The 226151-nt window shown below is 70.5% G+C and carries 200 protein-coding genes, 1 tRNA gene and 5 pseudogenes (2 of these 206 cut by a window edge); 81 read left to right on the top strand and 125 right to left on the bottom strand.

Annotation, left to right across the window (positions count from 1 at the left end):
- The 4 genes from araD to ABZX90_RS07975 form a co-directional block, all read right to left on the bottom strand.
- Nucleotides 1-1292, bottom strand: the 5' portion of a protein-coding gene (gene araD / locus ABZX90_RS07960) for an L-arabinonate dehydratase (protein WP_355202464.1). Its footprint begins 439 nt before the window's first position; 1292 of the gene's 1731 nt are visible here — the first part of the coding sequence; its start codon is at nucleotides 1290-1292; its stop codon lies beyond the left edge, outside the window.
- Entirely contained in the window at nucleotides 1280-2188 is a 909-nt protein-coding gene (locus ABZX90_RS07965; RefSeq protein WP_355202467.1) for a dihydrodipicolinate synthase family protein, read from the bottom strand. Before ABZX90_RS07965 ends, araD begins: the two co-directional genes overlap by 13 nt.
- Nucleotides 2185-2841 (bottom strand): GntR family transcriptional regulator, encoded by a 657-nt coding sequence (locus ABZX90_RS07970; protein ID WP_355202470.1) that lies wholly within the window; start codon nucleotides 2839-2841, stop codon nucleotides 2185-2187. The genes ABZX90_RS07965 and ABZX90_RS07970 overlap by 4 nt, the downstream gene beginning before the upstream one ends.
- 479 nt (nucleotides 2842-3320) lie before the next feature.
- The gene (locus ABZX90_RS07975) at nucleotides 3321-3908 is read right to left on the bottom strand and encodes a TIGR03086 family metal-binding protein (protein ID WP_351128139.1); all 588 of its coding nucleotides are present in this window, start codon (nucleotides 3906-3908) and stop codon (nucleotides 3321-3323) included.
- A 282-nt stretch (nucleotides 3909-4190) separates the two neighbouring features.
- On the opposite strand from ABZX90_RS07975, the gene ABZX90_RS07980 reads away from it, so the two are divergent.
- Together ABZX90_RS07980 and ABZX90_RS07985 are read left to right on the top strand one after the other, a co-directional pair.
- Complete coding sequence (locus ABZX90_RS07980) at nucleotides 4191-5366, top strand: serine hydrolase domain-containing protein (RefSeq protein ID WP_351128141.1); 1176 nt, start codon at nucleotides 4191-4193, stop codon at nucleotides 5364-5366.
- Nucleotides 5367-5691: 325 nt separating this feature from the next.
- Nucleotides 5692-6909: an MFS transporter gene (locus ABZX90_RS07985; RefSeq protein ID WP_355202474.1), complete on the top strand. Its 1218-nt coding sequence runs from the start codon at nucleotides 5692-5694 to the stop codon at nucleotides 6907-6909.
- On the opposite strand, the gene ABZX90_RS07990 is transcribed toward ABZX90_RS07985, so the two are convergent.
- Together ABZX90_RS07990 and ABZX90_RS07995 are read right to left on the bottom strand one after the other, a co-directional pair.
- Complete coding sequence (locus tag ABZX90_RS07990) at nucleotides 6906-8084, bottom strand: hypothetical protein (RefSeq protein WP_351128145.1); 1179 nt, start codon at nucleotides 8082-8084, stop codon at nucleotides 6906-6908. The genes ABZX90_RS07985 and ABZX90_RS07990 overlap by 4 nt on opposite strands.
- Nucleotides 8081-9022: a 5-dehydro-4-deoxyglucarate dehydratase gene (locus ABZX90_RS07995; RefSeq protein ID WP_351128147.1), complete on the bottom strand. Its 942-nt coding sequence runs from the start codon at nucleotides 9020-9022 to the stop codon at nucleotides 8081-8083. The genes ABZX90_RS07990 and ABZX90_RS07995 overlap by 4 nt, the downstream gene beginning before the upstream one ends.
- Before the next feature lie 268 nt (nucleotides 9023-9290).
- Here ABZX90_RS07995 and ABZX90_RS08000 point away from each other — a divergent pair, with 268 nt between their 5' ends.
- The 7 genes from ABZX90_RS08000 (at nucleotide 9291) to ABZX90_RS08030 (ending at nucleotide 16704) form a co-directional block, all read left to right on the top strand.
- The gene (locus tag ABZX90_RS08000; protein WP_351128149.1) at nucleotides 9291-10100 is read left to right on the top strand and encodes an NAD(P)-dependent oxidoreductase; all 810 of its coding nucleotides are present in this window, start codon (nucleotides 9291-9293) and stop codon (nucleotides 10098-10100) included.
- 272 nt (nucleotides 10101-10372) lie between these two features.
- Entirely contained in the window at nucleotides 10373-11143 is a 771-nt protein-coding gene (locus ABZX90_RS08005; RefSeq protein WP_351129464.1) for a DeoR/GlpR family DNA-binding transcription regulator, read from the top strand.
- Between the two features lie 110 nt (nucleotides 11144-11253).
- Nucleotides 11254-12624, top strand: coding sequence for a sugar ABC transporter substrate-binding protein (locus ABZX90_RS08010; protein WP_351129462.1), 1371 nt, complete (start codon nucleotides 11254-11256; stop codon nucleotides 12622-12624).
- Nucleotides 12621-13556 (top strand): sugar ABC transporter permease, encoded by a 936-nt coding sequence (locus ABZX90_RS08015; protein ID WP_351129460.1) that lies wholly within the window; start codon nucleotides 12621-12623, stop codon nucleotides 13554-13556. The genes ABZX90_RS08010 and ABZX90_RS08015 overlap by 4 nt, the downstream gene beginning before the upstream one ends.
- Complete coding sequence (locus tag ABZX90_RS08020; protein ID WP_351129457.1) at nucleotides 13556-14407, top strand: carbohydrate ABC transporter permease; 852 nt, start codon at nucleotides 13556-13558, stop codon at nucleotides 14405-14407. Before ABZX90_RS08015 ends, ABZX90_RS08020 begins: the two co-directional genes overlap by 1 nt.
- On the top strand, nucleotides 14404-15393 hold the full coding sequence (locus tag ABZX90_RS08025; RefSeq protein WP_355202481.1) for a zinc-dependent alcohol dehydrogenase family protein: 990 nt from the start codon (nucleotides 14404-14406) through the stop codon (nucleotides 15391-15393). The genes ABZX90_RS08020 and ABZX90_RS08025 overlap by 4 nt, the downstream gene beginning before the upstream one ends.
- Before the next feature lie 105 nt (nucleotides 15394-15498).
- Entirely contained in the window at nucleotides 15499-16704 is a 1206-nt protein-coding gene (locus ABZX90_RS08030) for a TerD family protein (RefSeq protein WP_351129521.1), read from the top strand.
- A gap of 118 nt (nucleotides 16705-16822) precedes the next feature.
- On the opposite strand, the gene ABZX90_RS08035 is transcribed toward ABZX90_RS08030, so the two are convergent.
- From ABZX90_RS08035 to ABZX90_RS08045, 3 genes are all read right to left on the bottom strand, one after another.
- The gene (locus ABZX90_RS08035) at nucleotides 16823-18403 is read right to left on the bottom strand and encodes a TROVE domain-containing protein (protein WP_351129453.1); all 1581 of its coding nucleotides are present in this window, start codon (nucleotides 18401-18403) and stop codon (nucleotides 16823-16825) included.
- Between the two features lie 501 nt (nucleotides 18404-18904).
- Nucleotides 18905-20359, bottom strand: coding sequence for an alkaline phosphatase PhoX (locus tag ABZX90_RS08040; RefSeq protein ID WP_355202484.1), 1455 nt, complete (start codon nucleotides 20357-20359; stop codon nucleotides 18905-18907).
- A gap of 205 nt (nucleotides 20360-20564) precedes the next feature.
- Nucleotides 20565-21989 carry a hypothetical protein gene (locus ABZX90_RS08045; protein ID WP_355202487.1) on the bottom strand — a complete coding sequence of 475 codons (1425 nt, stop codon included), beginning with the start codon at nucleotides 21987-21989 and terminating at the stop codon, nucleotides 20565-20567.
- A 408-nt stretch (nucleotides 21990-22397) separates the two neighbouring features.
- On the opposite strand from ABZX90_RS08045, the gene ABZX90_RS08050 reads away from it, so the two are divergent.
- Nucleotides 22398-24224, top strand: coding sequence for an endonuclease/exonuclease/phosphatase family protein (locus ABZX90_RS08050; RefSeq protein ID WP_355202490.1), 1827 nt, complete (start codon nucleotides 22398-22400; stop codon nucleotides 24222-24224).
- Between the two features lie 135 nt (nucleotides 24225-24359).
- Here ABZX90_RS08050 and ABZX90_RS08055 read toward each other — a convergent pair whose 3' ends face one another.
- Together ABZX90_RS08055 and ABZX90_RS08060 are read right to left on the bottom strand one after the other, a co-directional pair.
- Nucleotides 24360-25091 (bottom strand): SRPBCC domain-containing protein, encoded by a 732-nt coding sequence (locus tag ABZX90_RS08055; protein ID WP_355202493.1) that lies wholly within the window; start codon nucleotides 25089-25091, stop codon nucleotides 24360-24362.
- Nucleotides 25092-25383: 292 nt separating this feature from the next.
- Nucleotides 25384-25962: pseudogene (locus tag ABZX90_RS08060) on the bottom strand (helix-turn-helix domain-containing protein); the annotation flags it as partial.
- Between the two features lie 167 nt (nucleotides 25963-26129).
- Between ABZX90_RS08060 and ABZX90_RS08065 the strand changes: the two are divergent.
- Nucleotides 26130-27245, top strand: coding sequence for a YihY/virulence factor BrkB family protein (locus ABZX90_RS08065; protein WP_355202496.1), 1116 nt, complete (start codon nucleotides 26130-26132; stop codon nucleotides 27243-27245).
- Between the two features lie 332 nt (nucleotides 27246-27577).
- On the opposite strand, the gene ABZX90_RS08070 is transcribed toward ABZX90_RS08065, so the two are convergent.
- Both ABZX90_RS08070 and ABZX90_RS08075 read right to left on the bottom strand, forming a co-directional pair.
- The gene (locus ABZX90_RS08070) at nucleotides 27578-28240 is read right to left on the bottom strand and encodes a hypothetical protein (protein WP_355202499.1); all 663 of its coding nucleotides are present in this window, start codon (nucleotides 28238-28240) and stop codon (nucleotides 27578-27580) included.
- Nucleotides 28237-28371, bottom strand: coding sequence for a hypothetical protein (locus ABZX90_RS08075; RefSeq protein ID WP_355202502.1), 135 nt, complete (start codon nucleotides 28369-28371; stop codon nucleotides 28237-28239). Before ABZX90_RS08075 ends, ABZX90_RS08070 begins: the two co-directional genes overlap by 4 nt.
- 194 nt (nucleotides 28372-28565) lie before the next feature.
- On the opposite strand from ABZX90_RS08075, the gene dapA reads away from it, so the two are divergent.
- Nucleotides 28566-29564: a 4-hydroxy-tetrahydrodipicolinate synthase gene (dapA, locus tag ABZX90_RS08080; RefSeq protein WP_355202504.1), complete on the top strand. Its 999-nt coding sequence runs from the start codon at nucleotides 28566-28568 to the stop codon at nucleotides 29562-29564.
- Here the strand turns inward: dapA and ABZX90_RS08085 are convergent.
- The gene (locus ABZX90_RS08085) at nucleotides 29551-30771 is read right to left on the bottom strand and encodes a WD40 repeat domain-containing protein (RefSeq protein ID WP_355202507.1); all 1221 of its coding nucleotides are present in this window, start codon (nucleotides 30769-30771) and stop codon (nucleotides 29551-29553) included. The two genes, dapA and ABZX90_RS08085, sit on opposite strands and share 14 nt — an antisense overlap.
- Nucleotides 30768-31331, bottom strand: coding sequence for a SigE family RNA polymerase sigma factor (locus ABZX90_RS08090; RefSeq protein WP_355202510.1), 564 nt, complete (start codon nucleotides 31329-31331; stop codon nucleotides 30768-30770). Before ABZX90_RS08090 ends, ABZX90_RS08085 begins: the two co-directional genes overlap by 4 nt.
- A gap of 186 nt (nucleotides 31332-31517) precedes the next feature.
- Between ABZX90_RS08090 and ABZX90_RS08095 the strand changes: the two genes are divergently transcribed.
- Complete coding sequence (locus ABZX90_RS08095) at nucleotides 31518-32021, top strand: hypothetical protein (protein ID WP_351129427.1); 504 nt, start codon at nucleotides 31518-31520, stop codon at nucleotides 32019-32021.
- A gap of 134 nt (nucleotides 32022-32155) precedes the next feature.
- Here ABZX90_RS08095 and dapD read toward each other — a convergent pair whose 3' ends face one another.
- From dapD to ABZX90_RS08110, 3 genes are all read right to left on the bottom strand, one after another.
- The gene (dapD, locus tag ABZX90_RS08100; RefSeq protein ID WP_351129425.1) at nucleotides 32156-33157 is read right to left on the bottom strand and encodes a 2,3,4,5-tetrahydropyridine-2,6-dicarboxylate N-succinyltransferase; all 1002 of its coding nucleotides are present in this window, start codon (nucleotides 33155-33157) and stop codon (nucleotides 32156-32158) included.
- A gap of 231 nt (nucleotides 33158-33388) precedes the next feature.
- The gene (locus tag ABZX90_RS08105) at nucleotides 33389-33925 is read right to left on the bottom strand and encodes a TetR family transcriptional regulator (RefSeq protein ID WP_351129424.1); all 537 of its coding nucleotides are present in this window, start codon (nucleotides 33923-33925) and stop codon (nucleotides 33389-33391) included.
- 34 nt (nucleotides 33926-33959) lie between these two features.
- Nucleotides 33960-34280 (bottom strand): multidrug efflux SMR transporter, encoded by a 321-nt coding sequence (locus tag ABZX90_RS08110; protein ID WP_266757393.1) that lies wholly within the window; start codon nucleotides 34278-34280, stop codon nucleotides 33960-33962.
- A gap of 147 nt (nucleotides 34281-34427) precedes the next feature.
- On the opposite strand from ABZX90_RS08110, the gene ABZX90_RS08115 reads away from it, so the two are divergent.
- The gene (locus ABZX90_RS08115; protein ID WP_355202515.1) at nucleotides 34428-35558 is read left to right on the top strand and encodes a hypothetical protein; all 1131 of its coding nucleotides are present in this window, start codon (nucleotides 34428-34430) and stop codon (nucleotides 35556-35558) included.
- On the opposite strand, the gene ABZX90_RS08120 is transcribed toward ABZX90_RS08115, so the two are convergent.
- Nucleotides 35547-35912, bottom strand: a complete 366-nt coding sequence (locus tag ABZX90_RS08120; RefSeq protein WP_351129420.1) for a VOC family protein — start codon at nucleotides 35910-35912, stop codon at nucleotides 35547-35549. The two genes, ABZX90_RS08115 and ABZX90_RS08120, sit on opposite strands and share 12 nt — an antisense overlap.
- Nucleotides 35913-36419: 507 nt before the next feature.
- Between ABZX90_RS08120 and ABZX90_RS08125 the strand changes: the two genes are divergently transcribed.
- Complete coding sequence (locus ABZX90_RS08125; protein ID WP_355202519.1) at nucleotides 36420-37391, top strand: AbfB domain-containing protein; 972 nt, start codon at nucleotides 36420-36422, stop codon at nucleotides 37389-37391.
- Between the two features lie 119 nt (nucleotides 37392-37510).
- On the opposite strand, the gene ABZX90_RS08130 is transcribed toward ABZX90_RS08125, so the two are convergent.
- The 8 genes from ABZX90_RS08130 to ABZX90_RS08165 all read right to left on the bottom strand — a co-directional run bounded on the left by ABZX90_RS08130 (nucleotide 37511) and on the right by ABZX90_RS08165 (nucleotide 44172).
- Nucleotides 37511-37846, bottom strand: a complete 336-nt coding sequence (locus ABZX90_RS08130) for a metal-sulfur cluster assembly factor (protein ID WP_355202911.1) — start codon at nucleotides 37844-37846, stop codon at nucleotides 37511-37513.
- Nucleotides 37847-37920: 74 nt separating this feature from the next.
- Nucleotides 37921-38385 carry a Fe-S cluster assembly sulfur transfer protein SufU gene (gene sufU, locus ABZX90_RS08135; RefSeq protein WP_151470345.1) on the bottom strand — a complete coding sequence of 155 codons (465 nt, stop codon included), beginning with the start codon at nucleotides 38383-38385 and terminating at the stop codon, nucleotides 37921-37923.
- Nucleotides 38386-38401: 16 nt separating this feature from the next.
- The gene (locus ABZX90_RS08140; protein ID WP_351129416.1) at nucleotides 38402-39658 is read right to left on the bottom strand and encodes a cysteine desulfurase; all 1257 of its coding nucleotides are present in this window, start codon (nucleotides 39656-39658) and stop codon (nucleotides 38402-38404) included.
- Nucleotides 39655-40428 (bottom strand): Fe-S cluster assembly ATPase SufC, encoded by a 774-nt coding sequence (gene sufC, locus ABZX90_RS08145; protein ID WP_351129415.1) that lies wholly within the window; start codon nucleotides 40426-40428, stop codon nucleotides 39655-39657. Before sufC ends, ABZX90_RS08140 begins: the two co-directional genes overlap by 4 nt.
- Nucleotides 40429-40435: 7 nt before the next feature.
- Complete coding sequence (locus ABZX90_RS08150; protein WP_355202524.1) at nucleotides 40436-40759, bottom strand: bifunctional 3-phenylpropionate/cinnamic acid dioxygenase ferredoxin subunit; 324 nt, start codon at nucleotides 40757-40759, stop codon at nucleotides 40436-40438.
- On the bottom strand, nucleotides 40759-41940 hold the full coding sequence (sufD, locus tag ABZX90_RS08155; RefSeq protein ID WP_355202527.1) for a Fe-S cluster assembly protein SufD: 1182 nt from the start codon (nucleotides 41938-41940) through the stop codon (nucleotides 40759-40761). Before sufD ends, ABZX90_RS08150 begins: the two co-directional genes overlap by 1 nt.
- A 58-nt stretch (nucleotides 41941-41998) precedes the next feature.
- On the bottom strand, nucleotides 41999-43423 hold the full coding sequence (gene sufB, locus ABZX90_RS08160) for a Fe-S cluster assembly protein SufB (protein WP_351129408.1): 1425 nt from the start codon (nucleotides 43421-43423) through the stop codon (nucleotides 41999-42001).
- Nucleotides 43420-44172, bottom strand: coding sequence for a metalloregulator ArsR/SmtB family transcription factor (locus ABZX90_RS08165; protein ID WP_351129406.1), 753 nt, complete (start codon nucleotides 44170-44172; stop codon nucleotides 43420-43422). The genes sufB and ABZX90_RS08165 overlap by 4 nt, the downstream gene beginning before the upstream one ends.
- Before the next feature lie 161 nt (nucleotides 44173-44333).
- On the opposite strand from ABZX90_RS08165, the gene ABZX90_RS08170 reads away from it, so the two are divergent.
- From ABZX90_RS08170 to ABZX90_RS08185, 4 genes are read left to right on the top strand one after another with little or no spacing between them, the layout of a single operon-like run.
- Nucleotides 44334-45176: an AAC(3) family N-acetyltransferase gene (locus tag ABZX90_RS08170; protein ID WP_351129404.1), complete on the top strand. Its 843-nt coding sequence runs from the start codon at nucleotides 44334-44336 to the stop codon at nucleotides 45174-45176.
- 11 nt (nucleotides 45177-45187) lie between these two features.
- Nucleotides 45188-46111 carry an ABC transporter ATP-binding protein gene (locus ABZX90_RS08175; RefSeq protein ID WP_351129402.1) on the top strand — a complete coding sequence of 308 codons (924 nt, stop codon included), beginning with the start codon at nucleotides 45188-45190 and terminating at the stop codon, nucleotides 46109-46111.
- A complete protein-coding gene (locus ABZX90_RS08180; RefSeq protein WP_351129400.1) occupies nucleotides 46108-46923 on the top strand; it encodes an ABC transporter permease in 816 nt (271 codons plus the stop codon). Before ABZX90_RS08175 ends, ABZX90_RS08180 begins: the two co-directional genes overlap by 4 nt.
- 57 nt (nucleotides 46924-46980) lie before the next feature.
- Entirely contained in the window at nucleotides 46981-47988 is a 1008-nt protein-coding gene (locus ABZX90_RS08185) for a COX15/CtaA family protein (RefSeq protein WP_351129398.1), read from the top strand.
- Nucleotides 47989-48003: 15 nt separating this feature from the next.
- Here the strand turns inward: ABZX90_RS08185 and ABZX90_RS08190 are convergent, their stop codons facing one another.
- The 4 genes from ABZX90_RS08190 to ABZX90_RS08205 form a co-directional block, all read right to left on the bottom strand.
- The gene (locus tag ABZX90_RS08190) at nucleotides 48004-48768 is read right to left on the bottom strand and encodes a nucleotidyltransferase domain-containing protein (RefSeq protein ID WP_355202534.1); all 765 of its coding nucleotides are present in this window, start codon (nucleotides 48766-48768) and stop codon (nucleotides 48004-48006) included.
- A 116-nt stretch (nucleotides 48769-48884) separates the two neighbouring features.
- The gene (locus ABZX90_RS08195) at nucleotides 48885-49991 is read right to left on the bottom strand and encodes an amidohydrolase family protein (protein ID WP_351129394.1); all 1107 of its coding nucleotides are present in this window, start codon (nucleotides 49989-49991) and stop codon (nucleotides 48885-48887) included.
- A 128-nt stretch (nucleotides 49992-50119) separates the two neighbouring features.
- Nucleotides 50120-50476: a hypothetical protein gene (locus ABZX90_RS08200; protein ID WP_351129392.1), complete on the bottom strand. Its 357-nt coding sequence runs from the start codon at nucleotides 50474-50476 to the stop codon at nucleotides 50120-50122.
- Between the two features lie 106 nt (nucleotides 50477-50582).
- Nucleotides 50583-51536 carry a heme o synthase gene (locus ABZX90_RS08205; RefSeq protein WP_351129516.1) on the bottom strand — a complete coding sequence of 318 codons (954 nt, stop codon included), beginning with the start codon at nucleotides 51534-51536 and terminating at the stop codon, nucleotides 50583-50585.
- A 353-nt stretch (nucleotides 51537-51889) separates the two neighbouring features.
- On the opposite strand from ABZX90_RS08205, the gene tkt reads away from it, so the two are divergent.
- The 5 genes from tkt to pgl are packed head-to-tail and all read left to right on the top strand — an operon-like array spanning nucleotide 51890 to nucleotide 58501.
- Nucleotides 51890-53977, top strand: a complete 2088-nt coding sequence (gene tkt, locus ABZX90_RS08210) for a transketolase (RefSeq protein WP_351129390.1) — start codon at nucleotides 51890-51892, stop codon at nucleotides 53975-53977.
- 34 nt (nucleotides 53978-54011) lie between these two features.
- On the top strand, nucleotides 54012-55130 hold the full coding sequence (gene tal / locus ABZX90_RS08215) for a transaldolase (protein WP_355202539.1): 1119 nt from the start codon (nucleotides 54012-54014) through the stop codon (nucleotides 55128-55130).
- A gap of 1 nt (nucleotide 55131) precedes the next feature.
- Nucleotides 55132-56658, top strand: coding sequence for a glucose-6-phosphate dehydrogenase (gene zwf, locus ABZX90_RS08220; RefSeq protein WP_351129514.1), 1527 nt, complete (start codon nucleotides 55132-55134; stop codon nucleotides 56656-56658).
- On the top strand, nucleotides 56655-57722 hold the full coding sequence (opcA, locus tag ABZX90_RS08225) for a glucose-6-phosphate dehydrogenase assembly protein OpcA (protein ID WP_351129385.1): 1068 nt from the start codon (nucleotides 56655-56657) through the stop codon (nucleotides 57720-57722). The genes zwf and opcA overlap by 4 nt, the downstream gene beginning before the upstream one ends.
- Nucleotides 57719-58501, top strand: coding sequence for a 6-phosphogluconolactonase (pgl, locus tag ABZX90_RS08230; RefSeq protein WP_355202542.1), 783 nt, complete (start codon nucleotides 57719-57721; stop codon nucleotides 58499-58501). Before opcA ends, pgl begins: the two co-directional genes overlap by 4 nt.
- A gap of 84 nt (nucleotides 58502-58585) precedes the next feature.
- Here pgl and ABZX90_RS08235 read toward each other — a convergent pair whose 3' ends face one another.
- From ABZX90_RS08235 to ABZX90_RS08260, 6 genes are all read right to left on the bottom strand, one after another.
- On the bottom strand, nucleotides 58586-63607 hold the full coding sequence (locus ABZX90_RS08235) for a DUF3320 domain-containing protein (protein ID WP_355202545.1): 5022 nt from the start codon (nucleotides 63605-63607) through the stop codon (nucleotides 58586-58588).
- A 171-nt stretch (nucleotides 63608-63778) separates the two neighbouring features.
- Complete coding sequence (locus ABZX90_RS08240) at nucleotides 63779-64618, bottom strand: carbohydrate ABC transporter permease (protein WP_351129379.1); 840 nt, start codon at nucleotides 64616-64618, stop codon at nucleotides 63779-63781.
- Entirely contained in the window at nucleotides 64618-65973 is a 1356-nt protein-coding gene (locus ABZX90_RS08245) for an ABC transporter permease subunit (protein ID WP_351129377.1), read from the bottom strand. The genes ABZX90_RS08240 and ABZX90_RS08245 overlap by 1 nt, the downstream gene beginning before the upstream one ends.
- A 6-nt stretch (nucleotides 65974-65979) precedes the next feature.
- Entirely contained in the window at nucleotides 65980-67305 is a 1326-nt protein-coding gene (locus ABZX90_RS08250) for an ABC transporter substrate-binding protein (protein ID WP_351129375.1), read from the bottom strand.
- Nucleotides 67306-67406: 101 nt separating this feature from the next.
- Nucleotides 67407-69080: an alpha-amylase family glycosyl hydrolase gene (locus ABZX90_RS08255; protein ID WP_355202550.1), complete on the bottom strand. Its 1674-nt coding sequence runs from the start codon at nucleotides 69078-69080 to the stop codon at nucleotides 67407-67409.
- 163 nt (nucleotides 69081-69243) lie between these two features.
- Nucleotides 69244-70518, bottom strand: a complete 1275-nt coding sequence (locus tag ABZX90_RS08260) for an ABC transporter substrate-binding protein (protein WP_351129369.1) — start codon at nucleotides 70516-70518, stop codon at nucleotides 69244-69246.
- Nucleotides 70519-70740: 222 nt separating this feature from the next.
- Between ABZX90_RS08260 and ABZX90_RS08265 the strand changes: the two genes are divergently transcribed.
- The 3 genes from ABZX90_RS08265 to ABZX90_RS08275 are packed head-to-tail and all read left to right on the top strand — an operon-like array spanning nucleotide 70741 to nucleotide 74358.
- Nucleotides 70741-71256, top strand: a complete 516-nt coding sequence (locus ABZX90_RS08265; protein ID WP_261703380.1) for a PadR family transcriptional regulator — start codon at nucleotides 70741-70743, stop codon at nucleotides 71254-71256.
- Nucleotides 71253-72065: an ABC transporter ATP-binding protein gene (locus ABZX90_RS08270; protein ID WP_355202555.1), complete on the top strand. Its 813-nt coding sequence runs from the start codon at nucleotides 71253-71255 to the stop codon at nucleotides 72063-72065. The genes ABZX90_RS08265 and ABZX90_RS08270 overlap by 4 nt, the downstream gene beginning before the upstream one ends.
- Nucleotide 72066: 1 nt before the next feature.
- Nucleotides 72067-74358, top strand: coding sequence for an ABC transporter permease (locus tag ABZX90_RS08275; protein WP_355202558.1), 2292 nt, complete (start codon nucleotides 72067-72069; stop codon nucleotides 74356-74358).
- A 64-nt stretch (nucleotides 74359-74422) separates the two neighbouring features.
- Here the strand turns inward: ABZX90_RS08275 and pgi are convergent, their stop codons facing one another.
- The 12 genes from pgi to ABZX90_RS08335 form a co-directional block, all read right to left on the bottom strand.
- On the bottom strand, nucleotides 74423-76075 hold the full coding sequence (gene pgi, locus ABZX90_RS08280; protein ID WP_355202560.1) for a glucose-6-phosphate isomerase: 1653 nt from the start codon (nucleotides 76073-76075) through the stop codon (nucleotides 74423-74425).
- A 529-nt stretch (nucleotides 76076-76604) separates the two neighbouring features.
- Nucleotides 76605-76940 (bottom strand): RNA polymerase-binding protein RbpA, encoded by a 336-nt coding sequence (locus tag ABZX90_RS08285; protein ID WP_003957010.1) that lies wholly within the window; start codon nucleotides 76938-76940, stop codon nucleotides 76605-76607.
- Nucleotides 76941-77176: 236 nt separating this feature from the next.
- Nucleotides 77177-77413 carry a preprotein translocase subunit SecG gene (secG, locus tag ABZX90_RS08290; protein WP_351131780.1) on the bottom strand — a complete coding sequence of 79 codons (237 nt, stop codon included), beginning with the start codon at nucleotides 77411-77413 and terminating at the stop codon, nucleotides 77177-77179.
- A gap of 98 nt (nucleotides 77414-77511) precedes the next feature.
- The gene (gene tpiA, locus ABZX90_RS08295) at nucleotides 77512-78288 is read right to left on the bottom strand and encodes a triose-phosphate isomerase (protein WP_355202564.1); all 777 of its coding nucleotides are present in this window, start codon (nucleotides 78286-78288) and stop codon (nucleotides 77512-77514) included.
- 6 nt (nucleotides 78289-78294) lie between these two features.
- On the bottom strand, nucleotides 78295-79506 hold the full coding sequence (locus tag ABZX90_RS08300) for a phosphoglycerate kinase (protein WP_351131782.1): 1212 nt from the start codon (nucleotides 79504-79506) through the stop codon (nucleotides 78295-78297).
- A 128-nt stretch (nucleotides 79507-79634) separates the two neighbouring features.
- The gene (gene gap, locus ABZX90_RS08305; protein ID WP_351131783.1) at nucleotides 79635-80645 is read right to left on the bottom strand and encodes a type I glyceraldehyde-3-phosphate dehydrogenase; all 1011 of its coding nucleotides are present in this window, start codon (nucleotides 80643-80645) and stop codon (nucleotides 79635-79637) included.
- 191 nt (nucleotides 80646-80836) lie between these two features.
- The gene (locus ABZX90_RS08310) at nucleotides 80837-83794 is read right to left on the bottom strand and encodes a M14 family zinc carboxypeptidase (protein ID WP_351131784.1); all 2958 of its coding nucleotides are present in this window, start codon (nucleotides 83792-83794) and stop codon (nucleotides 80837-80839) included.
- Nucleotides 83795-83999: 205 nt separating this feature from the next.
- Complete coding sequence (whiA, locus tag ABZX90_RS08315; protein WP_266757464.1) at nucleotides 84000-84989, bottom strand: DNA-binding protein WhiA; 990 nt, start codon at nucleotides 84987-84989, stop codon at nucleotides 84000-84002.
- Nucleotides 84980-86050, bottom strand: coding sequence for a uridine diphosphate-N-acetylglucosamine-binding protein YvcK (gene yvcK, locus ABZX90_RS08320; RefSeq protein WP_351131785.1), 1071 nt, complete (start codon nucleotides 86048-86050; stop codon nucleotides 84980-84982). The genes whiA and yvcK overlap by 10 nt, the downstream gene beginning before the upstream one ends.
- A complete protein-coding gene (rapZ, locus tag ABZX90_RS08325) occupies nucleotides 86047-87084 on the bottom strand; it encodes an RNase adapter RapZ (protein ID WP_351131786.1) in 1038 nt (345 codons plus the stop codon). Before rapZ ends, yvcK begins: the two co-directional genes overlap by 4 nt.
- Nucleotides 87081-89249, bottom strand: a complete 2169-nt coding sequence (gene uvrC / locus ABZX90_RS08330; protein WP_351131787.1) for an excinuclease ABC subunit UvrC — start codon at nucleotides 89247-89249, stop codon at nucleotides 87081-87083. Before uvrC ends, rapZ begins: the two co-directional genes overlap by 4 nt.
- A 218-nt stretch (nucleotides 89250-89467) precedes the next feature.
- Nucleotides 89468-89839 (bottom strand): hypothetical protein, encoded by a 372-nt coding sequence (locus ABZX90_RS08335; RefSeq protein WP_351131788.1) that lies wholly within the window; start codon nucleotides 89837-89839, stop codon nucleotides 89468-89470.
- Between the two features lie 236 nt (nucleotides 89840-90075).
- Here ABZX90_RS08335 and ABZX90_RS08340 point away from each other — a divergent pair, with 236 nt between their 5' ends.
- On the top strand, nucleotides 90076-91023 hold the full coding sequence (locus ABZX90_RS08340; protein ID WP_351131789.1) for a hypothetical protein: 948 nt from the start codon (nucleotides 90076-90078) through the stop codon (nucleotides 91021-91023).
- 89 nt (nucleotides 91024-91112) lie between these two features.
- On the opposite strand, the gene ABZX90_RS08345 is transcribed toward ABZX90_RS08340, so the two are convergent.
- On the bottom strand, nucleotides 91113-91538 hold the full coding sequence (locus ABZX90_RS08345; protein ID WP_355202572.1) for a Rieske (2Fe-2S) protein: 426 nt from the start codon (nucleotides 91536-91538) through the stop codon (nucleotides 91113-91115).
- A gap of 249 nt (nucleotides 91539-91787) precedes the next feature.
- Between ABZX90_RS08345 and ABZX90_RS08350 the strand changes: the two genes are divergently transcribed.
- Both ABZX90_RS08350 and ABZX90_RS08355 read left to right on the top strand, forming a co-directional pair.
- Nucleotides 91788-92855, top strand: coding sequence for a LacI family DNA-binding transcriptional regulator (locus ABZX90_RS08350; protein WP_355202575.1), 1068 nt, complete (start codon nucleotides 91788-91790; stop codon nucleotides 92853-92855).
- A complete protein-coding gene (locus ABZX90_RS08355) occupies nucleotides 92852-93808 on the top strand; it encodes a carbohydrate kinase (RefSeq protein ID WP_355202578.1) in 957 nt (318 codons plus the stop codon). Before ABZX90_RS08350 ends, ABZX90_RS08355 begins: the two co-directional genes overlap by 4 nt.
- 143 nt (nucleotides 93809-93951) lie before the next feature.
- Here ABZX90_RS08355 and uvrA read toward each other — a convergent pair whose 3' ends face one another.
- The gene (gene uvrA / locus ABZX90_RS08360) at nucleotides 93952-97002 is read right to left on the bottom strand and encodes an excinuclease ABC subunit UvrA (RefSeq protein ID WP_355202581.1); all 3051 of its coding nucleotides are present in this window, start codon (nucleotides 97000-97002) and stop codon (nucleotides 93952-93954) included.
- Nucleotides 97003-97226: 224 nt separating this feature from the next.
- Here uvrA and ABZX90_RS08365 point away from each other — a divergent pair, with 224 nt between their 5' ends.
- The 5 genes from ABZX90_RS08365 to ABZX90_RS08385 all read left to right on the top strand — a co-directional run bounded on the left by ABZX90_RS08365 (nucleotide 97227) and on the right by ABZX90_RS08385 (nucleotide 104614).
- A complete protein-coding gene (locus ABZX90_RS08365; RefSeq protein WP_351131794.1) occupies nucleotides 97227-97916 on the top strand; it encodes a maleylpyruvate isomerase family mycothiol-dependent enzyme in 690 nt (229 codons plus the stop codon).
- A gap of 9 nt (nucleotides 97917-97925) precedes the next feature.
- On the top strand, nucleotides 97926-98579 hold the full coding sequence (locus tag ABZX90_RS08370; RefSeq protein ID WP_355202584.1) for an MBL fold metallo-hydrolase: 654 nt from the start codon (nucleotides 97926-97928) through the stop codon (nucleotides 98577-98579).
- 243 nt (nucleotides 98580-98822) lie between these two features.
- On the top strand, nucleotides 98823-100394 hold the full coding sequence (locus ABZX90_RS08375) for a class I SAM-dependent DNA methyltransferase (RefSeq protein WP_355202587.1): 1572 nt from the start codon (nucleotides 98823-98825) through the stop codon (nucleotides 100392-100394).
- Nucleotides 100387-101508 carry a restriction endonuclease subunit S gene (locus tag ABZX90_RS08380; protein WP_355202590.1) on the top strand — a complete coding sequence of 374 codons (1122 nt, stop codon included), beginning with the start codon at nucleotides 100387-100389 and terminating at the stop codon, nucleotides 101506-101508. The genes ABZX90_RS08375 and ABZX90_RS08380 overlap by 8 nt, the downstream gene beginning before the upstream one ends.
- Before the next feature lie 25 nt (nucleotides 101509-101533).
- The gene (locus ABZX90_RS08385; protein WP_355202593.1) at nucleotides 101534-104614 is read left to right on the top strand and encodes an HsdR family type I site-specific deoxyribonuclease; all 3081 of its coding nucleotides are present in this window, start codon (nucleotides 101534-101536) and stop codon (nucleotides 104612-104614) included.
- Between the two features lie 423 nt (nucleotides 104615-105037).
- Here ABZX90_RS08385 and ABZX90_RS08390 read toward each other — a convergent pair whose 3' ends face one another.
- Nucleotides 105038-105202, bottom strand: a complete 165-nt coding sequence (locus ABZX90_RS08390; RefSeq protein WP_355202596.1) for a hypothetical protein — start codon at nucleotides 105200-105202, stop codon at nucleotides 105038-105040.
- Nucleotides 105203-105298: 96 nt separating this feature from the next.
- A complete protein-coding gene (locus tag ABZX90_RS08395) occupies nucleotides 105299-106156 on the bottom strand; it encodes a hypothetical protein (RefSeq protein WP_355202599.1) in 858 nt (285 codons plus the stop codon).
- A gap of 614 nt (nucleotides 106157-106770) precedes the next feature.
- Between ABZX90_RS08395 and ABZX90_RS08400 the strand changes: the two genes are divergently transcribed.
- Entirely contained in the window at nucleotides 106771-107286 is a 516-nt protein-coding gene (locus ABZX90_RS08400) for a hypothetical protein (protein ID WP_355202602.1), read from the top strand.
- A gap of 82 nt (nucleotides 107287-107368) precedes the next feature.
- On the opposite strand, the gene ABZX90_RS08405 is transcribed toward ABZX90_RS08400, so the two are convergent.
- The 15 genes from ABZX90_RS08405 to ABZX90_RS08475 all read right to left on the bottom strand — a co-directional run bounded on the left by ABZX90_RS08405 (nucleotide 107369) and on the right by ABZX90_RS08475 (nucleotide 118345).
- Nucleotides 107369-108469: an integrase gene (locus ABZX90_RS08405; RefSeq protein WP_355202605.1), complete on the bottom strand. Its 1101-nt coding sequence runs from the start codon at nucleotides 108467-108469 to the stop codon at nucleotides 107369-107371.
- On the bottom strand, nucleotides 108462-109358 hold the full coding sequence (locus tag ABZX90_RS08410) for a hypothetical protein (protein ID WP_355202608.1): 897 nt from the start codon (nucleotides 109356-109358) through the stop codon (nucleotides 108462-108464). Before ABZX90_RS08410 ends, ABZX90_RS08405 begins: the two co-directional genes overlap by 8 nt.
- 237 nt (nucleotides 109359-109595) lie before the next feature.
- Nucleotides 109596-110474, bottom strand: coding sequence for a GNAT family N-acetyltransferase (locus ABZX90_RS08415; protein WP_355202611.1), 879 nt, complete (start codon nucleotides 110472-110474; stop codon nucleotides 109596-109598).
- A gap of 845 nt (nucleotides 110475-111319) precedes the next feature.
- Entirely contained in the window at nucleotides 111320-111646 is a 327-nt protein-coding gene (locus ABZX90_RS08420) for a hypothetical protein (RefSeq protein WP_355202614.1), read from the bottom strand.
- Between the two features lie 533 nt (nucleotides 111647-112179).
- Nucleotides 112180-112794, bottom strand: a complete 615-nt coding sequence (locus ABZX90_RS08425) for a hypothetical protein (RefSeq protein ID WP_355202617.1) — start codon at nucleotides 112792-112794, stop codon at nucleotides 112180-112182.
- Nucleotides 112791-113435, bottom strand: a complete 645-nt coding sequence (locus tag ABZX90_RS08430; protein ID WP_355202620.1) for a sigma-70 family RNA polymerase sigma factor — start codon at nucleotides 113433-113435, stop codon at nucleotides 112791-112793. The genes ABZX90_RS08425 and ABZX90_RS08430 overlap by 4 nt, the downstream gene beginning before the upstream one ends.
- Nucleotides 113436-113953: 518 nt before the next feature.
- Nucleotides 113954-114346 (bottom strand): hypothetical protein, encoded by a 393-nt coding sequence (locus ABZX90_RS08435; RefSeq protein WP_355202623.1) that lies wholly within the window; start codon nucleotides 114344-114346, stop codon nucleotides 113954-113956.
- A 340-nt stretch (nucleotides 114347-114686) separates the two neighbouring features.
- Nucleotides 114687-115028 (bottom strand): hypothetical protein, encoded by a 342-nt coding sequence (locus ABZX90_RS08440; protein ID WP_355202626.1) that lies wholly within the window; start codon nucleotides 115026-115028, stop codon nucleotides 114687-114689.
- Nucleotides 115029-115128: 100 nt separating this feature from the next.
- Nucleotides 115129-115566: a hypothetical protein gene (locus tag ABZX90_RS08445; RefSeq protein ID WP_355202629.1), complete on the bottom strand. Its 438-nt coding sequence runs from the start codon at nucleotides 115564-115566 to the stop codon at nucleotides 115129-115131.
- A gap of 31 nt (nucleotides 115567-115597) precedes the next feature.
- A complete protein-coding gene (locus tag ABZX90_RS08450; protein ID WP_355202632.1) occupies nucleotides 115598-115951 on the bottom strand; it encodes a hypothetical protein in 354 nt (117 codons plus the stop codon).
- Nucleotides 115952-116020: 69 nt separating this feature from the next.
- Complete coding sequence (locus ABZX90_RS08455) at nucleotides 116021-116245, bottom strand: helix-turn-helix domain-containing protein (protein WP_355202635.1); 225 nt, start codon at nucleotides 116243-116245, stop codon at nucleotides 116021-116023.
- 190 nt (nucleotides 116246-116435) lie between these two features.
- On the bottom strand, nucleotides 116436-116789 hold the full coding sequence (locus ABZX90_RS08460; RefSeq protein WP_355202638.1) for an ASCH domain-containing protein: 354 nt from the start codon (nucleotides 116787-116789) through the stop codon (nucleotides 116436-116438).
- On the bottom strand, nucleotides 116786-117883 hold the full coding sequence (locus ABZX90_RS08465; protein ID WP_355202641.1) for a hypothetical protein: 1098 nt from the start codon (nucleotides 117881-117883) through the stop codon (nucleotides 116786-116788). The genes ABZX90_RS08460 and ABZX90_RS08465 overlap by 4 nt, the downstream gene beginning before the upstream one ends.
- A gap of 79 nt (nucleotides 117884-117962) precedes the next feature.
- Entirely contained in the window at nucleotides 117963-118208 is a 246-nt protein-coding gene (locus ABZX90_RS08470) for a pRL2-19 (protein ID WP_355202644.1), read from the bottom strand.
- Entirely contained in the window at nucleotides 118205-118345 is a 141-nt protein-coding gene (locus ABZX90_RS08475; protein WP_355202647.1) for a hypothetical protein, read from the bottom strand. The genes ABZX90_RS08470 and ABZX90_RS08475 overlap by 4 nt, the downstream gene beginning before the upstream one ends.
- Before the next feature lie 91 nt (nucleotides 118346-118436).
- Between ABZX90_RS08475 and ABZX90_RS08480 the strand changes: the two are divergent.
- Both ABZX90_RS08480 and ABZX90_RS08485 read left to right on the top strand, forming a co-directional pair.
- Nucleotides 118437-118850, top strand: a pseudogene (locus ABZX90_RS08480) (amino acid ABC transporter permease); the annotation flags it as partial.
- The gene (locus ABZX90_RS08485; protein ID WP_351131799.1) at nucleotides 118847-119614 is read left to right on the top strand and encodes an amino acid ABC transporter ATP-binding protein; all 768 of its coding nucleotides are present in this window, start codon (nucleotides 118847-118849) and stop codon (nucleotides 119612-119614) included. The pseudogene ABZX90_RS08480 and the gene ABZX90_RS08485, both read left to right, overlap by 4 nt.
- Before the next feature lie 135 nt (nucleotides 119615-119749).
- On the opposite strand, the gene aroQ is transcribed toward ABZX90_RS08485, so the two are convergent.
- Nucleotides 119750-120223, bottom strand: coding sequence for a type II 3-dehydroquinate dehydratase (aroQ, locus tag ABZX90_RS08490; protein WP_351131801.1), 474 nt, complete (start codon nucleotides 120221-120223; stop codon nucleotides 119750-119752).
- Nucleotides 120224-120324: 101 nt separating this feature from the next.
- Here aroQ and ABZX90_RS08495 point away from each other — a divergent pair, with 101 nt between their 5' ends.
- The gene (locus tag ABZX90_RS08495; protein WP_355202650.1) at nucleotides 120325-121371 is read left to right on the top strand and encodes a S66 peptidase family protein; all 1047 of its coding nucleotides are present in this window, start codon (nucleotides 120325-120327) and stop codon (nucleotides 121369-121371) included.
- A gap of 60 nt (nucleotides 121372-121431) precedes the next feature.
- A complete protein-coding gene (locus tag ABZX90_RS08500; RefSeq protein ID WP_351131804.1) occupies nucleotides 121432-122733 on the top strand; it encodes an MFS transporter in 1302 nt (433 codons plus the stop codon).
- 7 nt (nucleotides 122734-122740) lie between these two features.
- Here ABZX90_RS08500 and ABZX90_RS08505 read toward each other — a convergent pair whose 3' ends face one another.
- From ABZX90_RS08505 to ABZX90_RS08535, 7 genes are all read right to left on the bottom strand, one after another.
- Nucleotides 122741-123841, bottom strand: coding sequence for an ionic transporter y4hA (locus ABZX90_RS08505; protein ID WP_351131805.1), 1101 nt, complete (start codon nucleotides 123839-123841; stop codon nucleotides 122741-122743).
- Between the two features lie 97 nt (nucleotides 123842-123938).
- Nucleotides 123939-124241, bottom strand: a complete 303-nt coding sequence (locus ABZX90_RS08510) for a hypothetical protein (RefSeq protein ID WP_351131806.1) — start codon at nucleotides 124239-124241, stop codon at nucleotides 123939-123941.
- A 128-nt stretch (nucleotides 124242-124369) separates the two neighbouring features.
- A complete protein-coding gene (locus ABZX90_RS08515) occupies nucleotides 124370-125359 on the bottom strand; it encodes a TerC/Alx family metal homeostasis membrane protein (protein ID WP_351131808.1) in 990 nt (329 codons plus the stop codon).
- A gap of 320 nt (nucleotides 125360-125679) precedes the next feature.
- A complete protein-coding gene (locus ABZX90_RS08520) occupies nucleotides 125680-127701 on the bottom strand; it encodes a TerD family protein (RefSeq protein WP_351131809.1) in 2022 nt (673 codons plus the stop codon).
- 43 nt (nucleotides 127702-127744) lie between these two features.
- A complete protein-coding gene (locus ABZX90_RS08525) occupies nucleotides 127745-128323 on the bottom strand; it encodes a TerD family protein (RefSeq protein WP_351131810.1) in 579 nt (192 codons plus the stop codon).
- Nucleotides 128324-128483: 160 nt separating this feature from the next.
- A complete protein-coding gene (uvrB, locus tag ABZX90_RS08530; protein ID WP_351131811.1) occupies nucleotides 128484-130616 on the bottom strand; it encodes an excinuclease ABC subunit UvrB in 2133 nt (710 codons plus the stop codon).
- A gap of 39 nt (nucleotides 130617-130655) precedes the next feature.
- On the bottom strand, nucleotides 130656-131528 hold the full coding sequence (locus ABZX90_RS08535; protein ID WP_355202656.1) for an MHYT domain-containing protein: 873 nt from the start codon (nucleotides 131526-131528) through the stop codon (nucleotides 130656-130658).
- Nucleotides 131529-131805: 277 nt separating this feature from the next.
- Here ABZX90_RS08535 and ABZX90_RS08540 point away from each other — a divergent pair, with 277 nt between their 5' ends.
- The gene (locus ABZX90_RS08540; RefSeq protein ID WP_351131813.1) at nucleotides 131806-132672 is read left to right on the top strand and encodes a glycerophosphodiester phosphodiesterase family protein; all 867 of its coding nucleotides are present in this window, start codon (nucleotides 131806-131808) and stop codon (nucleotides 132670-132672) included.
- Between the two features lie 78 nt (nucleotides 132673-132750).
- Nucleotides 132751-133305, top strand: a complete 555-nt coding sequence (locus ABZX90_RS08545) for a methylated-DNA--[protein]-cysteine S-methyltransferase (RefSeq protein ID WP_351131814.1) — start codon at nucleotides 132751-132753, stop codon at nucleotides 133303-133305.
- Nucleotides 133306-133467: 162 nt separating this feature from the next.
- On the opposite strand, the gene ABZX90_RS08550 is transcribed toward ABZX90_RS08545, so the two are convergent.
- Together ABZX90_RS08550 and ABZX90_RS08555 are read right to left on the bottom strand one after the other, a co-directional pair.
- Nucleotides 133468-133830 (bottom strand): cupin domain-containing protein, encoded by a 363-nt coding sequence (locus ABZX90_RS08550; protein WP_355202661.1) that lies wholly within the window; start codon nucleotides 133828-133830, stop codon nucleotides 133468-133470.
- Between the two features lie 77 nt (nucleotides 133831-133907).
- A complete protein-coding gene (locus tag ABZX90_RS08555) occupies nucleotides 133908-134336 on the bottom strand; it encodes a VOC family protein (protein WP_355202664.1) in 429 nt (142 codons plus the stop codon).
- Nucleotides 134337-134444: 108 nt separating this feature from the next.
- On the opposite strand from ABZX90_RS08555, the gene ABZX90_RS08560 reads away from it, so the two are divergent.
- Nucleotides 134445-135350: a pseudouridine-5'-phosphate glycosidase gene (locus ABZX90_RS08560; protein ID WP_351131820.1), complete on the top strand. Its 906-nt coding sequence runs from the start codon at nucleotides 134445-134447 to the stop codon at nucleotides 135348-135350.
- Nucleotides 135351-135544: 194 nt separating this feature from the next.
- On the top strand, nucleotides 135545-136468 hold the full coding sequence (locus ABZX90_RS08565; RefSeq protein ID WP_351131863.1) for a PfkB family carbohydrate kinase: 924 nt from the start codon (nucleotides 135545-135547) through the stop codon (nucleotides 136466-136468).
- A gap of 58 nt (nucleotides 136469-136526) precedes the next feature.
- Here the strand turns inward: ABZX90_RS08565 and ABZX90_RS08570 are convergent, their stop codons facing one another.
- Nucleotides 136527-137321 (bottom strand): methyltransferase domain-containing protein, encoded by a 795-nt coding sequence (locus ABZX90_RS08570; RefSeq protein WP_351131822.1) that lies wholly within the window; start codon nucleotides 137319-137321, stop codon nucleotides 136527-136529.
- Nucleotides 137322-137571: 250 nt separating this feature from the next.
- Between ABZX90_RS08570 and corA the strand changes: the two genes are divergently transcribed.
- Nucleotides 137572-138699 (top strand): magnesium/cobalt transporter CorA, encoded by a 1128-nt coding sequence (corA, locus tag ABZX90_RS08575; RefSeq protein WP_351131824.1) that lies wholly within the window; start codon nucleotides 137572-137574, stop codon nucleotides 138697-138699.
- An 86-nt stretch (nucleotides 138700-138785) separates the two neighbouring features.
- On the opposite strand, the gene ABZX90_RS08580 is transcribed toward corA, so the two are convergent.
- Nucleotides 138786-139223: a CBS domain-containing protein gene (locus ABZX90_RS08580; protein WP_351131826.1), complete on the bottom strand. Its 438-nt coding sequence runs from the start codon at nucleotides 139221-139223 to the stop codon at nucleotides 138786-138788.
- A gap of 190 nt (nucleotides 139224-139413) precedes the next feature.
- Entirely contained in the window at nucleotides 139414-140055 is a 642-nt protein-coding gene (locus ABZX90_RS08585) for a uridine kinase (protein ID WP_355202669.1), read from the bottom strand.
- 138 nt (nucleotides 140056-140193) lie between these two features.
- On the opposite strand from ABZX90_RS08585, the gene ABZX90_RS08590 reads away from it, so the two are divergent.
- From ABZX90_RS08590 to ABZX90_RS08600, 3 genes are all read left to right on the top strand, one after another.
- On the top strand, nucleotides 140194-140889 hold the full coding sequence (locus ABZX90_RS08590; protein WP_355202672.1) for a DUF2293 domain-containing protein: 696 nt from the start codon (nucleotides 140194-140196) through the stop codon (nucleotides 140887-140889).
- 224 nt (nucleotides 140890-141113) lie between these two features.
- Complete coding sequence (locus ABZX90_RS08595) at nucleotides 141114-141593, top strand: anthrone oxygenase family protein (protein WP_351131830.1); 480 nt, start codon at nucleotides 141114-141116, stop codon at nucleotides 141591-141593.
- 215 nt (nucleotides 141594-141808) lie between these two features.
- Entirely contained in the window at nucleotides 141809-143302 is a 1494-nt protein-coding gene (locus tag ABZX90_RS08600) for a glutamate synthase subunit beta (RefSeq protein ID WP_355202675.1), read from the top strand.
- 75 nt (nucleotides 143303-143377) lie between these two features.
- Here the strand turns inward: ABZX90_RS08600 and ABZX90_RS08605 are convergent, their stop codons facing one another.
- On the bottom strand, nucleotides 143378-143929 hold the full coding sequence (locus tag ABZX90_RS08605; RefSeq protein ID WP_351131832.1) for a carboxymuconolactone decarboxylase family protein: 552 nt from the start codon (nucleotides 143927-143929) through the stop codon (nucleotides 143378-143380).
- 41 nt (nucleotides 143930-143970) lie between these two features.
- On the opposite strand from ABZX90_RS08605, the gene ABZX90_RS08610 reads away from it, so the two are divergent.
- Nucleotides 143971-145413 carry a PLP-dependent aminotransferase family protein gene (locus ABZX90_RS08610; protein ID WP_355202678.1) on the top strand — a complete coding sequence of 481 codons (1443 nt, stop codon included), beginning with the start codon at nucleotides 143971-143973 and terminating at the stop codon, nucleotides 145411-145413.
- A gap of 84 nt (nucleotides 145414-145497) precedes the next feature.
- Here ABZX90_RS08610 and ABZX90_RS08615 read toward each other — a convergent pair whose 3' ends face one another.
- The 3 genes from ABZX90_RS08615 to ABZX90_RS08625 all read right to left on the bottom strand — a co-directional run bounded on the left by ABZX90_RS08615 (nucleotide 145498) and on the right by ABZX90_RS08625 (nucleotide 147526).
- A complete protein-coding gene (locus ABZX90_RS08615; RefSeq protein WP_351131835.1) occupies nucleotides 145498-146301 on the bottom strand; it encodes an SAM-dependent methyltransferase in 804 nt (267 codons plus the stop codon).
- An 85-nt stretch (nucleotides 146302-146386) separates the two neighbouring features.
- On the bottom strand, nucleotides 146387-146665 hold the full coding sequence (locus ABZX90_RS08620; protein ID WP_351131837.1) for a DUF397 domain-containing protein: 279 nt from the start codon (nucleotides 146663-146665) through the stop codon (nucleotides 146387-146389).
- On the bottom strand, nucleotides 146666-147526 hold the full coding sequence (locus ABZX90_RS08625) for a helix-turn-helix transcriptional regulator (protein WP_351131838.1): 861 nt from the start codon (nucleotides 147524-147526) through the stop codon (nucleotides 146666-146668).
- Between the two features lie 160 nt (nucleotides 147527-147686).
- Here ABZX90_RS08625 and ABZX90_RS08630 point away from each other — a divergent pair, with 160 nt between their 5' ends.
- A complete protein-coding gene (locus ABZX90_RS08630) occupies nucleotides 147687-148568 on the top strand; it encodes an ATP-binding protein (protein WP_355202682.1) in 882 nt (293 codons plus the stop codon).
- Nucleotides 148565-149011, top strand: a complete 447-nt coding sequence (locus tag ABZX90_RS08635) for a hypothetical protein (protein ID WP_351131841.1) — start codon at nucleotides 148565-148567, stop codon at nucleotides 149009-149011. The genes ABZX90_RS08630 and ABZX90_RS08635 overlap by 4 nt, the downstream gene beginning before the upstream one ends.
- A 90-nt stretch (nucleotides 149012-149101) precedes the next feature.
- Here ABZX90_RS08635 and ABZX90_RS08640 read toward each other — a convergent pair whose 3' ends face one another.
- The 4 genes from ABZX90_RS08640 to ABZX90_RS08655 all read right to left on the bottom strand — a co-directional run bounded on the left by ABZX90_RS08640 (nucleotide 149102) and on the right by ABZX90_RS08655 (nucleotide 153829).
- Nucleotides 149102-149275 (bottom strand): hypothetical protein, encoded by a 174-nt coding sequence (locus ABZX90_RS08640; protein WP_355202685.1) that lies wholly within the window; start codon nucleotides 149273-149275, stop codon nucleotides 149102-149104.
- Nucleotides 149276-149577: 302 nt separating this feature from the next.
- The gene (locus ABZX90_RS08645; protein WP_355202687.1) at nucleotides 149578-150264 is read right to left on the bottom strand and encodes a DUF899 domain-containing protein; all 687 of its coding nucleotides are present in this window, start codon (nucleotides 150262-150264) and stop codon (nucleotides 149578-149580) included.
- 209 nt (nucleotides 150265-150473) lie between these two features.
- Nucleotides 150474-152417, bottom strand: a complete 1944-nt coding sequence (locus ABZX90_RS08650; protein ID WP_355202689.1) for an FUSC family protein — start codon at nucleotides 152415-152417, stop codon at nucleotides 150474-150476.
- A 674-nt stretch (nucleotides 152418-153091) separates the two neighbouring features.
- Entirely contained in the window at nucleotides 153092-153829 is a 738-nt protein-coding gene (locus ABZX90_RS08655) for a hypothetical protein (RefSeq protein WP_355202692.1), read from the bottom strand.
- Between the two features lie 225 nt (nucleotides 153830-154054).
- On the opposite strand from ABZX90_RS08655, the gene ABZX90_RS08660 reads away from it, so the two are divergent.
- The gene (locus ABZX90_RS08660; RefSeq protein ID WP_355202695.1) at nucleotides 154055-154492 is read left to right on the top strand and encodes a RidA family protein; all 438 of its coding nucleotides are present in this window, start codon (nucleotides 154055-154057) and stop codon (nucleotides 154490-154492) included.
- Nucleotides 154493-154596: 104 nt separating this feature from the next.
- Here ABZX90_RS08660 and pip read toward each other — a convergent pair whose 3' ends face one another.
- Both pip and ABZX90_RS08670 read right to left on the bottom strand, forming a co-directional pair.
- Complete coding sequence (pip, locus tag ABZX90_RS08665; RefSeq protein ID WP_355202698.1) at nucleotides 154597-155568, bottom strand: prolyl aminopeptidase; 972 nt, start codon at nucleotides 155566-155568, stop codon at nucleotides 154597-154599.
- Nucleotides 155569-155577: 9 nt separating this feature from the next.
- Nucleotides 155578-156462 (bottom strand): uracil-DNA glycosylase, encoded by an 885-nt coding sequence (locus ABZX90_RS08670; RefSeq protein ID WP_355202916.1) that lies wholly within the window; start codon nucleotides 156460-156462, stop codon nucleotides 155578-155580.
- Between the two features lie 322 nt (nucleotides 156463-156784).
- On the opposite strand from ABZX90_RS08670, the gene ABZX90_RS08675 reads away from it, so the two are divergent.
- Entirely contained in the window at nucleotides 156785-157531 is a 747-nt protein-coding gene (locus ABZX90_RS08675; protein ID WP_355202701.1) for an RNA-binding S4 domain-containing protein, read from the top strand.
- Nucleotides 157532-157612: 81 nt separating this feature from the next.
- Here the strand turns inward: ABZX90_RS08675 and ABZX90_RS08680 are convergent, their stop codons facing one another.
- From ABZX90_RS08680 to ABZX90_RS08690, 3 genes are all read right to left on the bottom strand, one after another.
- The gene (locus ABZX90_RS08680) at nucleotides 157613-158065 is read right to left on the bottom strand and encodes a DoxX family protein (RefSeq protein WP_355202704.1); all 453 of its coding nucleotides are present in this window, start codon (nucleotides 158063-158065) and stop codon (nucleotides 157613-157615) included.
- Nucleotides 158066-158262: 197 nt separating this feature from the next.
- Nucleotides 158263-158952 (bottom strand): class I SAM-dependent methyltransferase, encoded by a 690-nt coding sequence (locus ABZX90_RS08685; RefSeq protein WP_355202707.1) that lies wholly within the window; start codon nucleotides 158950-158952, stop codon nucleotides 158263-158265.
- A gap of 122 nt (nucleotides 158953-159074) precedes the next feature.
- On the bottom strand, nucleotides 159075-160061 hold the full coding sequence (locus ABZX90_RS08690) for an acyltransferase domain-containing protein (RefSeq protein ID WP_355202710.1): 987 nt from the start codon (nucleotides 160059-160061) through the stop codon (nucleotides 159075-159077).
- 92 nt (nucleotides 160062-160153) lie between these two features.
- Here ABZX90_RS08690 and ABZX90_RS08695 point away from each other — a divergent pair, with 92 nt between their 5' ends.
- The 3 genes from ABZX90_RS08695 to ABZX90_RS08705 all read left to right on the top strand — a co-directional run bounded on the left by ABZX90_RS08695 (nucleotide 160154) and on the right by ABZX90_RS08705 (nucleotide 161693).
- Nucleotides 160154-160465 (top strand): DUF6343 family protein, encoded by a 312-nt coding sequence (locus tag ABZX90_RS08695; protein WP_351131854.1) that lies wholly within the window; start codon nucleotides 160154-160156, stop codon nucleotides 160463-160465.
- 138 nt (nucleotides 160466-160603) lie between these two features.
- The gene (locus ABZX90_RS08700; RefSeq protein ID WP_355202713.1) at nucleotides 160604-161380 is read left to right on the top strand and encodes an alpha-L-glutamate ligase; all 777 of its coding nucleotides are present in this window, start codon (nucleotides 160604-160606) and stop codon (nucleotides 161378-161380) included.
- A 4-nt stretch (nucleotides 161381-161384) separates the two neighbouring features.
- Nucleotides 161385-161693: a hypothetical protein gene (locus ABZX90_RS08705; RefSeq protein ID WP_355202716.1), complete on the top strand. Its 309-nt coding sequence runs from the start codon at nucleotides 161385-161387 to the stop codon at nucleotides 161691-161693.
- A gap of 14 nt (nucleotides 161694-161707) precedes the next feature.
- On the opposite strand, the gene ABZX90_RS08710 is transcribed toward ABZX90_RS08705, so the two are convergent.
- The 4 genes from ABZX90_RS08710 to ABZX90_RS08725 all read right to left on the bottom strand — a co-directional run bounded on the left by ABZX90_RS08710 (nucleotide 161708) and on the right by ABZX90_RS08725 (nucleotide 165453).
- Complete coding sequence (locus ABZX90_RS08710) at nucleotides 161708-162088, bottom strand: tetratricopeptide repeat protein (protein WP_351131857.1); 381 nt, start codon at nucleotides 162086-162088, stop codon at nucleotides 161708-161710.
- A gap of 50 nt (nucleotides 162089-162138) precedes the next feature.
- On the bottom strand, nucleotides 162139-162747 hold the full coding sequence (gene coaE, locus ABZX90_RS08715) for a dephospho-CoA kinase (protein WP_351131858.1): 609 nt from the start codon (nucleotides 162745-162747) through the stop codon (nucleotides 162139-162141).
- A gap of 60 nt (nucleotides 162748-162807) precedes the next feature.
- On the bottom strand, nucleotides 162808-163746 hold the full coding sequence (locus ABZX90_RS08720; RefSeq protein WP_355202719.1) for a PAC2 family protein: 939 nt from the start codon (nucleotides 163744-163746) through the stop codon (nucleotides 162808-162810).
- 180 nt (nucleotides 163747-163926) lie between these two features.
- The gene (locus tag ABZX90_RS08725) at nucleotides 163927-165453 is read right to left on the bottom strand and encodes an FAD-dependent oxidoreductase (protein WP_355202919.1); all 1527 of its coding nucleotides are present in this window, start codon (nucleotides 165451-165453) and stop codon (nucleotides 163927-163929) included.
- Nucleotides 165454-165753: 300 nt separating this feature from the next.
- On the opposite strand from ABZX90_RS08725, the gene ABZX90_RS08730 reads away from it, so the two are divergent.
- A complete protein-coding gene (locus ABZX90_RS08730) occupies nucleotides 165754-166713 on the top strand; it encodes a right-handed parallel beta-helix repeat-containing protein (protein WP_355202722.1) in 960 nt (319 codons plus the stop codon).
- 91 nt (nucleotides 166714-166804) lie between these two features.
- Here ABZX90_RS08730 and rpsA read toward each other — a convergent pair whose 3' ends face one another.
- Entirely contained in the window at nucleotides 166805-168307 is a 1503-nt protein-coding gene (rpsA, locus tag ABZX90_RS08735) for a 30S ribosomal protein S1 (RefSeq protein ID WP_351134281.1), read from the bottom strand.
- A gap of 321 nt (nucleotides 168308-168628) precedes the next feature.
- Here rpsA and ABZX90_RS08740 point away from each other — a divergent pair, with 321 nt between their 5' ends.
- Together ABZX90_RS08740 and ABZX90_RS08745 are read left to right on the top strand one after the other, a co-directional pair.
- Complete coding sequence (locus tag ABZX90_RS08740) at nucleotides 168629-169489, top strand: class I SAM-dependent methyltransferase (RefSeq protein WP_351134279.1); 861 nt, start codon at nucleotides 168629-168631, stop codon at nucleotides 169487-169489.
- Between the two features lie 262 nt (nucleotides 169490-169751).
- Complete coding sequence (locus tag ABZX90_RS08745; RefSeq protein ID WP_355202726.1) at nucleotides 169752-172397, top strand: ATP-dependent helicase C-terminal domain-containing protein; 2646 nt, start codon at nucleotides 169752-169754, stop codon at nucleotides 172395-172397.
- Here ABZX90_RS08745 and ABZX90_RS08750 read toward each other — a convergent pair.
- The 3 genes from ABZX90_RS08750 to ABZX90_RS08760 form a co-directional block, all read right to left on the bottom strand.
- Entirely contained in the window at nucleotides 172387-173379 is a 993-nt protein-coding gene (locus ABZX90_RS08750) for a DUF3068 domain-containing protein (protein WP_351134275.1), read from the bottom strand. The genes ABZX90_RS08745 and ABZX90_RS08750 overlap by 11 nt on opposite strands.
- Nucleotides 173380-173404: 25 nt before the next feature.
- Nucleotides 173405-173539 carry an SPW_0924 family protein gene (locus ABZX90_RS08755; RefSeq protein ID WP_355202729.1) on the bottom strand — a complete coding sequence of 45 codons (135 nt, stop codon included), beginning with the start codon at nucleotides 173537-173539 and terminating at the stop codon, nucleotides 173405-173407.
- Nucleotides 173540-173705: 166 nt separating this feature from the next.
- Nucleotides 173706-175430 (bottom strand): lytic transglycosylase domain-containing protein, encoded by a 1725-nt coding sequence (locus ABZX90_RS08760; protein ID WP_355202732.1) that lies wholly within the window; start codon nucleotides 175428-175430, stop codon nucleotides 173706-173708.
- Nucleotides 175431-175674: 244 nt separating this feature from the next.
- Here ABZX90_RS08760 and ABZX90_RS08765 point away from each other — a divergent pair, with 244 nt between their 5' ends.
- The gene (locus tag ABZX90_RS08765; RefSeq protein ID WP_355202735.1) at nucleotides 175675-176529 is read left to right on the top strand and encodes a DUF4184 family protein; all 855 of its coding nucleotides are present in this window, start codon (nucleotides 175675-175677) and stop codon (nucleotides 176527-176529) included.
- On the opposite strand, the gene ABZX90_RS08770 is transcribed toward ABZX90_RS08765, so the two are convergent.
- Both ABZX90_RS08770 and polA read right to left on the bottom strand, forming a co-directional pair.
- The gene (locus ABZX90_RS08770) at nucleotides 176516-177013 is read right to left on the bottom strand and encodes a hypothetical protein (protein WP_355202737.1); all 498 of its coding nucleotides are present in this window, start codon (nucleotides 177011-177013) and stop codon (nucleotides 176516-176518) included. The two genes, ABZX90_RS08765 and ABZX90_RS08770, sit on opposite strands and share 14 nt — an antisense overlap.
- Nucleotides 177014-177181: 168 nt before the next feature.
- Nucleotides 177182-179908, bottom strand: coding sequence for a DNA polymerase I (gene polA / locus ABZX90_RS08775; protein ID WP_355202740.1), 2727 nt, complete (start codon nucleotides 179906-179908; stop codon nucleotides 177182-177184).
- 169 nt (nucleotides 179909-180077) lie between these two features.
- Here polA and ABZX90_RS08780 point away from each other — a divergent pair, with 169 nt between their 5' ends.
- From ABZX90_RS08780 to ABZX90_RS08815, 8 genes are all read left to right on the top strand, one after another.
- Nucleotides 180078-182357, top strand: a complete 2280-nt coding sequence (locus tag ABZX90_RS08780) for an FdhF/YdeP family oxidoreductase (protein ID WP_355202743.1) — start codon at nucleotides 180078-180080, stop codon at nucleotides 182355-182357.
- Nucleotides 182358-182418: 61 nt separating this feature from the next.
- Entirely contained in the window at nucleotides 182419-182880 is a 462-nt protein-coding gene (locus ABZX90_RS08785; RefSeq protein WP_351134261.1) for a hotdog fold thioesterase, read from the top strand.
- Between the two features lie 421 nt (nucleotides 182881-183301).
- The gene (locus ABZX90_RS08790) at nucleotides 183302-183964 is read left to right on the top strand and encodes a hypothetical protein (RefSeq protein ID WP_355202746.1); all 663 of its coding nucleotides are present in this window, start codon (nucleotides 183302-183304) and stop codon (nucleotides 183962-183964) included.
- Nucleotides 183965-184376: 412 nt separating this feature from the next.
- Nucleotides 184377-185582, top strand: a complete 1206-nt coding sequence (locus tag ABZX90_RS08795) for a branched-chain amino acid ABC transporter substrate-binding protein (RefSeq protein ID WP_351134283.1) — start codon at nucleotides 184377-184379, stop codon at nucleotides 185580-185582.
- 193 nt (nucleotides 185583-185775) lie between these two features.
- Nucleotides 185776-186708 (top strand): branched-chain amino acid ABC transporter permease, encoded by a 933-nt coding sequence (locus ABZX90_RS08800; protein ID WP_266757596.1) that lies wholly within the window; start codon nucleotides 185776-185778, stop codon nucleotides 186706-186708.
- Nucleotides 186709-186713: 5 nt separating this feature from the next.
- Complete coding sequence (locus ABZX90_RS08805) at nucleotides 186714-188486, top strand: branched-chain amino acid ABC transporter permease (protein WP_355202922.1); 1773 nt, start codon at nucleotides 186714-186716, stop codon at nucleotides 188484-188486.
- 5 nt (nucleotides 188487-188491) lie between these two features.
- Nucleotides 188492-189529: an ABC transporter ATP-binding protein gene (locus ABZX90_RS08810; protein WP_355202750.1), complete on the top strand. Its 1038-nt coding sequence runs from the start codon at nucleotides 188492-188494 to the stop codon at nucleotides 189527-189529.
- Nucleotides 189526-190242: an ABC transporter ATP-binding protein gene (locus ABZX90_RS08815; protein WP_351134253.1), complete on the top strand. Its 717-nt coding sequence runs from the start codon at nucleotides 189526-189528 to the stop codon at nucleotides 190240-190242. The genes ABZX90_RS08810 and ABZX90_RS08815 overlap by 4 nt, the downstream gene beginning before the upstream one ends.
- A gap of 132 nt (nucleotides 190243-190374) precedes the next feature.
- Here the strand turns inward: ABZX90_RS08815 and ABZX90_RS08820 are convergent, their stop codons facing one another.
- On the bottom strand, nucleotides 190375-191031 hold the full coding sequence (locus tag ABZX90_RS08820) for a response regulator (protein WP_266757604.1): 657 nt from the start codon (nucleotides 191029-191031) through the stop codon (nucleotides 190375-190377).
- A gap of 100 nt (nucleotides 191032-191131) precedes the next feature.
- Between ABZX90_RS08820 and ABZX90_RS08825 the strand changes: the two genes are divergently transcribed.
- Nucleotides 191132-191204 (top strand) — tRNA-Leu (locus ABZX90_RS08825).
- A gap of 107 nt (nucleotides 191205-191311) precedes the next feature.
- Nucleotides 191312-191704, top strand: coding sequence for a hypothetical protein (locus ABZX90_RS08830; protein ID WP_355202754.1), 393 nt, complete (start codon nucleotides 191312-191314; stop codon nucleotides 191702-191704).
- 1 nt (nucleotide 191705) lies between these two features.
- Here the strand turns inward: ABZX90_RS08830 and pyk are convergent, their stop codons facing one another.
- Together pyk and ABZX90_RS08840 are read right to left on the bottom strand one after the other, a co-directional pair.
- Nucleotides 191706-193142 (bottom strand): pyruvate kinase, encoded by a 1437-nt coding sequence (gene pyk / locus ABZX90_RS08835; RefSeq protein ID WP_355202757.1) that lies wholly within the window; start codon nucleotides 193140-193142, stop codon nucleotides 191706-191708.
- 239 nt (nucleotides 193143-193381) lie between these two features.
- Entirely contained in the window at nucleotides 193382-194113 is a 732-nt protein-coding gene (locus ABZX90_RS08840; protein ID WP_351134247.1) for an SIMPL domain-containing protein, read from the bottom strand.
- Nucleotides 194114-194250: 137 nt separating this feature from the next.
- Between ABZX90_RS08840 and ABZX90_RS08845 the strand changes: the two genes are divergently transcribed.
- The gene (locus ABZX90_RS08845) at nucleotides 194251-196056 is read left to right on the top strand and encodes a 5'-nucleotidase C-terminal domain-containing protein (RefSeq protein ID WP_351134245.1); all 1806 of its coding nucleotides are present in this window, start codon (nucleotides 194251-194253) and stop codon (nucleotides 196054-196056) included.
- An 85-nt stretch (nucleotides 196057-196141) separates the two neighbouring features.
- On the opposite strand, the gene ABZX90_RS08850 is transcribed toward ABZX90_RS08845, so the two are convergent.
- From ABZX90_RS08850 to ABZX90_RS08885, 8 genes and pseudogenes are all read right to left on the bottom strand, one after another.
- Complete coding sequence (locus tag ABZX90_RS08850) at nucleotides 196142-197584, bottom strand: SidA/IucD/PvdA family monooxygenase (RefSeq protein ID WP_355202762.1); 1443 nt, start codon at nucleotides 197582-197584, stop codon at nucleotides 196142-196144.
- Nucleotides 197581-198942, bottom strand: coding sequence for an aminotransferase class V-fold PLP-dependent enzyme (locus ABZX90_RS08855; RefSeq protein WP_355202765.1), 1362 nt, complete (start codon nucleotides 198940-198942; stop codon nucleotides 197581-197583). The genes ABZX90_RS08850 and ABZX90_RS08855 overlap by 4 nt, the downstream gene beginning before the upstream one ends.
- 515 nt (nucleotides 198943-199457) lie before the next feature.
- Nucleotides 199458-201950, bottom strand: a complete 2493-nt coding sequence (gene pepN / locus ABZX90_RS08860) for an aminopeptidase N (RefSeq protein ID WP_355202767.1) — start codon at nucleotides 201948-201950, stop codon at nucleotides 199458-199460.
- A 345-nt stretch (nucleotides 201951-202295) separates the two neighbouring features.
- Nucleotides 202296-202736, bottom strand: a pseudogene (locus tag ABZX90_RS08865) (response regulator); the annotation flags it as partial.
- 193 nt (nucleotides 202737-202929) lie between these two features.
- Nucleotides 202930-203274, bottom strand: coding sequence for a chorismate mutase (locus ABZX90_RS08870; protein ID WP_351135324.1), 345 nt, complete (start codon nucleotides 203272-203274; stop codon nucleotides 202930-202932).
- A gap of 11 nt (nucleotides 203275-203285) precedes the next feature.
- Nucleotides 203286-203455: pseudogene (locus ABZX90_RS08875) on the bottom strand (AraC family transcriptional regulator); the annotation flags it as partial.
- Between the two features lie 58 nt (nucleotides 203456-203513).
- Nucleotides 203514-203969, bottom strand: a complete 456-nt coding sequence (locus tag ABZX90_RS08880; RefSeq protein WP_351135322.1) for a GNAT family N-acetyltransferase — start codon at nucleotides 203967-203969, stop codon at nucleotides 203514-203516.
- A gap of 141 nt (nucleotides 203970-204110) precedes the next feature.
- Nucleotides 204111-204893 carry a serine protease gene (locus tag ABZX90_RS08885; protein ID WP_351128538.1) on the bottom strand — a complete coding sequence of 261 codons (783 nt, stop codon included), beginning with the start codon at nucleotides 204891-204893 and terminating at the stop codon, nucleotides 204111-204113.
- A gap of 220 nt (nucleotides 204894-205113) precedes the next feature.
- Between ABZX90_RS08885 and ABZX90_RS08890 the strand changes: the two genes are divergently transcribed.
- Nucleotides 205114-206007, top strand: coding sequence for a hypothetical protein (locus ABZX90_RS08890; protein ID WP_351128540.1), 894 nt, complete (start codon nucleotides 205114-205116; stop codon nucleotides 206005-206007).
- A gap of 111 nt (nucleotides 206008-206118) precedes the next feature.
- Nucleotides 206119-206865, top strand: a complete 747-nt coding sequence (locus ABZX90_RS08895; protein WP_355202772.1) for an ankyrin repeat domain-containing protein — start codon at nucleotides 206119-206121, stop codon at nucleotides 206863-206865.
- 49 nt (nucleotides 206866-206914) lie between these two features.
- On the opposite strand, the gene ABZX90_RS08900 is transcribed toward ABZX90_RS08895, so the two are convergent.
- Both ABZX90_RS08900 and ABZX90_RS08905 read right to left on the bottom strand, forming a co-directional pair.
- Entirely contained in the window at nucleotides 206915-207826 is a 912-nt protein-coding gene (locus ABZX90_RS08900) for an SDR family oxidoreductase (protein WP_351128544.1), read from the bottom strand.
- A complete protein-coding gene (locus ABZX90_RS08905) occupies nucleotides 207823-208578 on the bottom strand; it encodes an SDR family oxidoreductase (protein ID WP_351128711.1) in 756 nt (251 codons plus the stop codon). The genes ABZX90_RS08900 and ABZX90_RS08905 overlap by 4 nt, the downstream gene beginning before the upstream one ends.
- Before the next feature lie 121 nt (nucleotides 208579-208699).
- Between ABZX90_RS08905 and ABZX90_RS08910 the strand changes: the two genes are divergently transcribed.
- From ABZX90_RS08910 to ABZX90_RS08925, 4 genes and pseudogenes are all read left to right on the top strand, one after another.
- Nucleotides 208700-209452, top strand: a complete 753-nt coding sequence (locus ABZX90_RS08910; protein ID WP_351128546.1) for an enoyl-CoA hydratase family protein — start codon at nucleotides 208700-208702, stop codon at nucleotides 209450-209452.
- Entirely contained in the window at nucleotides 209449-210315 is an 867-nt protein-coding gene (locus ABZX90_RS08915; protein ID WP_351128548.1) for a CoA-transferase, read from the top strand. Before ABZX90_RS08910 ends, ABZX90_RS08915 begins: the two co-directional genes overlap by 4 nt.
- Nucleotides 210291-211034: pseudogene (locus ABZX90_RS08920) on the top strand (CoA-transferase); the annotation flags it as partial. The gene ABZX90_RS08915 and the pseudogene ABZX90_RS08920, both read left to right, overlap by 25 nt.
- Before the next feature lie 137 nt (nucleotides 211035-211171).
- Nucleotides 211172-212308: a nitronate monooxygenase gene (locus tag ABZX90_RS08925; protein WP_355202777.1), complete on the top strand. Its 1137-nt coding sequence runs from the start codon at nucleotides 211172-211174 to the stop codon at nucleotides 212306-212308.
- A 32-nt stretch (nucleotides 212309-212340) separates the two neighbouring features.
- On the opposite strand, the gene ABZX90_RS08930 is transcribed toward ABZX90_RS08925, so the two are convergent.
- From ABZX90_RS08930 to ABZX90_RS08940, 3 genes are read right to left on the bottom strand one after another with little or no spacing between them, the layout of a single operon-like run.
- Nucleotides 212341-213498: an acetyl-CoA C-acetyltransferase gene (locus tag ABZX90_RS08930; protein ID WP_355202780.1), complete on the bottom strand. Its 1158-nt coding sequence runs from the start codon at nucleotides 213496-213498 to the stop codon at nucleotides 212341-212343.
- 37 nt (nucleotides 213499-213535) lie between these two features.
- The gene (locus ABZX90_RS08935) at nucleotides 213536-214147 is read right to left on the bottom strand and encodes a TetR/AcrR family transcriptional regulator (protein WP_355202783.1); all 612 of its coding nucleotides are present in this window, start codon (nucleotides 214145-214147) and stop codon (nucleotides 213536-213538) included.
- A gap of 15 nt (nucleotides 214148-214162) precedes the next feature.
- Nucleotides 214163-214954, bottom strand: coding sequence for an SDR family oxidoreductase (locus ABZX90_RS08940; RefSeq protein ID WP_351128556.1), 792 nt, complete (start codon nucleotides 214952-214954; stop codon nucleotides 214163-214165).
- Between the two features lie 96 nt (nucleotides 214955-215050).
- On the opposite strand from ABZX90_RS08940, the gene ABZX90_RS08945 reads away from it, so the two are divergent.
- Together ABZX90_RS08945 and ABZX90_RS08950 are read left to right on the top strand one after the other, a co-directional pair.
- The gene (locus ABZX90_RS08945) at nucleotides 215051-216196 is read left to right on the top strand and encodes an acyl-CoA dehydrogenase family protein (protein WP_351128558.1); all 1146 of its coding nucleotides are present in this window, start codon (nucleotides 215051-215053) and stop codon (nucleotides 216194-216196) included.
- Nucleotides 216196-217203 (top strand): acyl-CoA dehydrogenase family protein, encoded by a 1008-nt coding sequence (locus ABZX90_RS08950; RefSeq protein WP_355202787.1) that lies wholly within the window; start codon nucleotides 216196-216198, stop codon nucleotides 217201-217203. The genes ABZX90_RS08945 and ABZX90_RS08950 overlap by 1 nt, the downstream gene beginning before the upstream one ends.
- Here ABZX90_RS08950 and ABZX90_RS08955 read toward each other — a convergent pair.
- The 3 genes from ABZX90_RS08955 to ABZX90_RS08965 form a co-directional block, all read right to left on the bottom strand.
- Nucleotides 217178-218803: a cytochrome bc complex cytochrome b subunit gene (locus ABZX90_RS08955; protein WP_355202790.1), complete on the bottom strand. Its 1626-nt coding sequence runs from the start codon at nucleotides 218801-218803 to the stop codon at nucleotides 217178-217180. The two genes, ABZX90_RS08950 and ABZX90_RS08955, sit on opposite strands and share 26 nt — an antisense overlap.
- A gap of 289 nt (nucleotides 218804-219092) precedes the next feature.
- On the bottom strand, nucleotides 219093-219647 hold the full coding sequence (locus ABZX90_RS08960; RefSeq protein WP_355202793.1) for a HutD family protein: 555 nt from the start codon (nucleotides 219645-219647) through the stop codon (nucleotides 219093-219095).
- Nucleotides 219644-220363 (bottom strand): VWA domain-containing protein, encoded by a 720-nt coding sequence (locus ABZX90_RS08965; RefSeq protein WP_355202795.1) that lies wholly within the window; start codon nucleotides 220361-220363, stop codon nucleotides 219644-219646. The genes ABZX90_RS08960 and ABZX90_RS08965 overlap by 4 nt, the downstream gene beginning before the upstream one ends.
- A gap of 174 nt (nucleotides 220364-220537) precedes the next feature.
- Here ABZX90_RS08965 and ABZX90_RS08970 point away from each other — a divergent pair, with 174 nt between their 5' ends.
- Entirely contained in the window at nucleotides 220538-221458 is a 921-nt protein-coding gene (locus ABZX90_RS08970) for a rhomboid family intramembrane serine protease (protein WP_355202798.1), read from the top strand.
- A gap of 319 nt (nucleotides 221459-221777) precedes the next feature.
- The gene (locus ABZX90_RS08975; RefSeq protein WP_351128570.1) at nucleotides 221778-222677 is read left to right on the top strand and encodes a chitosanase; all 900 of its coding nucleotides are present in this window, start codon (nucleotides 221778-221780) and stop codon (nucleotides 222675-222677) included.
- Between the two features lie 151 nt (nucleotides 222678-222828).
- On the opposite strand, the gene ABZX90_RS08980 is transcribed toward ABZX90_RS08975, so the two are convergent.
- Together ABZX90_RS08980 and gltB are read right to left on the bottom strand one after the other, a co-directional pair.
- Nucleotides 222829-224289, bottom strand: a complete 1461-nt coding sequence (locus ABZX90_RS08980) for a glutamate synthase subunit beta (RefSeq protein WP_351128572.1) — start codon at nucleotides 224287-224289, stop codon at nucleotides 222829-222831.
- Nucleotides 224282-226151 carry the final stretch of a glutamate synthase large subunit gene (gltB, locus tag ABZX90_RS08985; protein WP_351128574.1) on the bottom strand. 2726 nt of this gene lie beyond the right edge of the window, so the window shows 1870 of its 4596 coding nt (coding positions 2727-4596); the start codon falls outside the window, past its right edge; its stop codon occupies nucleotides 224282-224284. The genes ABZX90_RS08980 and gltB overlap by 8 nt, the downstream gene beginning before the upstream one ends.

Here is a 226151-nt window from a genome sequence, read left to right on the forward strand (position 1 = left end):
GTGATGCCGAGCGACGGGTCGTCGATGGTCCGCTGCATCGTCCGGTAGTCGTCGAAGACGACCGCGGGACCGGTGTGCTTGAGCAGCTGCGGTTCGGCGGAGATGTGCTTGATGACGGCGCCGTCGGGACAGAGGTTGCCGCGCAGGACGGCCACTCCGCCCTCGGCCGCGACCGGGTTCTCCCGGGTGCGGATGACGTCGTCGTTGTGCACCCGGGCGGTCGCCAGTTGCTCGCGCATGCTGTCGTGGGACACCGTGGGCCGGTCCAGGTGCAGCAGATCGGTGATCCGCGACAGGAACCCGGGCAGGCCGCCGGCGAAGTGGAAGTCCTCCATGAGGTACGTCCGTCCACCGGGCCGTACGTTGGCGAGCACCGGCACCGTCCGGGCGATCCGGTCGAAGTCGTCGAGCGTCAGGGTGACACCGGCCCGTCCGGCCATGGCGATCAGATGGATCACGGCGTTCGTCGAACCGCCCAGACCGAGCACCGTCGTCACGGCGTCAGCGAAGGCCTCCGCGGTGAGGATGTCGGACAACGTCCGGTCCTTGTGGACCAGTTCGACGATCCTGAGCCCTGCCGCGGCGGCCATCCGGTCGTGTCCGGAGTCGACGGCGGGGATGCTCGACGCGCCGGGCACGGTGACGCCGAGCGCCTCGGCGGCGGCCGTCAGCGTGGACGCGGTGCCCATCGTCATGCAGTGCCCCGGCGACCGGGCGAGCCCGCTCTCCAGCTCGGTCATCTCGCAGTCCCCGATGAGACCGGCGCGCTTGTCGTCCCAGTACTTCCACATGTCGGTGCCGGAGCCGAGGACTTCATTGCGCCAGTGGCCCGGGAGCATCGGCCCGGCGGGTACGAAGACGGTCGGCAGATCGACCGAGGCGGCCCCCATGAGCAGCGCGGGCGTGGTCTTGTCGCAGCCGCCCATCAGCACGGCCCCGTCGACCGGATACGACCGCAGCAGTTCCTCGGTCTCCATCGCGAGCAGGTTGCGGTAAAGCATCGGGGTCGGCTTCTGGAAGGTCTCGCTCAGCGTGGACACCGGGAATTCGAGGGGGAATCCGCCAGCCTGCCACACGCCCCGCTTCACTGCCTGCGCGCGGTCGCGCAGGTGCACATGGCAGGGGTTGATGTCGGACCAGGTGTTGAGGATCGCGACGACCGGCTTGCCCAGGTGCTCCTCGGGGAGGTAGCCGAGCTGCCGGGTCCGGGCCCGGTGGCTGAACGAACGCAGCCCGTCGGTGCCGTACCACTGATGGCTTCGGAGGTCCTCGGGCCGCTTCACAGGGACCAACCGGCGGCTATCGCGGCGACCTCGGAACGCTCGCTCGCGGGCAGCGGCCTGCTCGGCGGGCGAACGTCGCGGCGGCACAGGCCGAGCGAGGACAGGGCTTCCTTGACCACGGTGACGTTGTTCGCGGAGGCGTTCGCGGCACGCAGCTCCTCGAAGCGGCGGATCTGCTCCCAGACCTTCATCGCGGCCGGGTAGTCGCCTGACCGGAGCGCTTCGATCATGTTCAGCGAGACGGCCGGAGCGACGTTCACCAGGCCCGAGGTGAAGCCGGTGGCGCCGGCCGAGAAGTACGAGGGAGCGTACGGCTCGGCGAGTCCGGCCACCCAGACGAACCGTTCGAGCCCGGCGTCCCGCGCGAAGGACGCGAAGCGCGCGGCGTCGGGAACGGCGTACTTCACGCCGATGACGTTCGGACAGGCGTCCGCGAGTTCGGCGAGCCGCGCACCCGCGAGCCCCGGGTTACGGATGTACGGCACGACACCCAGCTCGGGCACGGCCTCGGCGATGGCCCGGTGGTAGTCGACCCAGCCGCTCTCCGAGACGTAGGGGTGCACGGGCTGATGGACCATCACCATCGGTGCGCCGAGCGTACGGGCGTGCCGCGCCGAGGCGACGGCGGTCGGCACGTCGTGCCCGACGCCGACGAGGACGACCGACCGGTCGCCGGCCTCCTCGATGGTCAACTCGGTGACGAGCTGCCGCTCTTCGGGGGTGAGTGCGTAGAACTCGCCGGTGTTGCCGTTGGGGGTGAGGGTGCGGACGCCGCCGTCGATCAGCCGGCGCAGCAGGGCCCGATGGGTGTCCCGGTCGATGGTGCCGTCCTCGGCGAACGGGGTCACCGGGATCGCCACGACCTCGGCGAGGGCCGCCCGCTGGGTCTCGAACGTCGCTGTCATTCCTGTCCGTCCCCTTCCTGGCCCTGGGGGAAGGCCCGTTGCACGAACGACGCGATGTGCGCGTGCAGCGCTCCGGCCGCGCCGTCGGCGTCACCGCCGAGAGCGAGCCGCAGGATCTCCCGGTGCTCGTTCGCCTCGCGCTCCCAGGAGGGATCGGCCGCCCAGGCGACCGCCGAGACGAGGGCCGCCTGGTCGCGCACCTCGTCGAGCATCCGGGCGAGCAGCGGGTTGCCGCAGGGCACGTACAGGGCGCGGTGGAACTCCCGGTTGGCCAGGGATCGTTCGGCAGCGTCGGCGGCGTCGTCGGCGCGGGTGAGGGCGTCCCGGGCGGCGTCGAGGGAGGCTCCGCGGCGCACCGCCCGGCGCAGCGCCTCGGGTTCGAGGAGCAGCCGTACGTCGTACACCTCGCGCGCCATGTCCGCGTCCACCATGCGCACCGTGACGCCCTTGTACTGGTTCATCACGACGAGTCCGGTGCCGGCCAGGGTCTTGAGCGCCTCGCGCACGGGTGTCTTCGACACTCCGAACTGTGCGGCGAGGTCGGTCTCGACCAGGGCCTGCCCCGGGGTCAACTGCCCGGTGAGGATGCGGTGTTTGATCCCCTCCAGCACGAACTGCGTGCGGGAGGGGATCGGGGTGGGCACAGAGGTCATGCGCGCCTCTCCGGTCTCACGTCTCGGATCACGGGAGCCGGGCATCGATCGCGGACATCGATCTCGGATCTCGCATATCGCGTCTCATATATGACGTACGAAGTACGACGCGTTGAAGGTAAGAGCGTGACCGTGCTTCGTCAACGCTTCCGACAAGGGAAGTTCACGTGACGTGCCGTGCCGGGCCGACCGCGAGGGACGGCGGGCCCCGGCCCCAGCCCCCCGAACGCGGTTGGTCCGGTGTTCGCTTCCGCGACGGAGGCCGAGGCAGGGTCCCTCAGGGGAACAGGTCGACTCGGAGGTCACCGACCCGGGAGCCGGGCCGCCGCGCGCCCGAACCCGTACTCCACGGGCAGGAGGCCGGCGCGGCGGGTCCGCGTGGAGACGGGAGATCCAGGGCGCCCCCGGAGGCGCCGGATCCATGTGCTTCCGCAATGCGGTGAAGACGCCTCACGGCTCTCCGCTTCCCGCTCCCCCCGCTACGGCTTCCAGCCGGGGTCGCGGCCGCTGAGGCCGATCACGCGGTCGAGGAGGGGAGCGTCGTCGGGTACCGGGACGACGGGGCCGAAGATGCCCCCGCCCCGGGTCGGGTCCTCGGCCGCGGCGCTGAGGAACTCGTACGAGGCCTGCAGGGCGGTGGCGTCGGGCGCGTACTCCTGGCCGGTGGCCCGCGCCAGGTCCCAGCCGTGCACCAGGAGTTCGTCGGCGGCCACCGCGGCCGCCACCGCGCCCGGCAGGTCCACTCCGCCCGCCCGGGTCATCCCGGACCAGGCGGCCGGGTCCCTCCAGGCGTCCGAGAGTCCGTCGAGCGCCTTCGGCAGGGCCTCGCGCCAGCCGGGCCCGATGTCGGGGACGGCGGAGGCCGGGCTCGTGTCGGTCGTCGCACCGAGGTCCTTGCGCGCGGCGTCACGGAAGGCGACGGACAGTCCGGCCAGGTGCCCCAGGATGTTGTGCACCGCGTACTCCGGACACGGAGTCGCCCCGCCGAGCTGGTCGTCCGTGACACCGTCCGCGAGGCGCGCCACGATCAGGGCCTGCGGCCCCAGGTCGAAAGTCTGGCCGGTCATCCGATTCTCCTCAGAACTCGTGTCCACTCCTGGGGGAGACCCGTGGGGGGCGGCCCCATGGAGTAGACCCGGCCCGCACGCGAAACTCATCGGTTCCCCGAACCCGGGTCCCCGCACCCGGGACTCATCGGTTCCCCGAACCCGGACTCTCGTACCGGAACAGCCGGACGGCCCAAAACCGGGCGGCGCGCTCCTCCGTATGCAGCAGCGGCGCGGGCGGGTGGATCGCCCGGGGCCGAAGCTGGGCGTGCCCCGGCCCCCCGCCCGACTCGGGAGAACCCCATGCCACTGCCCCGCCGCCCCCGGCTGCGTCTGTCCCTCGGCGCCCTGCTGGCCGCCACCTGTCTGACCGGCGTCGTGTCCGCACCGGCCGACGCCGACGGAACGTCCGCCGGCCGCGACCACGACCGCGCGCTGCGCGAACAGCTCGAGGAACTGGTGCGCAGCCCCGGTGGCCCGCCCGGTGTCATCGCCGTCATGCGCCGGGAGGGCGAGTCCCGCGTCCTGCGCGCCGGAGTGGCCGACATCGAAAGCGGTCGTCCGATCGAACCCGACGACCACACGCGGATCGCCAGTACGGCGAAGGCGTTCAGCGGTGCCGTGGCGCTGGGCCTGGTGGACCGGGGCGCGCTCTCCCTCGGCGACACCATCGGCCGTCTGCTGCCGTCGCTGCCGCGGAAGTGGCACGCCGTGACGCTGCGCCAGCTCCTGAACCACACGAGCGGGCTGCCGGACTACACCCGGAGTCCGGAGTTCCTCGAGATCCTCAACGCCGATCCCCGTCACCACTTCGACTCGCGCCGGCTGCTCGACTACGTGGCCGGCGAGCCGCTGCTGTTCCGGCCGGGATCGCAGTACAAGTACTCGAACTCCGACAACATCGCGGTCGCGTTGATGGCCGAGGCTGCGACCGGCAAGCGCTACGAGCAGTTGCTGCGCGGGCTCGTCTACCGGCCGCTCGGCCTGCGCGACACGAGCCTCCCGCAGGGCTTCGAGATGCCCGAGCCGTACATGCACGGCTACGACGTCCAGCCGCCGAACCCCCCGGAGGACATCAGCGAGGTGCTCAGCGCCTCGGGCGTGTGGGCGTCGGGCGGGATCATCTCGACTCCGGCGGACCTGACCCGGTTCATCCGCGGGTACGCGGGCGGGGCCCTGATCTCCAAGGCCACCCTGCGCGAGCAGCGCCGCTGGATCGACGGGGCCTCGGAGCCCGCCGGACCCGGCAAGAACAAGGCGGGGGCGGCGATCTTCCGCTACTCCACCCGCTGCGGAGTGGTCCTCGGCCACACCGGCAACTTCCCCGGCTACACCCAGCTGATCGCCGCCACCCCGGACGGCCGACGGTCACTGACCTTCTCGCTCACCACCCAGGTGAACGAGGCCGGCAAGCCGGAACTGCTCAAGGAGCTGCGCAAGGTCGAGGAGAACTTCGTCTGCGCGCTGCTGAAGGACTGAGGGACCCCCCGGGCAGGCGGCGCCCCGTCCCTGGGGCGACCGGCTGAGCCGTCGTCCGTCGGCGGGCCCCGGCGGCACCCGTGTCTAGGGCCTGTCCGGCGGATCAAGTCGGAGGAAACCTGCGGCGCCTGATCAGCGCACGTGAGCGAGGCCTGGTGCGTCCAACTGCAAGGCGGAGGAGGGCGTCGATGCGGAGCATCGGCAACCGACGACAACGCCGCAGGTGGGCGTGCCAGGCCCCGCGTCTCCGGCATGATCCGCCGGACAGGCCCTAAGGCGGTTGCCCGATCCCCTCGGGCCCGCCTTAGAACCACGATCACCTGCCATGACATGGACAGTGGCGAGGGTTCTGGGCGATCGCGACGCCGGTTTGTATCTGACCGGAGTGGTCGTCTCCGGCTTCGGGTCGTCGGCGATGTGGCTGGCCTCGGGCATCTGGGTCAAGGATCTGACGGGCTCGGACGGTCTGGCGGCGCTCTGCGTCTTCGCCCTCTGGGCCCCCACTCCGATCGGCCCCGCCCTGGGCACCCTCGCCGACCGGACCCGCCGCCGCCCCCTGCTCATCGGCACGAATCTGGTCCTGGCCGCGCTCCTGCCCGTCCTGTTCACCGTGGACGGGCCGGGCCGCCTGTGGATCCTGTTCGCGGTGCTCCTGGTCTACGGCACGGCGGGCGTGGTCCAGGACGCCGCCGAGTCCGCGCTGCTGGCCGGCGCGATCGACAAGCGCCTCCTCGGCGACCTCAACGGCCTGCGCATGACGGCCAACGAGGGCATGAAACTGGTGGCCCCGCTCGCCGGGGCGGGTCTCTACGCCGCGTACGGCGGCGCGCGGGTGGCGCTCCTGGACGCGGTGACGTTCGCGCTGGCGGCGGGCGTGTACGCGCTGCTGGGAATCCGTGAGACCCCGCCGGTCCGGACGTCCGCCGGGAGCCTGGGCACCCGCACCGCGGAAGGCGTCCGCCACCTCCGGCGAAACCCCCGGCTCCGGGTCCTGGTCCTCGCCGGCGGTACGACCATGCTCCTCGCGGGGATCAACGGCGCGACGGTCTACGCCGTGGCCGAGGGGCTGGGCCACTCCCCCGCGTACGTCGGTGTCCTGTACGTCGCGCAGGGCGCCGGCTCGGTCGCCGTCGGGCTCGTGTCCGGGACGCTGCTGCGGTGGCTCGGCGAACAGCGCTTCGCCGCCTGCGGGATCGCCCTCACCGCCGTCGCGGTCGTCCTCCGGGCCGTTCCGTCCGACGCGGTGGCCCTCGCGGCCGGCGCGGCCGTGGGGGTCGGGCTGCCCTGCCCGCTCATCGCCGCTTTCACCGCGGTCCAGCGGGAGACACCGGCCCACCTGCTGGGCCGCGTCTCCGCCACCTCGAACACGCTTCTGTACGCCCCGAACGCCATCGGCCTGGCCCTCGGGGCGGGCCTGGTGGAACTCGTCGACCACCGCGTCCTGCTCCCCGCGCTGGGCGTGATCCTGCTGGGGCCCCTGGGCTCCCTGCTCCGGGCACCCCGGCCCGGGCGGCGGACCGAGGGCACGACAGAACTCCTCTAGCCCAGCCCCGCCAGCGCCTCCCGCACCGACTCCAGGTCCCGATCCGATGCCAACCCGGCGTGATACAGCCGCAGTTCCGTCGCCCCCAGCGCGACCGCGTCCGCCACGTCCGCCGCCAGGCTGTCCGGCCGGCCTCCCATGCCCGACACCACGGTGAAGTTGGCGGCCAGGACCCGCCCCCGCGCGCCCGCCTCCACCGCCTCCGCGAACGGGGTCAGCGGCCCGGCGCCCGCGGTGCACGGCACGACCACCCCGTCGGCCACGGACAGGATGTGCCGGGGGTCGACTCCGGCGTTGGCTCCGCAGTGGTAGGAGACCGGGTCGGCGTGCAGGAGCACCTGGAAACCGGCCGGTGCGGCGGAGCGGACCGCCGCGACCGTCTCCTCCTGGAGCGACCGGGCCACCCCGTCCCGCCACGCCCGGGTGGCCCCGGCCCTCTCCGCCCCGAGCAGCTTCTCCACCCCGGCCCAGCCGCCGTCCGACGGCGCCCCCCGCCACACCGGCTCCAGCGCCCCGCGTACGGCGGCCGCCAGCTCGCCGGCGTCGAGGCCCTGCCTCCCGTACCCCTCCCGGCACGCGGCGCAGAAGCAGAGCGACATCAGGTACTGCCCGGCGTCCCCGAGCGCCACTCCGCCGATCTTGTCGTGGGCGTGCAGATGGGCGAGCCCGTACCAGCCGAGCGACTCCAGTTCGGTACCGGACGCACCGGGCCGGACCGCGGCCTCCACCGCGAGGCCGGCGAGGTAGGCGCGCGTGGCGGGCTGGGCCACGCAGGGGGCCCAGGGGTAGCGGTCACCGTAGGCGTTGACGACGGAGGTCGCCGGATGTTCTTCCCCCATACGGGAGTTGTGCGCGAGCACGACCCAGGTGTGGACGTCGAGCCCGGCCCCGGCGAGCGCGGCGGCGGCCTCGCCGTACGCGTCACCGGGCGCCCAGTCGCCCGCCGGGTACGGGCGAAGGGCGCGCCCCTGCCACCGCGTCTCGTCCACCGGGTGGAGCACGGCGGCGTGCGAGGCCGTGACGATCCGGTGCCGGGGGTGGCGGGGCGTCGACGCGCGGGTGGAGTGGTACGCGGACGCGAGCGTCACCTGGCGTACGCCGAGACCGGCGGTCCTGGCGGCAGCCTCCGGGTCCCCGTTGACGTCCCAGGGGTACAGGAACGCGGATGTTCTCACTTGTCCTCCTCAAGGAGCGCGTACCCGCGGTCGATCAGCTGCGCGAGCTGCTTGACATGGTCCTCGGTCGGTTCGTTCAGCGGGGGGCGTACCTCGCCGACGTCCAGTCCGCGCAGCCGGACGCCCGCCTTGACGAGGGCGACCGCGTAGCCGCGTCCCCGCGCCCTCAGGTCCACGAAGGGCCGGTAGAAGCCGTCCAGCAGCCGGTTCACCGTCGCGTCGTCCCCGGTGTTCAGCGCCCGGTGGAAGGCGAGCGCGATCTCGGGGGCGAAGCAGAACACCGCCGAGGAGTACAGGGTGATCCCCACCCCCCGGTAGGCGAGTCCCGTCAGCTCGGCCGTCGGGAGGCCGTTGAAGTAGAGGAAGTCGCCTGGCGCCTCGCTGCGTACGGCGCTCACGATCCGCTGCATCAGGTCCAGGTCGCCGAGCCCGTCCTTGAAGCCGATGATCCCCTCGGTGCGCGCGAGCTCGACCACGCTCTCGGGGGTGAAGACGGCGTTGTCCCGCTGGTAGACGACGACGTCCAGGGAGGTGGCGGCGGCGACCTCCCGGTAGTGCCGCAGCAGACCCTCCTGCCCGGCCACCACGAGATACGGCGGCATGGCGAGCAGCCCGTCGGCCCCGGCGGTCTCCGCGAGCGTCGCGTAGCGCACGGCGAGGGCGGTCCCGTATCCGGCGCCCGCGACCACCGGCACGCGTCCCGCGGTCGCCTCCACGGCCGCCCGCACGCAGGCCTCGAACTCCTCGGGCGTGAGCGCGTGGAACTCGCCGGTGCCGCAGCACGCGAAGACCGCCGCGGCTCCGGCCTCGACACCGCGCCGCACATGCTCCCGGTAGACGTCGAGATCGACGGAGCCGTCGGGGCCGTACGCGGTGACGGGGAAGAAGAGCGGCCCGCTGGGGATGCTCAGCCGAGCGGCAAGAGGGGCTGACGTCACGGACTCTCCCTAAAAAAAGGTGCCACCGAGTGCATGTTTCTGATCCACGTCTATATTTCTGAACGCATCCACGCTAAGCCGCCACCTCGGGGCCGGTCAAGCACGCAAACCCGCAACACGGAGGCGGATTTCCCCCCTCCGCGCGACACTTGACGCGGCACGTCAGCGCTCCTTAGCGTGTCCACGGATGTGAATGTCGTACACGAATACGGCCGCCTGGCGGAGCCTCCGCCTTGACGCATCGGCCCGCACCGAGGAGAACCCCCGCATGCCCGCTCCCCGCACCGTTCTGCTCACCGGCGCCGCCGGCGGACTCGGCACCCTGATGCGCGGACTGCTGCCGCGGTACGGCTACGAGCTGCGTCTGCTCGACGTGCTCCCGATCGAGGGCGAGCCCGACGCGATCACCGCGGACCTCGCCGACCGGGCGGCGCTGCGCGAGGCGGTGCGAGGCGTCGACGCGATCATCCACCTCGCCGGCATCTCCCTGGAGGCCTCCTTCGACAAGATCCTCAAGGCGAACATCGAGGGGACGTACAACCTGTACGAGGCGGCGCGCGAGGAGGGCGTACCCCGTGTCGTCTTCGCCTCCTCCAACCACGCGGTCGGCTTCACCCCGCGCCCGCGGGGCGACGATCCCCTGATCCCGATCGACACCCCGCACCGCCCGGACACCTTCTACGGCCTGTCCAAGTCGTTCGGCGAGGACCTGGCGCAGTTCTACTGGGACAAGCACGGCCTGGAGACGGTCTCGGTGCGCATCGGGTCCTGTTTCGCGGAGCCCACCAGCGTGCGCATGCTCTCGGTCTGGATGAGCCCCGAGGACGGCGCCCGCCTCTTCCACGCGGCCCTGACCGCCGAGGCCGTGGGGCACACGGTCGTCCACGGCTCGTCCGCCAACACCCGCCTGTGGTGGGACCTCTCGACCGCGCGGGCGCTCGGCTACGAACCGCGCGACGACTCCGAGCCGTACGCCGAGAAGCTCATCGCCGAACAGGGCGACCTCGACCCGGACAACCCCGACCACGCCCACCTGGGCGGCCACTTCACGACGCACCCGCCGATCTGGCCGTACTGACGCGGCGGCGGGAAGCGGGACGGCGGGCGGGCACCGAACGGGCCCGCCCGCCCCCGTGTCCGGGCACGGACCCTGCCCGATCCCCCCTCTTCCCCCGCTCCACCCCAGGTCCGCCGCGGCCAGGCACGGCGCCGAACGGGCACAGCCGGGCAGCATCGGGCATGCAACAGACCTGGTCAGTGGCCGATACCCGCTGTAGAACTTCCCTCAAGGGCCTCCACCGGGCCCGAACGGACAGTGCGCGGCTGAGCGTGAGGGAGCGGGTGACGGCCATGACGGCGATGACGGCGGAAGAACGGCAGCGCGAGATCGTCCGGACCGCGCGCCGCACGGGCTCGGTCGACGTCACCGAACTCGCCGCCACACTGGGCGTCGCCAAGGAGACCGTACGGCGCGATCTGCGCACGCTGGAGGACCACGGTCTGGTGCGCCGCACCCACGGCGGCGCCTACCCCGTGGAGAGCGCCGGTTTCGAGACGACGCTCGCCTTCCGCACCACGAGCCACGTGCCCGAGAAACGCCGGATCGCCGCCGCCGCGGCCGAACTGGTCGGGGACGCCGAGACCGTCTTCGTCGACGAGGGGTTCACCCCGCAGCTCATCGCCGAAGCGCTGCCCAGGGACCGGCCGTTGACCGTGGTCACCGCTTCCCTCGCCACGGCCGGCGCGCTCGCCGAAGCCCAGAACACCAGCGTCCTGCTGCTCGGCGGCCGGGTCCGCCCCGGCACGCTCGCCACCGTCGACCACTGGACGACGAAGATGCTCGCCGGCTTCGTCATCGACCTGGCGTTCATCGGCGCCAACGGCATCTCCCGCGAACACGGCCTCACCACCCCCGACCCGGCGGTCAGCGAGGTCAAGGCACAGGCGATCAGGGCCTCCCGGCGCACGGTCTTCGCGGGCGTGCACACCAAGTTCGGCGCCGTCAGCTTCTGCCGGTTCGCCGACATCAGCGCCCTGGAGGCGATCGTCACGAGCACGCTGCTCCCGGCGTCCGAGGCACATCGCTACTCGCTCCAGGGCCCGCAGGTCATCCGCGTCTGAAACCCGACCCACTCCCCTCTCCACCCCATGTGCAGGCCCGATTCACCCACTCCGGGGCACCCCCATGCCTCGCGCCGCCCTTTGTCTCCCCCTTCCTCCAGGAGTGATCCATGCGAACCCCGAGCCGACGGAGGCCGCGCGTGCTGCTCGCCGCGGCCGCCGCAGGGACGCTGCTCACCCCGCTCCTCTCCGGCTGCTGGACCGGAGCGGGCGGGACGGGCTCCGGCGGGAACTCCATCAACGTCCTGATGGTCAACAACCCGCAGATGGTCGAGCTGCAGAAACTCACCAAGGCCCACTTCACCCGAGAGACCGGCATCAAGGTGAACTTCACCGTCCTGCCGGAGAACGACGTCCGCGACAAGATCAGCCAGGACTTCGCCAACCAGGCCGGCCAGTACGACGTCGCCACCCTGTCCAACTACGAGATACCGATCTACGCCCGCAACGGCTGGCTGCACGAGATGGACTCGTACGTCCGCCAGGACAGCGCGTACGACGAGCAGGACATCCTGGGGCCCATGCGGCAGTCGCTGACCGCCGACGACGGAAAGCTCTACGGACAGCCGTTCTACGGCGAGTCGTCCTTCCTCATGTACCGCAAGGACGTGTTCGCCGCGAAGGGCCTGACCATGCCCGCGCACCCCACCTGGGACCAGGTGGGCCGGCTGGCCGCCGCGGCCGACGGCGCCGAGTCCGGCATGAAGGGCATCTGCCTGCGCGGACTGCCCGGCTGGGGCGAAGTCATGGCCCCGCTCACCACCGTGGTGAACACCTTCGGCGGCACCTGGTTCGACAAGAACTGGCAGGCACGCCTGGACTCCCCCGAGTTCGAGAAGGCGACCAAGTTCTACGTGGACCTCGTACGCGAGCACGGCGAGTCCGGCGCCGCCCAGTCCGGCTTCGCCGAGTGCCTCAACAACATGACGCAGGGCAAGACCGCCATGTGGTACGACGCCACCTCCGCCGCGGGCCTGCTGGAGGCCAAGGACTCCCCGGTCAAGGGCAAGCTCGGCTACGTACCGGCGCCGGTCGAGAAGACCGGGTCCTCCGGCTGGCTCTACACCTGGGCCTGGGGACTCCAGAAGGCCTCGCACAACTCCGACAAGGCCTGGAAGTTCATCTCCTGGGCCTCCGGCAAGGGATACGAGCAGCTCGTCGGGGACACCGCCGGCTGGTCGAACGTCCCCGCGGGCAAACGCGCCTCGACCTACACCAACGCCGCCTACCGCGAGGAGGCCGGGGCCTTCCAGGACATGACCCGCGAGGCCATCGAGGGCGCCCGGCCCCGTGACCCCGGCGTCCAGCCGCGCCCCGCGCCCGGCATCCAGTTCGTCGGCATCCCCGAGTTCACCGACCTCGGCACCAAGGTCTCGCAGGAGATCAGCGCGGCCATCGCCGGGCGCCAGTCCGTCGACTCGGCGCTGAGCAAGTCCCAGAAACTCGCCGAGAAGATCTCCAAGGAGTACGAGGGACGATGACCGCCACGACAACGGCCCGCGTGGCCGCTCCTCCCGCACGCACCCATCGGCAACCGTCCGCCCGGCTGCGCGCCTGGGCCACCCGCGGCCCCCTGCTCCCGGCCCTGATCTTCATGATCGCGGTGACCCAGCTGCCCTTCGTGGCCACGCTGGTGATCTCGTTCTTCGACTGGAACGCCCTCTACCCGAAGGCCCGCCACTTCACCGGCCTCGGCAACTACACGGACGTCCTGACCGACGCCGACCTGCGGCACTCCGTCTGGACGACGATCCTGCTGACCGTCACCGTCGTCCTGGTCAGTCTGGTCCTCGGCCTGCTCCTGGCCCTGCTCCTGGACCGGAGGTTCCGGGGGCGCGGCATCGTCCGCACCCTGCTCATCGCACCGTTCCTGGTGGTCCCCGTCGCCGCCGCCCTCCTGTGGAAGCACGTGCTCTACAACCCTGAATACGGCCTGCTCAACGGGCTGTTGCACTACGTCGGCGGACCCCAGCCCGACTGGATCTCCACCACCCCGCTGCTCGCGGTCGAGGCCTCCCTGGTCTGGCAGTGGACGCCGTTCATGATGCTGATCCTGCTCGCCGGACTGCAGAGCCGCGACCAGCAGCAGATCGAGGCGGCGCGGGTGGACGGCGCGAACGACTGGCAGGTCTTCCGCCACCTCACCCTCCCCCACCTGCGCCGCTACCTCGAACTGGGCGCCCTGCTGGGCTCGATCTACATCGTCCAGAACTTCGACGCGGTCTTCACCCTCACCTCCGGGGGCCTCGGCACCGCCAATCTGCCCTACACCGTCTACCAGAGCTTCTACCAGGCCCACGAGAACGGCCTCGCCTCCGCAGCCGGCGTCCTGGTGGTCATCGGCTCGATCGTCATCGCGACCTTCGCCCTGCGCGTGGTGTCGTCCCTGTTCCGCGAGGAGGTGTCCCGCTGATGAGCGCCACCGCGCCACACGTCCGTCCCCGCCGCACCAAGGGAACCGGCCTGGGCCTGGCCGCCTGGGTGCTGGGCGTCGTGTTCTTCCTGCCCATCGCCTGGATGGCCCTGACCTCCTTCCACTCCGAGTCCGACGCGGCGAAGAACCCGCCGTCCTTCGGCGCGGCCCTGACCCTCGACGGCTACCGGGAGTTCTTCGGCACGGGCGGCGGCGCGAGCCCCTGGCCCGCGCTCGTCAACTCCACGGTGGCGTCGGTGGTGTCCACCCTCTGCGTCCTGCTGCTGGCCCTCCCGGCGGCGTACGCGCTCTCGGTCCGCCCGGTGAAGAAGTGGACGGACGTCCTGTTCTTCTTCCTGTCGACCAAGATGCTCCCGGTGGTGGCGGGCCTTCTCCCGATCTACCTCTTCGCCAAGAACACCGGCATGCTCGACAACATCTGGCTCCTGGTCGTCCTCTACACCTCCATGAACCTGCCGATCGCGGTGTGGATGATGCAGTCGTTCCTCGCCGAGGTACCGGTCGCCGTGATCGAGGCCGCGCAGATCGACGGCGCGCGGCTGCCGACGGTCCTGGCCCGCGTCGTGGCCCCCATCGCCCTCCCCGGTATCGCGGCGACTGCCCTGATCTGCTTCATCTTCAGCTGGAACGAGCTGCTCTTCGCCCGGGTGCTCACGGGTGTGGTCGCCGAGACGGCCCCCGTCTTCCTGACCGGATTCATCACCAGCCAGGGCCTGTTCCTGGCGAAGGTGTGCGCCGCGTCGCTCGTCATCTCCCTGCCGGTGCTCGCCGCGGGGTTCGCCGCCCAGGACAAGCTGGTCCAGGGCCTGTCGTTGGGAGCCGTGAAATGAAGGCCGCAGTCATCGAGTCCGTGGGCCGCGCCGTCGTGGCCGAGGTCCCGGACCCGACGCCGGGCCCCCGCGAGGTCGTGGTCGAAGTCGCCGCCTGCGGCCTGTGCGGCACCGATCTGCACATCCTCCAGGGCGAGTTCGCGCCGAAGCTGCCGATCGTGCCGGGCCACGAGTTCGCGGGCGAGGTGGTCGGCGTCGGCACCCGCGTCACCGAGCTCGCGATCGGCGACCGGGTCGCCGTCGACCCTTCCCTGTACTGCTACGAGTGCCGGTACTGCCGTACGGGCCACAACAACCTCTGCGAACGGTGGGCCGCGATCGGCGTGACCACCGCGGGCGGCGCCGCCCAGTACGCGACCGCCCCCGTCGCGAACTGCGTGAAGCTCCCCGATCACGTCGGCACCCAGGACGCGGCCCTGGTCGAACCGCTCTCCTGCGCCGTCCGCGGCTACGACGTCCTGCGGTCCCGGCTCGGCGCCCACGTCCTCGTCTACGGCTCCGGAACGATGGGCCTGATGATGCTGGAGCTCGCCAAGCGCACCGGCGCGGCGAGCGTGGACGTCGTCGACGTGAACCCCGAGCGGCTGGCCACCGCCCGGCTCCTCGGCGTCTCCGCGTCGGCGGCGAGCGCCGACGAACTGGACCGCCCCCAGGGCTGGGACGTGGTCGTCGACGCGACGGGCAACGCGGCGGCGATCCAGGACGGCCTGGACCGGGTGGCGAAGGCGGGCACCTTCCTCCAGTTCGGCGTGGCGGACTACGCGACCCGGGTCACCATCGACCCGTACCGCGTCTACAACCAGGAGATCACCATCACCGGCTCGATGGCCGTGCTGCACAGCTTCGAACGCGCGGCGGAACTCTTCGCCGCGGGCGTCCTCGACCCGTCGGTCTTCATCAGCCACCGCGTCCCGCTGGCCGGCTATCCCCAGGCGCTGGAACAGTTCGCGTCCGGCGTGGGAAGGAAGATCGTCGTAGTGCCCTGAACGCCGATCCGAGCGGCGGGGGCGAAAGATCTTACGCCCCCGCAACTCACTCTTGGGTAAGGGAACGGTAAAGCACCTTTGCTCGTTACCCCAGTCATGACAGCTATGACGCCCGGCTCGAACATCCCTCTCCCCGTCTCGCGCGTGACGGTGGACGTCACCGCCCCGGTGCGGCTCGACGTGTCGAGCCTGCTGCTCACCGCCGACGGCAAGGTGCGCTCCGACGAGGACTTCATCTTCTACAACCAGCCCACCGGACCCGGCGTGACCTACCGCTCGGGCGGCGGCACGGCCCCGGACGCGATCACCGTCGACACGACCGCGGTGCCCCCGGGCATCGAGAAGATCGTCGTCACGGCGAGTCCCGACGCGGCGGGCCAGTCGTTCCAGGGCATCGAACCCACCGCGACGATCCGCAACGCTGACGACAACACCGTGCTGGCCACCTTCACCCCTCCCCAGCTGGGCGCGGAGACGGCACTGGTGATCGTCGAGGTCTACCTCCGCAACGGCGCGTGGAAGGCCCGCGCGGTCGGCCAGGGCTACGCGAACGGCCTGGCGGGCATCGCCACCGACTTCGGCGTGAGCGTGGAGGAACCCGTTCCGGCCGCCCAGCCCGCCCCCGCGGTCCAGCCCCCGGCCCCGGCCGTGGACCCGCGCTTCACCGCCCCGCCCGCCCCGGCCGCTCCGCCGGCTCCCCCGGCTCCCCCCGTGGCCGCCCCCGCCGCCACCGGCAAGATCAACCTCGACAAGGGCCGGGTCAGCCTCCAGAAGAACCAGACGGTCTCCCTGGTCAAGGGCGGCAGCCCGTTCCTCGCCAAGGTCCAGATGGGCCTCGGCTGGGAGCCCGCGTTCCGCGGCAAGGACATCGACCTGGACGCCTCGGTCATCGCGTACGGCCCGCAGCGCAACCACATCGACAGCTGCTACTTCGGCAAGCTCTCCATCGTGAACGGCGCGATCAAGCACTCCGGCGACAACCTCACGGGCGAGGGCGGCGGAGACGACGAGGTGATCACCGTCGACCTCGGCCGACTCCCCCAGGAGGTCACCGGCCTCGTCTTCACGGTCAACTCCTTCTCCGGCCAGAAGTTCACCGAGGTGGCCAAGGCCTACTGCCGCCTCCTCGACGCCGCCACGGGCGAGGAACTCGTCCGCTTCGACCTCACCAACGCCGAGGCCCAGACGGGCGTCATGATGGCCAAGCTCATCAAGCAGTTCTCCGGCGAATGGGAAATGACGGCCATGGGCGACTTCGTCAAGTCCCGCACGGTCCGAGGCATGGTGAAGCCGGCGGCCCAGTCGCTCTGACCGGGGCCTTCGTCCCGCCAGACACCAGCGTGCGGCCCGCACCGAAGTGCGGGCCGCACGTGCCGATCAGGTCCAGGAACCGTACGCGTCGCCGCGGCCCGGAAGCCGCACCCGTCGCTCAGGCCCAGGGCCAGTCCGCGTCCCTGGCCGACTCCAGAAGCGGCACCATCCGGAAAGCCGCGTCCGAGAGCCCGCCGAAGGTGTGCCTGTTCCCCTTGCCCGACGGGCCGTGGCCCGCGCGGTAGCCGGCGAGGTTCCACGTGTAGACCGGTACGTGCGCCGGGACCTGCTCGGTCGGGTCGCCGAAGTGGCTGTACGCGGCCTGCTCGTCGGTGACGATGAGGACCCGGTCGTGCTTCCTGTAGTGCGCGCGGACCGCCTCGCTCGTGTTGGTGCCGCCGAGGTCGCCGAACCGCTCGATGACCTTGAGCACCGACTCGCCCTTGCGGAACTCCACCCGCTTGCTGGTGGTGCCGAACTCGACGAGATCCGCGTCCGCCGCCCGCAGCGCGAGCGCCGTACCGAAGATCGCCGCCGCGTCGGCCCGGTTGAGCTCCGAGCGCTCCGACAGCCGCGAGTAGAACATCGAGCCCGAGCGGTCCACGAGCACCAGCGTCCGGCCGGGCAGCGCGGGTACGTTGGCCAGCGAGTGGCCGAGCGCCTGCTCCAGCGGGTACGACCAGCGCAGCGACGGCGCGTGCTGGTAGGCGGCCAGGTAGCGGAACGGGAACTGCCGCGAGCGCGCGACCTCCGCCGGGTCGCTGATCCTCGCGGCGACCTGCGCCGCCATCTCGTCGCTGACGCCCGCCTCGTCGAAGTTGCGCAGGTTACGGACGAGCGCCATCGCGCCCATGGACGGAATGACGGCCTCCCAGGCCGCCTTGTCCATCGGTCCCTGCAGCCAGCCGGCCAGTGCCTCCCAGGTCATGCCCGCGTCCGCCAGGCGCTGCGCGCCGTGCGCGCCGGTCACGACCTTGCGCCGCTTCGCGGGCCGCAGTGCCATCAGGTCGCGGTGGGCGACGAGCACGGGCAGCGACTTGGGGACGACGGCCGTGTCCGGGTTGTGGCGCCGGTCCAGCGCGTACTGGAACAGGTCGCCCTGCCACGGCTTGTCGGGGTCCGGCGCCGCGTGCACGAGGTTGAGGATGTCGCCGAAGCGGTAGCCCTTGGACGCCGTGTCGTACTTCAGCAGCGACTTGCCGCTGTAGAGACGTCGTACGGCGTCGGCGATGCCCCGCTTGACGGGCTTGGGCACGTTGCGGCCGTACTGGGAGGTCCAGTAGCCGAGCAGCTCGCCCGGCTCGTCGGGGCGGCGCAGCACGGAGGCGATGACCTGCCGGTTGGCGGGGCCGTCGGTGGCGCCCGCGTCGAGGCGTGCCTTCACGTACTCGGCGGCGCCCACGAGCGAGGCGGTGCGCAGGTTGCCCTCGCCGCGCAGCCAGCCGAGCAGGGCGGCGGTCCAGGACGGGTCGGTGACGGCGAGCTCGCGCACGAGCGCGGCGAACCGGTCGTCGCGGGCCGCGCCGGCCTCGTAGAAGGTCTGCTGCGACACGAAGTTGGCGATCGCCAGGAGGAAGAGCTCGGAGCGTGCGTCGCGCTCCTGGCCGCGGCCGCCCTGGTGCGTCCGCAGTACACGGCCGGTGGACGTCACGCGAGAGGTCGGCTGGGCCTTCGCCGCCTTGGTGTTGAAGCGTGCCATGGTGAATTCCCCCGAATTCATGAGAGTTTCGGAGGGAGGCACAGCAAATGGAGGGTGCCCGAGGTCAGGAATCGGCGACGGACTTGCGCAGATGCTCTACCGATTGAGCTACACCGACCCGAAGTCGATGACGGGATTTGAACCCGCAGCCCTCTGATCCCAAATGAAGTAACCGTTGCCTGCGCACCGGGCACCCACCATGAGCTGCGCCTCCCGAGATCAAGTCGGCCGCGGCGTGGATTCTTTGAGAGAGAAGTAGCCGCGGCCCGCGCACCGGGAGGTGCGTGAAGTTGTGGTGTCCAGAGTTCAGGTCGGCGGAACCGACGTAGGTGCTCTAACCCCTGAGCTACACCGGCGCGTTGTACCGGTGGCGGGACTCGAACCCGCGGCCGCCCCATTATCAGTGGAAGTAGGTCCTGCCTTCGCACCTGGACATGCATCACTTTAGGAGGCGGCCGCGCGTCGGGCGAGCGAATTAATGGCCGGGAACCCGGCGGAGGTTCAGCAGCGCTTCTGGCGCTTCCAGGGGCCGGTGATGGCGAGCATGATGCCGGGTACCTGGATGTTGGCGAAGAGGGTCCTGCCGTCGGGCGAGAAGGTGACGCCGGTGAACTCGCTGTACTCCGGCGCCTCGGCGGTGCCGATGTTGAGTTCGTTGCGCGCGATCGGGTAGGTGCGGCCGTTCTCGGTGGCGCCGAAGAGGTGCTGGACGCCTTCGCCGTCCTCGGCGATGACCAGACCGCCGTACGGGGAGACGGTGATGTTGTCGGGGCCGTCGAAGGCGCCGTCGACGGACGGGTTCGGGTTCACGCCGATGAGGACCTTCAGCGTCAGGGTGCGGCGCTTGGGGTCGTAGAACCAGACGGCTCCGTCGTGCGCCAGGCCGGGGCTCTCGGTGCGGGCGAAGGAGGAGACGATGTAGATGCCGCCGTCGCCCCACCACATGCCTTCGAGCTTGCGGGCGCGGGTGACCTGGCCGTCGGTGAACTGCTTGCGGACGGAGACGGTCTTGGCGTCACGGTCCTGGACGTCGACCCAGTCCACGCCGTACACGGTGCCGATCTTCGTGGCGCGGGAGAGGTCGTCGACGTACTTGCCGCCGGAGTCGAAGCACTTGAAGGCCTGGAGCGATCCGGCGTCGTCGGCGAGGGTGGCGAGCTGTCCGTGGCCGTGCTCGAAGCCCTGCGGGGGCGTCCAGCGGTAGAGCAGGCCGTTGGGGCCCGAGGCGTCCTCGGTGAGGTAGAGCCGGCCGCGCTTGGGGTCGACGACGACGGCTTCGTGCGCGTAGCGGCCGAGTGCCTTGATGGGCTTGGGGTTCTTGTTGCGACGGCGGTCCTCGGGGTCGACCTCGAAGACGTAGCCGTGATCCTTGGTCATGCCGTTCACGCCGGCCTTGTCCTCGGTCTCCTCGCAGGTGAGCCAGGTGCCCCAAGGAGTGTTGCCACCGGCGCAGTTGGTGGCGGTGCCCGCGATGCCGACCCACTCGGCGACCTTGTCCCCGCGCACCTCGACGACCGTGCAGCCGCCCGAGGCGGCGGGGTCGTAGACGAGGCCCTCGGTGAGCGGCACCGGGTAGGCCCACTTGGAGCGGGCGCCGGACAGCTCGTGGTTGTTGACCAGGAGGGTGGCGCCGCGCGGGCCCTCGAAGGTGGACGTTCCGTCGTGGTTGGAGGGCGTGAACTCGCCCGACTCCAGCTTGGTCCTGCCGCTGTAGGTGATGACGCGGTAGGAGAACCCCTTGGGCAGCGAGAGGAGGCCCTTCGGGTCGGTGACGAGCGGACCGTAGCCGACGCCGCCGTGTCCGGCCGCCGATTCCTCTCCCGCGCCGTCGGTGTCCGTCTCCGTGGCGGCGAGAGCGTTGGGGGCGGTGGCGAGGGCGCCTACGCTGCCGACCAGGGCGACGCCTGCACCGGTGATCGCGGACTGTCTGGCGAAGTCCCTGCGGGTGAGCGACATGTGATGTCTCCTGTGACGGTGGACTCGGACTGTCGTGGGGGGCGGGTGGCGGCCTCGGTTTGCGGCCACACCGTCCCGCCCCCGTCTGAACGCGAGTTGAACGCGCGCCGACTTCAGGGGTCCCCCTTGCGTGAATCCACCCCACCGGCCCAGGGGAACGCGGGCTTCCGGAGAAGAGTCCGCCCGGATGAGGCGGCCTACCCGCTCACGTTCCCTGTTGCGACCGCGCCTTGAACGCCGCCTTGCGGGCTTCCTTGGCGACCTTCTTGTCGGGGTGCAGACGGCCCATGGCTTCCAGGACGTCGGGGGCTGCGGGGTGCTCGACCCGCCAGACCGTGTCGAAGAAGCCGCTGTGCTGCTGGGCCAGGCCCTCGACCAGTGCCTGGAGCTCGGCGGAGTTTCCTTCGGCGGCGAGCTGAGCCGCCACCGTGTCGATGGTGAGCCAGAAAACCATCGCCTCGGACGGCGGGGGCACGTCGGGTGCGCCGTGCTCGGAGAGCCAGACGCGGGCGAGACCGCCCAGTTCGGCGTCGCCGAGCACCTCGCGCAGCGCGGGCCCGGCCTCCATGCCGACCAGCGAGAGGGCCTGCTGGCAGTGCAGGCGGCGCAGCGGGGCGCCCGGGTCCGCTCCGCGCGCCGCGGAGAGCAACTCCCGTGCGGCGGACAGCGGTTCACGCAGCGCGAGCCACTGCTCGATCTCGGCCTGCGCGGCCGCCGGGGGGAAGCCCGCGGTGCCGTCCAGCAGGGTGTCCGCGCCCTTGTCCACCAGCTCGCCCACCGCGGGGGCGGAGAAGCCCGCCTCGATCAGCCGGGCGCGCAGTCCGTACAGACCGAGCGGGGTCAGGCGCACCACCCCGTACCGTGACACGTCCATGTCGTCGACGGCGGCCGGCTCCTCGTCGGAGTCGGTCATCAGGGCCTCGTCCACCGGCTGGAAGTCGACGAGGCCGATGGGCTCCAGCAGCCGGAACTGGTCGTCGAGCCGCATCATGGCGTCCGAGACCTGCTCCAGGACGTCGTTGGAGGGCTCCCCCATGTCGTCGGGCACGATCATCGAGGCGGCGAGCGCGGGCAGCGGCACCGGCACCTCGCCGAGCGCGCCCTCGCCGACGGTCAGCAGGTACAGGTTGCCGAGCACGCCGTCGAGGAACTCGGCCTCCGCCTCCGGGTCCCAGTCCAGGGCGGAGAGGTCGATCTCGCCGCCCTCGGCCATGGCGTCGACGAGATCGTCGAGGTCGGGCACGCTCGCGTCGGCCAGCACGATGTCGAGCGCGCCGAGCCAGACCCCGAGGACGTCCTGCGGGGCGCCGGAGGTGAGCAGGGCGAGGTCCTCGCCCTCGACGACGGTGCCCTCCTCGTCGTCCGCGATCTCGACGAGCCCGGTGTCGACGGCCACCCGCCAGGCCTCACCGGCGGAGGCGGCCGCGTCGTCGCCGGACAGGCCGAGCACGTCGGCCGCCTCGGGAAGCTGTTCCTCGACGAGTTCGCCCCCCGCGCCGACCCGGGTGCCGGGACCCGCCCAGCGGGCCAGCCGCGCGGCGCGGGAGAACAGCGGCGCGGCGAGCGCGTCCCGCGCCAGCCGTGCCTCGGAGTGCAGCCGCACGGGCGGCAAGGAAGAGCTGTCTGACATCGGCTGAGTTCTCCTCCGAACAACCACGACGAGCAGGGCAAGCGGTTCACGCGGGGCTTTCGCCCGAAGCCGCGCCGAACGGTTGCGGTCACCGTCGGCCACGGCGGGCACCGGACCCCGCCGGGCACCGGCGGACAGAGAGTCCGAAGGCAGCCCTGGACGTCCGTGCCAACTGCTCAGCCTAGACGGATTTCCACCCATGCCGCCCGGTTCACGTCTCCGACAGGTCTCGTACACCGTCGAAACCTTGACAACTCCCCTCGCTACACACGAGATTGACGCGCGTAGAAGTTCAACGGCCCTACGGTCCGCCCTCTTCTACGCGCGTCACTGGCCCGCACGCAGGGCGCGCTCCCCCCACCGTCCACCCTCGTCCCGGCGCTCATGAACGTCCCCGGAGGGATTCCCTTGCCGAGCAAGAGAACCGCGCGCATCGGCGCGCTGACCGTCGCCGCGGTCTGTTCCACCATTTCCGCCGTGGTGCTCACCACACCGGCCCACGCGGACACCGTCCACATCCACGACATCCAGGGCACCACCCGGACCTCCCCGCTCGCGGGTACGAAGGTCACGGACGTGGCCGGCATCGTCACCGGCGTGCGGACCTACGGTTCGTCCAAGGGCTTCTGGCTCCAGGACTCCGCCCCGGACGCCGACCCGGCCACCAGTGAGGGCGTCTTCGTCTTCACCAGCTCCGCCCCCAAGGTCGCCGTCGGCGACTCGGTCACGGTGGCGGGCACGGTCTCGGAGTACGTCCCGGGCGGCGCCTCCAGCGGCAACCAGTCGGTCACGGAGATCACCAAGCCGACGGTCACCGTCGTCTCCAGCGGCAACGCCGTCCCGGCCGCGACGGTCGTCGACGCCAAGTCCGTGCCGGACACCTACGCCCCCACCGGCGACACCGCCGCGAGCGGCTCGGTCAACGGCCTCACCCTGGAGCCGGCGACGTACGCCCTGGACTACTACGAGTCCCTCGAGGGCATGAACGTCCAGGTCGCCGACGCCCGCGTGGTCACCGCCACCGACCCGTACACGGAGCTGTGGGTCACGGTGAAGCCGCACGAGCACGCCACCCGCCGCGGCGGCACGGTGTACGGCTCGTACACCTCGCAGAACACGGGCCGGATCCAGATCCAGTCGCTCGGCGCGACCGCCGGCTTCCCGACCGCGAACGTCGGCGACAAGCTCACCGGCACCACGGCGGGTCCGCTCGACTACAACCAGTTCGGCGGCTACACCCTGGTCGCCAACCAGCTGGGCACCCTGGAGAAGGGGGGCCTGGAGCGCGAGACCACGCAGAAGCAGTCGCGCGGCGAGCTGGCGGTGGCGACGTACAACGTCGAGAACCTGGACCCGGGCGACGCCTCGTTCGACGGCCACGCGTCCGCGATCGTGAACAACCTCAAGTCGCCCGACGTCGTGTCCCTGGAGGAGATCCAGGACAACAACGGCGCGACGGACGACGGCACGGTCGCCGCCGACCAGACCGTGAAGAAGCTGATCGACGCGATCGTCGCGGCGGGCGGCCCGGCGTACGACTGGCGTTCCATCGACCCGGTCAACGACCAGGACGGCGGCGAGCCCGGCGGCAACATCCGCCAGGTCTTCCTCTTCAACCCCGAGCGGGTCTCCTTCACCGACCGCGCGGGCGGCGACTCGACGACCGCCGTCGGCGTCACCAAGGTGCACGGCAAGGCGCAACTCACCGCGTCCCCCGGCCGTGTGGCCCCGGCCGACACGGCCTGGAAGAGCAGCCGCAAGCCGCTCGCGGGCGAGTTCGTCTTCCGCGGCCACACGGTCTTCGTGATCGCCAACCACCTGAACTCCAAGGGCGGCGACCAGGGGCTGACCGCGCAGTACCAGCCCCCGACGCGCAGCTCGGAGGTCCAGCGGCACGCCCAGGCGACCGCGGTGAACGCCTTCGTCAACGAGATCCTGAAGACGCAGAAGAACGCCGACGTCATCACGCTCGGCGACATCAACGACTTCGAGTTCTCCGACACGGCCAAGATCCTGGAGGGCGACGGCGAGCTCTGGTCGGCGATCAAGTCGCTGCCGAAGAGCGAGCGTTACACGTACGACTACCAGGGCAACGCCCAGGTCCTCGACCAGATCCTGGTCAGCCCTTCCATACGCAGGGACTGCGGCCTGGAGTACGACAGCGTGCACATCAACTCGGAGTTCTCCGACCAGATCAGCGACCACGACCCGCAGGTGCTGCGGTTCCGTCCGTAGTCGCTCCGGTACGCGAGAGCCCGGCCCCGTCGTCCGGGGGGCCGGGCTCTTCGCCTGCGCGGACGTCCCGCCGGGCGGGGCCCCGCCGCCTGCGGGAACTCCCGCCCGGCCGGGCTCGTCGTCCTGGTGCGCTGGTCAGCCGGCGAAGACCCCGTCGAGCCAGCCCTTCCAGGCGGACTCGTTGCCCTTGGCGTCGGCGTCGAGCGCGAAGTCGTGGACGCTGATGCCGACCGGCGCGCCCCAGCGGTTGCGCCCGAAGAAGCGGATGAGCGCGTTGTCGGTGCGCAGCCCGATGAAGTACGGGTTGCGGTAGTCGACCACGGCGTCGAAGACCTGGCCGCCGGGCCCCTCTGCCCGGATCCGCGCGCCCTCAGCGGTGTCGTCCGCGAGGCCGAGCGCCCGTCCGACGGCGGCGAAGGCGTCGGAGGACGTGGACGCGCCGGGTCCCTCGAAGGTCGCGAAGGCGACCGGGCGGCCCGCGAAGTGGGTCACGTACTCGCGCAGGGTGTGCAGATAGAAGTCGGTGTGCTTGTCGGCTCCGTCGTACTGGTTGTCCCAGTCGTCGGTGAAGATTCCGCTGTGCACATACCGCACCCAGGAACGCCGGCCCTCTTCGCGGGCCTCGATGGTGTGGTCGATCTGATTGAGGCTCTGCGTCGGGAACGGGACGTCCTCGCTGCGCACGGTCAGCCGGTGCGGCGGGTCCCAGGCGGTGATGGTGCTGCCGAAGGGGCCGGCCCCACCCTCGCGGGGCTCGTACTCCATGGGCCACAGCCAGCCGCCGCTGCCGCTGGTGATCGCGTCCCACACCTGGCCGGGCGGGACGTCGACCTCGTACTCGCGGACGATCTCGAATTCCTTGGACATGATCATGGCTCCTGAGTGATCAACGGGCGGCTTCGCGCCCTGCGGGGGCTTCTACGACTTCGGGTCCGGCCTCGGCTTCGGGTTCGGCCGCGACTTCGGCGTCAGGCCTTGCGACGGCTCCGGGTCCGGCCGCGGGTCCGGGTCCGGCCACGACTTCGGGTCCAGGTCCGGCCACGGCGTCAGACCCAGCCGCGGCTTCGGCTCCGGCTTCGGTCACGGCTCCGGCTCCGGCTCCGGCTCCGGCTCCGGCTCCGGTCACAGCTTCGGCTCCGGCTTCGGTCACGGCTTCGGGTTTGACCGTGGGGTGGACGGCGACGACGATCCGGTGCGGGCGCCCGCCCTCCGCGTCCCCGTCGTGGTACTTGCGGATGAGCGCGCCGACCCCGGCCGTCAGTTCCTCGATGAACGCGGCCCGGTCGGCGGCCGAGGCGAAGGTCACCTCGCCGTCGAGCGCGTACGTCGCCAGTCGCTTACGGGCCTTCGCTGCGCCGGTGACGAGCGAGCCGACGTCCCGGACGAGCCGGGCGCCGAGCGCGAGCAGCCAGCGGGCGGACAGCTGGTCGCGGAAGCGGTCCGGATCCGGCTGTACGGCGGCCAGCGCGAGGGGCGAGATGACGTACGACGCCGCGGTCGCGCGCATCAGCCGCTCGGTGACATTGCCCTTGCGCCGCTCGCCCGCCAGCTCGACCAGGCCGTGCCGCTCCAGCGTCTTGAGGTGGTAGTTCACCTTCTGCCGGGGCAGGCCTACCCGGCCGGCCAGCATGGCTGCCGACGCGGGTCCGGCGGCCAGCTCGGCCAGCAGCCGGGCCCTTATCGGGTCCAGCGACACGGCGGCGGCCTCGGCATCCTCGATCACGGTCACGTCCAACATGCCTCCACGATCCCACCGAACACTTTTTTTGTCCAGGCGATCCGAATCGTCGGCGGGTCGCGGTTCCGTCGCGGCGATCTCCCCCGGGGCCGGGGCATGAAGACCGGAACGGACGGCCCGATGGCGCGTCGAGGCTTCATCGGCGCGATCCGGGCAACACGCCCGTCATGGACGAGAGACGACCGGAATCGAAGCAGCGAGCTCTTCCGGACAGAGACACGGACACGGACACCAACGCGAACACGGACACGAAGGCCGGGCCTGCCGAGAAGGCTCGGCCTGCCGGACTGCCCGCACGGGCGTGGTGGGCCGCGGCATGGCGCACGACGAAGGAGTTCCGGGACGACGAACTCGCCGACCGCGCCGCCGCGTTGACCTACTACGGCGTGCTGTCACTGTTCCCCGCACTGCTGGTGGTGGTGTCCCTTCTGGGCGTCATGGGGCAGCGCGTCACGAACAAACTCCTCGACAACGTAGGGGAGTTGGCGCCCGGCCCGGCGCGCGAGATCCTGCGTGACGCGGTGGCGCAACTCGGCGACAGCGGCGGCACGGGCGGGGTGCTGGCGATCGCCGGACTGGTCGCGGCCCTGTGGTCCGCCTCCGGGTACGTCGCCGCCTTCATCCGTGCGTCCAACGCCGTGTACGACCTCCCGGAGGGCCGTCCGGTCTGGAAGGTCACGCCGCTGAGGCTGGTGCTGACCGTCACACTGATGCTGCTCCTCACCGCGAGCGCGGTCATCGTCGTGTTCACCGGCCCACTGGCCGAACGGGCCGGGACCGCGATCGGGTTCGGCGACGCCGCGATCACGGCGTGGTCGATCGCCAAGTGGCCCTTCCTGCTGGTGTTCGTCGAGCTGATGATCGCGCTGCTGTACTGGGCCGCTCCCAACGTCTCCGGCCGCGGCTTCCGCTGGTTCAGTCCGGGCAGCGTCGTCGCCACCCTGATCTGGCTGTCCGCGTCCGCGGGATTCGCCGTCTACGCCGCCGGCTTCGGCTCGTACAACAAGATGTACGGCACGCTCGCGGGGGCCATCATCTTCCTCGTCTGGCTCTGGCTCACCAACCTGGCCATCCTCCTGGGCCTGGAGTTCGACGCGGAGGTAGCCCGCCAGCGGGCCATCACCCACGGCCGGCCCCCGACCGAGGAGCCCTACGTCGAACCCCGCGACACCCGCAAGTGGCCCCCACGCCTGCAGGCGTTGCGCGCGGCCCGGGAGAAGGCCGAGACGGGGATCGTGCCGCTGCGCAAGGGGGGCGAACGAGACGCCGCCGAGCGGGTGTGACGTGGGGCCGGGAGGCCGGTCCTCCGGGACGGAGCGGGCACCGGGCCGGCGCTCGACGTCGCCGCTCCGGCGACGGGCGGCACACCCTGCGGTGGTCGCCGTGCCGGCGAGGGGGCGGCACACGATGCGGTGGTCGCCGTGCCGACGACGGGGGTGGCACACGATGCGGCGGCGAACCCGTGTTCGGTTCGCCGCCGCATCGCTCCCCTCCGACCCCTCGGACGGACCTCAACGGTGCCGTCGATGACCGTTGTGCCGCCGTCGGAGCAGGCTCACGGCGAGGACCCGGCTCTTCTCGCTCGCCGGGACTCGGGTACCCGGACCGGTCCGGGTCATCCCTGCGAGCCCTGGTCGTCCAGGCGAGCCAACTGGCTCTGGAACCAGTCGAGTCGGGCTTGGAGCAGCGCCGCCTCCGCGACCAGCTCGGACACTCCGAGACCGGCCGTGGCGACCATGGGGCCGCCGGTGACCCGCACCCGCAGGCCCTCCCCGGCCAGCCGTGCGAAGGAGGCGAGCGAGAGCGACGTACGACCGCGGACGCATCCCGCGCAGGCGGCCGTCAACGCGCGCCAGCCCGGGCGCCCCCAGCCCGCGTCGGCCAGCGCTCCGGCCACGGCGCCGCAGCCGCAGGGGCCGACGGTGGCGCTGCGCACCCGCTGACGGGCGTAGCGGAAGCCCCGCTCGAAGCGGATGTAGGCACCGAGGACGGAGACTTCGAGGAGGACGGCCGCCCGGTGCTCGGCGGTGCACAGCATCGCCTCGGCGGCGGCGGACTCGTGCACACAGTGGAAGCCGCAGTCGCAGCGGCGGTGCGGCGCGTGGTGCCGCCGTCCGTAGACACAGCGCGCCTCGTCCAGTACTCCGTACGGCAGCGCCCCGCCCAGCGATACGCCGGTGAACCCGGCCCGGGTGCCGTCCTGGGACAGCACCGGGTGGGCGATCTTGTATCCGGTCGGCGGCTCCGTCGGGTGTTCCTCGGGGAGCCGCAGCCTCATCGTCCGGCCGGAACCTCTTCGGGCACGGACGTCTCCGACTCCTCGATGATCTCGGGGAGTTCGAACTCGTCCTCGTGTGCGTGAGCCTGTTCCCGCGCGACTCCGGTGGCGAGTGCCTTGCCGAGCCTCATGACGCCTCCCGCTCTGCCGACGACTGCCGTCCACGCCATGGTGACCCATGACGGGCCGGTTTGGCACCAGTGCCTCCACGCGGCCCGGGACGACCCGGCCGACCTGCAGCAGTCACCGCCCCGTTCGCCGCCCCCCGCCCCGGGCACTGCAGAAATGCGTAGCATCCATTGCGGATATCTCGTAGAAGAATTAAGTGGAGCTTCACAGTGGGGAGGCCGAGACTACTTCCATGACCGTTCCGAGGACCGTTCCCCCGACCGCCGTCACCGTCACCGCTTCCCCGGCCGCCTCGCGGGCGACGCGAGCCGCTCCTCCCCTGGGCCGTACCCTCTGCGCGATGATCACGCCGTTCACGGAGGCGGGTGCGCTGGATGTCGTCGGCGCCCAGCGGCTCGCCGAGCGACTGGTGGCCGAGGGATGCGACGGGCTGGTGCTCTCCGGGACGACGGGTGAGTCGCCGACCACGACGGACGCCGAGAAGGCCGCGCTGGTACGGGCGGTGCGGGAGGCCGTCGGCGACCGGGCGTCGATCGTGGCGGGGGTGGGGACGGCCGACACCCGGCACACCGTGGAGCTGGCCCTCGCGGCCGAAAAGGCGGGCGCCGACGGGCTGTTGGTGGTCGCGCCGTACTACAGCAGGCCTCCGCAGGACGCGGTCGAGGCGCATTTCCGGGAGATCGCGGACGCCTCGGGGCTGCCCCTCGTGCTCTACGACATCCCGGGGCGCACCGGGACCCGGATCGAGCCGGAGACGATGATCCGGCTGGCGGAGCATCCGCGGATCGTGGCGGTCAAGGACTGCGCGTACGACCTCCTCGGTACGCAGAAGGTGCTGGCCCGTACCGAGTTGGCGTACTACGCGGGCTGCGACGAGTACGTCCTCGCGCTGTACGCGATCGGCGCGGCCGGGTATGTGAGCACGGTGGCGAACGCGGCGCCGCGTCACTTCCGGTCGATCCTCGACGCGTTCGACGCGGGCGACACCGCCGAGGCGGCGCGTCTCCAGCGGCGGGCCGTCCCCCTCATCGAGTCGATGATGTCGGCCGGCCTGCCGGGAACCGTCACGGCGAAGGCCCTGCTCGGCCGCCTCGGCCTCCCGGCAGGCCCACCTCGCCCCCCATTGCGGCCCGCCGACCGCGAGACGGCCGACGGGCTGCTGGCAGCGTACGAACATCTGGTCAGCGGGTACTGAAGACGGGCGTCCAGCGTCCCGGGTAAGTGTCGCTCGCCTTGCGGAAGTCGCTCAGCGGTACGACCTTGTCGGTGCCGATGGTGACCAGGAGGAGTTGGTTGTGGAACTCTCCCTTGCCGGAGCACCTCTTGGGGTCGCAGCCCCAGGCGATGAGCCGCTTGTTGTCGGCCCAGGCGAGGAGTTGCTGTACCGGCACGGTGTCGACCTGTCCGCCGGTGCGCGGATCCACGATCGCGGCCGCGATGACGGTGCCGCGGCCGGCGAAGTTCCCCGCCCCGAGCTTCCCGTCGGGCGAGACGCCGGCCTCCACGGAGACGGGAACCTTCTCACCCACGGGCCACTCGGCCTTGTCACCGTCCAGACCGTAGTACTGACGGAAGGGCTTCTCCATGGAGTTCACGTAGACGAGCGTGCCGTCGTGGCTCCAGTCGAAGTCCTCACGAGAGTTTCCGGGCCATCCCATCTCGTCGGTCTGATACGGCGCTTCGTGCCAGTCCGCCCGGCCCGACGCGACGTCCACGACGGCGAATCCGGTACGGCTCGGCACCGGCCCGGGGATCTCCTTGCCGTTCACGTTCTGAGGATGGTCCACGAAGGTGCGGTCGGGGTCCTTCGCATAGGTCGTCGCGACGAGCTTCTTGCCGTCCGGCGAGAAGGCGACACCGCCGACGCCCCGGTCCACCGGGATCCAGCGGTCGACCTTGCCGGTGATCAGGTCGAGCAGCCCGATGCGCCTGGCCGGGAGTTCGCCCTCCAGCACGGCGGCGGTGCGGGAGCCGGGTGCGACGTCCAGGAAGGCCCACTTGACCTTCTTGTACGTACCCGACTTCTGGTCGAGGAGCCCGTACACCCGGGTGAGGACGCTGTCGCCGTTCGCCTGCTTGACGGGCTTGTTGACGTAGAAGGCGGAGAGCACCGTGTCCCCCGCCGCGATCATGGTCCTCGGCGGTGACTGGTCGGGGTGGCCGATGATGTCGCTCTTGTTCATCTCGCTCGCGGGCCGCACATCGTCACCGCCGCCGACGAGGCGCGGTACACCCACCGCGACGGCGACCACGGCGGCGGTCGCCACGGCGACGGTCGCGAGCCTGCGGGTGCGGCGGCGGCGCCGTACGGCCAGGACCCGGTCGGCGAAGTACGGGGGCGCGGGCATGCTGTCCGCGGCCTGCTCACGGAAGGCGTCGCCTACCAGTTCATCGACGTTCACGGACGCACCTCCACGGGCGAGTAGTCACGGGACGGCGGCTGCTCGGCCTCGGCCGCGGCCGGGCCGAGCGCCGCAAGTTCGGGCGCGAGGGTGCGCAGCCGGGCCAGCGAGCGGTGCGTCGTGGACCGTACGGTCCCCACGGAGCACCCCAGGATCCGGGCCACGTCGGCCTCCGGCAGGTCCTCGAAGTAGCGCAGGACGAGAACGGTGCGCTGCCGGGCGGTCAGCCGGGCCAGCGCCCCGCGCATCACGAGGCGCAGCTCGGCGGCCGACGCGGCGTCCGCTCCCGTGCTCGCCTCCGGCGTTTCGGCGACGCTCAGTTCGCGCCGCCGCCACTTCAGCCGCCAGCGGCTGACCTGCTGCCGGTAGAGGACCTGCCGTACGTAGGCCTCCGGTTCGTCGATCCGGTTCCAGCGGCCCGCCACCTTGATCAGCGCGTTCTGCAGCAGGTCCTCGGCAGCGTGCCGGTCCCCGCCGCTGAGGAGAACGGCCGTCTTCAGCAACGCGGACGACCGGTTCGCCACGAACTCCCGGAAACTCTCCTGCCCTTCGGCATCCATCGTCACCTTCTCTTCCCCGGCGGGCTCTGTGCCCGGCCCCTGTGCCCCCTATGACGCGCGCGCCCGCCCGCCGCTATGCCTGACGTGGCGAGATAATCCCAGGCCACGCGGCGAAGGGACCATCCTGGCCTGCGCACGGTGCGGAATTCCCGCGAGCCCACGCCGTTCCTGCCGTACGTTGTCGAGGTGAGCCGACCGCTGCTGTTCCTCGATGTCGACGGCCCCCTCAACCCGTACGCGGCCCAGCCGGAACGCCGGCCCGCCGGCTATACGACGATCCGGGTGACCCTGGAGCCCGGCCGGCCCCTGCGCGTCTGGCTCCACCCCGATCACGGCCGTGCCCTCCTCGCCCTCGGCTACGACCTGTGCTGGGCGACCACGTGGATGGACGCCGCCAACCGCTGGATCGCGCCCGTGATCGGCCTCCCCGAACTCCCCTACGTCGACTTCACCGGCGCGCTCTTCGCCGAGCGCCCCGACGGCGTCCACTGGAAGACGGAACGCATCGTGACCTACGCCGCGGGCCGCTCCTTCGCCTGGGTGGACGACGAACAGGGCCCGGCCGACGACGCGTTCGTCGCCGCCCACCACCCGGCGGCCGCTCTCCTGCGTCACGTCGACCCCCGGCTCGGCCTGCGCGAGGACGACTTCGCAGCCTTGGAGGAGTTCGCCACGAGCCTCGGCACATAGGCGAGCGCCCTCCCGGGCCGTCCTGGGGCCGTGGAAGGGCGCTCGACGATGACCGACGTCGACACCTGCCGACAGCTCGACAGCAGGTCAGAACATCGATCGATCAGGCGGCCGCAGATCACGGCCGCCCATGGTCAGTTGTGGCTGTGCAGGACCTCGTTCAGGCCGCCCCACACCGCGTTGTTCGGGCGGGCCTCGACGGTTCCGGTGACCGAGTTGCGGCGGAACAGGATGTTCGACGCCCCGGACAGCTCGCGTGCCTTGACGATGTCTCCGTCGGGCATCGTCACACGCGTGCCGGCGGTGACGTACAGCCCGGCCTCGACCACGCACTCGTCGCCGAGGGCGATGCCGACGCCCGCCTCCGCGCCGACGAGGCAGCGCTCGCCGATGGTGATACGGACGTTGCCGCCACCCGAGAGGGTGCCCATGGTGGACGCGCCGCCGCCGATGTCCGAACCGTTGCCGACGACGACACCGGCGGAGATGCGGCCCTCGACCATGGAGGTGCCGAGCGTGCCCGCGTTGAAGTTCACGAAGCCCTCGTGCATGACGGTCGTGCCCTCGGCGAGGTGCGCGCCGAGGCGGACCCGGTCGGCGTCGGCGATGCGGACGCCCTTGGGCGCGACGTAGTCCGTCATGCGCGGGAACTTGTCGATGGAGGTCACCTGGAGGTGCAGACCGGCGGCGCGCGCGTTCAGCCGGACCTTCTCGATGTCGTCGACGGCGACCGGGCCGAGCGAGGTCCAGGCGACGTTGGCGAGCAGCCCGAACACGCCGTCCAGGTTCTGGCCGTGCGGCTTGACGAGACGGTGCGAGAGAAGGTGCAGGCGCAGGTACGCGTCGTGCGCGTCGAGCGGCTTGTCGTCGAGCGACGCGATGACCGTACGGACCGCGACCACCTCGACGCCCCGGCGGGCGTCCGGGCCGATCGCCTGCGCGGCTCCCTCGCCGAGCAGTTCCACGGCCCGCTCGGCGGACAGCCGTTCGGTGCCGGACGGGCCGGGGCCCTCGGCAGTCGCAGCGGACAGTTCGGGCGCGGGGAACCAGGTGTCGAGAACGGTGCCGTCGGCGGTGAGGGTGGCGAGCCCGGCGGCGACGGCGCCGGTGGTACGAGAAGCAGTCGTGTCGGTCATGGGTGAAACCTAACGTGGCGGGGTCCGCCCGGGCGAACCGGTACGCGGGACGTCTCAGGTACCGAGCGCCCGACCCGCACCCCCGAACCCCATCCGGGCATCCGGGCATCCAGACTCACAACAGCACCGGCGCCGGCCCTCCCGCCCCACGGCAGGCCCACCGCGGCCATCCCGACTCACATCAGCAGCGCCACACCGACACAGGGCAGCACCAGCACCGGCCGTCCCGACTCACGGCAGCACCCGCGCCAGCACCTCGCGCGCGTACCCCTCGTCGTACGCCGTCCCCGTCAGGAGCACCTGGAGACAGATCCCGTCCAGCAGGGCGACGAGCGCCCGCGCCGTGACCGGGTCCGTGCGGCGGGTCAGCGGCTCCACGAGGCTGTCGATCCACTCGGCGGCGACCGGGCGCAGGGCGGGTCTGCGGAGGGCGGCGAGGTAGAGCTCGTACTCCAGCTCCACGCCGGTGCGGTCGCCGGCCAGCCACTCGCCGATCAGCCCGGCGAGTTCGGCGGCCAGGTCGGCACGGGTGTCCTCCAGGGTGCCGCGCGCGGCGAGAACCTTGGCGAAGCCCTCGTTCGCCTGGCGCAGGGCGGCGACCATGAGTTCGTCGAGGGTCTTGAAGTGGTACGTGGTGGAGCCGAGCGGCACATCGGCCTCGGCGGCGACGGAGCGATGGCTGAGCCCGGCGATGCCCTTGGCGCCGACGACACGGATCGCCGCGTCGATGATCCGCTGCCGTCGCTCGGGGTCGTACCGGCGCGCCATCAAAGGCCGCCGTCCGCCGCGCCGTGCGCGGCCATCAGTGAGCCCCGCCCAGGTTCAGCAGCACGACTCCGCCGATGATCAGCGCGATCCCGGCGGCCTTCGCGGCCGTGAGCCCCTCGCCGAGGAACAGCATGCCGATGGCCGCGATGGCGGCGGTGCCGACACCGGCCCAGATCGCGTAGGCCGTCCCGACCGAGACGGTCTTCAGGGTCTGCGCGAGGAGCGCGAAGGCGACGACGTATCCGAGGACGGTCAGCAGCGACGGCCACAGCCTGCTGAAGCCTTCTGTGTATTTCATCGCGGTGGTCGCGCCCACCTCCGCCGCGATGGCTCCCGCGAGCAGCACATATCCCATGCGTACAAGAGTACACATCGATACGTACACCCGTACACAAAGTGATCACGTAAACCCCATGGGCACCATGCACCCCAGCGGATATCGTTCGCGATCACAGTGGGGCCGGAATCGCACAGGTTCCCGAAACAATGGAGCGCACGAGGCATGTCGGACAGTTCTGGGTGGGGACCGTCGGGACCGTACGGGGGTGCTCCGGGCGGCTGGGGCTGGATGCCGCCGCCTCCGCCGCCCAAGCCGGGAGTGATCCCCCTGGCCCCGCTCGGCGTGGACACCGTTCTCGGCGGTGCCTTCGTCACGATGCGCCGTTACGCGCGGCCGCTGTTCGGGCTCGCCGCCCTGGTCGGCCTGTGCCTGGCGGCCCTGACCCTGGGTATGGCGGGCCTCGCCTACGCCGCGACGGCCGACCAGTTGCATCGCATCTCCGCGGCACCCCGTACAGCCGACTGGACCGACATACGTGCCGTCCTGGTCGCATTCGGCACCATGTGGGCCGTCGGTCTGCTGGTCGCGCTGGTGGCCAACGCCTTCATCCAGGCCTCGTCCGCGGCGACCCTGCACGACGCCGTACTCGGACGTCGGGCCCACATCGGTGGCGTCTGGCGGCGCGCCTGGCCGCGCACCCCCTCCGTGTTCGGGGTGATGCTGCTGATGGGCCTGATCGTCGTGATCCCGCTGGCGCTGTTCGCCCTGATGTCCGTCGCGCTGGTCGTGTCCGTGACGACGTCCGAGCCGTTCGTGTCGGTCGGGGCCATCTTCCTGCTCCTGCTGCTCTCGGTGCCTTTGACGATCTGGCTGTACGTCCTGTTCAGCTTCGCCCCGGCCGCCGCCGTGCTGGAGGGTGCGTCTCCGCTGACGGCGATGCGGCGTTCGGTGCGGCTGATGCGCGGCACGTGGTGGCGCACGTTCGGCATCACCCTGCTCGGCGGCCTGATCGCGGTCATCGCCTCGCTGGTGATCAGGCTGCCGCTCATGTTCGCGATGCCGACCCCGCAGCCGTACGTCCCCTCGGCGCAGCCGCCCCCGGACGCCGCGGACGTCTTCGCACAGCTCATACCCGAGATGGGGCCCTACCTGGTGCTCTCGCTCATCGTGGGTGTCGTCACCCAGATGTTCTCCATGGTGTTCATGCCGCTGGTGACGAACCTGCTGTACATCGACCAGCGCATCCGCAGGGAGGGCCTGGCGGACGTGCTGATGCGCGTGGCCGTGATTCCGGAGTCGCCCGGCGGCCCGGACGCGCCCGGCGCTCCGGGTGCGCCCGGCTCAGTCCAGTAGCGACTTCTTCGGCCGCAGCACACAGAACTCGTTACCCTCGGGATCGGCGAGGACGACCCAGCTGACGTCCTCGCCCTGCCCCACGTCGGCCCGGCGCGCCCCGAGGGCGAGGATCCGCGCGACCTCGGCGGCCTGGTCGTCCGGCGTGAGGTCGATGTGGAGCCGGTTCTTGACGGTCATGCGCTCCGCGGCCGGCACGAAGCAGAGCCCGGGCAGCGCGTGCGCGTCGGAGCCGATGACGATCTCGTCCTCGGCCTCGAACAGCACACGCCAGTCGAGGACTCGGCACCAGAAGCGGGCCATCGTGGGCAGGTCGTGGGCTTCGATGACGAGGTGGTAGAAGGAGACAGCCATGAACGGCAGTCTCCCCCGGCACGAGGAGGCCCGCCACCGCCCCCGGCCACACCCTTCGGCGAACCACCCAGCGCGGCCTCGCACAGGTCGCAGAGGCCGCACCAGGTCGCACCAGGGCGCACCAGGTCGCACAGAATCGGACACGGCGCCACGCATTCGCGCCCGCGATGAGGCCGGGCTGGGAGTGTGCTGAGAGCGCCCTGTGAAGCCCGTCCCCCGGAGACCGGGAGTGACTGCGTCCCCCGAGACCGGGAGCGGGACCGGCGCCTCACCCCGCCACCGCCCGGCTTCGTGCGATTCCCTGGGACACCGTCGGACAACTCCCCGCTGCGGCAAGGCAATTCGCCGGTATCGCTACGGGAAACGACTGCTCAGAACTCAACAGTTCCACTACTGTTTCACCCGTCGCACACCGGGCCTCCACGACCACCCTGCCCGTGTGCCCGCACCCTCCACCCCCTTGCGTCGCCCTCTCGCGCGCTCGCCCTCCCCCCTCTAGGAACGCGTATGCCTGAAGTGACGCCCGGGTCCGGGCCCGACCAGCCCGGCCCCTCCAAGGAGATAGCGCCCTGGCGCCCCACCCCGCACGGTGCGCCCTACCCGATGACGGCCGAGCTCGTTCCCGTTCCGCCGGCCCCCTGGCAGACGGCCGGGGCCAAGGACGATGGCAAGCTGCCCGGGACCCGTCGGCTCTGGCTGGCCGGCGGGCTCGCGGTGGCCGTGACCATCGCCGCCGTGACCGTGATCGCCGTACAGTCGAACCATTCTGACGATCCATCACAGAACCGGGCGGACAACAGGACCACGGCCGACACCACGAATCCCTTCCTCCCCGGCGCCCCCGCCGGAGCCACCGGCGCCCCGGTGGGCAAGAACGCGCTGTCCTCGCCGGAAGCCGCGCGCTCGGCTTCACAGGATTCCGCCTCACAGGATTCCGCCGCGCGGGGGTCCGCCTCGCCGGCGCCGTCGGATCTGGGTTCCGGCAGCCGGCCCGTCCCCGGAACGTCGGCGCCCGCCGCGTCCGGCAGCGCCTCCGCGCCCCGGCCGGCCTCCTCGCGCAAGTCGGTCCAGGCGGTCAACTACCCGGACCGCTTCTGGCATCTGAGCGACGGAAAGGTCCGGCTCGACCCGGTGAGCTCGGACAGCTCGGCCGCGACCCGGCGGGCCGCCAGCTTCACCGTGGTCCCAGGACTGGCGAAATCCTCCTGCTACTCCTTCACCACGGCCGACGGCGCCTACCTGCGTCACCGTGACTTCCTGCTGCGCGCCGACCGCAGCGACGGCTCCGCCCTCTTCCGGAAGGACGCCACCTTCTGCCCCCGTGGGTCCGGCTCCTCCGGCGCCGTGCGGCTGGAGGCGCTCAACTACCCGGGCCGTTTCCTGCGCCACCGCAACTTCCAGCTCCACCTGGAGCGTTCCGAGGACAGCAGGCTCTACCGGGCCGACTCGGCGTTCCGTCTGGTGCGGGGCTGGGCCTGAGACCGGAGCGCCACCGCGGAAACGCCATGGGGCGGCACCCGAAGGTGCCGCCCCATGCGGGTACCGAAGTGCCGAGGCACGGAAGTACCGAAGCGCTCAAGTACCGAGGTACCGAAGGCTCAGACGTTGAACCCGAGCGCCCGAAGCTGCTCGCGGCCGTCGTCCGTGATCTTGTCCGGGCCCCACGGCGGCATCCAGACCCAGTTGATGCGCAGCTCGTTGACGAGGCCGTCCGTGGCGGACTTGGCCTGGTCCTCGATGACGTCGGTCAGCGGGCATGCCGCGGACGTCAGGGTCATGTCGATCGTCGCGATGTTCGCGTCGTCGATGTGGATGCCGTAGATGAGGCCGAGGTTGACGACGTCGATGCCGAGCTCGGGGTCGACGACGTCGTAGAGCGCCTCGCGGACCTCTTCCTCCGAGGCGGGCTTCGTCGTCAGGATCTCGCCCGACACCACAGCGGCCTCGCCCGATGCCACGGTCTCGTCCGATGCCACAGCGGTCTTGTCCGATGTCACGGTGTTCTCGCTCATGCCGTCTTCCTCTCGGCGCTCTCGCCCAGAGCCTGGGCCGTCGCGTCCTTCCACGCCATCCAGCTGAGGAGGGCGCACTTGACCCGGGCCGGGTACTTGGAGACACCGGCGAACGCGACCGCGTCCTCCAGCACCTCCTCCATCGCGTCGTCGGGCTCGATACGGCCCTTGGACTGCATCAGTTCCAGGAAGGTCTCCTGGATCTTCTGCGCGTCGGACACGTCCTTGCCGACCAGGAGGTCGTTCAGTACGGAGGCGGAGGCCTGGCTGATCGAGCAGCCCTGCCCCTCGTACGAGATGTCCTCGATCCGCTCGCCGTCGTACTTCACGCGCAGGGTGATCTCGTCACCGCACGTGGGATTGACGTGGTGCACCTCGGCGTCGCCGTCCCGGAGACCGCGCCCGTGCGGGTGCTTGTAGTGGTCCAGGATGACTTCCTGGTACATCGAATCCAGCTTCACGTTCCCAGCCAGCCCCTCAGCCGAAGAAGTTCCGTACGTGCTCCAGGCCGTCGATCAGAGCGTCGATCTCGGCCGGCGTGGAGTACAGATAGAACGACGCTCGCGTCGTCGCAGGAATTCCGTACCGCAGGCAGACCGGACGGGCGCAGTGGTGACCGACCCGGACCGCGATGCCCTGCTCGTCGAGGACCTGGCCCACGTCGTGCGGGTGGATGTCGCCCAGCGTGAACGAGATCGCGGCGCCGCGGTCCTCGGCCGTGGTGGGGCCGATGATCCGGAGGTCGGGGACCTCCGCGAGCCGCTTCACCGCGTACTCGGTGAGGGCGTGCTCGTGGGCGAGGATCTTGTCCATGCCGATCGAGGAGAGATAGTCGATCGCCGCTCCCAGACCGACCGCCTGCGCGATCGGCGGGGTGCCCGCCTCGAACTTGTGCGGCGCCGGGGCGTACGTCGACGAGTGCATCGAAACGGTCTCGATCATCTCGCCGCCGCCGAGGAACGGCGGGAGGTCCTCGAGGAGTTCCTGGCGGCCCCAGAGGACGCCGATGCCCGTCGGACCGCACATCTTGTGACCGGTGAAGGCCACGAAGTCGGCCTGGAGGGCCTGGACGTCGAGGGGCATGTGGGGCGCGGCCTGCGACGCGTCGATCAGGACCAGGGCGCCGACCTCCTGGGCGCGGCGCACTATCGCCTCGACCGGGTTCACGGTGCCCAGGATGTTCGACACCAGCACGAAGGAGACGATCTTCGTCTTCTCCGTGATGATCTCGTCGATGTTCGACAGGTCGAGGCGGCCGTCGTCGGTGAGGCCGAACCACTTCAGCTTCGCACCGGTGCGCTGCGACAGCAGCTGCCACGGAACGATGTTGGAGTGGTGCTCCATCTCCGTGATGACGATCTCGGTCTCGTGGTCGACCCGGTAGGGCTCGTCGGCCCAGCCCAGCATGTTGGCCACGAGGTTGAGCGACTCGGAGGCGTTCTTGGTGAAGATCACCTCGTCGCGGCTCGGCGCGTTGATGAACGCGGCGACCTTGTCGCGCGCGCCCTCGTACAGCGCCGTGGCCTCCTCGGCGAGCACATGCACACCGCGGTGGACGTTGGCGTTGTAGCGCTCGTAGTAGCCACTGAGTGCGTCCAGTACCTGGCGCGGCTTCTGCGAGGTCGCCGCGTTGTCCAGGTACACCAGCTTCTTACCGTCGTGGACCTGGCGGTCCAGGATGGGGAAGTCCTTGCGGATCGCCTCGGTGTCGAGGAGGCCCGGCAGCTGTGTCACGCGGATACGCCACCCTTCGCGTCGACTGCGTACGACTCGTAACCCTCGTTCTCCAGCTTGTCGGCGAGCTCGGCGCCACCGGACTCGACGATGCGGCCGCCGGAGAAGACGTGGACGAAGTCGGGCTTGATGTAGCGCAGGATGCGCGTGTAGTGGGTGATGAGCAGGGTGCCCACCTCACCGGTCTCGCGGACGCGGTTGACGCCCTCGGAGACGACGCGCAGGGCGTCGACGTCCAGGCCGGAGTCGGTCTCGTCGAGGATCGCGATCTTCGGCTTGAGCAGCTCCAGCTGAAGGATCTCGTGGCGCTTCTTCTCACCGCCGGAGAAGCCCTCGTTGACGTTGCGCTCGGCGAAGGCCGGGTCCATGGAGAGGCGCTCCATGGTCTCCTTGACCTCCTTCACCCACGTACGCAGCTTGGGGGCCTCGCCGCGGACGGCGGTGGCGGAGGTGCGCAGGAAGTTGGAGACCGAGACGCCGGGGATCTCGACCGGGTACTGCATCGCCAGGAACAGGCCCGCGCGGGCGCGCTCGTCGACGGACATCTCCAGGACGTCCTCGCCGTCGAGGGTGACGGTGCCGCTGGTGATCGTGTACTTCGGGTGGCCCGCGAGCGAGTAGGCGAGCGTCGACTTGCCCGAGCCGTTGGGGCCCATGATGGCGTGCGTCTCGCCCTGCTTCACGGTCAGGTCGACGCCCTTGAGGATCTCCTTCGTGGCGTTGTCGGCCTCGACGGTGACGTGCAGGTCGTGGATTTCAAGCGTTGCCATGGGTTCCTCAGGACTCCTGGTTGAGGGAGACGAGCACGTCGTCCCCTTCGATCTGAACGGGGTATACGGGGACGGGGCGCGTCGCGGGAAGGCCGGACGGCTTGCCGGTGCGGAGGTCGAACGCGGAGCCGTGCAGCCAGCACTCGATCTGACAGTCCTCCACCTCGCCCTCGGAGAGCGAGACGTTCGCGTGCGAGCAGATGTCGTTGATCGCGAACACCTCCCCCTCGGTCTTCACGACCGAGACCGGCGTGCCGTCGAGTTCCACCCTCATCGGGGTGCCCTCCTCCAGCTCGCTCAGCCCACAGACGCGCACGAAGGTGCCGGGCATCAGAGCGACGCCTCCAGCTCCTCGTCGATCTTCACAAGAAGGCGCTCTTCGATGTCGTCGACACCGATCTGCTGGACCAGCCCGGCGAAGAAGCCGCGGACCACCAGACGCCGTGCCTCGTCGGCCGGGATGCCGCGGGCCATCAGGTAGAAGAGCTGCTCGTCGTCGAAGCGGCCGGTCGCGGAGGCGTGGCCGGCGCCGACGATCTCGCCGGTCTCGATCTCCAGGTTCGGCACGGAGTCGACGCGGGCACCGTCGGTCAGAACCAGGTTGCGGTTCATCTCGTAGGTGTCCGTGCCCTCGGCCTTGGCCTCGATGAGGACGTCGCCGATCCACACCGCGTGCGCGCCCTCGCCCTGGAGCGCGCCCTTGTAGGCGACGTTCGACTTGCAGTGCGGGGTGTTGTGGTCGACCAGGAGGCGGTGCTCCTGATGCTGACCGGCGTCCGTGAAGTACAGGCCGAAGAGCTCGGCCTCGCCGCCGGTGCCCGCGTAGGTGACGCGCGGGTGCAGGCGTACGAGGTCGCCGCCGAAGGTGACCACGAACGACTTGAAGGTGGCGTCGCGGCCGATCAGCGCGTTGTGCTGGCCGACGTGGACCGCCTTGTCGTCCCAGTCCTGGACGGAGACGACGGTCAGCTTGGCGCCGTCACCGAGGACGTAGTCGACGTTGGCGGCGAGCACCGCGTCACCGGTGTGGTCGATGACGACGACGGCCTCGGCGAAGGCTCCCAGCTCGATGACCTGGTGACCGTAGGCGACCCCGCCCTCGCCGTGCACGGCGATCCGGATGGGCTCGGTGAGCACCGTCTCCTTGGGGACGGTGACGACACCGGCCTTCTCGAACGCCGAGTACGCCTGGGCGGCGACGCGGTCCACCGGGGTGCCGGCCTTGCCGATCCGCGCGTCGTCACGGGCGACCGTCTCGACGGTGACGCCCTCGGGGGCCGTCACGTCGGTCCGCACGCCTTCGCCGGTCGCGACGGCGGTGCCGTCGTGCAGCCCGCGCAGGCGCTCCAGCGGGGTGAACCGCCACTCCTCCTCGCGGCCGTGGGGGACCGGGAAGTCCGCCACGTCGAAGGAGGGGGGCGCGCTCATGCGCGTGGCGACGGTCGACTCGGCGGCCACCGCGATCTGGCCGGCGGTCGTGCTGCCCACCGGGATGTTAAGAGCCTCAGCCATGGCTGTCGGTCTGCTCGCTTTCTTGCGTGAGTGGCTTGATGGATACGGCGGCCGGCGCTTAGCCGACCGAGCCTTCCATCTGGAGCTCGATCAGCCGGTTGAGCTCGAGGGCGTACTCCATGGGCAGTTCCTTGGCGATCGGCTCGACGAAGCCGCGCACGATCATCGCCATCGCCTCGAACTCCGTCAGACCGCGGCTCATCAGGTAGAAGAGCTGGTCCTCGGAGACCTTGGAGACGGTCGCCTCGTGGCCCATGGACACGTCGTCCTCGCGGACGTCCACGTAGGGGTAGGTGTCCGAGCGGGAGATGGTGTCGACGAGCAGCGCGTCGCACAGCACGTTGGACTTCGAGCCGTGGGCGCCCTCGCCGATCTCGACGAGACCGCGGTAGGACGTACGGCCACCGCCACGCGCCACGGACTTCGACACGATGTTCGAGGAGGTGTTCGGCGCCATGTGGACCATCTTGGAGCCGGCGTCCTGGTGCTGCCCCTCGCCGGCGAAGGCGATGGACAGGGTCTCGCCCTTGGCGTGCTCGCCCATCAGGTAGACGGCCGGGTACTTCATGGTGACCTTGGAGCCGATGTTGCCGTCGATCCACTCCATGGTCGCGCCCTCGTACGCCACGGCGCGCTTGGTGACCAGGTTGTAGACGTTGTTCGACCAGTTCTGGATCGTCGTGTAGCGGCAGCGGCCGCCCTTCTTCACGATGATCTCGACCACCGCGGAGTGCAGGGAGTCCGAGGAGTAGATCGGCGCCGTACAACCCTCGACGTAGTGCACGTAGGCGCCCTCGTCGACGATGATCAGGGTCCGCTCGAACTGGCCCATGTTCTCCGTGTTGATACGGAAGTAGGCCTGGAGCGGAATCTCGACGTGCACACCCTTCGGCACGTAGATGAACGAGCCGCCGGACCACACCGCGGAGTTCAGCGACGCGAACTTGTTGTCGCCCACCGGGATGACGGTGCCGAAGTACTCCTTGAAGAGCTCCGGGTGCTCCTTGAGCGCCGTGTCGGTGTCCATGAAGATGACACCCTGCGCCTCGAGCTCTTCGTTGATCTGGTGGTAGACGACCTCGGACTCGTACTGGGCCGCGACACCGGCGACGAGGCGCTGCTTCTCCGCCTCCGGGATGCCGAGCTTGTCGTACGTGTTCTTGATGTCCTCGGGCAGGTCCTCCCAGGACTCCGCCTGCTTCTCCGTGGAGCGCACGAAGTACTTGATGTTGTCGAAGTCGATACCCGACAGGTCGGAACCCCAGTTGGGCATGGGCTTCTTCTCGAAGAGGCGCAGACCCTTGAGACGGAGCTTGGTCATCCACTCCGGCTCGGACTTCTTCTGGGAGATGTCGCGGACGACGTCCTCGTTGATGCCTCGCTTGGCAGAGGCACCGGCCACGTCGGAGTCGGCCCAGCCGTATTCGTACGTACCCAGACCCTCGAGCTCAGGGTGGGCAGTCTCCTCGATGGGGAGCGTCATGCGGGGTTCCTCCCGGCGGTGCTTGCAGATGCGTTGTCAGTGGTTTGCGAGGTTTGCGAAATCTTGGGGATGAACGTCGTGCACACCCCGTCGCCGTGGGCGATGGTGGCCAGCCGCTGGACATGCGTGCCGAGCAGCTGGGAGAAGAACTCCGTCTCCGCCTCGCACAGCTGCGGGTACCGCTCGGCGACGTGGGCGACCGGGCAGTGGTGCTGGCAGAGCTGCTCGCCGACCGGTGCGCTGCGCGCCGTGGCAGCGTACCCGTCGGCACTCAGGGCCTTGGCCAGCGCTTCCGTGCGTTCCTCGGGGGTCGCGGCCTCGATGGCCTCGCGGTACGCCCCGGCCTGAGCGGCGATCCGGGCGCGGGCGAAGGAGAGGATCGCCTCGTCCCCGCCCTCGCGCTCGGCGATCCAGCGCAGGGCGTCCTCGGCGAGCTTGTCGTAGGACTGGTCGAAGGCGTCCCGGCCGCAGTCGGTCAGGGCGAACACCTTGGCGGGACGGCCGCGCGTACGCGCTCCGTAGACCCGCTGCTCACGTGCTTCCACGACGTCGTCGGCCACGAGCGCGTCGAGATGACGGCGTACGGCGGCCTGGGTCAGGCCCAGTCGGCCCGCCAGGTCGGTGACGGTCGACGGGCCGTGGTCCAGGATGGACCGCGCGACCCGGGTGCGCGTCGAGCGCTCACCGGTCGCGAGTTCCTCCTGCGGGGCCCCCGTGGGGGTCTCCCGAACCTCGCCAACGTTTTTCACAACACCATTGTTGCGTAATTCCTCAGGGCCTGACAAGCGGCACCCTCCGGGGCGGGCGGTGCGCTGCATCACTTAGGTATACCTAACGTGACCTGCGCAAACGATCTTTGATCGATCAATTCGGTGGCGGCCGGACAGGCTCTCGGGGAGACTCCCGAACCATGTCGACACCCCCTCCGACCGGCCCACTCGTCACGCGGGACACCGTCGCCGCGGACCTGCGCACCCTGGGCGTGCGAACAGGGGAAACGCTTCTTGCGCACTCCTCGCTGAGCGCCCTCGGCTGGGTCAACGGCGGCCCTGTGGCCGTCGTCCAGGGACTGCTCGACGCCCTCGGTCCCGACGGCACCCTGGTGGTGCCGACACAGTCCGGGGACCTCTCCGACCCGGCGCTGTGGAGCCGCCCGCCGGTGCCCGAGGAATGGTGGCCGACCATTCGGGCGACCATGCCCGCCTTCGACCCCCGCGTGACGCGCTCCCGAGGCGTCGGCGTGATACCCGAGACCGTCCGCACCTGGCCCGGCGCCCTGCGCAGCGCGCACCCGGAGACCTCGTTCGCTGCGGTGGGCCCGGGCGCGGCGGCGGTCGTCGACGAGCACGCGACCGACTGCCGGCTCGGCGAGCGAAGCCCGCTGGCCCGCCTGGAGGCCGGCGGCGCCCGCGTCCTGCTGCTCGGCGCGGGCTACGACGCCTGCACCAGCTTCCACCTGGCCGAATACCGCGTTCCCTCGCCCGTCGTGGAGGTCGGACGGCCCTCCCCGACGGGCTGGGAGACGGTGCGGGAGGTATCGATCACCTCCGAGCTGTTCGAGGAGCTGGGCGCCGACTTCGAACGGGACCGTCCCGTCGTACGGGGGACCGTGGGCGCGGCCCGGGCGCGGCTCTTCCCGGTGGCCGACGCGGTGGCGTACGCGGAGCGGTGGCTTCCGCTGCACCGGCCGCGGGACCAGTACGTCGATGCGGCCCCGGCCCCCGGCGGTTCCGGGTCGCGCGGACGTCCCTAGACTTGCGCCTCATGCGAAGCGAGCCCGTGGTCCAGGTCCAGGCCCTGGTGAAGCGGTACGGCACGAAGACCGCGGTGGACGGCCTCGACCTGGTGGCCACGGCGGGCATCACCGCCGTACTCGGACCCAACGGCGCGGGCAAGACGACCACGGTCGAGACCTGCGAGGGGTACCGGAAGCCGGACTCCGGCACGGTGCGCGTCCTGGGCCTCGACCCGGTGAGACAGTCCGGGGAGCTGCACTCCCGCATCGGCGTGATGCTCCAGTCCGGCGGCGTCTACTCCGGCGCCCGTGCGGACGAGATGCTGCGCCACGTCGCGAAACTGCACGCTCATCCCCTGGACGTGGACGCGCTCATCGAGCGGCTCGGCCTGGAGGGCTGCGGCCGGACGACGTACCGGCGTCTGTCGGGCGGCCAGCAGCAGCGCCTCGCGCTCGCCATGGCGGTCGTCGGCCGCCCCGAGCTGGTCTTCCTCGACGAGCCGACCGCGGGCCTCGACCCGCAGGCCCGCCGCGCCACCTGGGACCTCGTGCGCGACCTGCGCTCCGACGGCGTCTCGGTGATCCTCACCACGCACCACATGGACGAGGCCGAGCAGCTCGCCGACGACGTCGCGATCATCGACGCGGGCAGGGTCATCGCCCAGGGCTCCCCCGAGGAGCTGTGCCGCGGCGGCGCCGAGAACACCCTGCGCTTCACCGGCCGCCCCGGACTCGACGTGAACTCCCTGCTGAAGGCCCTCCCGGCGGACTGCACGGCGGCCGAGCTGACGCCGGGGTCCTACCGGGTCGGTGGCAAGGTCGACCCGCAGCTGCTGGCGACGGTCGCGTCCTGGTGCGCCCAGCACGGCGTGATGCCGGACAAGATCTCGGTTGAACGTCACACCCTGGAAGACGTCTTTTTGGAGCTGACCGGCAAGGAGCTGCGCTCATGAACCAGGCACAGCTCGGAACCGACCGGCAAGGAGCTGCGTTCGTGACCACCGCCGGTACGTACACCCCGAAGCCGGGCGCCGCCCCGCTGTCGCGCATGATCGGCGCGCAGGCCGCGCTGGAGACGAAGATGCTGCTCCGCAACGGAGAGCAGCTCCTCCTGACCGTCGTGATCCCGACGCTGCTCCTGGTCCTGTTCAGCTCGGTCGACATCATCGACACCGGTGCCGGCGAGGCGGTCGACTTCCTGGCGCCGGGCATCCTGGCGCTCGCCGTGATGTCGACGGCGTTCACCGGCCAGGCGATCGCCACGGGCTTCGAGCGCCGGTACGGCGTGCTGAAGCGGCTGGCGGCCTCCCCGCTCCCCCGCTGGGGTCTGATGACCGCGAAGACGGCATCGGTCCTCGTCACGGAGATCCTTCAGGTGATCCTGCTGACCGTGATCGCCTTCGCGCTGGGCTGGTCGCCCCACGGCAACCCGCTCGCCGTCCTGCTCCTGCTGATCCTCGGCACGGCCGCCTTCTCGGGACTCGGCCTGCTCATGGCGGGCACGCTGAAGGCCGAGGCGACGCTGGCCGCCGCCAACCTCGTCTTCCTGCTGTTCCTGATCGGCGGCGGGGTGATCGTGCCGATGGACAAGTTCCCCGCCGGCGTCCAGGACGTTCTGGGCCTGCTGCCCATCTCGGCGCTCTCCGACGGACTGCGCGACGTGCTCCAGCACGGGGCCGGGATGCCCTGGGCCGACCTCGGGATCCTGGCTGTCTGGGCGGTCGTGGGGCTCGGCGCGGCCGGCCGGTTCTTCCGCTGGGAGTGACGGGTGGACCGCCGCGAGGCAGACCCTCGTGAAAGCGTGCACAAGCGGCCCCCTACGATGGTGCGCGTGCAGAACCTGACCCGAGCCGACGCCCTCAGCGCGGTGCGCAACCCGCTCGCCTTCATCGCCGAACGCTGGACCCCGACATCCCGGACGGTGCAGCGCGCGGCCCTGGCCGCGCTCGTCATGGCGGTCGTGATCGTGGTCACCGGCGGTGCCGTGCGGCTCACCGGCTCCGGTCTCGGCTGCCCGACCTGGCCCAAGTGCACCGACGACTCGCTCACGGCCACGAGCGCGATGGGCTTCCACGGCGCCATCGAGTTCGGCAACCGCATGCTGACGTACGTGCTGTGCGCCGCCGTCGGGTGGGCGATCATCGCCGCGCGCTCGCAGAAGCCGTGGCGGCGAGGCCTCACCCGGCTCGGCTGGGCGCAGTTCTGGATCGTCATGAGCAACGCGATCCTCGGTGGCATCGTCGTCCTGGTCGGCCTCAACCCCTACACGGTCGCCGCCCACTTCCTGCTCTCCACCGCGCTCATCACCGTCGCCGCGCTCATGTGGCAGCGCACCCGCGAGGGCGACGCGGCGCCGCGTCCGCTCGTCGGCAAGTCGGTGCAGCAACTCGTGTGGTTCCTTGTCGCCGCCGCCGTCCTGCTGATCGCGGTCGGCACGGTCGTCACCGGTGCGGGCCCGCACGCGGGCGACTCCACCGAGGTCGACCGCATCCCCGTCAGCTGGGAGAACGTCGCCAAACTGCACGCCGTACTGGCCTGGATCGTCGTCACCCTGACCTTCGCCCTGTGGTTCGTCCTCAAGGCGGTCGACGCTCCCCGGGGTCCTCTGCAGCGCACCCGCGACCTGTTCCTGATCCTCCTGTCCCAGGGCGTCATCGGCTACGTCCAGTACTTCACCGACCTGCCCGAGGCTCTGGTCGCCCTGCACATGCTCGGCTCCTGCCTGGTGTGGATCGGGGTGATGCGCGTGCTGATGGCCCTGCGCGAGCGTCCGGAGGTCGTGGCGGATCTGCCGGGTCCCGCGACGACATCGGCGCTCACACGCGTGTAGCCCCCTCTTCGGCGCTCACACGCGCGTGGCCCCCTCGTAGGCCCGCACCAGGCCGTCGATCGCGGGACCGAGGAAGCTCCTCGTCAGCTCCGCCCTGCGCCGCGCCCACTCCTGTGTGGGCGGACCGGGATTCCCGTAGCGCCGGCTCCTGATGTCGTCGACGACCTCGACCGGCGCCCCGAGCCCGGGGAGCAGGTCCAGGGCCTCCCCCTTGGAGATCAGCCGCCCGTCCCGCAGGGTCACCGTCGCCCGCGCGAAGGTGATCGTGCCCAGGCAGACCCACACGTCCCGTGTCCACAGCCCGGCCTTGTCCACCGAAGGGCGCCAGAACTCCTTCTGGTCCCGGACGACGAAGGCGCGGAGCTCCTGGTCCGGGACCGGCGGCAGCAGGTCCGCCGGCGGACCCCCGTGCAGGACGCGTCCAAAAGCGTGCAGCTCACGGCGGGTGACCGGAGTGACCGGCCGTCGCATCGGACCGTTGTGGGCCCAGGTGATGTACGACGTCTCGGCGTCGGCCGCCGTCCCGGACGTCAGATAGCTGCAGTGCAGTTGCGCGGCCAGCGGCTCGTCGGCCCGCAGACGCCGGTGCAACCGGATCAGGCCGCGTACGGTGCCGAACCCGACGGGATCCTCCAGCACGGCGATCAGGTCGAGGTCGCTGCGCCCCTCCTGGTAGTCGCCGCCGGCCAGCGAACCGTGTGCCCACAGGGCGACCGGGTCCAGGGCGCGCAGATCGGCGAGGAAACGGTCGAGCAACCGGGCCGTGGCTTCGTCGGTCATCCGCACAGTCTGAAGCCACCTGGCACGCGAGTGAAGGGTTCGCGCCACCTGCTCCGTTCGCCGGAACGGGTGCCGTTTCCCGAAGCGGGAGCTGTTCGCCGCAGCGGGAGCTCGGTTCACTCCACCGCGTACACCCGCCGCGCGTTCCCCGCCGCGATCAGGGCGGCCACCCGTTGGGCGTCGGTCAGTGACCAGGCCCCTTCGGCGACCCAGTTGCCGAGCACCCGTGCGAGCGCCTCGCGGAAGAGGCGGGCGCCGACCACATGGAGTTCGGGCAGGCCATGTGCTCCGCTGGAGAAGAGGAGCTTGCCGAAGGGGGCCAGCTCCAGGATCTCCGCGAGGAGGGCCGCCGCCCGTGCGCCGGTCCGGACGAGGGCGGCGCCCAGGTCGGCGTACACATGCGGGAAGACCCCTGCGAGATGGGCCGCGTGCCGGTGGTACGGGTAGCCGTGCAGGAGCACCAGGTCGGTGCCGAGGCCGGCCGTGGCGCGGGCGAAGTCGGTGAACAGGACGGGGTCGGTGCGGTCGATGCGCAGGCCGGGTTCACCGAGTCCGGCGTGGAGCTGGAGGGGCAGACCGGACGCGACCGCGATCCACAGCAGATGGCGGAGCAGGACGGGGTCGGTGAGCGTGCCGCCCACCCGGCGGCCCGCCAGCCAGCGGCCCGCCGCGCCCCGCACCTCCCCGGGCCCCGGCGGTTCGGGCGCGAGGGCCAGACCGTGCCGCACGCCCGCCACGGAGGTGAAGGCCACGGCGTTCGCGGCGGCCCCGTGGACGGATTCCGCGAGATTGGCGAGAAAGGACTCGACCGTTCCGGAGGTGTCGGCGACCTGTTCGGCGAGCAGTTCCAGACGGACGATCTCGTGCGCCCTGGCCGCTCCTGCGGAGGCCATCTCGCCCGGGCCGGTCAGGTCGCCGGGCAGCCCGGTGTCGACGAGGTACGTGGTGATACCGCTGCCGCGCAGCAGTCTGCGGCCCGATTCCAGTACGCCGAGTTCGCGCCGCCGGGCCAGATAGTGGGCGGGCGTGCAGTGCGGCTCGAGTCCGAGCAGGGGAGGACACCAGCGTCGTACGGCGAACCCGGTCTGGGTGTCGAAGAAGGTGGTGCCGGGGGCCGGGGGCCCCTCGGTTCTGGCGAGCTGGGCCTCGAACGTGCCGAGGCCCAGCTCCGTCCGCAGTACTCCGTGGCAGTACTGGTCCACCAGGGACGGCGTTTCGATCATCCGGACTCCCCCGCGACTGGACCGTTGCTTTTCAGGTCCTAACGGTTGAGCCGGGTGTCAGGTGTTGGTCCCGCACACCCCGTGCGAAGAGCCGATGATTGTCGGCCGTCCGTGCGACGGGTGACCCGTCAGTCGTTGGAGGGTCCCCCGAGCTGGATGCCCGCCATGCGCTTCCACTCGTACGGGCCTGTTTTCACCTTGGCCGCGAACTCGCCGTCGAACGCCTCGTGGACGGTGATCCCGGCCTTCTTCACGGCGTTCTCGGCGATCTCGTAGCTCGTCGCCACGAGGTCGCCCCAGCCGCCGTCCTCGCCGACGAGCACGATGCGGGCGCCGCGCTGCCCGATGTAGGCGACCTGTGCCTCGGCCCCGCCGTGCGCCCTGGAGAAGGCGCCGATCTGCTGGGCGAGCTTGGCGGCGGCGCGCTCGGCCTTGGGGTCCTGGACGGCGCCGGGGGTCTCGTCGATCTGCTGGGTGTCTGCCATGGCCAGGATGCTACCGACGGGTAGATCGATCGGCGACGGGTGGGGTGCGTGGCCTTGACCACGATCCCCCGAGCTCCCGGCTTCACTCGGGAAGGCCGGGGCACGGCTAGCGGAGGAAGGGGTCCACCGCAACGGCCACGAAAAGGATCGACACATAGGTGATCGACCAGTGGAACAGCCGCATCTCCTTGAGCTTGCCGCCCGTCACCTCGGCCTTGGCGCGGTTCTGCAGGCCGTGCGCCTCCCACAGCCAGAACCCGCCCGCGCCGAGCGCGACCGCGGTGTAGAACCAGCCCGTGTAGCCGAGCGGGGTGAGGAGCAGCGAGACCGCGACCATCACCCAGCTGTAGATGACGATCTGGCGGGCGACCACCTTGTTGCTCGCGACGACCGGCAGCATCGGCACGCCCACGCGCGCGTAGTCGTCCCGCACCTTCATGGACAGCGGCCAGTAGTGCGGCGGCGTCCAGAAGAACATGACGAGGAAGAGGATGACCGGCGCCCACGACAGGGAGTTCGTGACGGCCGACCAGCCGATGAGGACGGGCAGACATCCGGCGATGCCGCCCCACACGATGTTCTGCGAGGTACGGCGTTTGAGGATCATCGTGTAGACGACGACGTAGAAGAGGAGCGCTCCGAGCGACAGCCAGGCGGACAGCCAGTTGACGGCGAGTCCGAACAGCAGGGTCGACACGACGGCCAGGGTGATGCCGAAGGCGAGGCACTCCCGGGGGCTGACCATGCCGGTGACCAGCGGGCGCTGCGAGGTGCGCTCCATGAGGGCGTCGATGTCGCGGTCGATGTACATGTTCAGCGCGTTGGCGCCGCCCGCGGACAGGTAGCCGCCGAGGCAGGTGAGGAGGACCAGCTTCAGGTCGGGGACGCCCTGCTCGGCCAGGAACATCACCGGAACGGTGGTGATCAGCAGCAGTTCGATGATCCGCGGCTTGGTCAGCGCCACGAACGCCTTGACACGGGCCCCGAATGGCCGCTGACCCCGGCTGCTGCTCGTCCCGAGCACACCGGCTGGACGGGATTCGACGGCCGTCACGCACACCCCTGACAGAGACATCCCAGCAAGCCCCGGGTGTGAATTCCCCGTAAAGCTCGCGCGTACCACGCCACTGTAGACGTTGCCCAGACCCCGGCATTCGCGGGGGTGGGCTCGTGTTGAGCGGTGCCGCTGGAAGAGCTGATCGACACTCGATTGAGCACTCGGACGAGCGGCTCCGTATTCACGTGTCGAACACGGAACGGCCCAGTCGGGAGGCGGATCCCGATGAGTCCCGGCAGTCTGGAATGACTCGAAAAAACGCACGTACTTACGGGGGTAGGCTCGACAACGGCCGGGGCGCCCAGTGCACCGGCAATTCGACATGTGTGACATGTGGAGAGGAGCCCTGACCCAGGGTGAGCACCAAGCCGACCACAACAGACCTCGAGTGGACCGAGTTGGACCAGCGGGCCGTGGACACCGCCCGCGTCCTGGCCGCCGATGCCGTACAGAAGGTCGGCAACGGCCATCCCGGTACGGCCATGAGCCTGGCGCCCGCTGCCTACACCCTCTTCCAGAAGGTGATGCGGCACGACCCGGCGGACACCGACTGGGTTGGACGCGACCGCTTCGTGCTGTCCGCCGGCCATTCTTCCCTGACCCTCTACACCCAGCTCTACCTGGCCGGGTTCGGCCTGGAGCTGGAGGACCTCGAGTCCTTCCGGACCTGGGGCAGCAGGACCCCCGGTCACCCCGAGTACGGTCACACCCCGGGCGTCGAGACCACGACCGGTCCGCTCGGCCAGGGTGTCGCCAACGCGGTGGGCATGGCGATGGCCGCCCGCTACGAGCGCGGCCTGTTCGACCCGGACGCGCCGCAGGGCGAGTCCCCGTTCGACCACTTCATCTACGCGGTCGCCGGTGACGGCTGCCTCCAGGAGGGCATCTCCGCGGAGGCCTCCTCCATGGCCGGGCACCAGAAGCTCGGCAACCTCGTGCTGCTGTGGGACGACAACCACATCTCGATCGAGGGCGACACCGAGACCGCGGTCTCCGAGGACACGGTCAAGCGCTACGAGGCCTACGGCTGGCATGTGCAGCGCGTCGCCCCGAAGCCGGACGGCGACCTCGACCCGCACGCCATCTACAACGCCATCGAGGCCGCGAAGAAGGTGACGGACAAGCCGTCGTTCATCGCGATGCGCTCGATCATCGCCTGGCCCGCCCCGAACGCGCAGAACACCGAGGCCGCGCACGGCTCGGCGCTCGGCGACGACGAGGTCGCGGCCACCAAGCGCGTTCTCGGCTTCGACCCGGAGAAGTCCTTCGACGTCGCCGCCGAGGTGCTGGCCCACACCCGCCAGGCCCTGGACCGGGGTACCCAGGCCAAGGCCGAGTGGGAGAAGGGCTACGCCGCCTGGCGCACCGCCAACCCGGAGCGCGCCGCCGAGTACGACCGCATCGCCGCGACCGAGCTGCCGGCCGGCTGGGAGCAGAAGCTCCCGCTCTTCGAGGCGGGCAAGGGTGTCGCCACCCGTGCCGCGTCCGGCAAGGTGCTGCAGGCCCTCGGCGCGGTCATCCCCGAGCTGTGGGGCGGCTCCGCCGACCTGGCCGGCTCGAACAACACCACGATCGACAAGACGTCCTCCTTCCTCCCGGCGGACAACCCGCTGCCGGAGGCGGACCCGTACGGCCGCACGATCCACTTCGGCATCCGCGAGCACTCCATGGCCGCGGAGATGAACGGCATCGCGCTGCACGGCAACACGCGTATCTACGGCGGCACCTTCCTGGTGTTCTCCGACTACATGCGCAACTCGGTCCGCCTGTCGGCCCTGATGCACCTGCCGGTGACGTACGTCTGGACGCACGACTCGATCGGCCTCGGCGAGGACGGCCCGACGCACCAGCCGGTCGAGCACCTCGCCTCGCTGCGCGCCATCCCCGGCCTCAACGTCGTCCGTCCCGCGGACGCCAACGAGACGGCGATCGCCTGGCGCCAGATCCTCAAGCGCTACACCAAGGTGTTCGGCAAGGGCGCCCCGCACGGTCTCGCGCTGACCCGTCAGGGCGTGCCGACGTACGAGGCGAACGAGGACGCCGCCAAGGGCGGTTACGTGCTGTTCGAGGCCGAGGGCGGCTCGCCCGAGGTCATCCTCATCGGCACCGGCTCCGAGGTGCACGTGGCCGTCGAGGCGCGCGAGCAGCTCCAGGCCGCGGGCATCCCCACCCGGGTCGTGTCCATGCCGTGCGTGGAGTGGTTCGACGAGCAGGACCAGGGGTACCGGGACAGCGTCCTGCCGCCGTCGGTGAAGGCCCGCGTCTCGGTCGAGGCCGGTATCGGTCTCACCTGGCACCGATTCGTCGGGGACGCCGGACGCATTGTTTCGCTGGAGCACTTCGGTGCTTCGGCCGACGGCAAGGTGCTCTTCCGGGAATTCGGTTTCACTGCCGAGAACGTCGCCGACGCCGCCCGGGAATCGATCGCCGCAGCCCAGAGCTGACGCTGACATACGACACGTAGGAGATGCAATTTCCATGACAGACGCACTCAAGCGCCTCTCCGAGGAAGGCGTCGCGATCTGGCTGGACGACCTGTCGCGCAAGCGGATCACGTCCGGCAACCTTGCCGAAATGATCGACCAGCAGCACGTCGTGGGCGTCACCACCAACCCGTCGATCTTCCAGAAGGCGATCAGCAGCGGGGACGGTTACGAGCAGCAGGTCTCCGAACTCGCCGCCCGCAAGGTCACGGTCGAAGAGGCCATCCGCATGATCACCACGGCGGACGTCCGCGACGCCGCCGACATCCTGCGGCCCGTCTTCGACGCGACCGGCGGCCAGGACGGCCGGGTGTCGATCGAGGTCGACCCGCGTCTGGCGCACAACACCACGGCGACCATCGCCGAGGCCAAGCAGCTGGCCTGGCTGGTGGACCGCCCGAACACCCTCATCAAGATCCCGGCCACCAAGGCGGGTCTGCCGGCGATCGCCGAGGTCATCGGCCTCGGTATCAGCGTCAACGTCACGCTGATCTTCTCGCTCGAGCGCTACCGCGCGGTCATGGACGCCTTCCTCACCGGCCTGGAGAAGGCCAAGGAGCGCGGCCTGGACCTCTCGAAGATCCACTCGGTGGCGTCCTTCTTCGTGTCCCGCGTGGACACCGAGATCGACAAGCGGCTCGACGCCCTGGGCACCCCGGAGGCCAAGGCCGCCCGCGGCAAGGCGGGCCTCGCCAACGCCCGGCTCGCCTACGAGGCGTACGAGGAGGTCTTCTCCTCCGACCGCTGGGCCGCCCTCGACCGGGCGCAGGCCAACAAGCAGCGTCCGCTGTGGGCCTCGACCGGCGTCAAGGATCCGGCGTACAAGGACACGCTGTACGTCGACGACCTGGTCGCGCCGAACACCGTGAACACCATGCCGGAGGCCACGCTCGAGGCCAGCGAGGACCACGGGCAGATCACCGGCAACACCATCGCCGGGACGTACGAGCAGTCCCGCGCCGAACTCGACGCCGTCGAGAAGCTCGGGATCGCGTACGACGACGTGGTCCAGATCCTGGAGGACGAAGGCGTCGAGAAGTTCGCGACGTCCTGGAACGACCTGCTCAAGTCGACCGAGGCGGAGCTCCAGCGCCTCGCCCCTTCGGAGGGCTGAAATCTTGTCGAGCAGCAACCCGCTGCGTGACCCCGCAGACCGACGGCTCCCGCGTATCGCGGGGCCGTCGGGCCTGGTCATCTTCGGCGTCACGGGCGATTTGTCACGTAAAAAGCTGATGCCCGCCGTGTACGACCTCGCCAACCGGGGGTTGCTGCCGCCGGGCTTCTCGCTCGTCGGCTTCGCCCGTCGCGAGTGGGCCCACGAGGACTTCGCCCAGGAGGTCCACGACGCCGTCAAGGAGCATGCCCGCACGCCCTTCCGCGAGGAGGTCTGGCAGCAGCTCGTCCAGGGCATGCGTTTCGTCCAGGGCACCTTCGACGACGACGACTCCTTCGAGCGGCTGCGCGCCACCATCGACGAGCTGGACAAGGCACAGGGCACGGGCGGCAACTTCGCCTTCTACCTGTCCGTGCCGCCGTCCGCGTTCCCGGTGGTCATCAAGCAGCTGAAGAAGCACAAGCTGGCCGACCAGTCGAACGGCTCCTGGCGCCGCGCGGTCATCGAGAAGCCCTTCGGCCACGACCTCACGTCGGCCGAGGAGCTCAACGCGATCGTGCACGAGGTCTTCGCCCCGGACCAGGTGTTCCGCATCGACCACTACCTGGGCAAGGAGACCGTCCAGAACATCCTGGCGCTGCGCTTCGCCAACACGATGTTCGAGCCGATCTGGAACCGGTCCTTCGTGGACCACGTACAGATCACGATGGCCGAGGACATCGGTATCGGCGGCCGGGCCGGCTACTACGACGGCATCGGTGCCGCCCGTGACGTCATCCAGAACCACCTGCTCCAGCTGATGGCGCTGACCGCCATGGAGGAGCCCTCCTCCTTCGACGCGGACGCGCTCGCCGCGGAGAAGACCAAGGTGCTCGGCGCGACCAGGCTGCCGAAGGACCTGGGCAAGAGCACGGTCCGCGGCCAGTACGCGTCGGGGTGGCAGGGCGGCGAGAAGGTCGCCGGCTACCTCCAGGAAGACGGCATCGACCCCAAGTCGAAGACCGATACGTTCGCCGCGATCAAGGTGGAGGTGGACAACCGCCGCTGGGCGGGCGTCCCGTTCTATCTGCGGACCGGCAAGCGTCTGGGCCGCCGTGTCACCGAGATCGCGGTCGTCTTCCAGCGCGCCCCGCACTCCCCCTTCGACCACACGGCGACGGAGGAGCTGGGCCAGAACGCGATCGTCTTCCGCGTCCAGCCCGACGAGGGTGTCACGGTCCGCTTCGGCTCCAAGGTGCCCGGGACCTCCATGGAGATCCGGGACGTCTCGATGGACTTCGCGTACGGCGAGTCCTTCACGGAGTCGAGCCCGGAGGCGTACGAGCGTCTGATCCTCGACGTGCTGCTCGGTGACTCGAACCTCTTCCCGCGCACCGAGGAGGTCGAGCTCTCCTGGAAGATCCTCGACCCGATCGAGCAGTACTGGGACAAGCACGGCAAGCCCGCGCAGTACCCCTCGGGCACCTGGGGTCCCGTCGAGGCGGACGAAATGCTCGAGCGAGACGGACGGAGCTGGCGTCGCCCATGAAGACCGATCTCACGGACACCACGGCCAGCAAGATCAACAAGGCGCTCGTGCAGGGCCGCCGCGCCATCGGCACCCCCGCCGTCGGCATGGTACTCACCCTCGTCATCGTCACCGACGAGGAGAACGCCTACGACTCCCTGAAGGCCGCCAACGAGGCCTCGCGCGAGCATCCCTCGCGCACCCTCGTGGTCATCAAGCGTGTCTCCCGCTCGCCCCGCGACCGCACGAAGTCGCGTCTCGACGCCGAGGTGCGGCTCGGGGCGGAGGCGGGTACCGGTGAGACGGTGGTGCTGCGCCTGTACGGCGAGGTGATCAACCACGCCCAGTCGGTCGTCCTGCCGCTGCTGCTGCCGGACGCGCCCGTCGTCGTCTGGTGGCCGGTGAACGCGCCGCTCGACCCGGCGAAGGACCCGCTCGGCTCGCTCGGCCAGCGCCGGGTGACCGACACCTACGCCGCCGAGGCCCCGGTCCGGGAGCTCAACGCCCGCGCCGACGCCTACACTCCGGGCGACACGGACCTGTCGTGGACCCGCATCACGCCCTGGCGTTCGATGCTGGCCGCGGCCCTGGACCAGGTCACCTGCGACGTGGACGCGGTCGAGGTGGAGGGCGAGGAGTTCAACCCGAGCTGCGAGCTGCTCGCGATGTGGCTCGCGGACCGGCTGGACGTCCCCGTCAAGCGTTCGCTGTCCTCGGGCCCCGGCCTCACCGCGGTGCGGCTGGACACGAGCTGCGGCCCGATCGTCCTGGACCGCGCCGACGGCACGCTCGCGACGCTGTCCATCCAGGGGCAGCCCGACCGTGCGGTGGCGCTCAAGCGCCGCGACACGGCCGAGCTGATGGCGGAGGAGCTGCGCCGCCTCGACCCGGACGACACCTACGCCTCGGCGCTGCGCTTCGGCGTCGACCGGCTGAGCGCGGCGGAAGCCGCCGCCGAGACCGCTTCCTCGGGCGGTACCGCGACCGCCACGAAGACGGCCCCGGCCGCCAAGGACTCCCCCGCGGGGGTGGCCGAGAAGGCGCTCGCCAAGAAGGCCGCCGCGGACAGGGCGGCCGCCGAGTGAACACTCCGCAGCTCGTCGTCCACCGCGACAAGGAACTGATGGCCCAGGCCGCGGCGGCCCGGCTGATCACGAAGATCGTGGACGCGCAGGCCTCGCGCGGCTACGCCTCGATCGTGCTCACCGGCGGGCGCAACGGCAACGGGCTCCTCGCGGCGCTCGCGTCCGCGCCCGCCCGGGACGCGGTCGACTGGGCACACATCGACCTGTGGTGGGGCGACGAGCGGTACCTCCCCGAGGGCGACCCCGACCGCAACGACACCCAGGCCCGCGCGGCACTGCTCGACGCGGTGCCGCTGGACCCGGCGCGGGTGCACCCGATGCCGGCGTCCGACGGTCCCTACGGCGCCGACGTGGAAGCGGCGGCGGAGGCGTACGCGGCGGAACTCGCGAAGGCCGCCGGGCCGGAGAACCACGGCTCGGTTCCCGCCTTCGACGTCCTGATGCTGGGCGTCGGCCCGGACACCCACGTGGCCTCGCTGTTCCCGGAGCTGCCCGCGGTACGGGAGACGGAGCGGACGGTGGTCGGTGTGCACGGAGCGCCCAAGCCGCCGCCGACCCGGATCTCGCTGACCCTGCCCGCGATCCGCTCCGCCCGCGAGGTGTGGCTGCTGGCGGCCGGCGAGGACAAGGCGCAGGCGGCCGCCATCGCCCTGTCCGGCGCGGGCGAGATCCAGGCACCGGCCGCCGGTGCCCGGGGCCGCTCGCGCACCCTGTGGCTCCTGGACGCGGCAGCGGCGTCCCAACTGCCGCGGTCGCTCTATCCGCCGGCTTCCGCCTGAACGCCGGCTTCCGCCCGACCAGGGGCGGCAGGGTTTCCTGACCCTGCCGCCCCTGTCCGGTCCGTCCCCGGACGGCCGATCCGGTCAGCGGGCCGAGCTGACGCGGTCCGGGCCGCCCTCCAGTCGGCCCAGCCTGCGCAGTTCCGCGATGTCGGCCGCCAGGCAGTCGCGGATGTCCTTGCCCGTGCGACGCCAGCCGAAGAACTCGCAGGCCTGCTTGATCAGCTCGTCCTCGGACATGCCAGGGCACTCGGCGGCCAGCTCGCAGAGCGCCACGTACCGCTCGGCGGGGGCGATGTGCACGACCTTCCGGACCGTGTCGCCGTCCTCGGGATGCCGAGCCCTGACCACGTCGTGGCCCTCCGTGTCGAAGAACGCTCCGTCCATCGAGACGAGACCCGAGCGGACCAGGGTGTGCGCCACCTCCCGGACGTTGTCCCGGATGCGGCTGCCCGCCCGGGCGACGCCCCATGCCTCGCGGGCACGCTGCACCAACAGGTCCTCGTGGATGGGCCCCTCGGCCTCGATGACCTGGGCCAGCAGTCTGCGCAGGGTGGGCCGGGCCTCCGGCGTGTGCAGTTCGTGGCGCGGCCGCAGTGCGACCGGTTCGGTCCGGTACGGGGTGCTCCACTCGCGTTCCACGCCGCTGTCGACCGGTACGCGTTCGTACTCCGGCTCCGCCGGTCCGGGCGTCCGCGGCAGGGGCAGGGCGACCCGCTGCGCGGTGCCGTTCGTGGAGACCGGTGCCTGCGGTTCGGGCCGCTCCCCGGAAGGTGTCCGTTCCCCGGACGCCGACGGCGGCGCGGCCGTCACCGTGCCCGACGCGGCGAGCGGACCCTGGGCGATCGCGTGTTCGACCGCCTCCCGCAACCGCAGCTCCGCGGCCGCGCGCCCTCGGTACCAGTCGGTGCCCCAGATGCGGTAGAGGCGCCAGCCGAGCCCGTTCAGGACCTGCTCACGCAGCCGGTCCCGGTCCCGGGCCGCCTTGGAGGAGTGGTACATGGCACCGTCGCACTCGATGCCGAGCGCGTAGGCACCTGGCAGTAGCGGGTGGCGCAGACCGAGGTCGACGCGGTAGCCGGCGACGCCGACCTGCGGCTGGACCCGGTAGCCCCAGCCCCGCAGGACGGCGAGAACGGACTCCTCGAACGGGCTGTCCGGCTCGGCGTCCGCCTGGACGACGTCGCGGGCGAGGACGGACGGCCCGTTCTCGGCGTACTCGAGATAGCGCTTCAGGTACTGCACGCTCTCGTTGGGGCTGTCGGGCAGGCTCGTACCCCTGAAGGACGAGACGACTTCCATGCGGTAGCGGGCGCGGGTCACCGCCACGTTGAGGCGGCGCCAGCCGCCGCCCTTGTTGATGGGGCCGAAGTTCAGGCCCAGTTTGCCGTGCTCATCGGGGCCGTAGCCCAGAGACATGATCATCACATCGCGCTCGTCGCCCTGGACGGATTCCAGGTTCTTGACGAAGAAGCCGTCGAGGCGGTCCTCGGTGAAGCAGTGGTCGAGGTCCGGGCGCGCGAGTCTGGCCTGCTGAACGGCCTGGTCGATCGCCGAGGCCTGGGCCTGGGAGAGCGCGACGACGCCGAGGGTTCTGCCGGAGCGGGTGTCGAAGTGGTGGAGCACGCGGCGGGCGACGAAGTCCGCTTCGAGGCGGTTGTCGCGACGCCCACCCCTGTCGTAGACGCCGTCGGCCTTGAGGAAGGCGACGCCGACGTCGTTGCCCTCGTCCAGCGCTCCGGGGAAGGTCACCATCGAGTTGCCGTAGAACTCACGGTTGCTGAAGGTGATCAGGTTCTCGTGACGGCTGCGGTAGTGCCAGCACAGCGGCAGTTCGCGCATGGCGCCGGCCTTGCAGGCATGCAGGAGGGATTCGAAGGAGTCCGGGACGTCCTCCGCGTACTCGTCGGAGTCGTCGTCGACCGAGGAGTCGAAGAACGAGGTCGGCGGCAACTGCTTGTCGTCACCGGCCACGACGAGGGTGCGTCCCCGATAGACGCAGTTGACCGCGTCGCTGGGCCGGACCTGGGAGGCCTCGTCGAACACCACCACGTCGAAGTGGAAGTCCGGCGGCAGGAACTGACTGACGGTCAGCGGACTCATCATGAAGCACGGCTTGATCGACTGAACGACGTCGCGGGTCCGCCCGAGCAGTTCCCGTACCGGCATGTGGCGGGTCTTCTTCTCCGCCTCCCGGACGATGACGGCTCCCGCTCCGCCGGCGAAGCGGCGGGGGCGCCGCTTGTTGCAGGCCTCGATGACGGCGCCGCCCGCGGCGGTGATCAGACGGCGGTCGGCCTCCTGGAAGTCGGTCACGCGCGCGTCGAGGTCGTCGGAGCGTGAACTGCGCAGGCGCGCGTCCGTGGCGAGGATGCCGTCGGCCCAGGCACGCAGCAGCGCCTGCTCGACGACATCGGCGAGTCGGCCGGGTTCGACACCACGCTCGGCCGCGCTGACCACGAGGTCGTCCGCACCGTGCCGGGCGAGGACGGCGAGACCGTCGACGTAGGCGTGCCACACCTCCGGGCCCTGCTCGTCGCCGAGGAGGGCTTCGATCGACCGGTGGGCCTGGTCGAAAGGGCCCAGCAGGCTCGGCGAGAGCTGAGTCCGGCGGGCGGTGTCGAACAGATCGAGCAGGGCGGTGACGGAACGGGTCCAGCGATCGGTACGAGCACTGACCGTGCCGCACCAGGTGCCGAGCGAGTGGCGGACGTTCTCGGCGAGCAGCGCCGGGAGGCGGTCCGTGTCGGCGTCGCGGCAGAGCCGCTCGGCGAGCAGGTCGCGTTCGGCGTCCTTGCTCAGCACATCGATGCGGTCGGCCGTGGACAGCGCACTGTCGAGATCGGCCAGTGCCTCCCGGGTGCGCGGGACGTACGGGCCGAGAAGTGCGGCGTGCCGGTCGGTCAGGCGGGCCGATTCGGCGGCGGTATCGCGCCACGCCAGCGCCTGCTCCAGCCGGCCCGGCAGCGACTTGTCCCAGACGCCGCCGCGCGTCAGCTCGGTGACGGTGGCGCGGTCGGTCTTGTACTGGGCCGAGAAGCGCCCCATCAGACCGCCGTGCCTGGCGGCGAATCGGCCCACGAGTTCCGGCAGTTCGGCGCAGCGGAGCACCTGCTCGCCGAAGACGTCCGAGGCCGTGGCCCGGGCCGCGGCCTCGGCGTCCAGGGCCTGGCGCAGCTCCCGCGCCGCCGTGTGCGCCTGGCGCAGGACGTCGGTGTCGAACCATCCGCGCGGCGGCCGGTGTTCGGCGGTCGTCAGGTCGGCGAGCTCGCAGAGGGCGAACGCCGCGTCGGCACGGTCCGCCTTCGGCAGGCCGAACAGGTCGGCCAGCTGCGCCACTTGTGCCGATACGTCGTCCGGGAGGCCTCCGTCCACCGGCGCCGCCGCGTCCGGCGAGGCGTCCGAGCCCGGGAGCCCCTCTCTCAGGGAGCGCACGGCCTGCCGGACCTCGCGCACCGATCGGGGTTCGTCCTGCGTCGCCGCGAAGGGGCGGCGTCCGGTCGCCGTCAGGAGGGCGTCCAGGGCGTCCGCGGCCTCGGAGACCACCTGATGTGCGGAGGCACCGATCAGTCCGCGCCAGGGGAAGGACTCCCCCTCGACGGCCGGACGCCAGGCACGGCCGATCGTCCGGGAGGCGGTGGCGAGTTCCTGCAGAGCACCGGCGGTCAGGCCGCGGACGGCCTTGGCGTTCTCCGCGGACAGCGGCAGCTTCGGAGTGCCGGACTGCTCCAGCAGGACCAGGCGCCCGAGCACGTCGTGCAGGCTGCGGGTCAGCGGTTCCCGGGTTTCGTTCATGGCGGCGGCGTAGGCGGACAGCTCCTCACGCAGCTTGCGCGCCCGCTCCAGTTCGTGTTCGGCGGCCCCGGTGACGCGGACCTCGGTGGTCAGCACCCGCGCGAGTTCGGTGGCCACCGCCTTCTTGCTCGTGTCACCGCTGTGCAGCGCCATCACGAAGTCGCCGAGACCCACGCCGCGCAGCCGGTTGCGTACGACGTCGAGCGCCGCCGCCTTCTCGCTGACGAACAGGACGCTGCGCCCGGCGTGCATGAGCGCGGCGATCATGTTGGTGATGGTCTGGCTCTTGCCGGTGCCGGGCGGGCCGCTCATCACGAACGACCGCTGGTCGAGGGCGGCGGCGATGCACTGCCGCTGCGAGGCGTCGGCGTCGAGGACCAGGGGTGTCCGCTCGGGCAGCTGGATCTCGTCGATGCGGTCCAGGTCGGCCGGTTCGAAGGCGATCAGGTCATCGGACAGGCCGGCGTCGGGGCCGAGGGCGACGGCCCGGACCAGCGGATGGCCGAGGACCTGCTCCTCGTTCTGCTGGAGGTCCTGGTACATGGCCTCCCGGTGCGAGGCGAACAGCCCGAGCACCACCCGCTCGTCCACCGACCAGCCCTTCAGACCGGCGGCGACCGAGCGGGCGGCGGAGATCACGGAGGGCACGTCCGTGACATCCGTGGCGGTGACGGGGCTCCAGTCCACACCGAGCCGCTCCAGCTTCACGGCGAGCGCCGGGTTGTGGATACGGTCCTGGTCGTCCGCCAGATGGAGGCGACAGCGCCGGTTGCTGTCCCTGCGCAGTTCGACCGGGACGAGGAGCAGCGGAGCGGCGCTGCTCTCGTGGGCGTCCGCCTCACGCCAGTCGAGCATGCCGACGCCGAGCCAGAGCACCCACAGGCCATAGTCGTTGTACATCTGGCCGGACTTCTGGCGCAGTTGGTACAGCGAGCTGTCGAGCGAGGCCTGGGTGGCCTTCTGCGTGACCAGCCCGGACCGCGACCGTCGGCCGGCTGCCCCGGCTCCTTCGCCGCCCGTCCGCCGGTCGCCCGCCCTCTCGCCGCCCGACCTCTCGTCGTCGGCCGTCTCGTCGTCCGCCGTCTCGTCGACGGAGGCGAAGTCCCAGCCCTTGGCGAGATCGGAGAGGAGAACGCCGGCGGAGGGCGTGGTGATCTCCAGGGTCGCCGTTCTGGTGTGCCGGAAGTTCAGCAGCCGGTTGCGCCCGCCCATGTCCAGCAGGGAGTTGCGCCAGCCGTCGAGAACGGCTTTCAGCCGGTCGAGACCGGGATCGCTGACAGAAGCGGACTCGGTCCGGGACTGATCGGGCATACGGTGAATACCTCCTGAGCACAGCACAGGGGTCGCGGCCTCACAGGCCCCCCTGGAGGTATCTCCCTATCAGCTCATATCTCCCGGCACACCGAAGATCACCAACACGGTATGTGTTTGTTGTGAAGAATTCGAACATGTGATGTGGGGGTGTATGGGATCGCCCCCGGTTCACTTGACAGAGCCCGCCATCACCCCCTGGACGAAGTGCCGCTGGAAGGCGAAGAAGACCGCCACCGGGACCACCAGGGACAGGAACGCCCCCGGGGCCAGCACATCGATGTTGCTTCCGAACTGCCGGATCTGCGACTGGAGTTCGACCGTCAGCGGCTGTGCGGAACTGTCGGCGAAGAGGAGGGCGACCAGCATGTCGTTCCAGACCCAGAGGAACTGGAAGATGGCGAGGCTTGCGATGGCCGGCCGTCCCACCGGGAGCACCAGCCTGGTGAAGATGCGCCACTCGCTCCCCCCGTCCATGCGCGCGGCCTCCAGCATCTCCTTCGGCATCTCCGCGAAGTAGTTGCGCAGCAGGAAGATCGCGAACGGCAGGCCGTACGAGACGTGGAAGAGGACGACGCCGGGGATCGTGCCGAACAGCCCGAGCTGCCCGAAGAGTTTGGCCACCGGCAGCAGGCCGATCTGCACCGGGACCACCAACAGCGCGACCACCAGCAGGAAGATCGCGTCGCGCCCCGGGAAGTCCAGCCAGGCGAAGGCGTATCCCGCGAGCGCGGCGATGACGACGACGAGGACGGTCGCCGGGACGGAGATCAGGACGGTGTTCCAGAACGCCTGTGTCATCCCCGCGTTGCCCAGCAGGGCGGAGTAGTTGTCGAAGGACAGCTGCCCGGGGCTCTTCAGCGCGGTCCACCAGCCGCCCTTCGCGGTGTCCTGGGCCGACCGCAGCGAGGACAGGAACAGACCCGCGAGCGGGGTGAGCCACACCAGGCCCACGACGACGAGAAACGCCTGCACCAGGCTGCTGCCGAGCCCTCGCCTGAGCACGTTCATCATCGACTCCCTCGGAAACGGCGGACGTTGAAGACCATGGCGGGGATCACCAGGAGCAGGAGAAGGACACCGAGCGCGCTGCCGAGGCCCTGGTTGTTGCCTCCGCCGAACGACACCAGCCACATCTGGGTGGCCAGTACGGTGGCGTCCTCCTGCACCGGGCCCGGCGCGATGATGTAGACGAGGTCGAAGACCTTCATCACGTTGATGACGAGGGTCACGAAGACGACGGTCAGGACCGGTGCGAGCAGCGGGACCGTGATCCGGCGGAAGATCTGCCACTCGTTCGCCCCGTCCATCCGGGCCGCCTCCAGCGCGTCACGCGGCAGCGCGGCGAGCCCCGCGCCGATGAGCACCATGGCGAAGCCGGTCCAGATCCACAGGTAGGCGCCGATGACGGCCGGCGTGACGAGCGCGGGTCCGAGCCAGGACACGCCGTCGTACGGCGGGGCGAAGTTCGACGCGGGCAGCCGCACGGTGTACGGGCCCGGGCCGAGGTCCCGGAAGCGGAAGGAGCCGTCGGCCGCGGTGGTGGTGCTCGCGACCGCGTGCCCGTCCCGCACCGCCTCGACCGTCATCTCGGGCAGTCCGCTCTCCTTCCGGTCGGCCTTGCCCTGCTCCCCTCCCCCGCCACGGGTGAAGTCCAGGTAGACGACACCGCGCAGTTCGTCGGACGCCGCCGGGCGCCGGGCGGCGGCGTACGCGGGCCGCGCGCCCTGCGGCAGGTCCTCGGGGAGTACGCCGACCAGGCCGAGGCCGACGGTGTGGCCCGGCGACGTGGGGGCGGTCGTCCCGTACGAGCCGTCGGCGCCCTTGGCGAGGCCCTGGCCGTCGCGGGCGCGGGCGGTCGGATAGGTCGAGGTTCCCGTGAAGGCGTCGTGCACGGAGACCGCGGCGGCGTTCAGCACGCCCTTGTCGGGGTCCTCGTCGTAGGCGAGCCGGAAGATGATGCCCGCGGCGAGGAAGGAGACCGCCATCGGCATGAACAGCAGCAGCTTGAACGCCGTCGCCCAGCGCACCTTTTCGACGAGGACGGCGAGGACGAGGCCGAGGCCGGTGAGCAGGGTCGGTGCGACGACCACCCAGATCGCCGTGTTGCGGACGGCCTTGATCGTGGCGGGGTCGCGGAACATCTCGGTGTAGTTGTCACCGCCCACGAACCGGGTGCCGGAGGCGTCGAAGAAGCTGCGGCCAACGGAGAACAGCACGGGGTAGACGACGAGCGCGCCGAGCAGGAGCAGGGCGGGGAGGACGAAGGCGAGGGCGACGACCCGGCCGCGGCGCCGGGCCCGCCGCCGGCGGTCGGCCAGGGTGACCGGCGGCGGGCTCGCCTCTTTCAGGAGCGTGGCGGTCATGCGCGATCAGCCCTTGTACGCCTTGGCCGCCGCGCTCTCCAGCTCGGCCGCGGTCCCCTTCGGGTCGGACGGGTCGCGCAGGAAGTCCTGGAGGATCTTCCACTCGCCGGCGCCCTTGGTGCCGCCGAACGCGGCCGGGGCCTGGTCGGACATGTCGAAGCGGACCGAATCCCCGGCCGCGACGAGGGACTTGGCGGTCTCGCGGGTGACGTCGTCACCGTAGGAGGCGAGGTCGAGCTTCTTGTTCGGGGACAGGAAGCCGCCCGCCCCGGCCCAGACCGCGGACGCCTCGGGGGTCGTCAGGTACTCCAGGAACCGCATGGCGGCCTTCCGGTTCTTGCCGTCTTTGAGGACGACGGCCGCGTCGCCGCCGCTGACCACGGGGGCCTTGCCGCCGGCGACCGCCGGGAAGGGGAAGAAGTTCGCGTCCTCGCCGATCTTCCTGCCGAACTGGTCCTTGGCGACGCCGGCGACGAAGTCGCCCTCGTAGACCATGCCGGCCTGGGGCTTGGGCCCGAAGACCTTCTCGACGGAGCCCGGGAAGTCGGTGTTCAGGGCCCCGTTCTGCCCCCCGGCCATCAGCTGCTTGTCCTTGAAGAGCTTGCCGAGGGTGGTGAGGGCCTCGACCACCGTCGGGTCGGTCCACTTGATCCTGTGGGTGGCCAGGGCGTCGTACTTCTCGGGCCCGGCCTGGGAGAGGTAGATGTTCTCGAACCAGTCGGTGAGCGTCCAGCCGTCCTGTCCGGCGACGGAGAAGGCGGCGAGACCCGAGTCGGAGACCGTGTGCCCGGCCTTCAGCATCGCGTCGTAGGTCGTCGGCGGTTCGACGCCCGCCTGGTCGAGGGCGTCGGGGCTGTACCAGACCGTGGACTTGTGAGCGGCCTTGAAGTAGAGCCCGTACAGCGTGCCGTCGACGCTGCCGTAGTCCTTCCACACGCTCGCGTAGTTGGCGTCGACCGCCGTTCCGGCCGTCTTGGACAGCGGCTCCAGCCAGCCCTGCTTCGCGAACTGCTGGAGCACGCCGACCTGCGGGACCATCACCACGTCTGGGGCCTTGCCGCCCTCGATCTTGCTGCCGATGACGGTGGAGACGTTGTCGCCGGTGGAGACGAACTGCGTCTTGGCGCCGGTCTTCTCGGTGAAGGCGTCCAGCACCTTCTGGAAGTTCTTCTGCTCGCTGCCGGACCAGACACCGGCCACGGTGATCGTCTGGCCGTCGAGCGACTTGTCGCCGCCGCCCGCGGAGACGGGGCCGCCTCCGCAGGCGGTCGCGCCGAGCGCCAGGGCGAGGGCGGTGCAGCCGGCGAGCAGGGTCGTACGTCGTCGCATCATCGTTGATGTCCCTTCGGAGAAATGGAAGTTGACGGATCGTCAAGGAGGGGGAGGAGCGGGGCTCGGAGGGAGGGTCGTGGACCCGAACTCGGTCGGAGGGCTCAGGGATGGGTGGAGTCGCTGATCCACCAGGCGGCCGTCGAGCCGGGCAGGACGCCGGGCGCGCAGGGGCCGCTGGAGAGCAGCGGGGTTCCGGAGACCGGCGCGGGCATAGGTGCCGAGCCGAAGTTGACGGCGCACACCAGGCCGTCGCCGCGGACGAAGCCGAGGACACCGGGCTGGGTGTCCAGCCACCGCAGCTCGCCCTCCCCCAACTGGGGTAGTCCGGAGCGCAGTTGGAGTCCGTCGCGGTAGAGGTGCCAGAAGGAGCGGGTGTCGGCGAGGGCGCGGTCGGTCGCGTACTCGGCGAAGTAGGCGGGCTGCGGCAGCCACGGCTTGGCGCTCTCCGCGCCCGAGGTGAAGCCGAACGGCGACGCGTGCCCCGACCACGGCAGCGGCACCCGGCAGCCGTCGCGGATACGTGCGCGGCTTCCGGTCCGGCGGAATATCGGATCGGTGAGCACGTCGTCGGGAAGGTCGACGACCTCGGGCAGTCCGAGCTCCTCGCCCTGGTAGATGTACGCGGCTCCGGGCAGCGCCAGCATCAGCAGCGCCGCGGCACGAGCGCGGGCGGCACCGAGACCGCTGCCCTCGGTGCCCAGTTCGCCGTAGCGGGTGACCGTGCGGACCTGGTCGTGGTTGTTGAGCACCCAGGTGACCGTCGAGCCGGTGCCCGCGATGTCCTGCATGGCCTCGGAGATGACCTTGCGGAAGGCGTCGGCGTTCCAGGGCGCGCTCAGCAGGTCGAAGAAGAAGGCCTGGTGCAGCTCGTCGTGGCGTACGTACCGGGCGTGTTCGCGGGCGGTCGGCACGGAGACCTCGCCGACGAGCAGCCGTTCCCGGCCGTCCTCGGCGGTGTACTCCTCGCACACCGACCGCCAGTGGCGCCAGACGTCGTGGACCTCCGGCTGGTTCCAGGCGAGCGGGTTGACCGAGTCGCGGGTGCGGGCGTCGGCCTCGGGGTCGGGCGAGTCCGGCAGGCCGGGGTGCTTGTAGAGCCCGGCGGCCACGTCGATACGGAAGCCGTCGACGCCCCGGTCGAGCCAGAAGCGCAGTACGTGGTCGAAGTGGCTGCCGACCTCGGGGTTGCGCCAGTTCAGGTCGGGCTGCTCCGGCGTGAACATGTGCAGGTACCACTGTCCGGGGGTGCCGTCCCGCTCGGTGACCCTGCTCCAGGCGGGGCCGCCGAACATGGCGTGCCAGTTGTTGGGCGGTTCGGCGCCGTCCGGTCCCCGGCCGTCGGCGAAGTGGAAGCGGGCGCGGGCGGTGCTGCCGGGCGCCGGGTCCAGCGCCTCACGGAACCACGGGTGCTCGCTGGAGCAGTGGTTGGGGACGATGTCCAGGAGCACCCGGATGCCGAGGCGCCGGGCGTCCGTCATCAGCAGGTCGAACTCGGCGAGGTCGCCGAAGAGCGGGTCCACATCGCAGTAGTCGGCCACGTCGTAGCCGTGGTCGTGCTGCGGCGAAGGGTAGAAGGGGCTGAGCCAGATGCCGTCGACCCCGAGCTTCTTCAGATACGGCAGTCCGGCCCGGACGCCGGCGAGATCGCCGATGCCGTCCCCGGTGCTGTCCAGAAAGCTCCGGACGTACACCTGGTAGATCACTGCGTCGCGCCACCAGCGGTGCGTGTTGAGCGTCACCCGTTGACCTGTCTGTGCGTGCCTTCGGTTATGCATACATGTTATGTAGGCATGTCGCAGAGATGTCAACGAGTAGACAGGATGGAGCGGAAGGGTGGCCCTTTAAATGCGCATTTATTGGCCTGTCCCGCCCGAGATGAGACGGCGGCGTTACCTAACATGTAACTAGGAAGGTCGCTGGATGCGACGCGGAAGGGGCTCAGCCCCGGCGCGAGATGTCGGCCAGCTCGCGCGCCAGCCGGCGCACGGCGGCCTCGGGCGTCTGCTGCCCGGTCATCGCGTCGTGCACCACGGCCTGCACGGCGAGGCTCACCTGGTCGTAGCGGGGGCTCTTGGGGCGCGGAGCCGCGGCGAGAACACCGGCGCGCAGCGTCGGCAGATACGGGAACTCCCGGACCAGCTCCGGATCCTCGTAGAGGTCGGCCCGTACGGGCGGCAGCGCGCCCTTGGTCAGGACCTGGCGCTGCACCCGTTCACTCGTGAGGTACGCGATCAGACGCGCGGCGGAATCGGGGTGCCCGGCCCGCGCGTTGACCGCGAGGTTCGAACCGCCGAGCACGCTGGTCCCCGGTCCGTCGGGGCCGGGCAGCGGAACCGCGCCGACCTTCCCCGCGACGGCCGATCCCGGGGCGGAGGCGCTGACGTAGGCGTAGGGCCAGTTGCGCAGGAAGAGGAGACGGCCGTCCTGGAAGGCCTGCTTGGACTCCTGCTCCTTGTACGTCAGCGCCTTTTTCGGTATCCAGCCGTCGCGGACGCCGTCCGCGAGGAAGCCGATGCCCTCGCGGGCGGCCGCGGAGTCCACCGTGACGCGCTCGCCCTCGTCACCGAGGATCGTGCCGCCCGCCGAGTAGACCGCCTCGGCGGCGTTCACCGTGAGGCCCTCGTAGGGCAGGAACTGGCCCGCGTATCCGTCGAGTCCGTACTTCGGCGCGATGGTCCTCGCCTGTTTCTCCAGCTCGGCCCAGGTGCGCGGCGGCGCGACGCCCTCCTTGGCCAGGATGTCCTTGCGGTAGAGGAGCAGTCCGGCGTTGGTGACGTACGGGACGGCGTACAGCCTCCCGTCGTACCTCGCCGTGTCGACCACCGGAGGCAGGAAACCGTCGAGCGGGAAGCGGTCGCGGGGCAGCGGGGAGATCCAGCCCGCGGCGGCGAACTCCGAGGTCCACGCGACATCGATGTTGAGGACGTCGAAGCGGCTCCGGTCACCGCCGCGAAGGTCGGTGGTCATCTGCGCGTGGGTCTCGTCCGCGGAATCGGGGAGTTCGACGAGGGTGACCTTCTCGCCGGGGTGCGCTCGGTTCCAGTCGTCGAGCAGCGGCCCGAGATAGTTGGTGAGGTCACCGGCGGTGGCCAGCGTCAGCGGACCGCGTCCGCCCCCGCGCGCCCCGTCGGCGGGCGAACCCGAGGCGACGTAACCGGACAGGACCACCGCGACGACCAGGAGGCCCCTACCGGCGGCGCGTATCCACCGCATAGGTTCCTCCCTGTACACCGGCACCGGGCACCTTCGCCCGGAGTCAGAGGCCATGTATACCTGTTAGGTATGGGCGATACTAGGGCCTGCGGCACATTGGCCCCCCATTCATGGGTGTTCGGCACATGGGCCCGCAACACATGACGAGCATGCCGTGAGCGGCCGGGACGCCCCGGGGGGCGAACCGAGAAAAAGAGAGAGAAGAGGGGGAGGAGAGCACGAGTGCGGCTGCCCCTCCTGGCCCTGCTGGCGCGCGGCCCGGCCCATGGCTACGAGCTCAAGCAGGACCTTGAGCAACTGCTGGGCTCCGCGTACCCTCAGCCGAACGTCGGCCAGATCTATGTGACACTCGGCCGCCTCGAGAAGTCGGGACTGATCGAGGGCGAGGAAGTCGAGCAGTCGAGCCGGCCCAACAAGAAGATCTACCACCTCACCGATGCCGGGCGGGAGGCGCTGCGCGCCTGGTACGAGGAGACGGCGGACGAACCGCGGGTACGGGACGAGTTCTTCATGAAGCTCGCGCTCGCGCCGCAGACCGGTCTCGCCGACCAGATCGCCCTGATCAACAAGCAGCGGCGCCGGTATCTGAACACCATGCGCGAACTGTCGAAGCTCGCCACGACCGAGAACCGGGACAACCGCATCTCCCAGCTGCTCATCGAGGGCGCCATGCTGCATCTGCAGGCCGATCTCGACTGGCTGGAACGCTGCCAGGAGGAGTTGGAGGAGCAGGAATGAGCCGCACCCCTCCCGCGCCGCGCGCCGAGAACCCGTCGGCGCAGCCCGAGAGCCCTTCGCCGCGTGCCGGCGAGCCCGCTGTGCTGCGCGCGGAGAACCTGGTCAAGACCCACTACGGCGAAGGGGCTCCAGCACACGCCGTGCGCGGCGTCGACCTCTCCGTACGGCGGGGCGAGTTCGTGGCCGTCACCGGCCCTTCCGGCGCCGGGAAGTCGACCCTGCTGCATCTGCTCGGCGGGCTCCAGCGGCCGGATTCCGGCAGCATCTGGCTGGACGGCGTCTGCACGGACGGATACGGCGAGGCCCGCTGGGCGGTCGAGCGCCGGCGCCGCATCGGCATCGTGTTCCAGTTCTTCAACCTGGTGTCGAACCTGTCGGTCGCCGACAACGTCGAGCTCCCGGCCCTGCTCGCCGGGGGCTCCCCCAGGCAGGCGCGCGCCGAGCGCGAGCAGTTGCTCGCCGAGCTGGGCCTTCAGGGCAAGGAGCGCAGCATGCCGGGCGAGCTGTCCGGCGGTGAGCAGCAGCGCGTCGCGCTGGCCAGGGCGCTGGTCAACCATCCGCCCCTGCTGCTCGCCGACGAGCCCGCGGGCAGCCTGGACAGCAAGGGCACCCGCGAGGTCACCCGGCTGCTGTCCCGTTTCCATCAGCGCGGCCAGACGATCGTGCTGGTCACCCACGACGCGCGGCTCGCGAGCGCCGCGGACCGGGTGATCAGCTTCTTCGACGGCCGGATCGCCGACGACGCGGAACTCGACGGCACACCGACGCCGGGCCTGGGGATATCCGGCGTACTGGAACTGAAGGACTGACATGCGTGCCACGTTGCGCTGGGCGCACGCCGATCTGCGCACCCACCGGGGTGAGGCGCTGTTCATCGTGCTCGCCACCGCCGGGATCGTCACCTCCCTGCTGCTGGCCGCCGCGCTCTTCGGCTACGCGACCAACCCCTGGCAGCGGGTCTTCACCCAGTCGCACGGCGCGCACGTGTGGATCCACACCGGACCGTCCGCGGACGCGCACAGACTCGCCGACGTGGACGGAGTGGAGTCCGTCGCGGGCCCCTACCCCACGGCCGCGACCGCCGTCGAGTCACGGGGAACCCGCGCCGTGGTCGAACTGCGCGGCGCCACCGAGCAGCCCGCCACGGGGCGCCCGCTGCTCGCCTCCGGACGCTGGCTCGACCCCGCCGAGGCGGACGGCGTGGTGCTGGAGAGCAGCCTCGCCCGGGCACTGTGGGCCGAACCGGGCGACACCCTCACCGTGCCCGGCACCTCCCGGAAGCTGACCGTGCTGGGCGTGGCCGACAGCGCCGAGGCCCGGTACAGCCCGGGCGAGCGGTCGGGCCTGGTGTGGGCGCTCCCGTCGGCGGTCCGGGGCAACGCCGGACGCGCCGGGCAAGTGATCGGGCTGCGGCTGACCGATCCCGGTGACACGGACTACGCGGTCCAGCGGGCCGTCACCCTCCTCGGCGCCGGGGCGGTCACCGAGGTCTCCCCCTGGCAGCAGGCGCGGGCCGAGGCGCAGGGCGACAACCGGCTGCTCGGGCAGGTTCTCGGCCTGTTCGGCCTCGGCGCGCTGGTCGCCGCCGGGCTCGCCGTGCACGGTGCGATCGGCACCCGTATCCGCGGGCATCTGCGGGACATCTCGGTACTGAAGGCGATCGGCTTCACGCCGGGCCAGGTGGTACGGATCTTCCTGCTGCAGCACGTGGCGTTCGCGCTGCTGGGCGCCGTGCTCGCGGGCACGCTCACGCAGGCGCTGGGCAGCCGGGTCCCGGGGCGTCTCGGGGACGCGGTCGGGGTGTGGCAGGGACTGCCGGAACACACCGCGGCGCTCTTCTCGGTGCCCGCGGCCGCGGTGCTGTTCATCGCCGCGACGACGGGGCTCGCCGCGTGGCGGGCCGGCCGGGTGTCACCGGTGCCGGGGCTGCGCGCCGCGGCACCGCTCGGTGGCGGGCTGCCGCGTCTGGCACGCGGGGCGCTCGGGCTGCGACTGCCGTCCGCGTTGGTCCTGGGCTGGCACAAGGCGTTCACCCGCCGGCCGCGGTCGGCGGCCACGGTCGCCCGCCTCGCGCTGCCCCTGCTGCTGATCGTGGTGGCCATGAGCGCCTGGACGACCATCGACCGTTTCCACAGCAGGCCCGAGCAGCTCGGTCTCGCGGCCGCGCTCACCGTCCGGCCGGACGGGAGTCTGAGCGATTCCGGCGTACGGGCCCTGCTCGACCGGAACCCGCAGGTCACCGGCGTCCATCCGGGCATCCAGGTGCCCGCCCTGGTCCCCGGCCAGACCGGCACGATCGCGCTGCGCGGCCTCGGCACACGCCAGGACCCCTACCCGTTCTCGCTGGCCGAGGGCCGCCCCGCGCGGGGACCCGACGAGGCGGTGGCCGGTCAGGGCCTGCTCGATCTGCTGGACGTGCGGGTCGGCGACTGGGTGCGCATGACCGTGGGCGCTCAGCCGCAGATCCTGCACATCGTGGGGCGGAGCATCGAGCCGGAGAACGGTGGCCGGGTCATCTCCACCTCGCTCGACACCCTCCGTGAGAACGACCCGGAACTTCGGCCGACCCTCTACCAGCTCCAGCTGCGCCCCGGCGCGGACCCGCACCGGGTGGCCACGGAGCTGGCCACGGCCGCGCACGGACGCTTCGACGTGCACGCCGTGACCAACCCGGCCGACGGGCTCTCGCCGCTGCGCGGAGTCGTCCTGGGACTGATCGCCGTACTGGCCCTGATCGGGCTCATCGAGCTGCTCACCGCGATCGGCGGCACGGTCCGCGAGGGCGAGCGGGATCTGCTGGCGCTGAAGGCGATCGGGCTGACGCCGAGGCAGATCACCGCGATCACCGTGACGGCCACGGGGTGCACGGCCTTCGCGGCGGTCCTCGTCGGTACGGCTCTGGGGCTGCCCCTCGCGCACTGGCTGATCGATGCCCAGGGCAGGTCGAGCGGCATCGGCGCGGGCGTCGCGCGGGGACCGTCCGCCGTGCTTCTGCTGCTGTTCGGCGGTGCCGCCGTGCTGGGCGCCGCCTCACTCGCCGCCCTGCCCGCCGCCCGAGCGGCCCGCCGCCGGCTGGCGGACACCCTGAGCGCGGCGGCCTGATCGTGATCGCCGGGATTTACGGGAAGCGGGCGGACTCCCGCCGCCCGCTTCCCCGCATTCTGGCCTAACGGCCGCGCAGCGTCCGGTACTTGGCCACGAGCGCCTTGGTCGACTCGTCCAGCCCGGGCACGTCCGCGCCCTCGGTCAGGGCGGGCTCGACCCGCTTGGCGAGCACCTTGCCGAGTTCGACGCCCCACTGGTCGAAGGAGTCGATGTTCCAGATCGCGCCCTGCACGAACACCTTGTGCTCGTAGAGCGCGATCAGCTGGCCGAGGACCGAGGGCGTCAGCTCCCTCGCCAGGATCGTGGTCGTGGGGTGGTTGCCCTGGAACGTCTTGTGCGGCACCAGTTCCTCGGGCACTCCCTCGCCGCGCACCTCGTCCGACGTCTTGCCGAAGGCCAGCGCCTGCGTCTGCGCGAAGAAGTTCGCCATCAACAGATCGTGCTGGGCGACCAGTCCGGGCAGCAGGTCCGCGACCGGCTCGGCGAAGCCGATGAAGTCGGCGGGGATCAGCTTGGTGCCCTGGTGGATCAACTGGTAGTAGGCGTGCTGGCCGTTGGTGCCGGGCGTGCCCCACACCACCGGTCCGGTCTGCCACTCGACCGGAAGCCCGTCACGGTCCACCGACTTGCCGTTGGACTCCATGTCCAGCTGCTGCAGATACGCGGTGAACTTGGACAGGTAGTGCGAGTACGGCAGCACGGCGTGCGACTGCGCGTCGTGGAAGTTGCCGTACCAGACACCCAGCAGACCCATCAGCAGCGGTGCGTTGGCCTCCGCGGGAGCCGTGCGGAAGTGCTCGTCGACCAGGTGGAACCCGTTGAGCATCTCCCGGAAACGGTCCGGGCCGATCGCGATCATCAGCGACAGACCGATCGCCGAGTCGTAGGAGTAACGGCCACCGACCCAGTCCCAGAACTCGAACATGTTGGCCGTGTCGATCCCGAAGTCCGAGACCTTCTCGGCGTTCGTCGACAGCGCCACGAAGTGCCGCGCCACCGCCTCCTGACCGGCCTTCAGCCCGGTCAGCAGCCAGGAGCGCGCGGAGGTGGCGTTGGTGATCGTCTCGATCGTCGTGAACGTCTTCGAGGCGATGACGAACAGCGTCTCCGCCGGGTCCAGGTCCCGCACGGCCTCGTGCAGGTCGGCGCCGTCCACGTTCGACACGAACCGGAGCGTGAGGCCGCGGTCGGTGAACGAGCGCAGCACCTCGTACGCCATCGCCGGACCGAGGTCCGAACCGCCGATGCCGATGTTGACGACGTTCTTGATCCGCTTGCCGGTGTGCCCGGTCCACTCGCCCGAGCGCACCCGCTCGGCGAAACCGGCCATCTTGTCCAGCACGGCGTGCACCGCCGGCACGACGTTCTCCCCGTCGACCTCCACCACCGCGTCCCGCGGCGCGCGCAGCGCGGTGTGCAGCACCGCCCGGTCCTCGGTCACGTTGATCTTCTCGCCCCGGAACATCGCGTCCCGCAGCCCGAAGACATCGGTCGCCGCGGCCAGCTCGCGCAGCAGCCGCAGCGTCTCGTCGGTGACCAGGTGCTTGGAGTAGTCGACGTGCAGATCGCCGACCTGGAGCGAGTAACCGGAGCCGCGCCCGGGATCGGCCGCGAACAGGTCGCGCAGATGGGTGTCCGCGAGCTCCTCGCGGTGCTTGGCCAGAGCTGTCCACTCGGGCGTCTGGTTCAGCCGGGTACGGCTTTCTGCGTTCATCTCGGACTTCCGCCTTCTTTCCTGCCTGTGCTGCTGCGTACCTTGCCCCGCTGCCGGTCCCAACCTAATTGATCAGGGCTGGACGTGAGCTGACGTGGCGCCGTCCTCCGGCTCAACAACAGATACGTCCCGCTTGCCCGCAGGTATCAGCGCGGTGACGGCGAGGGCGCGGTGTACGTCCGCGAACAGTGCCCGCCCGGTGCCCTGCCGGGCCCCGCGGGCCGCCACGCCCGCGGGGCCCGGCAACGCACCGGGCGGGCACCCGAGGTGAGGCGTGCGGAATGCCGAGCCGATACGCCCCACCGTGGATTCCGGGACGCGCTACTGCATCAGCGTGACCCGATGGACGTTCCGGACCATGTTCACCGGTATGCGGGCGCACACGAGAACCCGTCCGCGGCAGCGGCGCACGGGCGCGGCACAGGCATGCGGGCGTGGCAGCACCGGCGGCGGGGCGGGGCCCCGGCCGCGAAGCCGCCCGAAACGGTTCCGGCCAGACACCTGTGGGTGCCTGGCCGGATCTCAACTCCTAGATTTCGCCCCGCAGTTTGGCGAGCGCCTCGGCAAGGATTGCCTCGCCGTCCGCGTCGCTGCGCCGCTCCCGCACGTACGCGAGGTGCGTCTTGTAGGGCTCGGTGCGCGGCGGGTCCGGCGGGTTGTCCCGGTCCTGTCCGGCGGGGAAGCCGCAGCGCGGACAGTCCCAGGTGTCGGGGACCTGCGCGTCGCTGGCGAAGCTGGGCTGCGTCTCGTGCCCGTTGGAGCACCAGAAGGAGATGCGCAGCCGCGGCGCGGACTCGCCGCGCTCGGCCTCGCCCATCGGCCCCGCCCCGACCCGGCTTCCTCGGATCGCGTTGCCACTTGCCACGGTCGTAACTCCCTGCGTGATGGTGCCGCGAAGCGAGTCGGCGTGACGCTTCGCTGCGAGCGCCTCAGTCTACGTAAGGCCCAACGCGCGTCCAGTGATTGGAGTTACATCCCCACCCCTAGACGCAAGCCCCATGATAGGCCGCGCCTGGAGGCGCGTACCGGACATGGGGCCTTACGTGCGGAATGTGCTTGCGTAATGTGCAGTTGTGCTGCCGTACCGATGTCGGGCGGTGATCAGTTGTTGATCTTCATCAGGACGCCGAGCACGACAATGCACGCGAACCAGAGCAGACCGAGCACCACGGTGATGCGGTCGAGGTTGCGCTCGGCGACCGAGGACCCACCGACGGACGACTGCATGCCGCCACCGAACATGTCGGACAGGCCGCCGCCCTTTCCCTTGTGCATCAGCACCAGCAGCATCAGCAGCAGGCTGAAGACGATCAGGGCGATCGAGAACCCCAAAACCACGGCTGGACCAACTTCCTCGGAACTGGATGGACGACGGGGGCCCGGCGCAACAGCACCAGACCCCCGCAAGGGTACGACGAATCGCCGCTACCGCATACTTACTGGTCGCGGAACCGGACGATCTTGACGAACTCGTCGGCGTCGAGGGACGCGCCACCGACCAGAGCGCCGTCGATGTCGGGCTTCGCCATGATCTCGGCGACGTTTCCGGACTTCACCGAGCCGCCGTACTGGATGCGGACCTGGTCGGCCAGCTCCTGGGAGTACAGCTCGGCGAGCTTGGCGCGGATCGCCGCGCAGACCTCCTGCGCGTCGTCGGCGCCGCAGACCTTGCCGGTGCCGATGGCCCAGACGGGCTCGTACGCGATCACGACGGACTCGGCCTGCTCGGCCGGGAGGTCCTTGAGACCGCCCTCGACCTGGCCGAGCGTGTGCGCGACGTGGTTGCCCGCCTCGCGGACGGCCAGCTCCTCGCCCACGCACAGGATCGGGGTCAGACCGTGCTTGTAGACGGCCTTGACCTTGGCGTTGACGACGTCGTCGGTCTCGTCGTGGTACTGGCGGCGCTCGGAGTGGCCGACGGCCACGTACGTGCACTTCAGCTTGGCCAGCATCGAGCCGGAGATCTCACCGGTGTAGGCACCGGAGTCGTGCGCCGAGAGGTCCTGGGCACCGTACTTGATCTTGAGCTTGTCGCCGTCGACCAGGGTCTGCACGGAGCGCAGGTCGGTGAAGGGCGGCAGGACGGCGACCTCACAGGCCTCGTAGTCCTTGTCCGCCAGGGCGAAAGCGAGTTTCTGGACGTGCGCGATGGCCTCGAGGTGGTTGAGGTTCATCTTCCAGTTGCCCGCCATCAGCGGCATACGGGTCGTCATGCGGGGTCAGTCCTCCAGTGCGGCGAGGCCGGGGAGCGTCTTGCCCTCGAGGTATTCGAGGGAGGCGCCGCCACCGGTCGAGATGTGGCCGAATGCATTCTCGTCGAAACCGAGGGTGCGCACCGCGGCGGCGGAGTCACCACCGCCGACGACGGTGAAGCCCTTGGACTCGACCAGCGCCTGGGCGACCGCCTTGGTGCCCTCGGCGTAGTCGGGGTGCTCGAAGACGCCCATGGGACCGTTCCAGAACACGGTCTCGGCGTCGGCGAGCTTGGTCGCGTACAGGGCGCCGGTCTTCGGGCCGATGTCCAGGCCCAGCTGCCCCTCGGGCATCCGGTCGGCGTCGACGGCGGTGTGCTCGGTGGGCGCCTTGGCCTTCAGGTCCGGGAATCCGGGGGAGACCACGACGTCGACCGGGAGCACCAGCTCGACGCCCAGCTTCTCGGCGCGCTCCATGTACTCGGTGACGGCCGGGATCTGGTCCTCCTGCAGCAGGGAGGTGCCGACCTCGTAGCCCTTGGCCTTGAGGAAGGTGAAGGCCATGCCGCCGCCGATCAGGATGCGGTCGGCCTTGCCGAGCAGCTGGTCGATGACCGCGAGCTTGTCGGAGACCTTGGAGCCGCCGAGCGCGACGACGTAGGGCCGCCGGACGTCCTCGGTGAGCTTCTTCAGGACGCCGACCTCGGTGGCGATGAGGTAGCCGGCGTAGTGCGGCAGCCGGGCCGGAAGGTCGTACACGGAGGCGTGCCCCCGGTGCACGGCGCCGAAGCCGTCGCTCACGTAGACATCGGCCAGGGCGGCGAGCTGGTCGGCGAACTCGCCGCGCTCGGTGTCGTCCTTGGACGTCTCGCCGGCGTTGAAGCGGAGGTTCTCGATGACCGCGACCTGGCCGGGCTGCAGACCGTTCACCGCGCCGTGGGCGGCGGGGCCGACCGTGTCCTGCGCGAACGCGACCGGCGCGCCGAGCAGTTCACCGAGTCGCTCGGCGGGCTGGAGCAGGGAGAACGCCGGGTCCGGGGCACCCTTGGGGCGGCCCAGGTGCGAGGCGACGATCACCTTGGCGCCCGCCTCGGCCAGCGCCTTGACGGTGGGAAGGACGGCGCGGATGCGGCCGTCGTCGGTGATGAGGCCGTCGGCCAGCGGCACGTTGAGGTCGGCGCGGACGAAGACCCGCTTGCCGTCCACGCCTTCGGCGAGAAGTTCGTCGATCGTCTGCATAAAGGGACTCCTAGGGAAGGCTCTTGAGATCCGAGAGGGCTGATCGATCACTACGTAGCACAGGGCCCGGACAGCGCGGCGTCGCGCTGCCCGAGCCCTGGCTCACATCGAGGTGCCTGCTCTGGGACTTAGAGCTGGCCGCCGACGAAGACCGTGAGGTCGACGAGGCGGTTGGAGTAGCCCCACTCGTTGTCGTACCAGCCGAGGATCTTCACCGTGTTGCCCTCCTGGACCATGGTCAGGGAGGAGTCGAAGGTGCAGGACGCCGGGTCGCCGACGATGTCCGAGGAGACGATCTGGTCCTCGGTGTACGCAAGGTAGCCCTTGAGGTCGCCGTCATCGGCGGCCTTCTTGAACGCGGCGTTGACCTCGTCCTTGGTGACCTCGCGCTGCAGCGTCACGACCAGGTCGGTGGCCGAACCGGTCGGGACCGGGACGCGCATGGCGATGCCGTCCAGCTTGCCCTTGAGCTGCGGGAGGACCAGGGCGGTGGCCTTCGCGGCACCCGTCGTGGTCGGGATGATGTTCTCGGCGGCGGCGCGGGCACGACGCAGGTCCGAGTGCGGGAAGTCCAGGATGCGCTGGTCGTTCGTGTACGCGTGAACCGTCGTCATCAGGCCCTTGACGATGCCGAAGTTCTCGTCGAGAACCTTGGCCATCGGCGCCACACAGTTGGTGGTGCAGGACGCGTTGGAGATGATGTTGTGGTTCGCCGGGTCGTACTTGTCCTGGTTGACGCCCATCACGATGGTGATGTCCTCGTCCTTGGCCGGAGCCGAGATGAGGACCTTCTTGGCGCCGCCGGCGATGTGCTTCTCGGCGTCGGCCTTCTTCGTGAAGATGCCGGTCGACTCGATGACGATGTCGACGCCCAGCTCGCCCCACGGGATGTCGGAGGGGTTGCGCTCGGACAGGACCTTGATCGTGTGCCCGTCGACGGTGATCGTGTCGGCGGTGTGCGACACCTCGGCCTTGAGTCGGCCCAGGATGGTGTCGTACTTCAGAAGGTGGGCGGTGGTCGCGGTGTCACCCAGGTCGTTGACAGCCACGATCTCGATGTCAGCACCCTGCTCCAGCAGCGCGCGGAAGTAGTTACGACCGATGCGGCCAAAGCCGTTGATGCCTACGCGGATCGTCACGAACCGATCTCCTCGTTAGGTACGCCGACTTAGATGTCGGCGAGTTGTATGGGATGTCCCCGACCGCCTCCGACCCTACCTCCCTGAAGCCCCCGGAGTGACATCCAGTAGGGCCATACACGGCAGGGCGATCCGTACCCGTCAGTAGGGGTACGGATCGCCTTCGCTGTTCATGCGATTGTCACGCACAGTCAGCTATTCAGTGCCGAGAGCGCCTTTCCGATCAGAGCCGCACGGTCGGCCGCCGCGGTGACGTGCTCCAGGCCGAAGCCCAGCAGCACGGAGTCGTCCGTGGTGACCGCTCCGTATGTCTTGAAGAGTTCTCCCGTGCGCGCCCAGTCCCGCAGGACGGCCGGGCTGCCAGCGGGCGCTCCGGCGACGCTCCAGGCACCCAGGGAGGACTCGAAGCCCTCCGTCTCGGTGGCGGTGCCGCCGACGACGAGGGAGGCGTTGTCGACGAGGAGGCCGTGGCCGCCCGCGCTCGGGTCACTGATGTAACTGAACGAGACCTCGATCGACTTGCCGGCGTAGGCGCTCAGGTCGAAGTCGACCTGCTGCCAGCCACTGGAGGCGCCGGTGAAGCTGTTCCACGCACCGCTGGTGCCCGTGTTGGTGCAGCCGGCCGCGTTCAGGGTCAGGTAGTGCTTGATCCAGGGGTGTTCCCGGGCGAGGAAGCCGGCCTCGCACTCGGTGGGGACGGTGGCCGAGGTGGCACCGCCCGCCTCGGGGAGCGTGGTCCAGTCGTCGGCCCCGGTCGTGTGGACCTCGACGACCGCGTGGTCGTAGCCGGGCTCGGTGTCCCACAGGAGCTGAGAACGGAGCGTCGGCTTGGCGGCGGCGCCGACCCCGGTGAGGTCGATGGTGCGGGTGAGTCGCTTGTAGGCATCGTCGGTGTGGACCGCGGCGGCCATGTACGAGCCCGCGTACGGCCCGTAGGGGTTGACGGTCCCGGCGAACTGGCCCGCTCCCGCGCTGGAGGCGAACTGCGGGTACTGCGCGGCGGTGAGCGAGTCCGAGGTGACGCCGTAGGTGCCCGCCGCGTTCAGCGGGTTGCCGGGCGCGTCGCCGAGCGCTCCCGTGGCGCCGCCGAGCTTCCCCGAGCCGGTGAAGCCGCTCGCGCCGGGAGTCGACGTACGGGAGTAGGCGCCCAGGTAGTACTGGCTGAAGTCGTTCGAGAGGGTGCCGCCACCGAGATCGACGCTGCCGCCGGCCAGCTCGCCGGCCTCGACCAGCTTGCCGCCCTCGTTGAGGAAGGCCCGCAGCTGGAGCTGGGTGGCGTTGCCGGGCCGCAGGGCGCCGGTGTAGTGGACGACGGTCCCGAAGTGATCGAGGACGCCGAGCGCGTCCGGCGCACCCTGGGTGGCGACGTCCCAGACGAGGGCCTTCCTGCCGTTGGCCTTCAGCGCGTCGACGTACGTCTGCGCCTGTGTGGCGGTCGCACCTTCCTCGGCGACGACGAGCACGTCGGCCCGCGGCCGCTGGGCCACGGTGTACGTGAAGTGCGGGCTGGAGCTGGGCTTTCCGCTCCTGGTCTCGCCGGTGAACCAGACCTCGACCTTGTCGCCCGGGTCGCCGTCCTTGACCTTGGCGCGGTACTCGTCGAAGTAGAGGTTGTCCGTGCCGCCGTAGGTCTCGCCGCCCCGCCAGGGCCTGAGCGCCATGTCGTGCGTCCGGCCGCCGTCGACGCGGTACTTGAGCTCCTTGTCGCGCACGGACCTGCGGACGACGACGGAGACCTCCTGGTCGGCGCCGCGTGAGTACGACGTGGAGAAGGTGGCGGGGGTGAAGTCGGGGGCCGCGATGCCGACCGAGGAGGACGGCTGGTCGGGGTGGGCCGCCGTCTCGGCGACGGAGAGCGCGAACGGGACGTTCTTCTCGAACTCCTGCTCGATCAGTTTCTCGTCGTCCGGGAACGTGAAGACGGAGGCGCAGTCCGCCGCGTTCCAGGCGTCGTTCGGGTCGAGGTTCGACGCGGTCTGGCAGGTCGACATCTCAGGGGTGAACATCGCTGTGCCGTTGACGTTGCCCGCGTGGCCGTCCGCCTCGCCGTTGGTCGTGTACAGCTCCGAGGAGACCTGGGGGTGGTAGCCCGGGATCGCCGAGTTCTCGGGGGTTCCGGCGAGTGCCTTGTAGAGCACGTCGTCCGGGGTCGGCGTCGCCACCTGCCAGCCCACTCCGTAGAGCAGCAGTTCGGCGGCGGAGTGGTAGTTGATGCCGTACGTGAAGCCGATCCGCTTCTCGAAGGCGTCGAGCGCCTTGGTCTCGGGCTCGGAAGCGGGGCTCGCACCCCGGTAGGTCTCGCTGGTGGGGTTGGGGGACGAACCCTCGTCGTCGTAGCCCCACTTGTAGGCGAAGTTGCGGTTGAGGTCGACGCCGTCACCGGTGGTGATGGCCCCGTCGCCGTTCACGTCCCGCAGGTTCTTGCGCCACTGGCGCTCGTCCGTGCCCTTGAACGTGTAGTCGTAGCCGTCCGGATTGGCCGACAGGACGAACCACAGCTCGGAGGAGTCGACGATCTTCTTGATGCGCTTGTTCGTCGCGTAGTTGTCCAGGTAGTAGTGCATCAGACGCCGCGTCATCTCGGGCGTGATCCACTCGCGCGCGTGCTGGTTGGACATGTACAGCACCGACGGCTTGGCGCCGTCCTTGGTCTTCTTCGCGCCCTTGGTCAGCTTGAGGGCGAGGATGTCCTGGCCGTTCGTGGTCCTGCCGATGGAGACGACCTTGGTCAGGCCGGGGTTGGCCTGACCCGTCCTGATGATCTCCTCCTGGAGGTTGCCCTTCCCGCTGTACGGGCGGAACACCCCCTGGGCGGCGTCCTCGACCCGGTTCTCGGCCTTGGCGGAGAGCGTGTGCTCGGTGAGGTCGACGCCCTGCTTCTCCAGCTTCCGGGCCTGCTTGTCGGTGACGTAGACCTCGACCGTGCTCTTGCCGTTCTTCCAGGTCGCGTCGCCGAGTTCGTGACCGTCCTGGCCGGCCGCGAGCAGCAGGGGTACCTGCTGCTTCGTGACCTCGGCGCGGAACACCTTCACGGCGTTCGCGTCGGGCTCGGGCGAACTGTCGTTCTGCGCCTGGGCGATGGGCGCCATGGCCGCACCGCCCAGCAGGAGCGCGCCGGTAGCGAGGATCGCGCTCGCTCTTCGTCTCATGAGCCCCCCTTGCACTGGTCCGCCACAGCAGCGAACAGATGCCAGGCTCATGACACTTCATGGTCAAGTCAAGGGTGCCTCGCGGACGGACGGACGCCGGTACCGATCTCCCAAGTGGGCATCGGCACCGGCGTGGTGAGTTTCCGTCAGGTCGTCCCGTCCCCTTTTCACGTTCCACGTTCCACGTCGTCCCGCGGGATCCGGGTCAGCCCGCGAGGTTGTCCGCCATCTCCTCGGACAGGTTCGACTCCGTCCCGGGGATGCCGAGGTCCTGCGCCCGCTTGTCGGCCATCGCCAGCAGCCGGCGGATACGGCCCGCGACGGCGTCCTTGGTCAGCGGCGGGTCGGCGAGGGCGCCCAGCTCCTCCAGGGAGGCCTGCTTGTGCTCCATGCGCAGCCGTCCGGCGGCGGCGAGATGCTCCGGCACCTCGTCGGCGAGGATCTCCAGGGCGCGCTGGACGCGGGCACCCGCGGCGACGGCGGCGCGCGCCGAACGGCGCAGATTGGCGTCGTCGAAGTTGGCGAGCCGGTTCGCCGTGGCGCGGACCTCGCGGCGCATCCGCCGCTCCTCCCAGGCCAGCACCGACTCGTGCGCGCCGAGACGGGTCAGCAGCGCGCCGATCGCGTCCCCGTCGCGGACGACCACGCGGTCCACGCCGCGCACCTCACGGGCCTTCGCCGCGATCGACAGCCGGCGGGCGGCGCCGACCAGCGCGAGCGCGGCCTCGGGCCCCGGGCAGGTCACCTCGAGGGACGAGGAGCGGCCGGGCTCGGTGAGCGAGCCGTGCGCCAGGAACGCCCCGCGCCAGGCCGCCTCCGCGTCGCAGGTGGCCCCCGAGACCACCTGCGGCGGCAGACCCCGGATCGGGCGGCCTCGGCCGTCCACGAGCCCGGTCTGGCGGGCCAGCTGGTCGCCGCCCGCGACGACGCGCACGACGTAGCGCGAGCCGCGGCGCAGTCCGCCGGGCGCCATCACGATCAGTTCGGAGCTGTGGCCGAAGATCTCCAGAATGTCCCGCTTCAGGCGGCGCGCCGCCATCGCGGTGTCGAGCTCCGCCTCGATCACGATCCGGCCGCTCACCAGGTGAAGGCCGCCGGCGAACCGCAGAATGGCGGAAACCTCCGCCTTTCTGCAGCAGGTCCGGGTGACGGGGAGCCGGGAAATCTCATCCTTCACCGCTGCCGTCATCGCCATGGGCCGATCCTTCCATGCATCCGAAAAATACGGTCGTACGCGGCGGCCAACAGCTCCGGGTCGTGCCGCGGAGATCCGTCGGTCCGGGCCACCGGCGCCAGCTCGACCGCGGCGCCGAGCCGCTGGGCGGCGTCGACGAGAGAGTCGCGGTCGGGCACGGCGGCCTCGTCGGCCAGCACCACGTCCAGGGCGAGTTTAGGGGCGTGTCGTCCCAAAACCTCCAAATGACGCTGCGGGGAGAAGCCTTCGGTTTCTCCGGGCTGCGGCGCGAGGTTAAGGGAGAGTACCCGGCGCGCCTTCGTCTGGATGAGGGCGTCCAGGAGTTCGGGCACCAGAAGATGCGGGATCACGGACGAGAACCAGGAGCCGGGGCCGAGGACGACCCAGTCCGCGTCGAGGACCGCGGCCACGGCCTCGGGCACGGCCGGCGGATCGTGCGGCACGACGTGCACGGACTGGACCTCGCCGGGCGTGAGGGCCACGTTCGCCTGGCCCCGGACCGTGTCGACCTCGTCGGGCCGGTCCGGGTCGTGCCCCTTGACCAGGGCCTGGAGCTCCAGGGGCACGGCGGACATGGGCAGCACCCTGCCGTGCGCGCCCAGCAGCTTGCCGACCAGGTCGAGGGCCTGGACATGGTCGCCGAGCTGCTCCCACAGGGCCACGATCAGCAGATTGCCGACCGCGTGTTCGTGCAGGTCGCCCTGGGACTGGAAACGGTGCTGGATGACACGGGCCCAGGTCTGGCCCCAGTCGTCGTCGCCGCACAGCGCTGCCAGCGCCTTGCGCAGATCACCGGGCGGGAGGACGCCCAGCTCGTCGCGCAGACGGCCGCTGGAGCCGCCGTCGTCGGCCACGGTGACGACGGCGGTGAGGTCACCGGTGATCCGGCGCAGCGCGGCGAGCGAGGCGGACAGCCCCATGCCGCCGCCGAGGGCGACGACCTTGGGCTGGGCGCCGCGGCGGCGCGGCTTGGCGCCGCGCGCCGCGACCGGCTGGGTGGCGCGCACCCCGGGGATCTCCCGGCGCAGCCGGCCCAGCCGCAGGGTCGTACGTCCGGTCACTCGCGCCCCATGTCCCGGTGCACGAGCACGGTCTCCACGCCCTGGGAGGCGAGACGGGCGGCGAGCTTCTCGGCGGTCGCCACCGAGCGGTGCTTGCCGCCGGTGCAGCCGACCGCGATGGTCACATAGCGCTTGCCCTCGCGCCGGTATCCGGCGGCGATGAGCTGGAGCAGCTCGGCGTAGCGGTCCAGGAACTCCTTGGCCCCGGGCTGGTTGAAGACGTACGCCGAGACCTCCTCGTTCAGGCCGGTGAAGGGGCGCAGCTCGGGGACCCAGTGCGGGTTGGGCAGGAAGCGCATGTCCACGACCAGGTCGGCGTCGACCGGGAGGCCGTACTTGAACCCGAAGGACATGACGGTGGCCCGCAGCTCGGGCTCCTCCTCGCCCGCGAACTGGGCGTCCATCTTGGCGCGCAGTTCGTGGACGTTCAGGCTGGAGGTGTCGATGACCAGGTCGGCGTCCCCGCGCAGCTCGCGCAGCAGCTCACGCTCGGCGGCGATGCCGTCCACGATGCGGCCGTCGCCCTGGAGGGGGTGCGGCCGGCGCACGGACTCGAAGCGGCGGACCAGGGCCTCGTCGGAGGACTCCAGGAAGACGATCCGCCGGGTGACGTTCTTGGACTCCAGGTCGGCGAGGGATTCGCGGAGGTTGTCGAAGAACCGGCGGCCGCGTACGTCGACGACGACCGCGATCCGTGCCACATTGCCCTGGGAGCGGGCGCCGAGCTCCACCATGGTGGGGATCAGGGCGGGCGGCAGGTTGTCGACGACGAACCAGCCGAGGTCCTCAAGACACTTGGCGGCCGTGGACCGGCCGGCTCCGGACATGCCCGAGATGATCACCAGCTCGGGAATGGCCACGTCCGGGACTGCTGTTCCGGCCGTCTCCGTGCCCGTACCCACTTGTGCTCCGTCTTCCCGTGGTGCTTCGTCCTGCCGCGGTGCTTCGTGCTCCGCGTGATCTTCGCCTGTTTCCTTGTGTTCTTCCAGGCCCTGCGCTGGGCGTTCCGCTTCACGCGCGTCGTTCTCGGTCATGTCTCCTGCCCCCGTCGCTCGTCCGAGGCGCCCGCGGTCACGGGCTCCTCCGCGGTGCCCGCCGTCGTCTCGGGCGCCGCGTCTTCGTCGTCTTCCATGATCTCTCCAGTCGCCGTGTTCACGGCGGGTGCGGCCGGAGCCGCCTGGGCGAGGGCCACGGCGATGGTCTCCGCCGTCTTTCGGCCTATGCCGGGAACCTCGCAGATCTGGTCGATCGTCGCGGACCGCAGCTTCTTCACCGAACCGAAGTGTTTGATCAGTGCCTGCTTGCGCGACTCGCCCAGGCCCGGCACATCGTCCAGGGGGCCGGCCCTGAAGCGCTTGGCCCGCTTGGCGCGCTGGTAGGTGATCGCGAAGCGGTGGGCCTCGTCCCGGACCCGCTGGAGCAGGTACAGGCCCTCGCTGGTGCGCGGCAGGACCACCGGGTCGTCCTCGTCCGGCAGCCACACCTCCTCCAGCCGCTTGGCGAGTCCGCACACGGCGATGTCGTCGATGCCGAGCTCGTCGAGTGCCCTCTGGGCGGCGGCGACCTGTGGCCGGCCACCGTCGACGACGACGAGCTGCGGAGGGTAGGCGAAGCGCTTGGGCCGGCCGTCGTCCTCGGAGAAGGCGCTCACGGAGAAGGGGGTCTCGGGGAGGGACGTCCCGGAAAGCGGGGGCGTCCCGTCGAGCGGCACGCCGGGGAGCGGGGCCCCGGGGAGCGATGCCCCGACGGCGGGGGTCTTCGAAGAGGCGTCCTCGGCGTCCGTCCACTCCCCCGTCTTCTCCTTCTCGACGAGGTAGCGCTTGAAGCGGCGGGTGATCACCTCGTGCATGGAGCGGACGTCGTCCTGGCCGGCGAAGCCCTTAATCTGGAAGCGCCGGTACTCGCCCTTGCGCTGGAGCCCGTCCTCGAAGACGACCATCGAGGCCACCACGTCGTCGCCCTGGAGGTGCGAGATGTCGTAGCACTCGATCCGCAGCGGCGCGCTGTCCAGGTCGAGCGCCTCGGCGATCTCCTCCAGAGCGCGCGAGCGTGTGGTCAGGTCGGAGGCGCGTTTGGTCTTGTGCAGGCCGAGCGCCTGGAGCGCGTTGCGCTGCACGGTCTCCATGAGCGCCTTCTTGTCGCCGCGCTGCGGGATACGGAGTGACACGTTCGACCCGCGGCGCTCGGTGAGCCATTCCTGAACGGGCTCCACCGGCTCGGGCAGCGCCGGGACGAGCACTTCCTTGGGGACGGAGTCGCCCGTCTCCTCGCCGTAGAGCTGCTGGAGCGCGTGTTCCACGAGGTCACCCGTGGTGACCGCCTCCACCTTGTCCGTGACCCAGCCCCGCTGGCCGCGCACGCGTCCGCCGCGTACGTGGAAGATCTGCACCGCGGCTTCCAGCTCGTCCTCGGCGACGGCCATGAGGTCGGCGTCGGTCGCGTCGGCGAGCACGACCGCGCTCTTCTCCATGGCCTTCTTCAGGGCCTCGATGTCGTCGCGCAGCCGGGCAGCGCGCTCGTACTCCATCTCCTCCGCCGCGTCCGTCATCTGCTGTTCCTGACGGCGGATGTACGTCCCCGTACGGCCCGCCATGAAGTCGCAGAACTCCTCGGCCAGCTCACGGTGCTCCTCGGGCGATACCCGTCCCACGCAGGGGGCGGAGCACTTGCCGATGTAACCGAGGAGGCAGGGCCGGCCGGTGCGGGCGGCGTTCTTGAAGACGCCGGCGGAGCAGGTGCGGACCGGGAAGACGCGCAGCAGCAGGTCGACGGTGTCGCGGATGGCCCACGCGTGCCCGTAGGGACCGAAGTAGCGGACGCCCTTCTTCTTGTGGCCGCGCATCACCTGCACACGGGGGTACTCCTCGTTCATCGTCACCGCGAGGTAGGGATAGCTCTTGTCGTCGCGGTACTTGACGTTGAACCGGGGGTCGTACTCCTTGATCCAGGAGTACTCCAGCTGAAGGGCCTCGACCTCGGTGGACACGACCGTCCACTCCACCGACGCGGCCGTGGTGACCATGGTGCGGGTGCGCGGGTGGAGATTCGCCAGGTCCTGGAAGTAGCTCGCCAGGCGCTGGCGCAGGCTCTTCGCCTTTCCGACGTAGATCACCCGGCGGTGCTCGTCGCGGAATTTGTACACCCCGGGAGAGTCCGGGATCTGTCCCGGCTTGGGGCGGTAGCTGGAGGGGTCGGCCATGTCACACACCCTACTGGCGTGGGCCGACAGCGCGGTCGGCTCCCGGCCCGCCTGTGGACAAACTCCGGGGACGGTGCCCTTGCGACCAGCGGAACGCCGGCCCGCCGGAAAGCGGGGGCGACTGTCGCCGCCCTCCTGGGGGCGGAATCTGTCCGAAATGCTCCGGCCGAGATCTGTCCGGGATGCTCCGGCCGCGCTCCTTCTCGGGTCCCGTGATGTCAGCCGCGGCGTCGGCGCAGGGCCCGCGCAACACTGAGGACGAGCGCGACGAGGGCTCCCGCGCCGGCCGTCGCCGATGCCACCAGGACGAAGGGGTCGGTCCGGTCGGCACCGCCCTTACGACCCTTTCCGGGCCCTGGTCCCTTGTCCTCGCCCGGGCCCCGGCCGTCCGCGTAGTCTCCGCGCTCGACCCACGGTGTGCCGTCTCCGGCCGCCGCGGTGAGCCACGTGGACGCGGAGTCCTGACGTCTGTCCGCGTGCGCCGGCGTACCGGGACGGTGGTCCGCGCGCCCGGCCGCCGCGGTCGCGGGGGCGGCGCCCAGTGCGGCCAGAATCACGGTGAGGGCGACAAGTCGTCGTCTGTGGTGCATCGCGTTTGCTCCCGAGTGGGGGTCGAGGAGGGAAGGAGCACGTCCGGGCTGCTGCCGAGCATGTTGAGCATCAGGTGTTGTCGGGACTTGGTCAACACGCTTCAATGCGGGGGAACTCGGGGCGTGAACGGCGAAACCCGCGTGTGAACAGCCCCCGCGCGCTCACCCGGCGGCCCCGGCGACCCACACGAACGGCCTGACCAGCCGTAGTGAACCTCCACAGAAAGGCCCCCTGCATGCGGCACGGCACACAGCACGCGGACGTCGCCACGGCGGAACTGGAAACGGCCCTGCGGGGCGGCCCCTTCCATGTCGCGCTGCGCGCCGCGATCACCGCCCGCGGGCTGCCGCTGCAACGCGTCCAGCACCATCTGTCGCGGTACGGCGTCAAGGTCGGGGTGACGAGTCTGAGCTACTGGCAGCAGGGCGCCCGGCGCCCCCAGCGTCCCGAGTCGCTGCGGGCCGTCCGCGCCCTGGAGGAGATACTCCAGCTGCCCGACGAGTCCTTGATCAGACTGTTGGCCAAGGCCGACGAGCGCTCGGATCCGGAGCGTCCGACGGGCCGCTCGTACCGCTCCCTGGTGGAGGCCTCCGGAGTGCTGGAACGGCTGCTGGCCGAGCTGGAATCACCGGTCGACGGCGGTCTGCACACCATCGGCCATCACGAGCGGGTCCGCATCGGCGCCCATCGCGAACTGCTGGGCCGCGAGTCGCACCACATAGTGCGCGCCCACAAGGACGGTGTGGACCGCTATATGGCGATCCACCACGGCGACCCCGGCTGCGCACCGGAGCGGACAGCGGTCCGGGCTCTGGAGAACTGCCGGACGGGCCGGGTGCGCTGGCACCGCGACACGGGCGTACTCGTCGCCGAGCTGCTCTTCGACACCCGGCTGCGGGCAGGCGATACGTTCCTCTTCCGCTACGCCTTCGAGGACGGTACGGCCGGGATGTCCAGCGAGTACGTCCGCGGGTTCGGTTTCGCCGGCGGACAGTACGCGCTCCAGGTGCACTTCACCGAGGACGCGCTGCCCGTGCGCTGCCACCGCTTCACCCAGCACTCGGCGGCCGCGCCGCGCAGCGGCCGCCAGGAGCTGACGCTGAGCGGCAGCCACCGCTCGGTGCACCTGGTCGAGCAGCGCGTGCGGTCGGGAATCGTGGGGATCGGATGGGACTGGGAGTGACCGGCGGTTCGTGACCGCCCGTTCGTGACCGCCCGTTCGGGTACGGCCCCCGGTTCGCTCCGGCCGGTGCTTTCGGCCGGTGCTTCGGGTCAGGCGCCCGGTCCGGCGACGATCTTCCCGTCCTTCGCCTCGACGGACAGTTCGTGGAGCGGCACGGTGGCCGGCGCCCGCAGCACCTTGCCCGTCGCGGCGTCGAACTCACTGCCGTGGCACGGGCACACGAGCGCCATGCCCTCCAGCTTGTTGATGGCGCACCCGGCATGGGTGCAGATCGAGCTGAACGCCTTGAGCGAACCGTTCTCCGCGCGGCTGACCACGACGTTCTCGTCCTCGTACAGCTGCGCACCGCCCTTGGCGACCTCGCTCTCCGCTCCGAGGACGACGGGAGCGGTCGGCGTCGCGGGCGCTCCGCCGCCGCTGCCACCGGAGCACGCGGCGAGGCCGAGCCCGGCGAGCGGGGTGAGAGCCGCTCCCCGCAGGACGGTACGGCGGCTCGCGGACGGACGGCCGGACATGGCATCTCCACTGGTCGAGGGCGGCTTCGCGGACACTCCGCTGGGCGCGACGAGGGGGGTCGCGTATCGACGATACCGGTACAGATCGTCCCGTTCGATACGGGGTGGACCCCAGGGGACAGCCGACGTAAACGCTTACGCATCGCGTGCGTAAGCGTTTACGTCAGCCGGTGGGATGGGATACGTTCGCGGGCGGACGACCGGGTCGCGCTCACGGGTGAGCGCCCGAGATCCAGGGGAGGGAGCGCCATGGCGACGATGGTCGATGTGGCCCGGCGGGCGGGTGTGTCCATCGCGACCGTCTCGCACGTCCTCAACGCCACACGTCCGGTGGCGCCCCGGACACGCCAGGCCGTGCTCGACGCGATCGACGAGCTGGACTACACGCCCAACACCCTCGCCCGTTCGCTCGTCACCTCACGTACGCGGTCCATCGGGCTCGCGGTGTCGGCGATCAGCAACCCGTACTTCACGGAGATCCTCCAGGGCGTCGAGGCCAGAGCCCTGGAACACGGCTACGGCCTGCTGATCGCCGATCCGCACGACGACCCGGAACACGAGCGCACCGTCGTCCAGCTGCTGCACGAGCGACGCGTGGACGGAATGATCATCGCGCCGTCGGCGACCCCGGACGCGCTCCTGCACTACCTCGGACAGCACGACGTGCCCACCGTCTTCCTGGACCGGCTCGTGGACCCTCCCGCCGAGGGCGGCTTCCGCCACGACCAGGTCTGCGCCGAGAACACCGGCCCCATGGCGAGCCTGGTCGCTCACCTCGCCGAACGAGGACACCGGAGTATCGGACTGGTCGCGGGCCTGCCCGGACTCAGCACCACGACCGAGCGGACGACCGGCTACCGGCACGGCCTCGCGCGCGCCGGACTCCCCTACGAGGAACGGCTCGTGGCGCACGGCGACTCCCGGGCGGGGACGGCCGAGGGGGCCGCTCACCGGTTGCTGTCCCTCGGGGCGCCGCCCAGCGCACTCGTCACCGCCAACAACGCCATGACGATCGGCGTGCTCCGGGCCCTGCGTGAACGGGGCCTCTCCGTGCCGGACGACCTGGCGCTGTGCTGCTTCGACGACTTCTCCTGGGGGGATCTGTTCTCCCCGCGGCTCACCGTGATCGCCCAGCCCAGCAAGGAGATCGGCGCGAGGGCCGTCCGGATGCTCCTCGAACGGCTGGCGTCGCCGCATCTGGAGAGCCGCACCGTCCGGCTGCCCTCCGCCTTCGTCCACCGCACCTCGTGCGGCTGCCCCGAGAACCACGTACGCCCCGAAAGCCCCGAGGCACCGAGGAAAGGACCCGAGTCGTGATCGTCGTCGCCGGTGAGGCCCTGATCGATCTGGTGCCGCAGGGAGCGGGGGCCCTGGCGGGCCTGCTGCCTCGTCTCGGAGGCGGTCCCTACAACACGGCGGTGGCGCTCGGCCGCCTCGGCTCCCCCACCGCCTTCTGCTCCCGCGTCTCACACGACGCGTTCGGTGAGGCCCTCCTGGGCGGGCTGGGCGACGCGGGCGTCGATGTGTCGTCCGTGCAGCGCGGCGGCGAACCGACGACCCTGGCCGTCGCCACGATCGGCACCGACGGCTCGGCCGCGTACTCCTTCTACGTCGAGGGCACGGCGGACCGCCTCTTCTCGGCTCCGGACCGGCTCCCCGACGCGGCGCGGGCGGTGTCCTTCGGTACCTGTTCGCTCGTGCTGGAACCGGGCGCGAGCGCGTACGAGGAGCTGATGCGGACCGCGGCCGCGCAGGGCGTCTTCACAGCGCTCGACCCGAACGTCCGTGCCGGTCTGATCCCCGACCCGGACGCCTACCGCGCCCGGTTCAAGAGCTGGCTGCCGTCGGTGTCCCTGCTCAAGCTGTCCGAGGAGGACGCCCGGTGGCTCGGCGGCACCCCGCGCGAGTGGCTGGCCACCGGCCCCGAGGCCGTGGTGATCACCCAGGGCGGCGACGGTCTCACCGCGTTCACCCGGGACGGCTCGGTCCACTCCGTGCCCGGCGAACCGGTCGACGTCGTGGACACCATCGGCGCAGGCGACACCGTGAACGCGGCCCTGCTGCACGGCCTGGCGGCCCGGAACGCCCTGTCCCCGGCCGCACTGGCGGAACTGGGCCCCCGGGGCTGGACCGAGCTCCTGCGCTTCGCGGCCCGCGCGGCGGCGATCACCTGCTCCCGCGCCGGAGCCGAACCGCCGTACGCCTCCGAACTCGGCGAACTCGGCGAACTCGGCGAACTCGGCGAACTCGGCGAACTCGGCGAACTGTAGGAACGCCCGGCCGGCGTCCCCGGTTCCTTGAACCGCGCCGGCCGGGCTGCCGCCTTCGCACCGGACGGCGCCCCGCGGGGAGTTCCCGCGGGGCGCCGTCCGGTGGAGCGCCATGGGCGGCTTGTCGGCCCTGGCCGGTCGGGTCAGGCCTTGCGAGCCCGCGTGGTCTTCTTCGCGGGGGTCGCCTGGGCGGCCGTCGACTTCGTGGCGGTCTTCTTCGCCGCCGCCTTCTTCGTGGCCGTGCTGTTGACGGTCTTCGTGGCCGTCTTCTTCGCCGCCGTCCCGGCGGCCGCGACCGTCTTCTTGGCGGCCGTCCTGCGAGGCGCCTTCACGGGCGCGGCGTCGCTGATCCGGTCGGCGCCGAGGATGTCGCGCAGGAACTTGCCGGTGTGGCTGGCCGGAACACCGGCGACCTCCTCCGGCGTGCCCTCGGCGATCACGAGACCACCGCCGTTGCCGCCCTCGGGACCCATGTCGATCACCCAGTCCGCGGTCTTGATGACATCGAGGTTGTGCTCGATGACGATGACCGTGTTGCCCTTGTCGACCAGACCGGACAGCACCGTGATGAGCTTGCTGATGTCCTCGAAGTGCAGACCGGTGGTCGGCTCGTCGAGCACGTACACGGTGCGGCCGGTGGAGCGCTTCTGGAGCTCGCTCGCGAGCTTGACGCGCTGTGCCTCACCGCCGGACAGCGTCGGCGCGGACTGGCCGAGCCGGACGTAGCCGAGGCCGACGTCGTTGAGTGTCCTGAGGTGGCGGGCGATCGCCGGCACGGCCTCGAAGAAGCCGAGCGCCTCCTCGATCGGCATGTCCAGGACCTCGGAGATGGACTTGCCCTTGTAGTGGACCTCCAGGGTCTCCCGGTTGTAGCGCGCCCCGTGGCAGACCTCGCAGGGGACGTACACGTCCGGCAGGAAGTTCATCTCGATCTTGATGGTGCCGTCGCCGGAGCAGTTCTCGCAGCGGCCGCCCTTGACGTTGAAGGAGAAGCGGCCGGGCAGATAGCCCCGCACCTTCGCCTCGGTGGTCTCGGCGAACAGCTTGCGGACGTGGTCGAAGACTCCGGTGTACGTCGCCGGGTTCGACCGCGGCGTACGGCCGATGGGCGACTGGTCGACGTGGACGACCTTGTCGACGAGGTCGTCGCCCTCCACGCGCGTGTGGCGCCCCGGTACGTTCCTCGCGCCGTTCAGTTCGCGGGCCAGGTGGGTGTACAGGATGTCGTTGACCAGCGTCGACTTGCCGGAACCCGATACGCCGGTGACGGCGGTGAGGACGCCCAGCGGGAAGGACACGTCGATGTCCCGGAGGTTGTTCTCGCGGGCGCCGTGCACCGTGAGCCTGCGGCCCGGGTCGGCGGGGCGGCGGATGTCCGGGGTCGGGATCTGCCTCTTGCGCGACAGGTACTGGCCGGTGATCGACTCGGTGTTGGCGAGCAGCTCCTTCAAGGGGCCGCTGTGCACGACCTTGCCGCCGTGCTCGCCCGCGCCGGGGCCGATGTCGACGACCCAGTCGGCGACCTTGATGGTGTCCTCGTCGTGCTCGACGACGATGAGCGTGTTGCCCATGTCGCGCAGGCGGACGAGGGTCTCGATCAGCCGGTGGTTGTCACGCTGGTGCAGCCCGATGGAGGGCTCGTCGAGGACGTAGAGGACGCCGACGAGTCCGGAGCCGATCTGGGTGGCGAGGCGGATGCGCTGGGCCTCGCCGCCGGAGAGGGTGCCGGCCGCGCGGTTCAGCGACAGGTAGTCGAGGCCGACGTCGACCAGGAAGCGCAGCCGTTCGTTGACCTCCTTCAGGACGCGCTCGGCGATCTTCTTGTCGCGCGCGTTGAGCTTCAGCTTCCCCAGGAAGTCCGCGCAGTCGCTGATGGACATGGCGGCGACCTCGGCGATCGACTTCTCCATGACGGTGACCGCGAGGACGAGCGGCTTGAGGCGCGTGCCCTGACAGGTGGGGCAGGGCACCTCGCGCATGTAGCCCTCGAAGCGCTCACGGCTGGCGTCGCTCTCGGACTCGCTGTGCCTGCGCTTGACGAAGGGGACGGCCCCTTCGAAGGGCGTGGTGTACACCCGCTCCCGGCCGTACCGGTTGCGGTAGCGGACCTCGATCTGCGTCTTGTGGCCGTAGAGCAGGGCCTTCCTGGCGCGCTGCGGCAGGCCGGCGAAGGGGATGTCCGTCCGGAACCCCAACGCCTCCGCGAGGGCGCCGATCAGACGGCCGAAGTAGTCCTTGGTGTGGCCGTGCGACCAGGCGTGGATGGCGCCCTCGTCGAGGGACTTCTCCTCGTCCGGGACGATCAGCTCGGGGTCCACCTCCATGCGCGTACCGATACCGGTGCACTCGGGGCAGGCGCCGAAGGGCGAGTTGAACGAGAAGGAGCGGGGCTCCAGCTCCTCGAAGGACAGATCGTCGTACGGGCAGTACAGGTGCTCCGAGTACATGCGCTCGCGCTCGGGGTCGTCCTCGGGGAGGTCGACGAAGTCGAGCACGACCATGCCGCCGGAGAGACCGAGCGCGGTCTCCACGGAGTCGGTGAGGCGGCGCTTGGCGGAGTCCTTCACCGTGAGGCGGTCGATGACCACCTCGATGGTGTGCTTCTCCTGCTTCTTCAGCGTCGGCGGCTCGGTGAGCTGGATCGTCTCGCCGTCGACCCGGGCACGGCTGTACCCCTTGGTCTGGAGATCGGCGAAGAGGTCGACGAACTCACCCTTTCGCTCGCGCACCAGCGGCGACAGGACCTGGAAGCGGCTCCCCTCCGGCAGCTCCAGGACCTTGTCGACGATGGCCTGCGGCGACTGGCGGGAGATGGGCCGCCGGCACTCGGGACAGTGCGGCTTGCCGATCCGCGCGAAGAGCAGCCGCAGGTAGTCGTAGACCTCGGTGATGGTGCCGACCGTCGAGCGCGGGTTGCGCGAGGTCGACTTCTGGTCGATGGAGACGGCCGGGGAGAGACCTTCGATGAAGTCCACGTCCGGCTTGTCCATCTGGCCGAGGAACTGCCGGGCGTACGAGGACAGGGACTCCACGTAGCGCCGCTGGCCCTCGGCGAAGATCGTGTCGAAGGCGAGGGAGGACTTGCCCGACCCCGACAAGCCCGTGAAGACGATGAGCGAGTCGCGCGGGAGGTCGAGCGAGACATTCTTCAGGTTGTGCTCGCGCGCTCCACGGACGATGAGACGGTCGGCCACGCCGGTCCGCACCTTTCTTGAGAGAAGTGACAGGGGCCGCAGGCCCCCGTCTTTCTCAGACTAGGGGGAGCCACTGACAGCGCCGGGTGCTTTCCCTGGTTCACAACAATCCCGGACCATCCAGCATGCCCGACGCCACCAACGAGCGTATAGCACGTGCATTCGATTTGCGGGGGAGGTCGACCACCTTCACCCGATCGTGTGGCGGGGCTAGAGTCGGCCGCATGATTGATCATGTGCGCGACCTCGCGTCTGTACGTGACGCGACGGAACGACTGCTCACCGCAGTCGCCGAACTGGACAACGCCGCCGTGGCCGAGCCGTCACGGCTTCCCGGCTGGAGCCGTGGGCATGTGCTCGCCCACCTGGCCCGCAACGCGGACGCCCTCGTGAACGTCCTGGAGGGGCGTCCCATGTACGCCTCCGCGACCACCCGGGACGCCGACATCGAGCGGGACGCGCCACGCCCCCTGGACGCGCAGCTGGCGGACCTGCGCGAGAGCGCGGCCCGCTTCGGGGGGACGGGAGCCGCTCCCGCGGACTGGTCCCGCACGGTGGAGCTGCGCAACGGGGTCACGGACTCCGCGGCCCGTGTGCCGTTCCGGCGGTGGGTCGAGGTCGACCTGCACCACGTGGATCTGGGAATCGGATACGAGCTGGAGGATCTGCCGGAGGAGTTCGTGACGCGGGAGATCGACTTCCTCGCGGAGCGGTTCGGCGGCCACAAGGACGTGCCGTCCACAGGGCTGGACGCCGGTGACGGCCAGGTGTGGACGACGGGCGGGGGCGCCGAGGGCGGACCGATCGCGGTCCAGGGCTCGGCGGCCGATCTGCTCGGCTGGCTGTGCGGACGCCGCGACGGCACCGGCCTGAAGGTCGTCGGCGGAACGCTTCCGGCCCTCCCTCCGCTATAGGCTGCCGTCATGACGTACAGCGGAGCGGTGAAGGTCGGCGGCCCTGCCGATGTGCACGAGCTGCAGGACCTGATGATCTCCAAGGTCGCGGTCGGTCCGATGGACAACAACGCCTATCTGCTGCGCTGCCGGGCCACCGACGAGCAGTTGCTGATCGACGCGGCGAACGACGCCTCGACGCTGCTCACCCTGATCGGTGACGACGGCATCGCGTCCGTCGTGACCACCCATCAGCACGGGGACCACTGGCAGGCGCTCGCCGAGGTCGTGGCGGCCACGGGCGCGCGTACGTACGCGGGCCGGGAGGACGCCGACGGCATCCCGGTGCCGACCGCCGTTCTCCTCGAGGACGGCGACACGGTCAGGGTGGGAAACGTGGAACTCACCGCGCGCCACCTGGTCGGGCACACGCCGGGCTCGATCGCCCTCGTCTACGACGACCCGCACGGTCACCCTCACGTGTTCACGGGCGACTGCCTCTTCCCGGGGGGCCCTGGCCGGACAACACAGCCGGAGGAGTTCAACTCCCTGATGGACGGCCTGGAGGCCAAGGTATTCGACGTCCTGCCCGACGAGACGTGGGTCTACCCCGGCCACGGTAACGACACCACCCTCGGCACGGAGCGACCTCACCTCGCGGAGTGGCGCGCACGAGGCTGGTAACCGTCGAACGACTACCGCCCCCGTTTCGAAACCGAAGCGGGGCGGAAGCGTGTTCTCGCCCGCCACGCGCTCAGACCTGCGGTACTGCTGGCTTCACCGCTTGTCGTTGATGACTACTTGTTGTTATCCGAGGCCGAAAACAACCCCGTCCTGTACGTGCAGGCACGCCCGAATTAGGGTGACGAGCTGGAATGCGACGGCCTCGGGTCGCCGCCCCTTGACGAGCAAGGACATCCCCGACTGATGGCAGTTACCCAGCAGGAGATCGAGAACCGACTCTGGGACGCCGCCGACGAGCTGCGCGTGGCGATGCCCGAAGCGCAGTACTCCTCGGTCGTCTTCCCGCTGATGTTCTGGAAGTACCTGTCGGACACCTGGGAGCACCACCACCAGGAGTTCCTGGACGAGAACGACCTGGACGGCCTCTCTGCGGAGGAAGCCCGCGAGATCGAGTACCGCGACTACCAGTCGTTCGAAATCCCGTTCATCTACCCCGGCACCGTCGCCGAGCGTCGTGCCTCCTGGTCGTCCATCCTCGCGACGATCACCCAGCCCGGCCTCGGGCAGCGGGTCCGCGCCTCCCTGCAGGCCATCGAGACGGCCAATCCCGACAAGTTCTCCCGCCTGTTCGGGTCCATGACCTGGACCTCCGAAGAGGTGCTGTCGGGGGAGGTGTTGGCGGCGGTCATGCAGGCGATGGACCGCACTCCGAAGATGCACGAGGGCAACATGTCCCACGACGTGCTCGGCGGGGCGTACGAGTACCTGCTGAAGCGGTTCTCCGACGGGTCTGGCACCCGCGCCGGCCAGTTCTTCACCCCGCGCGAGGTCGTCGAGCTGCTCGTCGAGATCCTCGACCCCAAGGGGCACGAGTCGGTGTACGACCCGACCTGCGGGTCGGGCGGCATGCTCATCGCCTCCGCGAACCTCCTGAAGGCCCACGGCGGCCGCGGCTACACCCTCAGCCTGTACGGGCAGGAAGCCGTACCGGACACCGCCGGTGTGGCCCGCATGAACCTCTTCATGCACAACCTCACCCAGTTCCAGGTCGAGGTCGGCGACACCCTGAAGGACCCGCGCTTCAAGAGGCCGGACGGGTCCGTCGCGCAGTTCGATGTGATCGTCGCCAACCCCCCCTACAGCCTGAAGTGGAAGCCCTGGCCCAATGACCCGCGCGCCCTCGGCGGGGTCGCCCCGCAGTCGCAAGCGGACTGGGCGTTTGTGCAGCACATGATCGCCAGCATGGGCCCGAAGAAGGGCCGTGCCGGCGTCGTCCTACCCCACGGCGTCCTCTTCCGCGGCGGTCAGGAAGCAGCCATCCGCCAGCGCGTCCTGGACGACGACCTCCTGGAGGCCGTGATCGGGCTGCCGGCCAACCTCTTCTACAGCACCACAATCCCCACGGCGATCCTGGTGTTCCGTGTACCCGGCACCAAGGCCCCGGAGCGGCAGAGCGGCGTGCTATTCATCGACGCCTCCAAGCGGTTCACCAAGGCCAAGAATCGCAACATCCTCACCGACGCCGACATCGCCGACGTTGTGACCGCCTACCACTCGAAATTCGACGCCGACGGCAACCCGGTGGACCCCGACGGTGAGGGCAGCCTGTCCGCACGCTTCGTTCCCATCACGGAGATCGTGGAGGCCGGGTACGACCTCAACATTGGCCGGTACATCAAGCAGGCCGCCGCCGAGCAGGAAGACCTCGGCACCCTGATCGACGCCTACAACTTCGCCCGCGCCGAACGGCAGAAGACCGAGGCTCGCATGCTCGCTGTGCTCGCCGACGCCGGGATCGAGGGCTTCGATGAGTGACTGGCGCCAGGTGACGATCGGTGAACTGCTGACCCTCGAGTACGGCAAACCGCTTCCCGAGAGTGCTCGAAACGGCCAAGGATTCCCCGTCTACGGCAGCAACGGCATCGTCGGCTTTCACTCTCAGGCACTGGTGAAGGGGCCCGGTGTTGTCGTTGGGCGAAAGGGAACCGGCTCATCGGGGACCGTCACGTTCAGTGAGAGCGACTTCTCGCCCATCGATACCGCCTTCTACGTGTCGATCAAAGACCCCGCCGAGATGGGAATGGAGTTCGCCTACCACCTACTCGTCAATGCAAAGTTGACGGAGCTTGCCACCCAGACCGGAGTCCCCGGGCTGTCGCGCAGCAGGGCGTACGAAGCTCGGGTCACCGTGCCCCCGTTGCCAGTGCAGAAGCGGATCGTCGAGGTCATCGGTGCGGTTGACGACCAGATAACCGCACTCGACGCCGAGGCTGTGGCGCTGACGGCGGTTTTGCGTCGCAGACGAGCCGACCTCATCACCGACGGCTCGGTTCAAGCCGTGAAAGCCGAGTACGCCTTCGACTTCTCCACCGGCGTGCGCCGGACACCCGACCGGGCGACCGGCCCATACATGACGCCCTACCTCCGTTCCGCGAACGTCGGCTACGGAAGGCTCGACCTATCCGACGTGCTCGAGATGAACTACGACCCGGCGGAACGCAAGAAATTTGGCCTCCAGCACGGCGACGTCGTGGTGTCCGAGGGCAGCGCAAGCGCGAACGCGGTCGGGATGCCCGCCATGTGGCGCGACGAACTGCCAGGGCCTGTCTGCACCCAGATGACCCTGCTCCGTCTCCGGGCGCGGGAAGGGATCTGCATCCCTGAATTCGTCTTCCACTGGTGCATGTGGGCCTACGAGTCGAGGGCCTTTCTTGACGTCGCGGGTGGCACCAACATCAAGCACATCAGTGCCAAGCGGGCAAAGGGCATGGCCGTACGTCTACCGTCAGTCGCCCGCCAACGCGAGATGGCTGTGGAACTTGACGCAACGACGTCTGCACTGGAGGCGATCCGCGCGGAGGCCGCCCATCTCCGTGAAGTCCGAGCACGGCTGCTGTCGGGGCTGCTGGACCGCACCATCGAGATTTAGTCGACTGAGCTGGGGGGTCTGAGTCATGGCAAGGGGCATCCGGGAGCGTGAGTTCCAGAACTTGATGATCCGGTGGTCCCTCCCCATGGGCTGGGGCTACACCGCGGGGAGGGCGCTGCCGCGTGAGACGACGCAGACGGTGCTCGCCGGCCAGCTGCGAGACGCCCTCGTCCGGCTGAACCCGGAAGTGATCGGCGGGTTTGATGTGGACGCGGTGGCCGAGGAGATCGTCGCCACGGTCAACGCTGTCGAGGGCGGGCTGGTGCGGGCCAACGAGCAGGTGCTGCGCCTGCTGCGGGGGCGCAAGGAGTTCCGGGACGCCGACGGCGTGTGGCATTCCCTGAAGGTCATCGACTTCGAGCACCCGGCCGCCAACACGCTGGTGGTGTCGGACGAGGTGACCATCGCCGTTCCCGGCAAGACCTCCCGCCGGTTCGACTTGGTGTACTGGGTCAACGGCCTGCCGCTGGTCGTGGTGGAGGTGAAGTCGCCGACCGCGAAGTCCGGGTGGGCGGACGCCGCCCGCGAGATCAACGATGTGTACGTCACCGAGTACCCGTGGTTCTTCACCCCCAATGTCTTCGCCGTCGCCTCCGACGGGCTGAAGCTGCGGTTCGGTGCCGTCGGCGCGCCGACGAACCTGTGGCAGCCGTTCCGGTCCACCGCGGATGACGAGAACCTGTCCGGGCAGGCCGACGTGCAGCGCTCCGTCGAGCTACTGCTGAACCCGGCCACGGTCCTAGACATGCTCGCCAACTTCGCCCTGTTTGACACCTCCGGGGGCGGGGTGGGCAAGAAGTACCTGCCCCGCTACCCGCAGATGGAGGCCGCGCACCTGATCCACCAGCGGGTGCTGGGGGGCGGGTCAAAGGGCCTGATCTGGCACCACCAGGGGTCGGGGAAGACACTGCTGATGGTGTTCGCCGCCTCGCTGCTGCTGGCCGACACCCGCACCGAGTCGCCCACGATCATCCTGCTCTCCGACCGCACCCAGCTGGTCCGGCAGACCTCCGGGGTGTTCACCTCCGCGCTGGGGGACGCCTACTTCCACCAGCCCGCCACCAGCGCCGAGCTGCGGGCCCTGCTGGCCGACGACGTGCGCGGCGTCATCTCCACGACCGTCCACAAATTCGCCGACGCCGGCAAGAATGTATCGACCCGCGACAACATCATCGTGCTGGTCGACGAGGCGCACCGCACCCAGTCCGCCCGGTCGAAGTCCCTGGCCGGGCAGATGCGCGCGGCGTTGCCGCACGCGAAGTTCTTCGGCATGACCGGCACTCCCGTGCGCAACCTGGCCACCGACACCTTCGCCCTCTTCGGTGAGGAGAGTGACCCCGGCCGGGTGCTGCACCGGTACTCGGTGTCCCGATCCCTGCTGGACGAGGCGACCGTCCCGGTGATGCTGGACCCGCACCCGGTCTCCTTCGAGATGAACGACCGGGAACTGCAGGACGAGTTCGACCAGTTCGCCGACGCCTTCGACCTCGACGAGCCCGACCGTGAGGCCCTGTCCCGCAAGTTCGGGCGCCTGACCAGTGTGTTCTCCAATCCCGACCGCATACATGCGGTCTGCCAGGACATCGTGGCCCACTACCTGGCTGGCGCGTACCGCAACAGCCTCAAGGCCCAAGTCGTCGCCTTCAACCGTGAGCTGGCCGTGGCGTACACGGACAAGATCAACGAGCTGCTGGCCGGGTTCGAGGCCTCCCAGGTGCTCGCCGAGGTCGGCAGGCACGACCAGATCACCGCTGAGGTGAACATCTCCGTCTCGGACTCCAAGGACGAAGACCCCGCCCTGCGGAAGTTCCAGCTCTCGGAAGTCCAGGAGGAGGAGCAGAAGCGGCGGTTCCTCACCGTGGACGACCCGCTGTGCTTCCTGGTGGTGACCGCGAAGCTGATGACCGGGTTCGACGCCCCCAACGAGGGCGTCCTCTACCTGGACAAGCCGCTGAAGGCCCACACCCTGTTCCAGACGATCACCCGTCCGAACCGCACCTGGATCTCCCCGACCGGGTTCGTGAAGACGCAGGGCGTGGTCGTGGACTACATCGGCCTGGCCGAAGAGGTCCAGCGGGCCGTCACCGACCCCACCGCGGAGAAGGCTGGCGGCAAGGGTGGCGGGTTCGTCACCGACGTGTCCGAGCTGGTCGCCGAGTTCCGCACCGTCTTCGCCCGCATCGAAGACCTCCTCGTGGACGTGGACGGCCTGGACCTCACGGTCCACGGATATGAGTCCGTGCGCGCCATCAACACCTTCCTGGACGCCCACCCCGGCGCCGCCGAGGTGTTCACAAGGGACTACCGGCTCCTGGCCCGCCTGTATCCGCTCATCAGCACCGACAAGCGGGTCACCAAGTACCGCGACGGCTTCGCTCTGTTCGGGTCCGTGTACACGACCCTGTTCAAGAAGTCCTCCGACGAGGAGCGCAAGGAACGGCTCAACGAACTGGGGCCGATGGTCCTGGAGATCATCAACGCCCACGTCCACTCCTTCTCCGTGGTCGCCTCCCAGGAGGAAGCCCTCGTCCTCGACGCCCAGGGCATCTCCATCCTCAAGGAGCTGCTGACCCTCGTCCGCCCCAAGCCCGGCAAGGACGACGGCCAGGACAAGACGCCGCCGTCCGCGGCAGAGATCCTGGACCACATCAAGGCCGCCCTCGACAAGGACGTCGAACCGGGGTCCGCGAAGTACACCGCCCTCGCCGAGCGGATAAAGCAGCTGCGGGACCGGATCATCCAGAACGCCCAGGACGCCCTGGAGTTCCTGTCCGAAGCGCTCCGGGTCGCCCGCGCCGTCGTGGACGCCGGGAAACACCCCGAAGAAGCCGTCGTCGTGCTGGACGACGACCACGTGGGCGTCCTGTCACGGATCATCCACGACCACGCACCGTCCGGCCTCACCATCACGGAGAAGAACCTGGCCGAGGAGATCGACCAGGTGGTCACCCGCACCCTCGCAGGCTCCTGGGACAACGCGGACGCCCGCAACCGAGGCGTCCGCCGCGCCACCGCCGCGGTCTTCCGCCGGTACACCCTGAAGCCGGTGGGGGAACCGTACGACTCCACCGTCGCCTACATCGAAGCCCACTACCTTGTCGACTGACTGACACCACAGCAAGGCATGTCTACCGGACGGGGAGGCGGCGGCCATCGGCTATCCGCAGCAGGGTCCCGGGTTTCGGCCGGCACACTCACCTCCGTCCGGCCGGAGACACGAAGAAGGGCCCGCACCCGTGGTGCGGGCCCTTCCGTCTGCCGGCCAGAACGCTGGTGGCTCCAGGTGGACCTCCGACCACTCCCGGGGGATGAACGGCGATGTCTCACCGGGGCCGTCCTCGTAGCCCTTCTCGGTCGGCGAGGACCAGGCCATGAACGCTGTACTTGGCCCACGAGGGCCACTTCCCGGGGTTACGCTGGCCGGGCGGTGAGACCCTCACCGCAGGCTGCCTTCACGACCGGAGGCCCGTGTTTTTGCCCTGCAAAAGCGAGCACGGACCCCCGGATCGGGTAGCCAGGGGCCGGTCCCTCATCGAGGGCCGGCCCACAGACTGAGCAGGACCGGCGCGGCCAGCAGCACGGTGTCCAGCGCGTGCCACGCGAATCTGCCGCGTGCGGTCATCGACCAGCGCACGAACCGGCCGTACTTGGCCCTCGGCTGCTGCCGCTCGCGCCAGCGGGGTGTCTTCCTCATTACTCCTCATCCCTCCTTTCTCGATCGTCGTTGTGGTCGGGGCGGCGGACGTGTCCGGTGGTCCTCGGCTTCGCGGACGCAGGTGGTCGGCGGCGGTCATCCCGGCTGTCCGGCCTGGATGCCGGCGCCGTCCTGCGGCGCGAGCGGGCCGCGCTCCTCGGCCTCCAGTCGTTCGACCTCGGCCTTGCTCAGGTTGATGTTGAACGGCTCGGCCAGCTGATAGGTGTGCACCCACGCCCAGCCGCGCATGGCGCGCGCGTCCATCACCTCGTCGGGCCCCATCTTCACCAGCAGCTTGTGGTGCAGCAGTTCCTCGATGCCCCGCGCCATCGTGTGGCGGCCCAGGCCCAGGGCCCGGGCGCCGCGGCCGTCCTGCGGCAGGGTGAAGGTTTCCTTCCGTCTGCTCATCGCGGCCAGCAGGACGGCCTTGCCGGGCATGTTCAGCTTCACGTGCCAGTCCTCGCGCCAGTACGCGAAGGGGACTCGGAAGTAGACATCGCTCTTGGTGCCGGTGGGGACGGTGTAGTCCACCGTCATGCCCCCGACCCGTCCGATCTCGTGGCGCTTGACGATCCGCTTGAGGCGGCCGTGCTGTCTCCGCTCGATCAGGCCCAACTTCTCCAGGTGCTCCCACTGCCGGGAGACGGCCACGCTCGCCCCCTTGTCGGGACGCATGTAGATGCCGGCCGCCCGCGCCCAGAGCTGCGAGCGCTCGGTGACGCCGAAGTCGCGGCCGGTGGTGACGGCGTAGACCAGCAGCAGCAGCTCCAGGGCGTGCGGGGTCCGCAACAGCTTGGACAGGGGCCCAGGCCCGGTGCTCGGATCTCCGGGCAGACTCTTGATGTGGCTCTTCTGGACGAACTCTCGGCGTATCGGGAACACTTCGTCCTTGCGTCGGGAACGCCCCAACAGGTACTCGATCGACTCTTCCCGGGTCATCACACGCTGGACCATGGACTCGCTCCCCTCCACCGGCACCCCAGCGGTGCCCCCGAGAAGAGAATGCCTCCAGCCCTGCGCTCCGGACGAACTGCGAGCGCCGCTCCCGCACCCCCTCGTCACCGGTGCCGGAGGCACTGGTAGAACCAGACTCCCAAGACCACCATGCAGGACCCTGACCGGCGCAAACGGCAGGTCAACACGCAGTGACGCCGCCTCAATGTCGGTTCTCAGACCGGAAGGTTGCAGTCTGAGAACCCATCGTCGTCATAGATCTGCGGTAAAGGGTGCGCTGCGAGGCAGCGGCGAACCGGCCGCCTCCGTAACGCAACCCGCGACCTCGATCTTGGGGAGCGCCGGTACGGCGGCGGCGCTGAAAACGACCAGGGTCAGGGGTGCTCGGTCGAGGAAGCTACCCGCCAGGAACATGCGGAGGGCCCCGGGAAGTCGTCTCGCGCCACGTCTCCGTCGCGGTACGCTCTCGCCCGGTTAGATGCGTACGCCGCCCGCCGACACCCCGCGCCCACGCCGCAGGTGATCGACCGGCCAAGGTTCCTGCGGGAGCCCGCACCCCTCCGGCGTTCTTCGTCCGGCGGGAGCGTGGGGACCGCCAGGAGCGAGCGTCAGAGATGCCGAAAAAGAACCCGTCGACCGCCGCGCAGCGGGCCCGTCAGCGACAGGCCGCGACCGGCGAGAACTACACGACCGCCCTCCGTGCCGAGACCCGGCCTGTCCGCCGGCCGTTCGTCGTGCACAGCATGTTCAGCGCGGACGGCGCGGGCTGGGCACCGATCATCCTGCGGGCGGAGCGCGAGCTGCGCGAGGTCTGGCCCGGCCACCCCGCGCCGCACTGGGAGGAGAAGTTCGGCGACCTGTGCTGGAAGAGCTTCCCGTACAACCAGCACCCCGAGGCGTGGCCGGTGATCCGCCGGGCCATCCGGGAAGCATCGGTCACCTGCCAGACCTGCCCGTCCCCGGGCCGCAAGCGCGTCGTCTGGGTCGGCCTGGACTGGGGCGGGATGCCGTGGGTCAAGACCTGCTGTGACACCTGCTACTACATGCCGCCGGTCTATGAACGCCCCGGCTGGAAGTTCCAGCAGAACGAGTACCAGGATCTCGTCGACTCGTACGAGGACCGCGGCTGACCGTACGGCCGCATAGACCGGCGGGGCCCCGGCGGAATCGTCCGCAGGGCCCGCCTGTCGCGGTGTCGTCGGGGGTGGGAGGTCAGGTCAGACCGACCGTGGCGTTGTCCTCCCAGCCATCGACCCGCTGGAAGTAGCCGTTCATGGAGCGGGAGTGCCGGGCCCAACCGCCCTGGTCGGCGATTGCCACGGCGTCCTTGCCCTTCTTCCGGCCGGTCGTGGCGAGGCCGATGCGGAGGCTGTGGCCGGTCCAGGAGAGCGCGACCCCAGCACGGGCGCTGATCCGCTTCACCGCCCGCGTCACGGAGTCCGGGACCATGCCGCCGGTGACGTTGCCGTGCCGGTCGATGCCGACGAACGCGGGAGCGTCCGGCTGCGACCACCGTGGTTCGGCCTCGGCGGCGAGCCGGCTGCGGTACGCCTTCCAGGCCTCCACGGGGCAGATCTCCGGGTCGTCCTGATAGTTGATCTTGGCGTCCCTCACGGAGTGCTTGGTCTTGCCTGTGAGGACGGACACGACCAAGCCGCGGGAGACCAGGGCGACGTCGCCGGACAGAAGGCCGGCGGGGTCCTGGGAGCGCGAGGCGTAGTGGAAACCGGTCAGGATCAGCGCCTTGTCCCGGTCCCCGGCGAGGGTGCCGGGGCATGCGCGGACCACCCGGTAGAGGTCGGCGACCTCGGCGGCCGCCGCCTGGCCCCGGCCGCGCCGCTCGCCCTCCTGCAACAGCTTCACGGCGAGGCCGTCGAGCGCCTTCCGCGCGGCTGCCTGATCGTCCCGAGTCACCGCGCACCCGCGCTCCCGCAGGCCGACGACGACGCCCGCCAGGTGCGTGCCCGCCGACGACGGGGCGTAGCCCTTCCCGTTCGCCCGGCCCTCGCGCAGCATCCACGTCACGAACGCCACCAGCGAGCCCCGGGAACCCTCCAGCTCGGGCAACCGGGCGAAGACACAGAACCGGGTCCACACCCGCCAGCTCTTGGCGTACGTGTCGGCGGTGTTCTCCGGGGTGATCTCCTTCGCCACGGCGTCGGCCAGGTCCTCAGCCTCGGCCAGGCGGCGGGCGGCGTCCACTCCGTGCCGCTCGGCCCACCGCGTGATCAGATCCTGCCCTGCGGCGTCGTCCGCGGCACGGAGCGGCACAGCCGCCGGACGGGCGTCATCGGGAGCGAACGTCTCAGACACGCCCGTCACCGCGCTGTTCCTCCCAGCCCGCTTCGGGGCCGAGGGTGACGCTGAACCCCGGCAGGGTGCCGCCCCAGCGCATCGTGGTCTCCCATTCCTGAGCCTGGATGTCGATAACGCCGTCCGGCACGAGCTCCGCGCCGTTCCAGTACCAGCGGGCCAGGCCATTTGCGGGCCGAGCGAAACCGATGCTGTGCGAGTTCACGGTCACGCTCGACCACGACAGGTCGCTCCTCTCCTCCATCGCGCGCCGCACAGCCTGTATCGAGGTCACGAAGCTTGAGGTCATCTCCTCGGTGCCCCGGTCTCGGGGCGGCGGCGTCCAGCCCGGGGTGCCGACGATGACGCCGACGACGAGGGAAGGCGTGAAGGACACCGCTCCTCCGGCCTCGACGACGGGCTGCGGAGTGATGGGCAGCACGGGTTCGCTCCCGGCCTCGAAGCAGATCCGCCACTCCCGTTCGTGCAGCCAGTCCGAGCGCCCTCGCTCAGGATCCGGCTCGTAGGCGACACAGCGGTTGTACGTCTGCCGGGTCATGCCGGCCTGCATCTCGGCGCGCTCCTCACGGGAGACGTGGAGGACGGGCCGGGCGCCGGCCCCTATGAGCTGCTGGCGGTCGAGCACAAGGCCCCACGGGGCGTAGGGGCCCCGCGCCCCCGCGCCGTCGCGGAGCATGGTGCGGCGGGCGTCCTCGGTCGCCTCGCTGAAGCAGATCACCGGGGCGTCGGTCCCGAAGGTCGTGGCCCCGCGCAGGGTCCCGCTGTGCAGGATGCTCACCAGGCGCTGCTCCGGCGTGCCCTGCGCGAAGCCCGGCGGGAGATCTGTCTGCCCGCGGGGCCGACCGGTGAAGTGGACCAGAGTGTCGGGCAGGTCGGGGTGCGTGCTCACGTCTGGGGTTCCTCCCCCTTCACAGACGCTCATTTCGACGGGTCTTCATGTCCCGTTCTGTCGCGTCGGATAAGGAGAGGTTATCCGACGTGAGTAGGGAACATGAGGGAACGTGAGGGGGCGCAAAGGAGCACTCGGGAAGTGGTTCGATCTAACCACTTGCTGGACGCCGCCGGTGGGACGAGCGCACCGGAAACGGTTCGATCGAACCGTTTCCCGGGCTCGGGTAGGCCGGGGTCAGTCTTCGATGCCTGCGTCGCGCTGGTCCACGGACCCGAGCGCGGTGAGCCCTTCACTCGCACACAGGTGGTCGGACGCGCCGCCTACCTCGGTCTGGAGCAGCTGGTAGGCGGCGCCGTGCCGGTGGCCCCACTGCATCGCTGCGCGCCAGAGGGCCCGGCCGTGACCGAGGCTTCGATGCGCCGGCAGGACGGCGAGGTACTGCGGGAGGAGCCGGGCCCGCCCGGCGGCGTCGGGCATGGTCTCCATCGGGCCGATGGCGCCGGACACCTGGTCCCCGTGGAGGACGACCAGGACGGGGCCGACGGTCCCGGCCCGCATCCGGTCGTGGAGGAACACGAAGCCGTGGCCCGCCATCTCTTCGGCGAAGGCGGTGAACCGGGAGGGGTCGGGGAGCTGCGCGTACTCCAGGACGCGCGCGCCGGGGCCGGGGCCCGGTCCGTCGGTGAAGTCCCGGAGGTGGACGCGGACTCCCCGGACTCCCCGGGCGGGCTGGTCGGGGCCGAGGAACGAGACGACCCGGGCACGGTCGGCGCGGTGGACGGCGGCGAGCTTGCGGGCGAGGTCGGCACCGGCGGACAGACTGTCCCGGTCCGTCCCGTAGACGTGGACCCTGACCGTGCGGCCTGCCTGGTCCAGGAGCGTCGGCAGGAGCGTCCGGTGGGGGCCGTGCTCGATGGCGTCGGCGAGGACGTGCTCCGCCTTCCTGCCGGACCAGCGGCGGTCTTTGTCGTACGGCAGGAAGCGGCCGGACCCTGCGATCTCCACGGCGGCCGCGAACAGCTCGGGGAGAAGGTCGGCCGGATGGACGGGGCCGAGGGTCGGCACGTACGGCACGGGCATCAGGGGCTCGATCCACTCCCAGTGAAGGCGCATGGACGAGACGCTATGCAGTCCGGCCCGGAGGAAGTGTTTCGGTCGAAACACTTCCTGGACGCCTGTTCGGTAGCGCGGTGCCAGACCTTCGCCAGACTTCCGCAGGGTCGACCGGGTGTCGCTACGGTGGTCGTGGCCGCCACGTCGGGCGGACTCCGAGCCGTCACGCCCACGCCGTGGCGGCGACCGAGGACAAAGGGCCGCGAGCCTCACGTGACGTCAGCACCGCCCCGAACAGCTTCCGTTGGCCACCGACGCCACGGCGGGGACGCGTGGGGTCCGTCCGCCGGGAGAGCGACCGGTCATGACCGACGACAAGCACATGAAGAGGGCCGCCCGCGAGCTCGCGCCCGTGAGGGCATCTCGTACACCGCTGCGCGCCGCCGCCTCCTCGACGGCCGCCAGGAGCACGAGGACCAGGAGCCGCGGCCGCCGGTCCTCGTGCCGATCGCGGGCACGTCGTGCGCGGAGGGCTGCGACGGCTCGGTGCACCCGGGCGCGGTGTGCCGGCGGTGGCGACCGGAGGACGTGAAGGGGGGCCCGGTGGGAGGTCCGGCGGATGGCGACCCTCCCCGGCGGCCGGGCAGGCTCCTGGGAAGCCTCGCGGGGAGAAAGCGGCTGGCCCTCTCTTCCCCCAAGTTGGGGGAAGAGAGGGCCAGCCGTAAGGCGCGCGAGACCGCGAAGGTGGCGGCGACAGGTACGGGCTACAGCGGGAGCACGCTCGACAAGGTCGACCGGATCCGTGACGCGGCGGAGCGCGGTGTCGTACGGCAGGGCCGGGAGGAGGGCCCGCGCCGGAACCGGGGGTGCCGGTAAGAACCGTGTCACCGATCCTGCTGGCTTATTCAGTCATGCGGCGAGGCGCCGTCAGTCACGGCTTCGACCACATCGACATTCCCCACCCCACCCTCGACCGGAAATGCCAAGACGGCCGCTGCTGCCCCGGCCAACGAGCCGCTGGCCCCGCCGGGCACGGAATAAGCCAGCAGGATCGTCACCAACCGCAAACGGCGAGGGTCATGTGCGGCGACGTGCGGCGGGTCGCGTTCGGCGACGTGTCGGGCGACCGAGTTGACGCCGGGGCGGGCGTATCGCTCCAGAGAGCGGACGGAAGCGTGGCGGGAGCGGGCCAGCGGCATCGGGGTGGAGGTGCCGTCCTCGGCGTCGTGCATCAGGGCACTGTGGCGTAGCTCTGCGTACGGTGGTGCCCTACTGGTCCGCTTCGGCCGGCCCCGCGAATGCGGGTGACCGGCCGAAGGGCGGACTGGGTACCTACTGGCGGGGCCGCATCATCGCGGCCAAGCCCCAGGCCGCTGCGGCAGCCCCGAGTGCCGTACCACCGTCCAGGCCGTGGAGGTACAGCAGGACCCCAATCACGAAGGCCACCGTGCCGGCCAGGACCAACGCGATGCGGGTCACAATCCGTGCGATGCGTGGTACGTAGCGCCACACGGCACGGAACCGATCCCGGCGGTGACGACGCCGGAGTCGGCGTACCTCCGACTTCGAGACTTGGACTTCCCGGCGCCGCAAGGTCAGCTCATGCTCGGCGGCCACCAGGAGATCCTGAAGAGGGGTTGTGCACGAGGGAGGTATATCGGGCATGCTGGTCATTGGGTGTCCTTCCGTTAGAGGGATATCCAGCCCGCCCGCTGCTCGCGGTTCCTACGCCAAGTGAGCAGCGGGCCATTTCTTGCTCACCCAGTTACCTGGGCATGTAGTCGCCCCACCCGACGGCGAGCATCGCCGCGACGGAGCCGGTGAGCACCGCCGGGAGGACGAGCGGGCGGCCGATGAGGTCAGACAGCCACTGCTTCTCCTTCCCGTCGGAGGCCGGGATGGCTGCGGCCGGTCGGGTGCCGGATGTCTGGACCTCCGTGTGCACCGCCGGGAGGAGGAGCGGGCGGCCGATGAGGTCAGACAGCCACTGCTTCTCCTTCCAGTCGGAGGCCGGGATGGCTGCGGCCGGTCGGGTGCCGGTTGTCTCGACCTCCGTGTGCGCTGCGGTGGCGACGCCGGTGTGCACCGCCGGGATGCCGATGAAAGGGCGGCTGATGAGGGCACACAGCCGGTGCTTCTCCTTCCGAGTCCTCCGCCCGGCCGCAGTGCTGACGGGGTCCGTCGTGGCCTGGGCATCGGCATTTCGCTCCACGCGACGCCGGTCACCCTCCTCGAAGATCTCCGCGAGTTCCTGCTCCACCACCTCGGGGGGAGGTGCGGCGTGACGAGCCCTGACCCGGTGGTACAGAAGCTCGAAGTGCTGGGCGTACCACGGGGCACCCGTGTACGGGGCCCGGTACGCGCGGGTCTTTTTCTTCACTTGGTGTCTCCTTCTTCGGGTTCGACCGCCTTCGGCGGTGACCGGAAACGGTCGAACTGTTCCTTGGCGTTCTCAAGGTTCGTACGTGCGCGTTTCATGTGTTGGCGCACGGCACCGGCGGTCATCCCTAGCCGCTCGCCGATCTGCTTGGGGGTGAGCTTCTGCCCATAGGTCAGCTCCGTGACGGTCAACTGCCGTCCCTTGAGAACCTTCCGCACGGTCTCCCAGAGTTCGCAGATCTCCTCGTCCGTGAACTCACGAACTACCGGCGTGTTGAGGGCCTCGTCGTCTGAGGTATTCGCCGTGAACGCCTTGTAGGAAAGATGGTCGAACAGCTGGTCTGAGCTGGTGACGTACTCGTTCTTGTCCCGCTTCCATTTTCGATTCCTCCCGGCCCTGTCGTAGAGCTCCACCGCGAGGCGTTCGGTCGTCGTCTCGACGTCGGTCAGGCTCTTCCATTGGGCCCAGGCGTCGGCGAAGACGTCATGCAAGATCTTCTTCTTCGTCTCCTCGGACAGACCCTCGAAGTACGTCCCGGTAAACGTCTCCAAACGCAGCTTCTCGTAGGCCGCTGCCAGTACTTGCGCAGACCTCAGCCGCTCCTCTTCATGTCCATCTGCGGGTACATGGCTCTCGATCACCAAGGACCTCCGAGGGGAAGGCGGGACGTTCTCCTTCTTTCCACCCTCTAGCTCCACAGCGATACATAGGTTCCTAAGGCACCCATCCGAGTCAGCCGACAACTGAAAGCACCCGGATCCCGCGAAGCGCACCAGGCACTTTCATTTCCCGGGTGCCGCACATGACCCTCGCCGTTTGCGGTTGGTGACGATCCTGCTGGCTTATTCCGTGCCCGGCGGGGCCAGCGGCTCGTTGGCCGGGGCAGCAGCGGCCGTCTTGGCATTTCCGGTCGAGGGTGGGGTGGGGAATGTCGATGTGGTCGAAGCCGTGACTGACGGCGCCTCGCCGCATGACTGAATAAGCCAGCAGGATCGGTGACACGGTTCTTACCGGCACCCCAACCGGTGCGCGAGCCTCGGAAGTGTTTCGACCGAAACACTTTCTGGACGTCTGTTCGCGTGGCGGGTGTTGTGGCGCGGCGGGTCCTGGTGGTCGACGACCAGGACCCGCCAGGACCGGGGAGCGGTCACCGGGCCCTCTACAGGCGGTCGAACATGCCGAGGACGTCGTCCAGCGACGGGGCGGGGCGGTCGGCGTCCCGCTGCGCGCCTCGTGCCCGGCGGATCACCTCCGGGAGCTGACGGACGGCGGAGACATGACCGCGCTCCCGCCGGTCGGCGGTGAGGGCGAGGGACAGCGCCGCTTCCCGGTACAGGACCGCGTCCGGCGCGGTGACGTCGGCGAGGGTCACGCGCACAGCGGCGACGAGCGGGCCGTCCGCCTCCGTGAAGGGTGCCGGGGTGCCGGCCACCGCTGCGCCCAGGATGTCGGCGGCCTTCCCGGCGAGGGAGCGGCCGGACTCCTCGGCGAGCACCTGGAGGCGGGCGTACGTGTCCGGCGGGACCCGGGTGCTCAGAACCTTCGACGGCATGGGCGCTCCTTCCCGGGCGCCCTGGTCTACAGGCGCACCCGGTCTGATCAGTGGGGACGTGTAGCGCTACAGCGCGCCCGGCGGGGTCCGGGCTCGCCGATGGCGCAACGGCGTTCAACAGGCGCCCGCTGGAGCCTCATGGGCGATACAGGCACGGGTCCGTGACCTGGGGGGATGCGTAGCGCTACAACGCGCCCGATGGTGCGATGTGTCCTTGTTTCGCATTCAACGGTTAGCGAAAGGGCTACTTCTGGGGGCGCGGCTGCGGTGCTGGGCTGGTCGTGGAGGGCTACAGCGGGGAGGGGCTGGGGTGTAGCGCTTTCGTAGCTTTTCGTAGCGCTCATGGAGCGATGCAGGCGGTGAGGTCGGCGGAGGTCATGAGGAGGTCCGCGGGGTCGATGACGGTTACCGGGATGTCGGGGAGCTGGGGGCGACGTCGACGGGCGGGCGTGGTCGGGGAGGGCAGGGGCGGGAGGCTGCGGAGGGCGGCGCGTAGCTCTGGTGGCGCGGTGTCCGTGCGCTGGAGGACGTAGGCCCCCGCTCGTGCCTGGTCGCGGGCCCCCTGGGGAGTGGTGCGGAGAGCCGCGGCGAGGGTCCGGTAGCTGATCCCGGCGGCGGCGAGCTGGGCGGTGGTGGCGAGCCGGTCGGCGAGGGTGGCGGCGTAGGCGTGGCTGGGTCTCACGGGGTGTGGTCCTCCAGGGAGGCGGATAGGGCGGAAACCCTGACACTCCTGACAGCGGTGTCGGGAGTGTCAGGGTTTCCGCAGGTTCTGTCAGGGGGTGTCAGGTCCTCGGGGCGGGGGCGAGGCGGGAGTGGTGGAACTCCGTCTCCAGGGCCGCGAGGTCGTCGGCCGCCGTGGTGAGGACGTCGGCGGGGATCCAGTCGAAGGGCGCGGCGGGTGCCGGCGCATCCCGGGTGTCGTGCCAGGCGGTGATGCCGTGCCGCTGGGCGACCCGCTCCAGCCATGTGTCCCGCATCCCGTTGCCGTACCAGGCGGACCGGGTGCCGGGCTGGACGGCGACGTACAGGGCGGCGGCCGCGCGTACCCACTCGTTGCGGCCGCGCGGCTGGACGTCCCAGCAGCGGGCGCAGAGATGGCCGGACACGTGGACGTCGGCGCGGTGCTGCTCGCCGGGGACGCCGCAGAGCCAGCAGTGCCGGGGTCCGGGCGGACGGGTCGGGGCGATGCTGGCGGCGGGGGCGCGGCGGGGGGCGTTCATCGGTCGGGGTCCCTTCACGGGGTCGGTGTGGTCAGGTGGTCGACGGCCGCCGACCAGTCGGGACGGCGGCCGGGGCGAGGGCGTACAGGCCCGGGGCCCGTTCGGTGAGGACTCCGGAGGCGACAGCCGCGGCCAGGTAGTGGACGGCGGACGCGAGGGGCAGGCAGCAGGCACGCGCGAGCTCCTGGACGACGTCGCCGCCATCGAGGGCGCGCACGGTTCCGAGGGCGTCGGCCCGGTCGTGGGCGACGTGGAGGAGGACGTAGAACCGGGACTGCCGCAGGAGCGCCGGCATGTCCCTGGACCACCGGCGGGTGAGGAGTCCCAGGTATGCGGCGGGGACGGCTCCGGCGGACGGCTGGACGGTGTCGACGTGTGCGGACATGGGGGCGCTCCTGTCGTCCTGGGGGCTCCCGGCCCACAACCAGCGGAGCAGCGACGGCGTGAAGGGCCATCAGGGGGCGACGGGGGCCGCCTCGTCGGTGACGTCGTCCCCGGTGCGGTGCCGGTCGATCTCGGAGCGGTGGATACGGACGCGGCGTCCTGACGGTCCCAGCCGCTGGACACGCATGTCGGGGTCGCCGCTGATCCAGCGGGAGACCGTGTTCACGTGGACCTGGAGGGCGGCGGCGAGCTGCGCGCGGGTCAGCCACTCCGGGGCGTCGGGGGCGGTCGTCATCGGGGTCTCTCCTCGGTCGGTCGGGCGGGGGCGCGGCTCACGCATCAGGACGTACCGGGACGTAACGCGTTGCAGCGGGCGGGCACCTTAGCTGATCCGGCCTGTCCGGTGCTTGGGCATGAAAAAGGCCCCCGGCTGCTCCCCCTCGCTGTGGGCGAAGGGGGCGGCCGGGGGCCTGTTCTCTGCGGGGTCAGTCGACCAGCTCGATACCGATGGCCAGGCATCCGAGCCGCTCTTTGTCGGGCGGGTAGATGCGCCGGATGTTGGCGAGCTGCTCCTCGCGGGGCGAGTCGGGGTTCACCTGGGAGGGGCCTTCGGTGTCGAGGAGCTCCTCGAACGACGCGTACTCGGCGACCCGGGTGACCCGGGTCAGGCATGACCGGTCGGTGTCCTTCACGGAGAACCGGATCAGGTCACCGGCCGTCAGGCCGTCGAACTTGGGGTACTTCACGCGGACCTCCCGGGACTTGCGTCCAGCGGCCACGAGGTCGAAGTACCGGGCGTACAGGTTCAGCTCGATGACGCGGGCCGAGGTGGTGCTCATGCAGTGGGGCTCCCTGTCGGTACGGACATCAGCCGCGCGAGCTCCGCGGCCGAGTATGAGCGGAAGAAGTGCCGGGGGTGGGACAGGAACAGGTCCGCCAGGTCGAGGAGGCGGTCTGCGAACTCCCCCACCGTGCCGGGCCACTTCCGGGTGTCGAGCATCCACGGCTCGGCACCTGCGGGCAACGCCCCGTCACCGGAGCGGATGAGGCTCTTGGACAGCTTCGCGCCGGTCTCGGCGACGATCATCGGGCAGAACAGGCGCGCCGGCAGTTGGCCCCGGGTCAGGCCCACGGCCTGGTGCGCGCCGTCGACCAGGAGACTCCCGGGCATCCAGTCGGTTCCCTTGACCATCACCTGGAGGACGTCGCGCTCCCCGAGGGCGGCGAGCTCCTTGACCATGTTCCGGTAGAGGGTGGCGAGGTCGAGGAACCCGCCGCCGGTGGGTGTGACCGTGGTCGTGTAGGGGCCGTGGTGCAGGCAGACCGCCGACACGCGGGCGAGGCCGCGGCCGACCGGTTCCACGCTGGTGCGCTCCGCGTACTTCTCCGCCCACCCGCAGGACGGGCAGGGCACCCGCAGGTGCGGGACCCCGGTGGAGGGAGCCAGCCACAGGCGGGCGGCCTCCAGGCGTGGCAGGACCCGCAGCCACGTCTCCCGGAACAGGGTCGTCTCCTGCTGCTCCGAGTAGGTCTCGACGTCGTACGGCACGCCCAGCCGCTCCGACAGCGCGTCGAACAAGGGGCGGTAGAGGGTGCCGACCAGGACGTTGATGCCGTCCGTGCCGAGGGTCTGGGCGTAGGCCCGCTGGTAGCGGGTCCCCGATGCCGGGTCGGTGACCAGGTCGTGGGGTGCGTTGTCCAGTGCCGAGAACCGGACCTCTACCGGGAGGCCGTGCCGGTCGCGGAGCCGGGCGGCCGTGGCGAACGCCATCGACTGCACCAGTGAAGTGCCGGCGTGCGGGGCCCCGTTGATCTGGGTCCCCACGACCAGCGCGATCCGCTGCGCCTTGCTGGAGTGGATGCGAGGGGTGAGGACGTCCTCCACGGCGGTGAGTGCGTTCGCGAGGACGGTGTTCGGGCTGATGAGCGTCATGGCTGCCTTGTCTCGTGTCGGTGGGCTGCTGGCTGCGTGGGCCGGGCCGGTGGACGTGGGACGGGCATGGGGAGGCAGGTCACTCGATCCGTACGCCGGGCCCGTCGACGTCGGGGCGGGGGCGTACGGACAGGCGGAGCGTGTCGTCCGCGATGGGCTCCAGCGCGACGGCGTGCCAGGAGCCGTCACCCGCTCCGAGGGCGTCCGCCTCGAACGCGGACACCGGGAGCTCCAGCGATCCGCCGTGGTGCATCAGGAGGGCGAGCAGCATGGCGTGCGACATGTCCGCCGGGTTGATGTGGGCGAGGTCGAACGGGTCGGTCATGGCCGGGAGCTCCCCTCGGGGTGGACGACGGCGAGCAGCTCGGCGTGGTCCAGGCCGTGGTCGTGCTGCTCCTGGTCCTCGTCGTCGAGGCCGATGTCGTCGACGACCGGCGTCAGGTGTCCGCAGTACTGGCACACCTCGCCGCGCCCGTTGTGGTGGGTGCGGCCGGTGCACGTCGGGCAGTCGCCCCGCTCCAGGACGGGCGTGCCGCCGGTCGAGCAGGCCGGGCCCGTCCTGCTCGGCGGGACGGGTCTGGTGCTGACGTACTCGGCGTACGTCGCCGAAGTCGTCCGCGCCGGCATCGAGTCCGTGCATCCCTCGCAGCGGGCAGCGGCCCGTTCACTGGGCCTCACCACTCGGCAGACCCTGCGCCATGTGGTGCTGCCGCAGGCCGTACGCCGTCAGGTCCCGCCGCTCCTCAACGACATGGTGTCCCTGCAGAAGGACACCAGCCTCGTCTCGATCGGCGGCGCGGTGGAGGCGATGCGCTCCGCGGACATCATCGTGGGCCGCAGCCTCAACTACACGGCGTACATCGTCGCGGCGCTGCTCTTCGTGGCCCTGACCATCCCCATGACGCGCTTCACCGACTGGGTCACCGCCCGTATGGACCGGCGCCGCAGCCAGGGAGGCACCGTATGAGCAAGGCCCCCGTCCCCGACGGTCCGATGCTGCGGATGGAGTCCGTCCGCAAGACCTTCGGCGATTCACTCGTGCTGCGGGACGTCGATCTGGAGGTCGCCCCGCACACGGTCACCACGCTGATCGGCGCCTCCGGCTCCGGCAAGTCCACCCTGCTGCGCTGCGCCAACCTCCTGGAGGAGATCGACGACGGAGCGATCTGGCTGGACGGCGAGGAGATCACCGACCCGCGGGCCGACCAGGACGCGGTACGCCGGCGGATCGGCGTCGTGTTCCAGGCGTACAACCTCTTCCCGCACATGACCGTCCTGGAGAACATCACCCTCGCCCCGCGCCGGGTGCACGGCGTGAGCCGCGCGGACGCCGAGACACACGCGCGTGAGCTGCTGGAACGGCTCGGGCTCGGTGCCAAGGCGGACGAGTACCCGGACCGGTTGAGCGGTGGCCAGCAGCAACGGGCGGCGATCGTCCGCGCCTTGGCCGTACGCCCCAAGCTGCTTCTCCTGGACGAGATCACCGCCGCCCTGGACCCCGAACTCGTGGGCGAGGTCCTCAATGTCGTCCGCGATGTGAAGGCGGACGGCATGACCATGGTCCTGGCCACGCACGAGATGGGCTTCGCGCGCGAGGTCGCGGACCAGGTCTGCTTCCTGGACGGCGGCGTGATCCTGGAACGCGGCACGGCCGAGCAGGTCTTCGGGGACCCGCAGCAGGAGCGCACCCGACGCTTCCTCAAGCGCATCGTGGAGGCAGGACGTCTGTGACCCGCAGGCGTCCGTGACCTCAGGCGGACGCCCGAGGTCACGGACGCCCCAGGTCACGGACGCCCCAGGTCGCGGACGCCCGAGGTCGCGGCGGTCAGCGCGACCTCCTGCGGACGCCTCCCCCGCTGCGGTCGGTCAGGCGTCCGTCCGCCCCGTGCCCGCGAGCGCCGCCACCCGCTCCACCGCGAACGCGTATCCCTGCACGCCGCAGCCGGCGATGACCCCGTCGGCACGCAGCGAGACATACGAGTGGTGCCGGAACTCCTCGCGCTGGTGGATGTTGGAGATGTGGACCTCCACCACAGGAAGTCCGTCACAGGTGTTGAGAGCATCAAGGATGGCGACGGAAGTGTGCGAGTAGGCGGCCGGGTTGATGACGATCCCGGCGTGGTTCAGGCGGGCCTCGTGGATCCAGTCCACCAACTCGCCCTCATGGTTGGACTGCCGGAAGTCCACCGTGCCCCCGTGCGCGGCCGCCGCCTTGGCGCACAGCGCCTCCACGTCCGCGAGCGTGTCGGAGCCGTAGATCTCCGGCTGGCGCTGCCCGAGGAGGTTCAGGTTGGGCCCGTTGAGAATCATGATCGGGGCGTTGGCGAGGGTGCGGGGCACGTTTCCTCCGGTCCTTCAGGTCTGCCGGCCCGTCGAGGACCGCTGCTCCGACCCGGTTTATCACGATGCACCGAACGGGTGACGGCTCATACGCTCCCTCCATGACGACGCCCGCGTACCCTCCCAAGCCCGTACCCGGCGACCGGACAGCCGTGATCTCGCCGTCCAGTGGGCTGCCCGGCCTCTTGCCGCTCCCGTACGAGCTGGGCCTTGAGCGGCTGCGCAAGGAGTTCGGCCTGGAACCGGTCGAGTACCCGACGACCCGGAAAATGGGTTCGACCCCGCGGGAGCGGGCCGCCGACCTCCACGCCGCGTTCGCCGATCCGACGATCAAGGCGGTCATCGCGTCCATCGGGGGCGACGATCAGATCACCGTACTGCCGCTGCTGGACCGTGAGTTGATCCGGGCGAACCCGAAGCCGTTCTTCGGATACAGCGACAACACCAACTTCCTCGTCCACCTGTGGAACGTCGGAATCGTCGGCTATCACGGCGGAACGGTGATGTGCGAGTTCGGCCGCCCGGGCGCGATGGACCCGCTGACCGCGGAGTCGCTGCGCGCCGCCCTGTTCACCTCCGGGCCGTACGAACTGCGCCCCGCCGACCGCTTCCGCGAGGTCGACGCGCCCTGGGAGGAGCCGGAGAGCTTCGTCTCCGAGCCGCGGACCGAGCCGGGCGCCGGCTGGACCTGGCTCCGCCCGGACCGGGTGGTCGAGGGCCGCTCCTGGGGCGGCAACATCGAGATCCTGTCGTGGCTGCTGATGGCCGACCGCGAGATCGCCCGCGATCCTTCCGTGTACGAGGGTCACGTGCTGTTCCTGGAGACGTCGGAGGACATGCCCACGGCGGACGACGTCTTCTGGATCCTGCGCAGCATGGGCGAACGCGGCCTGCTGCGACGCTTTCCGGCACTCCTCATGGGCCGCCCGAAGGCGTGGTCGTTCGAGCAGCCCCTTGAACCGGAGGCCAGGGCCCGTTACGGGCGCGACCAGCGCGAAGCAGTGCTCCGGGCCATCGACATATATGCCCCGGACATGATGGTCGTGTTCGATGTGGACCTCGGTCACACCGATCCGCAGATCGTCATCCCCTATGGAGGGCTCATCCGCGTCGACGGCCCCGCCCGGCGCATCACCGTCACCTACTGACGCACGCCGCACTCCCGTGCGCCCCCGTAACTGCCGGTCACTGTGGGTAGTTGACCGGGCATGCACGACGTACGCACCGTAAGGGCACCCTCCATGCTGCGGCTCGCGGCCGCCTCGCTCGCCGGGACGGCCATCGAGTTCTACGACTTCTTCGTCTACGGGACCGCGGCCGCGCTGGTTCTCGGACCACTGTTCTTCCCGACGTTCTCGCCGCTGGCGGGGACACTGGCGGCCTTCGGGACGTTCGGCGTCGGCTTCGTCGCCCGTCCACTGGGCTCGGTACTGTTCGGGCACATCGGGGACCGGCGCGGGCGACGGCCGGTTCTGATCGCCTCGCTGCTGCTGACCGGCGCGGCGACCGTCGCCGTCGGCTGTGTTCCGACGTACGACCGCATCGGCGCGGCCGCTCCTGTGCTTCTTCTGATGCTGCGTTTTCTGCAGGGGCTGGGACTCGGCGGCGAGTGGGGAGGGGCCGTGCTGCTGACGGTCGAGCACGCGCCCGCCGAGCGGCGCGGGCTGTGGTCGAGCTTTCCCCAGATCGGTCCGTCCCTCGGGTTCGTGCTGGCCAACGGCGTGATGCTGGCGCTGTCGGCGACGCTGTCCGACGCGCAGTTCGCGGCGTGGGGGTGGCGGGTGCCGTTCTGGGCGGCGGGGGTGCTGGCGGCGGCGGGGCTGTGGCTGCGTGGTTCTCTCGCGGAGAGCCCTCGGTTCCTGGAATTGGGGGACCGCGCGCGCGTGCCGCTCGCCGAGGTGGTGCGTGACCACTGGCGGCTCGTCCTGCTGACGGCCGGCGGACTCGCCGTCGGTTACGCCGTGTTCTACGCGGTGACGACCTGGGCGCTCGCGTACGGCGTCGAACGGCTCGGCGTGAGCCGCACGGTCATGCTGACCTGCATCATGGCCGCCGTGGTGGTGAAGGGGTGCCTGACGCCCCTGGTCGCGCTGCTGGGTGATCGCTACGGACGGCGGCCGCTGTGCATGGCGGGCTGCGCGGGTGCCGCGCTGTGGATGTTCCCGATGATCGGGCTGCTCTCGACGGGTGAACCCCTGCTGATGTTCCTCGGCTTCCTGGTGGCACTCATCGCGTTCATCACCATGTTCGCGGTGATCGCCGCGTATCTGCCGGAGTTGTACGAGCCGCGGGTGCGCTGCACGGGCGCGGCCGTGGGATACAACCTGGGCGGGGTTCTCGGGGGCGCGCTCACCCCGATCGTGGCGACGGCGGTGGCGAGCGGGGAGCGCGTGCCGTGGGGCGTGGCCGCCTATCTGACCGTGATCGCGCTGCTGAGCCTCGGGTGCTTCGCGCTGCTGCCGGAGACCAGGCCGGTGCCGCGCCTGGCGGTCGTACGAGCCACTGAGTGACGGTCGGTCAGGGGTTGATGGCCAGTTCCAGATAGGCGGCGAACACGACCAGATGGACGCCTCCCTGGAGCGGGGTGGCCCGCCCGGGAACGACCGTCAGGGAGCTCACCACCACGGTCAGCGCGAGGAGGACCATCTCGGTGGCGCCGAGGCCGAGAACGAGGGGGCCGGAGAGCCAGAGTGATGCCAGGGCGACGGCGGGGATGGTCAGTCCGATGCTGGCCATCGCGGAGCCGAGTGCCAGGTTCAGGCTGGTCTGCACCCGGTCGCGGCGGGCGGACCGCAGGGCGGCGATGGTCTCGGGGAGCAGCACGAGCAGCGCGATGATCACACCGACCACGGAGTGCGGCATGCCGGCCGCCTCGACCCCGGACTCGATGGTGGGCGACACCCCCTTGGCGAGGCCGACCACGCCGACCAGGGCCAGGCCGAGCAGACCGAGGCTGATGCGGGTGTCACGGGCGGTCGGGGCGTCGGCGTGGTCGTCCACGTCGATGACCTGGCCCTGCCGGGTGATCGGCAGGAAGTAGTCGCGGTGCCGGACGGTCTGGGTCGTCACGAACAGGGCGTAGAGGACCAGGGAGGCGAGCGCGGCGAAGGTGAGCTGCGCGGTGGAGAACTCAGGGCCCGGCTTGCTGGTGGTGAAGGTCGGGAAGACGAGGCTGAGTGTGGCCAGAGTGGCGACGGTCGCCAGGGCGGCTCCGGTGCCTTCCGCGTTGAAGACGGCGAGCCCGTGGCGCAGTGAGGCGACGAGCAGACACAGGCCGACGATGCCGTTGCACGTGATCATCACGGCCGCGAACACCGTGTCACGGGCCAGCGTCGAGCTCTTGGCGCCGCCGTCCGCCATCAGGGTGACGATGAGGGCGACTTCGATGATCGTGACCGCGACAGCGAGGACGAGGGAACCGAACGGTTCACCCACCCGGTGTGCGACCACCTCGGCGTGATGCACCGCGGCGAGCACGGAGCCCGCGAGGACCAGCGTCACCAGGGCGACGACCGCGGCGGGCAGGTCGCGCCCCCAGGTGAAGGCCAGCAACACCACCGCGATCACGGGCACCACGACGGTCCACTGCCTCGCGAGCGACCGGAGCCGAACGATCATGACGCGATCGTCCCAGTCCCCAGCGTGCCCCGCACTCCGGTGGCGCGGGGCTCGCTCCGGGACCGCGGCGAACGAGTCCGCCCCCGGGAGTGGACCGCTACTTCAGCTCGGTCATCTCCTGCACGTCGCAGTCCGTGAAGGACGGCGGCCTGGTACACAACGCGGCCAGTTGCTCCGCCATCTTGCCCGTCTCCGGGTCGTTGCTGTTGCGCATGGCGTCCTCGTACGACTCGAACTCGATCAGTACGAGATAGCGGTTGGGCGTGTTGCGGTCCTTCAGCACGAGCCGGTGGGTGGGTCCGCCCTCGCGGCCGGTATTGCGCTGTTCCGCCTGCTGGACGAGCTGCCGCATCTCGTCCATCCGCTCGGACTCGATGTCGATGATCTGCATGAACTTCATGGGTTCCTCCACCCGGCCCGGGCGCTCCCGGGCGGGAGACGCTCGGGATCCAAGCAAGCACCGGGAACGGTGGTCGGCAATTCGCCACGCACCGCTCCCGGGGGTGGTTGTTCCTACGTTCGACGTGGTCAGACGTCGATGCTTTCCTTCGGAGCGCTCTCGGCCCGCTCGCGCGCCGCCTGCTTCCTGGTGGCGGTCAGGCTGGTGATCGTGGTGACCACGAGGACCGCGCAGATCACGCCGAGCGAGACCGGGATGGATATCTCGGGAACATGGACGCCGGACTCGTGGAGAGCGTGCAGAACGAGCTTGATGCCGATGAAGCCGAGGATGACCGAGAGGCCGTAGCTGAGGTGGACCAGCTTCTTGAGCAGGCCGCCGATGAGGAAGTACAGCTGTCGCAGGCCCATCAGCGCGAACGCGTTGGCCGTGAAGACGATGTACGGGTCCTGGGTCAGGCCGAAGATCGCGGGGATCGAGTCGAGCGCGAAGAGCACGTCGGTGGTGCCGATCGCCAGCATCACGACCAGCATCGGCGTCATGACGCGCTTGCCGTTCTCGCGGATCCACAGCTTGGTGCCGTGGTAGCGGTCGGCCACGCCGAACCGCTGCTCGGCGGCCTTGAGCAGCCTGTTCTCCTCGAACTCCTCGTCGTCCTCGTCGGCCCGGGCCTCCTGGATCAGCTTCCAGGCGGTGTAGATGAGGAACGCGCCGAAGATGTAGAAGACCCACGCGAAGTTCGCGATGATCGCGGCGCCCGCGGCGATGAATATCGTGCGGAGGACGAGGGCGATGAGGACGCCCACGAGGAGCACCCGCTGCTGGTACTTCGAGGGCACCGCGAACTTCGCCATGATCAGGACGAAGACGAAGAGGTTGTCGACGCTCAAAGACTTCTCGGTGATGAAGCCGGCGAAGAATTCTCCGGCCGGCTCGCCGCCGGAGAAGAGGAGCAGTCCGAGTCCGAAGAGCCCGGCTAGGGCGATCCAGACGACGGTCCAGATTCCGGCTTCCTTGATCGATACGTCGTGCGGCTTGCGGCCGATGAGGAAGTCGACCGCGATCAGTGCGGCCAGCCCCACGATGGTCAGGACCCACAGGGTCAGGGAAACATTCACTGCGCCTCCGGCAGTACGTAACGGCAGATTTCAGCGTCGTTCGCCACCGGAGGTCTCTTCCACCCGAGGCTGCCGGGGCGCTGGGTGCGCCCGGGAGTCTGCGGGCCGACGTCCCGGGATCTGGCTCGATCCGTATTGACGGGCACGCCGCAGCAGGTAGGGAGTACTCCCCTCCGTATGGAAAAAGAGTACCCGAACCACCAAGGAAAGGTAAAGAGATAGGTAAAAGAAGGACCAAGTTCGCTGGTCAGAGGCACTTTACGGATGCTTGGTAAAGCGGCTTGCCCGCACCGCCCGCCGGGGCACGAAGGTGACCGGTGTCAGCGGTTCCAGGACCGGCGGGCCGCCGCCACCTGCGCGAGGACCTGCTGAAGCACCTGGCTGTTCGCGGGGGCGAGCGAAGGTTCGTACGTCCACGCGTGTCCGACCCATGGGTCCGCGAGATGGTCGTCGGGCACCGGCGTGATCCTCAGCAGCGACCGCCAGAGAGGGTCGAGCAGCGGTCCGTACGCGGCCGCGTCCTCCCGGTCCGCCACCATCATCAGATGGACGCCGACGGCCGGTCCCTCGTCCGCCAGGTAGCGAAGCTGGGTCACGGCGCGGTCGTCGAAGCCGTGCGGGAAGTCGTTCACGATCAGCAACTGCTCGGCGGTGTCGAGGTTCGGCGGCAGCGAGTCGGCCGCTCCCCCGCGCAACGCCATCTGCACCAGGTCGACGCGCTGGGTGAGGCGGGCCAGCACGTCCGCCACTCCCGCGGCACCCACGGCAGGCGGGCTGTCCAGCACCCCGGACTGCGCCAGGGGCGCCAGGGCCGAGGCGCCGGCGCCGGCGGGGTCGATGACGTGCACGGTGAACTCACCCACGGGATACACCGCGAGCAGCCGGGCGGCGTGCGCCACAGCGGTGTCCATCGCGAGGCGGCGCACTTGGTCGGAGTCGGCGAGCGTGCCTTCCAGGGAGGCGCGTCCGCTGTCGATCCACAGGCCGCGCTCCAGCGGCAGGCGCACCAGCATCGGGATGCTCAGGTTCTCGCTCTCGGGCAGCCGGAGGTCGCCGAGCCGCAGTGCCATGGGTATTTCCATGGGCGCGCGGTAGCCGTGCCAGACCGGGTTGTCCCAGCGCGCGTAGGCCATCGGCAGCGCGGGCTCCACGACCTCGGTCTCGGCGGCCAGCTGGGCGAGGTCCCGGTCGAGGGCGGCCCGGGCCTGGTCGACCAGGTCCGCGTGCTTGGCGCGGGCGGCGTCGCGCGCGGCGTCGCCCTGCCCGCCGATCCGGCTGCGCGGGTCGGAAAGGACGTGGTCGAGCTCCTTCTCCATACGCGAGTCGGCGAAGTCGACGGCGCTGCGGTACGCGGCGACGGTCCTGGCCAGGTCCTCGAACATCCCCCATACCTGGTTGTACAGCCGCTCCTCCATGGACCAGCCGGTCGCGTCTCCCGCGACGGGCTGGGCAGGCTGCCCGGGCTGGGCCGGTGGCGCGGTCGGCGGGGGCGGCGGCGGGGCAGCGGTCTGCCGGCCGGGGTGGCTGTAGTTGACCGGGCCACCGGCGGTGGGTGACGACGGCTGGGTGACGGCGGACGGTTCGGGCTGCGCGGAGCCCCCCGGATAGCCGGTCTGGGGTGCCGTGGCTCCCTGCCCGGGCGGGTCGTACGGGGACTGCTGCGGCGGCACGGTCCCGGGAGTGCTCTGCGGTCCGGCGTACGGCTGGTCCGGTCCCGGCGCCGACGCGGCCGCCTGTCGTGACCGGTCCGCCTCCGGTGTGCGCGGCGGGGGCGCCGCCACCGACCGGGCCACACCCTGGGCCACCGCCTCGTTGATGCTTCCCGCGAGCTGCCGGGCCTCGGGGAGCCCCTGGTCGGTGAGGAGTTCGGCGAGGCCGCCCGCGTAGCCCTGGCCGACCGCGCGGACCTTCCAGGCGCCCTGCCTGCGGTAGAGCTCCAGGGCCACGACGGCGGACTCGGCGTCCAGACCGGTGAGCGTGTAGCTGGCGACCTCGGAACCGTCGAGGCCGGTGACGGCGACGAAGGGGGCGGCGACGGCTCCGAACCGGACCGGGCCGCCGACCCCGGTGGGCAGCGCGAGCAGCACGCTGACCCGGTGCACGGTCGGCGGCAGGGCGTCCAGGTCGAAGGCCAGGCGATGATCGGCCGCCGCCTGCTTGGAGACCTCGAGCCCGGGCAGCGTGGGTGCGCCCGGGTGGGCCACCCACTCGACGCCCCGGACCCGGCCCTGCTCGTCGCTGAGCGTGGCCCCTGCCACGATCGGCTTCCCGGCCGAGACACGGACCTCGAGACGGACCTGGGAGAGCGGGTGGTTCTGCCCCCTGACCAGCTCGGCCGTCATCGTCTTGTCCCCCTATGTCGCTTCGTGCGTGTGCGCCGGCTGCCTACAGGTGCGGCAGTATCGCGGGCATCAGGTCCTGGAACGTACGGCCGTTGGCCGGCGTGCCGAGGGCCGTCATCTGCCAGCCGGTTCCGGCGCGGTGCACCTTCGCCATGATCTGCGCCGTGTACTGGCCGCCGCCCGCCAGCGTGTAGCGGGCGAGTTCCTGGCCGTTGGTCTCGTCGACCAGACGGCAGAACGCGTTCTGCACTTCCTGGAAGGTCTGGCCCGTGAAGGAGTTCACGGTGAAGACGATCTGGTCGATGTGGACCGGGATGCGCTGCAGGTCGACGAGAATGGCCTCGTCGTCGCCGCCCTGGCCCACGCCGCCGACCAGGTTGTCACCGGTGTGCCGCACGGAGCCGTCGTCGCTGACGAGGTGGCGGAAGAACACCACGTCGACGGGCTGCTTGTCCGCGAACAGCACGGCGGAGGCGTCGAGGTCGATCTCCCGGGTGCGCGAGCCGAACAGGCCGCGCCGGGGGGCCGCCTGCCAGCCGAGTCCCATACGGACCGCGGTCAGCGTGCCCCCGTCGTTCTTCTGCAGACTGATGGCCTGACCCTTGGTCATGTTGACCGTCACGCGCTGTTCCCCTCTCGAACTGTCCCCTGTTGCCGCGGAATCCGCGGATGAACAGAACCCTACGCAGCGGCACTGACAGCGCCGAACCCTGGGGCGCACTTTGTGTCGGTCTTGCAACACAGCGCGCATCGACCGAGGTCCGGCGCCACCGCGGTGACCGTCAGGCGATGCCCGCCTCCTTCATCTGCCGCAGCTCCTTCTTCATCTCGGACACCTCGTCGCGCAGACGGGCCGCGATCTCGAACTGGAGATCGGCAGCGGCGGCGCGCATCCGCGCCGTCATCTCCTCGATCTGACCGGCGAGTTCGGCCGCGGGCCGGTCGGTCGGCACGGTCTCCTTGCCCTTGGCGGACTTGGCGGCCCGGTTCGCCTTGCCGCCCAGCGCGGGCACGGGGGCCTTGGCGCCCTTGCCGTCCTTCGTCTTGCGGTAGCCGGAGCCGAGCAGCTGCTCGGTGTCGACGTCCTCGCGGGCGATCTGCGCCACGATGTCGTTGATCTTCTTGCGGAGGGGCTGCGGGTCGATGCCCCTCTCCTTGTTGTAGGCGATCTGCTTCTCCCGGCGGCGGTTGGTCTCCTCGATGGCCTTCTCCATCGCCGGGGTGATCTTGTCCGCGTACATATGGACCTGGCCGGAGACATTGCGCGCCGCGCGGCCGATGGTCTGGATCAGGGACGTACCGGAGCGCAGGAAGCCCTCCTTGTCGGCGTCGAGGATCGCCACCAGGGAGACCTCGGGAAGGTCGAGGCCTTCGCGCAGCAGGTTGATGCCGACCAGGACGTCGAACTCGCCGGCACGCAGCTCGCGCAGCAGCTCGACACGGCGCAGGGTGTCGACGTCACTGTGCAGATAGCGCACCTGGATGCCCAGTTCCAGGAAGTAGTCGGTGAGGTCCTCGGCCATCTTCTTGGTGAGCGTGGTGACCAGGACGCGCTCGTCCTTCTCGGTGCGCTGCCGGATCTCGTGCACCAGGTCGTCGATCTGGCCCTCGGTGGACTTGACGACGACCTGGGGGTCGATGAGGCCGGTGGGGCGGATGATCTGCTCGACGAAGCCGTCCGAGCGGGAGAGCTCGTACTTCCCCGGGGTCGCCGAGAGATAGACGGTTTGCCCGATGCGCTTCTGGAACTCCTCCCACTTCAGGGGGCGGTTGTCCAGGGCGGAGGGCAGCCGGAAGCCGTGGTCGACAAGGGTCCGCTTGCGGGAGGCGTCGCCCTCGTACATCGCGCCGATCTGCGGGACGGTGACGTGCGACTCGTCGATGACGAGCAGGAAGTCGTCCGGGAAGTAGTCGATCAGCGTGTTCGGCGGGGAGCCGGGATCACGGCCGTCGAAGTGCATCGAGTAGTTCTCGACACCGGAGCAGGAGCCGATCTGGCGGAGCATCTCGATGTCGTACGTCGTGCGCATGCGCAGGCGCTGGGCCTCCAGGAGCTTGCTCTGCTTCTCCAGCTCGGCGAGGCGCTCCCCCAGCTCCTTCTCGATGTCGTTGACGGCGCGCTCCATGCGTTCGGGACCCGCCACGTAGTGGGACGCCGGGAAGACGTAGATCTGGTTGTCGTCGGTGATGACCTCACCGGTGAGCGGGTGCAGCGTGGACAGGGCCTCGATCTCGTCGCCGAACATCTCGATGCGGACGGCGAGCTCCTCGTAGACCGGGAAGATCTCGATGGTGTCGCCGCGGACCCGGAAGGTGCCGCGCGCGAAGGCCACGTCGTTGCGCGTGTACTGGATGTCGACGAAGCGGCGCAGCAGGTCGTCGCGGTCGATCTCGTCGCCGACCTTCAGGCTGACCATCCGGTCCACGTACTCCTGTGGAGTACCGAGGCCGTAGATGCAGGACACCGAGGCGACCACGATGACGTCGCGGCGGGTGAGCAGCGAGTTGGTCGCGGAGTGGCGCAGGCGCTCCACCTCCTCGTTGATCGAGGAGTCCTTCTCGATGTAGGTGTCCGACTGCGGGACGTAGGCCTCGGGCTGGTAGTAGTCGTAGTACGAGACGAAGTACTCGACGGCGTTGTTCGGCAGCAGCTCGCGGAACTCGTTGGCCAGCTGTGCGGCCAGTGTCTTGTTCGGTGCCATGACGAGCGTTGGGCGCTGGAGCTTCTCGATCATCCACGCGGTGGTGGCGGACTTGCCGGTGCCGGTCGCGCCGAGCAGCACGACGTCCTTCTCACCCGCGCGGATGCGCTTCTCCAGGTCGGCGATGGCCGTGGGCTGGTCGCCGCCCGGCTGGAAGGGGCTGACGACCTCGAAGGGCGCCACCGAACGTTCGATCTTGGATACGGGCCGCATGGATCCACCGTACGACCCCGCACTGACAACCGGGCCGGATCAGCGGCTCTGCGGCGTCCGGGAGCGGCGGTGCCCACGCTCCGGCAGGGGGCGGACGGCGGTACGACGTCCGACGTGGGCGTGGACGGGATGCGCCGGGACGCCCGGTCGCCTGTTCTCCATCGGGTTCCGGTCGGGCTTGCCCATGACCATCAGCGGGTCGAACAGCACGACGACGCCGGCCAGGCAGAGGAAGACCAGGGGTCCGATCATCATGGGCGCGAGCAGTGAGGCCGCCGAGTCCCCGGCAGGGGCGCCGCCGGCCGGGCCGTGCAGATGGACGCTGAGGGCGACCATGCCCATGTAGTGCATGCCGCTGACGGCCAGCCCCATCACGAGGCTCGCGCCCACGCTCCAGAGGAATCCACGCACTTGCCCGGCCGCCCAGAGGGCGGCGGTGGCGGCCACGACGGCTATGACGACCGAGGCGGAGACGGTGAGGGTGTTGTAGTCGAGCCGCCCGTTGAGCCGCATCCCGGCCATGCCCAGGTAGTGCATCGAGGCGACACCCAGGCCGGTGATGGTCCCTCCGGTGAAGAGCGCCGTCCCGGTGGCGCCCCGGTAGCCGACGATGAAGATCCCGGCGCCGACCATCAGGACGGCGACGCCCAGACTCGCGAAGGTGGTCGGCTTGTCGTAGTGGACGGGGGTCTCCTCGACCGTGAACCCCATCATCGCGATGAAGTGCATCGTCCAAATGCCGGAGGCGATCGCGAGCGAGCCGAACGCGAGCCAGCCGGCGCGCCAGGAGCCGACGGCGAGCATCGATCTGGTGGTGCAGCGAAGTCCGAGCGCTCCGCCCAGGCAGGCCATGAAGTACGCCACCAGCGGTGTGACGAGTCCGTAAGTGAAGCCGTCGACCGTGCCCTGCATGCGCGGCTGCCCTTCCCGCCCTGTTGTTCCTGGAACTGTCCGAAATACCCCCGCCCTCGGGACCGCCGGAGCGGACCGGGTCGAGGCAGAGAGTATGACCCGCACCGGAATGGTCGAACGATTTTCCGGCAAAGAAACACGACCTCTCCCCACCTGTGCGGTGCCGGCGAGCGGACTTGGACAACTCCTTTCAATCCATGGCCGTCCCTGCCCCTGTTCGCTGACTCTCTGCTGTCACTCTTGTACCGTCCGTGATTGCTCGACGCGAGGAGACCGCATGCACGCGCGCGTTGCCGCCGCCACGACCGCCGCGCTTCTTGGGGGAGCTGTTTCGATACTGCCCGGCCCGCACGCCAAGGCCGTCGACCGGAGCACGGCTCCGCTGATCGTCTCCCACCGCGGTGCCTCGGCCTACGCGCCCGAGAACACCCTGGCCGCCATCGACCACGCGGCCGAGCTGGGGTTCGACTGGGTCGAGAACGACGTCCAGCGCACCCGCGACGGTCGGCTCGTCGTCCTCCACGACGCCTCGCTGGCGCGCACGACCGATGTCGAGGAGGTCTACCCCGACCGAAGTCCCTGGAAGGTCAAGGACTTCACCGCGGCCGAGATCGCCCGCCTGGATGCCGGGAGCTGGTTCGACCCGCGGTTCGCGGGCGCGGGGGTGCCGACGCTGCGGGAGTACATGGAACGCGTCTCGCACAACCACCAGAAGCTCGTTCTGGAGATCAAGAACCCCGAGCTCTATCCGGGCATCGAGCGACAGACCGTCAAGCTCCTGAGCAACGAGGGCTGGCTCGACCCGGTGCACCTCAGGGACCGGCTGATCATCCAGAGCTTCAGCGCGGACAGCGTCCGGACGGTGCACAATCTGCGGCCCGGCATCACGACGGCCGTCCTCGGGACACCTCCGGTCGCGCGGCTGCCCCGGTACGCGAAGTTCGCCGACCAGATCAATCCGGATCACACGTCGCTGTCGTCCGGCTACATCTCGGCCGTCCACGCCCTGCATGGTCCGCACGGCCCGATGAAGGTCTTCGCCTGGACCGTGGACGACGTGGCCACAGCACGGCGCATGGCGGGCTTCGGTGCGGACGGCGTCATCACGAACACGCCCGACGTGGTCCGCGGGGCCCTGCGCTGACGCTCTCGCCGGTGGCGCGGACCGGTGCCGGTGTCCGCGCCACGGGCGTTGTCGGTGCGGGGCCGTACGGTGGATCGCATGAACAGCCACGGGCAGGACGAGCAGCAGGTCGTGTGGACCGTCGTCGGCACGGACATCGGTCCGCTGCTGCTCGCTGCCACACCCCACGGTCTGGTCAATGTCGTCTTCCACGCGTCGGACCCTGTGCGCGACAAGGCACTGGACCGGCTCGCGTCCCGTCTGGGCGGCGAGCCCGTCGAGGCACCCGAGTCCCCCCTGCTGGCCGAGGCGATACGCCAGGTCGAGGCGTACTTCGCGGGCGAGCGGCGCGACTTCGACCTGCCGCTCGACTGGTCGCTGATCTCGGGGTTCAACCGCCAGGTGCTGCGCGAACTGAACTCGGGCGTTCCGTTCGGTTCCGTCGTGGGCTACGGCGACCTCGCCGGGCGGGTCGGCCAGCCCGGGGCGGCGCAGGCCGTGGGGGTGGCCATGGGCTCGAATCCACTGCCGGTCGTGGTGCCCTGCCACCGGGTGGTCGAGAGGGACGGCGGCATCGGCGGTTTCGGGGGCGGTCTGGAGACCAAACGGAAGCTGCTGGCACTCGAAGGAGTGCTCCCGGAGCCGCTGTTCTGAGCTCGCGGCGAAGGCTGCTGGGGCGTCACGCGCATCGCACGCTCCTGGACGCGTACCCACGTGGAAAAGCGAATCACGCGGGTACGCGACAACGGGTTGTCACGGCGTCCTCTCCGGAGCGAGCGGAGAGGTGCGCCGTGCGCGCGGCGGAGCGTCCGCCCGTCAGAGGCTGATGTGGTACGCCTTGCGAAGCGTCTCGTGGACGGTCCACGTCGTACGGTCGCCCTCGCGCAGGAACGCCGCGTCGCCGGGGCCCACCTCGATGACGTCGCCGCCCTCCACCTCGATGGTGGCGCGGCCGCTGACGACGACGAAGAGCTCGTCGGCCTCGGTGTCGGTCACCACGCCGGGTGTGATCTGCCAGATGCCGCGCAGCTGCTTGCCGTCGGCGGACTCCCACAGCACCTTGCCCGTCACAACGGGGTCGCCGGAGACGATCTGCGCCGGATCCAACGGCTCGGGTTCGAGTTCGGCGTCGGGGATGTGCACGGCGAAGGACGGCGTGGCCTGGGAGTTCATGGTCATGAGCGGACACCCTAAGGGCTCGCCCTCCGACGGGGGCGACGAGGGTGTCCCTGCCGGACGGGGCGCCGCGCCGCGGGCTACGCGTAGTGCCGGGCCTCGAGGACATTGCCGTCCGGGTCGCGGAAGTAGAAGACGCGCCTGGCCATTCCACGGGCTCCGAAGGAGTCGTACGAGAAGTCCGAGACGGGGACCGAGCGTTGCTCCAGGCGGGCCCGTAGCGCGTCGAACGCTTCTTCCGGGAGGGCCACGCACACGTGATTGACCGGGTGGCCGGCACTCTCGACGGCCCCGGGAAGCATGTTCATGCCCGGCGCCAGGGAAAGGGGAGCGAGGTCGAGGACGGTCTCCTCATTGAGACGTACGGAGGGGAAGGAGACCGCTCCGGCGGCGAATTCGGCGACTCTCAGGGGCTCCAGGCCGACCGCCTTCTCGTAGAAGTCGGCCGAGGCGGCCGGATCGCGCACCCAGAGAACGACATGGTCGAGACGTGGCGAGTTGTCCGTCATGCCCCCAGGCTGGTGTCGCACGCCGCAGGTCGCAAGGGTTTGGCCGGGCGCGCCGCTCGCCAGAGATCCAGGGACGGGGAACGTCGACCGACGACAGGAGGCAGGCGCGTGATCGTGGTGTCCGAAGAGGTGCGGGAGGCGCTCGACGCGCGCCGGCCGGTGGTGGCCCTGGAATCGACGATCATCGCGCACGGGCTGCCCCGCCCGCGCAATCTGCAGGTCGCGCTCGAACTGGAGGATGTCGTCCGGGAGGAGGGCGCCGTACCCGCGACGATCGCCGTGCTCGACGGCCGCCCTCATGTCGGTCTCGACAAGGAACAGCTGGAGCGGGTCGCGAACGAGGACGGGATCCGCAAACTGGGCCACCGCGACCTGCCGCTCGCGGTGGCCGCGGGGGCGAGCGGGGCGACGACCGTGTCCGCGACAGCACTGCTCGCGGCCCGCGCGGGGGTACGGGTGTTCGCTACGGGAGGGCTCGGCGGTGTGCACCGCGAATGGACGGTGACGCAGGACGAGTCCGCCGATCTGGGTCTGTTGGCGCGCACCCGGATCACGGTGGTGTGCGCGGGCGTCAAGTCGATCCTGGACGTGCCGGCGACTCTGCAGCGCCTGGAGACGCTGGGCGTGGCGGTGGCCGGGTACGGCACGGACCGGTTCCCCGGCTTCTATCTGTCCGACTCGGGACATCCCGTGGACTGGACCCTGGAGTCCCCGGAGCAGGTGGCGGAGGTGATGCGCGCCCAGGACGCGCTGCACGCCCCCGAGTCCTCGCTCATCGTCGCGAACCCCGTCCCCGAGGAGGAGCAGCTCGATCCCGAGCTCCACGCGCGCGTGCTCGCCGACGCGCTGCACGCGTGCGAGGCGGAGGGCGTGACCGGACAGGCGGTGACGCCGTTCCTGCTCGGCTATCTGGTCCGGCACACGGACGGTGCCTCACTCGGCGCCAACCTGGCGGCGGTACGCGGCAACGTACGCCTCGCGGGACGGATCGCGTCGGCCTGGGCGGGGGCGTGAGCGACACGGATCGGGACGACCTGGGCGGCGGGGGAACTGCTGCCGGCGGCACCCTGGGCAGAGGCGCGCGCGAGGCCGATCGAGGTGCCCCGGGCGAGGCCGCCGGTGACACCGGTCGAGGCGACCCGGGGCGCGGCGAGCGTGGGGCGGATCGCCAGCGGGCCGGGCGGGACGCGCGGGACGCCGAAGGCGCCCTGCTCGTCGTCGGGGACGTGGTCACCGACGTCGTCGCCCGGCATCGCGGGCCGCTGGCGGCAGGCACCGACACGGTCGCCGCCATCCGGACCGTACCGGGTGGCGCGGGCGCCAATGTCGCGTGCTGGGCCGCGTACGAGGGCTGTGCCGACGTGCGGCTGCTCGGCCGGGTGGGCGGCGACGCCGCGGCGTGGCACGAGCGCGAACTCGCGGCGAGCGGCGTACGGCCCCTCCTGGTGACCGATCCGGAGGCGCCGACCGGGACGGTGATCTGCCTGGTGGACACCGGCGCGTCGGCGGAGCGTACGTTCCTCACGGACAGCGGGGCGTCCCTGCGGCTCGCACCGGACGACTGGTCGGCGGCGCTGCTCGACGGGGTCGCGCGGCTGCATCTGTCGGGCTATCTGTTCTTCTCCGAGCCGAGCCGGGCGCTGGTGTCGGTGGCACTGGAGTCGGCACGCGCGCGTGGCGTGCCCGTGAGCCTCGATCCCGCGTCGACCGGGTTCCTCACCGAGCTGGGCGTGGACCGCTTCCTCGAACTCTCCGAGGGTGTGGACGTCCTGCTGCCCAGCCGTGACGAGGCGTGCCTGCTGACCGGGCTGCCCGATCAGGCCGACGCGGTGGCCAAGCTGAGCCGCCACTACCCCTTGGTCGTCGCCAAGCAGGGCTGCGACGGGGCCCTGGTGGCCCGTTCCGGAGCTGTCCGGGCCCATGTTCCGGCGCTGCCCGCAACGCCGCGTGACACGACGGGCGCCGGTGACGCGTTCACCGGCGCGTTCCTCGCCGCACTGCTGGCGGGCGCCGGGCCCGAGGAGGCGGCGACGGCGGGGTGCGCGGCGGGAGCGCGGGCGGTGGAGCGGGTCGGCGGAAGACCGCCTTCGGGAGGCCGACGGCGACGCGCAGGAGAGACGCGGGCCCGCTGAACGCCTGCACCGCACGAGGGCGTCCCCGTGGCGCCCTTTCCCGGCTCCCCCGCCCCGCTCAGTTCTTGCGCCCCCAGGCCGAGATCATCGGCGCTGTCGCCAGGTCCATGGACCCGGCGGCGACGTTCGCCAGGTGCCGGTCGATCTCCTCCTGGGTGGCCAGGCCCGCGGTGACGAGCTGGTCGCGGATCTGACGGATCGTCGCGGACTCCAGAGTGGCGCAGGCCGGTGAGGTGACGGGGAAGTACGCGTCGGCCTCCACGCCCCGCAGCCCCGCCTCCCGAAGCAGCCGCGGGAGTTTGCGGCCGTAGGCGAGGTCGGCACCGCGCTCGGCGAGCAGGGTGCGGAAGCCCTGGCGCAGCCGGTTCGCGAGCTGCTGCTCGGGACCGTGCTCGTCGGGGCAGAGAAGAGGCTGCAGGGCGGGGTCGGCGTCCTCGACAAGGAGCCGGCCGCCGGGCCGCAGGGCCTTGACCATCGACCGCAACGCCCTCTCCCGGTCCGGCACATGGACCAGTACGAGCCGGGCGTGCACGAGGTCGAAGCCCTCCCCCGGCGGTTCCTCGGCGCCCACGTCGTGCACACGGACCTCGATCGGCGGGCGGGCGACGGAGGCCGCCAACGAGGTGTCGATGTCCGTCGCGACCACCTTCCCCGTCGGACCGACCTTCTTGGCGAGCCAGGACACGACGGACGTGCCGCCCGCCCCGACCTCCCAGCAGCGCCAGCCGGACCCGATACCGAAGCGCTCCATGTGCCGGAACGTCGTGGGGTCGAAGAGAGTGGCGAAGGCGTCGAAACGCTGTCCCGCCTCGGTCTGCTGGTTGTCGAGGAGATACCCGTCGGCTCGCGTCATACGGAGATCATCCCAGTTGACCCGCTTGTCTGGAATCGTCGACGCTCCCGTTGTCGGCACCCTCCTCACCTGGCGCGCAGCGCCCGGGCCGTGCCCGACGCCGGCCCGTACCGGCGAGCCGTCCGGACAGTCCACATCACGGAACGGAACGTTCCGTTCCCCCAGGCTTTTCCGGTGTCCGATCAGGCCTGGCAGACTGGCGTGCCAGGCGCAGAGTGCGGCCCGAGGAGATCCACGCGAGGAGATCCAGATGTCCATGGCAGGGAATTTGCGGAGGGTGACGGCTCTCGGTGCGGTCGACGGCCTCCGCAAGGTGGCACGGCTGACGCGGCGACGCCCCCGTGTCGACCTGAGTCACCCCGCCCGGTCGCCGTTGGGCTCCTCGGTGGTGAACTGTGTGGCGTACCAGGACGGCGCCCGCATCCCCGAGGGCCGCGATCTGGTGGACACCGTGGAGCGGATCCGCAAGCGCGACGAGGGATTCGTCTGGCTCGGACTGCACGAACCGACCGACGTGGAGTTCGCGGGCATCGCCGAGCTCTTCGACCTGCATCCCCTGGCCGTCGAGGACGCCGTGGAGGCGCATCAGCGTCCGAAGCTGGAGCGGTACGGCGACACGCTGTTCGCGGTTTTCAAAACGGTCTGCTACGTGGATCACACGGAGTTGACCTCGACCAGTGAAGTGGTGAACACCGGAGAGATCATGGTGTTCGTCGGGCCGGACTTCGTCATCACCGTGCGGCACGGGCGGCACGGTTCGCTGGGCCCGCTGCGCGAAGAGCTGGAGTCCGATCCGCAGCAGCTGTCGAAGGGACCGGCCGCGGTCCTGCACGCGATCGCGGACCACGTGGTCGACGACTATGTGAACGTCACGGACTCGGTCCAGGCGGACATCGATCAGGTCGAGGCCGATGTGTTCGCCGACAACGGCGCACGTACGGACGCCGGCCGCATCTACCAGCTCAAGCGGGAACTTCTCGAACTGAAGCGGGCCGTGGTCCCGCTCGCCCGGCCGGTGCAGGAGCTGGCGGCCCGGCCGATCCGCGTGGTCGACCCGGAGATACAGGCGTACTTCCGGGACGTCTCCGACCATCTGCTGAGGGTCACGGAGCAGATAGCCGCTTTCGACGAACTGCTCAACTCGATCCTGCAGGCGCATCTCGCGCAGGTGACGGTGGCGCAGAACGAGGACATGCGGAAGATCACGGCGTGGGCGGCGGTCATCGCCGTACCGACCATGATCTGCGGCGTGTACGGCATGAACTTCGACAACATGCCCGAACTGCACTGGCGGTTCGGCTACCCCATCGTCATCGGCTTCATATCCATCGGCTGCCTCGTCCTCTACCGAGGGTTCAGGCGCAACGGCTGGCTCTGACACGTCTCTCGCCCGGCACGGCCGGCCGGACGAGAGCGCGCCATGTGTACTCGGCATGGACCGCAGATGGGGAGGATCCAGGGGGTTCAGCCCGTCATGCTCTGCGCGCCCCTCGCGTAGACGCTCTCGACCCAGGCGGCGAGTTGTTCGTCGGTGACGTGCTGGGCGAGGTCGGCCTCGCTGATCATGCCGACCAGTCGCTTGTTCTCGATCACCGGAAGCCGGCGGATCTGGTGCCCCTTCATCTCCTGGAGCACTTCGCCGACATCGGCGCCGGCATCGATCCAACGCGGTGTGCCTTGGGCCATCTCGCCCGCGGTGATCCGTGAGGGGTCGTGGCCCATGGCCACACAGCCCACGACGATGTCGCGGTCCGTGAGGATGCCGCAGAGGCGTTCGTTCTCGTCGCTGATGGGCAGGGCGCCCACGTTGAGTTCGCGCATCAGCTGGGCGGCGCGGTCCAGGGTCTCGTGGGCGGGGATCCACTGGGCACCACGATGCATGATGTCTCCGGCGGTGGTCATGTAGTACCTCCCGGTGCCGGACGGCCGGCGCGGCGCGGAGCACACCGCTAGTCCCGGCGCCCTACATTCTCGCCGCGCCCCGGAGGCTGCGCACCTGGAAGTACGTGTCCCGCGGGGATGGGGCGAACACCGCGGGACCGGGGCGAAGGCCGCGGGGCGGTGGCGGAGGGGCCGGTGGCGGCCTTCGTGATCAGCCGTTCCACGCCGGGTGGCGGGGGTCGTCGGCACGCACCAGGACGTCGGCCGAGGTGGCCGGGTCCGCTTCGCTCTCGTAGCGGGCGAACGCTGGGAGGGTCCAGTGCTCCGCCTCGGGGGTGCGGCGGCGGAGGGCGCCCGGGGAGAGGAGCACATGGACGCTGAGGTCGAACGGGAACCAGTGGCGCAGGAGGAGGGGGCCGTGGAGCAACAGGATTCCGCCGGGCGGGAGTCGGACGTAGGGACTGCGGGTGGCCCGGTCGGTGGCAGGGTCCCAGAGGTCGGGCAGGACCCTGCCGTCGCCGTCGGGTTCGAGCGGACCGAAGACCTCACGCCACAGGGCGCCGGTGTCGAACCAGCCGTCGTAGTAGGCCTCGACGTCCTGGTGGCCGTATTCGAGCCGAAGCGAGGCGGGACGCAGGAAGCCCTCCGCGCCGACGACCAGCGAGGCACGGCCGCGTATGCGCAGCGCCTCGCAGACGCGGTGCGCGAGTTCGCCGGGGCGGGCGGCCGGGGCTCCGTCGAAGGCGATGCGTGGCCAGGGGCTGCCGTCGTCCGGTTTCAGGTCGAGCAGACGATCGGCGAGGAGGTCGCCGAGCCGTTCCCAGGTGATCGCTTCGAGTCGCACAGGGCCCATGATGCCGCGATCGCGAAGGGGCCCGGTGGGCGTGGCCGGCCGCGAGCGGACGTGAGACACCACGAGGCCGGGGCGCGGGCCGCGAGGGGCGATGTCCGACCACGTAGATGTCGGGCCGGTCCGGGGAAGGAACCGCGTATGGCACCCATCACCACTCCCCCGCACCGGAACGGACTTCTCGTCGTCCAGCCGCTCAAGAAGCGGCACTGCGCCGAGTGCCGGACCGGTCCGCTCACGCTGCTGGTGCTGGAGGAGGGGGCACCTCGGTGTCTGGACTGCGCGGATCTCGGGCACCTGGTGTTCCTGCCGCGCGGCGACACCGCGCTGACGCGCCGATCGCGGGAGGGCAGCGCGCTGTCGGCCGTGGTGGTGCGGTTCAACCGGCGGCGGGGCCGTTACGAGCGGCAGGGCGTCCTGGTCGAGGAGGGGGCGCTCGCCCGGGCCGAGGAGCGGTGTCTGGCGGACGCGGAGGCACGGCGGCGGCGCCGGACGCGGGACGCGCGGCGCCGGGAGGCGGAGGATGTCCGCTTCACGGACGCGTTCGCCCGGGAGATACGCCGGCTGTTTCCGCACTGTCCGGCCGACCGGGCGCGAGCGATCGCCGCGCACGCCTCGGTGCGCGGCAGCGGACGGGTCGGGCGCAGCTCGGCGGGCCGCGCGCTGTCCGAGGCGGCGGTGACCGCGGCGGTCCGCGCGTCCGTGCGGCACACGGAGACCCCGTACGACCAGTTGCTGATGAGCGGCGTTCCGCGGTACGAGGCCCGCCGCCGGATCGCGGCCGCGGTGGACACGAGGCTCTGGGAATGGCGCGACGACGTGTCCGCGCGGGCGTGAGCGGACGACGAGGCCGGGTATCCGCTGGGGCGGCGGGGGCCGAGGGACCGGGCTGGGTCCTCGGCCGCGGGGACGGGGAGGTGTCAGCGCGGTGGGTGGTGGACGTTCGCGCATGGGACCGCGGTGCTCGGCCATGGCCGCTGTCGTCGCAGCGGATTTCACTTGTGGTGACGGTTGGTGCTGTGCAGGATCTTGGGCTTGGCCGGTTCGACGCGGGAGTGGACATGATCGATGGACCGTATTTCGTGCTGACACTGCTGGGGGTGCTCGGCTGCGGGCTGGTGGCGGGGGTGTTCTTCGGGTTCTCGACCTTCGTGATGAGGGCGCTCGCCAAGCTGCCGCCCGCGCAGGGGGTCGCCGCGATGAACGCGATCAACGTCGCCGCGGTCCGCCCTCCGTTCATGCTGGTGTTCCTCGGGTCGGCGGTGCTGTGCGCGGTGCTGGCGGTGGTGACGTTCGTGCTGTTGCCGGACGAGGGGACGGTGGAGTTGCTGCTCGGCAGCGGGCTGTATCTGTTCGGGGCGTTCGGAGTGACGATCGCCGCGAACGTCCCTCGCAATGACGCGCTGATGAAGCTGGACCCCGGAACCGCGGAGGCCGCCGGCTACTGGCCCACGTATGTGCGCGAGTGGACGATGTGGAATCACGTCCGCACGATCGCCTCGGCCGCCGCGGCGGTGTCGTACACACTCGCCCTCACCTGAGCGGCCCGTCCGGCCTCGCCCAGGCCCTCGTCCAGACCTTCGCCCAGGGCCTGGCCCAGCCCTCTCCACGCCGTAGGTCGGCCGTCATCCCGGGGCGGCGGCATATGCGCGGGCGACGTATCGTGGCGGGAAAGGAGTGCGCCCGGATTCCGTGGCCGAGGACGGCCTGCGGCCGTGCGGACCCGCACCGGTACGCGTACATGAGGGAGACGGCCATGGCCGATCCCAAGGGTTTCATGACCACCCCGCGCCAGGAGTATCCGCGTCGGCCCGTCCAGGAGCGGGTGCGGGACTGGAATGAGGTGTACGTTCCCGGAGCCCTGCTGCCGATCATCAACAAACAGGCCGACCGCTGCATGGACTGCGGCATCCCCTTCTGTCATGACGCCTGCCCCCTGGGCAATCTGATCCCCGACTGGAACGACCTCGTCTCACGCGACGACTGGCGGGCGGCGAGCGACCGGCTGCACGCCACGAACAACTTCCCTGAGTTCACCGGGCGGTTGTGCCCGGCGCCGTGCGAGGCGGGCTGCGTACTGGCGATCAATCAGCCTGCGGTGACCATCAAGAACGTCGAGGTCGCCATCGCCGACCGTGCCTGGGAGGACGGGTTCACGCCGCCGCGTCCGCCGGACCGGCTCTCCGGGCGGACGGTCGCCATCGTCGGATCGGGGCCCGCCGGGCTCGCCGCGGCACAGCAGTTGACGCGGGCCGGGCACACGGTGGCCGTGTACGAACGGGCCGACCGCGTCGGCGGCCTGCTGCGGTACGGCATCCCGGCGTTCAAGATGGAGAAGCGGCAGCTGGACCGGCGGCTCGCCCAGATGCGCGCGGAGGGAACCAAGTTCCGTACGTCGACGGTGATCGGCGGCGACATCACGGCGACCGACCTCAAGGCCCGCTACGACGCCGTGATTCTCGCGTTGGGGGCCACGGCCTGGCGCGAACTGGACGTACCTGGGCGGCAGTTGTCCGGCATCCATCAGGCGATGGAGTACCTTCCGCTGGCCGACCGGGTGTGCGAGGGAGATCTGGAGGTCTCCCCGCTGTCCGCGGCGGGCAAGCACGTGGTCATCGTCGGCGGCGGTGACACCGGAGCCGACTGTCTGGGGACGGCCGTACGCGAGGGCGCCGCGTCCGTGACCCAGCTCGACATCTATCCGCAGCCGGAGGCCGAGCGCGACGAGGACGTCGAGCCGTGGCCCGTCTATCCGAAGATCTACCGTCTCTCCGCCGCGCACGAGGAGGCCGGCGTGCTGGGAACGGCACCCGCCGCGGACGCGGACGCGCGACTCTTCGCCGCGTCCACGCTCCACTTCGACGGAGGCGCGGACGGGCGGGTGCGCTCGCTGCATCTCGTCGAGGTCGACGAACGGCGCCGCCCGGTCCTGGGTTCTGGACGGACCCTGCCCGCCGACCTCGTGCTGCTCGCCCTGGGCTTCTCCGGTCCGGACCCGCACGACGGCCTGATCGACCAGCTGGGGCTGGCACTTGAGCCGCGCGGCACGATCGCCCGGGACGCGGACTTCGCGACGAACGTTTCCGGGGTGTACGCCGCCGGGGACGCGGCACGCGGCCAGTCGCTCATCGTGTGGGCGATCGCCGAGGGCCGGGCGGCCGCCGCGTCCGTGGACCGGGCTCTGAGCGGAGCGGCACGCCTGCGCCTGCCGGCCCCGATCGGACCGTACGACCGCCCCATGACGGCGTAGCGCCACGCAGCGCGGCAGGGCCGGGAGGACCGCCGGACACCGCGGATCGCCTCCACGGGCCGGCCGGTCGGCTCGTCAGCGGCGTTCGTCCGTGCCGGCCACCTTCGCCGTCGACAGGGCGATCCGGTTCCAGGTGTTGATCGCGAAGATCAGGGCGAGGACGTGGCCGAGCTCCTGGTCGTCGAACTGGGCGGCCGCCTCGGCGTAGACGTCGTCGGGCACGCCCGCGTCGGCGACGAGGGTCACCGCCTCGGTCAGGGCGAGGGCGGCCCGCTCCTTCGGCGTGAAGAAGTGACGGGCCTCGCGCCAGAGAGCGACCATGTGCAGCCGGTCCTCGCTCTCGCCGGCCTTGCGGGCGTCGTTGGTGTGCATGTGGAGGCAGTACGCGCAGTGGTTGAGGTGCGAGGCGCGGATCTGGATCAGTTCGACGAGGGCCGGGTCCAGTCCCTCCCGGGCCGCCGCGTCGAAGCCGATCAGGGAGCGGAAGACCTTCGGCGCGGACTTCGCGAAGTCGAGCCGGGCGGTCCTGGAGCTCCCGTCCGTGGTGATGTGCGCGTCCGTGGCGGTGCTCGGGTTCGTCGTGGTGTTCGCGGCGGCCGTGGTGTTCGTGTTCGTCGTCATGACCATGAATCTACGGGCTTGATAGACCGGCTGTAGGGTGCATTTCCATGGCGGAATCATGGGTCAATTCTGCGGAGCGGATCGGTGCTGATCTGCACCTGGAGCTGTCGGGTCCCGGCGGGCGGCGCGCCGCGCTGACCCGTGCGCTGCGCGAGGCGGTACGCAGCGGGAGGCTCGTGCCGGGCACCCGGCTGCCGCCGTACCGCTCGCTCGCCGCGGACCTCGGCGTCGCGCGCAACACGGTCGCCGACGCGTACGCCGAACTCGTCGCCGAGGGCTGGCTGACCGCCCGGCAGGGCTCGGGCACCCGGGTCGCCCCGGGGGTGACCACGCCACAGGGGAGGCAGCGGAGGGACGCCGCAGCGCCGGGCGCTCCCGCGCGCGTACCCAAGAAGGTGCCTCCCCGCGCGCGTGGCCCTCGGCACGATCTGCGGCAGGGCACTCCGGACGCGTCGTCGTTCCCGCGCACCGCCTGGCTGGCGTCCTGCCGCCGGGCTCTCCAGCAGGCGCCCAACGAGGCCTTCGGGCCCGGTGATCCGGCCGGGCGGCCAGAGCTGCGGCAGGCGCTCGCCGCGTACCTGGCACGGGCCCGTGGGGTGCGCACGGAGCCCGGACGGATCGTGATCTGTTCGGGCTTCGCCCATGCCCTGCGCCTGCTCTTTCCGCGGGTCCTGCGGGGCCCGCTGGCCGTCGAGTCGTACGGTCTCGGCTTCCACCGCGACCTGCTGGCCGACGCCTCCGTCCGGACCGTCCCCCTGCCGCTGGACGAAGACGGCGCTCTGGTGGACGAGTTGGGTCGGGAGCGGGCCGTACTGCTCACGCCCGCGCACCAGTTCCCGACCGGCGGCCCGCTGCACGCCGAGCGGCGTGCGGCGGTGATCGACTGGGCACGCGCGCGGGGCGGGGTGATCCTGGAGGACGACTACGACGGGGAGTTCCGCTACGACCGCAAGCCCGTGGGCGCGTTGCAGGGGCTGGACCCGGAGCGGGTCATCCACATCGGCTCGGTCAGCAAGAGCCTTTCACCGGCGCTGCGGCTCGGCTGGATGGTCCTACCGGAACGGTTCGTCGACCGCGTGCTGGAGGTCAAGGGCGAACGGGAGGCGTGGGCCAGCGCGTTGGACCAGTTGTCGCTCGCGGACTTCATCGAATCCGGTTCGTACGACCGTCATGTGCGGCGCATGCGGCAGCGGTACCGGGGGCGTCGCGACCGGCTCGTCGCCACGCTCGCCGCGCGGGCGCCGCACGTCGAGGTCACCGGGATCGCGGCCGGGCTGCACGCGGTACTGCGACTGCCGCCCGGGACCGAGCAGTCGGCGGTCAAGGCCGCTGTCTGGCAGGGCGTCGCACTCGACGGGCTCGCCGAATTCCGGCACCCGGAGGCGGTGACGTCCGCGCCGGACGGACTGGTGGTGGGGTATGCGACGCCCGCGGAGCACGCCTACGGGGCGGCGCTGGACGCGCTGTGCGACGTGCTGCCACCGTGCTGAGCACCCCTGGAGGCCTCGCACCCCGCCGCCGAGTCCCGGTGTTCGGGAACCGCCGCGGCCGGGCGCGCAACCGCCCCTGAAGAGCTACGGTTTGCGTCCCACCGCCCCGTATCCGGGGATGACCCCGTCGTCCTGCCCCGGCACCGGTTCGCCCAGTTCCGGGTGCCATTGATGGACCACCGCGATGCCCGGTTCGACCAGGTCGAGGCCGTCGAAGAAGCGGCTGAACTCGTTGCGGGAGCGCAGCGCCAGGGTGACGCCCGCCGCCTTGAGCTTCTCGATCGCGGCGGCCGACTCCTCGGGAGTGAAGTCGGCGGTGGCATGGGTGACCATCAGGTGGCTGCCGGAGGGCAGTTCGGAGAGCAGACGGCGGACCAGGGCGTGCGCGCCGTCCGCGTCGGAGACGAAGTGCAGCAGGGCCACGAGGGAGAGCGCCACGGGCCGGTCGAAGTCCAGGATCTTCCTGGCCCCGTCGAGAATGGCGTCCGGGTCCCGCGCATCGGCCTGCAGATACTCGGTCACTCCCGTGTCCGAGCTGCGCAGCAGGGCTGCCGCGTGGGCCAGCACGATCGGGTCGTTGTCGCAGTACACGACCCGTGCGTCGGGTGCGACGGCCTGGGCGATCTGGTGAAGGTTCGGCTCGGTCGGGATGCCGGTGCCGATGTCGAGGAACTGCCGCACACCGTTCTGGGCCAGCCAGCGCGTGGCCCGGTGCATGAAGGCGCGGTTGACCCGGGCCATCACCGGCACCCTCGGGTCGAGGGCGAGCATCTGCCGGCCCATTTCCTCGTCGACGGGATAGTTGTCCTTGCCGCCGAGATACCAGTCGTACATCCGCGCGGGATGCGGCTTGCTCGTGTCGATCTCGATGGGGGTCTGCCCGGTCATGACGGTCTCCGTAAGTCCGCGCCGTAGTAAGTGATCAACTCAGAACCAAATTCAGGAAAGTCGGGGAAAAGAGAACTCAAGTCGTTCAGGAGAGAAGGAAGTCCGCCTCTCCCGCTTTCGCGCCCTGGATGAACGCGGTCATCTCGCCGGGCGTATAGATGAGGGCGGGGCCGTCCGGGTCCGCCGACTGGCGCACGGCGATACGGCCGTCGGCGAGCTTCATCGCCTCCAGGCAGTTGCCCCCGTTGCCGCCGCTCCACGGCTTGTGCCAGCCCTCGCTGCCCAGTTCACGGGCGGGCATTCCGTTGTAGATGCGCACGTTGCCTATCCGCGGGTTGATGCGTTCCGGCTTGATGCGTTCCATTCACAGCTCCTTGCGGAGATCCCGGAGGATCTCCTTCGTGCGATGTGCCGTAGCGGCTTGAGCCGCCATGCGGTCCATGACCTCCAGGTGGGTCGCCACCTCGGAACGCGCGTCCAGGTAGACGGCGCCGGTCAGGTACTCGCTGTAGACCATGTCCGGGAGTTCCGGCATGGCAAATCGGAACAGCACGAAGGGCCCGTACGTGCCGGGATGCGGACCCGAGGAGAACGGGATCACCTGCAACGTCACGTTGGGCAGCTTCGTGGCTTGGAGCAACTTGTCGATCTGCGCGCGCATCACCTCGGGACCGCCGATGGCGCGGCGCAGCGCCGTCTCGTCCATGACGGCCCAGATCCGGGGCGCGTCGTCACGTGTCAGCAGATCCTGTCGTTGCATGCGCAGCGCGACGTGGCGCTCGATGTCCTCGGGCCTGGTCTGTCCGATGGCGCCCGCCTTCAGGACGCCGCGGGCGTAGTCCTCGGTCTGCAACAGGCCCGGAACGAAGTGGGGTTCGTAGGAGCGCAGGAGGGCGGCCGCGCCTTCCAGGCTGACGTGCATGGAGAACCAGTCGGGCAGGATGTCGTGGAACCGCTGCCACCAGCCGGGCTTGTTGGCGTCCTCGGCCAGTTGGACGAAGGCCTCGGCCTCGTCGTCGCCGACGCCGTACGACTTCAGCAGTAGCTGGAGGTACGGGATTTTGAGGGAGACCTCGGCCATCTCCATGCGGCGGACCGTGGCGGGGGCGACGCGCAGGATCCGCGCGGCCTCTTCACGCTTGAGACCCGCACGTTCCCGCAGGTCCAACAGCCGTCGGCCGAGGACGACCTGGCCGACCGTCGGCGCGGAGCGCGGTTCGCTCACGTCCCACCTCCACTGAGTCCGGACAGCCCGGCGGCGCCGTCCGGGTTCTTCCTCGTCTTCCTCGACGATCCCAACTGGCGCCGCTCGGCTTGCTGTTGCGAGCAGTGTGCCACGCGCTCCCACGGCGTCACACGGCACTCTGCATTTTTCAGAGTGACACTTGCCAAGTGTTCACGGCGGGGCGATAGTGGCAAGCGTGATTCCGTCCGCGCCGTTAGGAACAGACGCCGCCGAAGACCGGTTCGCTCCCCGTGCCGCCACGGGGCACCACCCGGGCACGGCCGCCGAGCGCCGCTTCCGCTTCGAGCTGGCCGCACACCCGGGCTCCGTGGCTCAGGCGAGACGCCTGACCCGGTCCCGCCTGTCCGGCTGGGCGGTGTGCGAGGACACCTGCGACACGGCAACCCTCGTGGTCTCGGAGCTGGTCACCAACGCGATCGTGCACGCCGCCGGGCAACGTGTCGTCTGCGAACTGCAGGACACGGACGACCTGGTGCGCATAGCCGTGTGTGACGAGGGATGCGCTCCGGGCGAGCCGCACCCCTCCCCGCAACGGCCCGACGAGGAGCACGGGAGGGGATTGCTTCTCGTCGCGGCAGTGTCCAGGGCCTGGGGGGCCCAGGACACCGGGCCCGGCCTGCTGGTGTGGGCGGAGCTCACGCGCTCGGCAGGTCGGGCCGATGACACCACCGACACGACCCGGGAGACGTGGCCGGACCCGGGAGACATGGACGACCTGCAGGACATGGACGAACGGGCCGACCCGGACGACCTGGACCGGCTCGACATCGAGTTCGAGGCAGGGTCGAACGCCGGGCTGCCCGGCCGCCCCCGTGAAGCCCGGTCGAACCCGGGCCGGACCGACGTGGACACCGGCCCGCGGGCGGACCTGGGCTGGAGCGCGAAGAAGCCCCCGAACGACGGCCGGGGCACGGGGGCGGAGGGGTGTTGGGGGGCGGGAACCGTGGGGGTCCGCCAGGACTCCTCCGCCCGGAGCGTGGACCGGGACCGGGATCGAGACCGGGATCGAGGGAGCCTGTGAGGCGTACGTCGGCGGCGGGGCCTGCGGCGCAGGTCCTGAGCCTGGACACGCTGGTCCGCATCAGCCGCGGACGGAGCGCGCCCGGGCCGCTGAGGCGTCTCCCCGTTCCCGAGGGCATGAAGGTGCCGCTGGGCTGCGACGCGGTGTCGGTGCCCGCCCGGTTCGGACCGCTGCTGCTGTCGCGGCTGCCGCGCGTGGGCTGCGTCTACGCGGACCCGGCGCACTGGTGGTGGATCGTTCCTTCCGACTCCGACGTCGCCCTGGAGTGGCCGGCGCCCGCCCACTACGTCACGGGTGCGGTCGTACCGGACTCACCACGGATTCCCGGGCTCATCCACAAACCGGATGGCACGCTTCCGTATACCCCGCCGATACCCCTGTATCTGGCCCTGTGCCGGGTCACGGGGACGACACCTGTCTGGTCGCGTCCGATCAGCGCGTGAGCGTGCCCGCGTGGAGCTCCGCTCCCCGCGGGCGGAGCGGTTCACCCTGAAGGTGAACCGCGCCCGAGGGCGACTGGTCCCGCACGGCCCTCACTCGACGGCGTCGGCACCGCCCACGACGACCAGGAAAGCGTCGGAGGCGAGATCCATGACGACCTCCGCGGCCTGGCCCTCCTGGCGGCGCGCCTGTGCGAACTCCTCCGCGGGCCACGACCCGCGCGGTCCGCCGGCGGGAAAGCGCTCCAGCACCATTCGCCCGTTCACCCTGTACCTCCATGTCGCGCTGCTCTTCCAGAGTTAAACGCCTGCCATGGAGTGAACGACTCTGGGAGTGACGGTACTGAGACGAAGTCGACACTCGGCCGCAAACCCGCTGTGACGGACGTCGCAGGTCCGGCATGACGGAAGCGGAATCCCCGGTACCCACCACGGCCACCCGCGCCCGCCGCGTCCGGCCCTCGCCCCGGTCCCACCCGTCCTGACCTCCGTCCTGACCTCCGTCCTGGTCCCCGTCCTGCCCGTCCTGCCCGTCCTGGTCCCCGTCCCGCCCGGCCTGGCCCGTCCCGTCAGCCCTCGTACTCGTCGTGGTATCGGATGTGTTCGCTGCCCGCGGGTGCCCCCAGCGCCGACGCACGTCCCTTGGGCTCTTCCCATTCCTCCTGGCGCCCCAGCGCGGTGAGATCCAGGAGGGAGGTCGTGGAGCCGAGCCCGTCGAGGCCACGCTCGTACATGGAGTACGTGTGGAAGAGGCGTTCACGGTCGCGCAGGAAGCAGCTCAACCCGGGCCGTTCGCAGGGCTCGTCCCCGCCGAACGACACCTGGAAGTCGTAGTTGAAGTCACTCTCGTACGACGAGTACCAGGGCACCGTCCAGCCCATCCGGGCCTTGAACGGCAGGATCCTCGTGTACGGCGCCCGGGACACGGCGGCGAACTCGGTGCCGCGGGCCCGGAGATGGGCGAGGTGCCCGATCTGGTCGAGGAACGCCGAGCAACTGCGGCAGCCCGCGTCCCAGTCGGGAGCGAACATGAAGTGGTAGACGACGAGTTGGTCCCGTCCCCGGAAGAGGTCGAGCAGCGTCAACTTCCCCTCGCCGCTCTCGAAGACGTACTCCGTGTCGATCTCGACCATCGGCAGTCCGCGGCGCGCCGCGTTGAGCGCGTCACGCGCGCGGGTGGCGGCCTTCTCCCTGACCAGCAGTTCCTCGCGCGCCGCGCGCCACTCCTCGCGCGAGACGATCTGCGGAAGCGTCATGTGCTCCTCCTACGGAACGGTGCCTACGCTGTGGTGGACGTGCCGGAGAAGCAGAACTCATCGGAGTATCTCCAAGATTTTTCGGACCGGTCAGGTCAGGGCAGGGCGGGTCAGGTCAGGTCAGGTCAGGTCAGGTCAGGTCGGACGTCGTACCGCGGTACGAGGGTGTGGCGGCGGCGATCAGGGCGGCGCGCGAACCCCCGTGAGCGTCACACCGCGACGGATCGCGCGGGCGCCGCCCGTAGTCCCGTCCGTTCGCGCCGCTCGGCCAGTTCACCGAGGAGTTCGGTGATCCGATCGGTGTGCCGGGGCGTGAGCCGACCGGTGTCGTCGAGCTGCACGGCGCATGCCGTGGTCGTGTCGACGAGCCGTTCCAGGGTGGCCGCGACCTCGCCCGTGCCCTCGGAGTGCCGTGCCAGGGCCGGGAGTTCGGCGGCGGCCAGATCGATCGCGGAACGGGCCTCGGCGAGCGCGCGATAGGCCTCCCGGCGCAGCACCCAGCGGCCCGTCCGGTCACCGGCCGTGCCGTCGCTCAGCACATGGGCGAGATACACGTCCGCCGCCTCGGTGGCCCGGGTGAGCCTCGCCCGTACGGTCCCGCCGCGCTGACCGAGCGTCGGCAGATGCCCGACGAGCAGCACGATCGCACAGGCCAGCAGCGTCTCCACGATCCGGTTCCAGGAGGCCTGCGGCTCGCCGCCGACCATCACGAGGGCCAGGACGAGGACGGTGACGACGGCGGTCTGCGCGGCGAAGTGCCGGGTGGCGACGGGGATGAGGGCGCTGCTGACGGCGACCAGGGCGACGAGTCCCTCAGGCCGCGGCAGCAAGAGGGCGAGCCCCGCGAAGGCGACCGCGCCGAGGACGGTTCCCGCCGCCCGGCACAGGACCCGCGAGGCGAGCGGCCCGAGATCGGGCTTGACGAGGAAGACGGCGGTCGCGGGGAGCCAGTACCAGTACGGGTGGTTGCCGTACCAGCGCGCGTGGTGCAACGCCTGCGCCACTGCGGCGCTCGTGCCGAAGCCGAGGGCGACCCGGATGCCGTACTCGCGCCCCGCGGAACCGAGTGCGGTGCGCACGACGGAGACGGCGGTACGCCGCCGGGTGTGCAGGGCGGTCCCGGAGCCCCGGTCGAAGGCGTCGGCGGCGTGCAGCAGGGCGTCGTGGAGGGCGCGCAGCGCGGGCACGACGGATGTGCTCCCGGGCGTGCCGAACCGGGCACCGGGGACGGCGGGAGCGGGCAGCGGCCCGGTGGGGGCGCCGGTGCGGACGGCGACGGCGAGCCGCCAGGGGCCCTCCGCGGCGCGTACGGGCACGGCCTCGCCCACCCAGGCGAGCGCGGTCGCGGCCTCGGCGAGCGGCAACGCGGCGGCGTACTGCGCGTGCAGTCGCCGTTCGGCCCCGGAACTGGCGTAGCGGCGCAGCCGGGGCCCGGCGAGAGCGTCCTGCGCGTGGTCGAGGGCGGCGGTCAGCGCGACGCGCCGCCGGGCCGCGTCGGGTCCGCCCGCGGCAAGCAGCAGCCGGGCGATGGCGTCGTACACGCCGCCGACGGCGTCCCGCTCCCCGTCGAACCGGTAGTCCCCGGCGTTCACCGCGGTCGTCGGCAGGGCGAGGCGCAGCGCGAGCAGCCAGCCGGCCCCGCCGAGGAAGAAGAGCGCACGCTCCCACCCTGGTTCGGGCAACGGCATCCCGGCGCCGATCGCCGAGCCGACCAGCAGCTGGGTCGCTGCCCCGGAGGCGACGGGGCCGACCGCGCTGACGGCTCCGGCGAGCAGTCCGAGCAGGGTGAGGACGAGGGTGAGCGTCACGGCGCCGGTGTGCTGTCCGGCGTACGACCCGATGAGCAGACCGCCGGCCCCGGCGAGGGCGGGCACCCCGAGCCGTTCGACGGCGACCCGTCGGCTCCCCGGTCTGTCGTTGATCCCCGTCAGCATGGCGCCGAGGGCGGCGACGACTCCGAGTGAGGTACGACCGCTCAGTACGGCCACGAGCAGCAGCGGCCCGGCGGCGAGCGCGCCCCGCACGACCGCGTTCCAGGGGACCGGTCCGCGCTGCGCGCGCAGGGCATGGGCGAGCCAGGGGGGTACGGCGAGGCGGGTGAGGCGCACGGGGCTCCTGTCGGGCGAGGGCGGTGGGGTGCCTTCGGGCGACATCGGCCGGGCTCGTGATCGTTACCAGGGTAGTGCGCGTTACCCGCGGAAGGAGAACGTGGACGTTTCCACGATGTGAAACTCCGCAGGAGGGCCGTGTTCGGGAAGGCCAACTGAACCGGAGGTCCGCGGATTCGGTGCTCGACGCTCGGAGGGCTCGGAGGGCTCGACGGGCTCGACGGGCTCGACGGGGCGGGCGGAGCCGATGTGTGCGGGCACGATGCCCGTCACCTCGCGCCGTGTGCGGGGCGAGGGAGCGGGTCCGAGGGCGTAGCCGGCCCCCGGACCCTGAGATGCCACCATGTCGCACGCCGGCACACTTGAGGACCCAGGTCAGTCGTTATGTCGCCGCGTCCTGCCTTTGGACCACCACGCATCGAGCTGCGCGGGCTGGACTTGAACCAGCATCTCGACGTACTGGGGCCTGGGCCCGGTCGATCCGGCGATCGGTGGCGAATGCTGAGTCTGGAGCAAGAGTCTGAGATTGATCACGGTCTGCCTCTGCCGAGTTGGGCTACCGCGGCGCGTGGACACTCCGTGGAATCGGAGTGCCGTGTGGTGCCGCGGGGAGGACTCGAACCTCCACTGGAACCGTGCATTCACGACAAGCTTCAGGTTCAGCTTGCGCTCCTCGCGCACCCCGGCCGTGGTGCGTTGTGGCCGGGGAGTTTCAGAGGCTACCCCTGGGCGAACAGGTAGCCGAAAACCGCGTCCCCGACGCGCTGGTCCACGACGTCCACGCCGTTGGCCTCCTCGCGGGCGAACTTGACCGCCTGCTGCAACTTCTCCACGCGGTCGAGGAGTTCGTTCACGCGCCGGGCGGGCAGGGCGCCGGAGAACTTGACGGTCGTCCAGTATCCGACGGGGATGTCCTCGTAATACACCTCGACCTGGGCCGGGTGCTTCTCGGTGGCCTCGGCCTTGACGTGGTTCCGCGGGACCTTCTTCGTACGAAGGGTCCGCACCGGCTCGGTCTTCCAGGCATCGGTGGACGGATCACGCACCCAGGACTCGGAGGCGTCGAGAACGGGCAACTTCCTGACGAAGGTGTTGAGATCCGTGAGCTGCTTCTCGAGAAACAGCAGATACGACACCGGCACCTCGGCGACGAGCACCCGGCCGTCCACCTTCACATCAGCCCTCGCCGTGCAGTTGGCCCAGTCCTTGGTGGCGGTCACATCGAACAGCCGCGTCAGGGTGGCCGCGGTGTCCCGCAGCACGTCCTCGGCCTGCACCTGGACCCGGGTCGACTCGGGCGGCAGTTGCTCGCCCTCCTCGTCCTTCGGCTGATACGTCCGCGAGATACCGGCGAGCAGCGCCGGCTTCTGCAGGCCATGATGAGCAGCCGTCAGGTCCTGATGGGACTTGGACTTGATGCCCTTCTCCACTGCGATGATCTGATTGAGTTTCGCCACGTCGCTGACCGTAGCAGCGTCAACGGGCATTGCTCGAAGCATTATTGGCCGGCCGGGCTCGGGCCCCGCTCCCGCCTCCACGCGGCCCTCGCGGGACCCGGCCTGTCTCGCTGCCGCCGTTGGTCCCTTTCGGGGACATCGGCGTTAATTCGGATGCGGGAGCCCGCGCCGGACCCGCATCATCGGCAGGTTGTCCCTCACCCCCCCCCTCGCCAGGGAGCCCCCATGGTCCAGCGCGTCACCGTCCCCAGCCTCTTCACGCCGCCCGTCTACGCGCACGCGTCCGTCGTCGAGGCAGGGACGAAGCTGGCCTTCCTCGCCGGTTCGGTGCCGCTCGACGCCGACGGAAAGCTGGTCGGCGCGGGCGATCCCGTACGGCAGGCCGAGCAGGTACTGGCCAACCTCGACGAGCAACTGCGCGCCGTGGGGAGCGACATGGCCCACGTCGTGTCGACCGATGTGTACGTCGTGAGCGGTGAACCTGCCGTGCTGTCCGCGGTCTGGGATGTCGTCGAGGCCTCGGGGCTGAGCATCGGCCCGCACTCCTCGACCCTCCTCGGGGTGGCCTGCCTCGGGTACACCGGGCAGCTCGTGGAAATCACGGCGACCGCCGTCGTCCCCGAGGCCGAGCCGGTGGCCGAGAGCGAACCCGACCGCGCCTGACGCCCGCGTCGAGGGACGTCGAGGGACCAGGAGCGGGCCCGCGCCCACGCGCTCGTCTCCGTCGACCACCGGCCGCCGTGCCTGACCGGCGCGAGCGGAACTCCCTAATACGACGCGTACGACGCGTACTTGTCGGTCGCCGCCACCAACGCGTCCACCACGCCCGTCGCTGCCGTGGTGTGCCCCACGTCGTCCACGACGATCAACTCGCTGTCGGGCCAGCGATGGTGGAGCCGCCACACCGTGCCCAGCAGATTCCCGAGGTCGAGGCTGCCCTGGACGATGGTGCCGGGGATGCCCTTCAGCAGGGGCGCGTCGCGGATCACGACTCCCTCGTCGTTGCCCTCCCCCAGGAAGTGGTCGCTGCCGAAGTAGTGCGTGACGGTCCGCGCGAAGCCCATGCGGAACTCCGGGTCCTCATAGCGCTCCTCCGACCTCGGCGGCGCCGGAACGATCGCCGTCTCCCAGTCGGTCCAGGCCCGCGCCGCCCGCACCCGCACCTCGGGATCGGGCGACTCCAGCAGCCGGTTGTACGCGGCCGCGAGGTTCCCGTCCCGCTCCCCTTCGGGCAGTCCGGCGAGGAACCGCTCGTGCGCCTCGGGGAAGAGCCGCCCAAGTCCCCTGGTAAGCAAGGCGACTTCGGCGTTCGAGCCGGTGGCCACCGCGGTCAGCACCAGTGCGGAGACGACGTCCGGATGAGTCTGCGCGTACCGCAGTCCCAGCACCGACCCCCACGACACACCCCACACCAGCCACCGCCGGACACCCAGGTGCTGTCGCAGCAGTTCCAGGTCTCCGTTCACATGTGCCGTGGTATTGACGGCCATGTCCGTCCCGTACTCGGCGGCGTTCGGCGTGGAGCGGCCGCTGCCGCGCTGGTCGAGCAGCACGATCCGGTACTTGGCGGGGTCGCAGTAGCGCCGGTACCGAGGACCGCAGCCGGAGCCCGGACCGCCGTGCAGCATGACCGCGGGCTTGCCGTCGGGGTTTCCGCAGACCTCCCAGTACATACGGTTGCCGTCACCGACGTCGAGCATTCCGTGGTCGTACGGTTCGATCTCCGGATACAGGCTCATCACGCGAGGCTAACCCGGCGTCGGACGCGTCGTCAGCCCCGCCGACCCCGCCGCCGCGCTCAGCACCTCCCGCAGCATCGCGGGCGTGAGCCGGCCGGTGAAGGTGTTCCGCTGACTGACGTGGAAGCACCCGAAGAGCTCGACGGAAGCGGGGCCCGGGTCGGGAACGGAAGCCGAGCCCGAGACGGGAACGGAAACTGGGCCCGGAACTGGCACGGAAGCCGGACCCGAGACAGGAACGGAGGCCGAGCCCGAGACAGGAACCGACACGGAATCGGTGCGGTCCGGCTCCGTCCCCCGTACGAGCGCCACCCGTGCCCCGTGCGTGAACACCGGCCGGGGCCGGGGCACCGTCCACCCCGCCGCGGCGAAGGCGGGCAGGGCGGCCTGCCAGCCGAAGGCCCCGAGGACGACCACCGCCCGCAGCGTGGGCCGCAACAGCCCCAACTCCCTGACGAGCCAGGGCCGGCAGGTGTCCCGCTCTTCGGGCGTCGGCTTGTTGGCGGGCGGCGCGCAGTGCACGGGAGAGGTGACGCGTACGCCGTACAGTTCCAGTCCGTCGTCCGCGCTCACCGAGGTCCCCCGCGATGCGAGGCCGACCTCGTGCAGCGCCGCGTAGAGCACGTCGCCCGAACGGTCACCCGTGAACATCCGCCCGGTGCGGTTCCCGCCGTGCGCGGCGGGCGCGAGGCCGACGACGAGGAGGGAGGCATCGGCCGGCCCGAACCCGGGCACCGGACGCCCCCAGTACGTCTGGTCGGCGAAGGCGGCGCGCTTGGTCCCCGCCACCTCTTCGCGCCAGGCGACGAGACGCGGACAGGCCCGGCAGTCGGCGATCCGCGCGTCCAGCCCGGCGAGATCCGTGGAGCCGACAAGATCCGTGGGGCCGACCAGTCCCTCCGCCGGAGCGGAGGAAGCTGCCAGACCGGCGGAAGCTGTCGGACCGCCGTCGATCCGACCACTACTCCGACCACTGCTCCGACCACTGCTGTCCACGCCACCACCGTACGACCGGCCCGCCCCGCCCGGGGCCCCACCGCCCACTCCCCCTCCCGCTCCCCACCGGCCGCTAGTCAATGCCGCGCGGGCGGCCAGGAAGTTCCCAGGACCACCTCAGTCGGCAGCCTCGGCGCACCCGGGGGAGGCCGCATCCGGGGTGGTCCGTGCCATGGAAAAGGCATGGGGTGCTGCGGACCACGGGCACTAGAGTCGAGACATGGCTTCTCAGGGTGCTGACGGGGAGATGAAGGACGCGGGTGCCGGCGGTGCGCGCGGCTCGGGCGACGAGGAGGCCGCCACGGCCACGTCCGGGGCGTCGTCCGAGAGCGCTGCCGCCGCCAAGGCCGCCGCCGTGATCGCCGCCGCCGGGGCCGGTCCGGCCGGTGGCGAGAGCGTGCGGGTCGACGCCTGGATCTGGTCCGTCCGTCTCGTCAAGACCCGCTCGATGGGTGCCACGGCCTGCCGGGGCGGTCATGTTCGGGTCAATGGCGAGCGGGTGAAGCCCGCGCATGCGGTGCACGTGGGTGATGAGGTGCGTCTGCGACACGAGGGCCGGGAACGGGTCGTCGTCGTGAAGCGCGTGATCCGCAAGCGGGTCGGTGCGCCCGTCGCCGTCGAGTGCTACATCGACAACAGCCCGCCGCCTCCGCCGCGCGAGGCCGTGGCTCCGGCGGGCATCCGGGACAGGGGCGCCGGGCGCCCGACCAAGCGGGACCGTCGCGAGACGGAACGCCTGCGGGGGATGCAGACGGGCTCGTCCGGCCCCGTCAGGTCCTCCGGCCCCTCCACGGGCACGACCGGCTCGACCGGGTCCGCGAGCGGTTCCCGCCGCTCGGCCGGAACCCGCTGGACCGGTCCCCCCTGGGCCGGTCCCCGCTCGTCCGGTTCACCGGGTTCACCGAGTTCGCCGGGTGCCTCCGGCTCCTCGGGCTCTTCCGACTCCTCCGACTCCTCGGGCTCCTGAAGGGTCGGAAATCCGACGTGACGTCGTACGACGTCGAGGGCTCCCCCGGTCTCGGGGGAGCCCTTCGTCCTTGTTCCGTGGTCACACCCGGCGTCCCGCCCGCCGGCGGACCAGGCGGAGCAGCTCCGTCGTGTGGCCGCGCCTGGCCCAGGCGATCAGGGCGAGCGGCAGGATCAGAATGAGCGGGGTCGCCACGTACGGGCCGTGGACGACAGTGACGTTGATGATGAACGCGCCGACCATCAGCGCGCTGAGCGCAACCGCGGCCACCGAGTCCAGCAGCGGGATCAACAGGGCGATGCCTCCGGCGAGTTCGAGCCCGCCGATGATGTACATGCCCGTGTGACCCCAGCCCAGCTTGTCGAACGACTCCGTCGCCGAGGGGTGCGCGATCAGCTTGGGAAGAGCGCTCGCGATCGCGTAGAAGAGGCCGAGGACGATCTGCAGAGCGGTCAGGGACACGCGGGCGCGGCGGAAGCGAGGGGTGGCGGCGGCCTGGGCGGTGGTGGCGAGGGGAAGGGTCGTCTCGGACACGGTGGTCTCCTGTGTGAAGCGGTGGTTGCTGCTTTCACGGAGATAGACCTGGGGCGGGCCAGGAACTCATCGGTGCGGAGCGGGACTTGTTCCACCCCGGGGTCCTTCCCCCTCCCCTCCCCTCCCCTCCCCCCACCCCCTCCCCCGTCCCTCCCGGCCCCCGTCCTGCCCGAGCGTCTCCCCCGGCGCCGGGTCGCTCAGCCCTTCACTGCCCTCACCCACACCCCGTCGTCCGTCAGGTACCGGTCCACCTTCAGCCCCGCCTCGCTCAGGGCCTCCTCGAAATCGGCCTTCGTCAAGGGGCGGGAGAGAAACGTCTGGGTCCAGGTGGCGTCCGGAAGCGTGTACTCCGCGCGCACCGAGTTGACCCCGTCGCCGACGGGCTCGGCGGACACGATGCGTATGCCGATTCCGGACGGGTCGGTGCGCTCGCGGGGCACGTCGGTGTGCCAGTCCTCGCCCTCGCGCTGGATCAGCACACAGCCGTCTTCGGCGACGTGGCGGACGCAGGTGTCCAGGAGCGCCCGCCGCACCCGGAGGTCCCCGGCGTGTATGAGGAACGACGCGAGCAGGACCACGTCGAACGTCTCGCCGAGGTCGAGGTCCTCGATGGTGCTGCGTATCGTGCGCGCCCCACGGACGTGCTCCAGCATGTCGGCGGACTCGTCAACCGCCGTGACCGCGAACCCGAGCTCCAGGAGCGGGTGGGTCATCCGCCCGACCCCGCTGCCCAGCTCCAGGATGTGTGCGGCGGCGGGCACCGCGGCGGTGATGATGTCCGGTTCGGTTCCGACGGGGAGGCGGGTGTAGAGCTCGACCGCGCAGCCGTCCGGCGTGATGGCACCGGGTCCCGTTCCCTCGTATCCCTGACGCTTCTCGATCCTCATACACATCCAACGGGCGGCTTCCGGTGGCCTGTTCCCTCGCCTCATCACTCGTTCGAGTGATTTGTTCGAGGGACAGCAGTCCGAGCCGGATCCCGGCCCGGCCGGGGCTACGGAGGGAGGGACTACAGCGCGAACCAGCCCCGCCCGCCGTACCAGTGCCCGCCCGCGCGCAGGTGGTCCCCCACCGCGCGCTCGACGCTGTTGCGCCGTGGCAGTTCGTCGAGCGGAATCTCGGGATCGCCGAAGACGAAGCCGATGGGCACCGAGTCGTCCGGGTTCGTCTCCTCGCACTCGACGTCGAAGCGGTCCTGGAAGCGAATGATGTTGGAGTCGGCCGGCAGATACCGCTTGAGCTGCGGGTCGAGCAGCCAGGAGTCGCAGACGGCGACCGCTTGGCGCTCGTCGGGGTAGTGGCGGGCGAAGAACTCCCGGGCCAGGGCGAGCGAACGGTCGCACGCGGCCGGGGTGAGGGGGCCGCGGAAGTCGGTTATGTGCAGGCTCAGGCAGGGGTCGCCGGGGCCCAGGTCCAGGCCCGCCGCCGCGACGGCACGGCCTGTGTGCCGCCCCAGCAGCGCCCGCTGGAACTGGAGCCTGCCCAGTTGGAACAGCTCACCGTGGAAGTGCAGGGCGATCCACCAGGGGAACAGCAGTCCGGGGCCGCCGACCCTTCTGTGGTGCACGGACACATGACGGCCGAGGTCGGCGAGCGTGCGCCGGGAGACGTCCTCCGGGACACCGCGCTCCTGGTGATGGGCGCGGATGTACGGAAGCGCCGCGATGAAGACGTACAGATGGAAACAGCGCCCGAGTGCTCCCGTCGTCGCGGGGAACGCGGGCGGCTCCCAGCCCTTGCCGATCTCTCCCATGTCGCGGACGAATCGGGTGACGCAGCGCGCGAGGAGGGTCATGGCCTCCGGGTCGGCGGCCAACCGGGCGCGCAGCGCCACGAGTTCGTTGATGTGCTCGTGGGGCACGGACAGATCGAGCAGGACGTCGGGCAGGGTGTCGGCGTCCGGGAGCGGCGCTTCCCGCAGGGCGGAGCCCTCGCCCTCCAGGTCTCTCAGCCACTCGGCGAGCCTCGCGTCCCCCCGCAGCGCCTTCAGCAGCACCGTCGCCTCCCCCGTCGTCCTCGTCCGGACCGCTCTCCCTTGGTGAACGTGCACCACGAAGAGTACGTTTCCTCGTAGGAGTGGTGGTCCTGATGCGTACGGGCAGTGAACCGATGACAGCGCGCAGTGCGCTGCGGATGCGTCTGTGGCTGAGTGTCTGGGGTCTGATCTGGGCCATTGTCGGGGCGGTCGCGTTCACCCTGGCGGGGCGGCCGGGGTGGGCGGCCGCCTGCGGTGTGCTGTGGGTGATCGTCACCGTCGACATGACCATGATCCTTCGGCACATCAGGCAGGGCCCGCACTATCAGCCGGGCCGTGACGTCCCGCCGTACGAGCCCGTGGACGACCGGCCCGCGCACCGGCGGCCGGGGAGCCGCCGCCCGTCGAGGCCGTCGCACCCCTGAAGCGGCCGAGCCTCCGCCCCGTTCCGCGAAGTGGCGTGTGGGGCCGACGCGCGGCCGGCGTCTCGGGCACCGGACGGACTGGTACACGGGCACGTTCTGAGCGGTAGCCCTCGACGACGTCGCTCGGCGCGTGGGGGCGTGGGGGCGTACATAGGCGCGTTCCCGTGCGCCGCCCAGGAGAGCGCATATGCCGTGTACGCCCGCCCGCTGGAGCCGCCCGCCGACGGGGACCCGGCGGCCCGGGCGCGGGCGGCGGCGTTCCAGGAGTGGTTCGTCGGCTGGCTCGACACGACCCCGGCCGTCGTGGTGAGCCGGCCCAGCGCCATGGAGTCCAACTCCTCCAAGCCTTACCAGGCCCAGCTCATCGGACGCTCCGGCTTCGCCGTACCGGAGACGCTGGTCAGTGACGCCCCCGACGAGATCCTCGCGTTCCGCGCCCGGCACGGCCGGATCGTCTACAAGTCGGTCAGCGGCATCCGCTCCATCGTCAGGGAGTTCACCGACGCCGACGAGAGCCGTCTCGCTCTCGTCCGCGGACTCCCGACGCAGTTCCAGGCCTATGTGCCGGGCCAGGACGTACGCGTCCACGTCGTCGGCGAGGACACCTACGCCGCGGCCGTCGACAGCGACGCGATCGACTACCGCTACGCCGACCAGGGCGGGGAGTCCGCCCGGCTCGCCCCGCACGACCTGCCCCCGGACACGGCCCGGCGCTGCGTGGCACTCGCGGCCTCGCTCGGCCTGCCGCTCGCGGGCATCGACCTGCGCCGCACACCCGACGGCGCGTGGGTGTGCTTCGAGGTCAATCCCATGCCGGCCTACAGTTACTACGAGGCGCACACCGGCCTGGCCATCTCCTCGGCGCTCGTCGCGTACCTCGACGGCCGCCGGGCCGCGGTTCCCGTGGGGGTGTGAACACGTGGTCCAGGCCGTCGAGAACCTCACCGCACTCACCCTCCGGCTCCTCGCCCTGACCGCCCACCCACGGCTCGACGAGTGGGACCTCGCCACCTGCGAGGTACTCGTCTCCCTCCCGGTACCGGGCAAGGCCGACCTGATCTCCCCCAACCTCACGGGCTCCGGGCTGAGTCTCGGCATCCGGCGCGAGCTGCTCCAGGACGTGGTGCTCGGGGCGACCCTCCACCTCCGGGCGAGACTCGGCTCCTCGGGCGACGTCCTGGCGGAACCCCACCCGGCCACCGGCGACTTCCGGGTCGAGCGGCCCTGACCGCCGCGGACCGGCTACAGGCCGAACCGGGCCGCTTCCAGGTACTGCGGCTTCGGGTCGAGGGCGGCCGCCAGTCTGAAGTGGCGCTTCGCCTGCTCGGGGCGTCGCTGGCGCTCGTAGGTCCGCGCGAGTGCGAAGTGCGCGAACGCGTTGTCCGGCTCGCGCTCCAGGACGATCGTGAACTCCAGCTCGGCGGGGCGCAGTTGCGCGGCGGCGAAGAAGGCACGCGCGCGCAGCAGCCGGGCCGCGGTGTTCTCCGGGTGCGCGGCGATGACAGGATCGAGCAGCTTCACCGCGCCCCGCGGGTCGCGCGCGGCGAGCAGTTGCTCGGCAGCGCGGAAGTCGATGACGTGCGTCTCCGGAGTACGTCCGGTCGATCCGCTGGTCTCGGGCACGGCAGAGTCCTTCCCTCGCTGCAAGGATTCAACGCCCCCGGCGAGGGGCGCTATTCCTGGGGCTGCCGGGCCCTGCGCACGAGATCGGCCCATACGTCCCGCACGCGCCGTTCCAGTTCTTCCAGTGGTACGTCGTTGTCGATGACGATGTCCGCGATCGCCAGGCGCTTGTCGCGCGGGGCCTGGGCGGCCATGCGGGCGCGGGCGTCCTCCTCGGTCATGCCGCGCAGGCGGACGAGGCGGTCGAGCTGGGTCTCGGGGCGGGCGTCGACGACGATCACGAGGTCGTACAGCGAGGCCAGGCCGTTCTCCGCGAGCAGGGGCACGTCGTGGACGACGACGGCGTGCTTGGGGGCGGCGTCCTCCAGTGCGCGCGAGCGGGTGCCGACGAGGGGGTGGACGACCGAGTTCAGGACGGCGAGCTTCTGCGGGTCGGCGAAGACGATCGAGCCGAGCTTCGGCCGGTCCAGGCTGCCGTCCGGAGCGAGTACGTCGTCGCCGAAGGCGTCGACGACCGCCGCCAGCCCGGGTGTTCCGGGCGCGACGACCTCCCGCGCGATCCTGTCCGCGTCGATCAGCACCGCGCCGTGTTCGACGAGGAGCCGTGACACTTCGCTCTTGCCGGCGCCGATACCACCGGTCAGGCCCACCTTCAGCATGTCCCGCAGCTTAGGGCCTGCCTCTGACAGGTCCTCCGCCCGGGCTCCCGGGCGGAGGGGTCAGGCGTCGCCTTCGCGCTCCGCAAGGAACCGTTCGAACTCCTGGCCGATCTCGTCCGCCGAGGGGATGTCGACCGGTTCCGCCATCATGTTGCCCCGGGTCTCGGCGCCCGCGGCGGCGTCGTACTGGTGCTCCAGGCCCTGGACGAGCGCGACGAGTTCCTCGTCGCCCTCCTGGATCTGGCGGTCGATCTCGGTCTGGGTGCGGTGCGCCTCGGTCCGCAGGGCGTGCGCTATGCCGGGAAGCACCAGGCCGGTCGCGGCCGTGATGGACTCGAGGACGGTCAGTGCCGCGTCCGGGTACGGGGAGCGCGCGATGTAGTGGGGCACGTGGGCGGCGACACCGAGGACGTCGTGCCCGGCCTCCATGAGGCGGTACTCGACAAGGGACTCGGCGCTTCCGGGCACCTGCGCCTCGTCGAAGGGGCTGCGGTGGCCGGGCACCAGGTCGGTGCGGTTGCCGTGCGGGGTGAGGCCCACGGGGCGGGTGTGCGGGACGCCCATGGGGATGCCGTGGAAGTTCACGCAGAGGCGGACGCCGAGCCGTTCCACGATCTGCTGGACAGCGGCGGCGAAGCGCTCCCACTCGGTGTCCGGTTCGGGGCCCGACAGCAGCAGGAAGGGCGCGCCGGTGGCGTCCTGCACGAGGCGTACCTCGAGGGTCGGCTCCTCGTACTCGGCCCAGCGGTCGCGCTTGAACGTCAGCAGCGGGCGGCGGGCCCGGTAGTCCACGAGCCGGTCGTGGTCGAAGCGGGCCACGACCTGGTGGGGCAGCGAGTCGAGCACCCGGTCGACGATCTGCTCGCCGGTCTCGCCCGCGTCGATGTATCCGTCGAAGTGGTAGAGCATGACAAGACCGGCCGACTCCTGGGCGAGTGCCATGTCGACCACGGCCAGGCCCTTCGGCTCCCATGCGTACAAACCCTGCGGATCAAGCACTGTGACCGCTCCTCCTCGTGTTCGTACTGCACAACGTGGTGCGGAGCACGGACATTCCCGTCCCGCGCTCCGCACCGCTGTCTCGTGCCGGCCTCTCGACCTCCACGAGCGGCTGGAAGGAGTTCCGAGGGGGCGGTGACGGCACTGTCGGCGGACCGTCACCAGCACAGCACAGGCGTGTTACGAGGACAGCACGCGCGCGTGGAGCGCGGTGACGGCGTTGCGGGCGGACGTGAAGGCGCCGTGCTGCCAGGCGTCGGCGTAGCTGAGCCAGTCGCCCGCGAAGTAGACCCGCCCGGTGGGCCTGTTCAGCGGCTTGTAGCGGACGTCGTCGGGTCCGCCGGGGGTGTTGTGCCAGGCGCCTTCCAGGTGCGGTGTCTGGCGCCAGTGGTGGGAGAAGGACGAGTCGAGTTCGGTGCGGTACTTCTCGCCGTAGATCTTCACGCCGGCGGCCACCGCGCGCTTCTCGCGCTCCTTGGGGGTGAGTTTCGCGTACGAGTCGGCGTCGGAGCCGTAGTTGTAGTAGCCGATCATGACGCCGCGCCGGCCGTGGAAGCCGTAGGAGGGGTGCCAGATGTGGGTGACGTCCTGGTCGGTCTCGGTGATGCCGCCGTAGATCCGGTGATCGAGCTCCCACCAGCGCGAGCGGTATTCGAGGCCGATCTTGCCCGCGGACTGCGGGGTGATCGCCTCCAGGGCGCTCTGGACTCCGGAGCCGAGGTTGTGCGGGATCCTGGCGAGGATGTTGGGCGGCAGGGCGCCGATGCAGAAGTCGGCGTCCAGGGACTTCGTGCGCCCGCCCTGGGTGTAGGTGACGGTGACGCCGTCTGCCTTGTCGGTGATCCGGGAGACGGCCGCTCCGGTGCGGATGCGGTGGGCCCCGATCGCCCTGGTGAGCGCCTCGGGTATCCGGTCCATGCCGCCCACCGGCTGGAACATCAGCATCGCCTGGTCGAATTCGAACTCGAAGGAGAAGTACCGGCCGACGCCGGAGGCGAAGACCTCGGAGGCGGTCGGGACGTCGCCGAGGAGGACGCCCGGGGTTCCGGCGGCGGCGGGGACGGTGGTGTAGCCGCGGCGCGGACCGCCCTCGTAGGCGAGGGTGTCGCCGAGTTCGCCGAAGTCCTTGAGGAACTCGATGAGCCTCTCCTGGTCGGCGGCGGTCAACTCCTTGTCGAGGGCTCCCTTGTCGGTCGCCTTGGCGAGCAACTCGGAGACGTAGCCGTAGACGTCGGCCTTCGCGGTGCGGTGGCGCATCGGCTTGGTCATGCCGGCCGACTCGTTGTACATGTAGGCGTCCGCGTTCGTGTTCGTGAACACCTCGACGGGGACTCCGAGTTCCCTGCAGTAGTCGAGGGTGACCATCCACTGCGGGAGGCGGGCCGGACCGGCGTTCATGTACTGGCCCTCGCTGAACCGGGCCGTCTGCGTGTTGCCGTACAGGTCGGTGGTCGTATCACCGCCGCGTACGGTGAAGTTGCGGCCGCCGGTACGGTCTCTGGCCTCAAGGACCGTACAGTCGTAGCCCGCCTTGCCGAGCTCGTAGGCGGAGGCGAGACCCGCGATGCCACCGCCTACGATCACGACCTTCGCTGCACCCCGCCCGGTGAGCGTGAAATCGCCCGACTTCGGTGCGCGGAAGGGCTGTTCACGCTGGGCGGCCTGCGCGGTGGGCGCGAGGCCGAGGGCTCCCATGGTGGCGAACATCGCGCCCGCGCCGCCGGTCAGGCCGACCGTGCGCAAAAACGCCCGCCGACTCGCCGCTGTCGATCGCTCGTGTGCTGCCATGCCTTCGACTCCCCTCACGATCTTGAATGACCCGGGGATCCTGGCAACGGCCCGTTACAGCCCGGCAGTTACTCGTGTATCCACCACGTTTCTCTCCGCGCACACCGGTCCGGTCCAGACCTTGACGCGGATCCGTGACCCCTTTACGTTCATGTGGGCACCCAAAGTTCATGTACGAGAACACGTTTCTTGCGAACCGACGGGAAGGTCACCCCCCACATGCGCATCCGACACACACTTCTCCCCCTACTCGGAGCGACGGCGGTCACGGCCGGGGCACTGGCAGCGGCTCCCGCGGCGAACGCGGCCCAGGTCATCGAGGTCTTCACCGCCGCCCAGCTGAAGTCGGCCCTCACCTCGGCCGCCCCCGGCGACACCATCCACCTCGCGGACGGCTCGTACACCGGCAACTTCAAGACGACGACAGCGGCGAGCGCGGGTTCCCGCATCACACTCAGCGGCTCCTCGAAAGCCGTCCTCACGGCGGGCGGCGGCTACGGACTGCACCTCAACGGCGCCTCGTACTGGACGGTCCAGGGCATCACCGTCACCGGCGGCCAGAAGGGCATCATGATCGACTCGGCGAAGGGTGTCGTCGTCGACAAGGTCACCGTCCACGGACTCGACATGGAGGGCGTCCACTTCCGCAACTCCAGCACGGACGGCGTGATCAGGAACTCGAAGATCTACGACACCGGCAACGACGGCCGCGGCATGGGCGAGGGCGTCTACGTGGGCACGGCCGGCGGGACCTCCGACAGAAGCGACCGCGTCCAGATCACCGGCAACACGATCGGGCCGGACGTGGGCGGCGAGAACGTCGACATCAAGGAGGGCACCACGGGCGCGCGCATCACCGGCAACACCTTCGACGGCAGCGGCCTGACCGGCGCCAACTACGACGACTCCTGGGTCGACGTGAAGGGCAACGACGTCCTCGTGGAGAACAACAAGGGAACCGCCACGACGAACGACGGCTACGAGACCCACACCCAGCAGTCCGGTTGGGGCTGCGGCACGGTGTTCCGGGGCAACACCTCGGACCTGCGCGGCGCGACCGGCGACAAGCAATTGGCGGTCAACGTCACCAACTACGGCGCCGGCTGCAGGACCACCGTGTACGCCTCGAACACGGTGACGGGCGGAAAGGGGCTCACCAACATCACGGTGACCCCCTGACCTGCCGGGCGGAAAAGAACCCCCATGGAAGTGGGCCCGCACCGAATCGGTGCGGGCCCACTTCTTTCAGCTACTTGCTAGCGGTGAGCTTTCAGCTCTGGCCGCCGGCGAGCTTCTCGCGGAGGGCAGCCAGCGCCTCGTCCGACGCCAGGGCGCCGGAGTTGTCGTCCGACTCCGAGGAGTAGGAGCCGCCGCCACCGGAGGCAGCCGGAGCCGCACTCGTGGAGGTGGCACCCTCGGCCTCGGCCTGCGCGTCGGCCTCGCGGGACTTGATGACCTGAGCCTGGTGCTGCTCGAAGCGCTGCTGCGCCTCGGCGTACTGCGTCTCCCACACCTCACGCTGGGACTCGAAGCCCTCGAGCCAGTCGTTGGTCTCGGGGTCGAAGCCCTCGGGGTAGATGTAGTTGCCCTGGTCGTCGTACGACGCGGCCATGCCGTACAGGGTCGGGTCGAAGTCGACCGACGCCGGGTCGGCGCCGAAGGCCTCGTTGGCCTGCTTCAGCGAGAGGCTGATGCGGCGGCGCTCGAGGTCGATGTCGATGACCTTGACGAAGATCTCGTCGTTGACCTGGACAACCTGCTCCGGGATCTCCACGTGGCGCTCGGCCAGCTCGGAGATGTGGACCAGACCCTCGATGCCCTCGTCCACACGGACGAACGCACCGAACGGGACGAGCTTCGTGACCTTACCCGGGACGACCTGACCGATCTGGTGCGTCCGGGCGAACTGCTGCCACGGGTCTTCCTGCGTCGCCTTGAGCGACAGCGAGACACGCTCGCGGTCCATGTCGACGTCGAGGACCTCGACGGTGACTTCCTGGCCGACCTCGACAACCTCGGAGGGGTGGTCGATGTGCTTCCAGGAGAGCTCGGAGACGTGCACCAGACCGTCGACGCCACCCAGGTCCACGAAGGCACCGAAGTTGACGATCGAGGAGACGACGCCGGAGCGGACCTGACCCTTCTGGAGGGTGGTGAGGAACGTCTGGCGAACCTCGGACTGGGTCTGCTCCAGCCAGGCACGGCGGGACAGGACCACGTTGTTGCGGTTCTTGTCCAGCTCGATGATCTTGGCCTCGAGCTCCTTGCCCACGTAGGGCTGGAGGTCGCGGACACGGCGCATCTCGACGAGAGAAGCCGGCAGGAAGCCACGGAGGCCGATGTCGAGGATGAGTCCACCCTTGACGACCTCGATGACGGTGCCGGTGACGATGCCGTCCTCTTCCTTGATCTTCTCGATGGTGCCCCAGGCGCGCTCGTACTGGGCGCGCTTCTTCGAGAGGATCAGGCGGCCTTCCTTGTCCTCCTTCTGGAGAACAAGGGCTTCGATCTCGTCGCCGACCTTGACGACCTCGTTCGGGTCGACGTCGTGCTTGATCGAGAGCTCGCGGCTCGGGATGACACCTTCGGTCTTGTAACCGATGTCGAGCAGGACCTCGTCCCGGTCGACCTTCACGATGACGCCGTCGACGATGTCGCCGTCGTTGAAGTACTTGATCGTCTCGTCGATCGCGGCGAGGAATGCTTCCTCGTTACCGATGTCGTTGACCGCTACCTGCGGCGTGGTAGAGGTGGTCTCGGTGCTGCTCGTCATGTGGGAAAGGGCTCCGGTACGGACAGTGAGTCGTAGGTACTGCTTACGCCGGGAGCCCGTTTCGCTCTGTAGAAGGCCGGACAGCCAAGGAAGCGCCAAACCCGGCAAACCGGGAAGGCGCCTCGAAAACCGAGGGGACATACATACAGATGCGAGCGCAGCCTGCTACGTCTGAGGAGCGCAGGCCCGCAGCGCAACTTGTAGCATACGGGGGCAGCCGGGCAGGGTCAATGCGCGAAGGCGCACACCCGGGGCGGATCGCCGCAATCCCGGCACAAGACCTGTCTCACAAGGCCACGCGGGCAGTAGGACGCCTCTGTCGTGACACGCCCGAGACGGGTTGGACGGAAGAGTACGACGAGGGAGCCGATCATCCAAGAGCCCGAACCGTTCGAACCCGAAGCCACCCGGCGCGACGCGGATCTCACCGAGAGTTCGCGGGCGAACCGGAGCTGGTGGGACCGGAACGCGGACGAGTACCAGATCGAACATGGCACGTTCCTCGGTGACGACCGCTTCGTGTGGAGCCCCGAGGGCCTCGACGAGGTGGAGGCCGAGCTGCTCGGCCCTCCGGAGGACCTCAAAGGCAAGGACATCCTGGAGATCGGTGCCGGCGCGGCGCAGTGCTCGCGCTGGCTGGCCGGGCAGGGCGCGCGTCCGGTGGCCCTGGACCTCTCCCACCGCCAGCTCCAGCACGCGCTGCGCATCGGGGGCGGCGTGCCCCTCGTGGAGGCGGACGCGAGCGCGCTGCCCTTCGCGGACGGCTCCTTCGACCTCGCGTGCTCGGCGTACGGCGCGCTGCCGTTCGTCGCCGACCCCGTACTGGTGCTGAGGGAGGTCCACCGGGTGCTGCGCCCGGGCGGCCGTTTCGTCTTCTCGGTCACGCACCCGGTCCGCTGGGCGTTCCCGGACGAGCCGGGTCCCGAGGGCCTGACGGTGTCCGCGTCCTACTTCGACCGCACTCCGTACGTGGAGCAGGACGACGAGGGCCGCGCGGTCTACGTCGAACACCACAGGACGGTCGGCGACCGGGTGCGCGACGTGGTGGCGGGCGGCTTCCGCCTGCTCGACATCGTCGAGCCGGAGTGGCCCGCCTGGAACACCCAGGAGTGGGGCGGCTGGTCCCCGCTGCGCGGGAACCTCATCCCGGGCACGGCGATCTTCGTGTGCGAGCGGGACTGACGTGGACCTCTTCGCCCGAAGCCCCGGCACTGACGCCCGGGACTTCGGGCGAACCGGTTCAGAGTGGCGAAGCGACTCCGAGTGAAGGATCCGAGTAAAGGGATCTGAGTAGTAAAGAGGCACGCGCGCGTGGGCGCGCAGGCCCGCACGCGCGGCCACGCGCGTGTGTCCCCGCCCCTGCCGACGCATTGTCGCGCCCGAGCGTGGTGGCTGTCCCGGCGTTCGTACGCGGACGGTTCGACGTTCGTACGAGACTGGGGGCGTGATCCGTTACGACGCCCTTGACGTGCTGCCCGTACGTGCCGCCCTGCCCGGGCTGGACGATGCCCTGGAGGGGCACGGCAGCGCGGTGCTGGTGGCGCCGCCCGGCACCGGCAAGACGACGCTGGTGCCGCTGGCCCTGGCGGGTCTCCTGGACGACGGGCGCCCGGCGCGCCGGGTGGTGGTGGCCGAGCCGCGGCGGATCGCCGCGCGGGCGGCGGCCCGGCGGATGGCGTGGCTGCTGGGCGAGCAGGTCGGCGGGAGTGTCGGTTTCACGGTGCGCGGGGAGCGGGTGGTCGGCCCCCGCGCGCGCGTGGAGGTCGTCACGACCGGGGTCCTGCTCCAGCGGTTGCAGCGGGACCAGGAGCTGGCGGGCGTCGACCTGGTCGTGCTCGACGAGTGTCACGAGCGGCATCTGGACGCCGACACGGTGGCCGCGTTCCTGCTGGACGTGCGGGCCGCGCTCCGTCCCGAGCTGCGGCTGGTCGCCGCGTCCGCGACGACGGACGCCGGGGGCTGGGCGCGGCTGCTCGGCGACGCGCCGGTCGTCGAGGCTGAGGGTGTCTCGTATCCGGTCGAGGTGGTGTGGGCGCCGCCGGCACGTCCCGTACGGCCGCCGCACGGGATGCGGGTGGACCCGGCGCTGCTGACGCACGTGGCGTCCACGGTGCGGCGGGCGCTGGCCGAGCGCCCGGGTGATGTCCTGTGCTTCCTTCCCGGGGTCGGGGAGATCGCGCGGGTCGCCGGTCAGCTGGGCGGCCTCGGGGACGTCGACGTGCTTCAGGTGCACGGGCGGGCTCCGGCGGCCGTGCAGGACGCGGTGCTCGCGCCCGGTGTGCGGCGCCGGGTGGTCCTCGCGACCTCGGTGGCGGAGTCGTCGCTGACGGTTCCCGGGGTGCGGGTGGTCGTGGACTCGGGGCTGGCGCGGGAGCCCCGGGTGGACCACGCGCGCGGGCTGAGCGCCCTGGCGACCGTACGGGCCTCGCAGGCGGCGGGACGGCAGCGGGCGGGGCGGGCCGGGCGTGAGGCACCTGGCGCGGTGTACCGGTGCTGGGCGGAGGCGGAGGACGGCCGTCTGACGCGGTTCCCGGCACCGGAGATCAAGGTGGCCGATCTGACGGCGTTCGCGCTCCAGGCGGCGTGCTGGGGTGATCCGGAGGCGACCGGGCTGGCTCTGCTGGATCCGCCGCCGGGCGGGGCGATGGCGGCGGCGCGGGCCGTGCTGTCGGCCGTGGGCGCGGTCGACGCCACGGGGCGGGCCACGGATCGCGGCGCGCGCATGTCCCGCCTGGGCCTGCATCCCCGGCTCGCCCGGGCGCTGCTGGACGCGACCCCGGTGGTGGGCGTGTCGCGGGCCGCCGACGTGGTCGCCCTGTTGAGCGAGGAGCCACCGCGCGAGTACGGCGACGACCTGGCCGCCGCCTGGCGCACCGCCCGGCGCGGGGGCGACGCATACGGGGCCCGCTGGCGCACCGAGGCCCGCCGTCTGCGCTCCGCGGCGGCCGGTGCCGGGCCCGCGCCCGGCGGCCGCACGTCCTCCTCGGGCTCCCCCTCCTCTCCGGGGGCGCTCGCCGAGGGGCCGGGACACGACGGAGGCGGCCGTGGCGGCACCCCGGTGGACGGCCGAGAGCGTGACGGCACTCGAGCGGACGGCGGGGCTCGGGCGGGGCTCGGGGACGACGGGGTCGCCGGACTGGTGGCCGCGCTGGCGTTCCCCGAGCGCCTCGCGCGCGTGCAGGGCGACTCGCACCTGATGGTCAACGGGACCCGCGCCGACGCCGCTGAGGGGTCCGTCCTGCGCGGTGCTCCCTGGCTCGCGGTCGCCGTCGCCGATCGTCCCGTCGGCCGGGGGCACGCGCGGGTGCGGCTCGCGGCGGTGATCGACGAGCGGACGGCACGGCGGGCCGCCGCCGGCCTGTACTCCGAGGGCGACGAGGTCCACTGGGCCGAGGGCGATGTCGTGGCGCGGCGGGTGGAGCGGCTGGGGGCGGTGGAGCTGGCCGTGCGGCCGTTGCGGAACGCGGACCCCGGGCTCGTACGGGCCGCGCTCCTCGAAGGGCTGCGGGAGGAGGGCTTCGGTCTGCTGCGGTGGTCGCCGGACGCCGAGGTGCTGCGGCAGCGGCTCGCGTTCCTGCGCCGGCGGCTGGGTGACCCGTGGCCGGACGTCTCCGACGAGGCCCTGTACGCGCGCGTGCAGGAGTGGCTGGAGCCGGAGCTGAGCCGTGCCCGGCGGCGGGCGGACCTGGCACGGATCGACGCCGGGCAGGCGCTGAACCGGCTGCTGCCCTGGGCGACGGGGGAGGCGGCCCGGCTCGACGAGCTCGCGCCCGAGCGGATCGAGGTGCCGAGCGGTTCGAGGATCCGCGTCGACTACGCCGACCCCGGGCAGCCGGTGCTCGCCGTGAAGCTGCAGGAGATGTTCGGGCTGCACGCGTCGCCCGCCGTCGCCGGCGTGCCCGTGCTCGTGCATCTCCTCTCCCCCGCGGGCCGGCCCGCGGCGGTCACCGCCGATCTCGCGTCCTTCTGGAAGGACGGCTACAAGGGTGTGCGGGCCGAGCTGCGCGGCCGGTACCCGAAGCATCCGTGGCCCGAGGACCCGGCGACCGCCGAGCCGACGCGGTACACGAACGCGCGGCTCAGGCGGTGACGGGCTCGGGGTCGGCCGCCGGGGCGGGGGCCGGGTCGCCGGGCCTGCGGCTCCGGGCCTCCAGGTACAGGGAGAGGGACAGCAGGGCCGCGCCGAGGAGCAGGAAGCCCCAGGGGAGGTAGGAGGTCATCATCAGGACCAGGGTGCGGTTCGACTTGACCAGGTCGACGGTGTGCCTGATGTAGTCCTCGCGCATCTTCACGTGCCCGGAGAAGGCGGTCACCTTGTCCCGGTCGCCCAGGAGCGTGCCGCCGCGGAGTTCCTCCTTGTGGATCTCCTCGCCGTACACGGGTGCTCCGGTGACCGGTTCGACCCAGAACCTGCGGACGGTGGTGTACCAGCGGGTGGTGCCGGTCTTGGCGACGGACTCCGGGGTGATGCCCTGGACGGGCATGACCTTGGGGAACTTCACCTTCGTCCAGGGGATGGTCTGCTCGAAGTAGTAGACCTTGACGCCCCGGAAGGTCCGGGTGTCCTTGTAGTGGATGGGCGCGGAGGTGCGGGTCTGCGCGTCGAAGTACTCGTAGTCCCGTTTCTCCGTCCTGAAGGGCCATTTGAACTCGATGCCCTGACGGGTGACGGGGTCGCCGTCGACGGACTCGCCGGTGGCGTGGACGGGTTCCTGGCTGTGCGCGTCGAAGATGTAGCGCTCGGGGAGCTTGGAGACCATCTTCCCGTCGGGGCCCTGGACGTAGGAGAGGGAGTCCCAGACGACGACGTCACGGCCCGCGGTCCGCTCGATCCGCTCGGAGGCCTCCACATTGCCCTTGAGGGTCTGCACGACGGTGACCTTGGGAACCTTCTTGGCCTGCATGGTGCCGTAGTCGAGGAGGGTCGCGTCCTTCGCCTCAAGCACCATGTCCTGGTACTGGTTGGCGGGGATCTTGGCCAGGCGCGGGAAGGCGTACCAGCGCAGCAGCGGGGACAGCGCCGTGAAGAACACGGCGAGCGCGAGCAGGATCAGGCTTGCCTTGCGGCGCATCTCGACGGCCCTCCCGGTGCGTGTGTCAGGGGTGCTTGGGGACGGTGGTGAGCATCGGCTTCGGTGAGGTCTGTCCGGCCGGCGAGCCCATGGCCGTGATGGTCAGGACCAGCGCGAGGGCCACGGCGAGACCGGTCGCGGCGGCGATGAGGGCACGCATGCGGGCCTCCCGAGGGCCAGGAGCTGATACATCGTCAGGTCCGGCACCGTAGCAACGGAGGGGCGAGATGAGAACACGTTGCACACACAACGAATCAGGGCGCCCCTCGGCGTGAGCCGAGGGGCGCCCTGGAGGCGCGCACGGGCCGCGCGGTGGCGGCGCGGGTCTATGAAGCGGGGGCGGCCACGGTCAGTTCGACGGTCAGGGTGGCTCCGCCGGTGGTGGTGATGCGGAGCAGGTAGGTGCCGGTGGTGTCGTCGGCGTACAGCTTCGGGAGTTTGAGCAGGCCGTCCGCGTCGGTGGTCAGGGCGGTGAGGGTGCGTACGGTCTTGCCGTCCGCGTCCTTGAAGTGGGGGCCCTTGTCGTTCTCGGTGGCGTCGTCGGCGGACTTGATCAGGGTGGCGGTGGCGGCGACCTTGCCCGCGGCGGCGCCCTGGTAGGTGGCCTTGACCTCGACCTGGTCGGTGAACTCGCCGCCCGGAACGCAGGTCAGCGCGGTGTCGGTGGTGCGGGCCAGGGTGTCGGCCTGGCGGGCGGTGACGGTCGCGGTGTAGTCGAGGCCGGACATGAGGCGGCCCACGACGGTGGCGCGGACGGTGAAGTCGCCGGTCTTCTCGCCGGCCACGAGGGCGGGCGCGGTGGCGGTGCCGAGCTTGTCGGTGACGACGGTGGCGACGCTCTCGCCGCCGGTGAAGACGGCGTCGGTGTCGCCTATGATGGTGAACCGCACGCGGACCTTCGCCACGGCCTTGTCGTCGTCGTCCTCGGTGCGCACGACGACCTTGTGCGCGAACGTGTCGCCCGCCGTCGCGGTGAGTTTCCCGGTGTCCGCGTCCGCCAGGTGGTCCACCGTCTCGGTGGGCGTCGGCGTGGGCGTGCTGGTGGGCGGGCTCGTCGGAGGCGGCGTCGCGGGCGGTGTGGTGGGCGGGGTGGTGGGCGGGGTGGAGGGCTCGGTCGGCTCGGGGGCGGGGCTGGTGGGGCCGCCGCCCGGTGTGTGGCTGCCCGGCGGGGACGGCACGGGCGGTGTGGGGCCGGGGCTCGGCGTGGTGGTGCCGTCGCTGTTGTGCGAGGGCAGCGTGCCCGTGCCGTCGGGCACCTCGTGCGTGCCCTTGCGGTAGTACTCCAGCCACGACAGGACGGTGTTCAGGTACGCCGTCGAGTTGTTGTAGCTGAGGATCGAGGCGTTCATCTGCGACTGGACCGACATGTCGTGGTCGAAGCGGCACAGGTAGTGCCCGGCGGCGAGCGCCGCGTCGTAGATGTTGTTGGGGTCCTTCTTGCCGTCGCCGTTGCCGTCGCGGCCCGCCCACTCCCACGTGGAGGGGATGAACTGCATGGGCCCCACCGCACGGTCGTACGTGCTGTCGCCGTCGTAGGCGCCGTTGTCGGTGTCGGTGATGCTGGCGAAGCCGTTGCCGTTCAGGACCGGGCCCAGGATCGGCGACAGGGTGGTGCCGGCCGCGTCGACCCGGCCGCCGCGGGCCTGGCCCGACTCGACCTTGCCGATCGCGGCCAGAAGCTGCCAGGGCAGGTTGCAGGTGGGCTTGGACTCACGCAGCGACGCCTCGGCCTGCTTGTAGGCGGCCAGCACGGTCGCCGGGATGCCCGCCTCGGCGGCCCCCACGGCGTCCGGCGTGCCGCCGCCCGCGGACGGTGCCGGGTTCGGGCTCTGCAACGGCGGAAGATCGGTGTAGTAGCGCGAGTTACCGGTCGCGGTGCCATCACCGGCGTCGTTCGCGTCCTGGCCGACATCGGCACCCGCCGACTGTCTGCCGTGGTCGTCGACGGCCACTCCCGGGGCCTGGGAGGCGGACAGAGCCGCGACCGCGGCCGCGGCCACAGCGGTGGTTGCCGCGCCCTTGCGCAGCCTCCTGCCGAATTGCGCCGCCATTGAGTGAACCCCTCCCACCGACGGCCGGACGAACCCGCCGTCTCCCAGATCCCCGTGCACTTCCGCCGCCCCGGCGCTACTTCCCGGCACGGCGACCCAGGCGACCCTACGACAACTTCCTTCGCGCGGGGACCTGTTGGCGCCCGATATTCACCAGTTGGCCATGAGCCGTCGTCCCGCATACTGGCCGTCAGCGATCAACGGACCGAACATACCCGGCCAAAAGCAGCCGCAGGGAGACGACTTGCCCTTCACTCTCAGTCACGCGGCGGCCGTACTGCCCGCCGTTCGCGGGGACGGAAGCGGTCGCGGCCGATTGATTCCCGCCGTTCTCGTCGCCGGTTCCTTCGCTCCCGACCTGACCTACTACGCGGCGAGCGTGCAGCCCGAGGCCATGGAGTTCGGCGACTTCACCCACGCGTTCACCGGGGTGTTCACCGTCGACGTGCTCATCGCGTGGGCACTGGTCGGCGCCTGGCTGCTGCTGCGCGAACCCCTGGTGGCGTTGATGCCCGTCGCACGACAGGGGCGCCCGGCGCGGCTCCTGCGCTGCGGGGCCACTCGCGAGCCGGTGCGTGCGCCGGTGGTTCTGTGGTGGTACGTCTCCGCGGCGCTCGGCGCCCTGACGCACGTGGTGTGGGACGCGTTCACCCATCACGACCGGTGGGGGACACGGCTCTTCCCCGCCCTCGGACGGAACCTCGCGGGCTCGCCGCTCTACTGGTACGTCCAGTACGGCAGTTCGGCGGTGGCGGCCGTAGTGATCATCACTTTTGTGGTGCTCGCGCTGCGTCGCACGCCGAACGGCCCGGTCGTGGGCGTGCCCGTACTGTCCGCCGCCGACCGGTGGCTGGCCGGTGCGGTGATCGGGTGCTGCGCGCTGGTGGCCGCGGTGCAGCGGGCGCTGCACTGGTGGGCGTACTGGGGCTCCGTCGCGAAGCCGTGGGAACTGATTCCGACGCTGTGTTTCGGCGGGGGCGCGGGCCTGGTCCTCGGCCTCGGCCTGTACGTCACGGCCGTCAGGGTGTGGCGTCCCGCTCCGGCTCGCCCCGGCCCGCCGGCGGCCCGTACCGAGCCGAGCCGTCCTACTCCTCGCTGACCGCGATCCCGGAGGCCGGCCCCCGGAGCAGACCGCGTCCACGGCTGAGGCCGTGGCGCACGGCCCGGGCGATGCGTCCGATCGCGCGGACCCTGTTCGGCGTCGCCGGCTTGTCGTACGACAGGACGACGACGCGATAGGTGCGGGCGGGCCCGGTGAAGGCACCGATGCCGTGCACGCGCCCGCCGCGCGCGGCCCGGGGCAGCCGGCCGTTGTCGATGTGCGCCCTCGGACCACGCGCCGCGCCGGAGAACACGCCCCGGCGTGCCGACAGCGCCGCCCGGAGTTCGCGGGACATCCGGGCCCCGCGATCGGGGTCGTGGGGGGAACGGCAGGGCGCGGGCAGCTGGGCGGTGGCCGCTTCCGCGGCGACCGCGGGTACCGGCGCGAGCAGCACGGGGACGACGGCCGCGGTCACCGTCACGGTCGCGACCACGACGGTCGTGGCCATGGCCTTACGGCGGTGGAGCGTGCGTATACCCATGCCCGCATCCTTACGGGACCCCTGGGCGCGGGGCCCCTTCGCGAGGGCCACGCGAGTGACGGTTCACTCCGGGCGGGCGGGCCCGGCACCTCGCGGTGCCGGGCCCGTACCCGTCGGCCGAAAGCAGGCCGAGAACGGGAAGCCAGGACCTGTCCGGTCGGACAGGCCCTAGTGCGCCGCCGACTCCCAGTCCGGGCCCGAGCCGACAGAGACGTCCAGCGGTGCCCGGAGCTGGACGGCGGACGCCATCTCGCGGCGCAGCAGCTCCTCGGTCCTCTCCCGCTCGCCGGGGGCGATCTCCAAGACGATTTCGTCGTGGACCTGAAGGAGCATGCGCGACGTGAGCTTCGCCTCGCGCAGCGCCCGGTCCACGTTGAGCATCGCGATCTTGACGATGTCGGCGGCCGTGCCCTGGATGGGCGCGTTGAGGGCCATGCGCTCGGCCGCCTCGCGGCGCTGCCGGTTGTCGCTGTTGAGATCCGGCAGGTACCGGCGGCGCCCGAAGAGCGTCGCGGTGTACCCCGTCGCCCGAGCCTCGTCGACCGCCCGACGCAGATAGTCCCGTACACCGCCGAAGCGCTCGAAGTACGTGTCCATCAGCGCACGGGCCTCGCCCGCCTCGATGTTCAGCTGCTGGGAGAGACCGAAGGCCGACAGCCCGTAGGCGAGGCCGTACGACATCGCCTTGATCTTGCGGCGCATCTCGGCGTCGACCGCGGACCGCTCCACGGAGAACACCTGGGAGGCGACGGTGGTGTGCAGGTCCTCGCCGGAGGCGAACGCCTCCAACAGGCCCTCGTCCTCGGACAGGTGGGCCATCACCCGCAGTTCGATCTGGCTGTAGTCCGCGGTCATGAGGGACTCGAAGCCTTCGCCGACCACGAAGCCGCGGCGGATCGCACGGCCCTCGTCGGTGCGGACCGGGATGTTCTGCAGGTTCGGATCGGTCGACGACAGACGGCCGGTCGCCGCGACCGTCTGGTTGTAGGTGGTGTGGATGCGGCCGTCCGCGGCGATCGACTTGATCAGACCCTCGACGGTGACGCGCAGCTTGGCCTGCTCACGGTGGCGGAGCATGATCACGGGCAGTTCGTTGTCGGTCTGCGTCGCGAGCCAGGCCAAGGCGTCCGCGTCCGTCGTGTAGCCCGTCTTGGTCTTCTTGGTCTTCGGCAGAGCCAGCTCACCGAAGAGGACCTCCTGGAGCTGCTTGGGCGAGCCGAGGTTGAACTCGTGCCCGGCGGCCGCGTGCGCCTCCTTCACGGCCTGCTGCACCGCGCCGGCGAACATCTGCTCCATGGCCTCCAGGTGCGCCCGGTCCGCGGCGATGCCGTGCCGCTCCAGGCGGGCCAGCAGGCTGGACGTGGGCAGCTCCATGTCACGCAGCAGATCGGCCGCGCCGACCTCCTGGAGCTTCTCGCCGAACGCCTCGCCCAGGTCGAGGATCGTGCGGGCCTGCGCCATCAGAGCGTCGGCCTCGGCCTGCTCGTCCGTGCCGAAGGCGAGCTGGCCGTCGGCCGCGGCGGCGGGTCCGAGCTCCCGGCCGAGGTACTCCAGGGAGAGCGCGTCCAGTGCGAAGGAGCGGCGGCCCGGCTTGACCAGATAGGCGGCGAGCGCCGTGTCCATGGTCACGCCCTCGATGGTCCAGCCGTGCTCGGCGAAGACCCGCATCGCGCCCTTGGCGTTGTGCATGACCTTGTGCTTGCCGGGGTCTGCGAGCCACGCGGCGAACGCGTTCTCGTCGGACTCGTCCAGTTGGGACGGGTCGAACCAGACGGCCGGCCCCGCACCGGCCGCGAGGGCCACCTCGGCGACGGAGCCACTGCCCAGCGCCCACGAGTCGACCGTGGACATGCCCAGAACCGCCGTGCCGTGCTCGGTGAGCCACGGCTTCAGCTCACCCGCGCCCAGCACCGTGCCGTCGATCTCGACGCCCTCGGCGACGGGCCGCGCCTCCTCGGCCTCCGCGGCCCCCGGGTCCACCGCGAGGAGCCGCTCACGGAGCGAGGGGTTACGGATCTCCAGGGTGTCCAGGACCATCGCCAGGGCCGTACGGTCGTACGCGGACCGCTCCAGGTCCGCCACCGTCCGGGGCAGCTCGACGTCCTTGACCATCTCGGTGAGACGGCGGTTGAGCTTCACCGCCTCCAGGTGGTCGCGCAGGTTCTGCCCGGCCTTGCCCTTGACCTCGTCGACGCGCTCGACCAGCTCCGCGAACGAACCGAACTGGTTGATCCACTTCGCGGCCGTCTTCTCGCCGACCCCGGGGATGCCCGGCAGGTTGTCCGACGGGTCGCCGCGCAGCGCCGCGAAGTCGGGGTACTGCGCCGGCGTCAGCCCGTACTTCTCGAAGACCTTCTCCGGAGTGAACCGGGTCAGCTCGGAGACGCCCTTCGTCGGATACAGCACCGTCGTGTGCTCGGACACCAGCTGGAAGGAGTCGCGGTCGCCGGTGACGATCAGCACGTCGAAGCCCTCGGCCTCGGCCTGGGTGGCGAGCGTCGCGATGATGTCGTCGGCCTCGAAGCCGTCCACCGCGAAGCGCTGCGCGTGCATCGCGTCCAGCACCTCGCCGATCAGCTCGACCTGCCCCTTGAACTCGTCCGGGGTCTTCGACCTGTTCGCCTTGTACTCGGTGAACTCCTCGGAACGCCAGGTCTTGCGCGACACGTCGAACGCCACCGCGAAGTGCGTGGGCGACTCGTCGCGCAACGTGTTCGCCAGCATCGACGCGAAACCATAGATGGCGTTCGTCGGCTGACCGGTCGCGGTGGTGAAGTTCTCCGCGGGCAGCGCGAAGAACGCGCGGTAGGCCAGCGAGTGCCCGTCCATGAGCATCAGGCGCGGGCGGCCCGTGCCTGCGGTCTTCTCGGTCTTCTTCGATGCTGTTTCTGCCACGCCCCCGATCCTGCCACGCCCCACTGACATCGAAAGCCCTCCCGGCCCGGCACGCTCCCGCCCGGCCCGCGGTCCCCCGGCCCCCGGCCGTCGCCGCCGACCGCCCGTGCGAGGATCGAAGGGGTACGAGGAGACGCACACCGAGGTGCGCACGCGAAGGGGTTCAGCGATGGCCAGCAAGCCGCCGAAAAGCGATCCGGTCCAGGACACGCCGCAGGTCGCCGAACCCAAGCGCGCCGCGGCCGGGCTGCCCGCCATCGGACACACCCTGCGCATCGCCCAGCAGCAGATGGGCGTGCGCCGCACCGCGCTCACCCTCCTGCGCGTCAACCAGAAGGACGGCTTCGACTGCCCGGGCTGCGCCTGGCCCGAGCCGGAGCACCGGCACACCGCGGAGTTCTGCGAGAACGGCGCGAAAGCCGTCGCCGAGGAGGCCACCCTGCGCCGGGTGACCCCGGACTTCTTCGCCGCGCACCCCGTCTCCGACCTCGCCGGCCGCAGCGGCTACTGGCTCGGCCAGCAGGGGCGCCTCACGCACCCCATGTACCTCCCCGAGGGCGGCGACCACTACGAGCCCATCGCCTGGGAGCGCGCCTTCGACATCGTCGCCGAGGAACTCGCGGCGCTCGGCTCCCCCGACGAGGCCCTCTTCTACACCTCGGGCCGCACCAGCAACGAGGCCGCGTTCCTCTACCAGCTGTTCGCCCGCGAGCTCGGCACGAACAACCTGCCGGACTGCTCGAACATGTGCCACGAGTCGTCGGGTTCCGCGCTCTCCGAGACCATCGGCATCGGCAAGGGCAGCGTCCTCCTCGACGACCTCTACCAGGCGGACCTGATCATCGTCGCCGGGCAGAACCCCGGCACGAACCACCCGCGCATGCTCTCGGCACTGGAGAAGGCCAAGGCGAACGGCGCCCGGATCATCACGGTCAACCCACTGCCCGAAGCGGGCATGGAGCGCTTCAAGAACCCGCAGAACCCCCGGGGCATGATCAAGGGCGCCGCGCTCACCGACCTCTTCCTGCAGATCCGCCTCGGCGGCGACCAGGCCCTCTTCCGCCTGCTGAACAAGCTGATCCTCGCCACCGAAGGCGCCGTCGACAAGACGTTCATCGCCGAACACACCCACGGGTTCGAGGACTTCGCCCGGACGGCGAGCGCCGCCGACTGGGACGAGACACTCACCGCGACCGGCCTCACCCGCGACGCCATCGACGAAGCCCTCGGCATGGTCCTCGCCTCGAAGCGCACCATCGTGTGCTGGGCGATGGGCCTCACCCAGCACAAGCACTCCGTCCCCACGATCCGCGAAGTCGTCAACTTCCTGCTGCTGCGCGGCAACATCGGCCGCCCGGGCGCGGGCGTGTGCCCCGTCCGCGGCCACTCCAATGTGCAGGGCGACCGCACCATGGGCATCTTCGAGCGCCCCGCCCCCGCCTTCCTCGACGCCCTGGAGAAGGAGTTCGGCTTCACGCCGCCCCGCGAGCACGGCTACGACGTCGTACGGGCCATCCGCGCCCTGCGCGACGGCGACGCCAAGGTCTTCTTCGCCATGGGCGGCAACTTCGTCTCCGCCTCCCCCGACACCGAGGTCACCGAGGCGGCCATGCGGCGCGCCCGGCTCACCGTGCACGTCTCCACCAAGCTGAACCGCTCGCACGCCGTCACGGGCGCGCGTGCCCTCATCCTGCCCACCCTCGGACGCACCGAGCGCGACCTCCAAGGCAGCGGCGAACAGTTCGTGACCGTCGAGGACTCCATGGGCATGGTGCACGCCTCACGGGGCCGCCTGGAGCCCGCGAGCCCCCACCTGCTGTCCGAGCCCGCCATCGTGGCCCGCCTCGCCCGCCGGGCCCTCGGCGAGCGCAGCACCACACCCTGGGAGGAGTTCGAGAAGGACTACGCGAGCATCCGCGACCGCATCGCGCGCGTGATCCCCGGCTTCCAGGACTTCAACGCGCGCGTGGCCGACCCGGCCGGTTTCGCGCTCCCGCACGCCCCCCGCGACGAGCGCCGCTTCCCGACGGCCACCGGCAAGGCCAACTTCACCGCCGCACCCGTCGAGTACCCCGAGCTCCCCGCGGGCCGTCTGCTGCTGCAGACCCTGCGCTCCCACGACCAGTACAACACCACCATCTACGGACTCGACGACCGATACCGGGGCATCAAGAACGGCCGCCGGGTCGTCCTCGTCAACCCCGAGGACGCACGCGCGCTGAACGTCGCGGACGGCTCGTACGTCGACCTGGTCGGCGAGTGGAAGGACGGCGTGGAGCGCCGCGCGCCCGGCTTCCGCGTCGTGCACTACCCGACCGCCCGCGGCTGTGCGGCCGCCTACTACCCGGAGACCAACGTCCTGGTCCCCCTCGACGCGACCGCCGACACCAGCAACACCCCTGCCAGCAAGTCCGTGGTCGTCCGTCTGGAACAATCGACAGCCGACTGAGCGTTCGCTCAGCGAGGCGAAGCCACGACGAAGTGGTCCACGACGAACGGAGCCGGGCCCCATGGGCGAACAGCACACCCCGAAGTTCCCGCAAGGGGTCATCGACGAGTACGCCGCACTGGGCGTCGACCTGCCCGCGCTCTTCTCCGCGGGCCACCTCGGCAACCGTATGGGCGTCCAGATCGTCGAGGCCTCCTCGGACCGCGTCGTGGGCACCATGCCGGTGGAGGGCAACACCCAGCCCTACGGCCTGCTGCACGGAGGAGCCTCCGCCGTCCTCGCCGAGACCATCGGCTCCGTCGGCGCCATGCTCCACGGCGGCATCACCAAGATCGCCGTCGGCGTCGACCTGAACTGCACCCACCACCGCGGCGTCCGCTCCGGCCTCGTCACCGGAGTGGCCACACCCGTCCACCGCGGACGCACCTCGGCGACGTACGAGATCGCCATCACCGACGAGGACGGCAAGCGCGTCTGCAGCGCCCGGCTCACCTGCATCCTCAAGGACGCACCCCAGAGCTGACACCCCCGGGGACCCGGCCGCACCCCTTCGGGGCGCCCCGGGGCCTCACAGGGGCCTCACAGGGGCCCCGAGGGGCCGTCACGGGCCGACCGAGGGTCGGAACCGTTCCCCCGGTCGGCGGGAACACACGGAAGCCGCCCGGGAGCGTCCGCCTCCCGGGCGCCCAGCCCCCGGACTCCCAGCCCGCGAAGCCGGGCCTCGGGACTCCCCACCCCGGGAGGCGACCACGGGGAGCCCACCCCGGGAGGCCGACCCCGGCAGCCCGACCTCGGGACATCCCACCCCGGCAGCCCGACCTCGGGGAGCCCACCTCGGGAGGCCGACCCCGGGAGCCCGACCCCGGGGAGCCCACCTCGGCCACCCAACGTCCCACCCCGCGCCGCCTCTTGGCGGAGCCGCGTGCTCCGGCCCAGCATGAGACATGACCGGCATCGGGCCCGTCGAGCCGTACCACTCCGATGAAGCCGACGGCCCCCACCAGGACGCACCCACCGACCTGCCGAAGTCCAACCCCCCGCACCTCGGCATCCGTTGGGCCGCAGTCCCGCGCCCGCGCCGGCGGCTCATCCGGGCCCTGGTCGTCATCGCGACCGCAACCGGCGCCCTCTTCGCCCCGCGCCCCGCACCCCACTCCCGGGCCACCCCGAACCCCTACCCGTGGCCCGCCAGTGTCACGACCCTCCACTACAAGGGCCGCGGCACCACGCCCACCTCCTTCCGCTTCGAGGTCGACATCGCCCGCGGCACCCCCGTCACCGTCCGCCGAGTGGGTTCCGGACTACCCGAGTTGAGCGCCAGCACCACACCCCGGCTGCCACTGACAGTAAGGGCCGGAAATCCCCGCACGATCACCGTACGCATCTCTGTATACGAGTGCGCCGCCCTGCCGCCCGCGATCGAGCTCCCCCACCTCGACCTGCTCATCAGCAACGAGACAGCACAGCAACAGCAAAGCTTTCTCTTCGGCGGCACCTACCCGCACGACCTGCGGACCGGCCTGCGCGCCCTCTGCTTCCCCAACCGGCCCTCCCCCACACCCACTTCACCCGGCCAAGACACCGGCGAACACCTCACACGGCAGTAACAGTCGGTTACCTCTGCCGTAACGAAGCAATCCCAGCGCCGCGAGGCACCCCGCACCACGCCCCCCGCGGCACCCCGACCCGACACCGCGCGTACAGCTTCCGCTCTCCGCCATGAACCCGGAACAGCGCGTTCTCACCATGCGAACACACAACCGCCTCCGACCAGCACACCGAAATGCTCCGATCGTCCGCCCCGCACCGCAGAGGGCACCCCCCGCATAACAAGAGCGTCACAGCCTTCCCTACGCTCCTCCCCACTCCCCCTACCTGCGCTTATAGTCACGGCCAGTCACCGCGCCGCCGGGCGCGTCACTGCACGGCCCTGCTTCATCCAGTACGGCCCGGCGAACCACACGGCCCCCACCCTGGGGTGCCGCGCCAGGGAGAGGATTCAACGTGCGACAGCGTTCTATGGTCATACTCACCGCCGTGCTCACTACAGGAGCACTCACGCTGACCGCCTGCGGCTCGCGCGACGACAGCGGCGACAGCAAGGGCGACAAGAAGACCGAGATCATCATCGGCGTCGACGCCCCGCTGACCGGTCAGAACTCGGCCACCGGCCTCGGCATCCAGGGCGGCGTCCAGATCGCCGTCGACGACGCCAACAAGAACAACACCGTTCCCGGCGTGACCTTCAAGGTCAAGGCGCTCGACGACAAGGCCATCCCGGCCTCCGGCCAGGCGAACGCCACCCAGCTCGTCCAGAACGAGAAGGTCCTCGGCGTCGTCGGCCCGCTGAACTCCGGCGTCGCCACCCAGATGCAGCAGGTGTTCGACACCGCCGGCCTGGTCGAGATCTCGCCGTCCAACACGGCCCCCGAGCTCACCCAGGGCAAGAACTGGCAGACCGCCAAGTCCCGCCCGTTCAAGACGTACTTCCGCACCGCCACCACCGACGCCCTCCAGGGCGGCTTCGCGGCCGACTACGCCTACAACACGCTGAAGAAGCGCAAGGTGTACGTGGTCGACGACAAGCAGACCTACGGCGCCGGCCTCGCCAAGCTCTTCAAGGCCGGCTTCACCAAGGCCGGCGGCAAGGTCGCGGGCGAGGACCACGTCAACACCGGCGACACGGACTTCTCGTCCCTCGTCACCAAGATCAAGAACGCCAAGGCCGACCTCGTCTACTACGGCGGCCAGTACGACGAGTCGGAGAAGCTCACCAAGCAGCTCAAGGACGGCGGAGTCAAGATCCCGCTGTTCGGCGGTGACGGCATGTTCACCCCGACCTACATCGAGACCGCCGGCAAGACCTCCGAGGGCGACCTGGTCACCTCGGTCGGCCAGCCCGTCGACTCCCTGCCCTCCGCCGCCGAGTTCATCAAGAAGTACAAGGCCTCCGGCCTCAAGGGCGACTACGGCACCTACGGTGGCTACTCCTACGACGCCGCCACGGCCATCATCAAGGCCATCGGCGCTGTCGTGAAGGACGGCAAGATCCCGGACGGCGCCCGCGCCAAGATCGTCGCCGAGGTCCAGAAGACCAAGTTCGACGGCATCGCCGGCCCCGTCGCCTTCGACGACTTCGGCGACACCACCAACAAGCAGCTCACCGTCTACCAGGTCGTCGACGGCAAGTGGAAGGCCGTCAAGAGCGGCACGTTCGAAGGCTAGTCCGCACCACCCGGGCCACTCCGGCGGATCGGTCCGAATCCAGGCACGGCGCCCGACGGCACCGCACGCCCGGTCCGATCCACCGGACAGGCCCTCAGCACAACCTCAGGGCCGCGCGGCCACGACCACACGTCACCGCGCGGCCCGCTTCATACGCCCTGCTCAATTCTCCCCACCACATGGAGGCCATGCGGTGAACACCCTGCCGCAGCAGCTGGCCAACGGGCTGTTCCTCGGCTCGATGTACGGGCTGATCGCCATCGGCTACACGATGGTGTACGGCATCGTCCAGCTCATCAACTTCGCCCACGGCGAGATCTTCATGACCGGCGGCTTCGGCGCACTCACGGTCTACCTCTACGTTCTGCCAAACGGCACATCCATGTGGATAGCCCTCCCAGCGATGCTGATAGGCGGCGGAATCGTCTCCGTCCTCATCGCCGTCGGGGCCGAACGCTTCGCCTACCGACCACTGCGCGGAGCGCCACGCCTCGCCCCCCTCATCACCGCCATCGGCCTGTCCCTCGCCCTGCAGCAGGTCGTGTTCAACGGGTACCCGGACGCGAAGACCGACATCACGTTCCCGCAGCTCCCCTTCGGGCCCCTGCACATCGGCTCCGTCAGCATCCAGAGCGGCAGCGTCTTCGTCATCATCGCCGCCCCCCTCTGCATGGCGGCCCTCGCCCTGTTCGTCAGCCTCTCCCGCACCGGCCGTGCCATGCAGGCCACCGCGCAGGACCCTGACACCGCACAGCTCATGGGCATCGACACCAACCGCATCATCGTCATCGCCTTCGCCATCGGCGGCTTCTTCGCCGCCGTCGCAGCCGTCGCCTACGGCCTGCGCTACGGCACGGTGAAGTACGACATGGGCTTCCAGATGGGCCTCAAGGCCTTCACCGCGGCCGTCCTCGGCGGCATCGGCAACATCTACGGCGCCATGATCGGCGGCCTCGTCCTCGGCCTCGCCGAGACCATGGCCACCAGCTACATCGACGGCATCCCGGGCATGCAGCAGCTCGGCGGCGGCGGCTGGTCCTCCGTCTGGGCCTTCGTACTCCTCATCCTCGTACTGCTGTTCAGGCCACAAGGCCTAGTCGGCGAACGCGTCGCGGACAGGGCGTGAGCACCATGGCAACCACCGAGACCACCACCACCGAGCGCGGCCTGATCGCACTCCCCGAGAGCGCCGCCCGCGCCCTCATCGCCTTCGGCGCCATCGCCACCATCGCCAGCACGTTCATGTCCTGGACCTACACGTCCGACTTCCCCGGGGACCTCACCTACTACGGCTCCCCGGCCGGACTCCAGATCCTCGCCCTCGTCGCCGGCGCGCTCACCCTCGTCTTCGCCCTGACCCTCTGGAACGTCCGAGGCCTCGGCTGGCTCAACCCGGCGGGCGCCACCCAGCCCGTCGTCCTCGCCGCCACCTCCGCGTTCGCCGTCAGCTGGTTCAGCGCGATCGCCATCGCCGTCGACCTCAAGGGCCTCGTCGCACTCGACCCCGGCGCCTACGTCGCCGCCGTCGGCTCGCTGATCGCCGTCCTCGGCACCCTGGCACTCCCCAAGCCCGGTGACACCTTCAAGGACTACGTCACCAAGCCGGACCTCATCCCCCCGGCCGCCAAACTGGCCGGCTGGCACGAGCGCCTCGTCATCACCGGCGCCACCGCCCTCGCGCTGATCGTCTTCACCTACGGCATCGGCGTCGACCCCGACGCAAGCGAAACGTTCCTGGGCTACCTGCTCCTCGTCGTCTTCGGCACCTGGGCCCTGCTCACCGCCGGACTCTTCGACCGCTTCGCCCAACTGAACGCCCGCCACAAGGGATTCGCCACCACCATGGCGTTCCTCGCCGCGGCGGTCTTCCCCTTCGTCGAGAACAACGAGCACAACGCCAACCTCGGCGTGAACATCCTCGTCGTCGGAACCGTCGCCCTCGGCCTCAACATCGTCGTCGGCCTCACCGGACTCCTCGACCTCGGATACGTCGCCTTCCTCGGCGTCGGCGCCTACGCCGCAGCCCTCGTATCCGGCTCCGAGTTCTCCCGCTTCGCCGGCGTCCAGTTCCCCTTCTGGGCCGCCATGCTCACCGGCATGGCCGCATCGCTCGTCTTCGGCGTCCTCATCGGCGCCCCCACCCTGCGACTGCGCGGCGACTACCTCGCCATCGTGACCCTGGGCTTCGGAGAGATCTTCCGCATCGCCGTCAACAACATGGACGGCGTCTCCGGACCCAACATCACCAACGGCCCCAACGGCATCTCCATGATCCCCGACCTCAACATCCTCGGGTTCAACTTCGGTGCCGCCCACGCCATCGGTGGCATCACCCTCGGCCGCTTCGCGAACTACTTCCTGCTGATGCTGCTCATCACCGGACTCGTCGTCGTCGTGTTCAACCGCGCCGCCGACTCCCGGATCGGCCGCTCCTGGATCGCCATCCGCGAGGACGAGACCGCCGCCACCGCCATGGGCATCAACGGCTTCCGCGTCAAGCTCATCGCCTTCGCCCTCGGCGCCTCCCTCGCCGGCCTTGCCGGAACGGTCAGCGCCCACGTCGGCTACAGCGTCAACCCGGCCCCGTACCAGTTCGCCGGCTCCGTGCCCCCGAACTCCGCGTTCCTGCTCGCCGCGGTCGTCCTCGGCGGCATGGGCACCGTCAACGGACCCATCCTCGGCGCCACCCTGCTCTACCTCCTCCCCGAGAAGCTCAGCTTCCTCAAGGAGTACGAGCTCCTCGCCTTCGGCATCGCGCTCGTCATCCTCATGCGCTTCCGCCCCGAGGGCATCATCGCCAACCGTCGCCGCCAGCTCGAGTTCCACGAGAGCGACGAAACCGTCCACATCCCCGAACAAGGCCTGCCCGACTCCACCGTCGGCGTCACCAAGGCAGGGGCGTAACCAACATGACCACCACCACAGCCCCCAGCCCCGTCCTCGAAGCCACCGGCGTCACCATGCGCTTCGGCGGCCTCACCGCCGTACGCAACGTCGACCTCACCGTCAACGCCGGAGAGATCGTCGGCCTCATCGGCCCCAACGGCGCGGGCAAGACCACCTTCTTCAACTGCCTCACCGGTCTGTACGTCCCCACCGAGGGCAAGGTCGCCTACAAGGGCACGGTGCTGCCCCCGAAGCCGCACCTGGTCACCAGCGCCGGCATCGCCCGCACCTTCCAGAACATCCGGCTCTTCGCCAACATGACCGTCCTGGAAAACGTGCTCGTCGGACGCCACACCCGCACCAAGGAAGGCCTCTGGTCCGCCCTCCTCCGCGGCCCCGGCTTCCGCAAGGCCGAGGCGACCTCCCGCGAACGCGCCATGGAACTGCTGGAGTTCATCGGCCTCGCCCACAAGGCCGACCACCTCTCCCGCAACCTCCCCTACGGCGAGCAGCGCAAGCTGGAGATCGCGCGAGCGATGGCGAGCGAGCCGGGCCTGCTCCTCCTGGACGAGCCCACCGCCGGCATGAACCCGCAGGAAACCCGCGCGACCGAAGAGCTCGTCTTCGCCATCCGCGACCGCGGCATCGCCGTCCTCGTCATCGAGCACGACATGCGCTTCATCTTCAATCTGTCCGACCGCGTGGCCTGCCTCGTCCAGGGCGAAAAGCTCGTCGAGGGAACGTCCGACGTCGTCCAGGGCGACGAGCGCGTCATCGCCGCCTACCTCGGCACCCCCTTCGAGGGCGCCCCCGGCGAAGAAGAACTCGCCGAGGTCGAGGCCGCCGAAGCCGCGGGAGCGGCGGAAGCCCCCACGGCCGAGGAAGCCGAAGAGACCACGGAAGCCGCAGAGACCGACGAAGCCCCCGAGGCCGAAGGAACGTCCGACGCCCCCGCGGCAGCCGCCGACGCCGACGCCCCCGAAGCCTCCGAGGCACCCGCCGCGTCCGACGACTCCGACGCACAGGGCAGCAGCACCAGCAAGGAAGGAAACGCCCAGTGACCGCACTGCTCGAGGTCGAAGACCTCAAGGTCGCCTACGGCAAGATCGAAGCCGTCAAGGGCATCTCCTTCACCGTCGAAGCCGGCCAGATCGTCACCCTCATCGGCACCAACGGCGCCGGCAAGACGACGACCCTGCGCACCCTCTCCGGGCTCCTCAAGCCCAGCGGAGGCCGCATCCTCTTCGACGGCCAGCCCCTCGCCAACGTCCCCGCCCACAAGATCGTCGCCCTCGGACTCGCACACTCCCCCGAGGGACGCCACATCTTCCCCCGCCTCACCATCATGGAGAACCTCCAGCTCGGAGCGTTCCTCCGCACCGACAAGGCGGGCATCGAGAAGGACATCCAGCGCGCCTACGACCTCTTCCCCATCCTGGGAGAGCGCCGCAAGCAGGCCGCGGGCACCCTCTCGGGCGGCGAACAGCAGATGCTCGCCATGGGACGCGCCCTCATGTCCCAGCCCAAACTGCTCATGCTCGACGAGCCCTCCATGGGCCTCTCGCCGATCATGATGCAGAAGATCCTCGCCACCATCGCCGAACTCAAGGCGTCCGGCACGACCATCCTCCTCGTCGAGCAGAACGCCCAGGCGGCGCTCTCCCTCGCCGACCAGGGTCACGTCATGGAGGTCGGCAACATCGTCCTCTCCGGCACCGGCCAGGACCTGCTCCACGACGAGTCCGTCCGCAAGGCGTACCTCGGCGAGGACTGACACTCCCCGCGACCCCTCCGGTCGCACGAAGAGGCCCGCACCTCCGTCAGGGGTGCGGGCCTCTGTCGTCCGCTCTCGTCCGCGGACACGATGCGGATCCAAGCTCTTCAACACTCTCCAACGGGCGCGGAACTAGCCCTTCGACGCCTTCTTCTCCTCGGCGTCCTCGATGACCGCCTCGGCGACCTGCTGCATCGACATACGACGGTCCATCGACGTCTTCTGGATCCAGCGGAACGCCGCCGGCTCCGTCAGGCCGTACTCCGTCTGCAGCACCGACTTCGCGCGGTCCACCAGCTTCCGCGTCTCCAGACGCTGCGTGAGATCCGCGATCTCACCCTCCAGCGCCTTCAGCTCGGCGAACCGGGACACCGCCATCTCGATCGCCGGCACCACGTCACTCTTGCTGAACGGCTTCACCAGGTACGCCATCGCACCCGCGTCACGGGCCCGCTCGACGAGGTCGCGCTGCGAGAACGCGGTGAGCATCAGGACCGGGGCGATGGACTCCTCGGCGATCTTCTCCGCCGCGGAGATGCCGTCGAGCTTCGGCATCTTCACATCGAGGATCACGAGGTCCGGCTTGTGCTCCCGGGCCAGCTCGACGGCCTGCTCACCGTCACCCGCCTCACCTACGACGGTGTAGCCCTCCTCCTCCAGCATCTCCTTGAGGTCGAGACGGATCAGCGCCTCGTCCTCGGCGATGACGACACGGGTCGTCAGCGGAGGCACGTGCGACTTGTCGTCGTCGGGCGCGTCTACGGGCTGGGGCGACTCGGGGGCGGTCACGGGGGCTCCTCGTTCAGGGCGGGGACTGCTGACAAGAGCCTACCTAGCTGCGGTAAGGTGAGGGCACGGCGGGTGATCGCTACCCTCTGTTTCAGAGGAAGCCCCGGTAGCCCAGCGGTAGAGGCCATGGATTCAAAACCCATCCAGCGTCGGTTCGAATCCGACTCGGGGCACTTTTCCTTGGATGTCAAGGTTGCTTCACGAAAGCGGATGTTCCCATTCCGGTGAACATCCGCTTTTTTGCTGCATGTCGCAAGTTCCCCGTGCACACAGTGGCCATATGTACGACATGGGCACACGCAAGCGAACTCTCGCCCTGCTGGACCGTGGGCGCAGCCTGAACCCGGTGAGCAAGGAGACCGGGATCTCCCGAGCCGCGAGCCGCTCATGGCAGGTACGCATCGAGCCCCTCGACGGCAACCGCTCGCAGCCCTGCCCGAGGTGCCGGGCCATCCCCGAGGAGCCTGACGAGCCCGCCGCGTACGCTTACTTGCAGCGCTATGAGTACCCCCGGTACTTCTTCACCAACAAGTCGTCCGACATCATGCGCCTCTTCACGGACACCCTCGACGCGGTCGGCGTCGACTGGAAGCAGCCGAACTCCCGCAACATCTCCATCGCCCGCGTTGCCTCAGTAGCCCTCATGGACGCCCGCGTACGCCCCAAGTACTGACCTACTTGGGGCTGTCGTCCTCGCCGATGTGGTGGACGCGGACGAGGTTCGTCGAGCCGGAGACGCCGGGCGGGGAGCCTGCGGTGATCACGACGATGTCGCCCTTGGCGCAGCGGCCGTATTTGAGGAGGAGTTCGTCGACCTGGTCGACCATGGCGTCGGTGGAGTCGACGTGGGGGCCGAGGAAGGTTTCGACGCCCCAGGTGAGGTTGAGCTGGGAGCGGGTGGCGGGGGTGGGGGTGAAGGCGAGGAGGGGGATCGGGGAGCGGTAGCGGGAGAGGCGGCGGACGGTGTCGCCGGACTGGGTGAAGGCGACGAGGAATTTGGCGCCGAGGAAGTCGCCCATTTCGGCTGCGGCGCGGGCGACGGCTCCGCCTTGGGTGCGGGGTTTGTTGCGGTCGGTGAGGGGTGGGAGGCCCTTGGCGAGGATGTCCTCTTCGGCCGCTTCGACGATGCGCGCCATGGTCCTGACGGTTTCGATGGGGTATTTGCCGACGCTGGTCTCGCCGGAGAGCATGACGGCGTCGGTGCCGTCGATGACGGCGTTGGCGACGTCGGAGGCTTCGGCGCGGGTGGGGCGGGAGTTGTCGATCATCGAGTCGAGCATCTGGGTGGCGACGATGACGGGTTTGGCGTTGCGTTTGGCGAGTTTGATGGCGCGCTTCTGGACGATCGGGACTTGTTCCAGGGGCATTTCGACGCCGAGGTCGCCGCGGGCGACCATGATGCCGTCGAAGGCGGCGACGATGTCGTCGATGTTGTCGACGGCCTGGGGTTTTTCGACTTTGGCGATCACGGGGAGACGGCGGCCTTCTTCGTCCATGATGCGGTGGACGTCCTTGATGTCCTTGCCGCTTCTGACGAAGGAGAGGGCGATGACGTCGAAGCCGGCGCGCAGGGCCCAGCGGAGGTCTGCTTCGTCCTTGTCGGAGAGGGCGGGGACGGAGACGGCGACGCCGGGGAGGTTGAGGCCTTTGTGGTCGGAGACCATGCCGCCTTCGATGACGGTGGTGTGGACGCGGGGGCCGTCGACGGAGGTGACTTCGAGGCAGACTTTGCCGTCGTCGACGAGGATGCGTTCACCGGGAGTGACGTCCGCTGCCAGTCCGTCGTAGGTGGTTCCGCAGGATTCGCGGTCTCCTTGGGCGCCTTCTTCGACGGTGATGGTGAAGGTGTCTCCGCGTTCAAGGAGTACGGGGCCTTCGGTGAAGCGGCCGAGTCGGATCTTCGGGCCTTGAAGGTCGGCGAGGATTCCGACGCTGCGGCCGGTCTCGTCGGAGGCCTTTCGCACGTGGTGGTAGCGCTCCTCGTGGTCGGCGTGGGTGCCGTGGCTGAGGTTGAAGCGGGCTACGTCCATTCCGGCTTCGACCAGGGCTTTGATCTGGTCGTACGAGTCGGTGGCGGGGCCCAATGTACAGACGATCTTTGCTCGGCGCATGGTTCGAGCCTAGGCCTTACCGGTCGGTAGAGAATTGGTCGCGCGTGACTACTCAACAACCTTTGCGTGAAGGGTTATTGACAACTGTTGAATTGTGCGCCGGGGTGCTCCGATGAGCGAGGGTGGCTCCCGGCGCGTTCGAGGGGTTGCTCTTCCTGGTCTGTTTCCAGTGTCCGTCGGCCGTGTGGTGGGTGCGGGGCAGAGCCGGTCGGTGACTGTCCGTGGTTTTCGCTGGGCGGCTAGAGCTGGGGTGGGGCCATGGTGAAGCGGGCGTTGACCTGGGCGTGGACGTGTTGGCGTTGGGGTTCGAGGTCGAGGGGTGCTGGTTCGTCCTCGGTGGGGCCGCCGCCGTAGGCGGATCTGCGGGTGCGGGTGCTCTGGGCGGTGAGGGCGTAGGGGTGGGTCTCTTCGGCGCCGATGTCGGCGAGTTCGACGAGGGCGATGAGGGTGGTGTCGAGGGCTTCGGCGTATTCGCGGGCGCGTTGGACGGCTTCACGGACGGCTTGTTGGCGTGCTGTGCGGTGGGCGGGCGAGTCGGTGCGCAGGGCCCACCAGGGGCCGTCGACGCTGGTCTGGTCGAGGTCGGCGAGGGCGGTGGCGAGTTCGCCGAGTGCGGTGAAGTCGGTGAGTTCGGCGGTGATGTGGACGTGTCCGTGGTAGGTGCGGACGCGTTCTCCGCGACCGTGCCGGCCGAGTTCGGGGCTGATGGTGAAGGTGCTGGTTTCGAGGCGCTCGACGGCGTCGCCGTAGCTTTTGACGAGGTCGAGGGCGTGGGTGTTGCGGCGGGTGAGGTCGGCGAGGGCTTCGCGGCGGTCTTTGCCGCGGGCGTTGACGGAGATGCCGATGCGGGCGATCTCGGGGTCGACTTCGAGGTGGGCTTCGCCTCGGACGGCGATGCGGGGTGTGTCGGGGGTGCCGTAGGGGACGGCGGGTGGGGTTTCGTGGTCGGTGGGGGCCGTGTTGGGGGTCATACGTCCCACTCTGTCACTGGGCGGGGGGTGTGTGGTGCCGTCAGGTCATCGAATGGAAACCTCCAGGGCCTGTTGCGGGGGCCGGTGTTGGGTCAGAATCTACGCGCGTCGTTGACCTTTCCCGAGGAGTTCCAGACATGCCGTTGAACCGCCGCAAGTTCCTGAAGAAGTCCGCCGTGACGGGTGCCGGGGTGGCGCTCGCGGGTGCGGGCGCGGCTCCGGCGGCGCAGGCCGCGGAGGCGAAGGGGGGTGCCAAGCCGGTCAAGCGCTACGCGCTGACGGTGATGGGCACGACCGATCTGCATGGTCACGTCTTCAACTGGGACTACTTCAAGGACGCGGAGTACTCGGACAAGGCGGGCAACGCGCAGGGTCTGGCGCGGATCTCGACGCTGGTGAACAAGATCCGTGAGGAGAAGGGCCGTTGCAACACGCTGCTGCTCGACGCCGGTGACACGATCCAGGGCACGCCGCTGACGTACTACTACGCGAAGGTGGATCCGATCACCGCCAAGGGTGGTCCGGTGCACCCGATGGCGCAGGCGATGAACGCGATCGGCTATGACGCGGTGGCGCTGGGGAACCACGAGTTCAACTACGGCATCGAGACGCTGCGGAAGTTCGAGTCGCAGTGCCGTTTCCCGCTGTTGGGCGCGAACGCGCTGGACGCGAAGACGCTGAAGCCGGCGTTCCCTCCGTACTTCATGAAGCAGTTCCATGTGCATGGTGCGCCGCCGGTGAAGGTGGCGGTGCTGGGTCTGACGAACCCGGGTATCGCGATCTGGGACAAGGCGTATGTGCAGGGCAAGCTGACGTTCCCGGGGCTGGAGGAGCAGGCGGCGAAGTGGGTGCCGAAGCTGCGTTCGATGGGCGCGGACGTGGTGGTCGTGTCGGCGCATTCCGGTTCGTCGGGGACGTCGTCGTACGGTGACCAGTTGCCGTACGTGGAGAACTCGGCGGCGCTGGTGGCGCAGCAGGTGCCGGGGATCGACGCGATCCTGGTGGGTCACGCGCACCTGGAGATCCCGGAGTTGAAGGTCACGAACACGGCGTCGGGGAAGACGGTCGTGCTGTCGGAGCCGCTGGCGTATGCGGAGCGGTTGTCGGTGTTCGACTTCGAGCTGGTCTTCGAGAAGGGTCGTTGGCAGGTCGAGTCGGTGGCGGCTTCGGTCCGTAACACGAACTCGGTGGCGGACGACCCGAGGATCACGCGGCTGCTGAAGGACGAGCACGACGTGGTGGTGGCGTACGTCAACCAGGTGGTCGGTACGGCGACGGAGACGTTGACGACGGTGGAGGCGCGTTACAAGGACGCTCCGATCATCGATCTGATCACGAAGGTGCAGGAGGACGTGGTCAGGGCGGCGCTGGTGGGGACGCAGTACGCGTCGTTGCCGGTGATCGCGCAGGCGTCGCCGTTCTCGCGGACGTCGGAGATTCCGGCGGGGTCTGTGACGATCCGGGATCTGTCGGGCCTGTATGTGTACGACAACACGCTGGTGGCGAAGGTTCTGACGGGTGCGCAGGTGCGGGCGTACCTGGAGTACTCGGCGAACTACTTCGTGCAGACGGCGTCGGGTGCGGTGATCGACCCGGAGAAGCTGACGAACGCGAACAACCGTCCGGACTACAACTACGACTATGTGTCGGGGCTCCGGTACGACATCGACATCGCGCAGGCCGAGGGTTCGCGGATCAAGAATCTGACTTTCAACGGTGCGGCGCTGGACGATGCGCAGCAGTTCGTGCTCGCGGTGAACAACTACCGTGCCAATGGTGGCGGTGCGTTCCCGCATGTGGCTTCGGCGACCGAGGTGTGGTCGGAGTCGACGGAGATCCGGACGCGGATCGCGGAGTGGGTGACGGCGAAGGGTTCTCTGGACCCGAAGGAGTTCGCGTCGGTGGACTGGAAGCTGACGCGTGACGGTACGCCTGTGTTCTAGGGCGGGGCGGTTTTGGTTCGGCGGCGTCGGCGTGGATTCTCGCGTCGGCGCCGTCGTCGTTCGGGCTCGCCTTGGTCCACCGCTGTCATCTGCCCTCGGCGAGGGGAATCAGGGGGACGAGGGGAGGGCGGGTGCGCGTTTCCTGGCCTTGGCGGGCGGAGGGGATGCGGGGGGTCTGTTCCAGGCCGAAGGTGGTGAAGGCGGTTCGGCCGGGGAGCGGGTAGGGGTCTTTGCCGGTGAGGGAGTTGAGGATGGTGGCGCTGCGCCAGGCGGCGAGGCCGAGGTCGGGGGCGCCGACGCCGTGGGTGTGGAGTTCGGCGTTCTGGACGTAGACGCTGCCGGTGACGGAGGGGTCGAGGATCAGGCGGAACTGGTCGTCGATGCGGGGTCGTTGGGCGCTGTCGCGGCTCAGGTGGGGGTCGAGTCCGGCGAGGAGCGGGGCGATGGGGCGTTCGCGGTAGCCGGTGGCGAGGACGACGGCGTCGGTGGTGAGGCGGGTGCGGGTGCCTTGCTGGCCGTGTTCGAGGTGGAGTTCGACTTTGGTGGTGGCGACGCGTCCGGCGGTGCGGACGGTGACGGCGGGGGTGAGGACGGCGTCGGGCCAGCCGCCGTGGAGGGTGCGGCGGTAGAGCTCGTCGTGGATGGCGGCGATGGTGTCGGCGTCGATGCCTTTGTGGAGTTGCCATTGCGCGGCGACGAGCCGGTCGCGGACGGGTTCGGTGAGGGCGTGGAAGTAGCGGGTGTAGTCGGGGGTGAAGTGTTCGAGGCCGAGTTTGGAGTACTCCATCGGCGCGAAGGCCTCGGTGCGGGCGAGCCAGTGGATCTTCTCGCGTCCGGTGGGGCGGTTGCGCAGCAGGTCGAGGAAGACTTCGGCGCCTGATTGGCCCGCGCCGATGACGGTGATGTGTTCGGCGGTGAGGAACTGCTCGCGGTGTTTGAGGTAGTCGGCGGCGTGGATGACGGGTACGCCGGGGGCTTCGACGAGTGGTTTGAGTGGTTCGGGGATGTGGGGGGCGGTGCCGACGCCGAGGACGATGTTGCGGGTGTGGGTGCGGCCGACGGCTTCGGCTTCTCCGTCGGCGTCGAGTTGGGTGAAGTCGACTTCGAAGACGTCTTGTTCGGGGTTCCACCGGACGGCGTCGACCTGGTGTCCGAAGCGGAGGCCGGGGAGGTGGTCGGCGGCCCAGCGGCAGTAGGCGTCGTATTCGGCGCGCTGGATGTGGAAGCGCTCGGCGAAGTAGAAGGGGAAGAGGCGGTCCCGGTCCTTGAGGTAGTTGAGGAAGGACCAGGGGCTTGCGGGGTCGGCGAGGGTCACGAGGTCGGCGAGGAAGGGGACTTGGAGGGTGGCGCCGTCGATGAGGAGGCCGGGGTGCCAGTCGAAGCCGGGGCGTTGTTCGTAGAAGACGGTGTCGAGTTGGGTGAGGGGCTGGGCGAGGGCGGCGAGGGAGAGGTTGAAGGGGCCGATGCCGATGCCGACCAGGTCGCGGGGTGTTTCGGCGGGGCGCTGGGGGTGGGGCGTCGGGCTCATCGGGGGGTGTGTCCTTCCACCAGTTTCAGGAGCGTGGCCAGGTCGCCCGGCCGGGTGTGGGGGTTGAGGAGGGTGGCTTTGAGCCAGCGGCGGCCGTCGAGGGTGGCGCGGCCGAGGACGGCGCGGCCTTCGTTGAGGAGGGTGCGGCGTACGGCGGCGACGGTGTCGTCGGTGGCGTCGGTGGGCCGGAACAGGACGGTGCTGATGGCGGGCCGGTCGTAGAGCTCGAGGCCGGGGTGGGCGGTGATGAGGTCGGCGAGTTCGTGGGCGTGGGAGCAGACCTGGTCGACGAGTTGGCCGATGCCGTGTCGTCCGAGGGTTTTGAGGGTGACGGCCATCTTGAGGATGTCGGGGCGTCGGGTGGTGCGCAGGGAGCGGCCGAGGAGGTCGGGGAGGCCTGCTTCGGTGTCGTCGCCGGCGTTGAGGTAGTCGGCTCGGTGTCCGAGGGGGGTGAGGTCGGCGGGGTCGCGTACGGCGAGGAGTCCGGCGGCGACGGGCTGCCAGCCGAGTTTGTGCAGGTCGAGGGTGACGGTGTCGGCGCGGGCGAGTCCGTCGAGTCCGGTGCGGTGCCGGTCGCTGAAGAGGAGGCCTCCGCCGTAGGCGGCGTCGATGTGGAGGCGGGCGCCGTGGGTGGCGCAGAGGTCGGCGATGTCGGGCAGGGGGTCGATGAGTCCGGCGTCGGTGGTGCCTGCGGTGGCGGCGACGAGGAGGGGGCCGTGGAGGTGGGTGAGGGCGCTGTCGAGGGCGGCGGGGTCGAGGGTGCCGGCGGGTGCGGGGACGACGACGGGTTCGGGGAGGCCGAGGAGCCAGGTGGCGCGGTGGAGGGAGTGGTGGGCGTTGGCGCCGCAGACGAGTTGGACGCTGCCGTGTGTCTCGCGGGCGAGGAGGAGGGCGAGTTGGTTGGACTCGGTGCCGCCGGTGGTGACGAGGGCGTCGCCTTCGGTGCCGTAGACCTCGTGGGCGAGGGTCCGGGTGAGGAGGGTTTCGAGTTCGGAGGCGGCGGGGGCCTGGTCCCAGGAGTCGAGGGAGGGGTTGAGGACGGAGGCGGCGAGGTCGGCGGCGGTGGCGACGGCGAGGGGTGGGCAGTGCAGGTGGGCCGCGCACAGGGGGTCGGCGGGGTCGGCGGCGCCTTCGGCGAGGGCGCGGACGAGGGTGTGCAGGGCGGCGTCGTCGCCGTGGTGGGGCAGGAGGTCGCCGGCGGCGTCGCGGAGGCGTTGGGCGACGTGTTCGGGTCCTCCGGCGGGGAGGGGGCCTCCGCGGGCGGCGGTGCCTTCGGCGAGTGCGTGGAGGACGGTGTCGAGCAACGGCCGGAGTGCGTCGGGGCCTTCGGGGCCTGAGGCGAGGGGCGGCGTGCTCATGGGTGTCCTCCGGTGGACGCGTGGCGGGGTCCGTCCCAGCGTGTACGCGTTTTGGGCAGGTGTGCCCGCCAAGGACAACGATTCGGCCCCGGCGGGGGTACTGCCGTACGGAGGAAATGTGTGGGCGGGGGGCGGGAGTGCAGGGCCCCTGCCGGGCTTCTGCCTGAGGAGTGGTCCGGGGTGGTTGGGCGGTGGTTGGGCCTGAACGGCCGTGTACGCGAACGCCGGAGAGGCTGGAAGTCGGCCTCTCCGGCGTTCGAGGAGCGGGGTCCGGGGCGGAGCCCGGGGTCGGGTCGGGCAGGGACGGTGGAGGCGAAAGCCTCGGGGTCTAGGGCCTGTCCGGCGGATCATGCCGGAGACGCGGGGCCTGGCACGCCCACCTGCTGCGTTGTCGTCGGTTGCCGATGCTCCGCATCGACGCCCTCCTCCGCCTTGCAGTTGCACGCACCAGGCCCCACTCACGTGCACTGATCAGGCGCCGCAGGTTTCCTCCGACTTGATCCGCCGGACAGGCCCTAGCCCTTCCTCACCCGCAACGCGCGTGCGAGGTCGTCGAGTTGGTCGACGAGTTTGCGGCGCAGGGCCGGGATGGGGTCGGCGTCGCTGAGGCAGGTCTCGCCGAGGGCGAGGGTCTCGGGGGCGACGGCGTAGGCGGGGAAGGCCCAGCGGCCGGCGGCTTCGGCGATGGCGGGGCCGCGCCGTCCGGCGACGGCCACGGCGTGGGGCCAGTAGCGCTCGACGTACTCGCGGACGAGGTCGGTCTGTTCGGGCTGCCAGAAGCCCTGGGCGGTGGCGGTGAACAGGTAGTTGGAGAGGTCGTCGGTGGCGAACATGGCGTCCCAGGCGGCGCGTTTGGCCTGCGGGTCGGGCAGTGCGGCGCGGCAGCGGGCGGCGCCTTCCTGGCCGGTGGCGCTGGGGTCCTGGACGAGTTCGGCGTCGATCACGGCGTCGTCGACGGCGCCGAGGACGGAGAGCCGGCCGAGAATGCGCCAGCGCAGCTCGGGGTCGAGTTCGGGGCCGCCGGGGACGGTGCCTTCGGAGAACCAGGCGCTGATGGTGTCGGGGTGGGCGGCGACGTCGATGAGGTGGCGTACGGCGGTGAGGCGGAGGCCGGGGTGGGAGCCGTCCTCGGTGCGGCGGATGAGGTCGCGGCACAGGGCGGTGAGGGTGGCGAGGGCGGTGGGGCGTTCCTCGGGGCGCAGGAACCGGTCGGCGACGTGGAGGGTCGCGAAGGACAGGACGCCTTGGACGAGGGCGAGGTCGGTCTCGGACGGCAGGTGGGTGCGGGCGGCCTCGATGTAGGCCATGGCGGGCAGTTCGCCGTCGCGTACGGCGTCGCGCAGGGCGTTCCAGACGACGGCCCGGGTGAGGGGGTCGGGGAGGCCGGAGAGGGCTGCTTGCACGGTCTGGAAGGACTTGGTGTCGAAGCGGACCTTGGCGTAGGAGAGGTCGCCGTCGTTGAGGAGGAGCAGGTCGGGGCGGCGGCCGGGGCGGGGCTTGTCGGCGTCATTCTGGGGGACGTCGAGTTCGAAGCGGTCGCGCAGGACCAGCCGCTTGTCCTCGCCGGGGACCCTGTCGTAGGCGCCTACGGCGATGCGGTGGGGGCGGCTGCCGTCGCGGTCGACGGTGAGCTGCCAGTGGCCGTCGGCCTCGGTGATGGCGGGCGTCAGGGTGTCCACGCCGGTGGTGCGCAGCCAGGCGTCGGCCCAGGCGTGTACGTCGCGTTCGGTGGCGGAGGCGAGGTTGTCGATGAAGTCGGCGAGGGTGGCGTTGCCGAACTTGTGGCGGGCGAAGTGGGTGTTGATGCCGGCGAGGAAGTCCTTCTCGCCGAGCCAGGCCACGAGTTGGCGCAGTGCTGAGGCGCCCTTGGCGTAGGAGATGCCGTCGAAGTTGAGCATGGCGGACGCGGTGTCGGGGACGGCGTCGGGGTCGGGGGCGACGGGGTGGGTGGAGGGGCGCTGGTCGGCGTCGTAGCCCCAGGACTTGCGGGCGACGCCGAAGTCGACCCAGGTGTCGGTGAAGCGGGTGGCTTCGGTGAGGGTCTGGTAGCCCATGTACTCGGCGAAGGACTCGTTGAGCCAGATGTCGTCCCACCAGCGCAGGGTGACGAGGTCGCCGAACCACATGTGGGCCATCTCGTGGGCGATGACCACGGCGCGGGTCTGGCGTTCGGTGTCGGTGACGGCGGAGCGGTAGATGAACTCGTCGCGGAAGGTGACGAGGCCGGGGTTCTCCATGGCGCCGGCGTTGAATTCGGGGACGAACGCCTGGTCGTAGGAGTCGAAGGGGTAGGGCTCGTCGAACTTCTCGTGGTAGCGGTCGTAGCAGGCGCGGGTGATGTCGAGGATCTCGTCGGCGTCGGCGTCGAGGTAGGGGGCGAGTGAGCGGCGGCAGTGGAGGCCGAAGGGGAGGCCGCGGTGCTCGGTGCGCACGGAGTGCCAGGGGCCTGCGGCGACGGCGACGAGGTAGGTGGAGATCAGCGGGGTGGGCGCGGCTTTCCAGTGGCCGTGTCCGAGGTGTTCGGTGACGCCGTTGGCGAGGACGGTCCAGCCTTCGGGTGCGGTGACGGTCAGCTCGAAGACGGACTTGAGGTCGGGCTGGTCGAAGGCGGCGAAGACGCGCTGGACGTCCTCCATGAAGAGCTGGGTGTAGAGGTAGGTCTCGCCGTCGGTGGGGTCGGTGAAGCGGTGCATGCCCTCCCCGGTGCGGGAGTAGCGCATGCGCGCGTCGACGCGCAGTTCGTGCTCACCGGCGGTGAGTCCCTTGAGGGGCAGCCGGTTCTCGTCGAGGGTCTCGGGGTCGAGGGGCCGGCCGTCGAGGGTGACGGAGCGCAGTTCTGCGGGCTTCAGCTCGACGAAGGTGTCCGCGTCGGCGCGGGTGGTGAACCGGATGACGGTGCGGGAGTCGAAGGTCTCGTCCCCTCCTGTCACGTCGAGTTCGATCCCGTAGTGGTGGACGTCGAGGAGCTTGGCACGGGTCTGCGCTTCGTCGCGCGTCAGTACGGACATGAGGACATGCTGCCCGATGCCGCAGACGGGACACAGAGGTGGTCCGGTATATGTGCATTGTCGGCGCCGGGTCGCGAGCCGCGGTTATGGTGTGCGGCCCTGTTCCGTCCGGCCGCCGTCCCGTGACGCGTGCTGGTTGTCCTGGGCCGCGTGCGGGCCGTCCGGCAGCGCGTGCCGGTTCTCCTGGGGCTCGTGGCGGCCCTCCCGGGGCTGGTGCCGGTCTTCCCTGGCTTCGCGTCGGTCCTCTCCCGGCTCGTGCCGGTCCTCCCGTGGTGGGCGCGGGTCCTGCTGGGGGCGGCGTCGGCCGGGGATGCGCGCGTCGGGATGGGTGAGGGCCGGGTCCGGGGTGTGGTCCTTGACGAGGGCGCGCAGTTCGCGCACCTCCTGTTCGAGGGCGTGGTGGCGGCGGTGGGCCTCGTAGAGGTAGCGGACCTTGGTGCGCAGGGCCCAGGGGTCGACCGGTTTCATGAGGAGGTCGGCGACGCCGAGGCCGAAGGCGGTGGCGGTGAGGTCGGCGTCCGGGCCGAAGCCGGTGAGCAGGATGACGGGGATGTGCTGGGTCTGTTCCACGCGTCGCATGTAGCGGACGACGTCGAGGCCGCTGACGCCGGGCATGCGGACGTCGAGGAGGAGCAGGGCGACCTGGCCGCGCAGGACTTCCTTGAGCGCCTCGTCGCCGCCGGTGGCGCGCCCCACCCGGTAGCCGAGCGGGGCCAGGGCGCTCTCCAGGGCGTACAGGGTGTCCTCGTGGTCGTCGACGATGAGGATCTTGGCATCCGACGGCATGGCCCGACGTCCCCTCGTTTGGGCATACCAGCTTATGCCCGTACGGATTCACGGCGCGTGCCCGTGGCGGTGGCGGAGGTGCTCGTCGGCGAGGACGGGCGTGGCGTGCTCGACGGCGTCCGCGGGCGCGGCGTGTGCGGCAGGAACTGTGCGGGAGTGCACAGCGCAGGATGCCCGCTGGGGCCCGCCGGTGTCACTCCCCTGTGTCGGCTGTGGTGCTGCCCGCGTCGTCGGCGATGCGTTCGTGGTGCCGGATGACCTCGGCGATGATGAAATTCAGCAGTTTTTCGGCGAAGGCCGGATCCAGTTTGGCGCTCTCGGCGAGGCGGCGGAGCCGGGCGATCTGGTGGGCCTCGCGGGAGGGGTCGGCGGGCGGCAGCTGGTGGGCTGCTTTGAGGTGGCCGACCTGCTGGGTGCATTTGAAGCGTTCGGCGAGCATGTGGACGACGGCGGCGTCGATGTTGTCGATGCTGTCGCGCAGCCGGGCGAGTTCCGTGCTGACGGCGGGGTCGACTTCCTGGGGCTTGCTGGTGGTCATGGCACTCAACCCTACGTGGCCGGCGGGGGCTGGATCATGGGCGGATCGTCGGGGTCCGGGGTCGGGTCGTGGTCGCTCCGGTCGCCGGGGAGGGTGCGGGTTTGTTGCTCGCGGAAGCGGACGGGGCTGTGCCGACGCGGCGGGTGAACAGGCGGGAGAAGCAGGCGGGGTCGTCGTAGCCGGGCGTGAGGGTGTCAACGACGTGTGGGGGCTGGAGTTCGAGGGGGCGGGGAACGTCCTTACGGCCGTGGGCCGGTGAGGACCTTGTGGAAGTGCACGTCCTGGTGTCCGCCCGGGATGCCGTCGGTGCGGCCGGTCTCGCGGTAGCCGTGCCCGCGGTAGAAGTCGGGGGCCTGGAAGGTGAACGACGAGACGATCATCTCGGTGCAGCCGCGCCGGACGCTCTCCTCCTCGGCCGCCCGCAGGAGCTTGCCGCCCCAGCCCGCGTGCCGCTGGTCGGCCCGTACCCACAGCATGTCGACGGCGCAGCAGCTGCCCCATACCCAGGCGGTGAGGCCGCCGACGAGTTCTCCGTCGGTGTCGGTCACCCGGACCGAGAGCGGCTCGGGTTCACCGGCGCCGGTCGCCGTCGCGTTGAAGGCGGTGAGTTCGTCGTCGAGCCGCTGTTGCAGGGCGGCGTCCTTGGCGCCGATCAGCAACGAAGCGGCGACGGGCTGGCGGTGTCGGCTGGTCATGGCAGCGAGTATGCCGACGCCGCGGCCGGGTGCCGAACGCATTTCCCCGCCCGGGCGCTCGCCCCGCGACGGTCGCCCCGCGACGGTCGCCCGCGACGGGGGTCGCGGGCGACGCGGGTGCGGGTGGGACGGACGGCGGTGTCAGAGCCCGGCGGCCGCCGTGGCTATGTTGGCGGCGAAGGTCGAGACCTCGCTGTAGACGCCGGGGTATCCGGGTTCGGCGCAGCCCTGGCCCCAGCTGACGATGCCGACCTGGAGGTAGGCGCCGGTGTCGTCCTTGCGGAACATGGGGCCGCCGGAGTCGCCCTGGCAGGTGTCGACGCCGCCCTGGGCGACGAATCCGGCGCAGATCTCGTCACCGGGGACGAGGTCGCTGCCGTACGCCTGCTTGCAGGTGGCGTCGTCGACGAACGGGACGGTGGCTTTGAGGAGGTAGCGCTGCTGTCCGCCGCCCTCGCGGGTGGCGCCCCAGCCGGCGACGGTGAAGTTGCCGTTGTTGTAGGCGGTGTTGGTGGCGATCTTCAGGGTGGGCTGCTCGATGGGCCTGGCGAGTTTGATGAGGGCCCAGTCCTTGCCCTTGCCGTTGTAGCCGGGTGCCTGGAGCACCTTCGTCGACTTGACCTTGACGGCGCTGCTGCTCTGCAGGTCCACGACGCCGGCGGTGGCGGTGATGGAGGTGTTGGTGCCCGAGCCGTTCACGCAGTGGGCGGCGGTCAGGACGATGCTCTTGGTGTAGAGGGCTCCGCCGCAGCCCATGGAGAGGCGGACCATGAAGGGGAACTCGCCCTGGGCGGCGCGCGTTCCGCCGACGACGGGCGCGGGTGCCGCGTGTGCGGACAGCGGCTGGAGTGACACGGCGGCGAGTGTGACCGCGGCGATGGCGAGCAGTCTTCTGATGACGCCGGATTTCCTGGGAGACTTCAACGCGCTTCCTTTCGTGGGGGGTTGTCCGCAGGGCAGGCGCACAGAAAACGCTGAATGGCATGCTCCTGCCAAGCTGGTGGGGATTATGGGGACCGGCCGCCGGACCGGGCAAGAGCCGCATTCCGGCCAGACACCGCCCCGCCCGCCCCGCACTCCCCGCCACCGGGAGGGAGCCCGCCTACAGTGGAGAGGAGTTCCGGCGTCTTCTGGGGGTGCGGACGTGGCGAACGGCGGACCCGTCGAGCACGGCTACCCACATCTGGAGACGGTGCGGGCGTCGATCACCGCGCTCTACAAACGGCTCTCGTACGACACCATCCACACCTTCGCGACCAGCGTGGCTCCCGCCGACGTGGCCTTCGCCGACATCGACGACCTGCATCTCGGCGCCCAGCGCGTGGCCCGCGAGATGGTGCGGCACTACCGGCTGCCGGACGCCCGGATGATCGTCGGCTTCCGCGAGATGACCCACGCGGCACACGTCGAACTCGCCGCGGGGCCCGAGTACTTCATCGAGCTCAACGACCGGTTCCGCACCCACCGCAGGGACATCGGCGCGGCCCTCGCCCACGAGGTGATGCACGTCTATCTGCACCGCCTCGACCTCTCGTTCCCCGGCACCCGCGACAACGAGATCCTCACCGACACGGCCGCCACCTACCTCGGCGCGGGCTGGCTCCTCCTCGACGCCTACCGCGAGGACGCCGCCTCCTCGCAGAAGCTCGGCTATCTGACACCCGAGGAGTTCGGCTACGTCCTCGCCAAGCGCGCCCTGGTCTTCGGCGAGGACCCCGCGGTGTGGTTCACCAGCCCGCAGGCCTACACCGCCTACGCCAAGGGCATGGAGCTGGCCCGCCGCGACGAGCAGCAGCCCCCGCTGACCGCGGCGGGCTGGGCGGGCCGCCGCCGCTACGCCAAGGACCGCCGGCACGCCCAGGACCACCGTGCCCCCGACCACTCCGACGTCCCCTACGCCTTCGCGCCCGACGGCCGCGGCCCGCTGCGCGTGTCCTTCCCGTGCCCGACCTGCCACCAGCGCATCCGGGTGCCGGTACGCGGACGGGTTCGGGCGCGGTGCACGCTGTGCCGGACGGTGCTGGAGTGCGACACGTGACGGACGATCCGTGTGCCGCCCGGGGGAAGGGATGACACCCGAGGGGTGAGGTGAGGCAGAACACCCCAAAAGTCTTTGCCTCGTGCGTCCTTGCCGGGCGAGGGTCGAAGGATGAGCACGAACGACCCCGCCGCGCGCCTCTTCCCCGCGCTGTACGAGGGGGACGAGAACACGGTCGTACGACTGCTGCGGGCGGGGGTGAGCGCCGAGGCGCTGGACGAGGACGGCCAGAGCGCCCTGTACCTGGCGGCGGTGAGCGACCGGCCCGGCATCGTACGGCTGCTGCTGGCCGGGGGCGCCGACCCCGACCGCCTCAGCCTGGGCACGGACGCTCCCCTGTGCGGTGCGGCCTGCGGCGGCCACACGGAGGTGGTCCACGCCCTGCTCGCGGCCGGAGCCGCCCCGGACCCCGAGGAGGCGTTCGGTTTCACCGCCCTGACCTGGGCCCTGCGCGGGGGCCACACCGCGGTGGCGGAGGCGCTCCTCGCGGCGGGCGCGGACCCCGACCGGCCCGGACCGGCGGGCGAACTCCCGCTGGTGACGGCCGCCCACCGGGGCTCCGTCGGCTGTGTACGGGCCCTGCTCACGCACGGGGCGGGCGCGCGGGCAAAGGCGCTGGCGGAGGCCCGCCGCCTGCTCGGCATCGGCGTCGAGGCCGAACTCCTGGCGAGCCTGGCCCGCACGCACGGCTCCGGGCACCCCTCGGTCACCCACCGCCGCCCGTCCCCCGAGGGCGTCACGATCGAGGTCCGGCTCCTCGACGCCGAAGGTCGTCCGTTCGCGGACGACGACCTCCAGACCGGCCACGCGGAGATCACCGCCCTTCTCGAAGCGGGCACGGCGCGCACCTGGCGCTGAGCCTCCGGGGACCCAGGGGCGGCGGTCCGGCTTCACGCGCGGCGGCCCATCAGGTTCCGTACACCGCCCCCGGCGTCTGTGCCTCCGTCAGGAGTTTGCGGGCCGCCTCGCCGGCCTCCGCCGGGGTCCACCGGGCCCCCTTGTCGGCGCTCGGGCCCGGCCGCCAGCCCTCCATCACCGTGATCCGGCCACCCTCGGTCTCGAAGACGCGGCCGGTGACCCCGGCGCTCGCGGCCGACCCGAGCCAGACGACCAGCGGCGAGACATTGCCGGGGGCCATCGCGTCGAAGCCGCTGCCGGGGGCGGTCATGGTGTCGGCGAAGGTCCGCTCGGTCATCCGGGTGCGGGCGGCCGGGGCGATGGCGTTGACCTGGACGCCGTAGCGCCCCATCTCGGCCGCGGCGACCAGGGTCAGAGCGACGATGCCGGCCTTGGCGGCGCTGTAGTTGCCCTGCCCGAGCGACCCCAGCAGGCCCGCTCCGCTGCTGGTGTTGACGACCCTGGCGTCGGGCGCACGACCCGCCTTGGCCTCCGCGCGCCAGTGCGCCGCCGCGTGCTTGAGCGGCAGGAAGTGGCCCTTCAGGTGGACCCGCGCCACGGCGTCCCAGTCGTCCTCGTCGAGGTTGACCAGCATCCGGTCGCGCAGGAACCCGGCGTTGTTGACCAGCGTGTCGAGACGCCCGTACGTCCGAAGGGCGGTGCGGACGAGGGACGCGGCGCCCTCGGTCGTCGCGATGTCGCCGCCGTGGGGCACCGCTTCGCCGCCCGCCGCGCGGATCTCCTCGGCCACCCGCCGGGCCGGGCTGTCCGGTCCGGGGGTGCCGTCGAGGCCGACGCCGAGGTCGTTCACCACGAGCAGGGCGCCCTCGGCCGCGTACGCCAGCGCGTGTGCCCTGCCGAGCCCGCGGCCCGCGCCCGTGACGATCACGACCCGCCCCTCACACAGCAATCGTGCGCTCATCCCACTTCTCCCCGCTGGTCCTTGTTGGCGGTGGCGGCGTCGAGGAAGGCGGGCCGCTCCCCGCCTCCGTGGACGAGGATCGAGGCCCCGCTGATGTACGCGGCGGCGTCCGAGGCGAGGAAGACGGCCGCGGCGCCGACGTCGGACGGCCGGGCGAGGCGGCCCAGCGGGACGGTGCGGGCGACGGCGGCGACGCCGTCCTCGCCGCCGTAGTGCAGGTGGGCCAGTTCGGTGCGGACCATGCCGACGACCAGGGTGTTGACCCGGATCTCCGGCGCCCACTCGACGGCCATCGAGCGGGCCAGGTTCTCCAGTCCCGCCTTGGCGGCCCCGTAGGCCGCCGAACCGGGCGAGGGGCGCGACCCGCTCACGCTGCCGATCATCACGATCGAGCCCCGGGCCCGCCTGAGGTGTTCGTAGGCGGCGATCGACGCGGTGAGCGGGGCGGTGAGGTTCAGCTCGATCACGCGGGCGTGCCGCTCGGCGTCCGCCTCGGCGAGGGGCCGGTAGGGGGCGCCGCCCGCGTTGTTGACCAGGACGTCGAGCCGGGGCAGGGCGTCGAAGAAGGCCCGCACGGCGGCCGGGTCGCGCAGGTCGACGGGAACGAAGTCGGCCTTGACCAGGGGTGCTTCGGGCGGCCTGCGGGCGCAGATCACGACGTGCGCGCCGGCCCGCGCGAAGGCCCGGGCGATGCCCGCCCCGACCCCGCGGGTGCCGCCGGTGACGACGACGGTCCGCCCGCCGAGGTCCACGGCGGCGTCCTGGCGATCCATGGTGTCCACGTTGTCCACAGGGCCTCCCGCGCGGCCGCTATCGCTGCTAGCTTCGCATCACACCTAACAAACGTTTGGTGGAAAGGTAGCTGATGTGCCCATGGGTGTCTCCACCTCGTCCCCGGAAAAGGGGATTTCCGTCGTCACGGTCGACTTCCCGCCGGTGAACGCCCTGCCGGTGCGGGGCTGGTTCGACCTCGCCGACGCCGTGCGCGCGGCGGGCCGCGACCCCGGGATCCGCTGTGTCGTCCTGACCGCCGAGGGACGCGGTTTCAACGCGGGCGTCGACATCAAGGAGATGCAGCGCGACACCACCGGTCACGGCGCTCTGATCGGCGCCAACCGCGGCTGCTTCGAGGCCTTCGCCGCGGTGTACGAGTGCGAGGTGCCCGTCGTCGCGGCGGTGCACGGCTTCTGCCTGGGCGGCGGCATAGGGCTCGTGGGGAACGCGGACGCGATCGTGGCGAGCGAGGACGCCACCTTCGGCCTGCCCGAGCTGGACCGCGGCGCGCTCGGGGCGGCCACGCATCTGGCCCGTCTCGTCCCCCAGCATCTGATGCGCGCCCTGTACTACACCTCGCGCACGGCGACCGCGGCCGAGCTGCACACGCACGGCTCGGTGTGGAGGGTCGTATCGCGCGCGGAACTGCGGCCGGCCGCGCTGGGGCTGGCGCGCGAGATAGCCGCCAAGGACGGGCATCTCATCCGGCTCGCCAAGGCCGCCATCAACGGCATCGATCCCGTAGACGTGCGCCGCAGCTACCGCTTCGAGCAGGGCTTCACCTTCGAGGCCAATCTCAGCGGGACCGCCGGCCGCGTCCGCGACACCTTCGGCGAGGAGGCCCCCCGGTGAGCGACAAGACCATGTCGGCGCAGGACGTCGTCGGCCGGCTGGAGAGCGGGATGACCCTCGGCATCGGCGGCTGGGGCTCGCGCCGCAAACCGATGGCCCTGGTGAGAGCGCTGCTCCGCACCGAGATCACCGATCTCACCGTGGTGGCGTACGGCGGCCCGGACGTCGGCCTGCTGGCCGCGGCCGGACGTATCGGCACCCTGGTCACCGCGTTCGCGACGCTCGACTCCATCCCGCTCGAACCGCACTACCGCGCGGCCCGCGAGCGCGGCGCGTTCGAGCTGACGGAGGTCGACGAGGCGATGTTCATGTGGGGGCTGCACGCCGGGGCGAACCGGCTGCCGTTCCTCCCGGTGCGCGCGGGGATCGGCTCGGACGTGATGCGGGTCAACCCGGGCCTGCGGACGGTCACCTCCCCGTATCCCGACCCGGTCTCGGGGGCACGGGAGGAGCTCGTCGCCATGCCCGCACTGCGGCTGGACGCGGCCCTGGTCCACATGAACCGGGCGGACCGCCTGGGCAACGGCCAGTACCTGGGCCCGGACCCGTACTTCGACGACCTGTTCTGCGAGGCCGCGGACACGGCGTACGTCTCCTGCGAGCGGATCGTCGACACGGCCGAGCTGACCAAGGAGGCCGCGCCGCAGACCCTGCTGCTCCAGCGCTCGTCCGTGACGGGCGTGGTGGAGGCGCCGAACGGCGCGCACTTCACCTCGTGCGTCCCGGACTACGGGCGGGACGAGGCCTTCCAGAAGCTGTACGCGACCACGCCGTACGCCGAGTTCGCCGAGCGCTTCCTCGGCGGCGACGAACACGCCTATCAGAGCGCCGTCCAGGCCTGGCGGAAGGAGCGGGACCAGTGAACGTCGGTCGAGCCGAGTACTGCGTGATCGCCTGCGCCGAGACCTGGCGGGACAACGGCGAGGTGCTCGCCAGCCCCATGGGCCTGATCCCGTCCATCGGCGCCCGCCTGGCCCGGCACACCTTCTCCCCCGACCTGCTGCTGACCGACGGCGAGGCACTGCTCGTCGGCCTCGACGGCACCACCGAGGGCTGGCTGCCGTACCGCAGACACCTGACGGCGGTGACCGGCGGGCGGCGGCACGTGATGATGGGCGCGAGCCAGATCGACCGCTTCGGCAACCAGAACATCTCCTGCGTCGGCGACTGGTCCCGACCCCGGCGCCAGCTGCTGGGCGTGCGCGGAGCCCCGGTCAACACCCTGAACAACCCGACCAGTTACTGGATCCCGAAGCATTCTCCGCGCGTCTTCGTGGAGCGGGTCGACATGGTGTGCGGGGTGGGGTACGACCGGGCCGCCGCCGCGGGCCCGAGCGCCACCCGCTTCCATCGCCTTCCCCGGGTGGTGACCGACCTCGCCGTCCTCGACTTCGCGACCCCGGACCACTCGATGCGGCTCGTCTCCGTCCACCCGGGCGTCACCCCCGAGCAGGTCCGCGAGGCGACGGGGTTCGGGCTGACGATCCCGGACGAGGTGCCGCTCACCCGCGAACCGACCGCGGAGGAGCTGGAGTTGATCCGCACGGTGATCGACCCGAAAGGCCTGCGGGATCGGGAGGTACCCGATCCGGAGAGCGGCGCTCGGGAACGGCGGACGCCCGGCGGGGACAGCGGCGCACGGGACCCGGCAGCACCCGGCGAAGGCGGCGGCGCACAGGACCGGGGCGCCCCCGGCGGTCCGGGTGGGGGCGGGCGCTGATGGAGACCGAGCTGACCGGGCTCGTCGGCGTCCGGTACCCCATCGTGCAGACCGGCATGGGCTGGGTGGCGGGCCCCCGTCTGGTCTCGGCCACGGCGAACGCGGGCGCGCTGGGCATCCTGGCCTCCGCGACGATGACCCTCGACCAGCTCCGCGACGCCGTGCGGGAGGTCAAGTCCCGTACGGACCGGCCCTTCGGCGTGAATCTGCGCGCCGACGCCGGGGACGCCGGAGACCGGGTACGGATCATCGTCGACGAGGGTGTGCGCGTCGCGTCGTTCGCGCTCGCCCCCTCCCGCGAGCTGATCGCGGAGCTGAAGGAGGCGGGCGTGATCGTCGTGCCGTCCGTCGGAGCCCGGCGGCACGCCGAGAAGGTGGCCGCCTGGGGCGCCGACGCGGTGATCGTGCAGGGCGGCGAGGGCGGCGGCCACACCGGAGAGGTGGCGACGAGCGTGCTGCTGCCGCAGGTGGTGGACTCCGTGGACATCCCGGTGGTGGCGGCGGGCGGCTTCCACGACGGGCGGGGGCTGGTGGCGGCGCTGGCCTACGGGGCAGCGGGCATCGCGATGGGCACGCGTTTCCTGCTGACCTCCGACTCGACCGTCCCCGACGCGGTGAAGGCCCGGTATCTGGCGGCGACGGTCAAGGACGTCACGCTGACGACGGCCGTCGACGGGCTGCCGCACCGCATGCTGCGCAGCGAGCTCGTCGAGGCGCTGGAGAGGGCGGGCCGCATGAGGTCCCTGGCCCAGGCCGTGCGCCGCGCGGCCGGGTTCCGGCGGATCTCCGGCCTCTCCTGGTCCCGGATGATCCGCGACGGCCTGGCCATGAAGCACGGCAGGGACCTGTCCTGGAGTCAGGTCCTGCTCGCCGCCAACACACCGATGCTCCTCAAGTCGTCGATGGTGGACGGGCGGACGGATCTCGGGGTGATGGCGTCGGGGCAGGTCGCGGGTGTGATCGAGGATCTGCCGTCGTGCGCGGAGCTGGTCGAGCGGGTGATGGCACAGGCCCTCGCGACCCTCGACGCCCTTCCCCGCGCGGGCGACCGGGCCCTCACGCGATGGGATGCCCCTGCCGGCGCGGGCGACGGGGCCCTCATGGCACCGGATGCCCCTGCCGGCCCGGACGGGTGAGCGCCCGGGGGCAGGGGGTGGACGTCAGTTCCTCAGAGTCGCTCGATGATCGTCACGTTCGCCTGGCCGCCGCCCTCGCACATCGTCTGGAGTCCGAACCGGCCGCCCGTGCGCTCCAGTTCGTGCAGCAGGGTCGTCATCAGCCGCACGCCCGTGGCGCCGAGGGGGTGGCCGAGGGCGATCGCGCCGCCGTTGACGTTGACCTTCTCCGGGTCGGCGCCGGTCTCCTTGAGCCAGGCGAGGACGACCGGGGCGAACGCCTCGTTGATCTCGACGAGATCGATGTCGCGGATGGACATGCCGGTCTTCTTCAGGGCGTACGCCGTGGCCGGGATGGGGGCCGAGAGCATCCGGATGGGGTCCTCGCCGCGCACCGAGAGGTGGTGCACACGGGCGCGGGGGGTCAGGCCGTGTTCACGGACCGCCCGCTCGGAGGCGAGCAGCATCGCGGCGGCGCCGTCGGAGACCTGGGAGGAGCAGGCGGCGGTGATGGTGCCGCCCTCGACGACCGGGTTCAGTGCCGCCATCTTCTCCGGTGAGGTGTCCCGGCGCGGTCCCTCGTCGGCCGTGACCGCCCCGAGGGGGACGGTCTCGCGGGCGAAGCGGCCCTCGTCGGCGGCGCGGATCGCCCGCTGGTGGGAGCGGAGGGCGAACTCCTCCTGGTCGCGGCGGCTGATGCCCCACTTGGCGGCGATCAGCTCGGCGCCGTGGAACTGGTTGACGGGGCGGTCTCCGTACCGTGCCCGCCAGCCCTCGCTGCCCGCGAAGGGGCCCTCGGTCAGGCCGAGCGGTTCGGCGGCCTGGCGGGAGGCGAAGGCGATGGGGATCTGGCTCATGTTCTGCACGCCGCCGGCGACGACGAGGTCCTGGGTGCCGGACAGGACACCCTGGGCGGCGAAGTGCACGGCCTGCTGGGAGGACCCGCACTGCCGGTCGACGGTGACCCCCGGCACCTCCTCGGGCAGCCCGGCCGCCAGCCAGCTGGTGCGGGCGATATCCCCGGCCTGCGGTCCGACCGTGTCCAGGCAGCCGAAGACGACGTCCTCGACGGCCGCCGGGTCCACGCCGGACCGCTCGACCAGTGCCGTGAGGACGTGCGCGCCGAGGTCGGCCGGGTGGACCCCGCTCAGCCCTCCCCCGCGCCGCCCGACGGGCGTGCGGACCGCTTCGACGATGTAGGCCTCGGCCATGACGACTCCCTTGCGGACGTGGGTGGTTCGCGTACGGCTACTCGCGGACGGAGATGCCGTCGAGCACCATCGACAGGTACTGCCGGGCGATCTCCTCCGGGCTGTGCTGACCGCCGGGCCGGTACCAGGAGGCGGCGACCCACACGGTGTCGCGCACGAACCGGTAGGTGAGGCGGATGTCGAGGTCGGCCCGGAAGACCTCGGCGTCGACACCGCGTTCCAGCGTGCTCAGCCACGCCTTCTCGAAGTTGCGCTGCGACTCGGCGAGGAAGGCGAAGCGCTGCTGTGCGGCGAGGTGGCGGGACTCCTTCTGGTAGATCGCGACGGCCGCGCGGTGCCGGTCGATCTCCCGGAAGGATTCGGTGACCAGGGCCTCCAGGGTTTCCCGGGGTCCGAGTTCGGCGTCCAGGACGGTGTCGTACCCCTCCCAGAGCTCGTCGAGGAAGGTCCGCAGGATCTCCTCCAGCATCGATTCCTTGGAGTCGAAGTGGTAGTAGAGACTGCCCGCGAGCATCCCGGCCTCGTCCGCGATCTTGCGCACGGTGGTGGCGTTGTAGCCCTGTTCGGCGAAGACCTCGGCGGCGGTGCCGAGCAGTTCGCGGCGGCGCTCCGGGGTGGCGGTCACCTGGGGCTTCTTCTTGGTAGGCACACGGTCATTGTCGTCCTATGCGTGCTGGCTGCTCACGGACACGACCTCGCCGGTGAGATACGAGGAGTAGCCGGACGCGAGGAACACGATCACGTTGGCGACCTCCCAGGGCTCGGCGTACCGGCCGAAGGCCTCCCGGGCGGTCAGCTCCTCCAGCAGTTCGGGGGTGGTCACCTTCACCAGGTGCGGGTGCATGGCGAGGCTGGGCGAGACGGCGTTGACCCGCACCCCGTACGCGGCGGCCTCGATCGCGGCGCACCGGGTGAGCGCCATGACGCCGGCCTTCGCGGCGGCGTAGTGGGCCTGTCCGGACTGGGCCCGCCAGCCGACGACGGAGGCGTTGTTGACGACGACTCCGCCTCCGCCGTGGTCCTTGAGCCGCCTCAGCGCCGCCCGGGTGCAGCGGAAGGTGCCGTTGAGGGTCACGTCGAGGACCTTCGACCACTGTTCGTCGGTCATGTCGACGAGGGGTGAGGTTCCGCCGAGGCCCGCGTTGTTGACGACAATGTCCAGTCGGCCGTGGAGGTCGGCGGCGGTGTCGAAGAGGGCCTGGACCTGGTCCTCGTCGGTGACGTCGCAGGGCAGGGCGGCGACGTTCGCGGCGCCGAACTCCCCGGCCAGGGTCTCGGCGGTCTCCTTGAGCCGGCGTGGGTGCGCGTCGCTGATCAGTACGCGCGCGCCCTCCTCCAGGAACCGGCGTGCCGTGGCCCCGCCGATGCCGGCGCCCGCGGCCGCGGTGATGACGGCGGTGCGCTCTTTCAGCAGCCCGTGCCCGGGTACGTACGCCGGACTCTCGACGTCGCTCATGAGCCCAAGCTAACCTACCAAACACTTGTTAGGGAAGGTTGCCGTCACTCCCGGAGCCCACCGCCGCCCGGAGCCCGCCGCTGAGAGGTGCCGTCGATGGATCTCACCCGCTCCCCCGCCGACGAGGCGTTCCGTGCCGAGGCCCGCGCCTGGCTGGACGCCCATGTCCCGGCGGTTCCGCTGCCCTCCCTGGAGACCGCGGAGGGCTTCGCCGCGCACCGCGCGTGGGAGGCCGAACTGGCCGCGGACCGCTGGTCGGTGGTGTCGTGGCCGTCGGCGTACGGCGGCCGGGACGCGGACCTCGTGCGCTGGCTGGCCTTCGAGGAGGAGTACCACGCGGCGGGCGCGCCCGGCCGGGTCGGGCAGAACGGCATCAGCCTCCTCGCGCCGACCCTCTTCGACCACGGCACCCCGGAGCAACGCGCGCGCGTGCTGCCTCCGATGGCCACGGGCGAGGCGGTCTGGGCGCAGGCGTGGTCCGAGCCCGAGGCGGGTTCGGACCTGGCCTCGCTCACGTCGCGCGCGGTGCGCGCGGACGGCGGCTGGCGGCTGAGCGGGCAGAAGACCTGGTCGTCGAGGGCCGCGTTCGCCGACCGCGCCTTCGGCCTGTTCCGCAGCGAGCCCGGGCTGCCGAAGCCCCATCAGGGCCTGACGTATCTGATGTTCGACCTACGCGCGCCGGGCGTGACGGTCCGCCCCATCGGGCGTCTGGACGGCAGGCCGGCCTTCGCGGAGCTGTTCCTGGACGACGTGTTCGTCCCGGACGAGGACGTGATCGGCGAGCCGGGCCAGGGCTGGCGGGTGGCGATGTCCACGGCAGGCAACGAACGCGGACTGACGCTGCGTTCGCCGGGCCGTTTCCTGGCCGCCGCCGACCGGCTGGCCGCGTTGTGGCGCGACCGGGGCGACCCGTCCGACTCGGCTCTGCGCGACCGGGTGGCCGACGCGGTGATCGGCGCCCGCGCCTACCAGCTCTTCACCTACGCCAATGCCTCCCGGTTCCTGGAGGGCGAGAGCATCGGTCCCGAGTCCAGTCTGAACAAGGTGTTCTGGTCGGAGTTCGACATCGCGCTGCACGAGACGGCGCTCGATCTGCTGGGCCCCGAGGGCGAGTTGGCGGACACCGAGTGGTCCGAGGGGTATGTCTTCTCGCTCGCGGGACCGATCTACGCGGGCACCAACGAGATCCAGCGCGACATCATCGCCGAGCGGCTGCTCGGCCTCCCGAAGGGCCGCCGCTGATGCGCTTCCTCCTCGACGCCGAACAGCGCGCCTTCGCCGCCTCCCTGGACGCGATGCTGACGTCCGCGGACACGCCGTCGGCCGTACGGGCGTGGGCCACCGGCGACCACGCGCCCGGCCGGGCCCTGTGGTCGCGGCTCGCCGAGGCGGGGGTCTTCGCGCTGGCCGTCCCGGAGGCCTACGAGGGTGTCGGCCCGCTGCCCGTCGAACTGGCGGTGGCGTTCGTGGAGTTGGGGCGGCACGCGGTCCCGGGTCCGGCGGTGGAGACGGTCGCCGCGGCCGTCCTGCTGAGTGGACTGGGCGAGCCGGGCGCGCGGGGCGGGCCGGTCCCGGCCGAGCGGCTTCTGCCGGGGCTGGCCTCCGGCAAGAGCGTCACCACGTTCGCCCCGGCAGGCGCGTACGCGCTCGACGCGGACACGGCGACGGCGCTGCTCGTCGTGGACGGTGACACTCTGCGGCTCGCGCCCGGCCACGGCCCGGTGCGCGCGTCCGTGGACCGGGCCCGGCGGCTCGCCCTGCCGGAGCCCGGCGGCGAGCTCCTCGCCGCCGGACCGCAGGTCACCCGCGCCGCCCGCGAGGCCCTGACCTGGGCCCGGCTCGCGACCGCCGCCCAGGCCCTCGGGGTCGGCCTGGCGCTCCTCGACCGGACCGTCGCCTACGTCGGGCAGCGCACCCAGTTCGGTGTCCCCGTCGGCTCGTTCCAGGCGGTCAAACACCGGCTCGCGGACGCGACGATCGCCCTGGAGTTCGCGCGCCCGCTGCTGTTCGGGGCGGCCCTGTCGATGACTCCCGTAGACGTGGCCGCCGCGAAGGTCACGGCATGCGAGGCCGCGTACACCACGGCCCGGACGGCGTTGCAGCTGCACGGGGCGATCGGCTACACGGCCGAGTACGACCTGTCCCTCTGGTTCACCAAGGCCCGCGCCCTGCGGACGGCCTGGGGCACCCCGTCCGAGTGCAGGGCCGAGGCACTGGCCGGTCTCAGTGGTGGTGGTCCTCGCCCGTGAGCTCCCGGTACTCGTCGGCCGTCGGCTTCGGGATCCGGGTGCCGGGCCCGTACAGGGCGCGGGCCAGCCGGGCGCGGAGCCTTCGGGCGGGGCCGACCCGGCGGACCACGCCGTTCGCGTCGACCAGGGGTCCCACCTCGTACGGCGGCGCCTGTTCGTGCTGGGTGAGGGTGAACCGCCGGCCCGGGGTGAGCGGTTCGTGGACCTCGACGTACTCGCCGTGCGGCAGGAGTTTGATGACGCCGGACTCGCGTCCGTGCAACACCTGGTCGCGGTCGGCGCGTTGCAGCCCCAGACAGATCCTCTTCGTGACGACGTAGGCGAGGACGGGTCCGGCGAAGACGGCGACGCGGACGAACCAGGTGATCGCGTTGATCGACAGGTGGAAGTGGGTGGCCCACAGGTCGTTGCCGCCGCCGACCAGCAGGACGGCGTACAGCGTCAGCCAGGCGACGCCGAGCGCGGTGCGGGTGGGCACGTTGCGCGGCCGGTCCAGGATGTGGTGCTCGCGCTTGTCGCCGGTGACCCAGGCCTCGATGAACGGGTAGACGGCGATGGCGGCCATGATGAGCGGGAAGAGCGAGAAGGGGATGAAGACGCCCAACTGGAGCGTGTGGCCGAAGGCGTTGATCTCCCATCCCGGCATCACCCGGATGAGTCCTTCGGAGAAGCCGAGGTACCAGTCGGGCTGTGCGCCGGTGGTCACCAGGTCGGGGCGGTAGGGACCGAAGGCCCACACGGGGTTGATCGTGGCGATCGCGCCCATGATCGACAGGACCCCGAAAACCAGGAAGAAGAAGCCGCCGGCCTTGGCCATGTAGACCGGCATGAACGGCATGCCGACCACCGACTTCTCGTCCCGTCCGGGCCCCGGGTACTGCGTGTGCTTGTGGTAGAAGACCAGGATCAGATGGGCGACCACCAGACCCAGCATGATGCCCGGCAGCAGCAGGACATGGATCGGGAAGAACCGCGGGATGATGTCGTGCCCCGGGAACTCCCCGCCGAAGAGGAAGAAGGAGATGTACGTCCCCACGACCGGGATCGACAGGATGGCGCCCTGGGCGAAGCGGACGCCGGTGCCGGAGAGCAGGTCGTCGGGGAGCGAGTAGCCGGTCAGTCCGGTGATGAGGCCGAGCATCAACAGGGTCCATCCGAACAGCCAGTTGACCTCGCGCGGCTTGCGGAACGCGCCGGTGAAGAACACCCGCATCATGTGCACGAGCATCCCGGCGAGGAAGACGAGCGCCGCCCAGTGGTGGATCTGGCGGATCAGCAGTCCGCCGCGCACGTCGAAGCTGATGTCGAGCGTGGACTCGTACGCCCGCGTCATGATGATGCCGTTCAGCGGCCCGTACGAGCCGTGGTAGACGACCTCGACGCCGCTCGGCTCGAAGAACAGGGTGAGATAGACGCCGGTGAGGATCAGGACGAGGAAGCTGTAGAGGCAGACCTCGCCCAGCATGAACGACCAGTGGTCCGGGAAGACCTTGCGCATATTGGCCTTGGCCAGCGTGTAGACGCCCAACCGTCCGTCGGCCCAGTCGGCCAGCCGCTCACCCTTGGCCGTCTCGGCCCGCCGCCGCTCCCGCAGACTCATACGCCGCCCCCTCGGCCCCCAGGGTGGCACGCCCCTCCCAGGAAGCCAACGGTGCGACATTCGCGGGGAGTTGTCTCGCCCCCTCCGCCCCTACCCGTCCCGTACCGGGGGCTGCGCCCCCCAGACCCCCGCTTCGGCCTGACGGCCTCGTCCTCAATCGCCGGACGGGCTGGAACTTTTTTCCAGCGCCGGACGCGAAAAGTTCAGCCCCTCCGGCGTTTGAGGAGCGGGGGCTTGGGGGCAGCGCCCCCGGTACGGGACGGGTAGGGGCGGAGGGGGCGAAAGACGTCTATGGGCCGACGCGGATCACCGCGGTGGGTCCGACCCCCCGGAGTGTGGCGGACTCCGCCGTGAGCAGCGCGGCGTCGTAGCGCCCGAGAGACAGCCCCGCCACCTCCGCCGAGACCCCGAGCGCAACGACCAGCACGGCCGGCCCGCCCGGAACGGCCACCCCGCCCCCGGGGACCACCACGTCGACACCCGGCACCGGCGAACCACCCCGGTTCCACATGACGTTGAGGTTCACGACCGGACCCCCGAGCAGCCGGCAGTCGGTGGGCAGGTCCCCGGGAAAGCGCTGGGGCACGTACCGGGTGTCCACGCGCCGGTGGTCGCCGCCGACGGTCAGGTCCATGCCGGCGCCCTCGACCATGGTGAGGATCCGGTCCACCCCGGTGAACGCCGAGAACGGCCCGTCGGCGCCGACGTCGGCCAGGCTCACCCGCCAGGCGAAGCCGGCCATGTCGGCGCCCTCGGGCCGGACGAGGATCTCCCGGGTGACCCCGCCGCCGTTCTTCCAGGGCACGGCGGTCCGGCCGGCGGCGGGCAGGAGGTGTGCGCTCACGCGACGATCCCGTGGGCACGCGCCGCCGCCAGCCACTGCGGGAACTCGGCCACCAGCCGGTCGTACAGTTCCCCGTCGGTCACCTCCCGCGGATCCGGACCGGCGTGGAAGAAACCGGCGTTGTCGACGACCCGTTTCTGCGGCACGGCCAACTCGTCCAGTTTGCGCAGGAATTCGAACTGTCTGCTGCCCGGGTCGCCGAACCCTATGAACTGCCAGAACAGCGGCAGCCGGGCCGCCTTGCACAAGTACCGTTCGGCGGCGAGCTTGTTGATCGGCCCTCCGTCGGTCTGGAAGACGACGAGGGCCGGGGCCTCGGAGCCGCTGTCGAGGTAGTGGTCGATGACGGCGTCCATGGCGAGGTGGTAGCTGGTCCGGCCCATGTGCCCGAGCCCGGCCGCGATCCGTTCGATCCGCCCCTGGTGGTTGTCGAGCGCGATGTCGGTGACCGCGTCGACGTCCGTGGAGAAGAAGACGACCGGGACGGTGCCGTCGTCGTCGAGGTGGGCGGACAGACCGAGCACACGGTCGGCGAGGGCCTGCACGCTGCCGTCGTCGTAGTACGGCTTCATCGAGCCCGAGTAGTCGACGACCAGGTACACGGCGGCCCGTTGTCCGCTCAGCCCGTGCTTGGTGAGGGAGACCCCAGCGCTCTTGTACGCGCCGACCAGCGCGGGCGCGGTCTCCTCGACCTTGGTGAGGCTGATTCCGGCCATGCGGGGCTCCCGTCGCGCGAGGGTCACGGAACGCCGAGATTACGTCACGGTGTTGGCCCGGCCGCCGCCTGGACCCTGCCGTTCCCCGACGACAGGATTGTTCGCTATTTTGATCATCGCCGTCCCCACCGGCTCACCGTTCCCCCCCTATTTGCGCGTTCCGAGGAGCCGGCCGTGGAGTCCGAGTCCGCCGTCACCACCTGCTACCGCCACCCCAAGGCGGAGTCCCATGTCCGCTGCACCCGGTGCGACCGCTACATATGCCCGAACTGCATGCGCGAGGCGGCCGTCGGCCATCAGTGCGTGGAGTGCGTGAAGGAGGGCGCGCGGTCCATCCGGCAGGCCCGCACGGCCTTCGGCGGCCGGATCTCGACGGTTCCCGCGGTGACGTACGTCCTCATCGGCCTCAACGTGCTGGCCTACCTGGCCGAACTGGTGCGCTCGTCGGTCGTGGACCGGTTCGAGATGCTCGGCGCGGGCCTGGTGGGCACGGACGGGGAGCACTACCTCTGGCAGGCCTCGTACGCCCCGGACTACCACCCGGAGGGCCTCGTCGACGGTGAGTGGTACCGGCTGCTGACCGGCGCGTTCCTGCACATGCCGCCCACCGAGGGCACGTTCGGGATCGCCCACATCGTGATGAACATGTTCGCCCTGTGGAACATCGGCCGGATCGTCGAGTCCCAGCTCGGCCGGGTCCGCTACCTGGCCCTGTATCTGCTGTCGGCGCTCGGCGGCTCGGTCCTCGTGCTGCTCATCGCACCGGACCAGGCCACGGTCGGCGCCTCGGGAGCGATCTTCGGCCTCGGCGCCGCGTACTACGTCATGGCGCGCCGGCTCGGCTCGGACATGGGGAGTGTCAACCGGTTCATGGGGGGCCTGCTGATCTGGCTGCTGATCTCGGCGGGGGTCACGTCCTGGCAGGGCCACCTGGGCGGCCTGCTGGCGGGCGGCGTCGTGACGGCGGCCCTCGCCTACGCTCCCCGGGACCGCCGGCGGGCACCGATCCAGGCGGCCGTGTGCGTGGGTCTGCTCACACTGCTGGTGATCCTCGCGGTGCTGAAGGTGTCGGCGCTGAGAGACGGCGCCGTGTAGCCCGGCACCGGACGGCCGCCCTCGCCCGCCGCGGCCCGGACCGCGGGGCAAGGGCCGCAGAGCGGAGGCGGACGGCGGAGGCCGCGGCCCCAGAGGCCCGAGAGCGGGGCGCACACGGGTGCGGCAGCCTCCACGGGCCGCCGCCGCCCGCCGCCGCCCGGGCCACGCTCGGTGGCCCCGCCCCGGGCTCCGAGCCTGCCGCGCTTCGGGGGCGCACGCGTGGCGCACCCGGGGGCGTGCATGGGCCGTACCAGGACGGTTCACGGGTGGCCTACCCGGGCCGCGCACCTGTACGCCATCCCTGCGTACCCTGTGCGTCATGAAACGAGCGGGTTGCCTGTTGTTCGCCGTCGCCCCCGTGCTGGTCACGGCGGCGGTCTACTTCGCCACGCCCGAGCACGCTGCCACGGCCGACGCCAAGCACCCGGCGTCCGCGTCGCAGCAGGCCCGCCAGAAGGACAAGGCCAAGGCCGAGCGGGCGGCCGACGACGAGGTCGTCGCCGACCTGCCGCCGGGCCTCGACGCTCCGGCGAAGAAGGAGCTGGCCCAGCAGATCGTGGCGAGTGCCGAGAACTCCACCCTGAAGTGGCACGAGGCGTACCGCTACATCGAGGACATCGGTGACGGCCAGGGCTACACGGCGGGCATCGTCGGCTTCTGCACCGGTACCCACGACCTGCTCACCCTCGTCGAGCGCTACACCAAGGCGCACCCGGACAACGGGCTCGCCCGCTATCTCCCGGCCCTGCGCAAGGTCGACGGCACGGACTCCCACGAGGGTCTGGACCCGGGCTTTCCCGCGGCCTGGCGCCACGAGGCCACGGTCGCCGCCTTCCGTGAGGCACAGGACTCCGAACGCGACCGGGTCTACTTCGACCCCGCCGTCCGGCTCGCCAAGCTCGACGGCCTCGGCACGCTCGGCCAGTTCATCTACTACGACGCGATGGTGCTGCACGGTCCCGGCACCAGCGACAACAGCTTCTACGGCCTGCGCGAGCGCGCCATGCGCGAGGCGAACCTCCCGTCCGAGGGCGGCGACGAGAAGTCGTACCTCGACATCTTCCTGGACATCCGCCGCGAGGCCATGAAGTCCAAGAACCCCCGGCGCGACACCACCCGCATCGACACGGCCCAGCGCCAGTTCCTCTACGACGGGAACCTCGGCCTGGACACACCGCTGCAGTGGAAGGTGTACGGCGAGACGTACCGCGTGCCCTAGCGCCTGGCCGGCGGATCATGCCGGAGACGCGGGCATGCGGCGGCGCCTGCCAGGTCGTCCGGTCGGGGACAGTGAGGCAGGCGCCGTCTCGTGTTCCGCACGCCTTTGTGCGGGACGTTCTTGAGTGACCGTCAGGTCACAGGTTCTCGGGTCAGACCATCAGCGAGCGGTCCGTCGGACGGATCGGGGCCGGCAGATCGCTCGCGCCGGTGAGGAAGCGGTCGACCCCGCGGGCGGCCGAGCGGCCCTCCGCGATGGCCCAGACGATGAGGGACTGGCCGCGGCCCGCGTCACCGGCGACGTAGACGCCGGGAACGTTGGTCGCGAAGTCGGCGTCGCGGGCGATGTTGCCGCGCGCGTCGAGCTCGAGGCCGAACTGGGCGACCACGCCGTTCTCGACGTCGGTACCGGTGAAGCCCATGGCCAGGGTCACCAGCTGGGCGGGGATCTTGCGCTCCGTGCCCGGCTTCTGGGTCAGCTTGCCGTCGACGAACTCGACCTCGACGAGGTGCAGCCACTGGACGTTGCCGTCCTCGTCGCCCTCGAAGTGGGTGGTGTTGACGGAGTAGACCCGCTCACCGCCCTCCTCGTGCGCGGAGGTGACCTTGTAGAGCATCGGGAACGTCGGCCAGGGCTGGCCCGGGTTCCGCTCCTCGCCCGGCCGCGGCATGATCTCCAGCTGCGTGACCGAGGCCGCGCCCTGGCGGTGGGCGGTGCCCACGCAGTCCGCGCCCGTGTCGCCGCCGCCGATGACCACGACGTGCTTGCCCTCGGCCGTGATCGGGGGCGCCACGTAGTCGCCCTCCTGCACCTTGTTGGCCAGCGGCAGGTACTCCATGGCCTGGTGGATGCCGTTCAGCTCCCGCCCGGGGACGGGGAGGTCACGGGCGGTCGTCGCGCCGGCGGCGATGACCACGGCGTCGTACCGCTTGCGCAGGTCCGTCGCCTTGAGGTCGCGGCCGATCTCGATGCCCGTACGGAAGCGGGTGCCCTCCGCGCGCATCTGCTCGATGCGGCGGTTGATGTGCCGCTTCTCCATCTTGAACTCGGGGATGCCGTAGCGCAGCAGGCCGCCGATGCGGTCGGCCCGCTCGTACACCGCGACCGTGTGACCGGCGCGCGTGAGCTGCTGGGCGGCGGCGAGACCGGCGGGACCGGAGCCGATGACGGCGACGGTCTTGCCCGACAGGCGCTCGGGGATCTGCGCGGCGACGTCGCCCGTGTCCCACGCCTTGTCGATGATCGAGACCTCGACGTTCTTGATGGTCACGGCGGGCTGGTTGATGCCGAGCACACACGCCGACTCGCACGGGGCGGGGCACAGCCGGCCCGTGAACTCCGGGAAGTTGTTCGTGGCGTGCAGCCGCTCGGAGGCGGCCTGCCAGTCCTCGCGGTACGCGTAGTCGTTCCACTCGGGGATGAGGTTCCCCAGCGGACAGCCGTTGTGGCAGAACGGGATGCCACAGTCCATGCAGCGCGAGGCCTGCTTGGAGATGATCGGGAGCAGCGAGCCGGGAACGTAGACCTCGTTCCAGTCCTTGAGGCGCTCCTCGACCGGCCGGGACCTGGCGACCTCACGGCCGTGGTTCAGAAAGCCCTTGGGATCAGCCATTGGTCGCCGCCTCCATCATCTTCTCGGTGATCTCGGACTCGTTGAGTCCGGCTCGCTCGGCGGCGTCCTTGGCGGCGAGCACTGCCTTGTACGTGCTGGGGATGATCTTGCTGAAGCGGTCCACGGACGCGGGCCACTCGGCGAGCAGCTTTTCGGCGACCGTCGAGGCGGTCTCCTCCGCGTGGCGGCGCACGACGTCGTGCAGCCACTGCTTGTCCGTGTCGTCGAGCTCCTCGACGGCGTTCACGTTGCCGACGTTCACGTTGTCGCGGTCGAGGTCGATGACGTACGCGACACCGCCGGACATGCCGGCCGCGAAGTTGCGGCCCGTCTCGCCGAGGACGACCGCGCGACCGCCGGTCATGTACTCGCAGCCGTGGTCGCCCACGCCCTCGGAGACCACCGTCGCGCCGGAGTTGCGGACGCAGAAGCGCTCGCCGGTGCGGCCGCGCAGGAAGAGCTCGCCGCCCGTCGCGCCGTAGGCGATGGTGTTGCCCGCGATGGTCGAGTACTCGGCGAGGTGGTCGGCGCCCCGGTCGGGACGGACGATCACCCGGCCGCCGGAGAGGCCCTTGCCGACGTAGTCGTTGGCGTCGCCCTCCAGGCGCAGCGTGACACCGCGCGGAAGGAAGGCGCCGAAGGACTGGCCCGCCGAGCCCGTGAAGGTGATGTCGATCGTGTCGTCGGGCAGGCCCGCGCCGCCGAACTTCTTCGTCACCTCGTGGCCGAGCATGGTGCCGACCGTGCGGTTGATGTTGCGGATCGCGACCTGGGCGCGGACCGGCTGGGCGTCGGTCGCGGAGTCCGCGGCGAGCGCGTCGGCGGCCAGCTTGATCAGCTCGTTGTCGAGCGCCTTCTCCAGGCCGTGGTCCTGCTCGATGACCTGGTGCAGCGCCGCGCCCTCGGGCAGTTCGGGCACGTAGAAGAGCGGGGACAGGTCCAGGCCCTGTGCCTTCCAGTGGGTGATGGCGCGCTCCACGTCGAGGTTCTCGGCGTGGCCGACGGCCTCTTCGATGGTGCGGAAGCCGAGCTCGGCGAGGATCTCGCGGACCTCTTCGGCGATGAACTTGAAGAAGTTGACGATGTACTCGGCCTTGCCGGCGAAGCGCTCGCGCAGCACCGGGTTCTGGGTGGCGATGCCGACCGGGCAGGTGTCCAGGTGGCAGACGCGCATCATGACGCAGCCGGAGACGACGAGCGGCGCAGTCGCGAAACCGAACTCCTCGGCGCCGAGCAGCGCGGCGATGACGACGTCGCGGCCCGTCTTGAGCTGGCCGTCGGTCTGCACGACGATGCGGTCGCGCAGGCCGTTGAGCAGCAGGGTCTGCTGGGTCTCGGCGAGGCCGAGCTCCCAGGGGCCGCCCGCGTGCTTGAGGGAGGTCAGCGGGGAGGCGCCCGTTCCGCCGTCGTGGCCGGAGATGAGGACGACGTCCGCGTGGGCCTTGGAGACACCCGCGGCGACCGTGCCGACGCCGACCTCGGAGACCAGCTTCACGTGGATGCGGGCCTTCGGGTTGGCGTTCTTGAGGTCGTGGATCAGCTGAGCCAGGTCCTCGATGGAGTAGATGTCGTGGTGCGGCGGCGGGGAGATGAGACCGACACCCGGGGTCGAGTGACGGGTCTTGGCGACCCACGGGTAGACCTTGTGGCCGGGGAGCTGGCCGCCCTCGCCGGGCTTGGCACCCTGGGCCATCTTGATCTGGATGTCGTCGGCGTTGACGAGGTACTCGCTCGTCACACCGAAGCGGCCGGAGGCGACCTGCTTGATCGACGAGCGGCGGGCCGGGTCGTACAGCCGGTCCGCGTCCTCGCCGCCCTCACCGGTGTTGGACTTGCCGCCCAACTGGTTCATGGCGATGGCG

The organism is Streptomyces sp. NPDC002935 (assembly GCF_040611295.1).
Lineage (GTDB): Bacteria > Actinomycetota > Actinomycetes > Streptomycetales > Streptomycetaceae > Streptomyces.

Excerpts from the sequence above, each read along its gene's own strand:
- ABZX90_RS08175 (WP_351129402.1), top strand. The coding sequence starts at position 45,188 with ATGCGAAGCGAGCCCGTGGTCCAGGTCCAGGCCCTGGTGAAGCGGTAC.
- ABZX90_RS08855 (WP_355202765.1), bottom strand. The coding sequence starts at position 198,942 with ATGAGCACGCCGCCCCTCGCCTCAGGCCCCGAAGGCCCCGACGCACTC.
- ABZX90_RS08950 (WP_355202787.1), top strand. The coding sequence starts at position 216,196 with ATGCGCTTCCTCCTCGACGCCGAACAGCGCGCCTTCGCCGCCTCCCTG.
- ABZX90_RS08420 (WP_355202614.1), bottom strand. The coding sequence starts at position 111,646 with ATGCACGACGCCGAGGACGGCACCTCCACCCCGATGCCGCTGGCCCGC.
- sufB (WP_351129408.1), bottom strand. The coding sequence starts at position 43,423 with ATGACGCTCCCCATCGAGGAGACTGCCCACCCTGAGCTCGAGGGTCTG.
- ABZX90_RS08020 (WP_351129457.1), top strand. The coding sequence starts at position 13,556 with ATGAGCGCCACCGCGCCACACGTCCGTCCCCGCCGCACCAAGGGAACC.
- tal (WP_355202539.1), top strand. The coding sequence starts at position 54,012 with ATGACAGACGCACTCAAGCGCCTCTCCGAGGAAGGCGTCGCGATCTGG.
- ABZX90_RS08390 (WP_355202596.1), bottom strand. The coding sequence starts at position 105,202 with ATGAGGAAGACACCCCGCTGGCGCGAGCGGCAGCAGCCGAGGGCCAAG.
- ABZX90_RS08040 (WP_355202484.1), bottom strand. The coding sequence starts at position 20,359 with ATGTCGCTCACCCGCAGGGACTTCGCCAGACAGTCCGCGATCACCGGT.
- ABZX90_RS08380 (WP_355202590.1), top strand. The coding sequence starts at position 100,387 with ATGAGTGACTGGCGCCAGGTGACGATCGGTGAACTGCTGACCCTCGAG.
- ABZX90_RS08580 (WP_351131826.1), bottom strand. The coding sequence starts at position 139,223 with ATGACCACCGCCGGAGACATCATGCATCGTGGTGCCCAGTGGATCCCC.
- ABZX90_RS08445 (WP_355202629.1), bottom strand. The coding sequence starts at position 115,566 with ATGAACGCCCCCCGCCGCGCCCCCGCCGCCAGCATCGCCCCGACCCGT.
- ABZX90_RS08005 (WP_351129464.1), top strand. The coding sequence starts at position 10,373 with ATGACGGCGATGACGGCGGAAGAACGGCAGCGCGAGATCGTCCGGACC.
- ABZX90_RS08075 (WP_355202502.1), bottom strand. The coding sequence starts at position 28,371 with ATGAGGCTCGGCAAGGCACTCGCCACCGGAGTCGCGCGGGAACAGGCT.
- ABZX90_RS08780 (WP_355202743.1), top strand. The coding sequence starts at position 180,078 with ATGGCCAGCAAGCCGCCGAAAAGCGATCCGGTCCAGGACACGCCGCAG.
- ABZX90_RS08760 (WP_355202732.1), bottom strand. The coding sequence starts at position 175,430 with ATGGCGGCGCAATTCGGCAGGAGGCTGCGCAAGGGCGCGGCAACCACC.
- ABZX90_RS07980 (WP_351128141.1), top strand. The coding sequence starts at position 4,191 with ATGCCACTGCCCCGCCGCCCCCGGCTGCGTCTGTCCCTCGGCGCCCTG.
- ABZX90_RS08270 (WP_355202555.1), top strand. The coding sequence starts at position 71,253 with ATGAGCCGCACCCCTCCCGCGCCGCGCGCCGAGAACCCGTCGGCGCAG.
- ABZX90_RS08675 (WP_355202701.1), top strand. The coding sequence starts at position 156,785 with ATGGCTTCTCAGGGTGCTGACGGGGAGATGAAGGACGCGGGTGCCGGC.
- ABZX90_RS08685 (WP_355202707.1), bottom strand. The coding sequence starts at position 158,952 with ATGAGGATCGAGAAGCGTCAGGGATACGAGGGAACGGGACCCGGTGCC.
- ABZX90_RS08510 (WP_351131806.1), bottom strand. The coding sequence starts at position 124,241 with ATGAAGTTCATGCAGATCATCGACATCGAGTCCGAGCGGATGGACGAG.
- tpiA (WP_355202564.1), bottom strand. The coding sequence starts at position 78,288 with ATGACGACCCGTATGCCGCTGATGGCGGGCAACTGGAAGATGAACCTC.
- ABZX90_RS08455 (WP_355202635.1), bottom strand. The coding sequence starts at position 116,245 with ATGACGACCGCCCCCGACGCCCCGGAGTGGCTGACCCGCGCGCAGCTC.
- pip (WP_355202698.1), bottom strand. The coding sequence starts at position 155,568 with ATGAGCCTGTATCCGGAGATCGAACCGTACGACCACGGAATGCTCGAC.
- ABZX90_RS08620 (WP_351131837.1), bottom strand. The coding sequence starts at position 146,665 with ATGGAACGCATCAAGCCGGAACGCATCAACCCGCGGATAGGCAACGTG.
- ABZX90_RS08435 (WP_355202623.1), bottom strand. The coding sequence starts at position 114,346 with ATGCCGTCGAAGGTTCTGAGCACCCGGGTCCCGCCGGACACGTACGCC.
- ABZX90_RS08250 (WP_351129375.1), bottom strand. The coding sequence starts at position 67,305 with ATGATGCGACGACGTACGACCCTGCTCGCCGGCTGCACCGCCCTCGCC.
- ABZX90_RS08605 (WP_351131832.1), bottom strand. The coding sequence starts at position 143,929 with ATGGTCATGACGACGAACACGAACACCACGGCCGCCGCGAACACCACG.
- ABZX90_RS08895 (WP_355202772.1), top strand. The coding sequence starts at position 206,119 with ATGAGCACGAACGACCCCGCCGCGCGCCTCTTCCCCGCGCTGTACGAG.
- ABZX90_RS08500 (WP_351131804.1), top strand. The coding sequence starts at position 121,432 with ATGCACGACGTACGCACCGTAAGGGCACCCTCCATGCTGCGGCTCGCG.
- ABZX90_RS08195 (WP_351129394.1), bottom strand. The coding sequence starts at position 49,991 with ATGATCGAAACGCCGTCCCTGGTGGACCAGTACTGCCACGGAGTACTG.
- ABZX90_RS08465 (WP_355202641.1), bottom strand. The coding sequence starts at position 117,883 with ATGACGCTCATCAGCCCGAACACCGTCCTCGCGAACGCACTCACCGCC.
- ABZX90_RS08070 (WP_355202499.1), bottom strand. The coding sequence starts at position 28,240 with ATGAGGCTGCGGCTCCCCGAGGAACACCCGACGGAGCCGCCGACCGGA.
- ABZX90_RS07965 (WP_355202467.1), bottom strand. The coding sequence starts at position 2,188 with ATGACAGCGACGTTCGAGACCCAGCGGGCGGCCCTCGCCGAGGTCGTG.
- ABZX90_RS07975 (WP_351128139.1), bottom strand. The coding sequence starts at position 3,908 with ATGACCGGCCAGACTTTCGACCTGGGGCCGCAGGCCCTGATCGTGGCG.
- ABZX90_RS08830 (WP_355202754.1), top strand. The coding sequence starts at position 191,312 with ATGTACGACATGGGCACACGCAAGCGAACTCTCGCCCTGCTGGACCGT.
- ABZX90_RS08785 (WP_351134261.1), top strand. The coding sequence starts at position 182,419 with ATGGGCGAACAGCACACCCCGAAGTTCCCGCAAGGGGTCATCGACGAG.
- ABZX90_RS08750 (WP_351134275.1), bottom strand. The coding sequence starts at position 173,379 with ATGCGCCGCAAGGCAAGCCTGATCCTGCTCGCGCTCGCCGTGTTCTTC.
- corA (WP_351131824.1), top strand. The coding sequence starts at position 137,572 with ATGTCCATGGCAGGGAATTTGCGGAGGGTGACGGCTCTCGGTGCGGTC.
- ABZX90_RS08770 (WP_355202737.1), bottom strand. The coding sequence starts at position 177,013 with ATGGGTATACGCACGCTCCACCGCCGTAAGGCCATGGCCACGACCGTC.
- ABZX90_RS08755 (WP_355202729.1), bottom strand. The coding sequence starts at position 173,539 with ATGCGTGCCCTCATCGCCGCCGCGACCGGTCTCGCCGTGGCCCTCGCG.
- ABZX90_RS08540 (WP_351131813.1), top strand. The coding sequence starts at position 131,806 with ATGCACGCGCGCGTTGCCGCCGCCACGACCGCCGCGCTTCTTGGGGGA.
- ABZX90_RS08185 (WP_351129398.1), top strand. The coding sequence starts at position 46,981 with ATGGTGCGCGTGCAGAACCTGACCCGAGCCGACGCCCTCAGCGCGGTG.
- sufD (WP_355202527.1), bottom strand. The coding sequence starts at position 41,940 with ATGGCTGAGGCTCTTAACATCCCGGTGGGCAGCACGACCGCCGGCCAG.
- uvrC (WP_351131787.1), bottom strand. The coding sequence starts at position 89,249 with ATGGCCGACCCCTCCAGCTACCGCCCCAAGCCGGGACAGATCCCGGAC.
- dapD (WP_351129425.1), bottom strand. The coding sequence starts at position 33,157 with ATGACCGACACGACTGCTTCTCGTACCACCGGCGCCGTCGCCGCCGGG.
- sufC (WP_351129415.1), bottom strand. The coding sequence starts at position 40,428 with ATGGCAACGCTTGAAATCCACGACCTGCACGTCACCGTCGAGGCCGAC.
- ABZX90_RS08240 (WP_351129379.1), bottom strand. The coding sequence starts at position 64,618 with ATGAACGTGCTCAGGCGAGGGCTCGGCAGCAGCCTGGTGCAGGCGTTT.
- ABZX90_RS08110 (WP_266757393.1), bottom strand. The coding sequence starts at position 34,280 with ATGGGATATGTGCTGCTCGCGGGAGCCATCGCGGCGGAGGTGGGCGCG.
- ABZX90_RS08900 (WP_351128544.1), bottom strand. The coding sequence starts at position 207,826 with ATGAGCGCACGATTGCTGTGTGAGGGGCGGGTCGTGATCGTCACGGGC.
- ABZX90_RS08415 (WP_355202611.1), bottom strand. The coding sequence starts at position 110,474 with ATGCGCCTTCACTGGGAGTGGATCGAGCCCCTGATGCCCGTGCCGTAC.
- ABZX90_RS08370 (WP_355202584.1), top strand. The coding sequence starts at position 97,926 with ATGACGTACAGCGGAGCGGTGAAGGTCGGCGGCCCTGCCGATGTGCAC.
- ABZX90_RS08910 (WP_351128546.1), top strand. The coding sequence starts at position 208,700 with ATGGGTGTCTCCACCTCGTCCCCGGAAAAGGGGATTTCCGTCGTCACG.
- ABZX90_RS08065 (WP_355202496.1), top strand. The coding sequence starts at position 26,130 with ATGGACGAGAGACGACCGGAATCGAAGCAGCGAGCTCTTCCGGACAGA.
- pepN (WP_355202767.1), bottom strand. The coding sequence starts at position 201,950 with ATGTCCGTACTGACGCGCGACGAAGCGCAGACCCGTGCCAAGCTCCTC.
- ABZX90_RS08450 (WP_355202632.1), bottom strand. The coding sequence starts at position 115,951 with ATGTCCGCACACGTCGACACCGTCCAGCCGTCCGCCGGAGCCGTCCCC.
- ABZX90_RS08275 (WP_355202558.1), top strand. The coding sequence starts at position 72,067 with ATGCGTGCCACGTTGCGCTGGGCGCACGCCGATCTGCGCACCCACCGG.
- ABZX90_RS08805 (WP_355202922.1), top strand. The coding sequence starts at position 186,714 with ATGGCAACCACCGAGACCACCACCACCGAGCGCGGCCTGATCGCACTC.
- ABZX90_RS08045 (WP_355202487.1), bottom strand. The coding sequence starts at position 21,989 with ATGTCAGACAGCTCTTCCTTGCCGCCCGTGCGGCTGCACTCCGAGGCA.
- rpsA (WP_351134281.1), bottom strand. The coding sequence starts at position 168,307 with ATGACGAGCAGCACCGAGACCACCTCTACCACGCCGCAGGTAGCGGTC.
- ABZX90_RS08035 (WP_351129453.1), bottom strand. The coding sequence starts at position 18,403 with ATGGCACGCTTCAACACCAAGGCGGCGAAGGCCCAGCCGACCTCTCGC.
- ABZX90_RS08695 (WP_351131854.1), top strand. The coding sequence starts at position 160,154 with ATGCGTACGGGCAGTGAACCGATGACAGCGCGCAGTGCGCTGCGGATG.
- ABZX90_RS08255 (WP_355202550.1), bottom strand. The coding sequence starts at position 69,080 with ATGCATAACCGAAGGCACGCACAGACAGGTCAACGGGTGACGCTCAAC.
- ABZX90_RS08810 (WP_355202750.1), top strand. The coding sequence starts at position 188,492 with ATGACCACCACCACAGCCCCCAGCCCCGTCCTCGAAGCCACCGGCGTC.
- ABZX90_RS08730 (WP_355202722.1), top strand. The coding sequence starts at position 165,754 with ATGCGCATCCGACACACACTTCTCCCCCTACTCGGAGCGACGGCGGTC.
- ABZX90_RS08955 (WP_355202790.1), bottom strand. The coding sequence starts at position 218,803 with ATGAGTCTGCGGGAGCGGCGGCGGGCCGAGACGGCCAAGGGTGAGCGG.
- ABZX90_RS08980 (WP_351128572.1), bottom strand. The coding sequence starts at position 224,289 with ATGGCTGATCCCAAGGGCTTTCTGAACCACGGCCGTGAGGTCGCCAGG.
- ABZX90_RS08335 (WP_351131788.1), bottom strand. The coding sequence starts at position 89,839 with ATGCACCACAGACGACGACTTGTCGCCCTCACCGTGATTCTGGCCGCA.
- ABZX90_RS08260 (WP_351129369.1), bottom strand. The coding sequence starts at position 70,518 with ATGCGGTGGATACGCGCCGCCGGTAGGGGCCTCCTGGTCGTCGCGGTG.
- ABZX90_RS08115 (WP_355202515.1), top strand. The coding sequence starts at position 34,428 with ATGTCGGACAGTTCTGGGTGGGGACCGTCGGGACCGTACGGGGGTGCT.
- ABZX90_RS08790 (WP_355202746.1), top strand. The coding sequence starts at position 183,302 with ATGACCGGCATCGGGCCCGTCGAGCCGTACCACTCCGATGAAGCCGAC.
- rapZ (WP_351131786.1), bottom strand. The coding sequence starts at position 87,084 with ATGACCGAGAACGACGCGCGTGAAGCGGAACGCCCAGCGCAGGGCCTG.
- ABZX90_RS08650 (WP_355202689.1), bottom strand. The coding sequence starts at position 152,417 with ATGTCGCCCGAAGGCACCCCACCGCCCTCGCCCGACAGGAGCCCCGTG.
- ABZX90_RS08795 (WP_351134283.1), top strand. The coding sequence starts at position 184,377 with ATGGTCATACTCACCGCCGTGCTCACTACAGGAGCACTCACGCTGACC.
- ABZX90_RS08365 (WP_351131794.1), top strand. The coding sequence starts at position 97,227 with ATGATTGATCATGTGCGCGACCTCGCGTCTGTACGTGACGCGACGGAA.
- ABZX90_RS08600 (WP_355202675.1), top strand. The coding sequence starts at position 141,809 with ATGGCCGATCCCAAGGGTTTCATGACCACCCCGCGCCAGGAGTATCCG.
- ABZX90_RS08505 (WP_351131805.1), bottom strand. The coding sequence starts at position 123,841 with ATGATCGTTCGGCTCCGGTCGCTCGCGAGGCAGTGGACCGTCGTGGTG.
- ABZX90_RS08555 (WP_355202664.1), bottom strand. The coding sequence starts at position 134,336 with ATGACGGACAACTCGCCACGTCTCGACCATGTCGTTCTCTGGGTGCGC.
- ABZX90_RS08725 (WP_355202919.1), bottom strand. The coding sequence starts at position 165,453 with ATGTTCGCCACCATGGGAGCCCTCGGCCTCGCGCCCACCGCGCAGGCC.
- ABZX90_RS08975 (WP_351128570.1), top strand. The coding sequence starts at position 221,778 with ATGAAACGAGCGGGTTGCCTGTTGTTCGCCGTCGCCCCCGTGCTGGTC.
- ABZX90_RS08615 (WP_351131835.1), bottom strand. The coding sequence starts at position 146,301 with ATGACCGGGCAGACCCCCATCGAGATCGACACGAGCAAGCCGCATCCC.
- ABZX90_RS08030 (WP_351129521.1), top strand. The coding sequence starts at position 15,499 with ATGACGCCCGGCTCGAACATCCCTCTCCCCGTCTCGCGCGTGACGGTG.
- ABZX90_RS08120 (WP_351129420.1), bottom strand. The coding sequence starts at position 35,912 with ATGGCTGTCTCCTTCTACCACCTCGTCATCGAAGCCCACGACCTGCCC.
- ABZX90_RS08550 (WP_355202661.1), bottom strand. The coding sequence starts at position 133,830 with ATGACCATGAACTCCCAGGCCACGCCGTCCTTCGCCGTGCACATCCCC.
- ABZX90_RS08125 (WP_355202519.1), top strand. The coding sequence starts at position 36,420 with ATGCCTGAAGTGACGCCCGGGTCCGGGCCCGACCAGCCCGGCCCCTCC.
- ABZX90_RS08965 (WP_355202795.1), bottom strand. The coding sequence starts at position 220,363 with ATGGCCGGAATCAGCCTCACCAAGGTCGAGGAGACCGCGCCCGCGCTG.
- ABZX90_RS08660 (WP_355202695.1), top strand. The coding sequence starts at position 154,055 with ATGGTCCAGCGCGTCACCGTCCCCAGCCTCTTCACGCCGCCCGTCTAC.
- ABZX90_RS08845 (WP_351134245.1), top strand. The coding sequence starts at position 194,251 with ATGCCGTTGAACCGCCGCAAGTTCCTGAAGAAGTCCGCCGTGACGGGT.
- ABZX90_RS08460 (WP_355202638.1), bottom strand. The coding sequence starts at position 116,789 with ATGAGCACCACCTCGGCCCGCGTCATCGAGCTGAACCTGTACGCCCGG.
- ABZX90_RS08200 (WP_351129392.1), bottom strand. The coding sequence starts at position 50,476 with ATGGCAGACACCCAGCAGATCGACGAGACCCCCGGCGCCGTCCAGGAC.
- ABZX90_RS08090 (WP_355202510.1), bottom strand. The coding sequence starts at position 31,331 with ATGGATGCCGAAGGGCAGGAGAGTTTCCGGGAGTTCGTGGCGAACCGG.
- ABZX90_RS08010 (WP_351129462.1), top strand. The coding sequence starts at position 11,254 with ATGCGAACCCCGAGCCGACGGAGGCCGCGCGTGCTGCTCGCCGCGGCC.
- ABZX90_RS08350 (WP_355202575.1), top strand. The coding sequence starts at position 91,788 with ATGGCGACGATGGTCGATGTGGCCCGGCGGGCGGGTGTGTCCATCGCG.
- ABZX90_RS08235 (WP_355202545.1), bottom strand. The coding sequence starts at position 63,607 with ATGCCCGATCAGTCCCGGACCGAGTCCGCTTCTGTCAGCGATCCCGGT.
- ABZX90_RS08055 (WP_355202493.1), bottom strand. The coding sequence starts at position 25,091 with ATGTCCAAGGAATTCGAGATCGTCCGCGAGTACGAGGTCGACGTCCCG.
- ABZX90_RS08595 (WP_351131830.1), top strand. The coding sequence starts at position 141,114 with ATGATCGATGGACCGTATTTCGTGCTGACACTGCTGGGGGTGCTCGGC.
- ABZX90_RS08520 (WP_351131809.1), bottom strand. The coding sequence starts at position 127,701 with ATGACGGCCGAGCTGGTCAGGGGGCAGAACCACCCGCTCTCCCAGGTC.
- ABZX90_RS08310 (WP_351131784.1), bottom strand. The coding sequence starts at position 83,794 with ATGAGACGAAGAGCGAGCGCGATCCTCGCTACCGGCGCGCTCCTGCTG.
- ABZX90_RS08545 (WP_351131814.1), top strand. The coding sequence starts at position 132,751 with ATGAACAGCCACGGGCAGGACGAGCAGCAGGTCGTGTGGACCGTCGTC.
- ABZX90_RS08880 (WP_351135322.1), bottom strand. The coding sequence starts at position 203,969 with ATGACCAGCCGACACCGCCAGCCCGTCGCCGCTTCGTTGCTGATCGGC.
- ABZX90_RS08945 (WP_351128558.1), top strand. The coding sequence starts at position 215,051 with ATGGATCTCACCCGCTCCCCCGCCGACGAGGCGTTCCGTGCCGAGGCC.
- ABZX90_RS07985 (WP_355202474.1), top strand. The coding sequence starts at position 5,692 with ATGACATGGACAGTGGCGAGGGTTCTGGGCGATCGCGACGCCGGTTTG.
- ABZX90_RS08105 (WP_351129424.1), bottom strand. The coding sequence starts at position 33,925 with ATGGCGCGCCGGTACGACCCCGAGCGACGGCAGCGGATCATCGACGCG.
- ABZX90_RS08870 (WP_351135324.1), bottom strand. The coding sequence starts at position 203,274 with ATGACCACCAGCAAGCCCCAGGAAGTCGACCCCGCCGTCAGCACGGAA.
- ABZX90_RS08385 (WP_355202593.1), top strand. The coding sequence starts at position 101,534 with ATGGCAAGGGGCATCCGGGAGCGTGAGTTCCAGAACTTGATGATCCGG.
- ABZX90_RS08150 (WP_355202524.1), bottom strand. The coding sequence starts at position 40,759 with ATGCCCGGCACCTTCGTGCGCGTCTGTGGGCTGAGCGAGCTGGAGGAG.
- ABZX90_RS08585 (WP_355202669.1), bottom strand. The coding sequence starts at position 140,055 with ATGGGCCCTGTGCGACTCGAAGCGATCACCTGGGAACGGCTCGGCGAC.
- ABZX90_RS08840 (WP_351134247.1), bottom strand. The coding sequence starts at position 194,113 with ATGACCCCCAACACGGCCCCCACCGACCACGAAACCCCACCCGCCGTC.
- ABZX90_RS08940 (WP_351128556.1), bottom strand. The coding sequence starts at position 214,954 with ATGAGCGACGTCGAGAGTCCGGCGTACGTACCCGGGCACGGGCTGCTG.
- ABZX90_RS08180 (WP_351129400.1), top strand. The coding sequence starts at position 46,108 with ATGAACCAGGCACAGCTCGGAACCGACCGGCAAGGAGCTGCGTTCGTG.
- ABZX90_RS08590 (WP_355202672.1), top strand. The coding sequence starts at position 140,194 with ATGGCACCCATCACCACTCCCCCGCACCGGAACGGACTTCTCGTCGTC.
- opcA (WP_351129385.1), top strand. The coding sequence starts at position 56,655 with ATGAAGACCGATCTCACGGACACCACGGCCAGCAAGATCAACAAGGCG.
- ABZX90_RS08190 (WP_355202534.1), bottom strand. The coding sequence starts at position 48,768 with ATGACCGACGAAGCCACGGCCCGGTTGCTCGACCGTTTCCTCGCCGAT.
- ABZX90_RS08925 (WP_355202777.1), top strand. The coding sequence starts at position 211,172 with ATGGAGACCGAGCTGACCGGGCTCGTCGGCGTCCGGTACCCCATCGTG.
- ABZX90_RS08025 (WP_355202481.1), top strand. The coding sequence starts at position 14,404 with ATGAAGGCCGCAGTCATCGAGTCCGTGGGCCGCGCCGTCGTGGCCGAG.
- ABZX90_RS08245 (WP_351129377.1), bottom strand. The coding sequence starts at position 65,973 with ATGACCGCCACGCTCCTGAAAGAGGCGAGCCCGCCGCCGGTCACCCTG.
- ABZX90_RS08495 (WP_355202650.1), top strand. The coding sequence starts at position 120,325 with ATGACGACGCCCGCGTACCCTCCCAAGCCCGTACCCGGCGACCGGACA.
- ABZX90_RS08345 (WP_355202572.1), bottom strand. The coding sequence starts at position 91,538 with ATGTCCGGCCGTCCGTCCGCGAGCCGCCGTACCGTCCTGCGGGGAGCG.
- ABZX90_RS08470 (WP_355202644.1), bottom strand. The coding sequence starts at position 118,208 with ATGACCGACCCGTTCGACCTCGCCCACATCAACCCGGCGGACATGTCG.
- ABZX90_RS08850 (WP_355202762.1), bottom strand. The coding sequence starts at position 197,584 with ATGAGCCCGACGCCCCACCCCCAGCGCCCCGCCGAAACACCCCGCGAC.
- ABZX90_RS08340 (WP_351131789.1), top strand. The coding sequence starts at position 90,076 with ATGCGGCACGGCACACAGCACGCGGACGTCGCCACGGCGGAACTGGAA.
- ABZX90_RS08000 (WP_351128149.1), top strand. The coding sequence starts at position 9,291 with ATGCCCGCTCCCCGCACCGTTCTGCTCACCGGCGCCGCCGGCGGACTC.
- ABZX90_RS08485 (WP_351131799.1), top strand. The coding sequence starts at position 118,847 with ATGAGCAAGGCCCCCGTCCCCGACGGTCCGATGCTGCGGATGGAGTCC.
- pgi (WP_355202560.1), bottom strand. The coding sequence starts at position 76,075 with ATGAACGCAGAAAGCCGTACCCGGCTGAACCAGACGCCCGAGTGGACA.
- ABZX90_RS07970 (WP_355202470.1), bottom strand. The coding sequence starts at position 2,841 with ATGACCTCTGTGCCCACCCCGATCCCCTCCCGCACGCAGTTCGTGCTG.
- ABZX90_RS08610 (WP_355202678.1), top strand. The coding sequence starts at position 143,971 with ATGGCGGAATCATGGGTCAATTCTGCGGAGCGGATCGGTGCTGATCTG.
- uvrB (WP_351131811.1), bottom strand. The coding sequence starts at position 130,616 with ATGCGGCCCGTATCCAAGATCGAACGTTCGGTGGCGCCCTTCGAGGTC.
- ABZX90_RS08535 (WP_355202656.1), bottom strand. The coding sequence starts at position 131,528 with ATGCAGGGCACGGTCGACGGCTTCACTTACGGACTCGTCACACCGCTG.
- pyk (WP_355202757.1), bottom strand. The coding sequence starts at position 193,142 with ATGCGCCGAGCAAAGATCGTCTGTACATTGGGCCCCGCCACCGACTCG.
- ABZX90_RS08930 (WP_355202780.1), bottom strand. The coding sequence starts at position 213,498 with ATGGCCGAGGCCTACATCGTCGAAGCGGTCCGCACGCCCGTCGGGCGG.
- ABZX90_RS08375 (WP_355202587.1), top strand. The coding sequence starts at position 98,823 with ATGGCAGTTACCCAGCAGGAGATCGAGAACCGACTCTGGGACGCCGCC.
- ABZX90_RS08395 (WP_355202599.1), bottom strand. The coding sequence starts at position 106,156 with ATGGTCCAGCGTGTGATGACCCGGGAAGAGTCGATCGAGTACCTGTTG.
- ABZX90_RS08300 (WP_351131782.1), bottom strand. The coding sequence starts at position 79,506 with ATGCAGACGATCGACGAACTTCTCGCCGAAGGCGTGGACGGCAAGCGG.
- ABZX90_RS08570 (WP_351131822.1), bottom strand. The coding sequence starts at position 137,321 with ATGACGCGAGCCGACGGGTATCTCCTCGACAACCAGCAGACCGAGGCG.
- ABZX90_RS08170 (WP_351129404.1), top strand. The coding sequence starts at position 44,334 with ATGTCGACACCCCCTCCGACCGGCCCACTCGTCACGCGGGACACCGTC.
- whiA (WP_266757464.1), bottom strand. The coding sequence starts at position 84,989 with ATGGCGATGACGGCAGCGGTGAAGGATGAGATTTCCCGGCTCCCCGTC.
- coaE (WP_351131858.1), bottom strand. The coding sequence starts at position 162,747 with ATGCTGAAGGTGGGCCTGACCGGTGGTATCGGCGCCGGCAAGAGCGAA.
- ABZX90_RS08400 (WP_355202602.1), top strand. The coding sequence starts at position 106,771 with ATGCCGAAAAAGAACCCGTCGACCGCCGCGCAGCGGGCCCGTCAGCGA.
- ABZX90_RS08645 (WP_355202687.1), bottom strand. The coding sequence starts at position 150,264 with ATGACGCTTCCGCAGATCGTCTCGCGCGAGGAGTGGCGCGCGGCGCGC.
- ABZX90_RS08015 (WP_351129460.1), top strand. The coding sequence starts at position 12,621 with ATGACCGCCACGACAACGGCCCGCGTGGCCGCTCCTCCCGCACGCACC.